The 167,199-nt window shown below is 67.9% G+C and carries 164 protein-coding genes, 4 tRNA genes and 1 pseudogene (1 of these 169 cut by a window edge); 72 read left to right on the top strand and 97 right to left on the bottom strand.

Annotated features, from left to right (window positions below; genetic code table 11):
• The 11 genes from KIP89_RS11095 to KIP89_RS11045 all read right to left on the bottom strand — a co-directional run.
• On the bottom strand, window positions 1-1,285 hold a 1,285-nt coding region (locus tag KIP89_RS11095), incomplete at its 3' end, for a tape measure protein (protein WP_213755395.1).
• 4 nt (window positions 1,286-1,289) lie between these two features.
• Window positions 1,290-1,727 (bottom strand): HK97-gp10 family putative phage morphogenesis protein, encoded by a 438-nt coding sequence (locus KIP89_RS11090; RefSeq protein ID WP_256441436.1) that lies wholly within the window; start codon window positions 1,725-1,727, stop codon window positions 1,290-1,292.
• Window positions 1,681-2,085 (bottom strand): hypothetical protein, encoded by a 405-nt coding sequence (locus KIP89_RS11085; protein WP_213755393.1) that lies wholly within the window; start codon window positions 2,083-2,085, stop codon window positions 1,681-1,683. Before KIP89_RS11085 ends, KIP89_RS11090 begins: the two co-directional genes overlap by 47 nt.
• A 12-nt stretch (window positions 2,086-2,097) precedes the next feature.
• Window positions 2,098-3,699: a terminase large subunit gene (locus tag KIP89_RS11080; RefSeq protein ID WP_213755392.1), complete on the bottom strand. Its 1,602-nt coding sequence runs from the start codon at window positions 3,697-3,699 to the stop codon at window positions 2,098-2,100.
• Between the two features lie 2 nt (window positions 3,700-3,701).
• On the bottom strand, window positions 3,702-4,121 hold the full coding sequence (locus KIP89_RS11075; protein WP_250152318.1) for a phage terminase small subunit P27 family: 420 nt from the start codon (window positions 4,119-4,121) through the stop codon (window positions 3,702-3,704).
• 5 nt (window positions 4,122-4,126) lie between these two features.
• Window positions 4,127-4,423 carry a head-tail connector protein gene (locus KIP89_RS11070; RefSeq protein ID WP_213755390.1) on the bottom strand — a complete coding sequence of 99 codons (297 nt, stop codon included), beginning with the start codon at window positions 4,421-4,423 and terminating at the stop codon, window positions 4,127-4,129.
• Between the two features lie 552 nt (window positions 4,424-4,975).
• Window positions 4,976-5,407 carry a hypothetical protein gene (locus KIP89_RS11065; RefSeq protein ID WP_213755389.1) on the bottom strand — a complete coding sequence of 144 codons (432 nt, stop codon included), beginning with the start codon at window positions 5,405-5,407 and terminating at the stop codon, window positions 4,976-4,978.
• 41 nt (window positions 5,408-5,448) lie between these two features.
• Window positions 5,449-6,999: a phage major capsid protein gene (locus tag KIP89_RS11060; protein WP_213755388.1), complete on the bottom strand. Its 1,551-nt coding sequence runs from the start codon at window positions 6,997-6,999 to the stop codon at window positions 5,449-5,451.
• On the bottom strand, window positions 6,999-8,186 hold the full coding sequence (locus KIP89_RS11055; protein ID WP_213755387.1) for a phage portal protein: 1,188 nt from the start codon (window positions 8,184-8,186) through the stop codon (window positions 6,999-7,001). Before KIP89_RS11055 ends, KIP89_RS11060 begins: the two co-directional genes overlap by 1 nt.
• Window positions 8,187-8,435: 249 nt before the next feature.
• Window positions 8,436-8,996 (bottom strand): hypothetical protein, encoded by a 561-nt coding sequence (locus tag KIP89_RS11050; RefSeq protein WP_213755386.1) that lies wholly within the window; start codon window positions 8,994-8,996, stop codon window positions 8,436-8,438.
• A gap of 67 nt (window positions 8,997-9,063) precedes the next feature.
• Window positions 9,064-9,999, bottom strand: a complete 936-nt coding sequence (locus tag KIP89_RS11045) for a hypothetical protein (RefSeq protein ID WP_213755385.1) — start codon at window positions 9,997-9,999, stop codon at window positions 9,064-9,066.
• Between the two features lie 38 nt (window positions 10,000-10,037).
• Between KIP89_RS11045 and KIP89_RS11040 the strand changes: the two genes are divergently transcribed.
• The 3 genes from KIP89_RS11040 (at window position 10,038) to KIP89_RS11030 (ending at window position 11,502) form a co-directional block, all read left to right on the top strand.
• Entirely contained in the window at window positions 10,038-10,286 is a 249-nt protein-coding gene (locus tag KIP89_RS11040) for a type II toxin-antitoxin system VapB family antitoxin (protein ID WP_213755384.1), read from the top strand.
• Window positions 10,283-10,669: a type II toxin-antitoxin system VapC family toxin gene (locus KIP89_RS11035; protein ID WP_213755383.1), complete on the top strand. Its 387-nt coding sequence runs from the start codon at window positions 10,283-10,285 to the stop codon at window positions 10,667-10,669. The genes KIP89_RS11040 and KIP89_RS11035 overlap by 4 nt, the downstream gene beginning before the upstream one ends.
• A gap of 140 nt (window positions 10,670-10,809) precedes the next feature.
• A complete protein-coding gene (locus KIP89_RS11030; RefSeq protein WP_213755382.1) occupies window positions 10,810-11,502 on the top strand; it encodes a DedA family protein in 693 nt (230 codons plus the stop codon).
• Between the two features lie 15 nt (window positions 11,503-11,517).
• Here the strand turns inward: KIP89_RS11030 and KIP89_RS11025 are convergent, their stop codons facing one another.
• The 3 genes from KIP89_RS11025 to KIP89_RS11015 form a co-directional block, all read right to left on the bottom strand.
• Window positions 11,518-12,504, bottom strand: coding sequence for a sodium-dependent bicarbonate transport family permease (locus KIP89_RS11025; RefSeq protein WP_213755381.1), 987 nt, complete (start codon window positions 12,502-12,504; stop codon window positions 11,518-11,520).
• A gap of 225 nt (window positions 12,505-12,729) precedes the next feature.
• Window positions 12,730-13,716: a TerC family protein gene (locus tag KIP89_RS11020; RefSeq protein WP_213755380.1), complete on the bottom strand. Its 987-nt coding sequence runs from the start codon at window positions 13,714-13,716 to the stop codon at window positions 12,730-12,732.
• 194 nt (window positions 13,717-13,910) lie between these two features.
• Complete coding sequence (locus KIP89_RS11015; RefSeq protein ID WP_213755379.1) at window positions 13,911-14,147, bottom strand: hypothetical protein; 237 nt, start codon at window positions 14,145-14,147, stop codon at window positions 13,911-13,913.
• 95 nt (window positions 14,148-14,242) lie between these two features.
• Here KIP89_RS11015 and KIP89_RS11010 point away from each other — a divergent pair, with 95 nt between their 5' ends.
• From KIP89_RS11010 to KIP89_RS20130, 3 genes are all read left to right on the top strand, one after another.
• Window positions 14,243-15,163 carry a hydrogen peroxide-inducible genes activator gene (locus KIP89_RS11010; protein WP_213755378.1) on the top strand — a complete coding sequence of 307 codons (921 nt, stop codon included), beginning with the start codon at window positions 14,243-14,245 and terminating at the stop codon, window positions 15,161-15,163.
• 290 nt (window positions 15,164-15,453) lie between these two features.
• Entirely contained in the window at window positions 15,454-16,416 is a 963-nt protein-coding gene (locus KIP89_RS11005) for a TRAP transporter substrate-binding protein (RefSeq protein WP_213755377.1), read from the top strand.
• Entirely contained in the window at window positions 16,413-19,196 is a 2,784-nt protein-coding gene (locus tag KIP89_RS20130; RefSeq protein WP_213755376.1) for a putative bifunctional diguanylate cyclase/phosphodiesterase, read from the top strand. Before KIP89_RS11005 ends, KIP89_RS20130 begins: the two co-directional genes overlap by 4 nt.
• Here the strand turns inward: KIP89_RS20130 and KIP89_RS10995 are convergent.
• Both KIP89_RS10995 and KIP89_RS10990 read right to left on the bottom strand, forming a co-directional pair.
• A complete protein-coding gene (locus KIP89_RS10995) occupies window positions 19,180-20,223 on the bottom strand; it encodes a hypothetical protein (protein WP_213755375.1) in 1,044 nt (347 codons plus the stop codon). The genes KIP89_RS20130 and KIP89_RS10995 overlap by 17 nt on opposite strands.
• 203 nt (window positions 20,224-20,426) lie before the next feature.
• Window positions 20,427-21,716, bottom strand: a complete 1,290-nt coding sequence (locus KIP89_RS10990) for an MFS transporter (protein WP_213755374.1) — start codon at window positions 21,714-21,716, stop codon at window positions 20,427-20,429.
• Window positions 21,717-21,917: 201 nt separating this feature from the next.
• Between KIP89_RS10990 and KIP89_RS10985 the strand changes: the two genes are divergently transcribed.
• The 4 genes from KIP89_RS10985 (at window position 21,918) to KIP89_RS10970 (ending at window position 24,192) form a co-directional block, all read left to right on the top strand.
• Window positions 21,918-22,616, top strand: a complete 699-nt coding sequence (locus KIP89_RS10985; RefSeq protein WP_213755373.1) for an SDR family oxidoreductase — start codon at window positions 21,918-21,920, stop codon at window positions 22,614-22,616.
• 19 nt (window positions 22,617-22,635) lie between these two features.
• Window positions 22,636-22,821 (top strand): DUF2256 domain-containing protein, encoded by a 186-nt coding sequence (locus tag KIP89_RS10980; RefSeq protein WP_213755372.1) that lies wholly within the window; start codon window positions 22,636-22,638, stop codon window positions 22,819-22,821.
• A gap of 176 nt (window positions 22,822-22,997) precedes the next feature.
• On the top strand, window positions 22,998-23,330 hold the full coding sequence (locus KIP89_RS19985; RefSeq protein WP_213755371.1) for an MFS transporter: 333 nt from the start codon (window positions 22,998-23,000) through the stop codon (window positions 23,328-23,330).
• A gap of 160 nt (window positions 23,331-23,490) precedes the next feature.
• Window positions 23,491-24,192, top strand: a complete 702-nt coding sequence (locus KIP89_RS10970; protein WP_213755370.1) for a DUF2161 domain-containing phosphodiesterase — start codon at window positions 23,491-23,493, stop codon at window positions 24,190-24,192.
• Between the two features lie 122 nt (window positions 24,193-24,314).
• On the opposite strand, the gene KIP89_RS10965 is transcribed toward KIP89_RS10970, so the two are convergent.
• Together KIP89_RS10965 and KIP89_RS10960 are read right to left on the bottom strand one after the other, a co-directional pair.
• A tRNA-Ser gene (locus tag KIP89_RS10965) sits at window positions 24,315-24,404 on the bottom strand.
• A 177-nt stretch (window positions 24,405-24,581) separates the two neighbouring features.
• Window positions 24,582-24,908 carry a CsbD family protein gene (locus KIP89_RS10960; protein ID WP_213755369.1) on the bottom strand — a complete coding sequence of 109 codons (327 nt, stop codon included), beginning with the start codon at window positions 24,906-24,908 and terminating at the stop codon, window positions 24,582-24,584.
• Between the two features lie 303 nt (window positions 24,909-25,211).
• Here KIP89_RS10960 and rplU point away from each other — a divergent pair.
• The 26 genes and pseudogenes from rplU to KIP89_RS10830 all read left to right on the top strand — a co-directional run.
• Window positions 25,212-25,508 (top strand): annotated as a pseudogene (gene rplU, locus KIP89_RS10955) (50S ribosomal protein L21); the annotation flags it as partial.
• A gap of 40 nt (window positions 25,509-25,548) precedes the next feature.
• Complete coding sequence (gene rpmA, locus KIP89_RS10950; RefSeq protein WP_213755367.1) at window positions 25,549-25,818, top strand: 50S ribosomal protein L27; 270 nt, start codon at window positions 25,549-25,551, stop codon at window positions 25,816-25,818.
• A 143-nt stretch (window positions 25,819-25,961) separates the two neighbouring features.
• A complete protein-coding gene (locus KIP89_RS10945; protein ID WP_213755366.1) occupies window positions 25,962-26,630 on the top strand; it encodes a GNAT family N-acetyltransferase in 669 nt (222 codons plus the stop codon).
• A 71-nt stretch (window positions 26,631-26,701) separates the two neighbouring features.
• Window positions 26,702-27,736 carry a GTPase ObgE gene (gene obgE / locus KIP89_RS10940; RefSeq protein WP_213755365.1) on the top strand — a complete coding sequence of 345 codons (1,035 nt, stop codon included), beginning with the start codon at window positions 26,702-26,704 and terminating at the stop codon, window positions 27,734-27,736.
• A 953-nt stretch (window positions 27,737-28,689) separates the two neighbouring features.
• On the top strand, window positions 28,690-29,886 hold the full coding sequence (proB, locus tag KIP89_RS10935; RefSeq protein ID WP_250152316.1) for a glutamate 5-kinase: 1,197 nt from the start codon (window positions 28,690-28,692) through the stop codon (window positions 29,884-29,886).
• Between the two features lie 134 nt (window positions 29,887-30,020).
• A complete protein-coding gene (locus tag KIP89_RS10930; RefSeq protein ID WP_213755364.1) occupies window positions 30,021-30,995 on the top strand; it encodes a DUF2971 domain-containing protein in 975 nt (324 codons plus the stop codon).
• 52 nt (window positions 30,996-31,047) lie between these two features.
• Window positions 31,048-32,097: a serine hydrolase domain-containing protein gene (locus tag KIP89_RS10925; protein WP_213755363.1), complete on the top strand. Its 1,050-nt coding sequence runs from the start codon at window positions 31,048-31,050 to the stop codon at window positions 32,095-32,097.
• A 298-nt stretch (window positions 32,098-32,395) separates the two neighbouring features.
• Window positions 32,396-33,571, top strand: a complete 1,176-nt coding sequence (locus KIP89_RS10920) for an extracellular solute-binding protein (protein ID WP_369807108.1) — start codon at window positions 32,396-32,398, stop codon at window positions 33,569-33,571.
• Window positions 33,572-33,780: 209 nt separating this feature from the next.
• Window positions 33,781-34,872, top strand: coding sequence for an ABC transporter ATP-binding protein (locus tag KIP89_RS10915; RefSeq protein WP_213755362.1), 1,092 nt, complete (start codon window positions 33,781-33,783; stop codon window positions 34,870-34,872).
• The gene (locus KIP89_RS10910) at window positions 34,869-35,885 is read left to right on the top strand and encodes an ABC transporter permease (protein ID WP_213755361.1); all 1,017 of its coding nucleotides are present in this window, start codon (window positions 34,869-34,871) and stop codon (window positions 35,883-35,885) included. The genes KIP89_RS10915 and KIP89_RS10910 overlap by 4 nt, the downstream gene beginning before the upstream one ends.
• The gene (locus KIP89_RS10905; RefSeq protein WP_213755360.1) at window positions 35,882-36,763 is read left to right on the top strand and encodes an ABC transporter permease; all 882 of its coding nucleotides are present in this window, start codon (window positions 35,882-35,884) and stop codon (window positions 36,761-36,763) included. Before KIP89_RS10910 ends, KIP89_RS10905 begins: the two co-directional genes overlap by 4 nt.
• A 403-nt stretch (window positions 36,764-37,166) precedes the next feature.
• A complete protein-coding gene (locus KIP89_RS10900; RefSeq protein ID WP_213755359.1) occupies window positions 37,167-37,784 on the top strand; it encodes a GbsR/MarR family transcriptional regulator in 618 nt (205 codons plus the stop codon).
• A gap of 40 nt (window positions 37,785-37,824) precedes the next feature.
• Complete coding sequence (gene cydD / locus KIP89_RS10895; RefSeq protein WP_250152404.1) at window positions 37,825-39,504, top strand: thiol reductant ABC exporter subunit CydD; 1,680 nt, start codon at window positions 37,825-37,827, stop codon at window positions 39,502-39,504.
• Complete coding sequence (cydC, locus tag KIP89_RS10890) at window positions 39,501-41,270, top strand: thiol reductant ABC exporter subunit CydC (RefSeq protein ID WP_250152315.1); 1,770 nt, start codon at window positions 39,501-39,503, stop codon at window positions 41,268-41,270. The genes cydD and cydC overlap by 4 nt, the downstream gene beginning before the upstream one ends.
• A gap of 105 nt (window positions 41,271-41,375) precedes the next feature.
• The gene (locus tag KIP89_RS10885) at window positions 41,376-42,953 is read left to right on the top strand and encodes a cytochrome ubiquinol oxidase subunit I (RefSeq protein ID WP_213755357.1); all 1,578 of its coding nucleotides are present in this window, start codon (window positions 41,376-41,378) and stop codon (window positions 42,951-42,953) included.
• Between the two features lie 4 nt (window positions 42,954-42,957).
• A complete protein-coding gene (gene cydB / locus KIP89_RS10880; RefSeq protein ID WP_213755356.1) occupies window positions 42,958-44,115 on the top strand; it encodes a cytochrome d ubiquinol oxidase subunit II in 1,158 nt (385 codons plus the stop codon).
• Between the two features lie 17 nt (window positions 44,116-44,132).
• Window positions 44,133-44,279 carry a cytochrome bd-I oxidase subunit CydX gene (gene cydX / locus KIP89_RS10875; RefSeq protein ID WP_213755355.1) on the top strand — a complete coding sequence of 49 codons (147 nt, stop codon included), beginning with the start codon at window positions 44,133-44,135 and terminating at the stop codon, window positions 44,277-44,279.
• A gap of 27 nt (window positions 44,280-44,306) precedes the next feature.
• On the top strand, window positions 44,307-45,323 hold the full coding sequence (gene tehA, locus KIP89_RS10870) for a dicarboxylate transporter/tellurite-resistance protein TehA (RefSeq protein WP_369807107.1): 1,017 nt from the start codon (window positions 44,307-44,309) through the stop codon (window positions 45,321-45,323).
• 61 nt (window positions 45,324-45,384) lie between these two features.
• The gene (locus KIP89_RS10865; RefSeq protein WP_369807106.1) at window positions 45,385-46,374 is read left to right on the top strand and encodes an alpha/beta hydrolase family protein; all 990 of its coding nucleotides are present in this window, start codon (window positions 45,385-45,387) and stop codon (window positions 46,372-46,374) included.
• A gap of 185 nt (window positions 46,375-46,559) precedes the next feature.
• Window positions 46,560-48,173 carry a methyl-accepting chemotaxis protein gene (locus KIP89_RS10860; RefSeq protein ID WP_213755354.1) on the top strand — a complete coding sequence of 538 codons (1,614 nt, stop codon included), beginning with the start codon at window positions 46,560-46,562 and terminating at the stop codon, window positions 48,171-48,173.
• A 14-nt stretch (window positions 48,174-48,187) separates the two neighbouring features.
• Complete coding sequence (locus KIP89_RS10855; protein ID WP_213755353.1) at window positions 48,188-48,649, top strand: chemotaxis protein CheW; 462 nt, start codon at window positions 48,188-48,190, stop codon at window positions 48,647-48,649.
• Window positions 48,646-50,073 (top strand): CheR family methyltransferase, encoded by a 1,428-nt coding sequence (locus KIP89_RS10850; RefSeq protein ID WP_250152314.1) that lies wholly within the window; start codon window positions 48,646-48,648, stop codon window positions 50,071-50,073. The genes KIP89_RS10855 and KIP89_RS10850 overlap by 4 nt, the downstream gene beginning before the upstream one ends.
• Entirely contained in the window at window positions 50,070-50,684 is a 615-nt protein-coding gene (locus KIP89_RS10845; protein ID WP_213755352.1) for a chemotaxis protein CheW, read from the top strand. Before KIP89_RS10850 ends, KIP89_RS10845 begins: the two co-directional genes overlap by 4 nt.
• Window positions 50,681-52,969 carry a hybrid sensor histidine kinase/response regulator gene (locus tag KIP89_RS10840; protein WP_213755351.1) on the top strand — a complete coding sequence of 763 codons (2,289 nt, stop codon included), beginning with the start codon at window positions 50,681-50,683 and terminating at the stop codon, window positions 52,967-52,969. Before KIP89_RS10845 ends, KIP89_RS10840 begins: the two co-directional genes overlap by 4 nt.
• 21 nt (window positions 52,970-52,990) lie before the next feature.
• On the top strand, window positions 52,991-54,019 hold the full coding sequence (locus KIP89_RS10835; protein WP_213755350.1) for a chemotaxis response regulator protein-glutamate methylesterase: 1,029 nt from the start codon (window positions 52,991-52,993) through the stop codon (window positions 54,017-54,019).
• Window positions 54,016-55,035 (top strand): response regulator, encoded by a 1,020-nt coding sequence (locus KIP89_RS10830; RefSeq protein ID WP_305825932.1) that lies wholly within the window; start codon window positions 54,016-54,018, stop codon window positions 55,033-55,035. The genes KIP89_RS10835 and KIP89_RS10830 overlap by 4 nt, the downstream gene beginning before the upstream one ends.
• 24 nt (window positions 55,036-55,059) lie before the next feature.
• Here the strand turns inward: KIP89_RS10830 and KIP89_RS10825 are convergent, their stop codons facing one another.
• The 10 genes from KIP89_RS10825 to KIP89_RS10780 form a co-directional block, all read right to left on the bottom strand.
• Window positions 55,060-56,424 (bottom strand): MATE family efflux transporter, encoded by a 1,365-nt coding sequence (locus KIP89_RS10825; RefSeq protein WP_369807105.1) that lies wholly within the window; start codon window positions 56,422-56,424, stop codon window positions 55,060-55,062.
• The gene (locus tag KIP89_RS10820; protein ID WP_213755349.1) at window positions 56,425-57,033 is read right to left on the bottom strand and encodes a peroxidase-related enzyme; all 609 of its coding nucleotides are present in this window, start codon (window positions 57,031-57,033) and stop codon (window positions 56,425-56,427) included. It lies immediately after the preceding gene.
• A gap of 2 nt (window positions 57,034-57,035) precedes the next feature.
• Window positions 57,036-57,572 carry a CMD domain-containing protein gene (locus KIP89_RS10815; RefSeq protein WP_250152313.1) on the bottom strand — a complete coding sequence of 179 codons (537 nt, stop codon included), beginning with the start codon at window positions 57,570-57,572 and terminating at the stop codon, window positions 57,036-57,038.
• 4 nt (window positions 57,573-57,576) lie between these two features.
• A complete protein-coding gene (locus KIP89_RS10810; protein WP_213755348.1) occupies window positions 57,577-58,167 on the bottom strand; it encodes a 2-hydroxychromene-2-carboxylate isomerase in 591 nt (196 codons plus the stop codon).
• A 5-nt stretch (window positions 58,168-58,172) separates the two neighbouring features.
• Window positions 58,173-59,651, bottom strand: a complete 1,479-nt coding sequence (locus KIP89_RS10805; protein ID WP_213755503.1) for an NAD(P)-binding domain-containing protein — start codon at window positions 59,649-59,651, stop codon at window positions 58,173-58,175.
• Between the two features lie 87 nt (window positions 59,652-59,738).
• On the bottom strand, window positions 59,739-60,809 hold the full coding sequence (locus KIP89_RS10800) for an ABC transporter ATP-binding protein (protein WP_213755347.1): 1,071 nt from the start codon (window positions 60,807-60,809) through the stop codon (window positions 59,739-59,741).
• Window positions 60,810-60,812: 3 nt separating this feature from the next.
• Window positions 60,813-61,616: an ABC transporter permease gene (locus KIP89_RS10795; RefSeq protein ID WP_213755346.1), complete on the bottom strand. Its 804-nt coding sequence runs from the start codon at window positions 61,614-61,616 to the stop codon at window positions 60,813-60,815.
• Between the two features lie 11 nt (window positions 61,617-61,627).
• Window positions 61,628-62,608, bottom strand: coding sequence for an ABC transporter permease (locus KIP89_RS10790; RefSeq protein WP_213755345.1), 981 nt, complete (start codon window positions 62,606-62,608; stop codon window positions 61,628-61,630).
• A 98-nt stretch (window positions 62,609-62,706) separates the two neighbouring features.
• On the bottom strand, window positions 62,707-63,807 hold the full coding sequence (locus KIP89_RS10785; RefSeq protein WP_213755344.1) for an extracellular solute-binding protein: 1,101 nt from the start codon (window positions 63,805-63,807) through the stop codon (window positions 62,707-62,709).
• 60 nt (window positions 63,808-63,867) lie between these two features.
• Entirely contained in the window at window positions 63,868-64,599 is a 732-nt protein-coding gene (locus tag KIP89_RS10780; RefSeq protein WP_213755502.1) for an aspartate/glutamate racemase family protein, read from the bottom strand.
• Between the two features lie 335 nt (window positions 64,600-64,934).
• Between KIP89_RS10780 and KIP89_RS10775 the strand changes: the two genes are divergently transcribed.
• Together KIP89_RS10775 and KIP89_RS10770 are read left to right on the top strand one after the other, a co-directional pair.
• A complete protein-coding gene (locus KIP89_RS10775; RefSeq protein ID WP_213755343.1) occupies window positions 64,935-65,396 on the top strand; it encodes an Lrp/AsnC family transcriptional regulator in 462 nt (153 codons plus the stop codon).
• 80 nt (window positions 65,397-65,476) lie between these two features.
• The gene (locus tag KIP89_RS10770) at window positions 65,477-66,556 is read left to right on the top strand and encodes an NAD/NADP-dependent octopine/nopaline dehydrogenase family protein (RefSeq protein ID WP_213755342.1); all 1,080 of its coding nucleotides are present in this window, start codon (window positions 65,477-65,479) and stop codon (window positions 66,554-66,556) included.
• A gap of 3 nt (window positions 66,557-66,559) precedes the next feature.
• Here KIP89_RS10770 and KIP89_RS10765 read toward each other — a convergent pair whose 3' ends face one another.
• From KIP89_RS10765 to KIP89_RS10720, 10 genes are all read right to left on the bottom strand, one after another.
• Window positions 66,560-68,164 (bottom strand): FGGY-family carbohydrate kinase, encoded by a 1,605-nt coding sequence (locus KIP89_RS10765; protein WP_213755341.1) that lies wholly within the window; start codon window positions 68,162-68,164, stop codon window positions 66,560-66,562.
• 2 nt (window positions 68,165-68,166) lie between these two features.
• Complete coding sequence (locus KIP89_RS10760) at window positions 68,167-68,895, bottom strand: SDR family oxidoreductase (protein WP_213755340.1); 729 nt, start codon at window positions 68,893-68,895, stop codon at window positions 68,167-68,169.
• A gap of 173 nt (window positions 68,896-69,068) precedes the next feature.
• Window positions 69,069-70,103, bottom strand: a complete 1,035-nt coding sequence (locus KIP89_RS10755; protein ID WP_213755339.1) for an NAD(P)-dependent alcohol dehydrogenase — start codon at window positions 70,101-70,103, stop codon at window positions 69,069-69,071.
• Between the two features lie 31 nt (window positions 70,104-70,134).
• On the bottom strand, window positions 70,135-71,217 hold the full coding sequence (locus tag KIP89_RS10750) for an ABC transporter ATP-binding protein (RefSeq protein WP_213755338.1): 1,083 nt from the start codon (window positions 71,215-71,217) through the stop codon (window positions 70,135-70,137).
• A gap of 49 nt (window positions 71,218-71,266) precedes the next feature.
• Window positions 71,267-72,247 carry a sugar-binding transcriptional regulator gene (locus KIP89_RS10745; protein WP_250152312.1) on the bottom strand — a complete coding sequence of 327 codons (981 nt, stop codon included), beginning with the start codon at window positions 72,245-72,247 and terminating at the stop codon, window positions 71,267-71,269.
• Window positions 72,248-72,254: 7 nt separating this feature from the next.
• Window positions 72,255-73,175, bottom strand: coding sequence for a sugar phosphate isomerase/epimerase family protein (locus KIP89_RS10740; RefSeq protein ID WP_369807104.1), 921 nt, complete (start codon window positions 73,173-73,175; stop codon window positions 72,255-72,257).
• Window positions 73,176-73,183: 8 nt separating this feature from the next.
• A complete protein-coding gene (locus tag KIP89_RS10735) occupies window positions 73,184-74,002 on the bottom strand; it encodes a carbohydrate ABC transporter permease (RefSeq protein ID WP_213755337.1) in 819 nt (272 codons plus the stop codon).
• Window positions 74,002-74,904, bottom strand: coding sequence for a carbohydrate ABC transporter permease (locus KIP89_RS10730; RefSeq protein WP_213755336.1), 903 nt, complete (start codon window positions 74,902-74,904; stop codon window positions 74,002-74,004). The genes KIP89_RS10735 and KIP89_RS10730 overlap by 1 nt, the downstream gene beginning before the upstream one ends.
• A gap of 98 nt (window positions 74,905-75,002) precedes the next feature.
• On the bottom strand, window positions 75,003-75,557 hold the full coding sequence (locus KIP89_RS10725; protein ID WP_213755335.1) for a phosphoheptose isomerase family protein: 555 nt from the start codon (window positions 75,555-75,557) through the stop codon (window positions 75,003-75,005).
• Between the two features lie 123 nt (window positions 75,558-75,680).
• The gene (locus tag KIP89_RS10720) at window positions 75,681-77,030 is read right to left on the bottom strand and encodes an ABC transporter substrate-binding protein (RefSeq protein ID WP_213755334.1); all 1,350 of its coding nucleotides are present in this window, start codon (window positions 77,028-77,030) and stop codon (window positions 75,681-75,683) included.
• 318 nt (window positions 77,031-77,348) lie between these two features.
• On the opposite strand from KIP89_RS10720, the gene KIP89_RS10715 reads away from it, so the two are divergent.
• A complete protein-coding gene (locus tag KIP89_RS10715; protein WP_213755333.1) occupies window positions 77,349-78,152 on the top strand; it encodes an inositol monophosphatase family protein in 804 nt (267 codons plus the stop codon).
• Window positions 78,153-78,194: 42 nt separating this feature from the next.
• Here the strand turns inward: KIP89_RS10715 and KIP89_RS10710 are convergent, their stop codons facing one another.
• From KIP89_RS10710 to KIP89_RS10690, 5 genes are all read right to left on the bottom strand, one after another.
• Window positions 78,195-79,724: an ABC transporter substrate-binding protein gene (locus KIP89_RS10710; RefSeq protein ID WP_213755332.1), complete on the bottom strand. Its 1,530-nt coding sequence runs from the start codon at window positions 79,722-79,724 to the stop codon at window positions 78,195-78,197.
• Between the two features lie 72 nt (window positions 79,725-79,796).
• Window positions 79,797-81,524, bottom strand: coding sequence for a dipeptide ABC transporter ATP-binding protein (locus KIP89_RS10705; protein WP_213755331.1), 1,728 nt, complete (start codon window positions 81,522-81,524; stop codon window positions 79,797-79,799).
• On the bottom strand, window positions 81,521-82,345 hold the full coding sequence (locus KIP89_RS10700) for an ABC transporter permease (RefSeq protein ID WP_213755330.1): 825 nt from the start codon (window positions 82,343-82,345) through the stop codon (window positions 81,521-81,523). Before KIP89_RS10700 ends, KIP89_RS10705 begins: the two co-directional genes overlap by 4 nt.
• Window positions 82,342-83,280 (bottom strand): ABC transporter permease, encoded by a 939-nt coding sequence (locus KIP89_RS10695; RefSeq protein WP_213755329.1) that lies wholly within the window; start codon window positions 83,278-83,280, stop codon window positions 82,342-82,344. The genes KIP89_RS10700 and KIP89_RS10695 overlap by 4 nt, the downstream gene beginning before the upstream one ends.
• Window positions 83,281-83,282: 2 nt before the next feature.
• Window positions 83,283-84,170: a proline iminopeptidase-family hydrolase gene (locus KIP89_RS10690; RefSeq protein WP_213755328.1), complete on the bottom strand. Its 888-nt coding sequence runs from the start codon at window positions 84,168-84,170 to the stop codon at window positions 83,283-83,285.
• 118 nt (window positions 84,171-84,288) lie between these two features.
• Between KIP89_RS10690 and KIP89_RS10685 the strand changes: the two genes are divergently transcribed.
• Together KIP89_RS10685 and KIP89_RS10680 are read left to right on the top strand one after the other, a co-directional pair.
• Window positions 84,289-85,050 carry a helix-turn-helix transcriptional regulator gene (locus KIP89_RS10685; protein ID WP_213755327.1) on the top strand — a complete coding sequence of 254 codons (762 nt, stop codon included), beginning with the start codon at window positions 84,289-84,291 and terminating at the stop codon, window positions 85,048-85,050.
• Window positions 85,051-85,151: 101 nt separating this feature from the next.
• Window positions 85,152-86,054, top strand: coding sequence for a proline iminopeptidase-family hydrolase (locus tag KIP89_RS10680; RefSeq protein ID WP_213755326.1), 903 nt, complete (start codon window positions 85,152-85,154; stop codon window positions 86,052-86,054).
• A gap of 35 nt (window positions 86,055-86,089) precedes the next feature.
• Here KIP89_RS10680 and KIP89_RS10675 read toward each other — a convergent pair whose 3' ends face one another.
• From KIP89_RS10675 to KIP89_RS10635, 9 genes are read right to left on the bottom strand one after another with little or no spacing between them, the layout of a single operon-like run.
• Window positions 86,090-86,971: a sugar kinase gene (locus tag KIP89_RS10675; protein ID WP_369807103.1), complete on the bottom strand. Its 882-nt coding sequence runs from the start codon at window positions 86,969-86,971 to the stop codon at window positions 86,090-86,092.
• A 4-nt stretch (window positions 86,972-86,975) separates the two neighbouring features.
• Window positions 86,976-88,445 (bottom strand): mannitol dehydrogenase family protein, encoded by a 1,470-nt coding sequence (locus KIP89_RS10670; protein WP_213755325.1) that lies wholly within the window; start codon window positions 88,443-88,445, stop codon window positions 86,976-86,978.
• On the bottom strand, window positions 88,442-89,659 hold the full coding sequence (uxuA, locus tag KIP89_RS10665; protein WP_213755324.1) for a mannonate dehydratase: 1,218 nt from the start codon (window positions 89,657-89,659) through the stop codon (window positions 88,442-88,444). Before uxuA ends, KIP89_RS10670 begins: the two co-directional genes overlap by 4 nt.
• A gap of 34 nt (window positions 89,660-89,693) precedes the next feature.
• Window positions 89,694-90,764, bottom strand: coding sequence for an L-idonate 5-dehydrogenase (locus tag KIP89_RS10660; RefSeq protein ID WP_213755323.1), 1,071 nt, complete (start codon window positions 90,762-90,764; stop codon window positions 89,694-89,696).
• A gap of 9 nt (window positions 90,765-90,773) precedes the next feature.
• Window positions 90,774-92,051, bottom strand: coding sequence for a TRAP transporter large permease (locus tag KIP89_RS10655; protein WP_213755322.1), 1,278 nt, complete (start codon window positions 92,049-92,051; stop codon window positions 90,774-90,776).
• On the bottom strand, window positions 92,051-92,278 hold the full coding sequence (locus KIP89_RS10650; RefSeq protein ID WP_213755321.1) for a hypothetical protein: 228 nt from the start codon (window positions 92,276-92,278) through the stop codon (window positions 92,051-92,053). The genes KIP89_RS10655 and KIP89_RS10650 overlap by 1 nt, the downstream gene beginning before the upstream one ends.
• On the bottom strand, window positions 92,278-92,778 hold the full coding sequence (locus KIP89_RS10645) for a TRAP transporter small permease (RefSeq protein WP_213755320.1): 501 nt from the start codon (window positions 92,776-92,778) through the stop codon (window positions 92,278-92,280). The genes KIP89_RS10650 and KIP89_RS10645 overlap by 1 nt, the downstream gene beginning before the upstream one ends.
• 58 nt (window positions 92,779-92,836) lie before the next feature.
• Complete coding sequence (locus KIP89_RS10640) at window positions 92,837-93,808, bottom strand: TRAP transporter substrate-binding protein (protein WP_213755319.1); 972 nt, start codon at window positions 93,806-93,808, stop codon at window positions 92,837-92,839.
• Between the two features lie 48 nt (window positions 93,809-93,856).
• Window positions 93,857-94,546: a GntR family transcriptional regulator gene (locus KIP89_RS10635; protein ID WP_213755318.1), complete on the bottom strand. Its 690-nt coding sequence runs from the start codon at window positions 94,544-94,546 to the stop codon at window positions 93,857-93,859.
• Window positions 94,547-94,757: 211 nt separating this feature from the next.
• Here KIP89_RS10635 and KIP89_RS10630 point away from each other — a divergent pair, with 211 nt between their 5' ends.
• Entirely contained in the window at window positions 94,758-94,937 is a 180-nt protein-coding gene (locus KIP89_RS10630; protein ID WP_213376188.1) for a hypothetical protein, read from the top strand.
• A 6-nt stretch (window positions 94,938-94,943) separates the two neighbouring features.
• Here the strand turns inward: KIP89_RS10630 and KIP89_RS10625 are convergent, their stop codons facing one another.
• From KIP89_RS10625 to KIP89_RS10615, 3 genes are all read right to left on the bottom strand, one after another.
• Window positions 94,944-96,809 (bottom strand): heavy metal translocating P-type ATPase, encoded by a 1,866-nt coding sequence (locus KIP89_RS10625; RefSeq protein ID WP_213755317.1) that lies wholly within the window; start codon window positions 96,807-96,809, stop codon window positions 94,944-94,946.
• Window positions 96,810-96,826: 17 nt separating this feature from the next.
• Complete coding sequence (locus tag KIP89_RS20125; RefSeq protein ID WP_213755316.1) at window positions 96,827-97,003, bottom strand: hypothetical protein; 177 nt, start codon at window positions 97,001-97,003, stop codon at window positions 96,827-96,829.
• Between the two features lie 135 nt (window positions 97,004-97,138).
• Entirely contained in the window at window positions 97,139-98,509 is a 1,371-nt protein-coding gene (locus KIP89_RS10615; RefSeq protein ID WP_213755315.1) for an aminotransferase-like domain-containing protein, read from the bottom strand.
• A gap of 168 nt (window positions 98,510-98,677) precedes the next feature.
• Here KIP89_RS10615 and KIP89_RS10610 point away from each other — a divergent pair, with 168 nt between their 5' ends.
• Window positions 98,678-99,529 carry a DMT family transporter gene (locus KIP89_RS10610; protein WP_213755498.1) on the top strand — a complete coding sequence of 284 codons (852 nt, stop codon included), beginning with the start codon at window positions 98,678-98,680 and terminating at the stop codon, window positions 99,527-99,529.
• Between the two features lie 26 nt (window positions 99,530-99,555).
• Here the strand turns inward: KIP89_RS10610 and KIP89_RS10605 are convergent, their stop codons facing one another.
• Together KIP89_RS10605 and crcB are read right to left on the bottom strand one after the other, a co-directional pair.
• Window positions 99,556-100,335: a universal stress protein gene (locus KIP89_RS10605; RefSeq protein WP_213755314.1), complete on the bottom strand. Its 780-nt coding sequence runs from the start codon at window positions 100,333-100,335 to the stop codon at window positions 99,556-99,558.
• 32 nt (window positions 100,336-100,367) lie between these two features.
• Window positions 100,368-100,775 (bottom strand): fluoride efflux transporter CrcB, encoded by a 408-nt coding sequence (gene crcB / locus KIP89_RS10600; RefSeq protein ID WP_213755313.1) that lies wholly within the window; start codon window positions 100,773-100,775, stop codon window positions 100,368-100,370.
• 551 nt (window positions 100,776-101,326) lie between these two features.
• On the opposite strand from crcB, the gene KIP89_RS10595 reads away from it, so the two are divergent.
• Entirely contained in the window at window positions 101,327-102,292 is a 966-nt protein-coding gene (locus KIP89_RS10595; RefSeq protein ID WP_213755312.1) for an MBL fold metallo-hydrolase, read from the top strand.
• A 490-nt stretch (window positions 102,293-102,782) separates the two neighbouring features.
• On the opposite strand, the gene KIP89_RS10590 is transcribed toward KIP89_RS10595, so the two are convergent.
• The 10 genes from KIP89_RS10590 to KIP89_RS10545 all read right to left on the bottom strand — a co-directional run bounded on the left by KIP89_RS10590 (window position 102,783) and on the right by KIP89_RS10545 (window position 110,965).
• Window positions 102,783-102,857 (bottom strand) — tRNA-Gly (locus KIP89_RS10590).
• A gap of 166 nt (window positions 102,858-103,023) precedes the next feature.
• Window positions 103,024-103,896 carry a Pnap_2097 family protein gene (locus KIP89_RS10585; RefSeq protein ID WP_213755311.1) on the bottom strand — a complete coding sequence of 291 codons (873 nt, stop codon included), beginning with the start codon at window positions 103,894-103,896 and terminating at the stop codon, window positions 103,024-103,026.
• Window positions 103,893-105,158, bottom strand: coding sequence for an MSMEG_0569 family flavin-dependent oxidoreductase (locus KIP89_RS10580; protein ID WP_213755310.1), 1,266 nt, complete (start codon window positions 105,156-105,158; stop codon window positions 103,893-103,895). Before KIP89_RS10580 ends, KIP89_RS10585 begins: the two co-directional genes overlap by 4 nt.
• A 25-nt stretch (window positions 105,159-105,183) precedes the next feature.
• The gene (locus KIP89_RS10575; protein ID WP_213755309.1) at window positions 105,184-105,471 is read right to left on the bottom strand and encodes an MSMEG_0570 family nitrogen starvation response protein; all 288 of its coding nucleotides are present in this window, start codon (window positions 105,469-105,471) and stop codon (window positions 105,184-105,186) included.
• Between the two features lie 8 nt (window positions 105,472-105,479).
• A complete protein-coding gene (locus tag KIP89_RS10570; RefSeq protein ID WP_213755308.1) occupies window positions 105,480-106,658 on the bottom strand; it encodes an MSMEG_0565 family glycosyltransferase in 1,179 nt (392 codons plus the stop codon).
• The gene (locus tag KIP89_RS10565; protein ID WP_213755307.1) at window positions 106,655-107,668 is read right to left on the bottom strand and encodes a sll0787 family AIR synthase-like protein; all 1,014 of its coding nucleotides are present in this window, start codon (window positions 107,666-107,668) and stop codon (window positions 106,655-106,657) included. The genes KIP89_RS10570 and KIP89_RS10565 overlap by 4 nt, the downstream gene beginning before the upstream one ends.
• Window positions 107,665-108,222 carry an MSMEG_0567/Sll0786 family nitrogen starvation N-acetyltransferase gene (locus KIP89_RS10560; protein WP_213755306.1) on the bottom strand — a complete coding sequence of 186 codons (558 nt, stop codon included), beginning with the start codon at window positions 108,220-108,222 and terminating at the stop codon, window positions 107,665-107,667. Before KIP89_RS10560 ends, KIP89_RS10565 begins: the two co-directional genes overlap by 4 nt.
• Entirely contained in the window at window positions 108,219-109,358 is a 1,140-nt protein-coding gene (locus KIP89_RS10555) for an MSMEG_0568 family radical SAM protein (protein WP_213755496.1), read from the bottom strand. Before KIP89_RS10555 ends, KIP89_RS10560 begins: the two co-directional genes overlap by 4 nt.
• Window positions 109,276-110,349: a Nit6803 family nitrilase gene (locus KIP89_RS10550; RefSeq protein ID WP_250152311.1), complete on the bottom strand. Its 1,074-nt coding sequence runs from the start codon at window positions 110,347-110,349 to the stop codon at window positions 109,276-109,278. Before KIP89_RS10550 ends, KIP89_RS10555 begins: the two co-directional genes overlap by 83 nt.
• A 133-nt stretch (window positions 110,350-110,482) precedes the next feature.
• Window positions 110,483-110,965 carry an MSMEG_0572/Sll0783 family nitrogen starvation response protein gene (locus KIP89_RS10545; RefSeq protein WP_213755305.1) on the bottom strand — a complete coding sequence of 161 codons (483 nt, stop codon included), beginning with the start codon at window positions 110,963-110,965 and terminating at the stop codon, window positions 110,483-110,485.
• A 354-nt stretch (window positions 110,966-111,319) separates the two neighbouring features.
• Here KIP89_RS10545 and KIP89_RS10540 point away from each other — a divergent pair, with 354 nt between their 5' ends.
• Complete coding sequence (locus tag KIP89_RS10540; RefSeq protein WP_213755304.1) at window positions 111,320-112,705, top strand: aminotransferase-like domain-containing protein; 1,386 nt, start codon at window positions 111,320-111,322, stop codon at window positions 112,703-112,705.
• A gap of 16 nt (window positions 112,706-112,721) precedes the next feature.
• Here the strand turns inward: KIP89_RS10540 and KIP89_RS10535 are convergent, their stop codons facing one another.
• Window positions 112,722-113,780 (bottom strand): threonine aldolase family protein, encoded by a 1,059-nt coding sequence (locus KIP89_RS10535; RefSeq protein WP_213755303.1) that lies wholly within the window; start codon window positions 113,778-113,780, stop codon window positions 112,722-112,724.
• A 122-nt stretch (window positions 113,781-113,902) separates the two neighbouring features.
• Here KIP89_RS10535 and KIP89_RS10530 point away from each other — a divergent pair, with 122 nt between their 5' ends.
• On the top strand, window positions 113,903-115,477 hold the full coding sequence (locus KIP89_RS10530; RefSeq protein WP_213755302.1) for a bifunctional aminoglycoside phosphotransferase/ATP-binding protein: 1,575 nt from the start codon (window positions 113,903-113,905) through the stop codon (window positions 115,475-115,477).
• A gap of 4 nt (window positions 115,478-115,481) precedes the next feature.
• Here the strand turns inward: KIP89_RS10530 and KIP89_RS10525 are convergent, their stop codons facing one another.
• Complete coding sequence (locus tag KIP89_RS10525; RefSeq protein ID WP_213755301.1) at window positions 115,482-117,737, bottom strand: heavy metal translocating P-type ATPase; 2,256 nt, start codon at window positions 117,735-117,737, stop codon at window positions 115,482-115,484.
• Window positions 117,738-117,805: 68 nt separating this feature from the next.
• Here KIP89_RS10525 and KIP89_RS10520 point away from each other — a divergent pair, with 68 nt between their 5' ends.
• The 3 genes from KIP89_RS10520 (at window position 117,806) to KIP89_RS20120 (ending at window position 120,439) form a co-directional block, all read left to right on the top strand.
• Window positions 117,806-118,261: a MerR family transcriptional regulator gene (locus KIP89_RS10520; RefSeq protein WP_250152310.1), complete on the top strand. Its 456-nt coding sequence runs from the start codon at window positions 117,806-117,808 to the stop codon at window positions 118,259-118,261.
• Window positions 118,262-118,322: 61 nt separating this feature from the next.
• Complete coding sequence (locus tag KIP89_RS10515; protein WP_250152309.1) at window positions 118,323-119,357, top strand: aldose epimerase family protein; 1,035 nt, start codon at window positions 118,323-118,325, stop codon at window positions 119,355-119,357.
• Between the two features lie 50 nt (window positions 119,358-119,407).
• On the top strand, window positions 119,408-120,439 hold the full coding sequence (locus KIP89_RS20120) for a tripartite tricarboxylate transporter substrate-binding protein (protein ID WP_213755300.1): 1,032 nt from the start codon (window positions 119,408-119,410) through the stop codon (window positions 120,437-120,439).
• A 2-nt stretch (window positions 120,440-120,441) separates the two neighbouring features.
• Here the strand turns inward: KIP89_RS20120 and KIP89_RS10505 are convergent, their stop codons facing one another.
• A complete protein-coding gene (locus KIP89_RS10505; RefSeq protein WP_213755299.1) occupies window positions 120,442-121,353 on the bottom strand; it encodes a LysR family transcriptional regulator in 912 nt (303 codons plus the stop codon).
• Window positions 121,354-121,479: 126 nt separating this feature from the next.
• Here KIP89_RS10505 and KIP89_RS10500 point away from each other — a divergent pair, with 126 nt between their 5' ends.
• Window positions 121,480-122,970 (top strand): CoA-acylating methylmalonate-semialdehyde dehydrogenase, encoded by a 1,491-nt coding sequence (locus KIP89_RS10500; RefSeq protein WP_213755298.1) that lies wholly within the window; start codon window positions 121,480-121,482, stop codon window positions 122,968-122,970.
• A 1,040-nt stretch (window positions 122,971-124,010) separates the two neighbouring features.
• Here the strand turns inward: KIP89_RS10500 and KIP89_RS10495 are convergent.
• Genes KIP89_RS10495 through KIP89_RS10485 form a run of 3 tightly spaced genes read right to left on the bottom strand, consistent with a single transcriptional unit; the run spans window position 124,011 to window position 126,898 of the window.
• Window positions 124,011-124,946, bottom strand: a complete 936-nt coding sequence (locus KIP89_RS10495) for a prephenate/arogenate dehydrogenase family protein (RefSeq protein WP_213755297.1) — start codon at window positions 124,944-124,946, stop codon at window positions 124,011-124,013.
• On the bottom strand, window positions 124,936-126,057 hold the full coding sequence (gene hisC / locus KIP89_RS10490; protein WP_213755296.1) for a histidinol-phosphate transaminase: 1,122 nt from the start codon (window positions 126,055-126,057) through the stop codon (window positions 124,936-124,938). Before hisC ends, KIP89_RS10495 begins: the two co-directional genes overlap by 11 nt.
• 43 nt (window positions 126,058-126,100) lie before the next feature.
• Window positions 126,101-126,898: a chorismate mutase gene (locus tag KIP89_RS10485; protein WP_250152308.1), complete on the bottom strand. Its 798-nt coding sequence runs from the start codon at window positions 126,896-126,898 to the stop codon at window positions 126,101-126,103.
• Between KIP89_RS10485 and KIP89_RS19785 the strand changes: the two genes are divergently transcribed.
• The 3 genes from KIP89_RS19785 to metW all read left to right on the top strand — a co-directional run bounded on the left by KIP89_RS19785 (window position 126,864) and on the right by metW (window position 129,057).
• Window positions 126,864-127,121, top strand: coding sequence for a hypothetical protein (locus KIP89_RS19785; protein WP_250152307.1), 258 nt, complete (start codon window positions 126,864-126,866; stop codon window positions 127,119-127,121). The two genes, KIP89_RS10485 and KIP89_RS19785, sit on opposite strands and share 35 nt — an antisense overlap.
• A gap of 83 nt (window positions 127,122-127,204) precedes the next feature.
• The gene (gene metX / locus KIP89_RS10480; protein ID WP_213755295.1) at window positions 127,205-128,374 is read left to right on the top strand and encodes a homoserine O-acetyltransferase MetX; all 1,170 of its coding nucleotides are present in this window, start codon (window positions 127,205-127,207) and stop codon (window positions 128,372-128,374) included.
• A 50-nt stretch (window positions 128,375-128,424) separates the two neighbouring features.
• A complete protein-coding gene (gene metW / locus KIP89_RS10475) occupies window positions 128,425-129,057 on the top strand; it encodes a methionine biosynthesis protein MetW (RefSeq protein WP_250152393.1) in 633 nt (210 codons plus the stop codon).
• A 12-nt stretch (window positions 129,058-129,069) separates the two neighbouring features.
• Here metW and KIP89_RS10470 read toward each other — a convergent pair whose 3' ends face one another.
• The 3 genes from KIP89_RS10470 to KIP89_RS10460 form a co-directional block, all read right to left on the bottom strand.
• Complete coding sequence (locus KIP89_RS10470) at window positions 129,070-129,393, bottom strand: type II toxin-antitoxin system RelE/ParE family toxin (RefSeq protein WP_213755293.1); 324 nt, start codon at window positions 129,391-129,393, stop codon at window positions 129,070-129,072.
• 14 nt (window positions 129,394-129,407) lie between these two features.
• On the bottom strand, window positions 129,408-129,680 hold the full coding sequence (locus KIP89_RS10465; protein WP_213755292.1) for a type II toxin-antitoxin system Phd/YefM family antitoxin: 273 nt from the start codon (window positions 129,678-129,680) through the stop codon (window positions 129,408-129,410).
• Between the two features lie 119 nt (window positions 129,681-129,799).
• The gene (locus KIP89_RS10460; RefSeq protein ID WP_213755291.1) at window positions 129,800-130,543 is read right to left on the bottom strand and encodes a class I SAM-dependent methyltransferase; all 744 of its coding nucleotides are present in this window, start codon (window positions 130,541-130,543) and stop codon (window positions 129,800-129,802) included.
• A gap of 242 nt (window positions 130,544-130,785) precedes the next feature.
• Here KIP89_RS10460 and KIP89_RS10455 point away from each other — a divergent pair, with 242 nt between their 5' ends.
• Both KIP89_RS10455 and infA read left to right on the top strand, forming a co-directional pair.
• Complete coding sequence (locus KIP89_RS10455) at window positions 130,786-132,267, top strand: DEAD/DEAH box helicase (RefSeq protein ID WP_213755290.1); 1,482 nt, start codon at window positions 130,786-130,788, stop codon at window positions 132,265-132,267.
• A gap of 75 nt (window positions 132,268-132,342) precedes the next feature.
• A complete protein-coding gene (gene infA / locus KIP89_RS10450; protein WP_183188718.1) occupies window positions 132,343-132,624 on the top strand; it encodes a translation initiation factor IF-1 in 282 nt (93 codons plus the stop codon).
• A gap of 142 nt (window positions 132,625-132,766) precedes the next feature.
• Here infA and KIP89_RS19980 read toward each other — a convergent pair whose 3' ends face one another.
• From KIP89_RS19980 to ccmA, 9 genes are all read right to left on the bottom strand, one after another.
• Window positions 132,767-133,513 (bottom strand): GntR family transcriptional regulator, encoded by a 747-nt coding sequence (locus KIP89_RS19980; protein WP_213755289.1) that lies wholly within the window; start codon window positions 133,511-133,513, stop codon window positions 132,767-132,769.
• Between the two features lie 114 nt (window positions 133,514-133,627).
• The gene (gene tenA / locus KIP89_RS10440; RefSeq protein WP_213755288.1) at window positions 133,628-134,308 is read right to left on the bottom strand and encodes a thiaminase II; all 681 of its coding nucleotides are present in this window, start codon (window positions 134,306-134,308) and stop codon (window positions 133,628-133,630) included.
• A gap of 103 nt (window positions 134,309-134,411) precedes the next feature.
• The gene (locus tag KIP89_RS10435) at window positions 134,412-134,828 is read right to left on the bottom strand and encodes a F0F1 ATP synthase subunit epsilon (RefSeq protein WP_213755287.1); all 417 of its coding nucleotides are present in this window, start codon (window positions 134,826-134,828) and stop codon (window positions 134,412-134,414) included.
• 77 nt (window positions 134,829-134,905) lie between these two features.
• Entirely contained in the window at window positions 134,906-136,339 is a 1,434-nt protein-coding gene (gene atpD, locus KIP89_RS10430) for a F0F1 ATP synthase subunit beta (RefSeq protein ID WP_213755286.1), read from the bottom strand.
• A 33-nt stretch (window positions 136,340-136,372) separates the two neighbouring features.
• Window positions 136,373-137,254 carry a F0F1 ATP synthase subunit gamma gene (locus KIP89_RS10425; protein WP_213755285.1) on the bottom strand — a complete coding sequence of 294 codons (882 nt, stop codon included), beginning with the start codon at window positions 137,252-137,254 and terminating at the stop codon, window positions 136,373-136,375.
• 26 nt (window positions 137,255-137,280) lie between these two features.
• Window positions 137,281-138,813, bottom strand: a complete 1,533-nt coding sequence (atpA, locus tag KIP89_RS10420; protein WP_213755284.1) for a F0F1 ATP synthase subunit alpha — start codon at window positions 138,811-138,813, stop codon at window positions 137,281-137,283.
• Window positions 138,813-139,367, bottom strand: a complete 555-nt coding sequence (locus KIP89_RS10415) for a F0F1 ATP synthase subunit delta (RefSeq protein ID WP_213755283.1) — start codon at window positions 139,365-139,367, stop codon at window positions 138,813-138,815. The genes atpA and KIP89_RS10415 overlap by 1 nt, the downstream gene beginning before the upstream one ends.
• Window positions 139,368-139,733: 366 nt before the next feature.
• A complete protein-coding gene (ccmB, locus tag KIP89_RS10410; RefSeq protein WP_213755282.1) occupies window positions 139,734-140,405 on the bottom strand; it encodes a heme exporter protein CcmB in 672 nt (223 codons plus the stop codon).
• Window positions 140,402-141,055 (bottom strand): heme ABC exporter ATP-binding protein CcmA, encoded by a 654-nt coding sequence (gene ccmA / locus KIP89_RS10405; protein ID WP_213755281.1) that lies wholly within the window; start codon window positions 141,053-141,055, stop codon window positions 140,402-140,404. Before ccmA ends, ccmB begins: the two co-directional genes overlap by 4 nt.
• Before the next feature lie 214 nt (window positions 141,056-141,269).
• On the opposite strand from ccmA, the gene acnA reads away from it, so the two are divergent.
• Entirely contained in the window at window positions 141,270-143,954 is a 2,685-nt protein-coding gene (acnA, locus tag KIP89_RS10400; RefSeq protein ID WP_213755280.1) for an aconitate hydratase AcnA, read from the top strand.
• 192 nt (window positions 143,955-144,146) lie between these two features.
• Window positions 144,147-145,079: a DUF1223 domain-containing protein gene (locus KIP89_RS10395; protein ID WP_250152306.1), complete on the top strand. Its 933-nt coding sequence runs from the start codon at window positions 144,147-144,149 to the stop codon at window positions 145,077-145,079.
• Window positions 145,080-145,151: 72 nt separating this feature from the next.
• On the opposite strand, the gene KIP89_RS10390 is transcribed toward KIP89_RS10395, so the two are convergent.
• A complete protein-coding gene (locus tag KIP89_RS10390) occupies window positions 145,152-145,940 on the bottom strand; it encodes a DUF3800 domain-containing protein (RefSeq protein ID WP_213755279.1) in 789 nt (262 codons plus the stop codon).
• 678 nt (window positions 145,941-146,618) lie between these two features.
• Between KIP89_RS10390 and KIP89_RS10385 the strand changes: the two genes are divergently transcribed.
• From KIP89_RS10385 to KIP89_RS10370, 4 genes are read left to right on the top strand one after another with little or no spacing between them, the layout of a single operon-like run.
• A complete protein-coding gene (locus KIP89_RS10385; RefSeq protein WP_213755278.1) occupies window positions 146,619-146,957 on the top strand; it encodes a DUF2794 domain-containing protein in 339 nt (112 codons plus the stop codon).
• Between the two features lie 45 nt (window positions 146,958-147,002).
• Window positions 147,003-147,893 carry an N-carbamoylputrescine amidase gene (gene aguB / locus KIP89_RS10380; RefSeq protein ID WP_213755277.1) on the top strand — a complete coding sequence of 297 codons (891 nt, stop codon included), beginning with the start codon at window positions 147,003-147,005 and terminating at the stop codon, window positions 147,891-147,893.
• A 3-nt stretch (window positions 147,894-147,896) separates the two neighbouring features.
• On the top strand, window positions 147,897-148,988 hold the full coding sequence (aguA, locus tag KIP89_RS10375) for an agmatine deiminase (RefSeq protein ID WP_213755276.1): 1,092 nt from the start codon (window positions 147,897-147,899) through the stop codon (window positions 148,986-148,988).
• 34 nt (window positions 148,989-149,022) lie between these two features.
• On the top strand, window positions 149,023-149,580 hold the full coding sequence (locus KIP89_RS10370; protein WP_213755275.1) for a DUF1993 domain-containing protein: 558 nt from the start codon (window positions 149,023-149,025) through the stop codon (window positions 149,578-149,580).
• 6 nt (window positions 149,581-149,586) lie between these two features.
• Here the strand turns inward: KIP89_RS10370 and KIP89_RS10365 are convergent, their stop codons facing one another.
• Window positions 149,587-150,624 (bottom strand): SDR family oxidoreductase, encoded by a 1,038-nt coding sequence (locus KIP89_RS10365; RefSeq protein ID WP_213755274.1) that lies wholly within the window; start codon window positions 150,622-150,624, stop codon window positions 149,587-149,589.
• Window positions 150,625-150,769: 145 nt separating this feature from the next.
• Entirely contained in the window at window positions 150,770-151,462 is a 693-nt protein-coding gene (locus tag KIP89_RS10360; protein WP_213755273.1) for a GntR family transcriptional regulator, read from the bottom strand.
• Between the two features lie 142 nt (window positions 151,463-151,604).
• On the opposite strand from KIP89_RS10360, the gene KIP89_RS10355 reads away from it, so the two are divergent.
• The 6 genes from KIP89_RS10355 (at window position 151,605) to KIP89_RS10330 (ending at window position 158,204) form a co-directional block, all read left to right on the top strand.
• Complete coding sequence (locus tag KIP89_RS10355; RefSeq protein ID WP_213755272.1) at window positions 151,605-152,219, top strand: amino acid synthesis family protein; 615 nt, start codon at window positions 151,605-151,607, stop codon at window positions 152,217-152,219.
• Window positions 152,212-154,032, top strand: a complete 1,821-nt coding sequence (locus KIP89_RS10350; protein WP_250152305.1) for an alpha/beta fold hydrolase — start codon at window positions 152,212-152,214, stop codon at window positions 154,030-154,032. The genes KIP89_RS10355 and KIP89_RS10350 overlap by 8 nt, the downstream gene beginning before the upstream one ends.
• Window positions 154,033-154,053: 21 nt before the next feature.
• Window positions 154,054-155,112 carry an LLM class flavin-dependent oxidoreductase gene (locus KIP89_RS10345; protein ID WP_213755271.1) on the top strand — a complete coding sequence of 353 codons (1,059 nt, stop codon included), beginning with the start codon at window positions 154,054-154,056 and terminating at the stop codon, window positions 155,110-155,112.
• 183 nt (window positions 155,113-155,295) lie between these two features.
• Entirely contained in the window at window positions 155,296-156,777 is a 1,482-nt protein-coding gene (locus tag KIP89_RS10340; protein ID WP_213755270.1) for an aldehyde dehydrogenase, read from the top strand.
• Between the two features lie 7 nt (window positions 156,778-156,784).
• Window positions 156,785-157,099, top strand: a complete 315-nt coding sequence (locus KIP89_RS10335) for an NIPSNAP family protein (RefSeq protein ID WP_213755269.1) — start codon at window positions 156,785-156,787, stop codon at window positions 157,097-157,099.
• A gap of 79 nt (window positions 157,100-157,178) precedes the next feature.
• A complete protein-coding gene (locus KIP89_RS10330) occupies window positions 157,179-158,204 on the top strand; it encodes an ABC transporter substrate-binding protein (RefSeq protein ID WP_213755268.1) in 1,026 nt (341 codons plus the stop codon).
• 60 nt (window positions 158,205-158,264) lie between these two features.
• Here KIP89_RS10330 and KIP89_RS10325 read toward each other — a convergent pair.
• From KIP89_RS10325 to KIP89_RS10315, 3 genes are all read right to left on the bottom strand, one after another.
• Window positions 158,265-158,351 (bottom strand) — tRNA-Leu (locus KIP89_RS10325).
• Window positions 158,352-158,471: 120 nt separating this feature from the next.
• Window positions 158,472-158,939, bottom strand: coding sequence for a hypothetical protein (locus KIP89_RS10320; RefSeq protein WP_213755267.1), 468 nt, complete (start codon window positions 158,937-158,939; stop codon window positions 158,472-158,474).
• Window positions 158,940-159,039: 100 nt separating this feature from the next.
• Entirely contained in the window at window positions 159,040-159,342 is a 303-nt protein-coding gene (locus tag KIP89_RS10315) for a hypothetical protein (RefSeq protein WP_213755266.1), read from the bottom strand.
• Between the two features lie 170 nt (window positions 159,343-159,512).
• Here KIP89_RS10315 and KIP89_RS10310 point away from each other — a divergent pair, with 170 nt between their 5' ends.
• Window positions 159,513-160,445: a sensor domain-containing diguanylate cyclase gene (locus tag KIP89_RS10310; RefSeq protein ID WP_213755265.1), complete on the top strand. Its 933-nt coding sequence runs from the start codon at window positions 159,513-159,515 to the stop codon at window positions 160,443-160,445.
• Between the two features lie 100 nt (window positions 160,446-160,545).
• Window positions 160,546-160,893 (top strand): hypothetical protein, encoded by a 348-nt coding sequence (locus KIP89_RS10305; protein ID WP_213755264.1) that lies wholly within the window; start codon window positions 160,546-160,548, stop codon window positions 160,891-160,893.
• A gap of 125 nt (window positions 160,894-161,018) precedes the next feature.
• Here KIP89_RS10305 and KIP89_RS10300 read toward each other — a convergent pair.
• Both KIP89_RS10300 and htpX read right to left on the bottom strand, forming a co-directional pair.
• Window positions 161,019-161,094: transfer RNA gene (locus KIP89_RS10300), tRNA-Thr, on the bottom strand.
• A gap of 109 nt (window positions 161,095-161,203) precedes the next feature.
• Window positions 161,204-162,160, bottom strand: a complete 957-nt coding sequence (gene htpX / locus KIP89_RS10295; RefSeq protein ID WP_213755263.1) for a zinc metalloprotease HtpX — start codon at window positions 162,158-162,160, stop codon at window positions 161,204-161,206.
• A gap of 174 nt (window positions 162,161-162,334) precedes the next feature.
• On the opposite strand from htpX, the gene KIP89_RS10290 reads away from it, so the two are divergent.
• On the top strand, window positions 162,335-162,577 hold the full coding sequence (locus KIP89_RS10290) for a DUF1674 domain-containing protein (RefSeq protein WP_213755262.1): 243 nt from the start codon (window positions 162,335-162,337) through the stop codon (window positions 162,575-162,577).
• Between the two features lie 30 nt (window positions 162,578-162,607).
• Here KIP89_RS10290 and arfB read toward each other — a convergent pair whose 3' ends face one another.
• The 3 genes from arfB to KIP89_RS10275 form a co-directional block, all read right to left on the bottom strand.
• Window positions 162,608-163,039 carry an alternative ribosome rescue aminoacyl-tRNA hydrolase ArfB gene (arfB, locus tag KIP89_RS10285; protein ID WP_213755261.1) on the bottom strand — a complete coding sequence of 144 codons (432 nt, stop codon included), beginning with the start codon at window positions 163,037-163,039 and terminating at the stop codon, window positions 162,608-162,610.
• Window positions 163,040-163,061: 22 nt separating this feature from the next.
• On the bottom strand, window positions 163,062-163,553 hold the full coding sequence (locus KIP89_RS10280) for a Crp/Fnr family transcriptional regulator (RefSeq protein WP_213755260.1): 492 nt from the start codon (window positions 163,551-163,553) through the stop codon (window positions 163,062-163,064).
• A 68-nt stretch (window positions 163,554-163,621) separates the two neighbouring features.
• Window positions 163,622-164,308 carry a response regulator transcription factor gene (locus KIP89_RS10275; RefSeq protein ID WP_213755259.1) on the bottom strand — a complete coding sequence of 229 codons (687 nt, stop codon included), beginning with the start codon at window positions 164,306-164,308 and terminating at the stop codon, window positions 163,622-163,624.
• Window positions 164,309-164,590: 282 nt separating this feature from the next.
• Between KIP89_RS10275 and KIP89_RS10270 the strand changes: the two genes are divergently transcribed.
• Window positions 164,591-165,055, top strand: a complete 465-nt coding sequence (locus KIP89_RS10270; protein ID WP_369807102.1) for a L,D-transpeptidase family protein — start codon at window positions 164,591-164,593, stop codon at window positions 165,053-165,055.
• 48 nt (window positions 165,056-165,103) lie between these two features.
• On the opposite strand, the gene KIP89_RS10265 is transcribed toward KIP89_RS10270, so the two are convergent.
• Entirely contained in the window at window positions 165,104-165,769 is a 666-nt protein-coding gene (locus KIP89_RS10265; protein ID WP_213755257.1) for a YggS family pyridoxal phosphate-dependent enzyme, read from the bottom strand.
• 196 nt (window positions 165,770-165,965) lie between these two features.
• On the opposite strand from KIP89_RS10265, the gene KIP89_RS20115 reads away from it, so the two are divergent.
• Window positions 165,966-167,199 carry the 5' portion of a sensor domain-containing diguanylate cyclase gene (locus KIP89_RS20115; RefSeq protein WP_213755256.1) on the top strand. Its footprint extends 557 nt past the window's final position, so only the first 1,234 of its 1,791 coding nucleotides appear in the window; it begins with the start codon at window positions 165,966-165,968; its stop codon lies beyond the right edge, outside the window.

Here is a 167,199-nt window from a genome sequence, read left to right as displayed (position 1 = left end):
AGTCGTCCAGCAGCGGATTGATGCCGGCCTGCGCCGCCGTCTCAGCGTTCAGAGCGGCGGTGCGCTGCTGGATCATCTGCGTCAGCCGCTCATAGTCGTTCTGCCGCTCACGCGATGTCTTGCCCGTGCCTTCGACGGGCGCATCGGCGATCGACACGGTGCTGATCGGCTGCGGCGCCATCACCGCCCCACCCCGCCGGCTGGATCCGGCGCGCGGAGTATCCGCCGCAGGCGGGTTGTAGCCATAGGCCTGCGCTCGCTTCCTCAGCCCCTCCGGCGAATAGTCGATGCCCATGAACTCGCCGAGCTTGCGCCACACCGACGCATTGCCGATCTCAGCCAGGGCGGAACGCAGCGAGCCCAGCTTCTGCACGGCCCTCGAAATGAAGTCGGGCATGCTCTCGATGCTCGACGCCACGGAACCGAGGTTCTCAGCCGCCTGAGCGCTGGCACCGGTCGCCTCGTCGAGCTTGCCGACGAGGTTGATGAGCGCGTTGTTCACGCGGGTGAGGCCTTGGCTCACTATACCCGTCGCCTTGGCCGACTGCCTTTCGAGGTTCGGCATGCCCGCGAGGAAGGCGCGGAAGAATGCCTCGCTCGACAGCTTCCCCTCGATCACCAGATTGCGCAGCTTGGAGACCGAGCCGCCGGCCTCTTCCAGCCCATCCGCGACCGCCTGCAGGATCGGCCGGGCACCCTCATTGATCGAGTTGAATTCCTCGGCCCGCACCACGGCGCCGCCCATGGCCTGGCTCAACTGCATCAGCGCGCCGGAAGCTGCCTCGGCGCTGGTGCCGCCCACGCGCAGCGCTACGGCGATTCCGTCCGTAAATCGGGTGAGATCCTCGGCCGAGGCGCCGAGCTCGCCCTGCGCCTGCGACAAGCGGGAATAGAGCGTCACCAGCGGTTCAATGGCGGTGCCGTTGCGTTGGGCGATGTCGAACAGGTCGCGGAAGGTGCTGGTGAGCGCCGCGCCTTCAAGTCCAGCGACCTTGAGCGTGTTGGTGAGATCGGTATAGGCGGCCGCCGCACCGGCGATCTTCTGGACCGAGATAGCCGCCGCAAGGCTGGATGCCGCGCCGCGTGAAAGGGCGATCATCGCGGAGGATGTACGCTCAGCCACCTGCCCCATGCTTTTCTCGATGCGCACGCTGGTGCGGGCGGCACCCTGAGACATGCGATTATAGGTGCGCGAGGTCACCGCGTCGGCCCGCGCCATCGCCTTTTCAAGGCTGGTGATGCGGCCCTCAATGGCGACTGTCAGGCGATTGCTATCGAGCGACATGGCGCTAGTCCTTTCCTGTGCGTTTCACAGCTTTGGAGATCGCGCGCTTTGCCCGCGATTTGATGCGGTTGCGGCTCAAGCGATAGGCGGGCCAGAAAAAGGGCTGTGCAGGCGTGTCGATAGTCCCGTACTCGACAGCCAGAGCATAGTCGTAACCGACACCAATGCCCCGCCGCACCTCGCGGGTGGTCGCCTCGCCACCAGCCTCAACCCTCACCTCAAGATCATGCTCGCCAGGCTCGCGGCGGATGGAATCGCGCAGCGTGCCATCGTCGACAGGCGCGAGGCGCTGCGCCGTGGCGACCACTTCATCGGCGCTCTTTTCGAGGGTCGGTTGAAGCTCCGCCTTGACGGCCTTTGGAATGGCCATCAGCCGCCGCCGAAGCCGGGCAAGATCAGGCGACCGCGCCAAGCTCGGCCCCCTCGTCGAAATGCGCCGCATCGGCCTCAATGCCGTAGAGCGCCGCCTCAAGCAGCCGCGCCGCCAGGACCGCATAGGGGGCGATAGGATGCGCATCGAGGAAGCGCTGCACTTCCGTGCGCCCAACCAAGGGACCACGGAAGGTGCGCGGCATGGCGAGGCCAGCCGGGCCGGTCAGCGCTTCGGCCGTGCTGTCCGTCAGCATTGCATATTCGAGAACAAGCTCGACGTCGCAGCGCGTCCAGTCGCCTTGCGCGAGGCGGCGCAGAAGCGCGTGAGCCGAGCCCCGCAGTTCGCGCTCGAAAGCCGCCAGAGTCTCGCGCCGCAAACGCAAATGCCGCTGCTGACCACCAAAAAGGGCGTTGATGTAGTCCTGCATGCTCAGTCTCCGTTACATGACCATAAGTTCGGGCGACCACTCGTCGCTTTCGTAGATACTGGCCGCCCCCTCCGCGGAGGCTCGGGCAACTGCCATGGCGCAGGCCACGGCGCCGTCGATACGGTCCCGGCTCTTGCCCTTGTGGAACATGCGATTGCCGGCGCTGTCCGTATGAACGGCGATATTGTCGAAGCACCAGCGCAGGACCGGGTGCCCTCCATGCGAGACCTGATGGCCGACAATCGCCCGCTCCAACTCTTTCACCGCCGGCGCCATCGTCACCCAGCCCTGCCGCATCTCGACGGCCGGCAGGCCATCCTCGAGCAGGCTGTTCAGCATGTTCCGCGCGAGGTGCGGGTCAAAGGCGATCTCCTGCACCGCGAACCGCTCACAGATGTCGCGGATCGTGTCTTCAACGGCGCGGAAGTCGACCACATTGCCGGGCGTCGGGATGATGAATCCCTGCTCCGCCCAGGCGGGATAGGGCACGCCGTCGCGATCCGCACGCAGCCTCAGATTGTCCTCAGGGCAGAAGAACCACGGATGCACCGCATAGCCGCCGGCCTCATCGCGCCAGGCCGCCACGACACACGTCAGGTCGTGATTGCTCGACAGGTCGACACCCAGCCAGCACGGGGCATCGGCCAGCGCGTCCAGATCGACCGGTGCCGCACCCTCGTCATAGATCTCCATATCCACGAAGGGATCGGCGGAATGATCGAGCCAGATATTCAGGTTGAGCTGGCGGAACGCCTCCCGGTCACCGATGCGCCGCCGCCCTTCGCGCGCCAGCTGCCGCAGGCCCTCGATGTCGGGATAGCCATGCACGAGGCCGGGGTTCACCCGGTGCCACACGGCCTCATCCGTCCAGTCGCAATCGCGATCCGCTTCGAACAGGATCGGCAGGATGGACGGGTCATCCACCTCGCCGCGGGCCACACGGCGCGCATCCTCGATGATGTCCCAGGCGATATTCTCCTGCCCTCGCCCTGCCGTCGTCGCGATGACGAGCAGCGAACCCTTCTGCTTCACGAGGCCGGAGCGCAGCACGTCCCACAGGCCGCGCTTCGGCCAGGCATGTAGTTCGTCTGCGAGCACAAAGGCCGGCGTCCGGCCATGCTGCGTCCCGGCGTCGGCTGAGATCGCTTCATAGAAGGATCCGTCCCGGGGAAAGATCAGCCGGTTGCGAGAGTCGACGACGCGGGTGTTTGCCGCCGCCTGCGGTACGGCGCCAACAATGCCCAGCGCCTCCGCATAGCCAAGGCGCGCCTGCTTGCGATCCGCCGCCGCCGAAATCACCTCGCCACCCGGTGCCCGTTCGGGGCCGATGGTGTGAAGCAGGGCAAGGGCCGCAGCGAGCGAGGTTTTACGGTTGCCGCGCGGTAGCAGCAGCACCACGGTCTTGACGATGCGGGTGCCATCTTCATGGCGCGGGCCATAAATGCGGCGCACGATGCGTTCCTGCCATGGGTCGAGCAGGAAGGGCCGCCCGGGCAAGGTGCTCTTGGGATGCTTGAGCATCCCAAGCCAACGTACCGCCCGCTCGCCGCGCCCCATGGGATCGGGGATCTCGCTACCGTCGAAGATCCACTCGGGATAGGTCGAGCGCGCCATGGTCAGAAGTCCATGTCGAACAGGTTGGTTTGCCCGCGGTCCCCGCTGCCGTCGCCACGTGACCCTGGCCGGGAACGACTGACAGGCGTCAGCCCCAGCTCTCCGGCGAGCAGTCGCGCCTGTGTCATCGCATCCGAGCGGATCGCGACGGCCGGATGCTTCTTCGGCCCGCCCTTGCTGACATAGGTCATCCCCTCGGTCATGATGATCCGGCTGGCCTCGGCCGCCTGACCGACTGCAACGCAGTAGTTCACTAGGCTGGCGATATCGGCGACGGTGAGGGTGCGGCGCTCATTGATCAGCACCGGCGCCACGCGGTCCCACTCCGCGCGCGCGTCCTCACCCAGCCAATCCGGCGGATCGAGATCGCCGCGCACCGGCGAGGATCCGGGAATGATGCTATGAGGCTTGGCGCCGCGCATGGGGATCAGAACTCCCATTTCCGGTACGGCCCAATGAGGTCATGAACACCGAACGGTATGACGCTCATCACGTCCTCGCCCGCCGCGTTTCGCACTTCATAGAAGTGCGCGACGAGCTGTTTCATCGCCTCGCTAATGTCGGAGGGCACCGCCTCGAAGTCGTCCAGCGGCCCGACCCACGCCTCGATATGCCGGCGCGCGGCGTCGAGCATATCGGTGATCGCGTCGTCATCATCGCTGTAGTCGACCCGCAGGTGCTGCTTCATGTCAGCCAGGGCAACGATGTCCGTCGTTTCCGTCATCGACGGCTCTCCTCAGCCTGCTTACTGCGGCTGTGATGCGTGGCGCAGAGCGCCTGCCAGTTGGAGCGCGACCAGAAGAGTTTGCGGTCTCCCCGGTGCGGAATGATGTGATCGACCACGGTTGATGCAGCGCGGCAGCCAGGATGCACGCAAGCGGGGTTGGCCTTCAGATAGGCCACTCGCTCCTTGTCCCACTTGCTGTCGTAACCGCGCTCACGCGCAGAGGGCCGCCGATCTTCAGCTCGCTTCTTTCGATCTTCAGCGCGCCGCCGTTCGCATGGGCATTGCGCAGCTGCGGCTACTCTGTAGCCACATCCACAGATGCGAGGTGCGCGAACGGGCATGTCGATCTCCTTGTGAAATTGGCGGGCGACGTTCGCCTTCGTCGCCCGCCGTGAGCCCTAGGCCGATGAAGGATTCATCGGCTGGTGCTCGCGACCTTCCCCGCCTTGTCTCCCCTCCAAAGCCCCAAGGGCGGGCGCCGGAGAGGCGGGGTTCCCGTTATTGGACAGGCCGCTACGTGCCCTCAACGAAGAGGCGCCCTAAGCGCGATCAGGCCACCGGGCGCGTGCGCGCGTGGCCCTTGATGACGGTCGCCGAGAGCGGCGTGGCGGTGCCGTGCGTGCCGGAGAAGTCGGCGAGCAGCTTGGTGTAGCGCTTGTTCCCGACGTACCCGACGCGGGTGACCGAGGGCGTGGCGTGCTCGGCCGTGAGGGCCTTGACGATGCCGCCCGCGCCGACGCTGTCGATGCCCTGCACGTCGTCGATGGTGACGGCGGAATAGGTCACGTCATCGTCGGAGTGCGTGAGCTTGAACTCGATCTTGTTCGTGCCGCTGAAGGTGATGCCACCGGCGCCGACATGGATGGCGAACATGGCCGAATCGAACCCCTTGAGGTCGATGGCGGCCGGGGTGTTGTCGGCGTCATAGGCGGCCGGGGCGATCACCGAAGCGACCGCGATATTGCTGATGATGTCCCGCATCGCAGGATCCTCACTGTCTCGGGTGACGGGGAACGGCGGCCTTACGAGGCCGCCATCTTGAGCTTGCGGAGCGCCTTGGCCTGCACCACGCCCGCGCCAGTGCGGCGGGTCGCGTGAATGCGCGTCATGCCGTTGGTCGCGAGCAGGTACGGGTTGACGAGGATGGACAGCGACAGCCGATCGACGATGCGATAGGCGGTCGCGAAGTCACCGAACATGATCGGGAAGGCGCCGGAGGCGACATCCGGCATGTCGACGGCTTCCGTCACCGGGCGGCCGAGGATCATCTCGGGCTGGCCGGCCTGATAGCTCGGCTGCCAGAGATAATTGCCCTGGCCGTCCTTCAGCTTGCGGATGACGGCAAGCGTCCCACCATTCATCAGCCATGAGCCGCGGGCACGATAGGCCGCCGGCAGCGCGTACATCAGGGTGACGAGTGCGTCCGCCGAGAGGTTGGTGGCATGGCCGTTGATGGTCTCGCCGATGCCGCTGGCCGTGAGCAGGCCCTCCGGCTCCAGCACCCCATTGCCGGACACGAAGGCGAGGCCTTCCTTCTGGCCGAAGTCCTCGGCGAGGGCGAGCCGGACTTCCGCCTCGGCGGTGCCGCCGCTGTCGGCCAGGAGCTGGTTGCTCACGTCCACATAGGTGTTCACCTCGCGGATCGGGATTTCGACCTGGCCGAAGCTCGGCTCGCTGCCCTCCTGCGCCTGCGTCTCGCCCTTCCACTTGGCGTTCGTGATGCCGGTGCGCTTGGGGTAGCTCACCGAAGACGCCGAGGTGGTGCGCACGGTGGCGAGGGTGCGGATCGGCGAGAACTCCACCAGATCGCGGATGAACTCGCTCGACATCTCCGCCGGCGCCAGGAAACCGCCCTGCGGATCGCTGGAGACGGTGAGGGCCTTCAGCTCTTCCGGGCCTGCCTCCTTGCCGTGGCGCAGATAGGCGGTGAACGCCTTGCGCTCGACGCTCGGCTCCGTCTTGGTTTCGGAGCCGTTCGGGCGGTTCACCTTGGCCTCGATCTTATCCAGGCGATCCGTGAGGCCCTTGGTGACGGGCTCCAGCGCCTTGGTGATGAGGGCGGCCACGTCCGGTTCGGCCGCCTTGTTTTCCGGCACGGCCGGAGTGGTCGGTTCAGTCATCGGTTCGGTCTCCGCACCCTTGATGGTCGTCACGCGAGCGCCGGGGTGCGCGGGCACGCTTACGAGGGAAATTTCAGCAAGGTCGACGTGACGAATGCTCCGTCCGCCGCCGGGCCGCGGCGTTGCGCCCTTGGCAGCAAAACCGATGGACAGGCCGCGCACGGCGCCGGCCATGATTTTGGCGCGCATCTCTCTGGCGCCGGGTACATCGTCGATGAGGAGACGGCCCTTCACGTGAAGGCCTGTCTCGTTCTCGGTGATGCTTTCCCACACGCCAATCACGGCGCGCTGGTTATGGGCATCGAGCATGGGCAGAGGCGCCCGCGCCGAAGCGAATGCACCTTTGGTAATGATATCGCCGATGCGATCCGGGGAGCCGAAAGGCCAGGCGATGCCCTCAATGGTGCCGGCCTCATCGGCGCTGAACTTGGTCTCAAGGAACAGGCTTTCCATCACGGCACCTCGACGACGGGCTGCTCAGCGCCGGGCTGGCTGCTGCCGGTGTTCGGATTGGCGTATTCCTCGCCCCCGGCGCGCGGCGCCAGATCGAGCCAGGATCGGCCCTCATTGGGGTTCAGCACACGCGACGAGATCAGGCTGAAAATGGCCGTCGCCCGCTCGGTGAGGCTGGCGCGGGTGAGGTCGTCACGGTCGAACAGGACGACGTACTCGCGCCGCTCTTCCGGCGAGAACAGAGCGCGGCGCAGGGCGCCCTCCAGGGCGCGCAGCCACGGCTCCAGCGAATAGGTCAGGAACTCCTTGCCCATCTGCTCGGAGTTGGCCCAGGTCGCGCGATCAAGCTCATAGATCATTGAGGGCGGCACGCGGAACGCGCGGGCGATCTCGACGATCTGGAACGTGCGCAGCTCGAGGAATTGGGCATCGGTCGACGCCAGCGTGAGCTGCTGATACTCGGCACCGCCCTCAACGATGGCCGTGCCGCCGGACTTGCCGGCGCCATGCGCCATCTGCCACGCCTCGCGAATGCGCTTCAGCGCATCCGGCGAGGTGCGATCCTTCAGCGACAGGACACCGGACGGACGGGCTCCATCCTTGAACAGCCGGCCGGCGTGCCCCTCCATGAACTTCGCCACGCCGATGGCATCGGCGGCGAGCGACAGGGGGCATCGGGCGAAGGGCGAACGAAGATGCACCACGTCGTCGGCGGACACCGACACGTTGTTGATCTTGAAGCTCGGCTCGAGCCGGCCATCGCCGCTGTAGTCGACCACGAAGTGCGGCGTGTCATAGCGCACGATCTCGATCACGCGCCCGCCGACCTTGTTCGCCAGCGCCAGCGCGCCCTTATCGGTGATCAGCGCCGCCGCCACCATGTCGCGGACCAGGCTGAATGTGTCGGACCAGTCGTTCGGGCGGTCATCGAGCAGCTTCGCCACCGGGTGATCGGGCGCATCGGACAAGGTGTCCCCGACGCGGCGCATCACCTTCAGATCAAGGCAGGCGGCAGCTTCGGAAATCAGCCGGATGGCGGACTGCACCGCCGGGACGGTGAGCGCCTGCGCCATCCCCACCGACAGGCCGGACGGCAGCGCGCCGAAGATCGCCTGAATCTCGGCATCGGGTGCCGAGAGGCTCTTCTTCGTCAGCCCTACCATCAGGTTGCGGATGCTCCACGACACCGAACGGCTCTCCTTCCTGTAATTAACCCAATGATTAAAAAGCCTATTTCGCCTCTATCTCGCACGATGTGGGGAGCGCCGGTCCCGACGAGCGGGCAAAAGTCGGCAACCACCCCCCCGGTCCCTAGTGAACCGGGTAGTCTTCCGCGTGCTTGATGATGAGAAGTGGCTTCATCGAGTATTTTATGCGCTCTGCGCGCGACACTCGACCAGCCCGCTACTTGCGCAAACTTGCGCGTTTTTGAGCAACTAACGCCTATGCTCGCCGATCCACGATCTCCAGGCGGGATCCACGATCTCAATCATGTTCGGACCAGGCGGCAGCGACTGCCGACGCTCACGGATGACACCACGGTGCCGAGCCAACCTGAGAGCATCTTCAACAGTCGTTCGGCCAAGCGCGGTGCGGTGCATCAGCTCCCGCCGCGACACCTCGGCTCGCAGGCTCTCCGGCATCATCTGCACCAGGGCCGACAGCACACGTGCCTGACTGACCGTGAACATGCCTTCGGCAAGAGGAGGCAACGCGGGCGAAGGCGCAATGAAGCCTCCCTTGTTCTGCTCGATCCACACTCGCCAAGCTGGATGGATTATCTCGACGATGTTCCCGCACGCGCCGGTCGGATGGCGGCTCTCGCGGGTTAACCCAAGCTGCCGCGCCAGCCGCATAGCATCCTCGACCACCGTTCGGCCAAGGCCGGTGCGTCGCATGAGATCGCGCCGCGACACCTTGGCCCGCAGAGACGGCATCACGAGCCGCAGCAGAGCCGCGATGACAAGACCTTGGCTGCATGTGAAGGCGGGCCTCATGCTCGGAGGCAACTCGGGAGCCGATGTTTCCGACAATGGGCGGCCGGCTCGCCGGGAAGGCACGCCCTCAACCGTGAGCATGACGCGTCCTCCACTCCATACCAGCACGGCCGGAAGGTGGAAAACCACCTACCCTACCCCCTTTATTGAAGGCCTCTTCTCCTTCTATGCTCTTCGTGGGGTTCAGAATTTTGGACCGCGCAACCGATTTGGACCCTGTCGGCTTGTGAGCCGTAGGGCCGCGCTTGAGCCACGCCAGCCACTCTGGCGATACGATCTCGATCATGTTCGGCAGGCTCTTCGCGCCACGACGAGGGCGATAAGTCACCTTGATGAAGCCCAGCCGACGCGCCTCGTGCAGCGCGTTCTGGACCGAGGTACGGCAGACACCCGCCAAGGCCGCGATCTTGTCGATAGGCAGGTCACACACACCGTGGTGTTTCACCTCTCCGCCGATGATCGCCAGTACCGCGCACTGCCCCTCTGTGAAGGCAGCGGCGAGTTGGGGAGGCATGGGCGATGAACGCGACAGGCACCGACGACGGCGTAGAGACGCCTCGCGATCCGGCGAGCGTTGGGGGCGCCGGGGAGCGAACCGCTTCAGGATGAAGAACCCTCGCGGCGCGGCCACCGTCGCCGGCTTCCGCCCGCGCCGCTTCTCAAGAAGGCCGGAGAGAGCCTCCGCCTCGGCATCCGAAAGGGCGCCCGCTCCATGGCGCACCCATAGTTCCTTGGCGAGGGCGTCCAGGCGATCCGGAGAGGACCCGTGAATTGCTTCGGCCAGCGATCTGGCAGCCGTCGAAAGACCGGCAGCGTTAGCCAGAAGATCGAAAACGCAAGCATTTTCAATCGGACGATCATCACCTTTAGCCGTCACAAGCGATTGGGCACGCTCACGAATGGTGCGCCCTTCCGGGAGGCCACCTGTCTGCATCTGCATATCGTCGCCCAGCAACGCGCGGCATCCCGGCGGACCTTGACGCCATGCCTTCCAGCGCCACATGGTAGAAATCCTCCCAAATTTCTAGAATGGGAATGATCATGAGCCTCAATGTGAAGGACCCGGAAGCCCATAGGCTGGCGCAGGCGATCTCCCGCGCCACCGGCGAGAGCATGACCCGCGTGGTCACCGAGGCGCTGCGGGCGCGGTACGAGCAGATCCAGCAGCACAAGAGCCGGGCGAGCGTCGACGAGTTGCTCGCCATCGCCGACCGGGCCGCGGCGCACCTCAAGCGCCCCTATGCCGACCATGCCGAGCTTCTCTATGACGAGAACGGCCTGCCGACATGATCCTCGACACATCGGCCCTGGTCGCCATTCTCTACCGCGAGCCGGAAGCGGCCGCCTTCGCCCAGCGCATCCATGATGCCGACATCTGCCGGATCAGCGTGGCGACCCATGTCGAGCTTTCCATGGTGATCGAGAACCAGCTCGGGCCCGAAGGCATGCGGCAGGCGGAGGCGTTCTTCCGCCGCGCCGGCATCGTTATCGAGCCGGTCACGGTCGAACAGGGTGAGCTGGCGCGGCAGGCCTTTCTCGATTTCGGCAAGGGCCGCCACAAGGCCGGGCTGAATTTCGGCGACTGCTTCGCCTATGCGCTGGCGAAGGCGACCGGCGAGCCGCTGCTGTTCAAGGGCAACGACTTCAGCCAGACCGACATCGTAGCAGCCTGACGGTGCCCCCCGCGACCAATGCGCCCTGCCTTACCTTTGGGCAGCGTTCGGTCTTGCCCTTGCCATGATCGCTTCCAAGATGAGGGCTGGCTGGCGCGCAGCGCCGGCGGTTCGATTTGCGAGAGGCGTTCTGCGAGGTCATGGAGAATATTGCCGCCGATCTGGCTCAGCTGATGCAGAGCCACAGCTATCTGGTGCCGCTCGTGGTCGGCATCATCGCCTTCGGTGAATCGCTGGTCCTGGTGGGGCTCGTCATCCCCGCCACCGCACTGATGCTCGCCATTGGCGGGCTGATCGGCTCCGGCCTCGTCGAGCCGGTGCCGGTGGTGGCCGGCGCCATTGCCGGCGCCATCGTCGGCGACATCGCCTCCTACTGGCTCGGCCGCTGGGTCGGCCCGCGCGTGGTGCATCGCTGGCCCTTGCAGGGCTACCGGTCGCAGGTGGCGCAGGCGCGGCTGTTCTTCCGCCGCTTCGGCTTTGCGTCGGTGTTCATCGGCCGGTTCTTCGGCCCGGTCCGCTGCACCATGCCGATGGTCGCCGGCATGATGCGCATGGAGCAGCGCCGCTTCCAGATCGCCAATGTCTCCTCTGCCTTCGTCTGGGCGCCGGTCATGCTGGCGCCGGGCTGGTTCGCGGCGGAAAGCGCCTCGGCCCTCGGTGGCGGCACGTCGCAGGGCTGGGCCATTTCCATGGTGCTGGTGACGCTGGTGATGCTGGTCGCCACCGCCGTGGTGCTCAAGGTCATCAAGGGCCGCATCGCCCCCCGCCCGCGCAAGCGGCGCGCCGCCACCGCCCCCACCGCCGGCCTCGCCGAGCCGGCCGGCCCGCTGTGACGATCGCCCTTCCTCTCAGCGGTAGAGCAGCCCGGCGGCGGCCGCGTAGAGCGGGATGCCGATCACCACATTGAACGGGAAGGTGATGGCGAGCGAGGCCGCCAGCGAATAGGCCGCGTTGGCCTGCGGCAGAGCGAGCCGCACCGCCGCCGGCGCGGCGATGTAGGACGCACTCGCGGCCAGCGTCGCCAGCACCACGGCCCCGCCTTCCGATAGTCCCGCCGCATGGCCCGCCAGCAGGCCGAGCGCGCCATTGACCAGCGGCGCGAGGAGCGCGAAGGCCAGCAGCCGTCCGCCCGCCTGCCACGCCGCATCCGCCTTTTCCGCCGCGACGATGCCGAGTTCCAGCAGGAACAGGCAGAGAAAGCCAAGGAACAGGTCGCCGAAGAACGGCCGCACCGGCGCAAGACCGACCTTGCCGATCAGGCCGCCAATGACCAGGCCGCCGACCAGCAGCAGGAAGCTCTTGGCCGAGACCACCTCGCGCAGCGCCTCACCGAGCGAGGTCGGGGCCGGGGCGTCTTCGGCCGTGGGGCCGGCGCGGTTCTGCGCCATCCGGGCGAGCAGCAGCGCGACCACGATGGCGGGGGCCTCCATCAGCGCGAGAATGGCGGTCATGAAGCCCTCATGCGGCACGCCGGCGCGCTCCAGATAGCTGATCACGGCGATGAAGGTGACGGCCGAAACCGAGCCGTAATGAGCGGCGAGCGAGGCGGCATCCGCCACGCTGAAACCGGCGATGCGCCGCAGCGCGAGGAAGCACCAGACCGGGATGAGCATGCCCAGCGCCAGCGCGGCGCCGGCCGGGGCGGCAATGTCGGCCCAGCGGGTTTCCGCCAATTCCGCCCCGCCCTTCAGGCCGATCGCCAGCAGCAGATAGATCGACACCGCCTCGAACACCGGGGCCGGCACGCGCAGATTGCTGCGCAGGGCGCAGGCGAGCGCGCCGAGGCCGAAGCACAGGACCGGGGGCGAGAGCAGGGCGGCGCTGGCGATGGACATGAGCGGTCTTTCGTGAGGGGTGGCGGACAGCAATCCGGCGACCTGTAGGCCGGCCGGTCGACATGACCGGGCCGGACGCGGCACCGCATGCAGGCGGCACCGGTCCGGCCCTGAGAGGACGCGTCCACCGTCTGGCGGACAGGCGCGCTCCGGTCGTGCAACGGCCGGCCCGAGGGCCGGCCGTCCGTGGTGGGGTGTGAGCCGGCGGCCGAGGCCGCCGGAAGGTCAGTGCGCGGCAGCTTCCGCCTGGCGGGTCTTCCACAGCGAGAACACGATGCCGCCGCCGATCATCGCCAGCGTCACGCCGAGCGAGATGGCCGGGTCGAGCTTGCCGTAGAAGTAGTTCCAGAAGATCTTGCCGCCGATGAACACCAGAACCAGCGCCAGAGCGTATTTCAGATACTCGAAGCGGTGCACCATGGCCGCCAGCGCGAAATAGAGAGCGCGCAGGCCGAGGATCGCCATGATGTTGGCGGTGAAGACGATGTAGGTGTCCGTGGTGATGGCGAAGATCGCCGGCACCGAGTCGACCGCGAAGACGAGGTCGGCGATGTTGATGACCACCAGCGCGAGGAACAGCGGCGTCACCCAGAGCACGAGCTTGCCGGTGATCGGGTGAGGCTGACGCACGAAGAAGCTCTGGCCGTGCAGCTGGGGCGTCACGCGCAGATGGCGCGAGAGCAGGCGCACCACCGGGTTCTTCGAGACGTCCGCCTCGCCCTCCCTGACCAGCAGCATCTTGATGCCGGTGCCGACAAGGAACGCGCCGAACAGCAGCAGCACCCAGTCATATTCCTGCACCAGCGCGGCGCCGACGCCGATCATGATGCCGCGCAGCACCAGCACCGCGATGATGCCCCAGACCAGGGCGCGGTACTGATAGATACGGGGAATGGCGAAGTAGCTGAAGATCAGCGAGATGACGAAGACGTTGTCGATCGAGAGCGCCTTCTCGATCGCGTAGCCGGTGAAGTACTGCATGCTGGATTCCGGCCCCATCGAGTACCAGATCCAGCCGCCGAACAGCACGGCGATCATGATGTAGAAGGCGGAAAGCTTCAGGCTCTCGGCGATGCCGAGTTCCTTGTTGCCCTTGTTCAGCACGCCGAGATCGAAGGCGAGCAGGATGAAGACAATGGCGAGGAAGCTCAGCCAGAGCCAGGCAGGCTTGTCGACAATGTCGGCGGTGAACAGCGTTGTCAGAATGTCCATGGGGTCCTCGGTTCAGCGGTCCACGGCGCACGCGCGGACAGTTCGCGGCGCCGGGGCGTGCGCCGCGAACTGTCCTGCCGCACGCCCGTTTTGGACGGTCGGTGGGGGAGAGGACCGACATGGCGGCGCATGGCCGTCAGAGGGACCCGGACCTCGGAACTGGGAAGGGGATCAGGCCGCGCGCCGGCCCGCGGTCAGCGGATCGGCTTGAGCTTGAGATCGGTGAAGCGGCGCGGCTTGCGCACCACCATCACCTCGGTGATCTGGCGTCCTTCGCGGCGGATATACTCGATCTGCGCGCCAAGCTGGCGCTTGATGCGCTTGAGCGCGACGAGGCGCTCGCCGTCCGGCTGGTCGCGCCGGCGCTCGGCCGCGAGTTCGGCATCGAGCATGTTTCTGCGGGTCGTCAGCGACTTGAGGAACTGGTCCACATCAACCTCCTTTCGATGGAGCGAAGATGCCGTGGACGGACCCATAGTTCCAATGCATAGTCTCAATACTCCTGATTGAGTGAAGCTATCGCGCCATGGCCTTCCGCCCGACCCACCGCCAGCTCGAATATGCCGTGGCGCTCGCCGAAACCGGCCATTTCGGCGCGGCGGCGCGGCGCTGCCATGTCTCGCAGCCGACCCTCTCGGTGCAGATCGCCCAATTGGAGGCGCAGCTCGGGGCGACTTTGTTCGACCGCACGCCGGGCCGGGTCCAGCCGACCCCGGTCGGCGCGCGGATCGTCGAGGCCGCGCGCATGGTGCTGCTGACGCTCGATGACATCGTGGCGGAGGCGGCCAGCGGCGCGCGCAATCTCGGCGGGCTGATCCGGCTCGGCGTGGCGCCGACCTTCGGGCCCTATTTCCTGCCCAATTTACTGCCGCTGCTGCACGCCAAATACCCGTCGCTGCAGATCTACATCAAGGAGGAGCGGCCGGCGGTGATCGAGCGCGAGGTCATATCGGGCGGGCTCGATTGCGGGCTCGGCCCGGCGCCGGCCTCCGGCCATGCCGTCACCTTCCGCCGGCTGTGCCGGGAGACCATCTTCCTCGGCGTGCCCAAGGACCACAAGCTCGCCCCGGTCGGCCATGTCGACCCGCAGGCGCTGCGCGGCGAGCGGCTGCTGACGCTCGGGCGCGGCCATCATCTGTTCGAGCGGGTGCGCGAACTCGCCGCCGCCTGCGGCGCCGACATGCGCGAGGACTATGAGGGCACCAGCCTCGACGCGCTGCGCCAGATGGTGGTGATGGGGATGGGCATGTCGCTGTTTCCCGAACTCTATGCGCGCTCGGAATTCCGCATGGAGGACGACATCGCCCTGCTCACCCTCGACGGATGGCCGGCGAGCCGGGAAATGGGCTATTTCTGGCGCGCTGGCAGCGGGCGGGCCAGCCAGTTCGAGCAATTGGCCCGCGAAAGCGAGGCCACCTGCGCCGCGCTCGGGCTTGCCTCCGCCTAGCCCAACGCCCGTTACGGCAGCCGCCGGCACCTCCCTGAATTACCTCCAATTTGCCTGCATTTTTAGGCATTTGCCGAAACCGCGTTCCTGCATATTGTGGTGCGGTAATTTCACGAGAAGGCGAGCCGGTGGGGGAGCGTGCGATTCGTGACATGGTGAGAGACTGTGGCGCGACATTGGCCAAAGGATTTGCGCTGGCCTGCGGCGCACTTGTCCTCGCGCTTGCCGTCGCCCCTGAAAGGGCCGGCGCCCAGACACCGGCCACCGACCCCGCCCCGGGAACCATCAATTTGCAGATTGTCGGCGGGCTCGCCGGCGTGACGCAGTACACGCGCTATGAAGAACCCTTCTGGGAGAAGGAAATCACCGAGCTTTCCAAGGGCCGGATCAAGGCCACGATCCGGCCGCTCGATGCGGGCGGGCTGCGGGCCGAGGAGACGCTGCAACTGATGCGGCTCGGCGTCGTGCCCTTCGGCACCGCCAGCCTCTCGCGCGTCTCAAGCGATGATCCCGAGCTGAACGCCTTCGACCTGCCGGTGCTCAACCCGGACATGGCGACGCTGCGGCGCACGGTGAACGCCACCCGCAAGCACCTCGCCGACTATCTGCGCCAGCGTTACGACATCGAGCTTCTCGCCGTCTATGCCTATCCGGCACAGGTGATCTTCTGCACCAAGCCGTTCACCGGGCTCGACGATCTGGTCGGGCGGAAGGTGCGCACCTCCTCGGTCGGGCAAGCCGAGCTGATGGGCGCGCTTGGCGCCGTGCCGGTGCTTCTGCCCTTCGCCGAAATCGTGCCCGCCCTGAAATCGGGCGTTGCCGAATGCGCCATCACCGGCACGCTGAGCGGCTATGAGATCGGGCTGCCGGGCATCGCCACCCATGTCCACTCCATGGCGATCAGTTGGGGCCTGTCCTTCTTCGGTGCGAACCGGGCGGCCTGGGATGCGGTGCCGCAGGATCTCCAGCAGGTGATCCGCCAGGGTCTCGCCGACCTTGAGCGCCGCGTCTGGGCGCAGGCGGATGCCGACACGCAGCGCGGCCTCGCCTGCAACAGCGGCACCGCGTCCTGCAACGGGCCTCCCGGCGAGATGGAACTCGTGCCCACCTCGCCCAAGGATGCCGCCCGGCGCGAGCGCCTGCTGGAACGGGTCGTGCTGCCACGCTGGATCACCCGGTGCGGGCCGAGCTGCGCCCGCGTGTGGAACACCTATCTGGCGCCGGTCCACGGCGTTCACGCGGAAACGGAGTGACACGCCATGACCGCCAGCCGCGCACAACGATGATCTGGCCCCGGCTGAAATCCGGCGTCGCTGTCGGGACGGTACTGATCCTGCTCACCGTGGCGGGCGGGACCGCCATGCTGCTCGATCGCGGCGAGCGGGCCGCCATGGCGGTCGCCTCCACCGGGCTCGAACGCTCCGCGCAGGCGGTCGAGAACGCGCTGAACCGCCAGCTCCTGCAAGTCCATGGCGCGCTCGCCAGCCTGCCCAGCCTGCTCGCCGCAGCCGGAGCCTCGCCGCAGGGCTCGCCCGTGACCCGCGAATTGCTGAGCGGGCTCAATTTCCAGACCCTGGCCTATCGCGACCTCATGCTGGTGGCGCGCGACGGCGCCATCATCGCCACCTCACGGCTGAATGGCACGCAGCGCGAACTGCCCTTCAAGATCGACCAGTTGCGGGGCACGCCGCTGGCGCTGCTGGGCCCGCTGCGCAACAAGATTTCCGGCGACTGGTCGCTCTACCTCGCCCGCACCGTGCCGGAATGGCACGGCATCACCCCGGTGGCGGAAGTGCCGCTGCTCACCCTGATGAAGCTGCTGGCGGAGACCGGCGTCGATCCGCAGGTGCGCATCTCGCTGCAGCGCCCGGACGGGCGGCTCATCGGCGTGCTGCCGCATGACGAGCTGCGCACCGGCGAGATCGTTGCCGACCCGCCCCAGCCTCACGACCCCGACGGCGTCGCCTTTCTGGTGCCCTCGGCGGCGGCGGAGGATGCCAGCCTCTACGTGATCCGCGCCTCGCTCTACAATGATGTGCGCGTCGTGCTGAGCGCGCCGCGCCGGGTGCTGCTCGCCAACTGGCTGCGCGACCGCGACCGCCTGCTGCTGTCGGTGGCGATCGGCATGACGCTGGTCGGCGCCTTTGGCGGAATGCTGCTCCTCGCCCTCGCCCAGCGCGAGCGCATGGAAGCGGAACGCACCAAGGCGGCGAATGTGCTGGTGAACGCCATCGAGGCGATGTCCGACGGCTTTGTCATGTGGGATCAGGAGGACCGGCTCGTCACCTGCAACCAGCGGTTCCGCGACATCTACGCGATGAGCGCCCCGTTCATGACCCCCGGCGCGCGCTTCGAGGACATCATCCGTCAGGCGGTCGAGGCCGGGCAGTATCTCGTGCCGGATCACGAGCGCAGCGCCCTCGTCACGCAGATGATCGACATGCACAGGGAAGCCTCCGGCTCGGCCGAGCGCCAGCTCGCCGATGGCCGCTGGATCCTCATTCGCGAGCGGCGCACCGCCGATGGCGGCCTTGTCGGCATCCGCGCCGACATCACCGCGCTGAAGACCGCCCATGCCGAACTCGCCGAGGCCAATGCCCGCGCCAACGCCGCCGCCGCCGAGGCACGCCGGCAGAACGCCGCGCTGATCGAGCGCGAGGGCCAGATCCGCTTCCTCGCCCATCATGACGACCTGACCCGCCTGCCCAACCGGGTGCTGTTCCGCAGCCGGATCGACGCGGCGCTGCAGGCGGCGGCCGAACGCGGGGAACGGCTCGCTTTGCTCTATCTCGATCTCGACCGCTTCAAGGACGTGAACGACACGCTCGGCCATCCGGTCGGCGACGCGCTGCTGCGGGCCGCCGCCGCCCGGCTCGGCAACAGCGTGGCCGATGCCGAGCGGGTGGCCCGGCTCGGCGGCGACGAATTCGCCGTGATCAGCCTTGCCCCCGAGCAACCCGAGGCCGGACAGGCGCTGAGCGAGCGCATCATCGCCGAACTGAGCACGCCCTACAGCATACTCGGCCATACCATCGCGGCCAGCGTGAGCGTCGGCATCGCCATCTCCGACGGCACGGAGCTTGACGCCGACGCCCTGCTCAAACAGGCCGATCTCGCGCTCTATCACGCCAAGGCGAAGGGACGCGGCACCTATTGCGTGTTCACGCAGGAGATGGACGCGCATCTGCGCGGACGGGTCGAACTGGAGACGGACCTGCGCCTCGCGCTCGACGGCGACCAGTTCCACCTCGTCTACCAGCCGATCTTCGATCTCGCCGACAACAGACTGCGCGGCTTCGAGGCGCTGCTGCGCTGGCAGCATCCCGAGCGCGGCCTGGTCAACCCGGCGACCTTCATCCCGCTGGCGGAGGAGACGCGGCTCATCGTCGAGATCGGCGCCTGGGTGCTGGAACGCGCCTGTGCCGACCTTGCCGACCTGCCCGGCGCGCCGCGCCTCGCCGTGAACCTCTCGCCGGTGCAGCTCGCCGTGGGCGATCTCGTCGGCATGGTCAGCGACGTGCTGGCCCGCACCGGCTTCGATCCCCACCGGCTGGAACTGGAAATCACCGAGACCGCGCTGTTCGACAACAATGCGCGCAATCTCGACGCGCTGCGCCGGCTGAAGGAACTCGGCGTCGGCATCGTGCTCGACGATTTCGGCACGGGCTATTCAAGCCTCAGCCATCTGCGGCTGTTCCCGCTCGACAAGATCAAGATCGACCGGTCCTTCGTGCGCGAAATGGTGGAGCGGCCGGACAGCGCCGCCATTGTCGACACCATCGCCGACCTCGCCGGCCGGCTCGGCATGACCACAACGGCGGAGGGCATCGAGACGGCCGAGCAGCAGGATGTGGCGCGCCGGGCCGGCTGCACCCATGGGCAGGGCTTCTTCCTCGGCCGCCCGCAGCTGCTCGATCAGGCCCGCACCCTCGCCGCCGCCGATGGCGGCGCCGCGCGCGGAAGCACGGCGCAGGACGGCCAAGCCGGCTCCACCCATATTGAGTCGCCGGGCCTGTTCACGATCGGGAGCTGAGGCGCGAAGGGCAAGGCTGGCCCAAGGCACAGCTGACGCCGCTTAGCCGCGCCGGCGGTTTCGTCGCGCGCGCCGCCACTGACGCAGCAAGCCGCGCAGGCTCGTATCGACGGGCGTGCCGGGCGATGCGCCCATGTCGCGGATCTGCCGCTCGGCCTGCGCGAGCCGTGCCACGAGTTCTTCCTCGCGCCGGCCGGCCACCCCGATCTGCGCGCTCATCTGGTGACGAAGGGCGTCGCTCCCCTGCCGCGCACGCGCGACCTCCTCGGACGCGGGCACGCAGGCTTGACGTTGCTGCATCTCGGCAAGCCGACGACGGGCAGCCGTCAGTTCCCGGCCCATGGCAAGGCGATCCGCCGCCACGGACGAAAGCGGGCCCTCGCCCCCCCGCCGCGCGCAATTCGTCGCCGGTGCGGACCAGCGAGCGATCCGACAGCACGGCATGGGCTGCCAGCGCCCGCTCGCGCTCCATCGGCAGCACCGCCGAGAGCTGGCTGAAAAGATAGTCGCCATCCTCGATGAAACGCGGAAAGTCGAGGAACACGAGCGGGATGTCCCGCCGAATGGCGTACTGGACGAGGTTGTGGAAGCCGACCGCGAGGATGCGCGCCTGGTCCTCGACACTGAGCGCATAGACCATGCCGCCCGGCACGGGCCCCCAGTGATCGAAGCTGGCCGGCATCTCCGCCATCCAGGGTGCGCTGCGGTGCATCGCCGCCCGCTCAAGGATCACACGGCTCGCCGCCGCTTCCTCAAGCGCGCGCACCGGAACGATAAAGGCATCGACCGTCACTTCCGGCGGTATAGCCGTCTCGGGATTGAGGGCGATCCAAGGAGACTTGACCACATAGGGATAGGAGCCGAGGCGCGCGGTCAGGAGATGGTCCTCGAGGCCCGCATTGGCCGCCGCGTCCAGCGTCGCCTCAGGATGGCGGCCAAGATGCGTGTCGAACCCGTTGTGGTGGAGATATTGCACGAGGAAGCTCGTGCCGGCCCGGCCGGTGCCGGTGATGACGAGATGGTGCAAGCCCTGCGACCCCGCTTGCGAACCCATGCGCGAGCCAATGTCGCAACCGGTCATAGGGAAACAGACTTCATAGGGGTGCTCCACACAATCAGGCGGAGAGTTCTGGCAGGCGGAAAGCTCTGCAACAATTCTATGCGGCGGCGCGAGTTGTGTGCCAGCTGAATTGCATTGCGCAGCGTTTCGGTTTCTGGCCGTTTGTTCGGTCAGGCGGGGGAGGCGGTCAGCCGTGCCGGCACGCGACGCTCGGTGAGACGGAGCGCGGCGACGAGGCCGATGAGGTTCACCGCCGGCAGCAGCCAGATCGCCGAGCGGAACGCTTCCGGGGTCGGCTCGACGCCGGCGGAGAACAGGTCCAGAAGCTCGCCGAACCCCCATTCACCCAGGCCGCCCAGCAGCATGATCATCATATTGGTGGCGGCAATCGCCGTGCCGGTGACGCGGGCCGGATTATGCTCCACGGCGGCGGCGAAGCACACGACCTGCGAGGTCGAGGCAAGGCCGAGCAGCAGGAGCAGCGCATACATCCCCGTCAGCGACGCGGAGGGCAGCAGCGCGATGACCGCGGTCACCGCAACCGTGGCGATACTCGCGCCGACCAGCAGCGGCCGGCGGGTGCCGAAACGGTCGGAGACGAAACCGGCGAGCGGACCGCCGATCATCCAGCCGACATACATCATCGAGACCGCGCCGGAGGCGCCGATCCGGTCGGCACCGGTCAACGCGGCGATATAGCTCTCGCCCCAGAGCGCGCCAAGAATCGACAGCGGCATGTAGAGGCTGGCGCCGACAATGCCGATGTACCAGCTCTGCGGGTTGGCATAGACCACGCGCAGCGCCGCCACGATGCCCGCCCGCTCCGCCGGTGGCTCGCCGACCTCGGGCACCGGCCCGGCGCTGCCGCCGGCCGGAATGATCAGGGCGATCAGCAGGCCGATGAGGATGCCCAGCGCGCCCGCGATGAGCAGCGCCGTCTGCCAGCCCAGCGCATCGACGAGCCGTGCCACGCCGGCATTGCCGATAATGGCCCCGGCCATGCCGAGCGAGGTGGTCAGTCCCGACAGGAGCGCCAGCATGGAGTGCGGAAACCAGGCGGCGGCCAGATACATGGTGCCGACGAAGGCGAAGGCCGAGCCCATGCCCTGGCAGAAACGGGCGACCACCAGAAAGGCCGAACTCGAGCCGGCCACCTCGATGAACACGCCGAAGGTGCAGATCGCGACCGAGACCAGCAGCACGCGCTTAGGCCCGAACCGGTCGATCATCGTGCCGGAGACGAGCTGCATCGGCGAATAGATGAAGTAATAGGCCCCCGCCGCCGCGCCCAGCGCCGCCGCCGTGAGGCCGAAATGCGCCTGGAGTTCCTCTTCCATCGCCGCCGGCGCGACCCGGACGAAGAACTCATAGAGATAGAACAGCGCCGCCGTGCCCCAGATGAGCCAGCCCCGCGCCGAGGCACTGGTGACGGCGCTGCCCGCGCGCTCCTCGATGATCATGCCGTCCCCCCGCCGCGCGAATCGCCGTTCGCTCTCCCGGTAGAATGATAACAGAGACATGACGCAGCGGACGTAAGGGTGGAAGCCCGGATTTCCCCGCCCAACCGCCTCGTCGGGCCTCATCCGACCGCGCCGCCACAGCGTATTGAGGCCATCAGCCCGGAGCCGACGCTCCCCACCTCCCGCCGCCACAGGTGCCCGATGACCCCGCAATTGGAAGGCTGCGCCGTCGTGTTCGGCGCCACGGGCGCCATTGGCGGGGCATTCGTGGCGGCGCTGGAAGCCTCGGGCCGCTACAGCGAGGTGATCGGCTTCGGCCGGAGCACAGCGGTGGCGATCGAGCTGACCGATGAGGCGAGCCTCGCGCGGGCGGTCGAGCACGCGGCGAGCCGAGGCGAGATCCGCCTCGCCATCGATGCCACAGGCATGCTGCACACGGCCGGCAACGGGCCGGAAAAGAGCTGGCGCGAGCTGGACGCGGCGCGGCTCACGCAGAGCTTCGCGATCAATGCGATCGGCCCGGCGCTGCTGATGAAGCATCTTTTGCCACGCTTGCCGCGCCAGGGGCGTTCCGTGTTCGCCACCCTCTCGGCACGGGTCGGCTCGATCGGCGATAATCATCTCGGCGGCTGGTACGGCTACCGCGCGGCCAAGGCGGCGCTGAACCAGTTCGTGCACACCGCGGCGATTGAACTTGCCCGCCGCGCGCCGGAGGCGATCTGCGTCGCGCTGCATCCGGGAACGGTTGCCACGCCGCTCTCCGCCCCGTTTTCGCGCCCGGACCATCCCGCCCAGACGCCGGCGGAAGCCGTCCGGCATCTCCTCGCCGTGCTCGACGAGCTGGAGCCGCGCGACAGCGGCGGATTCGTCGACTGGCGCGGCGAGCCGATCCCCTGGTGAGCGAGAGAGCCCCTCTGCCATGAGCCGGATGCGCCGCAAGGCGGAACTGCCGACCAAGCCCTGCGCCGCTTGCGGGCGCCCTTTCGCCTGGCGGCGCAAATGGGCCCGCGACTGGGAACAGGTGAAGTTCTGTTCGGAACGCTGCCGGCGGGAATGCGGCACGACAGCGGCCCCGGCCTTGCGCGCCGGTGTTACGCGGAGCTGATGGCTCATCCTCGACCTGGAGATCAGCGCGCTACACGGCCTGGCGACGCGCACCTTCTTCCACGCGCTGAATCTGTGGCCGGCCGGCCGCCATTACGTCGCCCAGACGAAATACAAGCCCTCGCCCTTCTTCGCCGAGGGATTTCTGGTCGGCAGCGCCCCGCGCGGCCTCGTCGGGTGCCTGCCGCCACCCCGAAGTGGAAAGGTCTTCGTCGCCGGGCTGCTCAGCCTCATGGCGGGGCCGCGATTCTCGGCACGCTCGCCGACCGTATCCGCCGCAAATGGATGGTGGCCGGCTCCACCTTCGGCTTCGGGCTGATGTCGTTTCTGTCCGCTCATGTCGCCACCTTCGATGAACTGGCGATCCTGCGTTTTCTCACCGGCATCGGGCTTGGCGGCGCGCTGACCAATGTGGTGGCGCTGACGGCCGAATACGCGCGTTTCCTGGTGTCCCGCAATTCGGACCAGTCCCGAATCCGGGCGCTGATGCGCGCATGGCGCCGGACATGAAGGGGCTCGACGACATCCGCTTCGTGCCGGGTGCGCCCGCCCCGGCGCGCCGCGCGGGTACCGCTAACGCGAGTAACCTGGACCCCGGTCACAGATCGTTGTTTGCCTCTCTGAAACGAATCTCCGTCCATCTTGCCCTCTGGGTTGGTCGGAGGAGCCTGTGGAGACGACGCTTTATGAACCCGTGAAACGCTTCCTTGAGGGGTTCGGTTATACCGTCAAGGGAGAGATCGGGGCCTGCGATCTTGTCGGCCTTCGGGACGACGACGCCAGCGTGGTGGTGATCGGCGAACTGAAGCTGACCTTCAATCTCGAACTCATCCTTCAGGGCGTGGATCGTCTGACGATCGGCGACGAGGTCTGGCTCGCCGCCCGGCTTTCCGCCCGCGGCAAGGGGCGCGAGAGCGACCCACGCTTTCGTAATCTCTGCCGGCGCCTCGGCCTGGGGCTGCTCGGCGTGTCGTCCTGCGGGCGGGTCGACATCCTCGTCTCGCCGGTAGCCGCCCTGCCACGCAAGGATACACGGCGACGCTCACGGATCGTCGCCGAGCACAAGCGGCGGCAGGGCGATCCCGTGGCCGGCGGCGGCACACGCAAGCCGATCATGACCGCCTACCGCCAGCAGGCGCTTGCCTGCGCCGCCGCCATGGCCTCCGGCCCGCAGCGGCCGCGCGATCTCAAGCCGGCCCACCCGGACGCCCAGAAGATCCTGCACCGCAACGTCTATGGCTGGTTCGAACGGGCCGGACGCGGCGTCTACGCGCTGACCGAGGCAGGACGCGGGGCGCTGGCGGCCTGGCTGGCCCAGTCGGCGGCCCATCCGGCCGGCCGTGCGAACCCGGACGATAAAGCCCCGTTGTGACGGCCTATCGCCCCACGGTTCTCACATACCGCACACGGGAGCGCGGCATGACGAGACCCGCACCGGGACAACCGGCCGGTGGGATTTTGATATTGGGCAAATTCAGGGAATGGGGCGCGCTCTGGCGGAGAGGGTGGGATTCGAACCCACGGTACGCTTGCACGCACAACGGTTTTCGAGACCGTCCCGATCGACCACTCCGGCACCTCTCCGCGCGCGGGGCGCGGAAGTCATCCGCGCCGTGGAGCGGGGGCTCAATAACCGAGGCCGGAGCGCCATGCAAGCGATGACATCTTGTTCCTCGGAATGGGCTGTGGGCGCCGCGTCGCGCAGCGCCCACTTATAGGTTTTAAAATACCACTCGACGAAAGGGCGAGCCGTCAGTCCGATCAGCGCCGGCGGCTGGAGCTGAACAGCCAGGCCAGAGCGGCGCCGGTGAGACCAGCGGCGACCACGACGGCGAGCGGATGGGCGCGGGTCTGCTGCGCCAGCGCGCGCACGCTGCGATCATAATAGTCGTGGCCGGCATCGAGGGCGTCGTCGGCGAGATGCCTCGCCCCGTCGCGCGCCTGCCCGACCAGATTCTGGCCGCGCCCGAGCGCCTCCTCGATGACGCCCTCGGCGCGCAGTCCGACATCGTTCGTCGCCTGACCGGCGACATTGCGGAGCCGGCCGCCGAACTGCCGCGCGGCGCCGGTGATACGATCGCTGTTCATGATGGCCTCTTTGGTCTCGTCACCGCGCCCCCGGCCGGGGGCGCCTTCACCGGGATAACGCGAGGCCGGCCGGAAGGTTCACCATCGCGGAGCCGATCACCACCATTGCCCCCTCAGCCTTATGGAGCCCAGGCGGGCCGGCATTTTGCGGGCCTTTTCCTTGACAGCCGGGGCCTGCGCCGTTATGAGGCACCGCGCACGAAAAGGGTTTCCCCGCTCGCGCGCATCCCGCTAACCGACCGAAAGAAGCCGATCCCGCGCCGTTCGCGGCGAGGAGTTCGGGCTCGAACGAAAGGACATAACATGTTCGCGGTCATCAAGACGGGTGGCAAGCAGTACCGCGTTGCCCCCGATGAAGTCGTCACCGTCGGCAAGATCGACGCCGAAGCCGGCACCTCGGTTACCCTGCCGGTGCTCATGCTCGGTGGCGAAAGCCCGAAGATCGGCGCTCCCCTCGTCGAGGGCGCGTCGGTCACCATCGAGGTGGTCAAGCACACCCGCGGCGCCAAGATCATTGCTTTCAAGAAGCGTCGCCGTCAGAATTCCCGCCGCAAGATCGGTCATCGCCAGGACTTCACCGTCGTGCGCGTGACCTCGATCGCCGGCTGACAGAGACCGCACAGGAAAATAGGAGAGCAACATGGCTCACAAAAAGGCTGGCGGTTCCTCCCGCAACGGTCGCGATTCCGAAGGCCGTCGCCTCGGCGTCAAGAAGTTCGGCAGCGAGAAGGTCGTGGCCGGCAACATCATCATTCGTCAGCGCGGGACGCAGTGGCATCCCGGCACGAATGTTGGCATGGGCAAAGACCATACCCTCTTTGCGCTTTCCGATGGCCGAGTCGAATTCCGAACCAAAGCCAATTCCCGCACTTACGTATCCGTCATTCCGGCCGCCGCGGCCGCCGAATAAAGCCGGTGAGGTTCTTGAAATCCCACTGGTCTCGCCCGACCGGTAGGATTTCCCGAACGTCCTGAGAGGACACCCGGGTGCCCGACAGGGGAGGCGAGGAAACCGCCTCCCCTTCGTCGTTCCAGGCCCCCAGGAGACCTCCCATGACCATCGTCGAAGCGACCCTCGGGTCACCGCTTGCGGAAAGCTGTACCTCCGTCCTCGAAACAGGCCGCCTCGTGCTGCGCGCGCCGCGAATCGAGGACATGGCCTGGATTGCGGAGCTCGCCGACAACCGAAAAGTCGCCGAGATGACCGCGAACATTCCCCATCCCTACGGCATGGCCGATGCCGCCGCCTTCATCGCCAATCTTCCGGGCGGCCCGAACGCGGCGACCTTTGCCATTTTCCTCAAGAACGAAGCGGCGTTGCGCGGGGCGGAGCAGTCCAATTTCGGCCCGCCCATCCCCGTCGGCATGTGCGGCTTCGTCAAGCGCGACGAGGATGCGCCGGAGATCGGCTACTGGCTCGGCGAGCCCTATTGGGATCGCGGGATCGGCACCGAGGCGGCGCGGGCGCTGATCGATCACGCCTTTGCCGACCGAGGCCTGGACGCGCTCGTCGGATCGGCGCGCGTCGTCAATCCGGCCTCGCGCCGGGTGCTGGAGAAGTGCGGCTTCCAGTGGACCGGCGTCGGGCTGACGCGGGTGCGCGCGCTCGGTGCCTCGGTGCCGGTCGACCGGTTTCGGCTGGAGAAGCGGCTGTGGAGTTCGCTGCGCGCCTGGGGGGCCAGCGCGCATCCGACCCGCCACGCCATCGATACCCGGCATTGAGCCGGAGATTCTGCTAGTCTAGGGGGCTTCCGCACGCGGGGGCCCCGTCTCACACCTTGAGCGTTCGACCGATGAAATTCCTCGACCAGGCAAAGATTTACATCCGTTCCGGCGATGGCGGGGCGGGCTGTCTCTCGTTCCGGCGCGAGAAATTCATCGAATTCGGCGGTCCCGATGGCGGCGATGGGGGCCGGGGCGGGGATGTGTGGGTGGAATGCGTCGACGGGCTCAATACCCTCATCGATTACCGTTTCCAGCAGCACTTCAAGGCCAAGAAGGGCGGCTACGGCATGGGCAAGAACCGCGCCGGCGGCAAGGGCGACGACGCGGTGCTGAAGGTCCCGGCCGGCACCGAAGTGCTTGATGAGGATGGGGAAACCGTGCTCGCCGACCTCACCGAGATCGGCCAGCGGATCCGCCTGCTGAAGGGCGGCAATGGCGGCTTCGGCAACGCCCATTTCCAGACCTCGACCAATCAGGCGCCGCGCCGCGTCAATCCCGGCCAGGAGGGCGAGGAACGCTGGGTCATCCTGCGGCTGAAACTCATTGCCGATGCGGGACTTGTCGGCCTTCCCAATGCCGGGAAATCGACCTTCCTGGCCGCCACCAGCGCCGCCCGGCCGAAGGTCGCGGACTACCCATTTACCACCCTGCACCCCGGTCTCGGCGTGGTGAAGGTGGATGGCCGCGAATTCGTGCTGGCGGACATTCCCGGCCTGATCGAGGGCGCGCATGAGGGGGTCGGACTGGGCGACCGTTTCCTCGCCCATATCGAACGCTGCCAGGTGCTGCTGCATCTTGTCGACGGCACCTGCGAGCATGCCGGCAAGGTCTACAAGACCGTTCGCGCCGAGCTTGACGCCTATGGCCAGGGCCTTGAGGATAAACCGGAAATCGTCGCGCTCTCGAAGATCGACTCGCTCGACCCGGAGACGCTGAAGACCCAGATGGCCCGGCTCCAGCGCGCCGCCAAGAAGAAGCCGCTGGCGCTCTCCGCGCAGTCCGGCATGGGCGTGCGCGAGGCGCTGCGGGCGCTCGCCTATGTGATCGACGAGGGCCGCGCGGTCGAAGCCGCGCGCGAGCCGGCCGAGCCCTGGCGCCCCTGATTGGCGCCTTTCGGTGTTTTTATACCTCCCGCCTGACGCGCCCCGGTCCCCCCCGGACGATCAGTGCAGTGAGGTGGACGATGTGTCCAGCCAACGGCCAGTGAGGCCGATGGGACGGGTGACCGGCCGAGTGGCCTCTTGCGGCGTGCGTCCCTCCCCTCCGCCGTCCTCGCCCCCCCCTCCGCCGTCATCCCTACCCCCTCCCCCGTCATCCCCGGGCTTGACCCGGGGATCCATGACCGGGAGCGCCCGGCAAGCGGGAAAGCGTGGATGCCCGGGTCAAGCCCGGGCATGACGGCGTGGGGGGGGAAACGCCCCCTCCCCGCTCCCATCTCCGTCGTCATCCCGGCCAAGCGAAGCGCCGAGCCGGGATCGCGTGCCGGTACGGGTGACGATCCCGGATCGGCCTGCGGCCGTCCGGGATGACGGCTGCAACGCCGCGCCCGCCTCCTCCCCACTGCCCGCCTCCCTCGTCATCCCTCCCTCTCCCCCGTCATCCCCGGGCTTGACCCGGGGATCCATGACCGGGCGCGGCGGCAAGCGGGAAGGCGTGGATGCCCGGGTCAGGCCCGGGCATGACGGCGTGGGGGGTGGCGGACCCTGACGGCGCGGTCCTGCGTCCTTCGAGGCGCGCCGCCGGCGCGCACCTCAGGATGACGGGCGCCCCTCGGGCCTGCCCCTTCCACCTTCCCTGTCTTCCCACCCTTGCCCGTCATCCCACCCTCCCCCGTCATCCCCGGGCTTGACCCGGGGATCCATGACCGGGCGTGGCGGCAAGCGGGAAAGCGTGGATGCCCGGGTCAAGCCCGGGCATGACGGCGTATTGGGTTGGCAGCCCCCCCCCCGCCCCCCCGCAAAAATCCGCGCGAGTTTTGGCGAAAGCGCGTATGAGACGGCCATCCCCCTTTCGGCGCGCTGCGTGACCGGCGCGCCTCTTGCCGTGAAGCCGCCCGATGACCCGCCGCACTTCCGCCGACGCCCCTTCCGCCTCCGCCGCCAGCTCCACGCCCGACACCACGCCCGCCCCGGTGCCGCAGATTTCCGCCTTCCGCCGCGTGGTGGTGAAGGTCGGCTCGGCGCTGCTGGTCGATTCCGCGCGCGGGGCGCTGCGCCATGCGTGGCTGGCGGCGCTGGCGGAGGATGTCGCGCAGCTCCACCGCGAGGGCAAGGAGGTGCTGGTGGTCTCATCGGGGGCCATCGCGCTCGGGCGCAATGTGCTCAAGCTCCCCAAGCGCCCGCTGAAGCTGGAGGAAAGCCAGGCCGCCGCCGCGGTCGGGCAGATCGCGCTGGCGCGGGCCTGGTCGGAGGCGCTGGCGCATGAGGGGGTGAATGCCGGGCAGATCCTCATCACCCTCGGCGATACCGAGGAGCGCCGGCGCTACCTCAATGCGCGCTCGACGCTGGCCAAGCTGCTCGATCTCAAGGTGGTGCCGGTCATCAACGAGAACGACACGGTGGCGACCTCGGAAATCCGCTATGGCGACAATGACCGGCTCGCCGCGCGCGTCGCCGGCATGGCGAGCGCGGATCTGCTCGTGCTGCTCTCCGATATTGACGGGCTCTACACCGCCCCGCCCAATGACGACCCGAATGCTGAGTTCCTGCCCGTGGTGCCGCGCATCACCGCCGAGATCGAGGCGATGGCCGGCGGCGCGGGCACGGAACTGTCACGCGGCGGCATGAAGACCAAGATCGAGGCCGGCAAGATCGCCACCACGGCGGGCGCGCATATGGTCATCGCCTCCGGCAAGGGGAAGAACCCGATCCGCGCCATCGCCGAGGGCGCGCGCTGCACCTGGTTCCTCGCCCCCACCAACCCGGTGGCTTCGCGCAAACGCTGGATCGCCGGCTCGCTGGAGCCGCGCGGCGTGCTGCATCTCGACGCCGGCGCGGTCGCCGCCCTGCGCCGGGGCTCCTCGCTGCTGCCGGCGGGGGTGAGCCGGGTGGAAGGCGAGTTCCAGCGCGGCGACGCCGTGGTGCTGCGCGGGCCGGATGGCGCCGAAGTCGGCCGCGGGCTGGTGGCCTATGACCACGACTACGCCGACCGCATCCGCGGCCGCTCGTCGGACGAGATCGCGGGGATCACCGGGTTTGAGGGGCGGGCCGCGATGGTGCACCGGGATGATCTGGTGTTGGGTGGCGGGGGGTGAAGGGGGATCTCGCTTCCAGATCACCACGATCCCATCCCCAAATATCAGCGCACCTCACAATTACGTTTAATTCCATTTTATTATATTCAATTGCCTGGGATCATTACACTTTGAAAAATATGAAGGATGGATAGATGAGGAAACTGATTATCAATTATGATGATGAGGATAGACTTTTTTATCCTATATTTTTTCCATACGCTTGGAAGAAAACAATTGCAGCCATCAATAGTGGACAGCGGTTTGTCCATTACACATCCGCAGAAACCGCCGCAAACATTTGCAGAAACAAAGAGATTTGGCTAAGAAAATCTAGCCTAATGAATGACTTCATGGAAATCGAACATGGCTTAAACTGCCTGAATTACGCCTTAAAAAACAATAAAGACAATTTTTTGCGCATTATCAACTCCTTCAAAGAAGGATTAAGTGACGAAATACTTGAATGGTACAATGGCTGGCTGTCCCATTTTCGTAACGACACTTACATATTTTGCCTTTCAGAGCACCGAAAATCTGAAGACAAAATGGGACGACTTTCAATGTGGCGAGCGTACGGGGGAAATTGCGGAGTTGCAATAGTAATAAATCCCAGAGTCATACTCACACCAAGTGACGCACTGAACGCATATACCAGCCCAGTTGCTTATTATAACGAACGCGATACAGCGCGCGAGCTTAGGAATATTCTGAACAATATCGAAATCAATCGCGCTGCAATTGAGGCGCACGGAGGTCACAACTGCGTTTCGCGTTTGATGAAAAACGCCTTCCGGATGGCAACTCTGTGCATGAAACACCCTGGATTCAAGGAAGAAGCAGAATGGCGCGTTATCTATAGTCCGAAATTCGCTCTTTCGAATGTTATCAAGCGCGGGATACGTTCAATTAGCGGCATGCCACAGCCGGTGTACCTTCTACCCTTGAGTAACATCCCTTCGGATGGATTGACTGGGCTGGAGATACCGGAACTCGTTGATCGAGTCATCGTTGGTCCAAATGAACACCCTGAAGTAGTTGCCGAAGCAATGGTGGATTTATTGAAAGATGCCAGTGTCGAGAGGGCTGGCTCCCGCGTCATACGATCTGAAATCCCTCTTCGACGATAGCCTCCCCCCATCGTGACCACCTCCCCCCCGCATCCGCCCTATCTTCCCCCGGATGCACCGTCGTTCGCTGATTGCCGCTCCGCTGCTGCTTCTCGCCTCCCGTGCGCTCGCGCAAGGCCAGAGCGGCGCGCCCGCTGCCCCGTCACCCGCCGCCACCTCCCCGCCCGCCGACCGGGTGGCGGGGCTCGCGCCGATCCTCGACCGCGCCGCCGCGCTGGAGCCTCTGCGCACCGTGCTGGTGGCGAAGGACGGCGAGCGTCTCGTCGCGCGCGGCTATCGGGGCGGGCGGGTGGACCGGCCGACCAATATCAAGAGCGCGTCCAAGAGCATCGTCTCCGCCCTTGTCGGCATCGCCATCCACAAGGGCGTGCTGGAGGGCGCCAACCAGAAGATCGCCCCGCTGCTGCGCGCCGATCTGCCTGACAATCCCGACCCGCGCCTCGGTGAGATCACGCTCAGTCACCTGCTCTCCATGCAGGCGGGGCTGGAGCGCACCTCCGGGCCCTATTATGGCGAGTGGATCGCCAGCCGGAACTGGGTGCGCGCGGCCCTTAACCGGCCCTTCGTCGATGCGCCGGGCGGGGCGATGCTCTATTCCACCGGCTCGACGCATCTGCTCTCCGCCATCCTCACCCGCGCCAGCGGGCGCTCGACGCTCGCCTTAGCGCGCGACTGGCTGGGCGATGTCGAGGGGTTTACCATCACCGATTGGGAGCGCGACCGCCAAGGCATCTATTTCGGCGGCAACCAGATGGCGATGCGCCCGACCTCGCTGCTCGCCTTCGCCGAGCTGTACCGGCGCGGCGGGCGCAACGCGAAGGGAGCGCAGATCATCCCGGAGGCGTGGATCGCGGAGAGCTGGCAGGTGCGCACGGCCTCGCGCTTCACCGGCGACGGTTATGGCTATGGCTGGTTCACGCGGGAAATGGCGGGCACGCCGGTGCATTATGGCTGGGGCTATGGCGGGCAGATGCTTTATGTGGCGCCGGCGCGCGGCGTCTCGATGGTCATGACCTCGACGGTCGACGCGCCCTCCGGCCGCACCGGGCACCGCGACGACCTGCACGCGCTGGCGGCGGAGATCCTCCAGACCCTCGCCTGAGTCGCGCTCGGTTAGGCGCGGATGACGGCCCGGCGAAAGCGCGGCGGTTTCGTCCCGGCGGGGATCGCGCCTGTTCCGCGTGCAGTGCGGCATGTGCGCTGCCGCATTCCGCGTCATTTCCCCGTGGCGCACGGTGAGCGCGGCGCCCGGCCCGGCGCAGTGCCCGGCTCCTGTCGGTTTCGTTCAATTCGCCCGTCGCGTTTCGTCAACGCCCCCCGCCGCTGGCACGCTTCGTGCTGTTCCCCTGCCGATCCACCCGCCCGCACGCCATGCGGGCACCCAGAGCGAGGGACGAGACGTGACCAAGAAGCCGGATGCCCCCAATTCCTCGATGGAAACGCTGCTCGCCGCGCGCAGCTTCAACCGCCGCGTCCTGTTCAAGGGGGCGCTTGCCGCCGGCACCATCGCCGCGACCGGGCCGTGGATCGTCAAGGACGCCTTCTCCTCCTCGGGCGAGCTGAGCCTGCTCAACTGGGACGACGAACTGCCCAACCCGGTGATCCCGAATTTCGAGAAGAAGACCGGCATCAAGGTCAAGACCACCCCGTTCTCGCAGAACGAGGAGCAGATCAACAAGCTGCAGGCCACCGGCGGCGAGGGCTTCGACCTGTGCGAGCCGACCCGCGACCGCGCCCCGCAGTTCAAGGAGCTCGACCTGCTCGCGCCCTTCGACACCTCGAAGCTCAACCTCAACAACCTGCTGCCCTCGATGCTGGAAGCCTCGACCAGCGTCTGGACCTGGGACGGCAAGCTCTACCATGTGCCGCATTGCTGGGGTTCGGAGGCCATTTCCTGGCGCACCGACCTCGCGCCCGGCCTGACCTATGACAAGCTGTCCTATGGCACGCTCTGGGCCCCCGAGTTCAAGGGCAAGATGCAGGGCCGTCCGCACTCGCTGCTGCTCGGCATCGGCCTGTGGTGGGACAAGACCGGCAAGCTGCCGTCCAACCGCATGCTCGATGCGTTCAAGGACGAGGAGACGATGAAGAAGATCTACGACCCGATCCTCGCCTTCGCGGTCGAGAACAAGGCGCAGGTCAAGCAGTTCTGGGATTCGGCCGACAATACCAAGTCCGGCTTCATGGAAAATGGCTGCGTCATCGGTCAGACCTGGGACGGGCCGGCGCTGTCGCTGAAGAAGCAGGGCAAGCCGGTCACCTACATGGCCCCGCAGGAAGGCGCCATCACCTGGGTCGACGGCTGGGCGATGACCAAGGCGGCCAAGAACATCCCGCAGATCTATGAGTGGCTGAACTACGTCCACTCGCCGGAAGTCTCGGCGCTGATCGCCGACGGCTCGGGCTACAACCCGGTGGTCAAGGGCGCCGACGCCTTCCTCTCCGAGGTCGCCAAGAAGAACTTCGCCGAGGCCTATCCGGGCAACGCGCTCGACAATTTGTGGAGCCGCCCGCCGGAGCCGTCGTGGTACGCCGAGCTGCGCACCCAGTACGCCGAGAAGTTCAAGGCGGCGTGAGCCGAAGGGGCGGCGCGGGGCGTCCCTCACAGCGTCATGGCCGGGCCTCGCCCGGCCATCCACGCCCGTGGGGCCGCCCGTCGCCGTCGCGGGAAGTCGCCGCGTGGAAGTCGCCGCGTGGAAGTCGTGGATGCCCGGCTCAAGGCCGGGCATGACGGCCTGACAGGGCGGGACGCCGCCCGAATGTTCCAAGAGTACAGGACACACTTATGGCCGCTGCCGTCGAGCTAGAGGGCGTGAACGTCACCTTCGGGGACTTCGTCGCCGTGCGGGACGCCAATCTCACCATTGAGCCGGGCGAGTTCTTCTCCTTCCTCGGCCCGTCCGGCTGCGGCAAGACCACGCTGTTGCGCACCATTTCCGGCTTCATCGAGCCGACGCGGGGCAGCGTGCGGATCGGCGGGCAGGACATGAAGGGCATCGGCCCGAACAGGCGCCCGACCGCGCTGATCTTCCAGAACCTCGCTCTGTTCCCGATGATGACGGTGGCGGAAAACATCGGCTACGGCCTGCGCGTGCGCGGCGTGCCGCGCCATGAGCGCGACGAGAAGGTGAAGAACCTGCTGATCCAGGTCGCGCTGTCCGAGCACGGCCACAAGAAGGTGTCGGAACTCTCCGGCGGGCAGAAGCAGCGCGTGGCGATCGCCCGCGCGCTGGCGGTCGAGCCCTCCGTGCTGCTGCTCGACGAACCGCTCTCGGCGCTCGACCTGAAGCTCAGACAGCACATGCGCACCGAGCTGCGGGCGATCCAGAAGAAGGTCGGCATCACCTTCATCTACATCACCCATGACCAGGGCGAGGCGCTGACCATGTCGGACCGCATCGCCGTCATGAATGCCGGCGTGATCGAGCAGGTGGGCGACGGGCGCGCCGTCTATGCCGAGCCCCGCACGCCCTTCGTCGCCTCCTTCGTCGGTGAGAACAACCAGATCCGCGGCCGCATCAGCGATGTTGCGAACGGGCAGGCGACGCTGGAGACGCCGCTCGGCACGCTGAAAGGTCGCAACCCGGTCGGGCTGAAGACGGGCGAGGAGGCGCTGATCTTCGTGCGCCCGGAATCGCTGAAGCTGCAACCGGGCACCCCGGCCAATGGCGCGACCGCCGGCTTCGAGGCCGAGGCGGTCGATGTCGCCTTCGAGGGCAGCGTGACCCATGTGACGCTGCGCGTGCGCACCGGGCAGAAGATCACCGCCACCCTCAGCGCCGCCTCGGGCCTGGCCCTGCCCGTGCCCGGCGAGACCCTGCAGATCGGCTTCGCGCCGCAGGACGGCCTGCTGCTGGCACGCCCGGAGCGCCCATGAGCGGACCCGGCGGCCTCACCCTCGTTCTCGGCCTGCCGCTCGCGGTGGCGCTGATCTTCTTCGCCCTTTCCGCCTATGAGCGGCGCACCGGCCTCATCAGCGGGCCCGGCTTCTTCCAGCGCAACGGCCTCGCCGTCGGGCTCTATCTGGTGATCGCGGTCGGCTTCTGGGCCTTCTTCGTCATCGTCCTGCCGCAGCTCGCCATGGTCGAGATGTCGTTCCGCCCGAAGCTGCCGCCCTCGCAGATGGGCGGGCCGAAGGACATCTACACGCTGGAGAATTACCGCTACTTCCTGTTCGGCTCGACCACCTCGACGGCGAGCTGGAACTGGCTGCACATCAAGGCCTTCTTCCTCACCATCGCGGTGAGCATCGCCATCACCCTGCTCAACTTCGCCATCTGCTACCCGATCGCCTTCCACATGGCGCAATCGGCCAGCGTCGGGCGGCTGCGCATCCTGCTGCTGCTGCTGATCCTGCCCTATTGGGTGAACGAGATCCTGCGCGCCTTCGCCTTCCGGGTGCTGCTGTCCTCCGGCGGCGTGATCAACCAGGCGCTGATGGGGGCGGGGCTGACCGCCGAGCCGATCGACTTCCTGGCCGCCGATGTCGGGCTCTATATGGGCCTCAGCTATGCCTATCTCTTGATGATGGTGTTTCCGCTCTACAACGCTATTGAAAGCCTCGACAAGAACCAGATCGAGGCGGCGCGCGACCTTGGCGCGCCCTGGTGGCACATCCACGCCTTCATCGTCATGCCGCACGCCAAGCCCGGCATCGCCTCGGGCTGCACGCTGGTGTTCATGCTGTGCGCCGGCGCGCTGGCCGCGCCGCTGGTGCTGGGCGGGCCGCGCACGCTGTGGTTCACGCCGATCGTCTATGACCGCTTCTACCAGGCCTTCAACTGGCCGCAGGGCGCGGCCTATGCCTTCATCCTGCTGATGACCTGCATCGCCTTCGTGCTGCTGGTGCTGAAAGCCTTCCGCCTCAGCCTCGGGGAGATCACGCGATGAACGGGGGAGCTTTCCAGCGCGTGATGTTCGCGGTCTATATCGCGATCTTCTTCCTCTATCTGCTCGGGCCGCTGGCGGTGATGGCCATCTCGGCCTTCAACACGCCGCAATACCCGCAGGTCTGGCCGATCGAGGGGCTGACGCTCGACTGGTTCGGCCTGCTTTTGGCCGACGCCGACATGATGTACGGCCTGCAGACCTCGGTCTGGATCGGCCTGCTGGTGGTCTGCATCTCGGTGCCGACCGGGCTGGCCGGGGCCATCGTGATGACGCAGATCCAGTCCCGGCTGCGCTCAACCTATTACCTGATCGTGGTCTCGCCGGTGCTGACGCCGGGCATCATCATCGGCATCTCGACCGTGGTGTTCTGGCGCCAGTTCACCACCGATACCGGCACGCGCTTCCTCTATGACGGCATCGCGCTCACCGTGCTCGGCCAGTCGAGCTTCATCTCCGCCTATTGCATGCTGATCATCCTCGCCCGGCTGCAACGCTTCGACCGGGTGCAGGAGGAAGCCGCGCTCGATCTCGGCGCCTCCTACCCGCAGGTGTTCCGGCACATCCTGTTGCCCTTCCTCAAGCCGGCACTGGCCTCGGCGGCGGTGCTGGCCTTCCTGTCCTCGTTCGAGAACTACAACACCACCACCTTCTCGATCCTCTCCGACAAGACGCTGACCACGGTGCTGGCGGGGCGCGTGCGGCAGGGCACCACGCCCTCGATCAGCGCGCTGGCGGTGCTGATCGTCGGCGTCACCATCCTCGCCGCCATCGCCTATGAGATATGGAAGCGACGGGCGGACGCCGCGGCGGCCCGCCGCCAGCGCGCCGCGCTCGCCGCCGAAGAGGCGGAACTGGCCGGCGAGCCCGTGCCGGCGTAGGATAGACGGGTTTTCCCGGGGGCGGGGGAAGCGGCGCGGCCGGTCGGCTCCGAGGGGGTAGACGATCGGCCGCCCGCACGCCGCTCCCTTGCGGGCTGTCCTATGGGCCGGCGCTCTCTCGGCGCCTCCCCTGTTGGCGCCCCCCCTGCGCTTCCTCCACCTCCGCACGGTCCATCCCCCGCGAGCCTCGCGCGCGGGGCTGCTGGCGCAGGCGGAGCGCCGACGCAGGCCGATATCCGCCGGCAGGCGCAGCGCCGTCGCACGCCTTGGACATCATGTCCCCCCTCACACCCGCGCGATCTGGAAAGCCACGGATGGCGTACCCGTGAAGAATGGAATAGGTATTGACCTGTTGTTTCAGAAATGACTGAAATCAGCGTAACGCCGCCATCGGGGTCCCGCCGTGAACCTGCCGCCGCTCATCCAGTCCTTCGTGCTGCATTTCGGCGAAATGGGCAGCCGCTGGGGGATCAACCGCACGGTCGGCCAGATCTACGCGCTGCTTTATGTCTCGCCCGAGCCGCTCTGCGCCGAGGAGATCGTCGAGGCGCTCGGCATTTCCCGCTCCAATGTCTCCATGAGCCTGCGCGAATTGCAGGCCTGGAACCTGGTCGTACTGAAGCACCTGCCCAATGACCGGCGCGACTTCTTCACCACCCCCGACGATGTCTGGCAGATCCTGCGCACGCTGGCCGAGGAGCGCAAGAAGCGCGAGGTCGACCCCACCCTCTCGGTGCTGCGGGAAATCCTGATGCAGCCGCCGGGCAGCCCGCGCGAGCGTTATGCGCAGGAGCGCATGGCGGAAATGCACGGCCTGATCGAGCAGCTCACCACCTGGTATGAGGATGTGAAGCGGCTGGAGACCGAGCGGCTGGCCAATCTGCTGAGCCTCGGCTCCAAGATCACCCGCCTGCTGGAGACCAAGGACCGCATCGTCACGCTCGGGCGCGGCCGCAAGGCCGGCAAGAAGCAAGCCGGCGAACAGGTTCGCCTCGTCGCGCCCGATGACGGAGCGCAATGACATGCCGGCCTCCCGCGCCTTGCCCGCCCCCGCGCTACGGATGCGCGCCTTGCGCGCGCGGCCGGCCGATGCGGTGCGCCGGGCCGAGCGGACGGGACTGATGCTGCAGCTCGCCGCCCCGCTGATCTGGATCCCGCAGGCCGGGCTGCTGGCCCATGCGGTCGGCGCGATCGCCGCCGGGGCCTCCGCCGACGCCGCGCTGATGCCGGCGCTCGGCATCGCGCTGCTCGGCTTCCTGCGCGCCGGGTGTGACGCCGCCGGGGCGCGGCTGAGCTTTCGCGCCGCGCGGGCCGAACTCTCGCGGCTGCGGGCCGAGGCGACGCGGGCGCTCGCCGCCCGCTCGCCGCTCGACCTCGACCGCCCGGCCTCGGGCCTCGCCGCCAGCGTGCTGGCCGAACAGGCCGAAGCGGTGGTGCCCTATCTCGCCCGGTTCCGTCCGGCCCGGATGAAGGCCAGCCTGCTGCCGCTGGTGCTGCTCGCCTTCGTGCTGCCGATCTCCTGGCTGGCCGGGATCATCCTGCTCGTCACCGCGCCGCTGATCCCGCTGTTCATGGCGCTGATCGGCCTGCAGGCCAAGGCGGCCAGCGAGGCGCAGCTTGTCGAGATGGGCAGCATGAACGGCTTCCTGCTCGACCGGCTGCGCGGCCTTGCCACCATTCGCGGGCTCGGCGCGGTCGATGCCACCGCCAGGCGGCTGCGGGCCGATGCGGAGAGCCTGCGCACCCGCACCATGGCGGTGCTGCGCATCGCCTTCCTGTCCTCGGCGGTGCTGGAGCTGTTCGCCGCCGTCGGCGTCGCGCTGGTCGCCGCCTATATCGGCCTGTTCCTGCTGGGCATGCTGGATGTCGGCGCCACCGGCCAGCCCTTTGGCCTCGCCGGCGGGCTGTTCATGCTGCTGCTGGCGCCGACCTTCTATGAGCCGCTGCGCGAGCTGGCGGCCGCCTGGCACGACCGCGCCGCCGGTCAGGCCGCGATCGAGGCGCTGGAGCGGCTCGCCGCGCCCGGCGAGACCCTGCCCGGCCAGACCTTGCTCGGCGCCGATGACGCGCCCCATACCGACACCGCCTTCGCCGCCCCGGCCGTGCGGGTCGAGGGGCTCGGCTTCCGCCATGGCGCCGGCGCCGCGGTGTTCGACGGCTTCGACCTCACCGTCGCGCCGGGCGAGCATGTGGCGCTGTTCGCCCCGAGCGGGGCGGGAAAATCCACGCTGATCGCGCTGATCGCCGGGCTCGCCGCGCCGCAGGCCGGCCGGGTGCTGATCGACGGCGAGGCGCTGACCCCGGCGAGCGCGGCGCGGCTGCGTGCCCGCATGGCCTATATCGGCCAGAAGCCGCACATCTTCGCCGGTACGCTGGCCCGCAATGTAGCCCTCGGCCGCCCGCGGGTGGACCATGCGGCGGTGCGCGCGGCGCTGCAGGCGGCACGGCTCGACGCGGTGGCGGCGCGGCGCGGCCCCGCCCCGGTGGGCGAGGCCGGACGCGGGCTCTCCGGCGGCGAGGCGCTGCGCCTCGCCCTGGCCCGCCTTGCCGCGACGCCCGAGGCCGGGCTGATCCTCGCCGACGAGCCGACCGCCCATCTCGACGCCACCACCGCACAGGAGGTGACGGAGGGACTGCTGGTGCTGGCGCAGGGCCGCACGCTGATCATTGCCACCCACGACCCCGCGCTCGCCGCGCGGATGGACCGCGTCGTCACGCTCGCGGCGGAGGACCGGCCATGATGCAGATGGGCGAGAGACGGGTGGGCGAACGCCACCGCGTGAGCACCCGCCGCCTCCGGCGGTTCGGCGCGCTGGCTTCCATCGTGCGGCTGTTCTTCGCCGAACGCGGCTGGGCGCTGACCGCCGGCATCGCGCTGGCGATCGTCACCCTGCTCGCCGGCCTTGGCCTGCTCGGCACCGCCGGCTGGTTCATCACCGCCACCGCCATCGCCGGGCTGAGCACCGCCACCGCGCTGGCCTTCGACATCTTCGCCCCCTCGGCGGTCATCCGGCTGATGGCGCTGCTGCGCACCGCCGGGCGCTATGGCGAGCGGCTGGTGACCCATGACGCCGCGCTCGGGGTGCTGGCCGGGCTGCGCGAGACGCTGTTTCGCGGCTGGGCGGCGCCGGAAGCTGCGGGGCGCCTCGCCGACCGGCCCTCGCGCCTGCTGTTCCGCCTCACCCTCGACATCGACGCGCTGGATTCGCTCTATCTGCGCGTGCTGGTGCCGGTCGCCGCCGCTGCCGCGGTGGCGGGCGGGCTGATCCTCGCCATCGCGCTGATCGACACCCGCACCGCCCTCATCTTCGCCGCGCTGCTGCTCGGCGCCGGCATCGGCGTGCCGCTGATCGCGCTGCGCACCGCCCGCCGGCCGGCGCGGCGCCGGGCCCATGCGCTGGAAGTGCTGCGCGCCCGCGCGGTCGATCTTCTCGCCGGGCAGACCGAACTCGCCATGGCCGGGCGGCTGTCGGCCCATCGCGAGAGCCTGTCCGCCGCCGATGCGCGGCTGGTCGACGCCGACAATGCGCTGAACCGGGTCGACACCTATGCCGGGGCCGGCTTTACCGCCGCCTCGGGGGTGCTGCTGGCGGTGATGCTGGTGCTGGTGGCCAGTCTCGCCGGGGACGGGCGGATCACCGCCCCGATCGGCGCGCTGGTGCTGATGGTGGCGTTGGCCGCCTTCGAGCCCTTCGCCGCGCTGCGCCGGGGCATGATCGAGATGGAGCGCGCGCTGATCGCCGCCGCCCGGCTCGCCCCGCGCCTCACCCCCGCGCCCACGCCGCGCCGCGCCCCGGCGCCCGGTCCGGGCGTGGCGGTGGAACTGGTCGGCGTCTCGCTCGGGCATGGTGGGGCAGGTCATGGTGGGGCCAGTCATGGGGGCGCGCCGGTGCTGCGCGGCCTCGACCTCACCCTTCACGCCGGCGAACGCCTCGCCGTGATCGGCGCCAGCGGCGCCGGCAAGTCGACCCTGCTCGCCGCGCTGGCGGGCGAGATCGCCCCGCTGGCCGGGCATCTGGCGACACGGCCGGCGACGCTGCTGACCCAGCGCACCGAACTGTTTCAGGACAGCCTGGCCGGCAATCTGCGGCTTGCCCGGCCCGAGGCGAGCGAGGGCGAGCTGCGCGCCGCCCTTGCCAAGGCCGGGCTCGACGCGCTGGTCGCCGCGCTGCCGGCGGGAATGGATAGCCGGCTCGGCGAAGGCGGCCTTGGCCTTTCCGGCGGGCAGGGTCGACGCCTCGCGCTGGCCCGGCTGATCCTGCGCAACGCCCCGGTCTGGCTGCTCGACGAGCCGACCGACGGGCTCGACGGCGCCACCGCGCGCGCCGTCATGGCCCAGCTAGGTAGCTGTGCGGACGACAGGACGCTGGTTCTGGCTACACATTTGCGGCGCGAGGCGGAGATCGCCGACACCCTCGTCCTCTTGGCTGACGGACGCCTGCACACCCTTGCACGCCGGGGCGAACCCGCCTTCGACGCGCTGCTCGACGGGCTGCGGCCCGACTGACCTTCGGCGGAAGCGACCTGCTGTTGATGACCTGCCGTTGATGACCTGGCGCCGGGGGCCTGCGGCGCGCAAGACCAGGAGGCCGGGACGAACCGGCACTGAACCATGGAACTGAATATCGTCGACCTGTCGCGACTACAGTTCGCGATGACCGCCCTCTATCATTTCCTCTTCATTCCCCTCACGCTTGGCCTCTCCGTCGTGCTCGGCATCATGGAGACGGTCTATGTGATGACCGGCCGCCCGATCTGGCGGCAGATGACCAAGTTCTGGGGCACGCTGTTCGGCATCAATTTCGTGCTCGGCGTGTCCACGGGTATCGTGATGGAATTCCAGTTCGGCATGAACTGGAGCTATTACAGCCATTATGTCGGCGACATCTTCGGCGCCCCGCTGGCGATCGAGGGGCTGATGGCCTTCTTCCTGGAGGCGACCTTTGTCGGGCTGTTCTTCTTCGGCTGGGACAAGCTCTCCAAGCTCGGCCATCTCACCGCCACCTGGTGCGTGGCGCTCGGCTCGAACTTCTCCGCGCTGTGGATCCTGATCGCCAATGGCTGGATGCAGAATCCGGTCGGCTCGGCCTTCAACCCGCAGACCATGCGCATGGAGGTGACCGACTTCTTCGCCGTGCTCATGAATCCGGTGGCGCAGGCCAAATTCGTCCACACTGTCTCAGCCGGCTATGTGACCGGCGCGATCTTCGTGCTCGGCGTCTCCGCCTGGTATCTGCTGCGGGGCCGGCATGTGGAACTCGCCAAGCGGTCCATGGCGGTCGCCGCCTCCTTCGGCCTCGCCGCCTCGCTCTCCGTGGTCGTGCTGGGCGACGAGAGCGGCTATCTCGCCACCGAGCATCAGAAGATGAAGCTCGCCGCCATCGAGGCGATGTGGGAGACCGAGCCGGCGCCGGCCGCCTTCACCCTGATCGGCCTGCCGAGCCAGGTGGACCGCGAGACCCATTACGCGATCCACATTCCCTGGGCCCTCGGCCTCATCGCCACGCGCTCGCTCGACACGGTGGTGCCGGGCATCGACGAACTGGTCGGGCAGGCGCAGGCGCGCATCAAGAGCGGCATCACCGCCTTCGACGCGCTGCAGAAGATCCGCGCCACCACGCCGGGCGCGGCCATCGACCCGGCGGTGCAGCGCAGCTTCGAGGATAACGGCGCCAATCTCGGCTACGCCCTGCTGCTCAAGCGTTATGTCGACGATCCCCGCACCGCGACGCCCGAACAGGTCGCCGCCGCCGGCTGGGACACGGTGCCGAACGTGCCGACCCTGTTCTGGTCGTTCCGCATCATGGTCGGGCTGGGCTTCTTCTTCATCCTGCTGACCAGCGTGTTCTTCGTGCTCTCGGCCCGCCGCCGGCTCGACCATTACCGGCCGCTGCTGTGGATCGCGGTGCTGGCCATCCCGCTGCCCTGGGTCGCCGGCGAACTCGGCTGGGTGGTGGCGGAAATCGGCCGCCAGCCCTGGATCATCGAGGGCGTGCTGCCCACCGCCGCCGCGGTCTCCGATCTCGGCGCCGCCACCGTGCTGACGACGATCCTCGGCTTCGCCGCGCTCTACACGGTGCTCATCATCATCGAGATGGCGCTGATGGTGCGCGCCATCCGCAAGGGACCGGAGCCGGACGACGAACCGGAAGCCGCGCTCGTTCCCGCCACCCTCGCCGCCGCGGAGTAGGATCATGGTCCTTCACACCCTCATCGACTACGACACGCTCCGCGTCATCTGGTGGCTGCTGCTCGGCGTGCTGCTGATCGGCTTCGCCGTGATGGACGGCTTCGACCTCGGCACCGCCACGCTGCTGCCCTTCGTCGCCCGCACCGACCTTGAGCGCCGCACCGTGATCAACACGGTCGGCGCCACCTGGGAAGGCAATCAGGTGTGGCTGATCCTCGGCGGCGGCGCCATCTTCGCCGCCTGGCCGCCGCTCTACGCGGTGTCGTTCTCCGGCTTCTACCTCGCCATGTTCGCCATCCTGTTCGCGCTGATCCTGCGGCCGGTCGGCTTCAAATACCGCTCCAAGCGCGACAGCGCGGCCTGGCGCACGGGCTGGGACTGGGCGCTGTTCATCGGCGGCTTCGTGCCGGCGCTGGTGATGGGCGTGGCGGTCGGCAATGCGCTTCAGGGCGTGCCGTTCCGGCTCGATGGCGACCTGCGCATCTTCTATGACGGCACCACGCTGTTCGAGCTGCTGAACCCGTTCGGTCTGCTCTGCGGCCTGCTCTCCGTTGCCATGCTGGTGATGCACGGCGCCGGCTGGCTGATGCTGAAGACCGAGGGCGTGATCGCCGCGCGGGCGCGGGCCATCGGCTCGGTGGCGGCGCTCGTCACCCTCGCCTTGTTCGCGGTCGGCGGCGTCTGGCTGTGGCTGGGCATCGAGGGCTATGCGATCACCAGCGCCGTGGCCAAGGGCGGGCCGTCCAACCCGCTCGCCAAGACCGTGGCGCTGGCGCCGGGGGCGTGGCTGGCCAATTACGCCGCCCATCCCTGGATGATGGCCGGCCCGGCGCTCGGCCTGCTCGGCGCGCTGGGCAGCCTCGCTCTGCTGCGCATGAACCGGGGCGGCTTCGCCTGGCTGCTGAGCTCGCTGTCGATCCTCGGCATCATCTCGACCGTCGGCCTGTCGATGTTCCCCTTCATCCTGCCGTCCTCGATCGATGCGCGCTCCAGCCTCACCGTCTGGGACGCCTCGTCGAGCCATCTGACGCTGTTCATCATGCTGGTCTGCACGCTGATCTTCGTGCCGCTCATCCTCGCCTATACGAGCTGGGTCTACAAAGTGCTCTGGGGCAAGGTCGACGTGCAGGCGATCGCGAAAGACGGCAGCCACGCCTATTGAGAGAAGGAAGACACGTCATGTGGTACTTTGCCTGGCTTCTCGGCCTGCCTTTGGCCGCCGCCTTCGCCGTGCTCAACGCCATGTGGTACGAGCTGATGGACGACATGGCCCATGCGAGGGCCAAGCCGCAGCCCGTGCCGGTGCCCGCGCGGTCGCGGCACTGACAGGCACCACCTCCTGAGGGGACCGCCGTGCCGAAGACGAGACTGCCGATCGTACCCGTCTCCTTCTTCGGCATGGTGCTGGGCCTCGTCGGCCTCGGCGGAAGCTGGCGCGCGGCCCATGCGGTATGGGGCACGCCGGCCCTGATCGCCGAGGCGATCATGCTGGCGGGAAGCCTCGTCTGGGCCGTGGTGCTCACGCTCTACGGGCTGAAATGGCTGCTCGCCCGCGCGGTGGCGCAGGAGGAGATGAACCATCCCGTCCAGTCCGGCTTTGTCGGGCTGGCCGGTGTCGCCACGCTGCTGGTCAGCATCGCCGCCGCGCCCTATTCGCGGGATGTGGCGATCCTGCTCCTGCTCGCCGGCGCCGCCTTCACCATCGGCTTCGGCGTCTGGCGCTCCGGCGCGCTGCTGCATGGCGAGCGCGACCCGGCGCTGGCCACGCCGGTGCTGTATCTGCCGACGGTCGCCGGCTGCTATGTCACCGGCACCGCCTGCGGCGTGCTCGGCTACACCGATTGGGGCCAGCTCGCCTTCGGCGCCGGGCTGTTTTCCTGGCTGGCCATGGAATCCGTGCTGCTCTACCGCTTCCAGCACGGGGCCGCGCTCGCCCCGGCGCTGCGCCCGACGCTCGGCATCCAGCTCGCCCCGCCGGTGGTCGGCGCGGTGACCTATCTCGCCGTCACCCACGGCCCGCCCGACGTGTTCGCCCGCGCCATGATCGGCTATGGGCTGTTGCAGCTCCTGCTGCTGGCGCGCCTGCTGCCCTGGATCCTCAAACAGTCGCTCTCGCCGGCCTATTGGGCCTTCACCTTCGGCCTGACCGCGCTGGCCACGGCGACGCTGCAACTGATCGGGCGCGGCGAGACCGGCGCGCTGGCGCTGCTGGCGCCGTTCCTGCTCGCCATCGCGACGCTGGTGGTGGCCATCACCTCCGCCCATTCCCTCTGGCTGCTGCTGACCGGGCGGCTCATCCCGGTGCCGGTGCCGGTGCCGGTGCCCGCCCCCGCCGCCAGCCCTGCCGCCGCCCCTTCCCGCGCCTCCTGAGGCGGCGGCGGGTCGACAGAGCCCCGCGCGGGCGACATTCTCGGGTGGAAAGGTGCCGCCCGTGTCCCCACCGCCCGTATCCATTCCCGCCCCTCTCCCCGTCACGACGCCGCCCGCCGGGGCGGGGGTGCCGGTGCGCTTTGCCGCCGCCGACGGGTTGCCGCTCGGCGGCTATCTGTGGCGCCATCAGGGACCGGCGCCGCAGGGCGCGGTGGTGGTGATCGCCTGCGCCACCTCGGTACGGGCCCGCTATTACGCCCGCTTCGCCGGCTGGCTGCACGACCACGGCTTCAACGTGCTGAGCTTCGACTATCGCGGCATCGGCGAGAGCCGCCCCGCCCGGCTGCGCGGCTTTGCCGCCGACTGGACCGACTGGGGCGAGAAGGATGTCGAGGGCGCGCTCCGCTTCGCGCAGGCCTGCTGTCCCGGCGATGCGGTGGATGTCGTCGCCCATTCCTTCGGCGGCGTCGCGCTCGGCCTGGCCCCCTCCAACGCGGTGATCCGGCGGGCGGTCACGGTCGGCGCGCAATACGCCCATTGGCGCGATTACGCCCCGGCGGCGCGCGCGGCGATGCGGCTCAAATGGCATGTGACCATGCCGGCGCTGACCGCGCTGTTCGGCCATTTCCCCGGCCGGCGGCTCGGCTGGATGGAGGACACGCCGAAAGGCGTGGCGCTCGACTGGGCCGGTATGGGGCCGCATTACCCCTCCAGCGTGCGCCGGCACGCCCCCGGCACGGCGGACACGCTCGCCGCCCGTTTCGCGCAGGTGAGCGCGCCGATCCTCGCCATCGGGCTCGACGACGACCCGTTCGGCACGGTGCCGGCGCTGGAGCGCACGCTGGCGCATTTCACCGGCGCCGCGCGCACCCATCTGCGGATCGCGCCGGGCGATGCCGGGGTCGACGCGATCGGCCATTTCGCCTTCTTTCACGAGCGTTTCCGCGCCGCGCTGTGGCGGCTGCCGCTGGAATGGCTGACCACCGGCGCGCGGGGGCCGCAGGCGCCCGGACGTATGGCGAGCCACCATCATCCCGGCCCGGCGGCCTAGCGCATCTTCGAGCGACGTGGATTGCGGTTCGCGTGAAGAAAATGCGTCAGAACAAGCTCTAGATCCGCAGCAACAGAGTGGAAACATCTGCCGTGCTAGGCTGGGGCGCGGCATTGTCCGCCGAACCACACGGCCCCTATCGCCTGCGCTCCTCCATGCCACCCCGCCCCCACGGAAGCCGATCCATGACAAGCCTGACGATCCGCCAACGCATCCTGGGAAGCTTCCTCGCGGTTCTGCTGGTGCTGACCGCCGTGAGCGCCGCCAGCTATCGCTGGTTCCGCCAGGCCGAGCAGGAGGCGCTGACGATCGAGACCAGCACCGTGCCGGCCCTCGTCGCCAGCCTGAAGATGCGGGAGGCGTGGGCGCGGGCGCAGGGAATGCTGACCTCCTTCGCGGTCGAGAGCGACACGACCCTGCGCGCGGCGACCCTTGAGCGGCTCAAGGCCAACCGGACCGCGATCACGCAGGGCATGGTCGCCTATGAGGCCACGCTCGATTCCCCGGAAGACCGGCGCAATTTCGAGGCCCTGCGCGCGGCGGCGGGCGCGTTCTGGCCGGCCGAGGAGGCCGCCCTGTCGCTGCCGCCCGAGGCGCTGCGCGCGGCGATCCACACCGATCTGATGCCCCGACTGGCCACCATCGACCAGGTGCTCGACGAGGCCGTGGCGCTCAATCAGGCGGCCGAGGAGGCCTCGACCGAGCATATTGTGGGGCTCGTGCGCAATGCCGAGTCCGGGCTCTATATCGGCTTCGCCATCGCCGCCGCGCTGTCCGTGCTGAGCGGCTTTCTGCTGTTCCGGGCGGTGACGGTGCCGCTGGAGCGGCTGGTCGGCATGGTCACGGTGATGCGCGGCGGCGATTTCAGCGAGCGGCTGGCGCTGGCCCGGCGCGATGAATTCGCGACGCTGGCCGACGGCGTCAACACCATGGCGGACGAACTGACGACGCTGATCGGCCAGGTGCAGAAATCCTCGATCCAGGTGAACACCTCGCTGACCGAGATCGCCGCCACCTCCAAGGAGCAGCAGGCGACCGCCAGCGAGATCGCCGCCACCACCACCGAGATCGGCGCCACCGCCAAGGAAATCTCCGCCACCTCCAACGAGCTGGTGCGCACCATGACCGAGGTGTCGCATGTGGCGGAGGAGACGGCGACGCTGGCCGGCGGCGGGCAGGCCGGGCTCGCCCGCATGGAAGCGACGATGCGCCATGTGATGGAAGCGGCCGGCGCGATCAACGGCAAGCTCGCCGTGCTCAGCGAGAAGGCCGGCAACATCAACCAGATGGTCACCACCATCACCAAGGTGGCGGACCAGACCAACCTGCTCTCGCTCAACGCGGCCATCGAGGCGGAGAAGGCCGGGCAATATGGGCGCGGCTTCGCCGTGGTGGCGACCGAGATCCGCCGCCTCGCCGACCAGACGGCTGCCTCGACCTATGACATCGAGCAGATGGTGCGCGACATCCAGTCGGCGGTCGCGGCCGGGGTGATGGGCATGGACAAGTTCTCCGAGGAAGTGCGCCGCGGCATGACCGAGGTGCAGGAGGTCGGCGGCCAGCTCTCGCAGATCATCCATCAGGTGCAGAGCCTGGTGCCGCGCTTCGAGGTGGCCAATGAAGGCATGCAGGCGCAGGCCACCGGCGCCGAGCAGATCAGCGACGCACTGTCCCAGCTCAGCGAGGCGGCGCAGCAGACCGTGGAATCGCTGCACCAGTCGAACATCGCGATCGACGATCTGAACCAGGTCTCCGGCGGCTTGCGCAGCGCGATCTCCCGGTTCAGGCTCCGGGCCTGAGCGCGGGGGCGATCATGCTGTTCCTGATGTTTCGCATCGGCAAGGACCGCTACGTGCTCGACGCGGCGCAGATCGAACAGGTGCTGCCGCTGGTCGAGGCCAAGGAACTGCCGGGCGCCCCGGCCGGAATCGTCGGCGTGATCAGCTATCACGGCGAGCCGGTGCCACTGATCGACCTCGGCCTGCTCGCCACCGGCCGCCCGGTCGCCGAGGTGATGAGTTCGCGCATCATCCTCGTGCGCTATCCCGGCGCGGAGGGGGAGCACCGGCTGGCGCTGTGCGCCGAGCAGGTGATCGAGACCCTCAAGCGCGAGCCCGGTGATTTCGTCGCCACCGGCGTCGAGGCGGGACTGCCGGACTATCTCGGCCCGGTCGCCGCCGACGCGGACGGCTTCATCCAGTGGATACGGGCCCCGGCCCTGCTGAGCGACGAGCTGCGCGCCCTCCTGTTCCGCCTGCCGGGAGCGGCCGCATGAGTTCTGCCCCCATGAGTTTTGCCGAGATGAGTCTCGCCGAGATCGGCAAGCTGCTGCACGAGAAAATCGGGCTCGACTGCGAGACGCTCGGCCCCAATGCGCTCGCCTATGCGGTGCGCCAGCGCATGGCCGCGCGCGCCATCGCCGACGAAGCCGCGTACCGGCACTGCCTTGGCGAGGGCGGCGAGCTTCAGGAACTGGTCAACGCCATCGTCGTGCCGGAGACCTGGTTCTTCCGCGACCCGCGCGCCTTCGACGCGATGATCCGCCACGCCCTCGCCCGCCAGAGCCTGACGCGCCAGACCCTCTCGCGGTCCACGCCCGCGCTGAAGCCGGCCCGGCTGCGGCTTCTGAGCCTGCCCTGCTCGACCGGCGAGGAACCCTATTCGATGGCCATGGCGCTGTTTGATGCGGGCTTCCAAGCGGATGAGTTCAGCATCGACGCGATCGACGTTTCCACCCGCAACATCGCCGAGGCGGAACGGGCGATCTATGGGCGCAACTCGTTTCGCGGCGGCGACCTCGGCTTTCGCGATCGGCATTTCGAGGCGGTCGAGGGCGGCTATCGCCCGCACGCGGCGATCCGGGCGCAGGTGCGGCTGCGCGCGGCCAATATGTTCGATTCGGCGGCGCTGGCCGGGGAGCCGCCCTTCGACATCATCTTCTGCCGCAACCTGCTGATCTATTTCGACCGCGAGAGGCAGAAGCAGGCGCTGGAGCGGCTCGACGGGCTGCTGGCGAAGGAGGGGCTGCTGCTGGTCGGGCCGGCGGAATCCGGCCTGCCGCTGCTGCATGGCTATGCCTCGCTGCGCACCCCGATGGCCTTCGCCTTCACCCGCGCGCCGGAGACCGCCGCCACCCGGCCCGCCTCGACGGGTCTTCAATTGGCAGGGTTGGCCACTCCCGCGTCGGGCGTCTCGGCGACGCGGCGCCCCAGCCTGCTGCGCCCGCCCCATGAGGCGCGCAGCCGTTCCCGCACGCCCGCGGCGACCCCCTCCGCCGCCGTGCCGCCGCCGCGCGGGACGCGGCCCGGCGGCGCCCCGGAGCCGACCGCCGGCAATCTCGACGCGGAAACTATGGCCCCCGAAACTCTGGCCGCCGAAAGCCGCGCCGCTGAAAGTCTGGCCGCGATCCAGCGCGCCGCCGATGCGGGCCGGCTCGACGAGGCGAAGCAGGCGGCGGGCCGGCATGTCGAGACCTTCGGCCCCTCGGCGCCGGTGTTCTATCTGCTCGGCCTCGCCCATGATGCCGGCGATAGCCCCGAGGCGGCCGGCTACTATCGCAAGGCGCTCTATCTCGCCCCGAACCACCGGGAGGCGCTGGCCCATCTCGCTCTGCTGCTGCGCCGCCGGGGCGACGCGGCCGGGGCGCGGATCCTGAGCGAACGGCTCACCCGGCTCGAACAGCGCGGTGACGGGCGATGACATCGCGCACGCCCGACAACAGTCCCGAGAGCGCCCGGACGGCTGATTCGGCGCGCGCCGGGCGGCTGCTCGACCGGCCGCTGCCGCCGGGCTACCGCGCCGAATGGGCCCGCCATTTCGCCGGCGCCCGCGTGCAGGCCGGCGAGGCCGATGCGCCGGCCGACACGGTGCTGATCTTCCGCCTCGGCGGGGAATGGCTCGCTTTGCCGGCCGATCTCGTGACCGAGATCACCGAGCCCCGGCGCAGCCACAGCCTGCCGCACCGGCGCGACCGGCTGGTGCGCGGCATCGTCAATGTGCGCGGCGAGCTGCTGGTGAAGATCGCGCTCGCCGAATTGCTGGGCATCGAGGGGCAGGAGCCGGCCGCGAGCCAGGGCACCGCCTTTGCCCGTCTCGTCGTCATCGGCCGGGCGGACCGGCGCGTGGCGTTCCATGCCGACGAGGTACACGGGCTGCACCGCCATGGACCGGAGGCGCTGCGCGCCCTGCCGGTGACCGTCGACAAGAACGCCGCCCGCTTCGCCTCGGCCGTGCTCGACTGGGATGGCCGCGCGGTCGGCCGGCTGGACGGGGCCGGGCTGCTCGACGCGGTCGATCGGAGTCTGGCATGAGCACGCCCGATCTCAGCCAGTTTTCCATGCTCGACCTGTTCCGGGCCGAGCTGGAGACGCAGTCGCAGGCGCTCACCGGCGGGCTGCTGGCGCTGGAACGCGACCCGACCTCCGCCACCCATCTGGAAGCGGCGATGCGCGCGGCGCATTCGCTGAAAGGCTCGGCCCGCATCATCGAGCTGATGCCGGCGGTGCGCGTCGCCCATGCGATGGAGGAAATCCTCGTCGCCGCGCAGCATGGCACGCTGCGTCTCACGCGCGGCCATATCGACGCGCTGCTGGGCGGGGTGGACCTGCTGGCGCTGATCGCCGACCCGGCGACGGAGGCCGACGGCGCGGCCGTCACGGCGCAGATCGACGGTTTTCTCGCCGCCCTCGCCGCCGCCGAGGCAGGCGGGACGGCGGGCGAGACGGCGGAGTTGGCCGAGGCGGGCGCGCCGCCCTCGGCCCCGGTTTCCACCGTCGCCTCCGCCGTGTCCGCGTCCCAGGCCAGCGAGGCGTTCGGCCGCGATCTGCCGGCCGGCGAGACGGGCGGCGGCGAGCGGATGATCCGCATCACCGCGCAGAGCATGACCCGGCTGCTCGGCCTTGCCGGCGAATCGCTGATCGAGGCCCGCCGGCTGCGCCCCTTCGCCGACAGCCTGACGCGGCTGCGCCGCCAGCACGGCGCCCTCGCCAAGGCGCTCGACGCGGTGCGCGCCAGCCTGCCGCCGGGCACCGAAGACGGCCCGACCGCGCAGGCGCTGGCCTTGGCGCGCGGCACGCTGGAACAGGGCCGCCATCAGCTTGAGGAACGTCTGGCCGAACTCGACGCGCTCGACCGCCGCAGTACCGACCTCGCCAACCGGCTCTATGGCGAGACGCTGGCGAGCCGGATGCGCCCCTTCGAGGACGGGGTGCGCGCCTATGCCCGCCGCGTGCGCGATCTCGCCCATGCGCTCGGCAAGAGCGCGCGGCTGGACATCGTCGGCGGCTCGACCGGCATCGACCGCGACATTCTCGACCAGCTCGACGCGCCGCTCGGCCATTTGCTGCGCAACGCCATCGACCACGGGCTGGAGACGCCCGAGCGCCGCCGCGCCGCCGGCAAGCCGGAAGAAGGCGTGATCCGGCTGGAGGCCCGCCACCATGCCGGGCTGCTGCAGATCATCGTCGCCGATGATGGCGGCGGCATCGACCTGCCCGAATTGCGCCGCGCCGTCGTCGCCCGCCGGCTGATCGACGAAGCGGGCGCCGCCGCGCTGAGCGAGGCGGAACTGCTGGAATTCCTGTTCCTGCCGGGCTTCTCGATGAAGGAGACGGTGAGCGACGTTTCGGGACGCGGCGTCGGCCTCGACGCGGTGCAGAGCATGGTGCGCCAGGTGCGCGGCACGGTGCGCGTCGCCGCCCGGCCCGGTGAGGGCACCAGTTTCCTGCTGGAACTGCCGCTGACCCTGTCGGTGATCCGCACCCTGCTGGTGGAGATCGGCGGCGAGCCCTATGCGCTGCCGCTCGCCGGCATCGCCCGGACCCTCAAGCTGCCGCGCGCCCAGGTGGAGACGCTGGAGGGGCGCCCGCATGTCGGGTTCGGCGATCAGCGCCTCGGTCTCGTGACCGCCCATGAACTTCTCGGCCAGGGCGAGGCGCGGGCGCAGGGCGACGAGCTGTGCCTGGTGGTGATCGGCGCCGGCACCGGCAGCTATGGGCTGGTGGTCGACGATTTCCTCGGCGAGCGCGAGCTGGTGGTGCGCCCGCTCGACCCGCGGCTCGGCAAGATCAAGGACATCAGCGCCGCCGCGCTGATGGAGGACGGCGCCCCGGTGCTGATCGTCGACATGGACGACCTGCTGCGCTCGGCCGACAAGCTGGCCTCGGCCGGCGCCCTGCGCGGGCCTCAGGGGCCGCGCGCCAGCGCCCCGGCGAACCGGCGCAAGCGCGTTCTGGTGGTCGATGACTCGCTGACCGTGCGGGAGCTGGAGCGCAAGCTGCTGGAACATCACGGCTACGAGGTCGGGGTGGCGGTGGACGGCATGGATGGCTGGAATGCCGTGCGCTCGGAGGCCTATGACCTTATGGTGACCGATGTCGACATGCCCCGCATGGACGGCATCGAGCTGGTGACGCTGATGCGCCGCGACGCGCGCCTGCGCGCCCTGCCGGTGATGATCGTCTCCTACAAGGACCGCGAGGAGGATCGCAGGCGTGGCCTCGATGCCGGAGCGGATTACTATCTGACCAAGGGCAGCTTCCACGACGAGACGCTGATTCAGGCGGTCACCGACCTGATCGGCCCGGCCGCTGGCTAGGACGGGAACGAGGAAGAGGCAATGAGGATCGGTATCGTCAACGATCTGCCGATGGCGGCCGAGCTGCTGCGACGCATCATCGTCGCCGCGCCGGAGCATCAGGTCGCGTGGATCGCCGGCGACGGGCGCGAGGCGGTGGCGTCCTGCGCCCGCGACCTGCCCGACCTCGTGCTGATGGACATCACCATGCCGCAGATGGACGGGGTGGAGGCGACCCGGCGCATCATGGCCGCGACGCCCTGCCCGATCCTGCTGGTCACCGCCAGCATCGACGCCAATGTCTCCGGCGTCTACGAGGCGATGGGCCATGGCGCGCTCGACGCGGTCGACATTCCAACCGTCGGCACCGATGTCTCGGCCGCGCCCGCGGCGACACTGCTGGCCAAGATCGCCATCATCGGCAAGCTGGTCGGCGACGGGCGAACCGGCCGGGCGAGCCCGCCCCCCGCCCCGGCGGCGGGCAACGCGCGCCGGCTCGTCGCCATCGGCGCCTCCGCCGGCGGCCCGGCGGCAGTCGCCGCCATCCTCACCCGCCTGCCGGCGGATTTCCCGGCGGCCCTCGTGCTGGTGCAGCATGTCGATCCGAAATTCGTGCCGGGCCTCGCCAACTGGCTGGGCCAGCAGGCGCGGCTGCCGGTGCGCGCGGCGGCGGAGGGCGACCGGCCCGAGGCGGGCACGATGCTGATCGCCGCGTCGGGCGATCATCTGGTGCTCGGCGCTTCCGGCGAACTCGCCTATACCGCCGCGCCGCGCGACTACCCCTACCGCCCCTCGGTGGACGTGTTCTTCCACAGCGCGGCCCGCTTCTGGCGCGGCGAACTGGTGGGCGTGCTGCTCACCGGCATGGGCCGCGACGGCGCGCAGGGGCTGCTGGCGCTGCGCCAGGCGGGCCATCTCACCATCGCCCAGGACCAGAAAAGTTCCGCCGTCTACGGCATGCCGAAAGCCGCCGCCGCCCTGTCGGCTGCCGTCGACATCCTGCCCCTCGACCACATAGCCGGCCGCCTCGCCGACGTTTTCGGCTGTTCATCCCACGAGGCTCAATCATGATGCGCAAGACCGATCTCGACCCCCACGCGGCCCATCAGGCACTGGCGGGGGAGAAATATCTCTCGATGGTCCTGCTGGTCGACGACCAGGTTCTGATCTGCGAGGCGGTCCGGCGGGCGCTGGCGGGCGAGACGGATCTCGATTTCCACTATTGCACCGATCCGCTGGACGCCATCCGCATCGCCGAGGAGCTGAAGCCGACGGTGATCCTGCAGGATCTGGTGATGCCCGGCATGGACGGGCTCGACCTCGTGCGCCAGTACCGCGACCGGCCTTCCACCCATTCGGTGCCGGTGATCGTGCTCTCCGCCAAGGACGAGCCGGCGGTCAAGAGCGCCGCCTTCAAGGCCGGCGCCAACGACTATCTCGTCAAGCTGCCGGACCGGATCGAGCTGATCGCCCGCATCCGCTATCACACCCGCGCCTATCTCGACCATGTGCAGCGCGACGCGGCCTATGCGGCGCTGCGCGAGAGCCAGCGCCAGCTCATGCAGGCCAATCTGGAGCTGGAGCGGCTGACCCGCATCGACGGCCTCACCGGCCTCGGCAATCGCCGCTATTTCGACGAGTACATGCTCGCCGAATGGCGGCGCGCCCTGCGCAACAGCACGCCGCTGGCGCTGCTGATGATCGATGTCGACAATTTCAAGCTGTACAATGACAGCCACGGCCATCTCGCCGGCGACGAGGTGCTGCGCAAGGTGGCGGACGCGATCCAGGACGGGGTCAACCGCTCCGGCGATCTGGCGGCGCGGTTCGGCGGCGAGGAATTCGTCGTGGTGCTGCTCGACACCGAGCTTTCCGGCGCGCGCACCGTCGCCGACCAGATCATGCGGCGCGTGCGGGCGATGGACATCCCCCGCGAGGGCGGTCACGTCACCATCAGCATGGGCGTCGCCTCGATGGTGCCGAAGGAAGGCGTCGTGCCGGACGACCTCATCAAGGCCGCCGACCTCGCGCTGTTCCGCGCCAAGTCGGGCGGGCGCGACCGGGTCGAGGTGGAAACGGCGGCGTAAGGAGGAAGGGTCGCCCCGGATGGTTCAGGCGGCGGACGGGCCCATGGTGCGGGCGGCGAGGCGCGGCAGCATCCAGCGGAACGCCACGCTGCGCGCGCATTGGAACAGGCCGAGCGCGATCCACAGCCCGTGATTGCCGAACATCGGCTGGAGCACGGCGCAGGCGGCGACATAGAGCACCAGCGAGGCCAGCATCAGGTTGCGCATCTCGCGCGACCAGGTAGCGCCGATATAGACGCCGTCCATCTGGAAGGCGACGACGCCGATGAGCGGCAGCGCCACCGCATAGGGCAGATAGAGATGGGCGAGGCGCGCCACCTCCTCATTGGGCGCCGCGAGCGAAATCACCGGCCCGGCCAGCGCGAGAAATCCCAGCGAGACGATGGCGGCGAAGACAAAGCCCCACAGCGTGGTGAGCGTGATCACCCGGTCAAAGGCCGGCCGGTAGCGCGCCCCCACCGCCCGCCCGGCGAGCTGCTCGGCGGCGGTCGCCACCCCGTCGAGGAAGGCGACGCCGAAGAAATAGAAGCGCAGTAGGATGGTGTTGGCGGCAAGGATCTCGATGCCGAGCGTACCGCTCTGCCGGGTGAAGAAGGAGAGCCCCAGCAGCAGCGCGAAGGAGCGGATCATCATGTCCGAATTGACCGAGAACAGCCGCTTCAGCTCGGGCAGGCTGGGCAGGGTCCAGAGCCGCCGGTCGGTGTGCCAGACGATCAGCGCGAGGCCCGCCAGCGTGGTCACGGCTTCTGCCGCCAGACTCGCCAGAGCAAGGCCCGCCAGCCCCCAGCCGAGCCCCAGCACCCACCACAGGCTGAGGCCCAGATTCAGCCCGTTCAGCAGGGTCTGAAGCGCCATGGCGCTGATCGAGCGGCCAAGGCCGATGACCCAGCCGAAAATGACGAAATTGACCAGCGCGAAGGGCGCCGACCAGATGCGCCAGCCGAAATAGACGCTGGCCGCCTGTGCCACCTCGCCCTCCGCCCCGAGCACGGCGAGGCTGAGCCGGCCGAGCGGGGCGTGCACGGCGAGGATCAGCAGCCCGCCGGCCAGCGCGATCAAGAGCCCGCTCAGCAGCATGCGCTGCTCGGCCACACGGTCGCCGGCGCCGAGCGACTGGGCGGTGAAGCCGGCGGTGGCGGCGCGCAGGAAATTGAACGAGACGAAGATGACGTCGAAGATGACGGCGGCCAGCGCCACGCCGCCGATCAGCGCCTCCTCGCCGAGCTGGCCGACCACCATGGTCGCCACCAGCCCGACCAGCGGGGTCGACAGATACGCCGCCATCATCGGCACGGCGATGCGCAGCACGTCGCCATGGCCGACCGTGAAGGGGCGGATGGCGGCGGCGTCCGGCAGCGCGGGCGCAGCCAATGGGGCGTGCGGGTCCACTCAGGCCTTTCGCTGCGGTTCGCCGAGCGTGTGCATCAGCCGGTTGGCCCAGCCGAAGATGGCCACGGAGTGGATGAGATCGAGGATTTCCAGATCCGACAGCCCGCTATTGCGCAGGTGATAGAGGTGATAGCCGCCGACCTCGGAAGGGTCCGAGGTGAGATCCACAGCGAAATCGAACAGCGCCTGCTCGAAGGCGGGAAGATCGGCCTTGGTCTCGCGGGCGTAGATTTCCTCCACCACTTCCGGCTTCTTCTCAAGCTGGATGTAGCGGGCGGCATGGACCGCCGCGCAATAGACGCAGCGATTGACCACGGACGCGCCGAGCGCGCCCAGCTCGCGCCCGCCGCGCGACAGACCGCCTTCGCTGTACATGATGTCGTTGAACAAAGGCGTGCGCTCGCGCAGCGCCTCCGGCTCATGGGCCAGCACCAGCACATAGGGCGAGATGCCCTTGTTGGACGGCGTCATGCTCAGCGCCGCGCGCTGCGACGGGGTGGCGCTCTCATAGTCGACCATGCCGACATAGGGCTTCCAGTCGAGCGCCTCGGTGGTGAAGTCGTGCACCGTCTCGCGCGGGGTGTCGGTCGTATCGGTGGGGGCGCTCATGGTCAGTGATCCCGCAGCATCTTCAGGCCGGCGACGAGCAGCACCTGATAGTTCACGAAGGCGATGAGACCGGCCAGCGCGACGATGTCGCGATCATCCAGCCCGGCGGCTTTCAGCGCCTCGATATTGGCCCGGCTCGCCGCCTTCGGGGTGCGCGTGACCAGATCGACATGGCGCAGCAGCACAGCGAGCGGGCTTGCCGCGTCCTCCGGCAGGAAGGCGGGGTCGGCGATCCGCGTCTCCTCCGCGTCACCGCCCTCCGCCGCCAGCGCGGCGGTGTAGTGGGCGGCAAGCTCCGGCGTCTTCCAGGCCGCCGCCATGCGGGCGGCCAGCGCGGCGCGGCGCGCATAGGAGAAGTTGCGCGGCTCGGCCGGGCGCAGCGCGGCGAAATAGCTGGTCTGCGTCAGCTGCTTGAGCTTGGCCCGCTCGTGGCGCAGCGCCAGCACGGGCGAGGACGCATCGAGGCCGAGCACCGTGTCGATGACATCGGGGAGGTCGGCCTCGGGAAGGTCGGCATGGAGGGTCATGGTCTCGCTCATCGTCTCAATCCTCCGACAGGGCGTCGTCGAGGAAGCTCAGGCGGTCCTGGCCCCAATAGAGCACGTCCTTGTAGACCCAGGTCGGGGTGCCGAACACGCCGCGCTGCGTCGCTTCCTGATGGCTGTCGAGCCAGGCCTGCATGATCGCCGGCTCATCCTCCATCGCCTGCAGCTTCGCGCCGTCGAGGCCCAGCGCATTGGCCACCTCGATGCGCACTTGCGGATCGGTCACGTCCTTCTCCTCGCTCCACAGCGCGCGCAGCAAAGCGTGGCTCAACTCCAGCGCCGGCAGGCCGAGCCGGTCGGCGGCAATCACCATGCGGGCGGAGAACTCGTTATTGGTCGGGTAATGAGCCGGCTTCAGAACCAGTGGCATGTTCAGCCGCTTGCGCCAGCGGTCGAGTTCGACCGCGTGGTAGTCCTGCCGCGGCTGCGGGCGCGAGCGCAGCGGCACGCCGCCATTTTCCGGCACGATGCGGGTCGGGCGCACCACCACGTCGAGATCGTGCTTGTCGATCAGCGCCTTGAACTGCGGCCAGCCGAGATACGCCCAGGGCGAGGACAGAGCGTGGAAGTAATAGACGGTCTTGCGCATGGTCCTCACGCGGTCTTCTGCTGGGCGACGGGCGCCACAGGGGGAGCGTCCGCATCGGTCCATTCCGAACCGTCCAGCTCGGGCTTGGCATAGGCGAGCAGCGCCTGCCAGTGGGCGTCGATGTCGCGGATGAACAGGCCGCCGGCAATACCCTGCGCCAGCCAGTGCGCGCCCTCGCTGATGGCCGGTATGTCGCCGGACACCTTGCCCAGGCTCATCGTCGCCCCGTAATTGAAGCAGTGGATATTGGCGAGCCAGGGCGCGGTGCCCGGCTCCTTCTCGGTGAAGGAGAAGTCGTCCGCCAGCCACGGGAAGCGGCCGAGATCGCGATTGGCCTCCTCCGGCGGCGGGGTGAAGCGGTCCTCCCAGCAGGCGATGGCGTCGCGGTAGTCCGCGAGTTCCTCGCGTGCCGCCGGATCGATGGAGAAGCCGGTGCCGAGGATGAGGAAATCGGCGCGGAACTCGCGACCCTTCACCGTGGTGATGACGATCTCGCCATTCTCCTCGCGCACCGAGCCGATGCCGCAGTCGAAATGGAAGAAGGCGTTGGGATGGCGGCTGACGCGCAGGGTGGAGTTGTGCGGTGCCGGGGTCTGCTGCTTGGTCGAATAGTCCATCATCCGCCAGCGCCATTCCGGGGCGATGCGCGGAAAGCCGGCGGTGACGCCATAGGAGCCGATGCCCATCAGCTTGTTGATGGTCGGCATGGTCGGACGACGGGCGAGCAGGCGCACCTCGGCCGCGCCGGCCTCCAGCGCCTCCGCGGCATTGTCCACCGCCGAGGCGCCGACGCCGATCACCACCACGCGCTTGCCGGCCAGCGTGCGGAAATCCACCGGATCGGCCGAATGCGCCCACAGGCGGTGCCGCTCGATCGGCGTGACAAAAGCGGGGATGGTCGGCTCGCCGAGCCCGTCGCGGCCGGTCGCCATCACCACCTTGCGGGTGAGGATGCCCTCGCGGGCACCGCCGTCCAATTCCAGCTCCAGCAGCCCGTCGGCGCGCGGCAGGATGCGCGAGACCGGCATGTCGTTCTCGACCGGGATGGCCAGCACGTCGCGGTACCAGTTGAGATAGTCCATCCACATCGGCCGGGGGATGCGGAACAGCTCCTCCCAGGCCTGCTCGCCGAACCGGGCGGTGAACCACATGCGGAAGGTGAGCGAGGCCATGCCGAGCGCCGGGCCGAGCAGGATCTTCGGCGAGCGCAGCGTCTCCATCCGGGCATAGGTGACCCAGGGGCCTTCCTTGCCCTTGGACGCCTTGTCGATGATGCGGATATTGCGCACCCCGGCGCGGGTGAGCGCGAACCAGGCCACCAGCCCGCACATGCCGCCGCCGATGATGACCACGTCGCTCACCGGGCGCCCGTCCGGCGACTCTACCGGGACCGACCAGTTGGCCGGCGGATAGTTGAGGCATTCGAGATCATGCCGCACACGGCGGTTGAGCTCATCGAGCGCCCCGATCCCCTGACTGTTCATCGCCATTCCCTTTTTCAAAGCCGGTCGGCTGCCCCGCGCGGTCGGCGCGCGGGGTCTGTGCTGTTGGTGGTGCCCAGGGCCCGCGCGTCAGTCCGCCAGGACCACCGCGTTTTCCCAGCGCCAGCCGACGAGGACATCGTCGCCGTCGAGGCGCGCCAGCGCCTGCGGATCAAGCTGGGCGGTCACGTTCTGGCGGCCGGGCAGTTCGATCTCCAGCGTGGTGTGGCTGCCCTTGAAGATGCGCTGGCCGATGCGGCCGGGCACCGCGAAGGCGTCGCCTGGCGTCTGGCCGAGGCAGTAGATCGATTCCGGCCGGACGATGAAGGCGACGCGGGCGCCGGTCGCCGGGCTGTTGCCGTTGCGCCGGGCGCGGACGGTGTGGCCGTTCCACGACAGCACCGCCATCTCGCCCTCAAGGCCCATCACCTCGGCCTCGAACAGGTTACTCTGGCCGATGAAATTGGCCACGAAGCGGCTGCGCGGCGAGGCGTAGAGCGTGTGCGGGTCGCCCATCTGCTCGATCCGCCCGCCATTCATCACCACCACCACATCGGACATGGTGAGCGCCTCTTCCTGATCGTGGGTCACGAACAGGAAGGTCTTGCCGGTGCGCTGCTGGATGGATTTCAGTTCGATCTGCATCTGCTCGCGCAGCTTGGCGTCGAGCGCGCTGAGCGGCTCGTCGAGCAGCAGCACGTCCGGGTCGGGGGCAAGCGCGCGCATCAGCGCGACGCGCTGGCGCTGGCCGCCGGAAAGCTGCGAGGGCAGGCGGTCGGCGAAATCGCCGAGCTGCACCAGCGCCAGCAATTCCATGGTGCGCCGGTGGATCGCGTCCGAGCGCAGCCCCTTCAGCTCCAGCCCGAAGGCGACGTTGCGCCCGACGGTGAGGTGCGGGAACAGCGCGTAATCCTGGAACACGATGTTCACATTGCGCTTGTTGGGCGGCAGGCGGGTGATGTCGCGCCCGTCGAGCAGGATCTCGCCGGAGGTCGGCAGCTCGAAGCCGCCGAGCATGCGCAGCGTCGTCGACTTGCCGCAGCCGGAGGGGCCGAGCAGGGTGACGAACTGGCCGGGCGCGATCGACAGGTCGAGATCGGCGACCGCCGGCATGGCGCCATAGAGCTTGTTGACGTTGCGAAACTGGACGACAGGCTGCATCGGTCAGGCCTTGGAACGACGGGTGAAATGTTCGGCGTAGAGGCCGACGGCGGCGGTGACGATCAGCACGATCGTCGCCATGGCGTTGATTTCCGGCGACATGCCGCCCTGCACCTTGGCGAAGATCAGCATCGGCAGGGTCGGCTGGTAGCCGCCGAGGAAGAAGGTGCGGACGAAGTCGTCAATGCTGCTGAGCACGCAGAAGATGGCGCTGCCGGCGAGCGCCGGGGCGAGATAGGGCACCGTCACCCGCAGGAAGGCGACGAAATTGTCGGCGCCGAGATCGCGTGCCGCATCGGTCAGGCTGTGCGGCATGGAGCGCAGCCGGGTCAGCACCATCACCACCACGAAGGGCACGGCATGGACGGTGTGGCCGAGGATGATCGCCCCGGTGCCGGTCGGGATGTCCAGCACCCGGATGAAGATGCGCATCGAGATGGCGTTGATCAGGCCCGGCACCACCGCCGGCAGGCAGGCCAGTGCGAAGATCATCGCCCGGCCCCAGATGCCTTCCGCCGCCACCAGCAGCGCGATCCACACGCCGATGATCAGCGCGATCACCGTGGTCGCCACCGCGATGAAGATGGAGTAGCCGACGGCGCCGAGAAACTGCTGGTCCTGCAGCACCTTGGCGTACCAGTCGAGCGTCCAGCTCTGGATCGGGAAGGCGATGAAGCTCGCCTCCTTGAAGCTCATCGCCATCATCAGGCTGAGCGGCAGCAGCAGATAGATCACGAAGATCCAGTAGGAGGCCGACAGCGCCGTCTTCGGCAGGTCGGTGAAATAGCGGCTGGCGAAGCTGTTCATGACCCGCGTCCTCACGACAGCCGCACCGACCGCCCGCCGACCAGCTTCATGAAGAGGCCGACGGTGGAGAGCGAGACGATGAGCATCAGGATGGAGAAGGCCGAACCCGCCGGCCATTTGTCGTTCGAGGCGTGGAACAGGGCGGCGATGATTTCCGGGAAGATCACCGTGTTCGGCCCGCCCAGCAGCAGCGGCGCGGTGAACACGCCAATGGTGATGAGGTAGACGAGGCTGCAACCGGAGACGATGCCGTCCTTGGACAGCGGCAGGATCACCCGGCGAAAGCGTTCGAACGGCCCGGCGCCGAGATCGGCGGCGGCATCGACAAGCTGCGAGGGGATCTTCTCGATCGCCGAATAGAGCGGCAGCAGCATGTAGAGCGCGATCAGGTAGACCACGCCGAAGCTCAGCGAGAAATAGGTGTAGAGCATGGGGATCGGGCGATCGATCAGCCCGACCTCGCGCAGCAGGTAGTTCAGCGCGCCGCGATTGGCGAGCAGCATGATGACCGAGAAGGTGCGGATGATCTCGCCCGCCCAGAACGGCACCAGCAGCAGCAGCAGCGCGCGCTTGCGGTTCTGCGGGCGGATCACCTTGGCCACGTAATAGGCGACCGGGTAGACCACAATGAGCGTCACCACCGTCACCAGCGCCGCGAAGATCAGGCTGCGGATGAACGGCATGAAATAGAGCGGCTCGCGGAAGAACAGCCGGTAATTGTCCAGCGTCAGCACGGCCCCGCTGTCAGGTGCCGGGTAGGTCTGCATCAGGCTGATGCGGCCCATCTGGTAGATCGGCCCGATGTTGAAGGTGACGATCCAGGCGAGCGGCACGATCACCAGCAGCACGAGGCGGGCGCGCGGGCTCGCCGCCAGCACGCCGATGGTGCCGGCATAGAGCGGCGAGCGCGTCACCTGGCCGATCCAGCCGCGGTAGCGCGGGGCGGCCTCCCGGCCGGCCGTTCCCGGCCGCGACGTGCGGGACTCTGTCATGCTGCTCTCGACCATGGTGTCGTCATCGGCTCCCAGTGTGCCGGATCGCCCGCGCAAGGGCGACCCGGCCTGTCGAATGAGTGTCGCGAGGGGGACGATCAGGCCGCCTTGATCTCGGCGGTGGCCTTGTCGATCATGTCGTTCTTCATCTGCCGGTTGACCGAGCTGAAGAACTGGATCCGCTCGACCTGCTCCTGCGGCAGCGCCAGAGCCGCGCGCTCGCGGTCGGTGAGCAGCTTGTCGACGCCGCCAAAGGCCGAGTTGAAGCCCGACTGGCGGGTCATCGCGGCGCCGATCTCGGGCGAGGCCAGCATGGCGTTGAGGAAGATATAGGCGGCGTCCGCGTTCGGCGCGTTCTTCACGATGTTGAAGGAGTAGAGGAAGCCATAGGTCCCCTCCTTCGGGATGGAGAGCGCGATCGGGTGGCCGTCCATGATCAGCTTGGCGGCCGGGCCCGACCAAGTCTGCGCGAGGTAGATGTCCTCGTTGAGGAACATCTGCTGCACCTCGGAGCCGGCGTCGTAATATTTGCGGACCTTGTCCTTGTTGGCGATCAGGAAGTCGCGCGCCTTGTCGGTCGCCGCCTGGGCGATCTCCGGCTTGCCCTCATAGGTGACGTAGTCGCCGTCATTGCCCTGATACTTCATCACGATCGAGAGGAAATCGGAGATGATGTAGGAGGTCAGCCCCTTGAACTCGTCCTCGAACATGTAGCCCCAGGTCTCGGTGGGCTTGGTGTACTCGGTGTTGCGGGCGAGGCCCTCGAAGCCGGCGAGCAGCGGCACGCCATAGACCTTGCCGTCGATGGTCAGCTGCGGCGCGCCCTTATAGGCGGCGGCGAGATTGCCGAAATTGCCGATGCGGGCCACGTCGAGCGGCACCAGCAGGTCGGACTTCAGGAACTGCGACAGGCGGTGGCCGGTGACGGTGACGATGTCGGTGGTCGGCGCGCCGCCCTCGGCGGAGAGCAGATTGTACTGCTTGCCCTGGTCGTCGGTCAGGCGGACGCGCACCTCGATCCCGGTATCCTTCTGGAACTGCTCGATGAAGGACTGCGGCACGAACTTGTCATAGGTCGTGATGTTGACGACCTTGCTCTGGGCGCGGGCGGGACGGATCACGTAAGGCGCGGCGACAAGGCCGGCGCCGGCTCCGAGCAGCATGAGGGTCGAGCGGCGGGTAAGGTCAGTGCGGTTCATGGCATCCTCTGGCGGTTGTCGTGGGACCCTTCGCGGCCCGAAGCTCGGGGCGGCCGGGCGTCAATGCACAAGCAGGGCCACGTCGGCGGTGGCCGCACCCTCACCCAGCGACAGCCGGACGGCGGCATCGGCGTGGATCAGGGTAGAATCGAATGTCGGGAACGCGAAATCCTCCGCGCTCACCAGAAGGCCGATCTCGGTGCAGCCGAGGATGACGCTGTCCGCTCCCGCCGCGCGCCCCTTCTCGACGATGTCGAGGTAACGCTGCTTGGAATCGGGGCGGATGATGCCGCAACACAGCTCGGAGAAGATCACCTCATGCACCTGAAGGCGCTCCTGCGCCTCCGGCACCAGCACGTCGAGCCCGAAGCTCTCTTCCATGCGGCGGCGGTAGAACTCCTTTTCCATCGTGTACTGCGTCGCCAGCAGCAGGGGACGGCGGCAGCCGGCCGCGCGCACTGCCTCGCCGGTGACGTCGGCGATATGAATCAGCGGGATGCCGACCGAGGCCTGCACCTGGTCGGCCAGCAGGTGCATGGTATTGGTGCAGATCAGCACCATTTCCGCCCCCGCCTGCTCCAGCTCCCGCGCCACCTGGCCGAGCGCCCGCGCCGCCGCGTCCCAGTCGCCGGCCTTCTGCAGCGCGACGATCTCGCTGAAATTGACCGAGCGCAGCACGATATCGGCCGAGCTCAGCCCGCCCAGCGCCTCGCGCACCTGCTCGTTCAACCGCCGGTAATAGACGGCCGTGCTTTCCCAGCTCATGCCGCCGATCAGGCCAATTCGCTTCATCATCAAACCCACAATGCCACTGTACGTCAGAGGGTATGATAAGGGTGCGGCAGGAGATTGCATTGCGTTGTTTTACGTTTCAAAGTCGCTAATTAGGATTTTATCCTACAAATTAGCTGTGCATTAGGATGTTGTCACGCATTTATCGAATTGACCACGATACGATCACCAATCGCCCATTTCTTGGTCAAAACCCGCCCATCTCGCAGGATGAGTTCGGCCGCAACGGTGTCGCGCTGCAATCTTCGTTGCCGCATTGCAGTATAGGTTGACGATTGCGCTGAACATCGTTCTGCTGAACTACAGCGCGAGAGCCGGCGGCGGAGAGACAACACGTGTTTGACCAGATCGACCGCAAGATTATCGACATCCTGCAACAGGACGCCGGCAAGTCAGTGGTCGAGATCGCCGAGGCGGTGGGGCTCTCGCACACGCCGTGCTGGCGCCGCATCAAGCGGATGGAGGAGATGGGCCTCATCCGCAACCGCGTGGTGCTGATCGACCAGCGCAAGGCCAATGTGCCGATGACCGTGTTCATCTCGGTCAAGGTGCCGCGCCATACCACCGCCTGGCTCGACGCCTTCCGTAAGGAGATCCGCGACATCCCCGAGATCATGGAAGCCTACCGCCTGACCGGCGAGACCGACTATCTGCTGCGCGTCGTCGTGCCGAACATCGACGTCTACGACCAGGTCTACAAGAACCTGATCAGCCGGGTGGAGTTCTCCGACCTCTCCTCCTCCATCGCCATGGAGGAGATGAAGTTCACCACCGCCCTGCCGACCAAATATATCTGACCGCCCGCCACCTGACCGCCGGTCCGCCGGCGCGGCGCGCTCCCCGCGCGTCCCGAACGAACCCGACGAAGGAAATCCCCATGCGTGTCTCGATCCTCGGCGCCGGCTCCATCGCCTTTGGCGTCGCCGGCTTCCTCGCCGCCGCCGGCCATGAGCCGGTCCTATGGTCGCCGTCGGGGCGCGCGACGCAGGCGCTCGCGGCCGGGGCGCCGCTGAAGGCGTTCGGCGCGCTGGAGTTCGAGGGCAAGGTCGCGACCGCCGCCAGCGCCGCCGGGGCCGTCGCCACCAGCGACGTGCTGTTCCTCGCGCTGCCCGGCTATGGCCACCGCGTCGCGCTCGATGCGGTGATCCCGCATATCCGCCCCGGTCAGCCCATCATCATCTCCTCGCACTCTTCCTTCGGCGCGCTCTATCTGGCGCGGGCGCTGGCCGCGCGCGGGGTGAGCGCGCCGATCATCGTCTGGGGCACGACGCTGCTCACGGCGCGGGTGCAGGGACCTGATACCGTAAAGGTCAACACTGTCCGCCAGAAGATCGACGTCGCCACCCTGCCGAAAGAGGCGATCGAGGAGGGGCACGCGCTCTGCACCACGCTGTTCGGCGACCGTTTCGTGCGCCGCGACGGGCTGCTGGCCATCGCGCTCAGCAATCTCAACCCGCAGAACCATCTCGGCATCGCCCTGCTCAACCTCACCCGCATGGAAAAGGGCGAGGTCTGGGGCCAGGGCGAGCATGTCACCCCCGCTGTCGGGCGGGTGATCGAGGCGCTGGACGCCGAACGCCTCGCCATCGCCGCGAGCTTCGGCCTGTCGGTGCGCACGGTGCGCGAGCATTTCTCGCTCTCCTTCCACGTGCCGATGGGCAGCGTGTCGGAGATGAACCAGCAGATGCACGCGGAAGGGCGCGGCGGCTTCGGGCCGACCAGCTTCGACAGCCGCTATATTTTCGAGGACGTGCCGTTCGGCCTCGTGCCGACCGTGCTGCTCGGCCAGCTCACCGGACGGCCGGCGACCTTGCACGCGGCCGGCGTGGCGCTCCTCTCGGCCGCCGCCGGGCGCGATCTCGCGGCCGACAATAACCTGCTGCCGGCGCTCGGGCTCGACACCCTGTCGGTGGACGCCCTCGCCGCCCTCTGCGCGACCGGCTACCCGGTCGTGTGAGGTTCAGCCCCTCGCCGCCCGATAGGCGGCCTGGAACGCCTCGAACGCCGTGAACCGATGGTCGTGCCAGCCGCGCAGCGCCGGGCTCGGCTCATAGACCACCTCGATTTCCGACATGGCGGACATGGCGGCGGCGAAGCTCTCATAGCGCCCCGCCGCCACCGCGCCGAGCACGGCCGAGCCGAGCAGCACCGGCTCGGGCGAGGTGGTGGCGGCGATGCGGGTGCCGCTGGCATCGGCCAGCACCTGCCGCACCAGCGGGCTCTGCCCGGCGCCGCCGCTGATGATGATGAGATCGGTGCGCGCGCCTTTGGCCTGCTGCGCGTCGAGGATCTGGCGCAAGCCATAGCCGATGCCGGCAAGGCCCGCCATGTAGAGCCCGACAAGGCTCTCCACGCTCTCATCCATGCCGAGCCCGGCAATGATGCCGCGCGCCAGATGGTCGGCGAAGGGGGCGCGGTTGCCGAGGAATTCCGGCACCACATGCAGCGTGCCGGCGAGCCTGGCGATCGACGCCGCCCCGCCCGCCGCTTCCGCCTGCGCGGCCAGCCACATGCTGAGATTCTTGCCCTCGCCGCGCGCGATGGTCTCGGCCTGCGCCGCCGCCGGGTGCATCCGCACCAGACGGTCGATCGCCGCGCCGGCGGCGGACTGGCCGCCCTCGTTCAGCCAGAGGTCGGGCACCATGGCGGAGTAATACGGCCCCCACACGCCCGGCACGAAGGCGGGGGCGGCGGTGGTCAGCAGCGTGCAGGCGGAGGTGCCGAACACATAGGCCATGCGGTTCAGCGCATCGCCGGAGCCGCCGCGCGCGCCCACCGTGCCGATGCCGCCGGCATGGGCGTCGATGAGGCCCGCGGCGACCGCCGTGCCCGGCGCGAGGCCGAGTTCTTCGGCCGCCCGCGCGGTCAGCCCGGTGCCGAGCGGTGTGCCGGCGGGAACGATCTGCGTGCCGATGCGGGCAAAGCCCTCATCCGCCAGCGCCCCGAGGCCGACTTTACGGAAATAATCGGCGTCCCAGCGCCCCTCATGGGCCAGATAGGTCCATTTGCAGGTGACGGTGCAGACCGAGCGGGCGAGGCTGTCGGTCGCCTTGAAGGTGAGGAAATCGGCAAGATCGAGGAACTGCCAGGCGGCGCTGAAGGTCGCGGGCAGCTCCTGCGCGAGCCAGAGCAGCTTCGGCGTCTCCATCTCCGGCGAGATGATGCCGCCGACATAATCCAGCACCACGCTGCCGAGCTGGTTGATGCGATCGGCCTGCCCGGTGGCGCGGTGGTCCATCCACACGATGATGTCGCGCGCGTTGTCGCCATGGCGCCCGACCGGGAGCGACGCCCCGCCCTCGCCCAGCACCACCAGCGAGCAGGTGGCGTCGAAGCCGATGCCCTTGACGTCATCGGGCGCGATGCCGGCTTTCGCCACCGCCTCGCGCACGCTGGCGCACACGCCCGCCCAGATGTCGGCGCTGGACTGCTCGACGATGTCGCCGGGCTCTTTCCACATGCGGATGTCGCGCTTGGCCGAGGCGATGAGCGTGCCCGCCGCATCGAAAATGCCGGCGCGGACGCTGCCCGTGCCGACATCGATCCCCGCGAAACATCCTTGCATGGTCACAGATCCGTTCCGTTCGGCAGAATCACCAGGTCGCGAATGGTCACGTTACGCGGACGGGTCAGCATGAAGATGACCGAATCGGCCACTTCCCGGGGCTCCATCAGCGCGCCGGCAGCGAGCGCCTCGTCGAGCTTGGCCTGCGGCCAGTCCTTGATCAGGGCGGTCACCACCGGGCCGGGCAGCACCGCCCCCACCCGCACGCCATGCTTGGCGACCTGCCGGCGCACGGTGTGAACGAAGGCCTGCACGGCGAATTTCGAGGCGGTATAGACCGGCTCCCACACGACGGGAACCACCCCGGCGATGGACGAGGTGAAGATGATGTCGCCGGTGCCGCGCTCCACCATGTGCGGCAGCACGGCATGGACGGTGCGGAAGGCGGCGTTGACGTTGAGGTTCAGCACCCGGTCCCACACATCGGGATCGCCCTCCAGCACGTCGCCGCCAATATAGGCGCCGGCATTGGCGTGGAAGATGTCGAGCGGCCCGCAGGCCTCAATGATCTGCGGCAGCATGGTAGCGACGCTCGCCGGGTCGAGCAGGTCGACCACCACCGGCACCGCCTTGGGGCCGAGCGCGACGCAGATCGATTCCAGCGTGTCGGCGGCACGATCCACGAGGGCGACGGTGGCGCCTTCCTCGATCATGGCGCGGGCGCATTCCAGCCCGATGCCCGAGGCCGCGCCGGTGACGGCGGCAATTTTGCCCTGAAGCCGTGAGGCCATGTGACACTCCGATGGGTTGGTTCTGTGTTGGTCTTCCCTCTCCCCCACGGGGAGAGGTGGCCGGCGCAGCCGGTCGGTGAGGGGGAAGCACGGCTGCGGAGCGAGGCGGCGGAAGCCCCCTCACCCCAACCCTCTCCCCGTCGGGGAGAGGGAGCGCGCCGCGCCGCGCCCCGTCACGGCATGCGGATCTGCAGCTTCACATCGGTCGGCAGGCCCTTGGCGGCGCGGTCGAAGGCCTCGATGCTGGCGGCGAAGTCGAAGGTCTCGGAGATCAGCGGCTTGAGATCGACCTTGCCGGAGGCGATGAGGTTCACCGCGCGGTCGAAATTATTGGCGTAGCGGAACACCGTCTCGAGCCGCGCTTCCTTGATGATGGCCGCCGCCACATCGAACTTCACCGTCTCCACGGGCATGCCGATCAGCACCAGCGTGCCGCCCGGCCGCACCACGTCGAACAGCCCGTCATAGGCGCGGGGCGAGCCGCTGGCCTCGAACACCACGTCGGCGCCCCACCCCTCGGTCTCCTCCGCGATCACGTCCTTCAGCGCCCGCTCGGTGATGTTGACCGGATGCACGCCGGCATATTGGCCGGCAATGGCGAGCTTGGGCGCGGAGAGGTCGGAGATGTAGACGCGCGAACAGCCGCCGGCGAGCGCGGCGAGCGCGGTCATGATGCCGATCGGGCCGCAGCCGATCACCGCCGCGACGTCACCGGGGGTGATGCGCGCGCGCGTCGCCGCCTGCAGGCCGACCGCGAAGGGCTCGACCATGGCGCCTTCCGCGAAGGACACGTTGTCCGGCAGCTTGTAGGTGAAGGCGGCGGGGTGGACCACCTCGGGGGTGAGCACGCCATGGATCGGCGGCGTCGCCCAGAAGCGCACGTCAGGGTCGACATTGTAGATGCCGAGTTTGGTGGCGCGCGAGTTCATGTTCGGCACGCCCGGCTCCATGCAGACCCGGTCGCCGACCTTGAGGTTCTTCACATTGGCGCCGACCGCCGTGATGGTGCCGGCGGCTTCATGGCCGAGCACCATCGGCTCGCGCACCACGAAGGAGCCGATGGCGCCATGCGTGTAATAATGCACGTCGCTGCCGCAGACGCCGACCGTGTGGATGGCGATCTTCACGTCGTCGGGGCCGACCTCGAGCGGGAGGTCGATCTCCCGCAGCGCGAGTTCGCCCTTCTTTTCCAGAACCAGTGCTTTCACGGGAGATGTCCTGTCAGTTGACGGGCCGGGCTCAGAGCGCGAGACCGGCGGCGTCGAAGAGATAGATGTGGCGCGGGTCGATGCCGAGCTTGAGCGCGTCGCCCGGCTGGAGAGCGGGGCGGCCGGCGGTGAGCACGATGATCGGCTCACCCTCGCCACGGGCGTAAAGCTGCGTCGAGCCGCCGAGGCTCTCGGCGAAATCCAGCGTCAGCGCCAGCACCGGCTGGGCGGGCTCGACGGTGAGGTGTTCGGGGCGCAGGCCGACGGTGAGGGTGTCGCCGACCTTGGCCTTGCCGGCGGCAGGCGTCTCCACCACCAGCTTGCCGCCGACAAAGGCGGCGCCGTCCAGCACCAGCGAGGACGGGCCGGTGGCGCTCACTTTGGCGGTGATGAAGTTCATCTTCGGCGAGCCGATGAAGCCGGCGACAAAGGTATTGGCCGGCGTGTCGTACAGCTCGGTCGGCGAGCCGATCTGCTCGACGAGGCCGGCGCGCAGCACGACGATGCGGTCGGCCAGCGTCATCGCCTCGATCTGGTCGTGGGTGACATAGACCATGGTGGCGCCGAGGCTGCGGTGCAGCTTGGCGATCTCGACGCGCATCTGCGAGCGCAGCTCGGCATCGAGGTTGGACAGCGGCTCGTCGAACAGGAACAGCTTGGGGTGGCGCACGATGGAGCGGCCGATGGCGACGCGCTGGCGCTGGCCACCGGAGAGGGCGCGCGGCTTGCGGTCGAGCAGCGGCTCCAGCTGCAGGATGCGGGCGGCCTCGGCCACCTGCGCCTTGATCTCGGCTTCCGGCTTCTTGGCCATGCGCAGGCCGAACGCCATGTTCTCGAACACGCTCATATGCGGGTAGAGCGCGTAGGACTGGAACACCATGGAGACCTCGCGCTTGGCGGGCTCCTCATAGGTTACGTCACGGCCGTCAATGTAGAGCTCGCCCTCGCTGACATCCTCAAGCCCGGCGATCATGCGCAGCAGCGTGGACTTGCCGCAGCCCGAGGGGCCGACAAACACCACGAACTCGCCCTTCGCCGCCGAAAAGCTGACGCCCTTGATGACGGAGACGTCACCATAGTTCTTCTTGATGTTGTCCAGTCGCAGGAAAGTCATCGGCTCAAACTCCAGATCGGGGCGGGCGCGTCCGGCGCGCCGCCCTTCGTCAGCTCTCCAGCAGCGCCGCGGCGCAACGCTTGTCGGTCACCAGTCGTTTCACATAGCCGGCCCGCAGGATCGCGCGGACGATCGGCACCTTGTAGAGGCCGCCCGAGGCGAGGATCGTGTAGCGGACCGAGGCCAGTTCGTGCGGCGCCAGCGACAGCACGCGCTCATTGAGCGGGTGGTCGACCGGGCGGCCATCGGCATCGAGGAACACGCCGAGCAGATCGCCCACCGCGCCGGCCGCGCGCAGGCTCTCGATGTTTTCCGAGACGGTCTGGGTTTGCACCAGCAGCGAGCGGGTCGTCATGTCGCCGCAGGACAGCATCGCCACATCCACCGCGCGGGCGCGGCGCATGGTTTCGCTGATGCCGTGATGCGAGAGCAGCATGGTGCGGCTCTCGGGCGTCGGGAAATAAAGCGGGGCGGCGAGATAGTAGCACTCGGCGGAAATGGTCCGGGCATAGCCGGTCGCCACCTCGAAGGTGCTCGATCCCGAGCCGCGCGTCAGCCCGCCCATCACCGAGGTGACATAGCATTGCGAGAGCGGGCGGGCGGTGAACCGCTTCAGCCCCGCCGCCAGCGTCTTGCCCCAGCCGACGCCGAGGCCCATGCCGTTTTCCAGCAGCCGGTCGAGCTCGGCGCCCGCCGCCTCGCCGATCACGCGCTGCTGCTCGCCCTCATCCTCCAGCACCGGGACGACGCTCGCCGCCTCCAGCCCGTAACGGGCCATCAGCGCCTGCTCGGCCTCGATGCAGTCGGCCATCGGCAGGCGGATGTCGATCTGCACCGAGCCGTCGGAACGGACCTGACCGAGGATCTTGTTGGTGCGCAGGCGGGTGAGGCCGAGCTGGTCGGCGATCTCCTGCTGGGTCAGGCCGCCGACGAAATACAGCCAGGCGACGCGGGCGCGGATCTGCGCCGCCTCGATCTCCTGGGCCTCCACCGGCCGGCCCCGCTCGCGCCCGACGACGTTCATGTCCATTCCCCCTCTAGGCGAAGGCCTGTCGCAGCCGGGCGGAGGTGATCTCCAGCGCCGACAGGATCGACAGGTCATCCTGCTCAAAGGGATAGAATACTTCGAGGAACACCGGGGCCGGCGCGATGCCGGTGCGCCGCAGCAGGGCGGCGGCGTCCACAGGATCGACCCGGCCGGGCACGGTGAAGTCCCAGTGGCGGTCGAACTGATAGTCGGTCTGCTGGATATGCACCGCGCTGATGAAGGGCTTCAGCTCCATGAACCACGGCACCATGGCGCCATGGTCCGCCCCGTAGAGCGGTTCATGCGTGCCATGGCCCCAATCCACGCAATAGCGCCACGGCACCGCGCTGCCGGCGACATCGGCCATCATCGCCTTCGCCTGCGCGATGGTCCACGGCCATTCCCGGCGCATCGGGGTCGGCTCGACATAAAGCTCGCTCAGCCCCTCGGCCGCCGCCCGCTCGGCAAGGCGGTGCATGCGGGCGATCAGGTCGGCATAGTCGGCCGGGTCGAGCGCGTCCGGCTCCACCCCGTCAAAGCGCGAGGCGATGGCGCCGAGCGGGCCGCCGACGCGGGTGATGCCGGCCATGGCGGCAAAACGGTAGGCCCGGCCGAACCATTCTTCCGCATAGTCGCGCACCGCCGGGTCGGGGTGCAGCATCTGGTTATAGGTGTAATGGGCGAGGCCGATAAAGGCGCTGTGGATGGTCACCCCGGCCTGCGCCGTGCAGGTGCGCAGCGCGGCGGCGTGCCGGTCGAGGATCGCGTCCGGCCACATCGGGTCGACCAGATCGAAGGAGAGCTGCACGAGATCCAGCCCGAGCCGCTCGGTCACCACCCGCGTCCACAGTTCCGGCGTCACCCATCGCTTCACGCAGAAGGACAAATTGATGCCGAAGGGGATGGGCGTGTGCGCGATGGCCCCACTCACTTGGTCGCTCACTTGGTCGCCCCCATGGTGAGGCCGCGCACCATGTGGCGGGAGACGATGAGGGCGAAGATGGTGACGGGGAGCACGATCACCGTGCCGGTGGCCATGATCTTGCCCCAGGGCAGCTCATAGCCGGACATGAAGGAGGTGGCGACCACGGGCGCGGTCTGCGCGGCGCGGCGGGTCAGCACGAGCGCGTAGAGCAGCTCGTTCCACGAGAAGATGAAGGAGAAGATGGCGGACACCGCGATGCCCGGCGCGCCGAGCGGCAGGTAGATCTTGCGGAAGATGGTGAACTGGTCGGCGCCGTCGAGCCGCGCCGCCTGCTCAAGGTCCGGCGGGATCGACTTGAACTGGTCGGTGACGATCCACACCACGATCGGGATGTTGAAGGTGAGGTACACCAGGATCAGCACCAGATGGGTGTCGAGCAGGTTCATCGACATGGCGAGCAGATAGATCGGCAGCGCCAGCACGATCGGGCTCGTCATGCGGTTGGAGATGAACCAGAACCACAGGTCCGACTTGCCGCGGAAATCATAGCGCGCCAGCGCGAAGGCGGCCGGCGTGCCCAGCACCACCGAGAGCAGGGTGGCGAAGGCGGCGACGATCAGCGAATTGATGATCGCCCCGGACACCTTGGTGTCGGAGAAAATCTCCGCGTAATTGTCGAGTGTGGGCGTGAAGAACCACACCGGCGGCGAGGCGAGGATGTCGGCCTGGCTCTTGAAGCTCGCCGCCACCATCCAGAGAAACGGGAACAGCGAGAACACGACGATCGCGGTCAGGCCGATTGCGTGCAGGATCTTGCCGGTCGAGATACGCATCAATGGGCCTCCCGGTACAGCACGCGGATGTACAGCCGGCTGATGATGATGGTGAGGATCAGCAGCAGGATCGCCTGCGCCGAGGCGGTGCCGAGATCGAAGATGCGGAAGCCGACGCGCTGGATGTAGATCGAGATCAGGTCGGTGGCCGAGCCCGGCCCGCCCCGCGTCATCACGAACACCATGTCGAACAGCTTCAGCACGTCGGCCGAGCGCAGGATCATCACGGCGGTGAGGCCGGGCAGCAGATAGGGAAGCTGCACATGGCGCAGCAGAGCGAGCTTGGACGAGGTCTCCAGCCGCGCCGCCTCCTCGATCTCGCCGGGCACCATGGACAGGCCGGCGAGGAAGATCAGCGCGCAGAACGGCGTCCACTGCCACACATCCATGATGACGATGGCGGCGAAGGCGCCGTTCGGCGTGGACAGCCAGTCCACCGGGCCGAAGCCGGCAAAGGACAGGAACTGGTTGGCGACGCCGAAATCGCGGTTGAAGATCAGCCGGCCGATCAGGCCGACCACCGCATAGGTGGTGGCGAGCGGCACCACCAGCGTGACACGGGCGAGCGACTTCAATAGGCCCATGCCCGGCTTGTGCAGCAGCAGCGCGACGATCAGGCCGAGCACGACCTGGATCGGCAGGGCGGTGAGATAGAACTGCGCGGTCAGCCCGAGCGAGGCCCAGAAGGTGCTGTCGGTCAGCACCGCCACATAATTCTCGAGCCCGACGAAGGGAAAGCCCTCGCGCGGCCGGGCGATGTTGTAGCGCCGGAACGAGGTGACCAGCGCGAACAGGGTCGGGTAGATGCCGATGGCGAACAGGGTGACGACGGCCGGGGCGAGGAACCACAGCGGCGTCCAGCGGCCGTAACCGCGATTGGGCTTGGTCTGGGTTGCGCTCATCTGTTCAATTCCCGCATGTCTTCAATTCCCGTAAGCGCCGGCGGCGCGGGCCGCTGGCGTGTCGCGGTGACCGTTGCGGAGGATGAGGCCCACCGGCCTCACTCCAGATTCGTGTGGTTGGCCCGCATCTGGGCCGGGGTCACGCCCAGCCGGTCGCGCAGGTGCAGGATCAGCATCTCGAACAGCACATAGAGCGCGCCCTCATAGAGCGAGCCCATCGGCAGCACCGAGCTGGCGCCGGCGCCCTGGTCGCGCGCCATGGTCTGGGCGGGCACGACAAGGACCGTGTCGGCGCGGGTGGCGGCGGCCCCGGAAGGCTCGGCCGTGACCAGCAGCGTGCGCGCCCCGGCATCAATGGCGACGCCCATCAGCGCGCTCACGGTGGAGAAATCGCCCGGCCCGGCGGAGACGACCAGCAGGTCGCCCGCGCCCACCGGCGGCGTCGTCATGTCGCCGACCATCGCCGCCTTGAGGCCGAGATGATAGAGCCGCATGGCGAGGCCCTTGATCTGCAGCCCCTCCCGCCCGACCCCGTACAGGGCGATGCGGTTGGCGCCGGCCAGCGCGGCAACAGCGGCGTCGATATCGGTGCCGCTCACCTGGTCGAGGCAGGCGCGGATCTCGTCCAGCGCCCGTGCGTGAAGCGTGGTCATGTCGTCGATTCCCCGGATGGCCTCAGGAAAAAAGGAGCGGGCGCCGGATCGCGGGTTCCAGCGCCCGCCCGCAGGAGCTGGCGATGCCCGGGGAGAACCAGAGGCATCGCCGGCTTCAACCCATCACTGGAGAAGCTTCTTCTTCCCGTCGTAATAGCCGTCCTTCTGCAGGATGGCTTCCATGCGGGTGCCGATCTCCTTGGAGCCGGCCTCGACCGAGACCTCGCCCAGCTCGATCTTGGAACCCCATTCGGCGACCACTTCCGAGATCGCCGGCCAGGCCGGGAAGCGCGGACGGTACTCGGGAACGCCGGCCTGCCAGGAGGCGACCATCGGCGCGACGAACTTGTACTGCGCCTTGATCGCCGGGTCCTCATAGACCGCCATGCGGCCCGACACGCCGCCGGCCTCGACATAGGCCTTGGCGATGGCTTCCGAGGTCGCCCACTGGATGAACAGCCAGGTCGCCTTCTGCTGCTCGGGGGTGGCCTGCGCGGCCACGGCGAGCGAGAAGCCGCCCAGCGCCGGCAGGCGGCCGGCGGGACCGGCGGGCTCCGGCGCCACGGCGAGGCAGTCGCCGAGCTTGGAGGTCGCGGGGTCGGTCAGGGTCGAGTAGAAGGCCGACCATTCGGTGATCATCGCCACCTGGCCCTGCGCCAGCGCGTTCACGGCTTCCGCGTGATCGAAGCTGACGACGCCCGGCGGCATGTACTTGAGCAGGTCCTGACGGAAGTTCAGGCCGGCCTGGCTCTCCTTGCTGAGCAGGTTCGACTTGAATTCCTTGTTCAGCAGCGAACCGCCGAACGGCCACAGGAAGCGCATGAAGCTGTCGGCCGACTGGGTCTCGCCGCGGCGCGACTGCAGGGCGTAGGCATACTGGTTCTTCGAGGCGTCGGTGAGCTTGGGCGCGTAGACGTCCTTCAGCTCGGCCCAGGTCGCCGGGGGCTTGTCGAAGCCGGCTTCCTTCAGCTTGCAGGAATTGTAGAACAGCAGGCCGGAATAATTGTCGAAGGGCAGGCCGTACACCGTGCCGCCCCAGGAACCGAAGGCGTCCAGCAGCAGCGGGAAGAAGCCCTTGAGGTTGAGGTTCGGGTCGGTGATCGCCTTGTCCTTGGCGAGGTCGTCGACCGGCACCAGCCAGCCATTCTCGGCGAATTCGCCGATCCAGACGAGATCGACCAGCGCCATGGTGAGATCGCCGCGCGAGGTGAAGTTCAGCACTTCCTTTTCGCGGGCGTTCTCATAGGGAACGATCTCGTAATTGACCTTGATGCCGGTCTTCTTCTCGAATTCCGGCAGCAGCTTGATGATGGCGCGGTAGCCCGGACGATCAAGGAAGATGCCGTTGACTTCGGTTCCCTTGAGCGGCTTGGCGGCGTCTTCGAGCCAGTCCGCCATGGCGGCGACCGGCATGGCGGCGGTCGCGGCGGCGAGCGCCACGACGCTGGCGCAGATTCTCAATGCACGCTTCATGTCTTTCCTCCTGAGATGGCGCAGCACCACTGGGCGGCCGGGCCGACATTCGGACAGCTTGAGAGCCGTCTCGTCTTGTTGGCGCGGAAGCCTCGCCAAGCCGCTCTACAGGCGCCAAACCACAGGCCGCGCCCCATGCGAGGCATGAGGAAGCCGGCTCGGCAAAACTCCTTAACGGAGCCCGATCAAGGACTTGGAAAGACGCTTCCGTCGCGTCGTGGTGAAAGCGATACATTTGTAATCTGGAATATGCAATAGCATTGCGTCAACATAGGATGTGATCCGCGCTAAGGATCAACGGGGCGAGGAGGGACGCGCATGGTGGCAGCCGGCAAACAGGACGAGACCGATCCGCTGGCGCAGCGTTTCGCCGTGGCGCAGGCGCTGGCGCGCCGCGCCGGCAACACGGCCCGCCGGTTCTTCCTGCGCCCGGAATCGCTGACGCCGGAGCTGAAATCCTCCTCGCAGGATCTGGTCAGCGAGGCCGACCGCACGGTCGAGGCCTGGCTGCGCAGCGCCATCGCCCGGCATTTTCCCGATGACGGCATCGTCGGCGAGGAAGAGGCGGCCACCGCCGGCACCTCCGGCTATGTCTGGGTGGTCGATCCGATCGACGGCACCATGCCCTTTCTGGTCGGGCAGCCGAACTGGTGCGTCTCGATCGGCCTCGCGCAGGCGGGCCGCCCGGTGGCCGGCGCGATCTACGCGCCGATGCTGCGCGAGCTCTACGCCGCGATGGAGGGGGGCGGCGCCTTCCTCAACGGGCGGCGGCTGGAGATGAATGCCGACTGGACGCTCACCTCCACCACGATCGGCTTCGGCGCCACGCAGAAGGCGACGCCGCAGGAAGTCGGGCGCTTCGTCGAGGGGCTGTACCGCGAGGGCGGGGTGCTGTTCCGCATCGGCTCGGGCGCGTTGATGCTGGCCTATGTCGCGGCCAACCGCATCGCCGGCTATTACGACCCGATGCTCTATTGCTGGGATTGCTGGGCCGGCGCGGTGCTGATCCGCGAAGCCGGCGGCGAGGTGACCTTCGCCGGCGATCTCGCCCGGCCGGGCCCGATCTGGGCCGGCAATGCCAGCGTGCACGCCGACCTGAAACGGCTGAGCGGCGCCGTGTGACCGGCGCCGCCCTGTTTCAAACCATGAGAGAGACGGAAAGCCTCAGTTCTTCACGGTCTCTTCGAGGAAGAAGCGGCCGAGCGGGTTCTGGTGGAAGTTGGAAATGTTCTTCCGGGTCACGTTGATATAGGGGCTGTAATAGAGGTCGATCCAGTTGACGTCGGCCTTGGCCATCTTCTGCAGCGTCACATACATCGCCTCGCGCTTGGCCGGATCGGTCTCCAGACGCGCGGCTTCGACCAGCGCCTTGACCTCCTCGTTCTTGTAGCGGGACATGTAGTTCATGTTGCTGTCGTGGCCTAGGACGAAGGTGGTCTTCTGGTCCGGGTCGAGAATGTCGTTGGTCCAGTACATGACCGAGATGTCGTAATCGCCGGTCACCAGCATGTCCCAGCTCTGGCTGGGATCGACCTTCTGGAGATTGACCGTCACGCCCGCCTTGGACAGCTGCTGCTGCACGAGAACGGCGATCTGCTCGTCGGTCTCCTTGCCGGCATTGACGATGTAGTTGAGCGTGAGGCCGGAGGCGCCGGCATCGGCCAGCAGCTTCTTGGCCTTCTCCGGGTCATAGGGGCGCTGGAGATTGTCGGCATAGTGGTAGAGCGAGCCCTTGGGCACATAGGAATAGGCCACCTCGCCCAGACCGAAGGTCGCGGCCTCGACGATCGCCTTCTTGTCGATCGCCATGTCCAGCGCCTCGCGCACTTCCTTCTTCGCCAGCGGGCCATGCTCATGGTTGATCAGCATGTGGTCCTCGCGGGTCGAGGGATCGCTGATCACGGTGAGGTCGGCGTTCTTCTTCAGCTCGGCGACGCGCGAGAACGGCACGGTGATGGCGGCATCCACCTCGCCGGCCTGGATTTTCAGCATGCGGGTATTGTCGTCGGGAATGACCAGCCATTCCACGCCGTCGAGGCTGACCTTGGCGGCGTCCCAATAGTTCGGGTTCTTCTTCAGGATGATGCGGTCGCCGCGGCGCCATTCGACCAGGCTGAACGCGCCCGAGCCGACCGGCTTCTCGGCGAACGTATCGGCAGCAGCGCCCTCGACCAGCTTCTTCGGCAGCACCGAGGCGTTGGGCAGCGCCATCATCGACAGGAACGGCACCGACTTGCTCTTGAGCTTCACCACCAGCGTCTTGGCGTCAGCGGCGGTCGCGGTGTCGATGATCTTGAAGCTGTCCGACCAGAGCGAGCCCTTGTCGTCGCGGATGCGGATCAGCGAATAGGCGGCGTCCTCGGCGGTGACCGGGGCGCCGTCGGAGAACTTCGCGTCGCGCAGCTTGAAGGTGTAGGTCAGCCCGTCATCAGAGACGCTCCAGCTCTCGGCAAGGCCGGGAACCAGCTTGGTGCCGGTGGCGTCGACCCGCACCAGCACGTCGAACACGTTCGAGAACACCCAATTGTCGACATTCTGCGCCGACTTGATGGGATCGAAGGTGGTCGAATCCTCGTTGCGGGCGATGGAGAGCACGCCGGCCGCATGGGCGACGCTGGTCGCGGCGAAGCTGGCCGACAGCGACAGAAGGGCGGCAAAAGCCGCGAGGCGGGAGGTCCTGAATGCGCTTTTCACGTCGTTCTTCCTCTGGAGGTTTGTTGGTGAGAACGGGAGGTCAGGTGGCAAATACGTCAGGTGACAAGGACGTCAGCTGGAAAGCACGCTCGCCGGCGGCATGAGCAGGCGCCGGTCCGGGTCGATGTCGGGAATGGCGGCGATGAGGGCGGCGGTGTAGGCCTCGCGCGGCCGGGCGAAAACCTCGGCGCAGGGCCCCTCCTCGACGATCCGCCCGTGATGCATGACGACGACGCGCTGGCACAGATGCCGGACGATGGCGAGGTCATGGGCGATGAAGACCAGCGTCAGGTCCATCGTCGCCACCAGCCGGCGGAACAGGTCGACGATCTGCGCCTGGATGGTGACATCGAGCGCCGCCACGCATTCATCCGCCACGATCAGCCGGGGATCGACCGCCAGCGCGCGCGCAATGCCGGCGCGCTGGCACTGGCCGCCGGACAGCTGGCGCGGCCGGCGCACGGCGAGCGCCGGATCAAGTTCGACGAGGCGCAGCAGTTCCTCGACGCGGGCGGGAATGGCGGATGGAGCCACCTTGCCGTGCACGCGCAGCACCTCGGCCAGCGTCTCGCCGATGGTGAAGCGCGGGTTGAGCGAGTTGAACGGGTCCTGGAACACCATCGCCGCCTCGCGCCGCATCCGGGCGAGGGTCGCGGCCGGCGTCAGGCGCAGGCTGTCGCCGTCGAAGGTGACATGGCCATCGGAGATCGGCGAGAGCCCGAGCATGGCCCGCGCCAGTGTCGACTTGCCCGAGCCGCTCTCCCCGACAATGCCGACCGTCTCGCCGGGCATGATCTGCAGCGACACCCCGGCCAGCGCGCTGAAAAAGCGCCGGCGGGTGAACACCCCTCCGCCGACCGGGTAGCGCACCTGCAGGTCGTCGATCTCGACCAGCGGGCGGGGGGCGAGCGGCGGGGTCGGCGCGGGCGCGAACGGCTGAGCCTGATCGGCCTGACTGGCCTGATCGTCCACCTCACTGGCCTCGTAATCCACCGGCATGGAGGGGTGGCTGGCGATCAGCGCGCGGGTATAGGGATGCTGCGGAGAGGTAAGAATTTGCCGCTTGGCACCCGTCTCGACGACGCCCCCCTGCCGCATCACGGCGATCCGGTCGCAGGTCTGGGCGACGACGCCGAGATCATGGGTGATGAGGATGATGGACAGGCCGCGCCGCTCGCGCAACTCCATGAGAAGACGCAGGATTTGCGCCTGGATGGTGACGTCGAGGGCGGTCGTCGGTTCATCGGCGATGAGAATGTCGGGATCGCAGGCCAGCGCCACCGCGATCATCGCCCGCTGCCGCATTCCGCCTGAGAATTCATGGGGATAGTTGGAATACTGGCGGGCCGGATCGGTGAATCCGACCTGCTCCATGATGGCGACGGCCTCCGCCCTCGCCGCCACCCGGTCGAGCTTGCGGTGAAATATTACCCCTTCCGAGATCTGGTCACCGACCCGCATCACCGGATCGAGATGGCTCGACGGATTCTGGAAGATCATGCCGATCGCGCCGCCGCGCACCGCCTCCATCTCGGCGGTGCTGGCGGTGGTGAGTTCGCGCCCGGCAAGCCGCACCGAGCCGCCGGCAATGGCGAGGGCGCGGGAGGGCAGCAGACGCACCAGCGCGCGGCAGAGCAGGCTCTTGCCCGAGCCGCTTTCACCAACAAGACCAAGGATTTCGCCCTTGGCAAGGTCGAGCGAGACGCCGTCGATCAGCGTGCGCTCACCCGCCTCGCCGCGCACCGTGACGGTAAGATCGCGGACGCTGAGCAGCGGATCGGGGGCCGGGGTGGCACTCATTCATGCACCCCCATCATCTCGCCCAGCGCGTCGCCGATCAGCGAGAAGCCGAAGGCCAGGACCACGATGGACAAGCCGGGAAACAGCGTGATCCACCAGGCCTGCGACAGGAACGCCTGCCCTTCCGCTACCATGATACCCCACTCGGCGGTCGGCGGCTGGACCCCAAGGCCCAGATAGGAGATCGCCGCGCCCGAGAGCAGCACCAGAACCGCGTCCGACATGCAGAACACCACCGACCCCGCCACCGCGTTGGGAAGCAGGTGCCGGAACAGCACGCGGGGCTTCGAGAAGCCCAGACTGACCGCCGCCACCGCATAGTCGGCGGTCTTCAGAACGAGGATCTGTGCCCGGATCAGGCGGGCATAGGAGACCCAGCCGACTAGCGCCATCGCTATGTAAAAGCTCGACAATCCCGGCCCGAGAATGGCGATGATGGAGAGCATCAGCACGAGGAAGGGAAAGGCCAGGATGATGTCGATCAGCCGCATCAGCACGGCGTCGACGAGGCCGCCGAAGAAGCCCGCCAGCGCGCCGATGAAGGTGCCGATGACGAAGGGAAAGAACACCCCGATCGCCGCCATCTGCAAATCGACGCGGGCACCGAAGATGATGCGCGAGAGGATGTCGCGGCCGAAATTGTCGGTACCGAAGGGATGGGCGAAGGACGGCGGCTGAAGCCGCGCCGTGGCTTCCTGATAGATCGGGTCATACGGCGCGATGACAGGCGCGGCCAGCGCGGCCAGCGCGAACAGGCCGAGAATGCCCAGCCCCACCAGCAGGGTCGGGCTTAGCCGGCGCGTGGCCGCTGCCCCGCTCACAGCTTCACCCGCGGGTCGGCGGCCACGGTGGCGATGTCGGCGAGGAAGTTCACCATCACCGTGGCGCAGGCGAACACCATGGCGACGCCTTGTACCACCATGTAATCCCTGGAGAAAATCGCCCGCACCAGAAGCTGGCCCATGCCCGGCAGGGCGAAGATGCTCTCGATCACCACCGTGCCGCCGATCAGCCAGCCAATATTCACGGCCAGAAGGTTGATCGAGGGGGCGATCGAATTGGGCAGCACATGGCGCCAGAACACCACCGATTCCGGCACGCCGCGCGCGCGGGCGGCGGTCGCGACGTCCGATTTCAGCCAGTCCACCATGGCCGCGCGCAGCGAGCGCAGCAGCACGGTGGAGAGCGACAGGGCGATGGTCAGCGCCGGCAGGAAGAGATGGGCGAGCTTCTGGAACAGCGTGTCGCCGTATCCAGACACCGGAAAGATCGGCACGGTGACGGCGAGCAGGATGATCAGCATCAGCCCGAGCCAGAAGGGCGGGAAGCCGATGCCGAAGGTCGAGACGATGCGGATCACATGATCGATCGGCCGGCCCTGATGGCGCGCGGCAAGCGCGGCGAGCGGCACGGCGATCAGGATGGAGAGCACCACGCTCGCCACCACCAGCGCCAGCGTCGGCTCGATACGGGTCGCGATGAGGCGGAGCACGTCGATCTTGTAGACGATCGAGGTGCCCATCTCGCCATGCAAGAGGTTGCGCAGGAAATAGAAATACTGAAGCCAGAGCGGCTCATCGAGCCCGTATTGCGCGCGGATATTGGCGATGGCGGTCGGCGTCGCCCGCGCCCCCAGCAGCACCCGCGCGGGATCGCCGGGGATCAGCCGCACCAGGATGAAGGTGATCAGGCTGACGCCGAACACCACCGGCAGGAACTGCAGCGGCCGCGTCAGGATGAAGGAATAGCGGTGCATGTTTACCGCGGCACGCTGGCGAGGAAATCGAGGAGGGGCGGGTAATAGCCGGCCGGGTTCTCGTAGAACGGCATGTGGCTGGCATTGAGCACGAGGTTGAGCCGCGCCTGAGGCAGGGCGTGCTTCATCTTCATGGCGCAGGCCGGCGTCAGCTCGTCGCGCTCGCCGACCACGATCAGCGTCGGTACGGTGATACGGTGAAGATCCGGGATCCGGTTCCAGTCCTTGAGGTTGCCGGTGTAGAGGAACTCGTTCGGGCCCTGCATGGCCATGTACGGCCCCATGTTCCAATCCGCCAGCGAACGCTGCACCGGGGCCGGCCATTCCGGAAGGCGGCAGATATGGCGGTAATTCAGTAGGGTTATCGCCGCCTGATATTCCGGGTGGTCGAAGCTGCCGGCCGCCTCGTGCTTCTGCATCATCGCGACCGTCTCCGGCCCGAGCGCAGCGCGCAGCTTCTCCAGTTCGCTCACCAGATGCGGCATGTCCGCCACCGTGTCGGCAAGGATCAGGCTCTTGAGGGCGTCGGGATAGGTCAGCGCGTAATCAATCGCCAGCCAGCCGCCCCAGCTATGGCCGAGCAGATGCACCTTGCCGAGGCCGAGCGCGGTGCGCACCGTCTCGACCTCCTCGACATAGCGCGCAATGGTCCACAGCCCCTCGTCGGTCGGCCGGTCCGAGGCGCCGGTGCCCAGCTGGTCGAAGGTGACGACCCTAAAGCCCTGATCGATAAGGCAGGAATGGGCCTCGCGCAGATAATCGCAGGGCAGGCCCGGACCGCCATTGAGTAACAGGATAGTGTCGGCGCCGGAGCCGAAGCTATAGGTGACCACGCGGTGTTCGCCGACAGCCACCTCACGCCGCTCCTGCGGCTCAATCTCCCGCCACATGTCCGGCGCATCCCTGCTCAACAAAAAGGCATGCTCAATTCCTAGAGAAATCGTGAGTCCAAAACAGCTATCAGAAGTGATAGGTTCGCACGCTGGAATGGCAAAAGGACGGGCCATCATGCCTGCGGATATCGGCGCGATCGAGCAGCGTATCGGAGCGGCCTCCACCTTCGGTGCGCAGGTGGACCTGCTGTTCGAGGCGATGGGCGATTTCGGCTTCGACGCGCTGATCTATGATTACACGCCCGCGCGCTACGATCTTACCGGCACGCAGATGCTGCCCACCGTGCTGGAGCTGCGCAATGTGGACGCGGCGATGCGCGACTACTGGGTCGAGCGGGGCTATATCCGGCTGGACCCGGTGCAGAAGGTGGCCCTCGGCACCACCCGCCCCTTCGTGTGGAACTACGACAAGCGCGCCTCGACGCTGATCCGCGCCTTCATGAACGAGGACAGCGCCCCCGTCGCCGCCTTCCTCGCCGAGCGCGGCCTCAGCGCCGGTGTTACCGTACCCGTGCACATGCCCGGCGGCGACTACGCCACCATCACCGGCATACGCTGCGGCGACGGGCGCTTCGCCGAGCGCGACGCCCCCGCCTGCCTCGGCGATTTCAGCCTGCTCGCCCACATCTTCCAGAACGCCGCCTCCACCGCCCTGCGCGACGACCGCCGGCTGGAGGGCCTGCCGCGCCTCACCGCGCGCGAGCGCGAATGCCTGCGCCACGCCGCGGAAGGCCTTTCCGCCAAAGAGATTTCCCGCGCCCTCGGCCGCTCCGTGCCGACCGTGGTGATGCATCTCAACGCCGCCATGCGGAAGCTCGAAGCCAAGAACCGCACGCAGGCGGCGGTGCGCGCGGCGAGGCTGCGCCTGCTGGACTGAGCCGCGCATCGTCCACCGCCTATCACTTCTGATAGCTGCCGCTTCCCGGCGCGACTTTCTATTTTCCTGCGCTATCGAACGACAGCCGCAGGAGAATCGGCATGAACGCCGTGGTGAGCGTGGAAGGGCGGATGCCTTTCCGTGGGTACGAAACCTGGTACCGCGTGACCGGCGATCTCGGCGGTGCAGAATTACCACTCGTGGTGGCTCATGGCGGGCCGGGCTGCACCCATGACTATGTCGATTCCCTCAAGGGCATCGCTGCGCTCGATGGCCGCGCCGTCATTCATTACGACCAGCTTGGCAATGGCAAATCGACCCATCTGCCGGACAAGGGACCGGATTTCTGGACCGTCGACCTGTTCCTCGCCGAACTCGACGCCCTGCTGGCCCATCTCGGCATTGCCGGCCGCTATGCCTTTCTCGGCCAGTCCTGGGGCGGAATGCTGGGCGCCGAACACGCGGTGCGCCAGCCGGCGGGGCTGAAGGCGCTCATCATCGCCAATTCGCCGGCCAACATGCATACCTGGGTCGCGGAGGCGAACCGTCTGCGCCGCGAATTGCCCGAGGAGGTGCAGGCGACGCTGCTGAAGCACGAGGCGGCCGGCACGCTGACCGACCCGGACTACATCGCCGCCTCGCGGGTATTTTATGACCGTCATGTCTGCCGCATCACGCCGTGGCCGGAGGATGTCGCGCGCACCTTCGCGGCGATGGACGAGGACAACACGGTCTATCGCAACATGAACGGCCCGACCGAATTCCATGTCATCGGGACGATGAAGGACTGGACCATCGAGGACCGGCTGCACCGCATCGTGGCGCCGACGCTGCTGATTTCCGGCGCGCATGACGAGGCGACGCCGGAAGTGGTGCGACCCTACCGCGAAAACATCGCCCATTGCCGCTGGGTGCTGTTCCCAGAGTCCAGCCACATGCCGCATGTGGAGGAAAAGGACGCCTGCCTGAAGGCGGTGTCCGATTTCCTGGTGCCGCTCGACTGAGCGGACGAAGGCCCCGACAAGAGCCTCGTCGCAGATCAGACCAGCGCGCCCTTGTGCGAAATGACATGCGTGGCCAAGGCGTGGGCGCGCATCACGGCGTCTTCCGGGGACAACCCCTCATGGCGCGCGGCAAGCCAGCCGGCGTTGAAGGCGTCCCCGGCGCCTGTGGTGTCCACAGGCGTGATCGGTGCCATCGCATGGTGGGTGCACCTGCCTCCGGCGCGAACCGCCACGTCCCGTCCGCCATTCTTGACGACGATCTCGCGGTCGCCATCGGTATCATAACGCCGCGCGCAGGCTTCCAGGCTCGCATCGCCGAAATGCTGCGCCTCGTCCTCGAAGCTCGGCAGGACAATGTCGGCCCCACCCGCCGCCTGCATGATCGTCCGACGCATCGTGTCGGCGTCTTCCCAGAGGCGAGGGCGGATATTGGGGTCGAACGCCACCGTGGCACCACGCCGGCGCGCCGCCGCCAGCGCCGCCATCAGCCGCTCCCGCGCCCCGACCGACAGAATGGCGAGGGTGATGCCGCTCAGATAGATCATGTCGGCCCAGCCAAGCGCGGCGCCGAGCGCCGCCTCGTCATCGGCCAGCAGCTTCGCCGCCGAGCGGTCGCGCCAATAGGTGAAGCTGCGCTCGCCATTTCGCAGCGAAATGGCGTAGAGCCCCGGCCCGCGCGAGGGCTCGTGGCGGATGAAGCGGGTCTCGATCCCCGCGCCGGCGATGAAGCTCTCGATCCGCGCCGAGAACGGATCGGTACCCAGACCGGTGAAATAGGCGACCTCCGCCCGCTCGCCGCACAGCCGCTTGAAGTGCCAGGCGGTGTTCAGCGTGTCGCCGGCCACGTTCATCGCCCAGAGCGGCGCCTGCTGCTCGGACAATTCCAGCATCGCCTCGCCGATGGAAAGAAAGCGCACAGCCTTACTCCCAGTCCCGCATGGCTTCGCGGGCAATGACCGCCGCCATGCCCTCGCTATCGATGGCCTCGACAAGCTGCGCAAGGCTGGCGCCGAACTCCCCGTTCAATAATACCGGCGGAAGAACGTCCGGGCAGAGGGCGGACAGAGCCGGAAGCAAGGCTGCGATATCCTTTGCACCCGCCACGGCGTTCCGCAGCGCATCCGCGCGCGGATCGTCGACGCGGATCGGCGCGCCGCAGGCATCGCGGCGGGCGAGATAGGCAACCCAGCTCGCCAGCGCGAAGGCGAAGGGGCGAACCGGCGTTCCCGCTTCCAGCGCCTCACATGCGGGGGCGGCGATGCGCTGAGGCAGCTTCTGCGTCCCGTCCATGGCGATCTGCGCGGTGGCATGGGCGATGGACGGGTTGACGAAGCGTTCCGCCAGTGCCGCGGCATAGACGTCGAGGTCGAGCGCCAGCCCGCGCACCGTGGCGGCGGCGGCCTTGAGATGGCGGCGCACCAGAGCCGCATGGGCGGGGTCCGCCATCACGTCGCGCACATAGGCCTTGCCGGAGAGTTGGCCGCTATAGGCGAGCATGGAATGCGCGCCATTGAGCATACGCAGCTTCATCTGCTCATAGGGCGCGACATCCGCCACGAACAGCGCGCCGGCCAGTTCCCATTCCGGGCGCCCGGCGGCGAACGTGTCCTCGATCACCCACTGATGGAACGGCTCGGTCTCGACCGCCGCAAGGTCTTCATGCCCGGTCAGTGCCTGCGCCGCGCCGAGCGTCTCGCGCGTGGAGGCGGGAGTGATGCGGTCCACCATGGTGGAAGGAAAGGTGGCGTTCGCCGCGATCCACCCAGCCAGCGCGTCCTGCTGCGTGGCAGCGGCGAATTCCAGCACCGCCCGGCGCAGCTTCTGCCCATTATGGGAGAGATTGTCGCAGCTCAGCACGGTGAACGCCGGCAGGCCCGCCGCCCGCCGTGCGGCGAGTGCCGCCACGATCAGCCCGATGACGCCGCCGGGTACCGCCGGGCTCTCCAGATCGGCCGCGACCGCCGGATGGGTGCGGTCGAGCGCGCCCTCGCTGGTAATACCGTAGCCCTTCTCGGTCACGGTGATGCTGACGATCCGGCACGCCGGACGCGTCATCGCCGCCAGCGCGCAACTCGCCATGCGCGTGCCGGCGATCACATGCTTCAGGGTGCCGATGACCTGTGCATGCGTCTCCTGCCCGCGCGTGATGAGCGTGTAGCGTCCATCCTGCGGATTCAGCGCCTCGGCGACGGAGGTGCCGCGCAGCGAGACGCCGATTATCCGCCAGTCACCGCCACGCCGCGCCAGCACCTCATCGGTATAGGCGAGCAGATGGGCGCGGGCGAAATTGCCGAGCCCGAGATGAACGATCCCGGCCCGATGCTCCTCCGGCCGATAGCGCGGCCATGCGGCCGTGCCGACGGATAGGGCGCTGGCGGAGAGCCGGTTCATCGCGCCGCCCGCGCCAGCGGATGGGCCAGAGCCGTCATGATGCCGCGCAGTTCGGCCAGCCCCTTCAGGCGACCGATCGAGGGATAGCCGGGCTGGCCGCCGCGATTGAGGTCGTCGAGGATGTTCTGCCCGTGATCCGGCCGGAACGGGATGTTCCAGTCCGCCCGACCGGCAGCCTTGCGGCGGTTCTCCTCCGCCAGAATGGCGGCGATCATCGCCACCATGTCGGTATTGCCCTCCAGATGCGCCGCCTCGTGGAACGAGCCGCCAAGCTGGCGCTCCTCAAGGGCAACGTTGCGAAGGTGGAGGAAATGCACCCGGCTGCCGAGCCGGTCCATCATGCCCGGCAAGTCATTGTCGGCGCGCGCGCCCAGCGAGCCGGTGCATAGCGTGATGCCGTTGGCGGGGATGTCCACCGCCTCCATCACCGCGCGATAGTCAGCCTCCGTCGACATGATGCGCGGCAGGCCGAGCAGCGGGAACGGTGGGTCGTCGGGATGGCAGCACAGCCTCACGCCGATCTCTTCGGCGAGCGGGCTTACCTGGGCGAGAAAATCGACCAGATGCTGGCGCAGACGGGCGGGCGGAATGTTGTCGTAGCGGGCGAGGTGCGACTTCACATCGTCCATCGACATCGCCTCGGCCGAGCCGGGCAGGCCGAACACCACATTGCCGCCGAGTTCGCTGCGGCGCGCCTGCGTCATGCTGGCGAAACGCTCGCGCGCCTGCTCGACGATCTCCGGCGCATAGCCCTCCTGCGCGCCGGCCCGCTCAAGGATGAACAGGTCGAAGGCGGCGAAGTCGATGGCATCGAAGCGCATGCAGGTGGCGCCGCTCGGCAGGCGATAGGCGAGGTCGGTCCGCGTCCAGTCGAGGATCGGCATGAAATTGTAGCAGATGACCTCAATCCCCGCCGCGCGCAGATGGCGCATCGAGGTCTTCCAGTTGGCGATATGCTCGCGCCACGCCCCGCTCTGCCGCTTGATGTCCTCGGAGACCGGCAGGCTCTCGACCACCTCCCAGGCGAGGCCGGAGGGCGAGCCGTCCCGCATGGTGCCGATCTCGCTCTGGCGGCGGGCGATCTCCTCCGGCGTCCAGACCGTGCCGGTCGGCATATGGTGGAGCGCGGAAACCACGCCTTCCACATCCGCCTGCCGCATGTCGTCGATCGAGCAGAGGTCCTTGGGGCCGAACCAGCGCCAGGTTTGTCTCATGAAGTCGTCTCTCGTTTTTTTGTTTCTCGCGCCGTCAGCTGGCGGCGAAGGCGAGTTGCACCTTGACCGATGCGGAGCGGTCAGACGCGGCATGAAAGGCGGCAAGGGCCTCGGTGATGGGATAGGTGCCGGTGATCATCGGACGCGGGTCGATGGCGCCCGAGCCGATCAGCGCGGCCGCCTCGGCAAACTCGACATCGAAACGCTGCGAGCCGACGAACAGGATCTCCTTGCCCACCATCACGTTGAGCGGCAAGGGCGTCGGCCCGGCGACGCCGACCTGCACCAGCGTGCCGAGCGGGCGCAGCACGCTCACCGCGTCGCGGATCGCGGCGGCGGCGGCCGAGCACTCGAACACCAGGTCCACCCGGCCCTTGCCGGCCTGCCAGGGAGCCAGCCCTTCCGGATCGCGCGCCGTGTTGATCGCGTGGTCGGCGCCCATCTTCCGGGCGACGGCGAGCGTGGCATCCTGAATGTCCGTCACGATGATCTCGGCCGCGCCGCGCTGGCGCGCGACCGCGACGCACAAGGCACCGATCGGCCCCGCCCCGGTCACCAGCACGGTCTTGCCCTCAAGGCTCCCCGAGACCGCCTCACCGCGATTGGCGGCGTGAAGGCAAACGGCGAGCGGCTCGCTGCACGCGGCCGCGCCGGGCGAGACGCCCTCCGGCATCGGGAAGCACTGGGCGGCACCGATGACGAGGTGATCGCGGAACATGCCCTGTTCGTGGGGCAGGTACATGGCCGATCCCTTGAACCGCATGTTCATGCAGTGGCGCGGCAGGCCGTTGCGGCAGAATTCGCAGTCGCCGCACGGGTGGGACGGGTTCACCGCCACCAGCTGGCCGATGTCGACCCCCTCGACCCCCGCCCCCAGCGCCTCGATCCGGCCGGCCACCTCATGGCCGAGGATGATCGGCTCGCGCACGCGGATCGTGCCGATGCCGCCCTCGTGCCAGTAATGCAGGTCGGAACCGCAAATGCCCCCGGCCAGTATGGCGACGCGGACCTCGCCGGCGCGTAAATCGCCGACCGGCTGCGTTTCGATCCGCAGATCATCCTGCGCGTGGAGGCGGACCACGCGGGTGAGAAGTGCATCGCTCATGGACAGACCTCAGGGCATCAGAAGATTGGGCAGCCAGGTCGCCAGCGGGGCGAAATAGCTGACCATCAGCAGGACGATGATGTTGGTGATGATGTACGGAACGATCGCCTTGATCACCGGGGACAGCGGCAGCCGGGCGATGTTGGACGCCACGAAGAGGCACACGCCGACGGGCGGCGTCGTGAGGCCGATCATCAGGTTCAGCACCGCGAAGCAGGCGAAGTGCAGCGGCTCGATGCCGACCGCTGTGGCAAGCGTCAGAAGCGGCACGAACAGGATGATCAGCGCGGCGATCGTCTCCATGAACATGCCGACGAACAGCAGCAGGATATTGATCAGCAGGATGACCAGGAACTTGTTGTCAGTGATCGACAGCACGGTTTCCGCCAGCATCTGCGGGATGCGTTCGGCCACCAGAATCCAGCCGAACACATTGGCGGTGCCGACCAGCACAAGAATACCGGCCGAACTGATGGCGCTGTCGATGATGATCTTCGGGATGCGGCTGACGGGCAGCTCGCGATAGACGAAGAGGCCCACCACGACCGCATAGAGGCAGGCGACGATGGCCGTCTCGGTCGGCGTGGTGATGCCGAGCAGCAGGCCGCCGACGATCAGAGCCGTCATGGCGATGGCCCAGATCGCACCGGCAAACGAGGTGAACAGCTCGCGCAGGCCCTTAAACGGCTCGCGCGGGAAGGCATGCTTCTTCGCCAGAAAATAGGTCGTGACCATCATGGCAAAACCCATGAGGACACCCGGCACGGCGCCGGCGAGGAACAGTTTGCCGACAGAAATGCCGGAGAGTGAGCCGACGATGATCATCGGCACGCTCGGCGGGATCATCGGGCCGACCGTCGAGGAGGCGGCGGTGACGGCGGCGGAGAAGGCGGCGGGATAGCCGGCTTTCTTCATGCCGGGGATCATCATGCCACCAACCGAGGCGACGTCTGCCACCGCGGTACCGGAGATTCCGCCAAACAGCATCGAGGCGGCGATGTTGGCCTGCGCAAGGCCGCCGCGCATCCAGCCGACCAGCGCGTTGGCGAAACGGATGATGCGTTCAGTGATACCGCCGGAATTCATCAGATTGCCGGCCAGGATGAAGCCGGGGATGCAGAGCAGCACAAAGCTGTCCATGCCGGCATACATCTTCTGCGGAATGACCACGAGCGGGATATCCGCGAAGACGAGGTAGGCCATGGAAGACAGGCCGAGCGTGACGGCGACCGGCAGGCCGATGGCAAGGCCGGCGACGAAAGTGCAGAGAAGCAGGGTCAGGCCCATCACTCGTCTCCGAAAGTCATGATGGGGCGGCCGGTCAACATCTCGAACATCCGTATGAGCGCCCAAAGCGCCAGAGTGACGAGCAGCACCAGCATGGCGGCAATGACCACGAGCGGGATATCCGCGAAGAGGAGATAGATTGCGGAGGGCCGGCCGAAGGTGAACGCCACGAGCAGGGCGACGCCAAGACCGGCGACGAAGGTACAAAGCAGGAGTGTGCGGCCCATCACTCGTCCCCCGACAGCGGAATGGGGCGACCGTCATGGCGCCGGGTCAGCATCTCGTAGACGCGCATCAGCGCCCACAGCGCGAGGGTGACGAACAGCACCAGCATGGCGGCGTGGATGAAATCCATGCGCCAGCCGAGCGAGGGAGCGGTCTGGCGCACACCGATGGAGGTGTAGTCCCAGGCCGCAGGGATCAAAATCAAGGCGAAACCCGCCGTGAGCAACGCGCAGAGGAACCGCAATATCCAGGGCTGGCGACCAGGCATGCTCTCGCAGAGCAGGTCGACATTCACCATGTCGCCGCTGCGAAGTGCCAGCCCAGCGCCAAGGGCGCCGATATAGATCAGGCAGAACCGGGTCAGTTCCTCGGTCCACACAGGGGCCGTGTCGAGAAACGTGCGGGCGAACACCTGCAGCAGCACCGAGCCCGACAGCACGAGGAATGCCGCCAGTATCAGGAGGCGGCACAGCCCCTCCAGCCCTTTGAACAAGCGTGTCATGAATGCCTCCGCGCGCGGACCGGCCGGCTCACTCGTGGAGCCGGCCGGCACGGGCGTGTCAGTTGCTGCTGAAGATCTGCTCGGCAAGCGGGCGGATGGAGGCGGGCACCGCATTGAGCACGGCATCGCGCGCCTTGGCGGCGAAGGCGGCCTTGTCCACCTCGACGAATTTCACGCCGCGACCTTCCAGGTCCTTCACCAGCGCCGCCTCGTCGGCGAGGAACAGCTCCCGTTCATAGGCCTGGGTGCGCTTGGCCGCTTCTGTCACGGCCGCCTTGTCCGCGTCCGACAGCTTGTTCCAGGTCCGCTCGGAAATGACGAGGTAGATCCACGAGCGCACATGCTCGGTCTTGTTGATGACCTTCTGCACCTCGTAGAAGCCACCCGACTTGAACAGGGCCAGCGGGTTCTCCTGGCCGTTGATGGTGCCGTTCTGCAGCGAGGTGAACACCTCGGAGAAGGCCATCGGAGTCGGGTTGGCGCCCATGGCCTGCCAGGCCGCCACAAAGATCGGCACATTCGGGACGCGCAGCTTGAAGCCCTTCAGCTCATCCGGCGTCTTGATTTCCTTGTTGGCGGAAAGATTGCGTGGGCCGCGCGCGAAATAGGTGAGCGGACGCACGCCGGCCTTCTCGATGATCTCGGCCTCGATCTGCTTGCCGATATCGCCGGACGCGACCTTGTCCATGTGCTCCAGAGAGCGATAGCCATAGGGCAGCGCCAGCAGCGACGCCTTGGGCGCCCAGTTCTGCAGGCTCTCACCGGTGATGGTCATGTCGGCAGTGCCAAGCTGCATGCCGTTGATGAGGTCCATCTCCTTGCCGAGCGACTCGTTGGGATAGACCTGCACCTTCACGCGGCCGTCGGAGAGCTTCTGCACCTCCTCGCCGAACTTGAGCGCGGCCTTGTGCCAGATGTTTTCTTCATTGGCGAGGTGACCGAGCTTCAGGGTCACATCGGCCATGGCGGCGCCGCCGAGCAGGGCAAGGGTTGCGCAGGTGGCGGCCAGTCGGGTCAACGTCTTGATCATTCTTGTCTCCTCCTTGTTGTTTTTCAGTTTCCGGCAGGTGCCGGATGGCTAACGAAAATATTCGGGGTGCTCCTGCTCGATCACCGGCAGATCGTGCAGGATTCCCTTCAAGTGAGCGCGGATGGACTGCTCGGCGCGGGCGCCATCGCCGGCGGCGATAGCCTCCACCAGCGTGGTATGCTGGTCGACGAGACGCGCCACGGAGAAATGCACGCTGGACAGGAAGCGCACCCGGTCCATCTGCGCCTTCATCTCGACGATCACGCGCCAGGCGTTTTCCTTGCCGGCACCCGCTGCAAGCGTGTGATGGAAGGCCTCATCCGCCTCCATGAAGTCGCGCGCCGATCCCCCGATAATGCCGCGCTGGCGGGCAAGCTGATCGTTGAGGTCGGCGATGAGCGCCGGCGCCGGATCCGTTGCCAGCAACTTCACGATGTCCGCCTCGACCGCCTCGCGCACGAAGCGGGCATCCATCACGGCCGACAGGGAAATCTTGGCGACGAAGGTGCCGCGCTGAGGGCGGATTTCGAGCAGCCCCTCATTGGCGAGCTTGATGAAGGCCTCGCGCACCGGCTGCCGGCTCACCCCGTAATGCTGGGCGATCTCGGCTTCGGAAATCCGGGCGCCGGGGCTGAGGTCATTATCGATGATGGCCCCGCGCAGGGTCGCGTAGAGCTGATCCACCACGCTCACGCGCACGGTCTGCAGCGATGCGGCATCCAACCCGGCGAGTTGCATCTTGTTGTTTTCTCCCTGCCCTCAACCATCTGGCATACTACCATACAAGTCAAGAGAGCCGCGTGAGGCCGCGCGAGCGTGCAATGACGGGTTACGCGCCGGGGCACCGAGCGACCGGATGGTGGCGACACGCCTCCACACATCGCGTCTTCACCGTTAGTGATACAGATGGCGCGAATGCCGGATATGTCAGGCCGAAGAGGAGCAGATCATGGCTGAGCGATTTGAACGGCACCGCCAACCCTGGACCTATGAGGAACTCGAAAAGCTCAAACTTCTCGCCAAGAAGGGCATGGCGTTGAAGGCCATATCGAAAGCTATGACGCGCAGTGAGGAATCCATAAAGGACCGCGCCAAGCTCGATGGCATCGGGATTGCCAGGCTCCGTTAGGTCTTCTCAATCAAGGATTTGACCGGGGACGATGCGCAACGCCCGCAGCGCATTCAGGATGACCGCGACGTCGATCGCCTCCTGCAGCAACGCGCCTTGCACCGGAGTCAGATAGCCGAAGGCGGCGGCCACCATGCCCAGAATGGACAGCCCGATCCCGGCGACCACGCTTTCCAGGGCGATGCGGCGCGCGCGTTGGGCGATCTCGATCCCCGGCAGAAGTCGGTCCACATGGTCGACCAGCAGAACCACATCGGCAGCTTCAGCCGAGGCCGCCGCCCCGCGCGCGCCCATGGCGACCCCGACATCGGCAGCGGCGAGGGCGGGCGCATCGTTGACGCCGTCGCCGACCATCATCACCGGGCCATTCTTGCGCTCGGTAAGGACCACCAGCACCTTCTGGTCCGGCGTCAGATCGGCCCGGATCGCGTCAAGCCGAAGACCGGCCGTCACCCTCTCCGCCACCGCCCGGCGGTCACCCGTCGCGAGCAGGATACGGCCGATCCCCAGCCGGCGCAGCCCCGCGAGGAGGTCGGCGGTGCCCGCGCGCAGCGCATCCGCCATCACGAGATGGCCCATGAGTTTGCCGTCGACCGCTAGCGCCACGACAACGGAACCGGCATCGCGGATATTACGTTGAGGTTCGGCCGCCGCGATCTGGGAGGCGACGAAAGCGGCGCCGCCGACAACGACCGGTCGGCCGTCGATCATCCCGGCAACGCCCTCGCCCGGAGTCTCGACCACGTGCTCCGGGAGCGGCAGGACGGCGCCCCGCGCATGCGCCGCCGCGACGATAGCCTGCGCGATCGGATGTTTCGAGGCCTGATCCAGCGCCGCCGCGAAGTACACGATCTCATCCTCGGACAGGTCTCCAAGAATGTTGATCGACACCAGTTGCGGGCGCCCATCGGTCAAGGTGCCGGTCTTGTCGAGGATCAGCGTGCGGATTCGCGCCAGGGCTTCCAGCGGCTTGGCACCTTTGATCAACACCCCGAAATGCGCAGCCCGCGACAAGCCGGCCACCAGCGCCACGGGAACCGCCAGGATCAGCGGACAGGGTGTGGCGACCACCAGAACCGCCACGGCGCGGATCGGGTCGCCGGTGAACCACCACGCCGCCGTGGCGAGCGCCACTGTGACGACGAGAAACAGCAGCGAGTAGCGGTCGGCGAGGCGGGCCATCGGGGCCTTGGACTGCTGGGCCGCCTCGACCAGCCGGACGATTCCGGCATAGGTGCTGTTGGCCGCGCGGCGGCTGACGCGCAGATCGAAGACGTCGCCCGCATTGGTCGAGCCGCTCATCACCTCGTGGCCCCGGTCCAGCCGCAGGGGCATGGACTCGCCTGTCAGGGCCGACTGGTCCAGCATGGCGCGGTCGCTCTCAATGGTGCCGTCCACCGGCGCGATGTCACCCTGCCGGATCAGCAGCAAGTCACCCGGCTCGATCTCATCGAGCGGCACCTCGTCGAGCGTGCCACCCCGCTTGCGTGTCGCCGTACGCGGTACGCGGGACAGGAGATCGCTCATCTCGCGTCGGGCGCGGCCCTCGGCAAAGCTCTCCAGGAAGCTGCCACCGGAATACATCAGCGCGACCACGGCCGCCGCGAGGGTTTCGCCGAACAGCAGCGCGGCCGACATGGACAGGGCGGCGACGATGTCGAGCCCGACCTCGCCCTTTGTGAGGCTGCTGATGATCTCGATGACCAGACCCGCCAGCACGGGGACGACGCCTGCCGTCCATGCCAGCGTGGCAAGATGGGGTTGCCCGCCCAGCCAGAGGCCGAGGCCCGCCACCAGACCCAAGAGGGCAATGGCCAGCAACACGACATTGAGGCGCGAAATGTCGAGGCGACCGTGAAGAAGCGTGTTCATCGGGTGTGCATCCGTGGTCAAGCCGCATGTTCGGGGGCCGAGCGGGTCTCGAACAGCCGCCCAACCCGCGTTTCGCGCAGATTGTCGCCATCCCGGTCGATGAAGAGGGCATCAAGATTATGCCGGCGGACCAAGTCTACGCCTTCCCGGCTTCCTCGCACCATCAGGGCTGTTGCCCATGCGTCGGCCATCATGCAGGTCGGCGCATGGGCGATGCCGTGGCGCCGAGCCGGCAACGAAGGCGAAAATGACGCCGGCGACCATTCCGGTGCCCGCCAGCGGCAGGCCCCACGTCGCCCCGCACCTTGGCGAGGGCGACGTGGCGTTCATCACGGCAGGCTGGGGATGGCTGGCTGTTCCAGGGCTCGTTGCAGCCGTTTCAGAACATCGCTGTCCATCTGGGCCACATTGAAACGCATGAATTCGGTGGCGGTCTGGGTCACGCTGAACACGTTTCCCGGGGCAAGCACCACACCTTCCCGCAATGCGCGTGTCGCCACGTCCGATGCATCGGTTGCACGAGGCAACTGGCACCAGAGGTAGAAGCCACCGCGCGGCAGCGTCCAGGGCCGCACGTCGAGCTTGGCGAGTTCGGCAATCATCTCCCGCCGCCGCCGGGCAAGCCGGACGCGCAGGCCGTTAAGGTGCTTGGTGTAACTGCCGTCGCCGAGGGTTCGGAGGACCAGTTCAGCCGCCACCGGGCTGGGGCCACCGAATCCTATCGCCAGTTGAAGGTCGATGAGACTGTCGATCAGGTCCTCTCGCGCGGCGATGTAGCCACACCGTATCGACGCTGACAGGGTTTTCGAGAAACTGCCGATCCGTATCACCCGGTTCAGGCCGTCCAGAGCGGCCAGGCGCGCGGAAGGCTCCGGTTCGAAATCGGCGAAGATCTCGTCTTCAACGATGGTGACGTCGTTGGCCGCTGCCGCCGTGAGCAGCCGATGGGCGGTCTGGGGCGACAGGCTGGCACCGGTGGGATTGTGCAGCGCCGAATTGGTCAGATAGAGGCGCGGACGGTGTGCCGCGAGGGCCTCCTCGAACAGGGCAATATCGGGCCCGGCGGGCGTATAGGGAACGCCGACAATCCGAACCGAATGGACCTGCAGCAGAGCCCTGAAGTTGAAATAGCAGGGATCGTCGACCAGCACCGTGTCGCCCGGCCGCAGCAGGTGACGACAGATCAGATCGATGGCGTGCGTGCCGGACATGGTGAGGAGGACCTGCTCGGCCCCGATCTCGATGCCTTCGGACAGGCACTGGCGCGCCAGCAGGCGGCGCAGCGCGAGCGACCCGCGGGTCGAGCCATATTCCACCAGAACCGCATCGTCGGTCTTCGCCACGGCGCGCATCGCGCGGCGGATGGCGGCAAGAGGCATCCAGTCGGGAGGCAACCAGCCGCAGCCGGGGCGAAGCATCTCCCGGCCGGCATCGAGCGACTGACGCGACACCCAGAAGGGATCGACCGCGCGGTCGATCGGCGGGGCGACATCGGCCGTTCGTGGCGCCACGGCATTGGCCAGGACATAGAACCCCGAACCGAGGCGAGAGCGGATCAGCCCTTCGGCGGCCAGGCGGTCATAAGCCTCGACCACGGTAGAGGGCGAGACCGCCATATCGCGGGCGAATTTGCGGATCGACGGCAATTTGTCGCCGGGTGTCAGCGCGTGGTGTGCGACGAGGCGGCGGATCGCCTGCATCACCGCCTCGGTGCGGCCCAACCCGCGCGTTGCCCGGCCTTCACGCTCAACCAACTGTACTGCTCCGTACGGCCATACTGTTCCGTCGCACCATACGAAAGCGTTCCTGTCACGACCAGCGCGCCGCCGGTAGCAGAGATCTCGGATCCACGAAGGCGGGAGCACAGGGTGGCGCGAGGGTGGTGGAGCGGCCTGCTCGGCGTGATCATCTTCAGCGGCTCGCTGCCGGCGACGCGGGTTGCCGTCGCGGGCTTCACCCCGTTGTTCCTGACCTCGGCCCGTGCGGTCATCGCCGCGGTGCTGGCCTCGGCCCTTTTGCTCGGGCTCCGGCAGAAGCGCCCGGCCGCCGTCGATGTCATGCCCCTGGTCATCGTGGCCGCTGGTGTGGTGATCGGCTTCCCACTGCTGACGGCGCTGGCACTTGAACGCATCACCGCCGCGCGCTCCGTCGTCTTCATCGGCTTGCTGCCATTGGCGACGGCGCTGTTTGGCGTGCTGCGCGGCGGTGAGCGACCGAAGCCGGCCTTCTGGCTGTTCTCCGTGATCGGCGCGACCAGCGTCGGCGGATTTGCCATCGGCAACGGGGCCCCGACATCGCTGTCCGGCGACCTTCTCATGGTCGCCGCGATCATTCTGTGCGGACTTGGCTATGCCGAGGGTGCCCGCCTGTCGCGCCACCTTGGCGGCTGGCAGGTGATCTCGTGGGCGCTGCTGCTTGCGTTGCCGCCGATGCTGATCCTCGCGCTCGCCACGTCACCCGAAACTCTGGCGCCGATCAGCGTCACCGCATGGGCCGGGCTCGGCTATGTCTCGGTGTTCAGCATGCTGATTGGCTTCGTCTTCTGGTATCGCGGGCTTGCCCTCGGCGGGATCGCGGCGGTCGGCCAGCTCCAGTTGCTCCAGCCCTTCTTCGGCCTGGCGCTTTCCGGTTATCTGGTGGGCGAGCCGGTCTCATGGACCATGATCGGCGTGACCAGCCTCGTTGTGCTGTGTGTCGCAGGGGCGAAACGCTTCGCCTGATCGCAACAGCGAACGCCCTTCATGGCTCAATGCGCGAGCAACAGCGGCAGGTCCGCCACCTGCAGCAATTCGCGCGTCACCCCGCCGAACAGCCACTCCATGAATTCCATGTGCCCATAGGCACCGGCGACCAGCAGATCGGCCTTGAGGCGATCGGCCTCATGGACGAGCCGGGCAGCCGTCTTCTCGCTCGAGGGCAGGACGGTCACGAACTCCGGGGCGATCGACGCGAGAGGCCACATTGATCCAGAATCCGGACTGACATTGCCGGTCCCCTGAATGCTGATCGCTGAAATCCGCTCGGCGTCCTGCAGCCAGGGCTTCGCCGCCATGATCGCGCGACGCATCGTATCATCGTCGATCAGGCCGACCGCGATATGGTTGAATTTCGTGCGCGTCCCCGCTTGCCAGCTTGGCGGCACCAGCAGAACCGGCTTGCCCGTCGAAAAGATGGCGGCATGAAGGGCATCGGCGCCATCCATATTGGCATCGTGAGCCATGACGATGAGCGCGACATCTGCCGTTGCTTCCTTCACCACCCCGGCCGTCTCGGCCCCGGTAATGGAGCGCCAGTTCACCGTTGCAGCCTTTGAGCCGGGTTGCTCCTTCCACGTATCGAAGGCCGCACGCGTCGACTGGGCGCGCTGCTGCGCGGTCCCCTCTGTCGCCTCGCGCAGATACTGGATGTCGACCTCCTCGTCAGCGGCGACCATGTGAGCGGGATCGACCATGACCTCGAGCGCTTCGATCGTCGATCCGGGCCGTGCGGCCGCAGCAAGCCGCGCGGCATCGAGTGCGGCGGCCACGCTCGCGCTACTCGTAAGAACGCACAGGATTCTCATGCGCCGACACTCCTTGTGATCCCCGCTAAGGCGTTGGGAACCATATAGCCCAGAGCGACGGCCACCAGACATAACGCGACCGATAGCGCGACATTGAGCAGGGCCCGGCCGGCTTCCCCGGCATTGAGCAGGACGAGGGTCTGCAGACTGAACGACGAAAACGTCGTGAAGCCCCCGCAAAGACCAACCAGCACAAACTGGCGAACCTCCAGCGGAATGGCGGACCGGGTGTTGCTCTCGAAATAAGCGGCGAACAGCCCGATCGCGAAGGAGCCGACCACGTTGATGAGGATCGTCCCCCAGGGCAGGGTTTCGCCAAGCAACAAGCTCAGCCAACGGTTCAATCCGAAGCGTAACACGCTCCCAGCGGCGCCCCCGAGCGCAACAAATCCATAAGAGAGCATAATGAAACCCTTTCTCCAGCTCCGCGTCAGAGCAATGAAGCGGCCTGAGCGAAGACTTGCACGGCCGGCCGGGTGTCGACATTCTACATTGATACCCTCACGCCAAACCAACGTATGGCCGAGCCGGCAGGGATCGTGCCGCGTTCTTTACATCGCTTCCAGCGACTTGGGTGGCGCGGATGATCCGGCTGATCCAACCGGGAGCGCCAGCGGCGGGCATCCACACGCCGCGCAAACGGTCATCTGGGGCTCGTTGCAATGTTGCACGTGGCGCAAATGATCAGCCGCCTTTGTTTCGATCATGGATCTGTCGGATGCGCGACTGTCACGGCATTCACTGCCGCGACTTGAGAACATCGGAGTGCATCCGTTGACGTCATGGCATCAAGGCGGGAGCCGACGGTCTGGCGTTACTTGCCAATAATGAGAGGCAAACTACCGGATTCATCGGGTAGTCCGTGCTGCTGGAACACCATAGCCTGTCGATCAGGCGAGCACGCCGTCTCCAACGGCCCGCGATGCGCACTGCCATGTTCTGAAGGACAATTGCCATGACGGACCGGTCCCGCCGTGCGTTCGCGTTTGGTTTGCCCCTCCTCGCTCTCGGCGGCGGTGCCCTTGCGCAGGTGACCCCGGCTCGCGCCCAGGCAACCCCTCCTGACGCATCCGTCCTGCCATCGGCCCAGATCAAAGTCGGCCGCTTCACGGTGACGGCGCTGGCCGATGGCTACGCGGACATGCCCTATGGATATTTCCCCGGCCGCACCCCCGATCAGGTCGAGCAAGAGGCGAAGACCCAGTTCGTCGCTCGTCCCAGCGGCGTCCGTTTCTTGTTCAACCAGTATCTCATCGAGGATGGACAGCGACGCATTCTGATCGATACGGGGCCGGCCGGAACCCTCGGCAAGACGGGCCTACTGCCGCAGGCCCTTGCCCGGCTTGGCCTACAGCGCGACCAGATCGATGCTGTCATCGTCACCCACATGCATCAGGACCACATGGGTGGGCTGGTCGCGGGAGGCAGGAACAATTTTCCCAACGCCGAACTCTTTATCGACCGCCGGGATGTGGCTTTCTGGACCGATCCGGCCAAGCGAAACGGGGCCGCGGACTACTTGCAGACCAGCTTCCGGATGGCGGACGAGGTGGTGCGACTCTATCCGCGCCTGCAGGCGATCGACGGCGAGCGCGAGATCGTCGGTGGCGTCTCGATCGTTGACCTGACCGGTCACACGCCGGGCCATATAGGCGTGCGGATCGAAGATGGCGGGCAGAGCCTCATCATGGTTTCCGACATGATCTTCCCGGTGGTCCACCCTCAGGCGACCGATGTGTTCTTCCTTTTCGAGCAGGACCGGGCGGCAGCGGAAGACATGCGCAAGCGGTTCTTCCCGCGCGCGGCAGAGGAAGGCGCCTTGATCGCGGCCACGCATATGGCCTTCCCCGGACTGGGCCGCATCGTATCGGACCGGGGGAATCTGCGCTGGCAGCCGGCGGATTGGGCATTCCAGAACTGAGCTGTCTTGCACCGACAGCGATCGGTCGATCGAGGAAGAGGTGGCTATCGTCGCCTTCCGCCGGCAACCGCTGCTGCCGCTGGATGGCTGCGACCGTGATCACGCGGTGCCGTACCGGATCCACACTGTTCTAATGGATAACGGCATCCCAGTTCGCCTTCCCGCTGCGCTATGAAGCGCCCTCCGGGGGGCTCACGCCCTACGCATTCATCTGCAAATACTGGACTTAGGGCCGGAGAGATTCATTCTCGATCCACTCCATCAAATGCCGGACTGAACACCCAGGCGCCTCATCGCAAGTGATGTTCATTGGCCCAGCCACCGCGTCCGCCCCGCGCGGACTCTCAGCCCGACCTTGAGCCGTCCATCGGCTACGCCGGTGTTAGCCAAGCCTGTGCCTGACGAGCTTACCGGACGGCAAAACTGCGACCAACAAGCAGAAAACGCCCCGAAGGGCGTTCGCTAGGCATCAGACATTTCTGGGAAAATTTGGAGCGGGCGATGGGATTCGAACCCACGACCCCAACCTTGGCAAGGTTGTGCTCTACCACTGAGCTACGCCCGCGCGCTCCGTGTCCAGCAGGCTGCGGTGTTGGCCGCGCCCCCGAACGGGCCGTCTCTATGCCCCAGACTTGCCGGGAATGCAACGGGCTTTCGCAGCTTTTCTCACAGCCCGATGACAGGGCGTGGAAAACTCCTTTCCTCCCCTGCGCCGCCGACCCGATGCGCCCTCACACGCTCCGCTCCGTGAAGGCATCGGCAAGGCAGACGCCGTCGCTCACCCGTTCCAGCCGGCAATGATGGGTGAGCACGCCCTCCCCGCGCCGGGCGGCGCGCCAGCGCACGGCAAGCCGCTCGCCAGGGTCGACATTGCCGTGGAAGAACACCTCGCGGGCGCGCGTCGTCGCGCGCGAGGCGCTGCGGCCGTCGAAATGCCATTCGGCACGGTCGATGAAGGCGATGAAGCTGGAGAAATACAGAAACCCCGCGCCGTTGAAATCCTGCGCCGGGCACGGGTCGATCTCGAAGCGCGCCTCCCCGCCGGGCCCATCCAGATCGAAACCGAAATGGCGGGAAAGCCGGCCCGCGCGCAATTGCGCGGCGCGTTGGGGAAGGCCGAGCGAAACGCCGGCTGGCGGGGCCGGAAAACCGTCCAGCGCGACACGGGCCACGCTGTGATTTCCCCCGCCGGCCCCGCGCCGCACGAAGGCGGAGACGAGCTCCACCTCGCCCATAGCCCGCCCGTCGCGCAGCACGACATGGCGGCTCGCGCATTGCGTGCGGGAGATGCGGCGCAGGTGTGAGCGGATGACCACGGCGTCATTCTCGCCAAGCGCCGCGAAGCTGGCATGGGCGACCGAGAGCGCGCAGAAGGCGGCATAGACGGGTGCGCCGTCCGTGTCGCGGAAATCGGGCCTGTCGCGGCCGGCCATCTGCGCCAGAAGCATCCAGTGCCGATGGCCCAGCTCCTTCAGCAGCCATGTCTCCGAGAGGCCGGCAAGCGAGAGCTGCGGCATGCCGAGCCGAAACGCGATCTCGCTCTCCACGGCGCCGGCGGCGAGCGAGGGCGGGTCAAAGGCCGGCGGCGCGAGACGAAGATTCATGCCGCGCTGTCCTGACCGGCGCGGGTGAGCCGCGCGGCGATGTGATCGACGATGAAGGCGGCATCCCGGCCGACACTGCCGAACCGGCCCGAACCCCATGTGTGCAGCCAGGGCAGGCCGAGGAAATAGATCCCCTCCCGCGCCGTGATCCCGCGCCGGTGCTGCGGATGGCCGGCGCCGTTGAACACCGGTGCGTCGAGCCAGCGGAAATCCGGGCGATAGCCGATGCACCAGACGATCGAGGTGATGGCCGATGAGGCCAGATCGAGGCTCTCGCGCTCGCTCGCCGGCTCCCAGACGGGCGTGTAGACGGAAGGGGGCGGGGCCTCGATGCCGGCCTCGGCGATGTGCTTGTCGATGGCCGCGTTGATGCCGTTATAGGTTCGGTCGGCCTCGTCGAGCGAGCTGCGCAGATCGGGCGCGAAGAGGAGGCGCCCCTCCTCATAGTCGCGCAGCAGGCCGTAGAGCTGCATGCCCTCCAGCGCGAATTTACGCAGGTCGATGTCGCGTCCACCATCCCGGCCGGTGACGTAATGGTTGGTGTTGTCGCGCACGCCCTCGCGCAGCGGGTGCTGCTCCACGGGCATGTCGTAATAGCCCATGTCGGCCAGCCAGGTGACGACGTCGCGGCCTCGGTAGAAGCGGGCGCAGCGCGGCGCATTGCCGACCGCCAGATGCACCTTGCGGCCGGCAAGATGGAGGTCCTCCGCGATCTGCGCGCCGGACTGGCCGGAGCCGACAACGAGCACCTCGCCCGCCGGCAATTGGTCGGCATTGCGGTATTCGGCCGAATGGATCTGGGCGATGGAGGCGGGCAGGCGCTCGGCCAGACGCGGAATGATCGGCTCGTGATAGCCGCCCGAGGCGACCACCACCTGGTCGGCACTCACGTCGCCGGCGCTGGTGGCGACTAGAAAGCCGCCGTCAGTGCGCGGACCGACACGGCGCACCGTGACCCCCTCGCGGATCGGGGGATCGACCTTGGCGCGGAAGCCGGCGAGATAGGCGAGGATCTCGTCCTTCTTCATGAAACCGTCGGGATCATCCCCGGAATAGGGGTGACCGGGCAGGTCGCATTGCCAATTGGGCGTGACGAGACAGAAATTGTCCCAACGCTGGCTTTCCCAGGCGTGCATGGCCCGGTTCTTCTCCAGCACGAGATGGGCGATGCCCTGCTGGCGCAGGTGATAGGAGGCGGACAGCCCCGCCTGACCGCCGCCGATGATGACGACGGGGTAATGCTCGATGTGGTTTTCGTTCATGTCGGCTCTCCGCTGGCGAGCGCGCTCACGCGTCGAAGGATTCGACGGCGACGCGGGCCTCGGGATGGGTGGAATAGGCGCGAGCCCCGCTCTCGATGCGGGCCAACTGGCCCAGCGCGCGCGAACACGGCATGCCGTAGCGGGCCTGAACACGCTCGCTGGCGATCATCAGCGCCGCCCGCGAGCGGGCGAGGAAGTCGTCGAGCGTGTAGCTCTCGCCGGGGACGAAATAGTCCTTGATGACCAGAGAGGGCGAGTAGCAGATCTCGCGCGTGCCGTCGGGCCAGCGAATGGAAAAGTGCATCTCAGGCATGGTCGGCCTCACGCATGGGTGGTCTCCGTCAGCGCCGCCGCGGCAAGCGCCCGATAAGCGGGAAGATGGGCGCGCGCGGTCGCCATCCAGTCGTGCCGCGCGGCAACGGCGGAGCCCTGCGCGGCAAGCCGGCCGGCAAGCCCGGGCGTGAGGGCGGCGGCGAGCGCATTGGCGATGGAGGAGGGGTTGAGTGGATCGCACCAGACCGCCTCCGCCTCACCGATATGTTCGGTGAACGGCGCGATGCGCGAGACCACCGTGGGTATGCCGCAGGCCATGGCTTCCAGCGCCACCAGGCCGAAGCCCTCATTGAGGGAAGCAAAGGCCAGCACATCGGCGAGGCGGTAGAGCGCCGGCATGTCGGCCTGCGCCAGCGCGCCGGTGCGGATCACCGCGTCGGCGGGCAGGCCGGAGGCGGCGAGCGTGGCGTCGAACTGTTCCTGATAGGCCTGATGATCCAGCACGCTCGCCCCGCCGGCGATGACGAACTGCGCGTGCGGGTGGAGTGCCCGAAGCTGAAGGAAAGCCTCCAGCATGGCCTGCGTGTTCTTGCGCGGCTCCACCCCGCCGACGCTGAGCACGACGGGACCCGCACCGAGACCAAGACGGCGGGCCAGATCCACTTCGCGCCCATCTAGCACGGGGGTGAAACGGCGCGTATCCACGCCATTGCCGACCATCTCGGCGGCAAGGCCGAACATCTGCGCGAGCTGGGTTTTCCAGAGCTGGCTGACGACGAAATGCCGGTCGGCGGCAATGATGGCGCGGCGCTGAAGCTCCAGCAACGCGGGATCGCGGAAGGCGTCGACGTGATGCACCGTGCGGGCGAAACCGGAGATGAGGCCGCGCTCTCTGAGCGTCGCCAGCGCGTTGCCGGAAATGCCGTCCTGCGCGTGGAACACGTCGAAGCGGCGACGGGCGGGCATCTCGAAATGACGGATATAATCGGCGGCGCGGATGCGCACCATCTCGGTCACATCCGCCCCCACCGGGGAAGCCGGCACGCTGACCGTTCCGCACAGCGTCGGGCGGAAGAAGCCGGCGCTCTTGGCATCCGGCGCGTGGACCACCGCCTCATGGCCGAGCCGGGTCAGCGCATCGCCGAGTTCCAAAGCGTGGACGACACCGCCGCGCGGATTGGTGGAATGGGCGAGGATGGCAATCCGCAACGGGCGGGAGGCACTCATGCCGCATCCTCCGCGCGGGGCGGCACCGGGCCGCAGCCGATGAGGGGACGCGCCGCGAAGTCCCAGATGGTCTCGCGCGCCGGGCCATTCACCACCGTCACGCGGCGATCCGCTGTGACCCGTCCGATGGGGGCGGCGGCGATGCCGCGTTCATGAAAACGCGAAAGAATAGCCGGCACATTATCTGGCGTGGCGGTGAGCAGGTAGCCGTAGCTGGGGAAGCTCATGAGCCAACGCGCGGGATCGACGCCCGCGGGCGCGGGGACGCGGGCAAGGTCGATCTCGACACCGACGCGCGAGCATTCCGCCAGCATGGCACTGGTGCCGACGATCCCGCCCTGGCTGATGTCCTTGGCGGCGCAGGAGAGACCGGCCTCCGCGATCAGCGGCAGGAGGTCGAGGTCGCCGCGCAGCCGTGCCGCCGGGGCGTCGGTCGCCGCTTCCCAATTGGCGAAAGGTTCGCGGTAGCGTCCGCGCAAATCGATGGCGGCGATCAGCGTCTCGCCCGGCTGCGCGTCGAAGGAGGTGAGCAGGCGCTTGGCCCGCCCGAGAATGGCGACGGAAAGCTGGCCGCGATCGGTCTTGAGATTGGTGTGGCCACCGACGACCGGCACGCCGAAGCGCTCGGACGCCGCGCGCAGCCCCGCCAGAACCGGCGCCGCCTCCTCCTCGCCCTTCGCCCACACCGCATCGACCACCGCAAGCGGGCGCCCGCCCATGGCGGCGATGTCGGAAAGGTTGACCATCACCCCGCACCAGCCGGCGAACCAGGGGTCCCCCGCGACGAACTCGTTCATGAAGCCTTCAATGGCGAGGAGCAGATAGCCGTCGCCATCGGGAATTGCCGCGCAATCATCGCCCACCGGCACCGCGCTCGCCCCGCCAATGCCAAGCCGCGCCGCGGCGACCGCGATATCCGCCTTCGCCGCCATGCCGGCGGACGCGCGCAGCTTCGCGACGATGCCGGCAAAGGCATCCGCGCCGAGCGGCAGGCCCGCGCGCGCGCTCATGCCGCCCTCCGCACGCTGCCCGCCCGCGCCAGCGCATGGAAGCCGGTCTCGGCATCGAGGATCGGCGGGTAATGAGCGAGGTCCGCCTGCATGAGCAGATGCGGGCGGCCATGCAGTTCCTTCTCCTCGACGATGTTCCAGTGCAGGCGGCGGAACAACAGACCGTTCTGGCTCTGCACATGGGCGAGGAAGCGGGTGCAGCCGCGCGCATGGGCGGACGAAACGGCAAGGCGGATCAGCGCCGCGCCGAGCGGCCCGACCTTGCGGTAATCCTGCGCCACCGCGAGGCGCGAGCCCCACCACACGCCGGGCTCGGCTTCATGGATGCGCACCGTGCCGACCACATCGTCGGCCACCAGCCCGAGCATGGAGACGGCGACGATGGGAATGGCGACGGCGTCGATCGCGTCGCGGTCGTCGCCGCCGAACAGGCCCTGCTCGGCGCAGAACACTTCATGGCGCAGACGCGCGGCGCCGCGCTTCTCCCAGGTGGCGGTGGCGAATTTCACCTGAAAGTCGGCGGCACGGAAAGCGTCGAAGGGCCCGTACATCATGCGCAGCCCCCCATCGCACCACGGCGCTCATAGGTGGAGAGCGCCGAGCACGCGCCGCATTTGGCGCAGCCGGCCTTGGCGTCGATGGATTTCAGCCCGGTCGCCAGCAGCATGCCCGAGAGCGGGCCGAGGATGGAATTCATGAAGGCCGGTGTGGGCGTCGGGTGGCTTTCCAGCGGCGTGCCGGAAATCGGCACGAAGGGCACCACGAAGGGATAGACGCCGATTTTCGTCAGGCGGTCACAGATGGCGAGGATCTCCTCTCTGCTGTCACCGAGCCCGGCGAGGATATAGGTCGAGACCTGCCCGCGCCCGAACACCGGCACGGCCGCCTCGAACGCCTCAAAATAGCGGGCAACCGACACCTGCGCCTTTCCGGGCATGATGCGCTGGCGCACCTCTTCGGTGACCGCTTCCAGATGCATGCCGAGCGCATCCGCCCCGGCGGCGAACATCCGTCCGAACCAGGCATCGTCATCGGGCGGCTCGCACTGCACCTGGATCGGCAGGTCCACCGCCGCCTTCACCGCCGCCGCGCTCTCGGTGAGGATCGCCGCGCCGCGATCCTTGCCCGGTGGGGTGCCGGTGGTCATCACCATGTGCTTCACGCCGTCCAGCTCCACGGCGGCCTTGGCGACTTCCGCCAGTTGCGCCGGGGTTTTGCGCTCAATGGTGCGGCCCGCCGCCAGCGACTGGCCGATGGCGCAAAACTGGCAGGTCTTGGTGCGGCTCTGATAGCGGATGCAGCTCTGGAGCACCGTTGTCGCCAGCACATCGCGCCCGTGCAGCACGGCGATCTTCGAATAGGGAATGCCGTCGGCGGTGGAGAGACCGTAGAATTTCGGCTGCAGCGGGAACGACACCTCGCCCAGCACCAGCCCGTCGCGGCTGATGCGCGAGCGGCCATAGGCGTCGGGCTTCTCGACGAGATAGGGGCTTTCGAAAGCCGGGGCGGTGTGGACGGGGACCATGACGGTCATGCCGTCAATGGTCATCGCCTTATGGTCGGAGGGCCCCGCCCCGCCCCGGCGACTATCCGCGCCGGCGCGGGGATCAACCAGCCGCACCCCGTAGGACTGCAACTCGTTGATCAGATGCTCCGTCCGCATCGGCTGGAGATCGGTCGCCGGATCCATCGGTTTCATCGGACACACTCCCGGAGTTCGCGAGGAAGGGAGCGGCCTGCCGATGCATGGGCATGGCGGGCCGGTCGTCGAGATTGAGGCTGAGCAGTTCCGGCCGGGCGTAATGGCCGACCGAATCCATCATCCGCTTGCGCTTGGTGATGAGGCTCATGTCGAGATCGGCGAGGAGGATGCCCTCGCCGGAGGTCAGCGGGGGCACGACATGGCTGCCCTCGGGCGAGATGATCGCGCTCATGCAGCCGCCGGTGAGCGCCTTGCGCAGCCGCTCGTCCGGCGAAATCCGGGCGATCTGCGCCTCGGTCAGCCAGCCGGTGGAATTGACCACGAAGCAGCCCGATTCCAGCGCGTGGTGGCGGATCGTCACCTCGATCTGATCGGCAAAGATCGGGCCGACCAGCGAGCCGGGGAACTGCGCGACGTGGATTTCCTCGTGCTGCGCCATCAGCGCGTAGCGGGCGAGCGGGTTGTAATGCTCCCAGCAGGCCAGCGCACCGACCCGGCCCACCGCCGTGTCGACCACCTTGAGGCCCGCCCCGTCGCCCTGCCCCCAGATCATTCGCTCATGGAAGGTCGGGGTGATCTTGCGACGCTTCAGCTTGAGACTGCCATCCGCGTCGAAGACAAGCTGCGTGTTGTAGAGCGAGCCGTGGTCGCGCTCGTTCACCCCGAGCACGACCACGACGCCGAGGCGGCGGGCGGAGGCCGCCACCGCCTCGGTCACAGGGCCGGGCACGACCACCGCGTGCTCATAGAGCCGCAGATGTTCCGCACCGGTCAGCACCGGAGGCAGCACGAAGGAGAAATAGGGATACCAGGGCAGGAAGGTCTCGGGGAACACGACGAGCCGCGCCCCCTTGCCCGCCGCTTCCTCCAGCGCGGCGAGCACGCGGGTGAGCGTGCCCTCCAGGCTGTCGAGGTCCGGCGCGATCTGCACCGCGGCCGCGCGGACAATGCGCTTTTCCGAGATCGTCATGTCTGCCATTGCGGCCTCCTTGGCCTTGGCCGTCATCCCGGACGGAGGCACCGCCGCCGATCCGGGATCGCACTGTCATCAGCACCCGATCCCGACCCTGCACCCTGCGGATTCCGGCCGGGATGACGGGTTCAGACCCGGCTCAGAGCGTCCAGGTGTCGAGGATGAAGGCGTTGTCGCGGCGGTGGAGCAGCACGATATCGAGCACGTCGAGCGGGCTGATCGGGATGACGCCGGGGATCAGCGCGCCCTCGCCATGGCCGTAGAGCGCCTGCAGCGCGAAGCGGCAGGCATAGACCTTGCCGCCATCATTGATGATCTTCTCGATGCGGCCATTGAAGTTGAGATGGCCGGGGAACGCCTCGTCGCCGAGCTTGGGAAAGCCGCGCTGCACGCCGAGCGTGACGCCGGGCCCATAGAGCAGCACGGACGTCTCGAAGCCCTTCTGGATCAGGCGCGAGGCCTGAAGCAGGTTGACGAGGCCGATCGAGCCTTCGAAGGCCACGGTGTGGAAGGTGACAAGCGCCTTCTCGCCGGGAGCGGCTTTGACGTCCTCGAACTTCTTGTCCTCGTAATCGACCAGAACATCGCCCTTCTGGTGGGCCGGAACGGTAATCGTGGCCATGTCGCTCTCCTCAGATGAAGCAGGGGACCGGCGCTTGCCGGCTCACGGCAGAGGAACTGCAATCAATGTGCCAATTGACGGATTGCTGAAAGAATCAGCATATCAGTCAATATACATACAAAAATACATTCAATACGACTTGCCAGTGCCGATCGGCGCTGTTGAAAAAATCGGCGGACGCCTAAGCCAAAGGCTAGCTTTTGCACGATTCCCGCTCATTCGGCACGGCGCGTTACGCACAACTACCTATGCAGCAAGTTGTGGACCAGAGGTGACAGATCACCGATGCAACATTATACAGTCAATCCATAGACGCATGGATTCGGCGCCTGCCCGCGCCGCACGGATTGACCGATGGCCGACTGGACTCCCGACCTTTCCCGCTCCGACAAGCCGCGCTATCTCGCCATCGCCGACCTGATCGCCGAGGACATACGCGCCGGCCGCCTCGCCATCGGCGACCGGCTGCCGCCGCAGCGCAAGCTGGCGGCCCGGCTCGACATCGACTTCACCACGGTGGCGCGCGGCTATGTCGAGGCGCAGAAGCGCGGGCTCGTCGAATCGCGCGTGGGCCAGGGCACCTTTGTCACCGGCCTGCCGCGCCCCAAGGCCCGCCCCGCCTCGCCGTCCCGGCCGTCAAGCGTCGATCTTTCCATGAACCTGCCACCCGAGCCGGACGATCCGGCGCTGATCGCCCGGATGCAGGAGGGGCTCGCCGAAGTCGGTCGCGATCTGGTGGCGCTGCTGCGCTATCAGGGCTTTGGCGGCACCCGCGCCGACAAGGACGCCGCCTCCGCCTGGCTCGGCCGACGGGCGCTCGTCCCCTCGCAGGAGCGCATCTTCGTCACCCCCGGGGCGCATCCCGCACTGCTCGGCATTCTCGGCCTTCTGGCCAAGCCCGGCGATACCGTGCTGTGCGAGGCCGTGACCTATCCCGGCGTGCGGGCCATCGCGGCCCAGCTCGGCCTGCGCCTTGTCGGCCTCGCCATGGACAGGGATGGCATCGACCCCGACGCCTTCGCCGATGCCTGCCGGGAACTCGCCCCCAAGGCGCTCTACCTCAACCCGACGCTGCAGAATCCCACGACGCTGACCATTCCCGAGGGACGACGCACCGCCATCGCCCAGGTGGCGCGGCGCTTCGGCGTGCCCATCGTCGAGGACGACGCCTATGGCTTCATCCCCGCCCATGGCCCGCCACCGCTGGCCGCCATTGCGCCGGACCTGACCTGGCATATTGCCGGACTGGCCAAATGCATCGGTGCCGGGCTGCGCACCGCCTATGTGGTGGTGCCGGATACGCGCGCCGGCTACCCCTTCGCCGCCGCCCTTCGGACCGCCAATGTGATGAGCTCCCCGCTCACCGCGGCGCTGGCGACGCGCTGGATCGAGGATGGCACAGCCGACACGCTGCTGCGCTTTATCCGCGCGGAGACGCAGGCCCGCCAGACACTGGCCGGCGACATCCTGCCCGCCGGCTCGTTCCGCGCCGATCCGCTCAGCTTCAATCTCTGGATCGAATTGCCCGCGCCCTGGACCCGCTCCGCCTTTGTCGGCCACATGCGCGCGACCGGCATCGGCGTGGTGGCGAGCGACGCCTTCACGGTCGGCGGCACGGTGAGCGAGGCTGTGCGCGTGTGCCTCGGCGGACCGGCCAGCCGCGCGCAGATCCGTTCCGCGCTCGATTTCATCGCCCACGCGCTGGAGGAATCGCCCGAGGTGGTTTCGGCCGTGATGTAAGGCGGCAGGGGGCCCCTCACATCGCCGCGCGCACCCCCGCCACGAAGGCGTCCACATCCTCGCCCGTCGTGGCGAAAGCGGTGACGAGGCGGATCACACCCGCGCCCCAGCGGTCCGCGTAGAAGCGGAAACCCTGCGCCAGCAGGGTGTCGATCGCGGTCTGCGGGAGCCGCACGAACAGCATGTTGGCCTCCGCCGGCTGCACCACCTCAACGCCCGCAACAGCGCGCAGCCCCGCCTCCAGTCGCGCCGCCATGGCGTTGGCGTGGCGGGCATTGGCGAGCCAGAGATCGCCCTCCAGATAGGCGTCCATCTGCGCGGCGAGGAAGCGCATCTTGGAGGACAGATGCCCCGCCCGCTTGCGGCGGAAAGCCAGTTCCTGCGCCTTGTCGAGATCGAACAGCACCACCGCCTCGACCCCCATCGCCCCGTTCTTGGTAGCGCCGAAGGAGAGCACGTCGACCCCGGCCTTCCAGGTGATGTCCGCCGGGCGCGCACCGCTCGCCGCCACCGCATTGGCGAAGCGCGCGCCGTCCATATGCAGCTTCAACCCCGCCGCGCGGCAGACCGCGCCAATCGCGTTCAGGTGATCGGGCGAATAGAGCGCGCCGAATTCGCTGATCTGCGTGACGGAGACGCACGCCGGCTGCACGCCATGCACATCGCCCTTGTTCATCTGCGCCGCGACCGCCAGGGCCTCGGGATCGAGCCGCCCGCCCGCATCGCCCGCCACATGGACCAGCCTTGCGCCGGCGGCGAAGAATTCCACCGCGCCGCACTCGTCCTTTTCAATATGGCTGTCGGCATGGCACAGCACCGCGCCCCAGGGCGGGGTGAAGGCGGCAAGAGACAGCGCGTTCGCCGCCGTGCCGGTGGAGACGAGGAACACCGCCACCTCGCGCTCGAACAGCGCGGCAAGGCGCCGCTCGACGCGGGCTGAAATCTCATCCGCGCCGTAGGAATACATCGCGCCGTGATTGGCAGCGGACAGCGCGGCGAGGATTTGCGGGGAAACGCCGACGCCATTGTCGCTGGCGAGATAAGGGCGGACGGAGGCGGAGGACGAATCGGACACGGGGAAAGACCTGAATGTGGATGCGCTGGCGCCTGCTTAATCCCATAGCTGCGCCACGCCCATTCACATTTGGCCGCAACCTTACCGATGGCGGCAGGCCAGCGGCGGTCTAGACTGGCGCCATGAGCGCGCCCGCCCCTTCGACACACATCGTCGCCGATCAGGAGCCGGTGTTCCGGCTGCTGGCCGATCCCGCGACGCATGGACTAGGCGAGCCGGTGGCGCGCATCGACACGCATGGCGCCGCCGTCTTCCTCGCCGGCGGCGACGTGTACAAGGTCAAGCGCGCCGTGCGTTTCCCCTTCATGGACCTCTCGACGCTGGACAAGCGCCATGCCGCCTGTATGCGCGAGCTGGAGGTCAACCGGGACAATGCGCCGGGCCTATATCTCGGCCTGGTGCCGATCCGTCGGGAGGGTGACGGGCTGCGGCTTGGCGGCGCCGACGGGGGCGCCAAGGGAGACATCATCATCGAATGGGCGGTGCATATGCGCCGCTTCGACGAGCGGGCAACCTTCGACCGGCTGTCGCCCGAGGCGCTGACCCCGGCCTTGATGGACGCGCTTGCACGGGCTGTGTTCGCCGCCCATGAGCGCGCGGCGCGCCACCCCGAGGCCGATTCGCCGGGCGCGCTGGCGCAGGTGGTGCGCAACATCATGGCGGGTCTCGAGGAGGCGCCCGACCTCTTCGCGCCACCGCGTGTTGCCGCCCTCAAGGCGGCGCTGGCCCTCGCTCTCGACCGCCTCGCGCCCCTGCTGGCCCGGCGCGCCCGCGCGGGCGAGGTGCGGCGCTGCCATGGCGACCTGCATCTGCGCAATATCGCGCTGATCAATGGCGCACCGGTGCTGTTCGACGCCCTGGAATTCGACGAGGGGCTGGCCACCATCGACCGACTCTATGACCTCGCCTTCCTCGTGATGGATCTCGGCCAGCGCGGCTTGGTGGCGCCGGCCAACCAGCTTCTCAACCGCTATCTCGCCGCCTGCAGTGACGCCCCGCCCTATGACGGGCTGGCGGCCCTCCCGCTTTTTCTCGCGCTACGGGCCGGCATCCGCGCACAGGTAACGGCCGCCGCCTTGGCGCACCGCACGGGCACGGAGCGGCAAACCGCCTGCGCCGACGCACAGGCCTATCTCGCCTATGCCGAGGGGGCGCTCGCCGCACACTCGCCCCGGCTCATCGCCATCGGCGGACTGTCCGGCACCGGCAAGAGCACGCTCGCTGCAAACCTTGCCCCCTTTGTCGGTCCGCTGCCCGGCGCGGTGCATCTGCGCAGCGATGTCGAGCGCAAGCGCCTGGCGGGCGTTGGCGAACTGGAGCGCCTGCCGGGCGCCGCCTATACGCGAGAGGCGACGGAGGCGGTCTATGCCGCGCTGCGCGAGCGGGCGGCGGCGGTGCTGGCGGCCGGCCATGGCGTGGTGGTCGATGCCGTCCACCAGCGCGAGGACGAGCGCGCGGCGGTCGAGCAGGTCGCCCGCGCCGCGGGGGTCCCCTTCACGGGCCTGTGGCTCGACGCGCCTCTTGAGGCACTAACAACCCGTGTCGAGGCACGGCAGGGTGATGCCTCGGACGCCACCGCCGCCGTGGTGGCGCAGCAGGCGGCGCGCGATTGCGGCCCGATCGGCTGGGCCCGCCTTTCTACCGCCGTCGGACCCGATGAGGTCGTCGCACGGGCCCGACAGATCATTGAAATTTAGCCGGCTATTTTCTTCCCCATCCCAGCAACCGCAGGGCATTGGCGGTGACCAGCACCGTTGCGCCGGTATCGGCGAGGATGGCCGGCCAGAGCCCGGTAATGCCGATAATCGTGGTGACGAGGAACACCGCCTTCAGCCCCAGCGCGATGGTGATGTTCTCGTGGATGTTGCGCATGGTCTGGCGCGACAGGGCGATCATCGCCGCCACATCGGCAACGCGCCCGTGAAGCACGGCGGCTTCGGCGGTCTCCAAAGCGACATCGGTGCCCCCGCCCATGGCGATACCGACATCGGCCGCCGCGAGGGCCGGCGCGTCATTGATCCCGTCGCCCACCTTGGCAACGGTGAAGCCCTCGCGCTTCAGCTCGCCGATGATGCGCTGCTTGTCGGCCGGCATCAGCCCTGCGCGCACCTCGATGCCGAGCGCCGCGCCCACCGCCCTCGCCGTGCGCTCATTGTCGCCGGTGAGCATGACCGTGCGGATGCCCACCGCCTTGAGCGCGGCAAGGCCCGCCGCCGCATCCTCGCGCGGCTCGTCGCGCAGGGCGATGAGGCCCTCCACCGCCTCGCCCGCCACCAATACCGCAACGGTCTTGCCGGCTTCGTTGAGCGCGGCAATCGCCGCCTGCTGGTCAGGGGCGAGCGGAACCCGCGCTCCCGCCGCCTTGGGCGAGCCGAGGAACAGCGGCACGCCCTCGACAACACCGCTCACCCCTTCGCCGCTATTGGCGCCGGCACCAACTACCGCCGGAATGGCGAGGCCCCGCGCGGCCGCCTCCCCCAGAATGGCATTCGCCAGCGGATGGGTGGAGCCCGACTCCAGCGCCGCCGCGCGGGCGATCAGGCCGGCCTCGTCACCGATGAAGGCGATCACGTCCGTCACCTTAGGCTTGCCTTCGGTCAGCGTGCCGGTCTTGTCCAGCGCCACCGCATTGACCAGCCGCAGCCGCTCCAGCACCGCTCCGCCCTTGATCAGCAGGCCACGCCGCGCACCGGCCGCGAGCCCGGCGGCGATGGCCGCGGGGGTGGAGATGACCAGCGCGCAGGGGCAGCCAATCAGCAGGATGGCGAGGCCCTTATAGATCCACTCGTCCCACGACGCCCCGGCGAGCAGGGGGGGCACGGTGGCGACCAGTGCGGCCAGCACGACGATGAAGGGCGTGTACCAGCGGGCGAAGCCGTCGATGAAACGCTCGGTCGGGGCCTTGCTCTCCTGCGCTTCCTCGACCAGCCGCACCACGCGGGCGATGGTGTTGTCGGAGGGTGAGGTGGTGGCGCGGATGGTGAGCGCCGCCTCCCCATTCACCGTGCCGGCAAACACCGTGTCCGCCGCCGCCTTGGCGACGGGCACGCTCTCTCCGGTTACCGGCGCCTCGTTCACCGAGCCCGCCCCCTCGATCACCGTGCCATCGGCGGGAATACGCTCGCCCGGACGCACGAGAATGAGCGAGCCGATGGCCAGACTCTCCGCCGGCACCTCGCGCGTCGCGCCATTCTCGATGAGCCGCGCCGTCTTCGGCACCAGCGCGGTGAGCGCGCGAATGCTGGCGCGGGCCCGGCCGGCGGCCACGCCTTCCAGCAGTTCGCCGACCAGAAACAGGAAGACGACCGCCGCCGCCTCCTCGGTCGCGCCGATCAGGATCGCGCCCACGGCAGCGATGGTCATCAGCATTTCGATGGAAAAGGGCGTGCCGGCGAGCGCCGCCATGAGGGCGCGGCGGGCGATCGGCACCAGCCCGATGGCCAGCGCGGCGATGAAGAAGATGGACTGATAGGCCGGCAGCAGGTGACCAATCCCATAGGCCAGCACCAGAGCCAGCCCGCACAGCAGCGTCAGCCGCGCCTTGCCGCTCTGCCACCACGGCCGGTCGGCCGGCAGATGCGAGTGGCCAGCCGCCGCGCTCTCGGTCGGTGTGGCGGCCACCTGCGTTACCGCCGACGCGCCGTGAGCATGATCGTGGTGATGATCGTGGTCGTGGTGATGGTCGTGGTCGTGGGACTGGCAGGGACCGTGCCCGTCATCGCCCGCCGGCTGGCCCGCCGCGGCGCCAAGCGGCACGATGCCATAGCCGAGGCCCGTCACGCGCTTCTCCAGCACGGCGAGGTTCGCGCCCGCATGGGCCACCGTCAGCGTGCCGGCCGCGACCGAGACGGCCACCTCGTCCACCTTCGGCAAGCGGCGCAGGGCGGTCTCGATCTTGGTCGCGCAGGAGGCGCAGTCCATGCCGTCGATACGGTAGCGGGTCTTCAGGGCGGCCATGACATCACCTCTTGCCGGACGATGGCTGCAAGCCTAATTCCTCTAGCGACTAGAGGAGCAAGCGGGAAATGACGATCGGTGCGTTCACCATCGGCGAGGCGGCACGGGTCAGTGGCGTGAAGGTGCCGACCATCCGCTATTACGAGTCCATCGGCCTGCTGCCCAGCCCGCCCCGCACCGAGGGCGGGCGCCGCGCCTATGGTGACGCGGATCTGAGCCGCCTCGCCTTCATCCGCCATGCCCGCGAACTCGGCTTCGAGATCGAGGCGATCCGTGCGCTGCTGCAGTTGCAGGACGAGCCGGCCCAATCCTGCGCCGCCGCCGACGCCATCGCCCGCCACCGGCTGGAGGAAGTGGAGCGGCGCATTGCCAGCCTCACCGCCTTGAAGGTGGAGCTGGAGCGCATGGTCGAAGGCTGTTCGCATGGACGGGTCGACCGCTGCCGGGTGATCGAGACGCTGGCCGACCACTCCCGCTGCGGGCACGATCATGGCGGAAACGAAAGTGCAGTGCCTCGAAACTGAGAGGCCGGGCATAATTGCCGGCGCGATTCGCCCGACAGCCGGGCCGGTACGGAAGACCAGGATGAACGCTCAGGTGATGACGGTCGGCCACGGGCCGGAGGGCGAGCCTATCGAGGAAATCACGCTCGTTGCGGCGGACGGCACGCGGGCGCGGGTGCTGAGCTGGGGCGCGACGCTGCGCGACCTCGAAATCCCGCTGGCCGATGGCCGGCTGCGCCGCGTCGTCCTCGGCTATGAGGACCCGCAAAGCTATATTGCCAATCCCTCCTATCTCGGCGCCACCTGCGGCCGCGTCGCCAACCGGATCCGCGACGGGCGTTTCAGCCACGACGGGCGGGATTACGATGTCGGCCGCAACGAGGCGGGACGCACCCATCTGCATGGCGGTGCGCGCGGCTTCTCCCACCGAAACTGGACGGTTACCGGCACCACCGCTGATTCCGTGACCCTGACGCGGCACTCACCCGATGGCGAGGAGGGCTATCCCGGCACGGTTGAGGCGCGCTGCACCTACCGGCTGGAGGCGCCGGCGACGCTCATTGTCGAGATGTCGGCGACCAGCGACGCGCCCACCCCGATCAATCTGGCGCACCACTCCTATTTTACCCTCGACCCGGCGGGCACGGTGCGCGAGCTGGAGCTTGAGGTGGCCGCCCGGCGCTACACGCCGGTGGATGAGAACCTCATTCCGACGGGCGAACTGGCGGCGGTCGCCGGCACGCCCTTCGACTTCACCCGTCCCGCGCGGCTCGATGCGCGCGGGACGCTCTACGACATCAACTACGTGCTGGATGGCACGGCCGGCGGCGAGCCGCGTTTTGCCGCCCGCGCGAGTTGCCGGCGCACGGGGCTGGCGCTCGACATCCTCACCGATGCGCCGGGCCTCCAGCTCTATGACGGGCAGCATCTCAAGCCAACGCGCGGCGGGCTCGGCGCGAATCGGCATGGACCCCATGCGGGAATCTGCTTCGAGGCGCAAAATTTTCCCGATGCGGTGAACCAGCCGGGCTTCCCTTCACCCTGGATTCATCAGGGCGACACCTATCGGCAGGTGACACGATACCGATTTTACGGGCATGCCGTGCTCGGCGGGTAACACTTGCGTGCGCATCGACAAACCGTTGAGACCCGGCGCTTCCTGCGCGCGTGACGAAACGTTATGCAAGTCTAGCGAGTGACGATGCAGCCTTGCACCCGAATCCGGGCATTGGAAGCTCCATGAATCGACGTGGCTTTCTCGCGGGTCTAACAGGCAGCTTGGCAAGCCTCACCGGCGCCGCGGCCGAGACGCCCGCCTTGGAGCGGCTCACCCTCTTTATTCCCTCCACTTTCGGCGACAATCCGGCCGGCGCGGTGCGCGCGCTTGAACAGGCGCTGATGGCCGAGAAACTCGTGGCAGAGGTGTCACGGATCCACGCGGCCGGTGACCCCATGGCGGGATTGCAGGAGTTCGTCTCGCCGAGCCCTCTGGATGGCGACATGCTGATGGTCGGCGGCCCCGGCCTGATCGGGGCCGGGATCCTCGGCGGGGGGCCGATCGAACTGGCCATGCGGGCGCCGATCGCCCGGCTGATCACCGAAAATCTGCTCATCGCAGTACACGGCGATTCCGATGTCGCGTCCGTAAAGGAATTGACCATCGCCTTGCGGCTGGAGCCGACCACGATTGACTTCGTCGGCGGACCACTGGGCAGCACCGATCATTTGCTCGTGGCCAAGCTGGCGCGCTTTGCCGGGATCGACCCCCGGCGGGTGCGCTATAGCGAACGGCCGGCGGAAGAGAGCGTGGGCTTCGCGGTCTATAGCGGCCGGGCGGGCTGCGCGATCGGCAGCCTCAGCGAGATGCAGGCGGATATCAGCCTCGGCCGCCTGCGCCCGCTGGCCATCAGCTCGACGCAGCGCGTGCCGGGTGTGAACATACCGACCTTCCTGGAAATGGGCGTCGATCTGCAGATGGACCGTTGGCGCGGGCTCTTTGCCAGCCCCGACGCGGGCCCGGAGCAGCAGGCCCGGCTGGCGGCGCTGGCGGCCCGGCTGGCGACGACAACCACTTGGAAATCAATGATTTTCCAGCACAACTGGACCAGCGCCTATCAGCCGATGCCCGCTTTCGGCAGCTTCGTGCAGGCGGAAATCGCCCGCATCCGCCGGCAGTTCGCCGAATTCGGGCTGACCTGACCTCAGCCCGCCTCCGCCGGCACCGGCGGCGCCAGGACGAAGCTGCCGCGCGCCTCCCGCACCGCCCCGGCGATGAAGTCCTCGACCTCGCGAATGCGCCTCAGTTCGTGAATGTCGGCATGGGTGACCAGCCAGTAGGAACGGCGAAAACTCAATTCCGGCAATAACCTGACGAGTTCGGGATGGGCGCGCGCGGCATAGTCGTGGAGGATGCCGACCCCCGCCCCGGCGCGCACCGCCTCCATCTGCCCGACCACGCTGGCGCATTCCAGCCGGCGCGCCTCGATCTCGCGAAACGCCTCGAAATAATCGAGCGCCGGCGAGTAGACGAGATCCGGCACATAGGTCACCAGCAGCCGGCCGGTCAGTGCAGTGAGGTGGACGATCGGGCCGGTGCGATCAAGATAGTCGCGCGTCGCGTACACGCCGAGGCTGTAATCGGTGAGCTTGCGCGCGACGAGACGTCCCTCGCTCGGGCGCTGCAGGGTGACGGCGATATCCACCTCGCGCTTGGGCAGGGAGAAGCTGCGCGGCAGCGGGGCGAGCTGCAGGCTGAGGCCGGGATGCTCGTCGGCCAGCCGCCCGAGGCGGGGGGCGAGGAAATAGGTGCCGAACCCGTCCGGCGCGCCGATGCGCACCGTGCCGGCCAGCGCGAGGTCGACATTGCCCAGCGCCGCCTGCGCCTGCAGCATCTCGGTCTCGATCCGCTCGGCATGGGCGAGCAGCCGCTCCCCGGCGGGGGTGAGCGCGCTGCCGGTGGTGCGCCGCTCGATCAATTTCGAGCCGAGCCCCGCCTCCAGCGCGCCGAGCCGGCGCCCGACGGTGGCATGGTCGAGCCCGAGCTGGCGCGCCGCCGCCAGCATCTGCCCGGCCCGCGCGACGGCGAGAAAGATGCGCAGGTGATCCCAGTCCATGGCCCGTCGCTCGTTTGGTGCGTTTTCGCACAACGGATGATGAAACATGGTCGTTGAAGTGCGCTCATTCCACAAGCACAACCATCGCAGCACTCCGCGGACAACCATCAGCACAGGGAGATCGCCATGGCGGTCATCGGCCACTACATCGCCGGCAAGCTCGTGAGCACGGCCGGGCGCACCGGCCCGGTCTTCGATCCGTCGACTGGCGCGCAGTCGGGCGAGGTGCTGCTCGCCTCCACCGCCACGGTGGGCGAGGCCGTCGCTGCCGCCGCCAAGGCCTTCCCCGGCTGGGCCGACACGCCGCCGCTGGCCCGCGCCCGCATCATGTTCAAGTTCAAGGCGCTGCTGGAGCGCGACATCGACGCGCTCGCCACCGCCATCACCAAGGAACATGGCAAGACCTTCGAGGATGCCAAGGGCGAGGTGACGCGCGGCATCGAGGTGGTGGAGTTCGCCTGCGGCATTCCCCATCTGCTGCGCGGCGATTTCACCGAGCAGGTGGCGCGCGGCGTCGACGTGTTCTCGGCCCGCCACCCGCTCGGCGTGGTCGCCGGCATCACCCCGTTCAACTTCCCGGCCATGGTGCCGATGTGGATGTTCCCGGTGGCGCTGGCCTGCGGCAACAGCTTCGTGCTCAAGCCCTCCGAGAAGGACCCGACCACCGCGCTGCTGCTCGCCGAGCTGCTGTCGGAAGCCGGCCTGCCGGCGGGCGTGTTCAATGTGGTGCAGGGCGACAAGGAAGCGGTCGACGCGCTGCTGGTCCACCCCGACATCGCGGCCGTGAGCTTCGTCGGCTCCACCGCCATTGGCGAATATGTCTACAAGACCGCCTGCGCGCACGGCAAGCGGGCGCAGGCGCTGTGCGGCGCCAAGAACCACCTCGTGGTGATGCCCGACGCCGATCTCGACAAGACGGTCGATGCGCTGATGGGCGCCGGCTACGGTTCGGCCGGCGAACGCTGCATGGCGGTCTCGGTCGCCGTGGCGGTGGGCGGCGTGGGCGACGCGCTGCTGGAAAAGCTGGTGCCGAAGGTGCGCGCGCTCAAGGTCGGCCCCGGCCTCGACCCGGACAGCGAGATGGGCCCGCTGGTCACCAAGGAGCACCTCGCCAAGGTGCGCGGCTATATCGATGACGGCGTCGCCGCCGGCGCCAAGCTCGTGGTCGATGGCCGCGATCTCAAGCTGCAGGGTTATGAGAACGGCTATTTCCTCGGCGGCACGCTGTTCGACGACGTGACGCCGGAGATGAAGATCTACAAGGAAGAGATCTTCGGCCCGGTGCTCTCGGTGGTCCGCGTCGACCGCTATGACGAGGCGCTGAAGCTGGTCAACGACCATGAATATGGCAATGGCGCCGCCATCTTCACCCGCGACGGCGACGCCGCGCGCGCCTTCGACCGCGACGCCAAGGCCGGCATGATCGGCATCAACGTGCCGATCCCGGTGCCGGTGGCGTTCCACTCCTTCGGCGGCTGGAAGCGGTCGATCTTCGGCGATCGCAACGTCTACGGCATGGAAGGCGTGGGCTTCTACACCAAGATGAAGACCACCACCGCCCGCTGGCCCACCGGCATCCGCGAAGGCGCCCAGTTCGTCATTCCGACAACGGGCTGAGGGGGGCTCTCCCACCCACGCGACGTCATCCCCGGACTTGATCCGGGGATCCACGACTTCGACCGCGCGCGTGGCGGCAAGGCGTGGATGGCCGGGTCAAGCCCGGCCATGACGGTGTTCTAGCGAGTTCGCTCCCCCGCACGACGTCATCCCGGACGGCCGCAGGCCGATCCGGGATCGTCTTGTCATCAGAGAACGGACCGCGATCCCGGCTCTCCGCTTCGCGGAGCCTGCCCTTGGGCTTGCCGAAGGCAAGACCCGAGGGGCCGGGATGACGATCTTTATTGAGCCGTCCCGGCCATGACGATGTTTCATCGGGAACGCGCGCGCCAATCGGGCTGCCGGCCTCCTACACCTCTCCCCGACGGGGAGAGGTCGCCGCGCAGCGGCGGGTGAGGGGCGGCGACGCTGGGGGCTGATCTCGACCTTAAAGCCCCCTCACCCCAACCCTCTCCCCCACGGGGAGAGGGAGCTTGGTCCCCCACAAGACGTCATCCCCGGACTTGATCCGGGGATCCACGACTTCCCGCCCGCCGATCAAGGCGTGGATGGCCGGGTCAAGCCCGGCCATGACGGTGTTCTGACGAAGACGGCGTTCTCTGACGGCACCGCTCGCAGCTAAGAGGGCTCCGCGCCCGCCTACACCTCTCCCCGTCGGGGAGAGGTCGCCGCGCAGCGGCGGGTGAGGGGCTGCGACGCTGGGAGGCTGATCTCGACCTTGAAGCCCCCTCACCCGACCCTCTCCCCCACGGGGAGAGGGAGCTTGGCCCCCACACGACGTCATCCCCGGACTTGATCCGGGGATCCACGACTTCCCGTGCTCCGATCAAGGCGTGGATGGCCGGGCCAAGCCCGGCCATGACGGTGTTCTGGGTTTCAACCTGCCCGACAACCATCCTTCGAGGCGCGCTTCGCGCGCACCTCAGGATGACGATGCTCTTTTTCGCGCGGCTGGCACCACGCCCGTCATGCTGAGGTGCCGGCGAGACGCCGGCCTCGAAGCACGCAGGCGCGCGTCCCCTCTCGGAGAGGGAGACCCCCTACTCCGGCTCGCGGCCGAAGTTCGGGGCCGCGGTTTCCTGGCCGATCTCGATGATCGAGCGGCGGATGGCGCGGGTGCGGGTGAACAGGTTGAACAGCGTCTCGCCCTGCTCCCACCTGATCGCCCGCTGAAGCGCGATCAGGTCCTCGGTGAAGCGGCCGAGCACCTCGATCACCGCCTCGCGGTTGTTGAGAAACACGTCGCGCCACATGGTCGGGTCGGAGGCAGCGATGCGGGTGAAGTCGCGGAAGCCGCCGGCCGAGTATTTGATCACCTCGGACTGGGTGACGCTTTCCAGATCCGCCGCCGTGCCGACGATGTTGTAGGCGATGAGATGGGGCACATGCGAGGTGATGGCGAGCACCAGATCATGGTGCTCGGCACTCATGATCTCGACATTGGCACCCATCTCCGCCCAGAGCTGCGACAGCCGCGCCACCGCCGGCTCATCCGCTCCCTCGGGCGGGGTGAGGATCGACCAGCGGTTCTTGAACAGCGTGGCAAAGCCGGCATCGGGGCCGGAATATTCGGTGCCCGCCACCGGATGGCCGGGGATGATGTGCACGCCCTCGGGCAGATGCGCGCGCAGCGCGGCGAGCACCGCGCCCTTGACCGAGCCGACATCGGAGACGATGGCGCCCGGCTTCAGATGCGGGGCGATGGCCTGCGCCACCGCACCCATGGCGCCGACCGGCACGCAGAGAATGACGATGTCGGCGTCCGCCACCGCCTCGGCGGGGGAGGCGGCGACCTCGTCGGCAATGCCGAGCTCGGCGACGCGGGCGCGCACCTCGGGGGCCGCGTCATAGGCGACACTGGTGCCGGCGAGCTGGCGCACATCGACCGCGCGCAGGATCGACGAACCGATCAGCCCGAGGCCGATGACCGTAAGCCGGCCGACCAGCGGGCGCGGCAGCGGCGGATCAAGCACCATGGCCGGCGCTCCCCATAAATTCCGTCAGCGTGGCGACCAGCAGCTCATTGGCCTCCTGCGTGCCGATGGTCAGGCGCAGCGCGCCCGGCAGGCCGTAGGAATCCATGCGCCGCAGGATCAGCCCGCGCTCCATCAGGAAGGCGTCGGCGTCGCGCGCGGTCTTGCCGGGCGCCTCGGGGAAATGCACCAGCACGAAATTGGTGACGCTCGGCGTGACGGTGAGGCCGAGGCCGGTCAGCGCCGCCGTCATCCAGGGCAGCCACTGGTCATTATGGGCGATGGCGCGCTCGACATGGGACGCGTCCTCGATCGCCGCCACCGCCGCGGCGAGGCCCGGCGCGGAGACGTTGAAGGCGCCGCGAATGCGGTTGATGGCGTCGATGATCTCGGCCGGGCCGTACATCCAGCCGACCCGCAGGGCGGCGAGGCCGTGGATCTTCGAGAAGGTGCGCAGCATCACCACATTCGGCGAGGTGGCGACCAGCTCGATGCCGGCCTCGTAATCGTTGCGCCGGACATATTCGGCATAGGCGGCGTCGAGCGCCAGCAGCACATGCGGCGGCAGGCCCTTCTGCAGGCGCTTGATCTCGTCGAACGGCAGATAGGTGCCGGTCGGGTTGTTCGGGTTGGCGAGGAAGACCACGCGGGTCTTCTCGGTCACCGCCGCCAGCAGCGCGTCGACATCGGTGGTGAGGTCGGTCTCCGGGGCGATCACCGGCGTGGCGCCGGCCGCCAGCGCGGCGATGCGGTAGACGAGAAAACCGTATTGCGAATAGAGCACCTCGTCGCCCGGCCCGGCAAAGGCCAGCGCGGTGAGCATCAAGAGCTCGTCCGAGCCGGTGCCGCAGACGATGCGCGCGGGATCGAGGCCATAGGCGGCGGCGATGGCGGCGCGCAGCTTGGTCGACGAGCCGTCGGGATAAAACTCCAGCGCGGCCGCGTCGCGGAAGGCTTCGATCGCCTTCGGGCTGGCGCCGAGCGGGTTCTCATTGGCCGAGAGCTTATGCACCTTCACGCCCGCCCCGGCCTGCGCCTTGCCGGGCACATAGGCCTCGATCGCCTGCACGCCGGGGCGCGGGACGGGACGGCTGGGGGCGGTGGCGGACGACATGGCAAGCTCCGGGACGGCGGCGGCGGGAGAAGGGGGCGGCAGGTCAGCCTTGCGCGGCATCCTGCGGGCAATGGGTATAGCGGCTGGCATGGGAGCCGACGAGGGCGACGGCGCGCACCGAGGCGCCGGCGGCGCGCAGCGCGGCCAGCACCGTGTCGAGCCCGACCGCCCCGCCCACCGGGATCGAGGCCAGCAGCGCCGCCCCGTCGAGCCCGCGATCGGGCACCGCGATCACTTCGGCGAGCGGAGCCAGCGCGCGGGCGGCATGGGCGGTCCAGCCGGCGACATGCAGGCTCCAGGTCTCCACCTCGGTCACCGCGCCATCCGTCACCGGATGGGCGATGCAGAACACCGGCAGGCCGGCGGGGTGGTCGGCACGCTCCACGAAAGGTAGCCGCGCGATGATCTTCGGCGCGTGCTCGCCTTCCAGCGCCGTCCACCAGGCCCCGGCGCCGGGCGCGGCAAAGGCCGGCACGAGGCCGAGATCGCCCTTGGAGCCGGCGACCGCCGCCACCACGCCGGAGGCGCCCATATGGGCGATGAAGGGCACGGTGAAGCCGAAATGGAAGCGGGCGCTGTCGCGCATCGCCGCGTCGCCGCTGGCGAGGTCGGCATGCACGGCATAGGGCGCCTGGACATAGGTGAAGGTGGAGATGATGACGCGCCAGATGCCCTCGACCGTATCGAGCGGAAGAATGCCGCGATGCCGGTCGACGATCATCCGCATCATCGAGGCCTCCCGCGCCGGGCGGAAGGCCGAGCCGCCCTCGGCCGCGCGCGACCGCTTCACCGCCACCAGCCGGTCGATGATCTCGCTGCGCTCGATCAACAGCGCGTGCATGTGCGCGTCGATCCGGTCGATCTCCGTGCGCAGCGTCGACAGGTCCGGGACCGGCGCGGATACCGGCGCGGACGCGGCCGAAGACCCCGCCGATGCGGGGTTCGATGCAGGGTTTTTGGGCATCTCGTTCATCGGCGGCAGTCCTAACCCTCGCGCGGGCGCGCTGCAAAACAAATTCTGGCGGCGGATTTTGTGGCGCGGCGCCATCGCGCGACGATATTGACAAGAAGACGATGTGGCATCATCGCATCGTCCGGTATAACGAACTCTTCGTCCGGTAGGACGGTTGGTGCAGGCGAGGTTGGCATGCTGGAGAGGACGATTGTCGAAGCTGCGCGCGGCGAAGCGGACCAGCCGCATTCCCCGGTGGTGCGCTTCGGCGCCGACAAGCCGCTGAAGCTCGATGCCGGCGGCGTGCTCAGCCCGTTCCAGATCGCCTACCAGACCTATGGCACGCTGAACGCGGCGCGCTCCAACGCCATTCTGATCTGCCACGCCCTCTCCGGCGACCAGCACGCGGCCAATGTCCACCCGGTCACCGGCAAGCCGGGCTGGTGGGAGACGCTGATCGGGCCGGGCAAGCCGATCGACACCGACCGCTATTTCGTCATCGCCTCCAATGTGCTGGGCGGCTGCCTCGGCACCACCGGGCCGTCCTCCACCAACCCGGAGACCGGCCAGCCCTATGGCCTCGACCTGCCGGTGGTGACGATCCGCGACATGGTGCGGGCGCAGGCGATGCTGATCGACCATCTCGGCATCGACCGGCTGCTCGCCGTGGTCGGCGGCTCGATGGGCGGGATGCAGGTGCTGCAATGGGCGGCGAGCTATCCCGAGCGGGTGTTCGCGGTCATGCCGATCGCCACCGCCGCGCGCCACTCGGCGCAGAACATCGCCTTCCACGAGGTCGGCCGGCAGGCGGTGATGGCGGACCCCGACTGGCGCGGCGGGCGCTACCTGGCCGAGGGCACCAGCCCGCGCCGGGGCCTGTCGGTCGCGCGCATGGCCGCGCACATCACCTATATGTCGGATTCCTCGCTGCACCGGAAATTCGGCCGGCGGCTGCAGGACCGCGACGGGCACACCTTCTCCTTCGACGCGGATTTTCAGGTGGAATCCTATCTGCGCCATCAGGGCGAGGCCTTCGTCGACCGCTTCGACGCCAATTCCTATCTCTATGTCACCCGCGCGATGGATTATTTCGACCTCGCCGGGGACTATGGCGGCGTGCTGGCCAACGCCTTCAAGGGGGCGAAGACGCGCTTCTGCCTGGTCTCCTTCACCTCGGACTGGCTGTTCACCACCGCGGATTCGCGCGCCATCGTGCACGCGCTCAACGCGGCCGGCGCGCAGGTTTCCTTCACCGAGATCGAGACCGACAAGGGCCATGACTCCTTCCTGCTCGACGAGCCGGAATTCTTCGCCATCACGCGCGGCTTCATCGACGCCGCCGCCCGCGCCGTGGGGGTGAACTGATGTCGCCGCGCGATCTCGTTCTTGAGGAACTGAAGGCCAACGATCTCACCATGCGCGAGGCGGCACGCGGCGAGCAGGGCAAGCGCATCGACCTGCTGCTGATCTCGCAGATGGTGAAGCCCGGCTCGCGCGTGCTCGATGTCGGCTCGGGCGACGGCGAACTGCTCGAATTGCTCGCCACCACACGCGGCTGCGACGCGCGCGGCATCGAACTCTCGCGCGAAGGGGTGAATGCGGGGGTGGCGCGCGGCCTGCCGATCATCCAGGGCGACGCCGATGTCGATCTCGCCGATTACCCGGACAATGCCTTCGACTATGTGATCCTGTCGCAGACCATCCAGGCGACGCGCCGGCCCAAATGGGTGCTGGAGCAGATGCTGCGCATCGGCGCGCGGGCCATCGTCTCCTTCCCCAATTTCGGCTTCTGGCGGATGCGGCTCGACCTGCTGATCAATGGCCGGATGCCGAGCACCGAGAACCTGCCCTATCGCTGGCACGACACGCCCAACATCCATTTCTGCACCATTCGCGACTTCGTCGATCTGGTGGAGGAGGTCGGGGCGCAGATCGAGAAGGCCACGGCGCTCGACGCCTCCGGTCATCCGGTGCGGGTCAACCTGCCCTGGGCGGTGTGGAACCTGCTCGGCGAGCAGGCCGTGTTCCTGCTCTCGCGCAAGGGATGAGCGGGCGCTCCCTCAGGGGGTGAGGCGCCGTTGCAGGAAGGCCTGCATGTCGCGCCGGCCATCGGTGATGGCAACGACAAAAACCGTCCGGCCGTGGACCGCATAGATCATGCGGTAGGACTGGTGGTGCAGTTCACGGAACTCGGTGGCACCGAAAATCATCAGCTCCTTCGGCGCGTTGCCGCGTAAGGGCATCTCGGCGAGGGTGGCGAGCTTCTGCTGAAGCACCCTCAGCACCTCTTCCGCACGGGCGGCGGATTCACTCTCCGTGATGAATTTGCGGATCGCGTTGAGATCGCGCGCCGCCGGGCGGGTCAGCTCCACCTCATAGCGCATGGCGCCGCCCCGGTTCAGTCCAGCGAGCCGTCGCGCACGCGCCGCATCGCTTCTTCAAGGGGTATCGTGTTGCCCTCGCGGATGTCCTTCTGACCCATCTGGACGATCCTCAGCATCGCGATCGCTTCCTGCATCTCCTCATAGGAATCGATGTCCTGCAGCACCGCCTTGGCCTCGCCATTGACGGTGATGATCATCGGCTGCTGGTGCTCGGCGAGCTTGGCGATGACCTCGGCGGCATTGGCCTTGAGATAGCTGATCGGCTTGATGCGCTCGGAGAGTTTCACGACGGCCTCGCGGAAGGGGATGAAGATCGGACCGAATATAGTCCTTTTCCGGTCTCCCTTCCAGCGCAGGCCTCACCGGCATCTTGCCTCGCCGGCCCTCCGCCTCGCCCGCGCCCCGCTCATCCGCCCAGCGGGCGCGGCGACATGACCGGCTCCAGCACGGGCTGGAAGACCTGGAGGCGGCTCGCCTTGCGCCGCAGCGGCACCGGCTTGTAGACCTGCTTGGTCGCCTCGACGATATGCACGCCGGCGAAGGGCAGCGAGAGCGAGGCGCCGGCCCGCTCCCAGGCCACGGCGCCGCGCAGGAACCAGTTGCGCTGGACCGGCGGGATATAGAGCGCCTCGCCCCAGGCGACCGGGGTGAACAGGGCGGCGCGCAGCAGATCGGTGATCTGGGTGCGCGAGAAGGGCCGGCCATGGCCGAACGGGTTATTGTCGACCCGCGCCCAGACACCGCGCCGGTTCGGCACGATGCACAGCAGCCGCCCGCCCGGCGCCAGCACCCGCCAGACCTCGCGCAGCACCTCGCCGGCATCGGGGGTCATCTCCAGCAGATGCACGGCGATCACCCGGTCGACCATGCCGTCGCGCAAGGGCAGCTCGGTCTCGTCGACCAGCGCGGCCAGCGTCGGCGCGGCGGACGGCCAGCGGGTGACGCCCTGCGCGCCGGGCATGAAGGCGAGGGTGCGCTCGCATTCCTCGCGGAACACGCCGAGATAGGGAGTGGCATAGCCGATGCCCAGCACGGCGAGGCCGCGCACATTGTCAAAGCGCGAGCGCACGGCGCGCCCGATCAGCCGGCGCGTCACCACGCCGAGCGGCTGGGCATAGAAGCTGCGAAGGTCGACGACATCTGGAAACATCGGTTCAGCTTATATCCCAGCGCATGACGCCTTGAAATCACCACGCATTTAGGCCACATAGGCGATGCGTACGGATCATGTCCGTATCGGGGCCGCGTTGCTCGACGTCCGCCGGGGTTTTTCCGCGGCAGTCTTCAGCCCCCATCATCTCAGATCACCGACGTCCCAGGCTGCGCGGGGTGTCCCCCAGACCCCTCGTGATTCGCGCTCCGCACGCATTCGGCGTACGGGCGGGATCGCCCATGAAAGATCCTTACTTGACCAGCTTTTCCGAGCTCGGCCTTGCCGAGCCTATTCTGAAAGCCCTCGCGGAAGCGAACCACACCACCCCGACCCCGATCCAGGAGCAGGCCGTTCCGCTCGTGCTCGCCGGGCATGACCTGATCGGCATCGCCCAGACGGGCACCGGCAAGACGGCCGCCTTCGCGCTGCCGATCCTCAACCACCTCGTCACCGAGCGCCGCCGCCCCGAGCGCCGCGCCACCCGTGCACTGGTGCTGAGCCCGACCCGCGAACTCTCCGGCCAGATCCTCGAGAGCTTCCGCCTCTATGGCAAGCATGTGCGGCCCTCGACCGCGCTCGCCATCGGCGGCGTGCCGCTCGGCCGTCAGGCCCGTTCCATCGCCGGCGGCGTCGACGTGCTGGTGGCGACCCCCGGCCGTCTGGTCGACCTGATGGAGAACGGCGCGGTCCGGCTCGACCAGGTCGAAGTGTTCGTGCTCGACGAAGCCGACCAGATGCTCGACATGGGCTTCATCCACGCCATTCGCGCGATCGTCGCCAAACTGCCGGCCAAGCGCCGCAACCTGTTCTTCTCCGCGACCATGCCGCGCGAGATCGAGAAGCTGGCCGACGCGCTGCTCACCAATCCGGTGCGCGTGGCGGTGACGCCGGTCGCCAAGACCGCCGACAAGATCGAGCAGAAGGTGTTCCTCACCGACCGTTCCGGCAAGCCGGACCTGCTGGTCGAGGTGCTCGGCCATGCCGGTCTCGACCGCGCGCTGGTGTTCTCGCGCACCAAGCACGGCGCCGACCGCATCGTGAAGGGCCTCGCGGTGGCCGGCATCGCCTCCGAGGCGATCCATGGCAACAAGTCGCAGCCGCAGCGTGAGCGGGCGCTCGCTGCCTTCCGCGAAGGCAAGGTCAAGGTGCTCGTGGCGACCGACATCGCCGCGCGCGGCATCGACGTACCGGGCGTCAGCCATGTCGTCAATTACGACCTGCCCAACGTGCCGGAGAGCTATGTCCACCGCATCGGCCGCACCGCGCGCGCCGGCGCCGAGGGCATCGCCATCTCCTTCTGCGATGGCGAGGAGCGGGCCTTCCTGCGCGACATCGAGCGGCTGATCCGCCTGACCATCCCCTCCGAGGACCGCCGTGGCGAATCGCGTGGCCGCAGCGAGCCGCGCGAGAGCGCCCCGCGCGATCATCGCGCCCCGCGCAGCCCGCAGGCGCCGCGCGCGCCCCGCGAGGGCGACCGCTCGAGCCGCCCGTTCCAGCGCGGCCCGCGCCCGGAATATCGCGGCGGCGAGGAGCGCGGCGAGCCGCGTGCCGTCCGTCCCGATGCGCAGCGCCACGACAGCCATCGCGTCGAGGGGCACCGGCAGGAAGGGCTGAGGGAGCGTCCGCGCCTCGACGCCGCCCGCCCGGAAGCTCCCCGTCATGAGGGTGCGCGCTTCGACGAGAGTCGCGGCCCGCGCAAATCCTTCCGCCCCGCGCGTTAAGCGAGACAAAGTGCTGCCGTCGGGTTATGTGCCTGACGGCACGCTTTGCGAAAGCCTGTACGAGGAGAGCCAGGAATGGCGAAAGAGGAACTGCTCGAGTTTGACGGCACCGTCACCGAGGTGCTGCCGGACGGAAATTTCCGTGTCAAACTCGATAATGACCACGAGATTCTCGCCTATGCGGCGGGCAAGATGAAGAAGAACCGCATCCGCACCATCGTCGGTGATCGCGTGGTGGTGGAGATGTCGCCCTACGATCTCGAACGCGGGCGCATCAATTTCCGCCACAAGACCGGCGGACCGACCCCGCCGATCGGTTCCGGCCAGCGCCGCCCGCCGCCGGGCCGCCGCCGCTGAGGCCGCGCCGGCTCATCACCGGCGCCGCTCACCGCCTGCGGCCGGCTTGCGCGTCGCGTTTGACGGGCGCCCGCGCCGCACGGCACTGCCCTCGGCACACTCCGCCACCTGACCTGATCCCGACCCGCCTTCAGCGGTCGCTCTATCGTTGGCGGGCGCCGGCGGGTGCTACGCTGTCGGGTGCGAGGCCGAGCGCCTGGGCAAGCCCGGCCGGCCGCGCCACCGGTTCGCGCAGATCGAGCTCGTCCGCGACATGGGCGATGTGCTCGCGCATCCGCCGCGCCGCCAGTTCCGCATCGCCCTGTTCGATCGCCGCGAGGATGGCGGCATGCTCGGAGGGCGGGCAGGCCGCGTGCTCGCCCCGCTCATAGAGCAGGATCGACAGCGAGCTGAGCGCCTGCAGCTCGGTGAGCAGGCGCACGAAGACCGGGTTGCCCGCCTCTTCCGCCAGCGCCACATGAAATTCCCCGGTCAGCCGCACCAGCGTGCCGCGATCGCCGTTGGCGCGCGCCGCGTTCTCGGTCGCCACATGATGGCGCAGCCGGGCCAGCCCCGATGCCGTACAGCCGCAGGCCAGCGAGCGCGCCACTTCCGGCTCGACCACGGCGCGCGCGGCCAGCACATGGCGCGCATCGGCCCGCGTGGGGGCCGCGACGAAGGCGCCGCGATTGGGCCGCTGCTCGACAATACCGTCCTGCGCGAGGCGGGCCAACGCCTGCCGCACCACGGTGCGGCTCACCCCGAACAGGCCGGCGAGGCGCTCCTCGGTGAGTTTCTCGCCCGGCGGCAGGCGACGCTCGAAGATCGCCTGAAGGATCCGGGCCCGGATCGGCGCTTCGGAAGAACCCCGGCTGCTGCGCACCGGGAGGTCGGAGGTCACGTCGCTCATCGGGCTCCCGCGGCTGTGACGCCGACTTAAGCACGTCGCGCCGCCCCGCGCCACGAGGATAGGGCCGGACCGCGGCGGGAGGCACGGTAACGGGTGGCGGGAAGCGGCTGCGGGTCAGACCGGCCAGTCGGCCTCGCGCCAGGCCGAATCCCAGAACATCCATTCCAGTTGGCAGGCGCGTTGATACACCTCGTGCATGCGCTGGAGCACGTCGGGCGAGGCCTTGGCGGCGGCGCGGTCGGTGGTGGCGATCACCGCGCGCACCGCCTCATGGAACTCCTCGCCGGCATAGGTGTCGATCCAGGCGTCATAGGGGTTCGGGCGCACGGCGCGGCCGAGAATGTCGCGGCCAATCTCGGCATAGATCCAGAAGCAGGGCAGCAGCGCCGCCAGCACCACCGGATAGGGCTCGGCATGGGCGCTGCCGATCAGGAAGCTGGTGTAATGGTGGCACACTGGGGACATCTGCGTGCGGGCGAACTCGTCCGCGCTGATGCCGAAGCTGGCGAAGAAATCGGCATGCAGCGAACGCTCGACCACGACCGCGACCTTGGCGGCTTCCGCGAACTGGACGAGGCCGTCGGGATCATCCGCCTTGGCGGCGGCGATGGCGAGGCCGCGACCGAACGCGATCAGATAATGCGCGTCCTGAATCATGTAGTGCCGGAAACGCTCCAGCGAGAGCGTGCCATCCGCCAGCGCGTTGTTGAACGGCATGGTGCGGATCGCCTCATAGACCGGCTCATTGCGGCCCCAGGCATGGGCGCTGAAGGTCGAACCGCTGAAATCGCTCATGACGATGCTCCCGGAAGGGTGGGCTCCTGACGGGGCCCCAAAATGAAAAGGGCCGCTGCGAGGCGGCCCGGATCATAGTCTCTCTGCGGCGCCTGCCTCAGGCTCAGTGCGCGTGGCGCGCATCGGCCTCGATGGCGGTGGCGGCCGATTTCAGCGCCTCGAGGAAGGTCAGGCGACGCTGGCGGGTCGCCTCGTCACGGGCGTCCTCCACGTCTTCCTGCGCGTCCTTGATCATCTGCGCGAGGCGGTCGGCCTTGATCTCCTCAAGCGGGATCGCGGTCTCGGCCAGCACGCTCAGCCCCTGCGGGTTGGCTTCGGCGAAGCCGCCGCGCACGAACAGCTTCTTGGCCGCGCCCTCGCCCTTGATGGTCAGGATGCCGGGCTTGAGCGTCGAGACGAAGGGCGCATGGCCGGCGAGAATGCCGAACTCGCCCTCGGTGCCCGGCACGATGACTTCGCTCACCGCGCCGGAAAAGACGAGGCGCTCGGGGGAGACGAGTTCGAACGGGAAGGTGGCCATGTATCCTCCAGCGGATGCGTCAGCGTCGGTCGGCGCTGCCCGGCGCCCTCAGGATCGAGGGCGCCGGGCGAGGAGCCTCACGCGGCTTCGGCAGCCATCTTCTTGCCCTTCTCAATCGCCTCTTCAATGGTGCCGACCATGTAGAAGGCCTGCTCCGGGAGGTGATCATACTTGCCTTCCACCAGGCCCTTGAAGCCCTTGATGGTGTCGGCGAGGTCGACGAGCTTGCCGGGCGAGCCGGTGAAGACTTCGGCGACGTGGAAGGGCTGCGACAGGAAACGCTCGATCTTGCGGGCGCGGGCGACGGTGAGCTTGTCCTCTTCCGAGAGCTCGTCCATGCCCAGGATCGCGATGATGTCCTGCAGGGCCTTGTAACGCTGCAGGGTCTGCTGCACCGCGCGGGCCACATTGTAGTGCTCCTCGCCGATGACCAGCGGCGAGAGAATGCGCGAGGTCGAGTCGAGCGGGTCGACCGCCGGGTAGATGCCCTTTTCGGCGATCGAGCGCGACAGCACGGTGGTCGCGTCAAGATGGGCGAAGGAGGCGGCGGGCGCCGGGTCGGTCAGATCGTCGGCCGGCACGTAAATGGCCTGAACCGAGGTGATCGAGCCCTTGGTGGTGGTGGTGATGCGCTCCTGCAGCGCGCCCATGTCGGTGGCGAGCGTCGGCTGATAGCCCACCGCCGAGGGGATGCGGCCGAGCAGCGCCGACACTTCCGAACCCGCCTGGGTGAAGCGGAAGATGTTGTCGACGAAGAACAGCACGTCCTGGCCCTGGTCGCGGAAATGTTCGGCGACGGTGAGGCCGGTCAGGGCGACGCGGGCGCGGGCGCCCGGAGGCTCGTTCATCTGGCCATAGACCAGGGCGCATTTGGAACCGGCCGACGAGCCGTCATGCTCGTGCGGGTCCACATTCACCTTGGACTCGATCATCTCGTGATAGAGATCGTTGCCCTCGCGGGTGCGCTCGCCGACGCCGGCGAACACGGAGTAGCCGCCGTGGGCCTTGGCGACGTTGTTGATCAGCTCCATGATCAGCACGGTCTTGCCGACGCCGGCGCCGCCGAACAGGCCGATCTTGCCGCCCTTGGAATAGGGCGCCAGCAGGTCGACGACCTTGATGCCGGTGACCAGGATCTCGGATTCGGTCGACTGCTCGGCATAGGACGGCGCGGGCTGGTGGATGGCGCGCATGGATTCGCCGACCACCGGGCCGAGCTCGTCCACCGGCTCGCCGATCACGTTCATGATGCGACCCAGCGTGGCGGCGCCCACCGGCACCATGATCGGCGCGCCGGTGTCGTTGACCACCGTTCCGCGGACCAGACCCTCGGTGGAGTCCATCGCGATGGTGCGCACGGTGTTCTCGCCCAGATGCTGGGCGACCTCGAGCACGAGGCGCGCGCCGTTATTGGTGGTTTCCAGCGCGTTCAGGATCTCGGGAAGATGATCCTCGAACTGCACGTCCACGACGGCGCCGATGACCTGCGTGATGCGTCCGACCTTAGCCATTTCGTCGTCCTTCCGGTGCTCTGGTCCCTTGCCTCACAGCGCCTCGGCACCGGAGATGATCTCGATCAGTTCCTTCGTGATCATCGCCTGGCGGGTGCGGTTGTAGGTCAAAGTCTGCTTCTTGATCATGTCGCCCGCATTGCGGGTGGCGTTGTCCATCGCGCTCATGCGGGCGCCCTGTTCGGACGCGCCGTTTTCGAGCAGCGCCTTGAAGATCTGCACCGCGAGATTGCGCGGCAGCAGGTCGGCAAGGATTTCCGCCCCATCGGGCTCGTAATCATAGGTCGCCGCGGCTCCGGCGGCGGCCGGGGCGACCTCCGGGAAGGTCGCGGGGATCAGCTGCTGGCCGGTCGGCACCTGGGCGATGACCGACTGGAAGCGGCTGAAGAACTGGGTCGCGATGTCGAACTCGCCGGCCGCGAACATGCTGGTGATCTTGTCGGCGATCACCTGCGCGTCGGCGAAGCTCACGCCCTTGTTGGCGCGCAGCTCGACCACCTCGACGATCTGCTTGCCGAACTGGCGGCGCAGCGCCTCGTGGCCCTTGCGGCCGACGCAGAAGATCTTGACCGTCTTGCCCTGGTTCATCAGGGAAAGCGCGCGCTCGCGGGCGAGGCGCGTGATCGAGGAGTTGAACGCGCCGCACAGGCCGCGCTCGGCGGTCAGCACGACGAGAAGATGGGTCTCGTCCTTGCCGGTGCCGGTGAGCAGCAGCGGCACGTCGGGGCCGCTGGAGATCGAGCCGGCGATGTTGCCCAGCACGCTTTCCATGCGGACGGCATAGGGACGCGCCGCCTCGGCGGCCAGCTGGGCGCGCCGCAACTTCGCGGCGGCGACCATCTGCATCGCTTTGGTGATCTTCTGCGTCGCCTTCACCGAAGCGATGCGATTACGCAGCTCCTTGAGGCTGGCCATGTGCCCTGTCGCTCCGCTCTACCGGCTCAGGCGAAAGACTTCGCGAAGGTGTCGAGCACCTTCACGAGCTTCTCGGTGGTCTCCTTGGAAAGTTCCTTGGAGGTGCGGATCGCGTCGAGGATGTCGGTGTGCTTGGTGCGCAGCAGCAGCAGCAGACCTTCCTCGAAGGCGCGGACCTTGGCGACCGGCAGGGCGTCGAGATAGCCATTGGTGCCGGCATAGATCACGACCACCTGCTCCTCGACCTTGAGCGGCGAGAACTGCGGCTGCTTGAGCAGCTCGGTCAGGCGCGCGCCGCGGTTGAGCAGCTTCTGGGTCGAGGCGTCGAGGTCGGAGCCGAACTGGGCGAAGGCGGCCAGCTCGCGATACTGGGCAAGCTCGCCCTTGATCTTGCCGGCCACCTGCTTCATCGCCTTGATCTGGGCCGACGAGCCGACGCGCGACACCGAGAGGCCGACGTTCACCGCCGGGCGGATGCCCTGGAAAAACAGGTCGGATTCGAGGAAGATCTGGCCGTCGGTGATCGAGATCACGTTGGTCGGGATGTAGGCCGACACGTCGTTGGCCTGGGTCTCGATGACCGGAAGGGCGGTCAGCGAGCCGGCGCCGTTCTCGTCATTGAGCTTGGCGGCGCGCTCGAGCAGGCGCGAGTGGAGATAGAACACGTCGCCCGGATAGGCCTCGCGGCCCGGCGGGCGGCGCAGCAGCAGCGACATCTGGCGGTAGGCCACGGCCTGCTTGGACAGGTCGTCATGGATGATGAGCGCGTGCATCGCGTTGTCGCGGAAATACTCGCCCATGGCGGTGCCGGCGAACGGCGCCAGGAACTGCATCGGCGCGGCGTCCGAGGCGGTCGCGGCGACGACGATGGAATATTCCAGCGCGCCCTGCTCCTCGAGCACCTTCACGAACTGCGCGACGGTGGAACGCTTCTGGCCGACGGCGACGTAGACGCAGTAGAGCTTCTGGCTCTCCGGCGCGCCTTCGACGTTCAGCGGCTTCTGGTTCAGGATGGTGTCGAGCGCGATGGCGGTCTTGCCGGTCTGGCGGTCGCCGATGATCAGCTCGCGCTGGCCACGGCCGACCGGGATCAGCGCGTCGATCGCCTTGAGGCCGGTCTGCATCGGCTCGTGCACGGACTTGCGCGGGATGATGCCCGGCGCCTTCACGTCGACGCGGCGGCGCTCGGTCGCCTCGATCGGGCCCTTGCCGTCGATCGGGTTGCCGAGCGCGTCGACGACGCGGCCGAGCAGGCCACGGCCGACCGGCACGTCGACGATGGCGCCAGTGCGCTTGACGGTCTGGCCTTCCTTGATCTCGCGATCGGAGCCGAAGATGACGACGCCGACATTGTCGATTTCGAGGTTCAGCGCCATGCCGCGCGTGCCGTTCTCGAACTCGACCATCTCGCCCGCCTGGACGTTGTCGAGCCCGTAGACGCGGGCGATGCCGTCACCGACGGAGAGAACCTGACCGACCTCGGAGACTTCGGCTTCCTGGCCGAAATTCTTGATCTGCTCCTTGAGGATCGCGGAAATTTCAGCGGCGCGGATATCCATCAGCGAACCTCTTTCATCGCAGTGCGGATCGAATTGAGCTTGGTCTTGAGCGAGGCGTCGACGAGCTTCGAGCCGAGCTTGACCTTGAGACCACCGAGCAGGGAGGGGTCGACCTCGACGACAAGCTTCACATGCTTGCCGGTCATCTGGTCGAGCGCCTGCTTCAGGGTCGCGGCGTGGGAATCGGACAGGGGCTGGGCAACCGTGACCTCGGCCACGACTTCGCCCTTCTCGGCGGCGGCCAGCTGGTCGAAGCCGCGCATGATCGTCTCGACGGTGAACAGGCGGCGGTTGGCGGCCACGGTCTTGAAGAAATTGCCGGCAAGACCGCCAATACCTGCCTTGTCCAGGATCGCGGCGACCGCCTTTTCCTGCTCCTCGGCGGAGAAGACAGGGCTGCGCACGAGGCGCTTGAGGTCGTCGCTCTCGGCGATCATGGCGCCGAACCTGTCGAGGTCGGCCTTCACCGCATCGATGACACCGCCATCACGGGCAAGCTCAAAGAGCGCCTTCGCGTAGCGTCCTGCCACTCCGGATACGTAGGTCTCGGCCACAGTGCCTCTCTCGGGGCTTTCCGGAACGGTGCACCCGCCGCGACGGCGGGATTCCGGCCTCCGGACTGAAGGGTTCAACTCAAGGCCGGATATGGAATTTCCCGCACCCGCCCATGAAGTCGGCGGTTCCCTAACACGCCTCTTTGCGTGCTGCAACACGAGGACGTGAGTGTTTGAGGGGGGCAAATGACGTAGCGGCCTGCGAATGCGGCCAAAGCGATCAGATCGCGCGCTTTCAAGGCTTTGTGACGAGTGCGGCGCATTGCTGCACCGGGCCGGCAACGGCGCCCGGCCGCGCCGCCGCCGGCCTGCGCGCCGATGTCGCGCTCATCTGGCATGCAAAATACCGAAAAAGAGCCGCGCGGCTCACTCGCGCGTCACCCGCAGCACCGCCGCCGCCGCGATCGGGCCGAGCACGATGGCGGCCAGCGACAGCCCGGCGAGGATGCGGAACGGCGTGCCGAAGGGCACCGTGCCGCCGAGCACGGTGCCGGTGGTCGCCACCGCGAAGATCAGCACGGGAATGGTGAGCGGCATCACCAGCACCGCGACCAGCAGCCCGCCGCGCCGGAAGGCGCTGGCGAAGGCGGCGCCGATCAGCCCGAGAAAGGTGATCGCCGGCGTGCCGACCAGCAGGGTGAGCGTCAGCGCCCCGATCGAGGCGGGCGAGAGGTTCAGCAGCAGCGCCAGCACCGGGGCGGCGAGCACCAGCGGCAGGCCGGTGGCGATCCAGTGCGCCAGCCCCTTGGCGATGGCGATCAGTTCGAGCGGCAGATCCAGCATCGCCATCACGTCGAGCGAGCCGTCCTCCGCATCGGCGGAAAACAGCCGGTCGAGACCGATCAGCGAGGCCAGCAGCGCGCCGATCCACAGGATGGCCGGACCGATTCGCGCCAGCAGGGCCAGATCCGGGCCGATGGCGAAGGGCGTCACCACGACCACCGCGAGGAAGAACACGACGCCGAGACCGGCCCCGCCGCCGGCCCGCAGGGCCAGCGCGAGGTCGCGCCGCAGCAGGGCGAGAAAGGCGCGGGTCATTGTTCCGGCTCCGATTCGAGATCGGCGAGCGGGGCGGCGGGCCGCGCCGGCCGGTAGGCGCCGAGATCGAGCCGCGCAGCGGGAAGGTCGAGCGGGGCGTGGGTGGCGGCGACGATCAGGCCGCCCTGCGCGACATGGGCCCGCGCCAGCTCGGCAAAGCGCGCCTGCGCCGCCACATCGAGCGCGGTGGTCGGCTCGTCGAGCAGCCAGAGCGGGCGCTGCGCCACCAGAAGGCGGGCCAGCGCCAGGCGCCGCTTCTGCCCGGCCGAGAGCACCGCCACCGGCAGGCCCTCCAGCCCGCCGAGCCCGACTTCGTCCATCGCCGCACCCACCGACAGGCCGGGATGGCCGAGCATGTCGCGCCAGAAACGCAGGTTCTCCGCCGCCGTCAGCGCCGCCTTGTGGGCGTCGAGATGGCCGAGATAGTGCACCTCCTCGGCGAAAGTCTCGGGCTCGGCCGCCCCTTCCAGACGGACGGTACCGGAGTCGGGACGGGCAAGGCCCGCCAAAAGTCTAAGCAGCGAGGATTTGCCGGTCCCGTTCGGCCCGGTGACCACCAGCGCGGTCCCGGTTTCAACCGTGAAATCAAGCTGCTGGAACAGTTGCCGGGCGCCGCGGCGGCAGCCGAGCCGTTCAACGACGAGGCGCATGGCGGCCTCGGCGCGCGGGAAGCGAGCTGATGCAACGCACAATTTTTCGATGCATCGCGTCCGCCCTCTAGGATCAGTGTTTGAAATGGCTCTATATAGAAAGCTGAACGATGCGCCATCGCCCTTGGCTTGGGCCGCGAGCTATAGCCCGCCCGGCCTCTTCCTTCCAAGGCCTCTCGCATCCGTGCCACATACTAGCGGGGATCAGTCTGCCGTGACGTCGCTCGACAGCTTCAAAAGCCGGAAAATCCTCACCGTCGGAACCAAGTCCTACGTCTATTACAGCTTGCCGGATGCCGAGAAAAACGGCCTGGACGGTGTTTCCGCGCTGCCCTTCTCGATGAAGGTGCTGCTCGAGAACCTGCTGCGGTTCGAGGACGGACGAACGGTGACGAAGAAGGACATCGTCTCCATCAAGGACTGGCTGATCAACCGCGGCAAGGAGGAGCGCGAGATTGCCTATCGCCCCTCCCGTGTGCTGATGCAGGACTTCACCGGCGTGCCGGCCGTGGTCGACCTCGCCGCCATGCGCGACGCGATGGTCAATCTCGGCGGCGACCCCAAGCGCATCAACCCGCTGGTGCCGGTCGATCTGGTCATCGACCATTCGGTGATCGTCAACTTCTTCGGCAACGCCGCCGCCTTCGGCAAGAATGTCGAGGAGGAATACAAGCAGAACCAGGAACGCTACCGCTTCCTGAAATGGGGCCAGTCGGCCTTCGACAATTTCCGCGTGGTGCCGCCGGGCACCGGCATCTGCCACCAGGTCAATCTGGAATATCTCGCCCAGACGGTGTGGACCAAGGATGAGGACGGGCAAACCGTCGCCTATCCCGACACCTGCGTCGGCACCGATTCGCACACCACCATGGTCAACGGCCTCGGCGTGCTCGGCTGGGGCGTCGGCGGCATCGAGGCGGAAGCCGCCATGCTCGGCCAGCCCGTGTCGATGCTCATTCCCGAGGTGATCGGCTTCAAGCTCACCGGCCGCATGAACGAGGGCATCACCGCCACCGACCTCGTGCTGACCGTGACGCAGATGCTGCGCAAGAAGGGCGTGGTCGGCAAGTTCGTCGAATTCTTCGGCCCCGGCCTCGACCATCTCTCGCTCGCCGACCGCGCCACCATCGGCAACATGGCGCCGGAATATGGCGCGACCTGCGGCTTCTTCCCGGTGGATGGCGAGACCATCGCCTATCTCGACGAGACCGGCCGCACCGATGAGCGCATCGCGCTAGTCGAGGCCTATTCCAAGGCGCAGGGCATGTGGCGCCATGAGGGCATCGCCGATCCGGTGTTCACCGACATCCTCGAGCTGGATATCGGCACCGTGCTGCCCTCCCTCGCCGGCCCCAAGCGGCCGCAGGACCGGGTGCTGCTCTCCGGCACCAAGGAAGGCTTCATCGCCGCGCTGGAAGGCGAGTTCAAGAAGCCGGGCGAGGCGGGCAAGCGCGTGCCGGTCGCCGATGCCGACTTCACGCTCGGCCATGGCGACGTGACGATCGCCGCCATCACCTCCTGCACCAACACGTCAAACCCCTCGGTGCTGATCGCCGCCGGCCTGCTGGCCCGCAACGCGGCGGCCAAGGGCCTCACCTCCAAGCCGTGGGTGAAGACCTCGCTGGCGCCGGGCTCGCAGGTGGTCGAAGGCTATCTCAACGCCGCCGGCCTGCAGAAGGACCTCGACGCGCTGGGCTTCAACCTGGTCGGCTTCGGCTGCACCACCTGCATCGGCAATTCCGGCCCGCTGCCGGAGAACATCTCCGAGGCGATCAACAAGAACGACCTCGTGGCCGGCGCCGTCATCTCCGGCAACCGCAACTTCGAAGGCCGCGTGAACCCGGACGTGAAGGCGAACTACCTCGCCTCCCCGCCGCTCGTGGTCGCCTATGCCATTGCCGGCTCGCTGCAGGTGGACCTCACCACCGAGCCGCTCGGCACCGGCACTGACGGCCAGCCGGTCTATCTGCGGGACATCTGGCCCTCGAACCAGGAAATCGCGACCTTCATCCGCGAGAACGTCACCAAGAAGATGTTCCAGGAGAAGTATGCCGACGTCTTCAAGGGCGACGAGAACTGGCAGAAGATCGCCATTCCGCTCGGCGAGACCTATGCCTGGGACGACCGTTCCACCTATGTGCAGAACCCGCCCTATTTCGAGGGCATGAAGATGGAGCCGGAGCCGGTCACCGACATCCTCTCGGCGCGGGTGATGGGCCTGTTCCTCGACTCGATCACCACCGACCACATCTCGCCCGCCGGCTCGATCAAGGAAACCAGCCCGGCCGGCGCCTATCTGCGCGATCATCAGGTCCGCCCGGCCGACTTCAACCAGTACGGCACGCGGCGCGGCAATCATGAAGTGATGATGCGCGGCACCTTCGCCAATATCCGCATCAAGAACCAGATGCTGGACGGCAAGGAAGGCGGCTTCACCAAGCATTGGCCGGACGGCACGGTGATGCCGATCTACGACGCGGCCATGCTCTACAAGCAGGAAGGCGTGCCCACCGTCGTCTTCGCCGGCAAGGAATACGGCACCGGCTCCTCGCGCGACTGGGCGGCCAAGGGCACCAAGCTGCTCGGCATCCGCGCCGTCGTGGCCCAGAGCTTCGAGCGCATCCACCGCTCGAACCTGGTCGGCATGGGCATCGTGCCGCTGGTGTTCCAGAATGACGAGAGCTGGCAGTCGCTCGGCATCAAGGGCGACGAGATCGTCACGCTGAAGGGCATCGAGGGCGACCTCAAGCCGCGCCAGACGCTGATCGCCGAGATCGTCTTCGCCGACGGCACGGTCAAGAACGTCCCGCTCACCTGCCGCATCGATACGCTGGACGAGCTGGATTATTTCCGCAATGGCGGGATCCTGCCCTACGTGCTGCGCAACCTCGCGGCCTGAGGGTTCTGACATCGAAGGGCCGGCCCGGAGCGATCCGGCGCCGGCCTTTCCATATCCGGCTGCCATCCGCCTTCGCCGCTTCACCTTTCCGTGCGGCGGCGACAAACGAATGTGACTGGTGCCGGCCGGCCCGTCGTCCTATTGCCTAGCCGTTCCCGCTTGGTCTGCGGCCCCTGTCGGATGGGGCCCCTGATGGACGATCCGCACGACATGACCGATCTCGCCGACCTCCCCCGCCTGCGTCCCACCACGCCCTCCGGCGCTGCGCGGCGCCGGCTGGAGCGGTGGGCGGACGGGCGGCACGGGACGGATCGGCGTGCGGCGGGTCTCGCGGTCGCCGCCTTCATCGCCGGCACTCTGGCCGCCGCGCTTGTCGCCCCCGCCGCGCGGGCGCAGGAAACCGCCGCCCCGGCCGCGACCCCTGCCAGGACGGATGGCGAGCACATCCCCGCGCCGCAGCCGATCACGGCGCCCAAGGCGGTGATCGAGCTGTTCACCAGCCAGGGCTGCTCGTCCTGTCCGCCGGCCGACAAGCTGATGGGCGAGATGATCGAGACCCGGCGCGACGTGATCGTGCTCTCGCTCTCGGTCGATTACTGGGACTATCTCGGCTGGAAGGACACGCTGGCCAAGCACGGCCATTCGCTGCGCCAGAAGGCCTATGCCAAGGCGCGCGGCGACGGCAAGATGTTCACCCCGCAGGCGGTGGTGAATGGCGCGGCCATGGCCATCGGCTCGGACGGCGCCGCCGTGGAACGCGCCATTGCCAAGGCACCGCGCCCGAGCGTGCCGGTCGCGGTCGAGACGCGGGAGGGCAAGCTCCATGTCACGGTCGGCAAGGCCCCGGCCGGCATCGTCGCCGGCGAGATCTGGCTGTGCCCGGTGGCGAGCCGGATGGATGTCGAGATCGGCCGCGGCGAGAATGAAGGCACCCACATCACCTACCACAATGTGGTGCGCGGCTGGGTGAAGCTCGGCGATTGGGACGGTGCCGAATCGACCTATGAAACCACGCTGAAAGTGCCGCCGGACTTCAAGGCCGATCAGGTCGCCGTGCTCGTGCAGTCCGGCAGCTTCAGCGAGCCCGGCGCCATTGTCGGCGCTGCGCTGACCCCGCTGAAGTAGCTCCGACACTCATAATGAAGCACGGCCAATTTGCATGAGTCGGCAAGGTTCTAGCAATTTGACCTGATTTTATCACTTTCTAGGCCACCAACATTCACATCCTCCGGGTGGAGCAAAGTTCGCGGCAATTCGATGATCTCCTAGTATGGCATCGGCAAAATCAGTTCCAAATTTTTCGGTGGCGAAGTAACGCCTAAATCCATACGCGCACGCGTCGGCAACTTGAATGAGCGGGTCTTCAGATTTTTCGACAAAATGAACCGAATTTCGGATGCGGGTAATACGTAACTCTCCACTTTGGAGGTTGTATCCGGCTGCCTTATCTTTATCCGTCTGTCGTAACATATCAGGCGGGATATGAATTGGATTGTCACGATATATATGTGGAATAGATTTTAGAAATTTTCGCATCTCCGGAATATCTTCTGCAACAACGGTAGCCACTTCATTTGGGCCTGCGTGTCTACGAATGTTCCTGTCTACAACAGCCAAACAAATACTGAACGCCTGCAAATGATCAAATTGAGAATTATTTAAAACTTTTGAAAGTGGATTTTTGCTATAATCGGCAGCACCTCTAAAATTTATCGAAACTGCAACTGCCATACCTACTCGCCGTGGTATGCTCATCATACTTTTTAAAATATGAAGTCTATCGGTAATAGACCAACCATTCTGATATTTTTTGTCACCAAAAACTTGCATCGCATGAAAAGTAAAGCCGTCTTTATGTTGATCCGGAACCCCTCCTAATATTTCATTAACTAATCTTTCAGCTACCATCACATGAGCATCTGCATCTGCAATCAAACCAACAACAACAGTAACTGGCTCTTTTGCTGACGTTCCTGCCTCATCCATAAAAATATATCGCATAACCTACCATCTCGGAATTTATCCGAATGGCCATATAAAATTATGGTGCCTCGGAGGATCAAATGATTTTCGATAATATCTTTCTTCATTTCATCGTCAACGACGGCGGCGGCATAAGAAAAAGGGCCGGCATTTCTGCCAGCCCTGAGAGCAATTCGGGGATTGAACCTAGAACGAGCGCCAGGCCGGCCCGCATCACGCCGCGGGGGGCTGGGGGGCTGGGAAACCGATGCGCTGTGCGAACCGGCCCGACGCTGTGAAGATAAGATGGCGTCGGCCCTTGGCGGCGCCACGGCTGAATTCGGGCGGCGCTGTGTTTTCGGTTAACGAGGCCGTGATCGTTCTTTGCCGCATGTTGCTGGCGGGTGACGGCCGCGACCAGCCGTCGCCACCTCTCGCCCCACGCTTCCCGCCCACACACCGTCATGGCCGGGCTTGACCCGGCCATCCACGTCTTGCCACGCGCGCACCCGGCCGAAGTCGTGGATCCCCGGGTCAAGCCCGGGGATGACGGCGTGAGGGTCGGGATGACGCGAGAAGGTCCGAACGCTCCCCGCGTCAAATTCCCGTCCCCCGGCTTGAACCGCGCCACCGGCGGGGCGATCATGACAAACGGATGAATGAACCGCGGTCCACGCACCGCGCGCAACCCGGAGGACGCCCGTGGCGGAGACCGATCCCATAGCCTCCCCGGCCGGCCGCGTCGATCTCGTCACCTTCGATCGCCGCGAGCTCGACCGCATCCTCGACCTCTATGGCCGCATGGTCGCCATCGGCGAATGGCGCGACTACGCCATCGACTTCACCCGCGATCGCGCGGTGTTCTCCATTTTCCGCCGCGCCGCCGAGGTGCCGATCTACCGCATCGAGAAGGACCCGCGCCTTGCCCGCAAGCAGGGCGCCTACACGGTGGTGTCGCAGACCGGGCTCATCCTCAAGCGCGGGCAGGAGCTTGCGCGCGTGCTGCAGGTGTTGGAAAAGCCGCTGCGCGTGGTCAACTGATCCGCCCCCGCCCGCGCTTTGCCGCCATCGGCCCCGGAGACGAGAATGCGCCGCCTGACTGTCGCCGCCACGCAGATGCGCTGCGGCTGGGATATCGAGGCCAATATCGCCCGCGCCGAGGCGCTGGTGCGCGAGGCCGCCGCTGGCGGGGCACGGCTCATCCTGCTGCAGGAGCTGTTCGAGACGCCCTATTTCTGCCAGGACCAGCTCCATGAATTCCACGCTCTCGCCCAGCCGCTGGAAGGCAACCGGCTGATCGGCCATTTCGCCGCGCTGGCCCGAGAGCTGGGCGTCGTGCTGCCGGTGAGCTTCTTCGAGCGCGCCGGGCAGTCCGCCTTCAACTCCATCGCCATCCTCGACGCCGATGGCGCGACGCGCGGCGTCTACCGCAAGAGCCACATACCGGACGGGCCGGGCTACACCGAGAAGTTCTATTTCTCGCCCGGCGATACCGGCTTCAAGGTGTGGGACACGGCGGTCGGGCGCATCGGCGTCGGCATCTGCTGGGACCAGTGGTTCCCCGAATGCGCCCGCGCCATGGCGCTGATGGGCGCGGAAGTGCTGCTCTACCCCACCGCCATCGGTTCCGAGCCGCAGGACCCGAGCCTCGATTCCGCCGCCCACTGGCAGCGGGTGATGCAGGGCCATGCCGGGGCGAACCTGATGCCGCTGATCGCCTCCAACCGCGTCGGCACCGAGCCGGGGCGCGACGGGACGCAGATCACCTTCTACGGCTCCTCCTTCATCGCCGACCCGACCGGCGCCAAGCTGGCGGAAGCCGGCCGCGCCGACGAGGGCGTCATCACCGCCACTTTCGATCTCGACGCCATCGCCCAGCAGCGCCGCAGCTGGGGCGTGTTCCGCGACCGCCGGCCGGAACTCTACGGGCCGCTGCTGTCGATGGACGGGCGCCATATCTCGCACGGGGCGGCCTGAACGATGACCACCATCCTCACCAGCCTGCCCGCCGCCGACGGCTTCCGCATGCCCGCCGAATGGGAGCCGCATGCCGGCACCTGGATGATCTGGCCCGAGCGGCCGGACAATTGGCGCGACGGCGCCAGCCCGGCGCAGGAGGCGTTCGTCGCGGTCGCCACCGCCATCGCCCGGTTCGAGCCGGTGACCATGATCGCCTCCGCCGCGCAATGGGAGCGCGCGCGGGCGTCGCTGCCGGACACGGTGCGCGTCATCGAGACGTCCTCCGACGATTCCTGGTGCCGGGATTGCGGCGCCACCTTCGTCACCGATGCGGCCGGCCGGGTGCGCGCGGTGAACTGGCAGTTCAATGCCTGGGGCGGGCTCTACGCGCCCTGCGACCAGGACGAGCTGATCGCCGCCAAGATGGCCGAGATCGAGCGCACGCCGCGCTATGACGCGCCCCTCGTGCTGGAGGGCGGCTCGATCCATGTCGATGGCGAAGGCACGGTACTGACCACCGAGGAATGCCTGCTCAACCCCAACCGCAACCCCGCTCTCACCCGCGAGGAGATCGAGCGGCATTTGTGCGACTATCTCGGCGTGTCCCGCGTGATCTGGCTCGGCGCCGGCCTCACCGAGGACGAGACCTCCGGCCATATCGACAATCTCGCCTGCTTCGTGCGGCCGGGCGTGGTCGCGCTCACCTGGTGCGACGACCCGGCCGATCCGCAGCACGCCATCTCGGTCGATGCCCTTGAGCGCCTGAGCCGGGCGACCGACGCGCGCGGGCGCGCCATCGAGGTGGTCAAGCTGCCGCTGCCCGGCCCGCTCTACCGCGCGCCGCAGGAAGCGATCACCGAGGCGCCGGTGGACAATGCCTATCAGCGCCATGCGCAGGAGCGGCTCGGCGCCTCCTACGCCAATTTCTACCTCGGCAACGGCTTCGTGCTGATGCCGCTGCTCGATCCGGCGACCGACGAGAAGGCCCGCATCATCCTCGGCGGGCTGTTCCCGGACCGGGAGGTGATCGGCCTGCCGACCCGCGAGATCGTGCTCGGCGGCGGCAACATCCACTGCATCACCCAGCAGCAGCCGGCGGGCACGCCGGGCTGAGGCGCCTTCCGGCGTGCGGACACACGGAGAGACCATGTCGCTGAGCAGCCTTCTCCTGCCGACCTATCGCCAGATGCTGACCACGCTGCTGGCCCTGCTGGACAAGGCCGAGCAGCAAATGCCCGAGCGGGCGGAGGCGCTGCTTGCCGCGCGTCTGGCGCCGGACATGTTCCCGCTGGCCTCGCAGATCCGCTTTTCCGCCTTTCAGGCCCAGGAAGCGACCTACCGGCTACGCGGCGAAGCCATTCCCGCCGGGCTGGCCGCCGTCGCCGCCGAGGGCCGGGCGGCCGGCGACACGCCGGGTTCGCTGGCCGAGGCGCGCGCCCGCCTGCGCGAGGCGCTGTCCCGGCTCGAGGCTCTGTCGGCTGGCGCGCTTGATGACGGCGCGTCGCTGCCGATCGCGCTGGAGCTTCCCGGCGGCATCGCCTTCGACCTGACGGGCGAGCAATATGCCCGCGACTGGGCGCTGCCGCAGTTCTATTTCCACGTCGTCACGGCCTATGCGATCCTGCGCCATGAGGGCGTCGCGATCGGCAAGGCGGATTACGTGCCGCACATGTTCGCCTATCTGAGGCCGACACCGGCCGCCTGATTCGCCTCAGCGGCCGACCAGGCCGAGGGCGGACAGGCTCTCGGCGCTGGCGAGAACCGCTTCCTCCATGGAACGCGGCGTCCAGCCGAGCAGGGATTGCGCCTTGGCGTAGGAGCCCTCGCGCCGGCGGCCGAGCTGCGGCACCGCCGCGCGGGCCATAGGGAGCGCGAGCGCGGCCAGGCGCACCAGCATGTCCGGCAGCTCGATACGCGGCACGCGGCGCGCCACTGGGCCCAGTTCGCGCCGCAGCAGCCGGGCGATGGTGTGCAGCGAGACGCTGCCGCCGGCCGTGGCCAGAAAACGCTGCCCGGCCGCCACCGGCTCGGTCATCGCCCGCAGATGGAGTTCGGCCACGTCGCGCGCGTCGACCACGCCGAAATGGATGCGCGGCACGGCGGGAAGCCGGCCGTCGAGCAGCGCCTTGATCAGGCTGACCGAGGTCGACAGGTCCGGCCCGAGCGCGGGGCCGAATACCGCCACCGGATTGACCACGGCCAGCTCCATCGGCCCGCCCTTCTCGGCCATGAACGCCCACGCCGCGCGCTCAGCCAGCGTCTTGGAGGCCATATAGGGCTGCACGTCGGGCGCGTCGGGCACGGTCCAGTCGGTCTCGTCATAGAGCGTCCCGTCGGGACCGCGCCCCTCATGGCCATAGCCGATGGCGGCGAAGGAGGAGGTGACGACGACCCGCTTCACGCCGGCCTTCCGCGCCGCCCTCAACACGCGCAGCGTGCCCTCGCGGGCGGGACGGATCAGCTCGTCCGGGTCGTCGGGCACGCCGGCGGGAAAGGGCGAGGCGACGTGCAGGACATAGTCGGCGCCCTCCACGGCGCGGTCCCAGCCGGCATCCTCAAGCAGATCGGCGGTGACGAAGGAGAGCGCGTCGCCCGGCGTGCCCCCGCCGGCCTGCAGCATCGCCAGCACCCCGGCCGCGCGGCGCGGATCGCGCAGCGAGGCCCGCACCTCATGCCCGGCGCCGAGCAGCCGCAGCATGACATGGGCGGCAATGAAGCCGGAGCCGCCCGTCACCAGAACCGTCGCCATCGCGTGCTGCCTCGTTCGCCTTGCGAGATAAATAGCCGGCAAAATGTCTTGACGTCCGATCACACGGCCCCGTCACTTGGCCTCGCCGCGGGCGCCAGCGCCAGTCACAAGCGCGCCAGCGGGTGCAAAGCGAGGCGCTGGCGGGTCACAGCGTGCCGAGAATGCTATGGGAGAGCTGCGCCACGCTCGCCACATGGGCGCGGCTGGCCTCATAGGCCGCGGCCCCGTCGCGCCGGGCGAGCGCGCCGTGCAGCGCCCGCATCTCGGCGATGGCCGCCTCATGGCGTCCTTCGGCGGCGATGGTCATGGAGCGCAGATGGTTGATGCGCGCATTGAGCGAGCGCACCACGTCCCACGCCACCTGCTTGCCGGCGGCGACGAACAGCTTCTCGTAGAATTCGGTCGTGCGGCGCAGCACCTCGCGCGGGCTGCCGGTGCGGAAGGCGGCGTCGATGTCGTCGATCGCCGCGCCGAGGGCGGCAATGTCGGCCGCGCTGGCGGTCAGCGCGCAGGCACGCGCCGCCTCGCTCTCCAGCAGGCCGCGTATCTCGTAGATCTGCGCCGCCTGTTTCGGGTCGGGCCGCGTCACCGCCGGGCCCTGATGGGGAATGGTCTCGACCAGCCCCTCGGCCTCCAGATGGCGCAGCACCTCGCGCACCACGCTGCGGCTCACCCCCAGCCGCTCGCACAGCGTGCGTTCGACCAGACGCTCGCCCGGCTTGAAACGGAAATCGAGAATGGCGTCGCGCATTTTCTCGAGCGTGAGGCTGCGCAGCGTGACGCTGCGCTCGACCTTCATCTCCTCGCCCGCCCCGCTCACTGCCGTCATCGCGACCATGCCCGTCTCCATTCGCCCCTTGTCGCCCGCGCGGTGGGGGATGACAATTGACTCAATTGTCTTACGGTATACCATCATATCAAAGACGATGAATACAGCCCATCCGGGCATGCCCCCAGGACGGCTCACCAGAGGACAGCCTATGCCGCTGCAGCTCCGCAAGCTCGTCACCTATTCGGAAACCACGCTGATCGAGGGCGGGCGCGCGGCTCCCCGGCCGCTGCATCTCTATGCGGCGGCGGCGGTGCTGACCAATCCCTGGGCCGGGCGCGGCTTTGTCGAGGATCTGAAGCCCGAGATCCACGCCATCGCCCCCCAACTCGGCGCGCTGCTCACCGAGGCCGTGCTCAAGCTCACCGGCGGCGGCGATGCGGTGGAGGGTTACGGCAAGGCGGCGCTGGTCGGCACCTCCGGCGAGGTCGAGCACGCCTCGGCGCTGATCCACACGCTGCGTTTCGGCAATCATTACCGCAAGGCGGTCGGCGCTAAGAGCTATCTCGCCTTCACCAATATGCGCGGCGGGCCCAACGCGCCCATCGTTATCCCGCTGATGGACAAGCTGGATGAGGGGCGCCGCTCGCATTATCTCACCATCCAGTTTTCCATCAACGACGCCCCGGCGCCGGACGAGATCGTGGTCGCGCTCGGCGCCTCCATTGGCGGGCGCCCGCATCACCGCATCGGCGACCGCTATCAGGATCTGCAGGAACTCGGCTCCACCCAGGGGCTCGAAACCTCCGACGCCGCCCATGTCTGAATCCCGCCCGCCCGAATCCCGCCTGTCTGAAACGCTGCCGGAGAGCCGCGCCCTCGCCTATGCCGCCCGCGACGGCGCGCCCGCAAGCCTGAGCTACCGGCGCGCCGGCCGGCCCGGTGCCCCGGTGGTGCTGCTGATCCACGGCGTCGGCATGGCCGGCGAGGCCTGGGCGCCGCAGATCGAGGCGCTGGCCGAGCGTTACGACCTGATCGCCCTCGACATGCCCGGCCATGGCGGCTCCTCACTGCCGCCGGAGGATGCGCGGCTGTCGGATTATGCCGACCCGATCATCGCCCTGATGGACGCGCTGGCGATCCCGGCGGCGGTGCTGATCGGCCATTCCATGGGCGCGCTGGTGGCGCTGGAGACCGCGCTGTCGCACCCCGCCCGCGTACGCGGCGTCGCCGCGCTCAACGCCGTGTTCTGCCGCAGCGGCGCGCAGCGCGATGCCGTGCTCGCCCGCGCGGAAAGTCTCGCGCAGGAGGGTCCCACGGCCTCACACGAAGCTGCCATCGGCCGCTGGTTCGGCACGCCGGTGCCGGAGCCGCTGGAGGCCAGCGCGGCGCGCGTGGCCGCCCTGCTCGCGGCCGGCGATCCGGTTGGCTATGCCCGCACCTATGCTCTGTTCGCCCGCTCCGACGCCGCCCATCGTGACCGGCTGCCGGCGCTGACCGTGCCCGCCTTGTTCATGACCGGCGATGGCGACCCCAATTCGACACCGGCCATGTCGCAGGCCATGGCCGCCCTTGCTCCGCGCGGGCAGGCCGAGGTGCTGGCCGGCGCCCGCCACATGATGAACCTCACCGCCCCCGCAGCGGTGAATGCGCGGCTGCTCGCCTTTCTCGACGAGGTGACTCCCGCCTTCGACACCAAGGCTTTCCGGCAGGCGCTCGGCAGCTTTCTCACCGGGGTGACGGTGGTGACGACCCGCGACGGGGCCGGCGAGATGCGCGGCTTCACCGCCAATTCCTTCTCCTCCGTCTCGCTCGACCCGCCGCTGATCCTGATCTGCCTCGCCCGCACCGCGTCGAGCTTCCCGGTGTTCAGCGCGGCACAGGGCTTCGCCGTCTCGGTGCTGGCCGCCGACCAGAAGGACGTGTCGGCGCTGTTCGCCTCGAAATCCCCCGACAAGTTCGCCGGCGCGCCGTGGCATCTCGGCCCGGCCGGCAACCCGGTGATCGCCGACGCCAGCGCCTGGTTCGACTGCACCCGCCACGAGGTGGTCGAGGCCGGCGATCATGTCATTCTGATCGGCCATGTCCGGGGCTTCGGGGCGACGCCCGCCGCGCCGCTCGGTTATTGCCGCGGCGCCTATGTCGATTTCGCGCTCGGGCAACAGGCGCTGGCGACGCGCGACGAGCCCGCCCGCGTCGGGGCGATCCTGGAATCGGATGGCGCCGTGCTGCTGGTCGAGGACGGCAAGGGCGGCCTCGATCTGCCCACCGGCGCGTGCCTGGAGCCCGCCGGCAATCCGCGCAGCCTGCGCGGCGCGCTGGCCCGGCTCGGCATTGAGGGGGAACTCAGCTTCCTGTTCGCGGTGTTCGAGACCCCGGCCGCCGTGAAAGACGCCCCGCCGACCGTCTCGATCTATTATCGCGGCGGCTTTGCGGGCACGCCGCGCGCGGCTGCCGGCGCCCGCCTCGTGCCGCTGGAGGCCATCGACTTCGCGCGCCTGCCGGACGAGGCGACCCGCGCCATGCTGGCCCGCTATGTGCGCGAGCGCCGCGAGGACACCTTCGGCATCTATGTCGGCGATGCCGAGCGCGGGCGGGTGCACGCGCTCGCCGGCGCCGTCCCACCCACCACCGCCTGAACCAGCACCGGGATCCTCGCCATGAAGTTCTCCCTCTTCGTCCATATGGAGCGCCTCGATCCCGCCATCCCGCACCGCCAGCTGTTCGACGAGCTGGAGGAGCTGGCGCTGATTGCCGAGGCCGCCGGCTTCGAGACGGTGTGGATCGGCGAGCACCACGCGATGGAATTCACCATCGCGCCGAACCCCTTCATCCAGCTCGCCCATCTGGCGGCGAAGACCTCGACCATCCGCCTCGGCACCGGCAATGTCATCGCGCCCTTCTGGCACCCAATCCGGCTGGCCGGCGAGGCGGCGATGATGGATGTGGCCTGCCAGGGCCGGCTCGATCTCGGCGTCGCGCGCGGTGCCTATAGTTTCGAATATGAGCGGATGCTGCCGGGCCTCGACGCCATGGGCGCGGGTCTGCGCATGCGCGAGCTGGTGCCGGCGGTGAGGAAGCTCTGGGAGGGCGATTACGCCCATGAGGGGCAGTTCTTCAGCTTCCCCACCTCCACCGCCTCGCCCAAGCCGGTGCAGGCGGGCGGGCCGCCGATCTGGGTCGCGGCGCGCGATCCCAACAGCCACGCCTTCGCGGTGGCCAATGGCTGCCATGTGCAGGTGACCCCACTCGCCTCCGGCGATGGCGAGGTGGCCAGCCTGATGGAGCGTTTCAACACGGCGGTGGCCGACCACCCGCAGGTGCCGCGCCCGAAGATCATGCTGCTGCAACATTGCTTCGTCGCCGACAGCGAGGCGGAGGCGGCGCGGCTCGCCGACGATCTCTCCGCCTGGTACGGCCTGTTCGGCGCCTGGTTCGCCAATAAGCGCCCGATCCATCAGGCGATCATGGCCCCGCTCACCCCCGAGGAGCGCGCCGCCGTCCCCCAATACGCCCCGGATGTGATGCGCCGGAACCTCGTCATCGGCCCGCCCGACGAGGTGATCGGCCGGCTGAAAGGTTACGAGGCGCTGGGTTTCGACCAGTTCTCCATCTGGATCGACGCCGGCATCAGCCATGACCGCAAGAAGACGTCGCTGGAACGGTTCATCCGCGAGGTGATGCCCGCCTTCGCGCAAGCCGCCTCCGTGGCGGCGTGAGGGGTCGATGACGACGATCCCGGCATCAGCCTTCTGCGTCCTTCGAGGCCCGAGCTTTGCTCGGGCACCTCAGGATGACGAAGCCATCAACTCAGCCGCGACCATCGTCATGCTGAGGTGCCGGTCGGAGACCGGCCTCGAAGCACGCAGGGCTGCTTTCCCTGAGGGATTGAGGGATTTTCGATGACCACCCTGCGCGACGATTTCCTTCTCTATATTGACGGCGCCTTCGTGCCGGGCGGGGCGAGCTTCGAGAGCCTCGATCCGGCCACCGGCCAGCCCTGGGCGGTGATGCCGGCCGCCACGAGCGCCGACGTGAACCGCGCCGTCGAGGCCGCCCACCGGGCGTTCGACGCGCCGGCATGGGCGAACCTCACCGCCACCCAGCGCGGCAAGCTGCTCATCAAGCTCGGCGACCTCGTGGCCGCCCATGCCGGGGAACTCGCCGAGCTCGAGACCCGCGACACCGGCAAGATCATCCGCGAGACCCGCGCCCAAATCGGCTATGTCGCGGAGTATTATCGCTATTTCGGCGGCCTCGCCGACAAGGTGGAAGGCGCCCATCTGCCGGTCGACAAGCCGGACATGGAAGCCTGGCTGCGCCGCGAGCCGATCGGCGTCGTCGCCGCCGTTGTGCCGTGGAACTCGCAGCTTTTCCTCTCGGCGGTGAAGCTCGGCCCGGCGCTGGCGGCGGGCTGCACCGTCGTGCTGAAAGCCTCCGAGGAAGGCCCGGCGCCGCTGCTCGCCTTCGCCCGGCTGGTGCATGAGGCGGGCTTCCCGGCGGGCGTGGTCAACATCCTCACCGGCTTCGGCGAGGAATGCGGCAAGACGCTCACCGCCCATAAGCTCGTCTCCCGCGTGGCCTTCACCGGCGGGCCGGCCACCGCCCGCCATGTGGTGCGCAACACGGCGGAGAACCTCGCTTTTACGACGCTGGAACTCGGCGGCAAATCGCCCGTGCTGGTGTTCGCCGATGCCGATCTGGAGAGCGCGGCGAACGCCGTGGTGGCCGGCATCTTCGCCGCCTCCGGCCAGAGCTGCGTCGCCGGCTCGCGCCTCTTCGTCGAGGAGAGCGTGCGCGAAAAACTCACCGCCATCCTCACCGACAAGGCGCGCCGCATCCGCATCGGAGACCCGCAGGACCCGGCAACCGAGATGGGCCCGCTCGCCACCGCCCGTCAGCTCGCCCATATCGAGGAGGTGCTGGCCGCGAGCCTTGCGGCCGGCGCCACCCTCGTCACCGGCGGCGCGCGGGCGGAGGGGTTCACGGCCGGCAATTACTACCAGCCGACCATTCTCGCCTGTGCCGGCAATGAGGTGCCCTGTGCGGCGCAGGAACTGTTCGGCCCGGTGCTCAGCGTGATCGGCTTCACCGATGAGGCGGACGCCGTCACCAAAGCCAATGACAGCCCGTTCGGCCTCGCCGCTGGCGTCTTCACCCGCGACCTGACCCGCGCCCACCGGCTGATCCGCAAGCTGCGCGCCGGCATTGTCTGGGTGAACACCTACCGCGCGGTCTCGCCCATCGTGCCGTTTGGCGGCTATGGCCAGTCGGGCCTCGGGCGCGAGGGCGGGGCGGAATCGATCCGCGACTACACCCGCACCAAATCGGTCTGGCTGCGCACCTCCGACGCGCCGATCGACGATCCCTTCGTCATGCGTTGAGGCTCCCATGCTCTATGAGATGCGCACCTACCGGCTGAAGACCGGCGCAGTGCCGGCCTATGTGAAGCTGGTGGCGGACGAGGGCATCGCCCTGCAGAAAAGCCATCTGGGCAACCTCGTCGGCTATTTCACCAGCGAGATCGGCCCGCTCAACGAGATCGTCCATATCTGGGCCTATGCCAGCCTCGACGACCGCGCCGCACGCCGCGCCCGGCTGAACGCCGACCCGGCCTGGCAGGTCTTCCTGCCGAAGATCCAGGCGCTGATCGAGACGATGGAGAACAAGATCCTGTTGCCGACTGCGTTCTCACCGTTAGGTTGAGGGTATTCGGGCACGCTGGGGATGACCCATCCCGTTGCGGCGCGTGCGAATGCCACGGTCAACCCAGAGGGGGAACACCATGTCGCGCATCTCCAGCATTGGCTGGCTCGCCGGCGTTGCCCTCACCGCCTTTGCCGGCATCGCCGCCGCGCAGTCCGGCTCCATCGTCTTCACCAGTTGGGGCGGCACGACGCAGGCCGCGCAAAGGGACCATTGGGCCGTTCCCTTCACCGCCCGGACCGGCATCGCCGTCCGGGAGGACGGCCCGACCGACTACGCCACGCTGAAAGCCATGGTCGAGAGCGGCAATGTCGTCTGGGACGTGGTGGATGTGGAGGCCGACTTCGCCGCCGCCGCCGCGAGGGAGGGGCTGCTCGAACCGATCGACTTCTCCATCGTCGACCGGAAGGAAATCGACCCGCGCTTCGTCACCGACCACGCGGTCGGCAGCTTCTATTATTCCTTCGTGCTCGGCTTCGATCCGGCACATCTGGGCGGCCGGTCGCCGAGGAGCTGGGCCGACCTGTTCGACACAAGGACCTATCCCGGCAAGCGCGCCTTCTACAAATGGTCGGCGCCGGGCGCGCTGGAGATCGCCCTGCTGGCCGATGGCGTGCCGGCCGACAAGCTCTACCCGCTGGATCTCGACCGCGCCTTCCGCAAGCTCGACACCATCAAGCAGCACATCGTATGGTGGAGCACGGGAGCCCAGTCGCAGGATTTGCTGGCCTCAGGCGAGGCACCGATCGGCCAGTTCTGGAACGGCCGTCTGCTGGCGCTGGAGCAGCGCGGCGAGGAGATCGCCGTCTCCTGGAGGCAGAATCTCGTGGCGGCCGACATGCTGGTGGTGCCCAAGGGTTCCAAGAACAAGACCGCCGCGATGAAGTTCATCGCCGAGGCGACCAGCACGGAGGCTCAGGCCGGCTTCGCCATGCAGACCGGCTATGCCCCGGTCAATGTGCGGTCGGCGGCGCTGCTGCCGAAAGACGTCGCCGCCAACCTGCCCGGCCGGCACACCGCCTCGCAGATCACTCTCGACATGGACTATTGGGCCATCCATCGCGAGGCGATCGGGACACGCTGGTACGCCTGGCAGGCCGAATGACCGGAAGGGCAGAAAAGGCCGGTGGCCACCGCCCGACCATAAGGTGCTGATGGCGGGGAATGGTGCGGGTGGTCGGACTCGAACCGACACTCTGTCACCAGAAACGGATTTTGAGTCCGCCGCGTCTACCGGTTCCGCCACACCCGCAAGGCCGGCTGATGCGCCGGGGCCGAAGCGGCGCGGACTATAGTCGCCCGCGCGTCAGGAGCAAGCGCCTTGCGCGCGGTCACAAGACGCGGCGCGGGCTGATGCTCGGAGGGCCGGCGCTCAGGGCGCCGGCTTGCAGGTGCCGAAGGAGGTCAGCACCTTGTCCTGGGACACGGTGGTAAGCGTCACGCCCGACTGCGAGCGGGAGAGCTGCATCACCCAGCCGATCGGCCCATCCGTGCCCTGCAAGGTGATGTTGTCGCCGGCGCTCGACACCGCGACGATCTCGCTGATATGCGGCAGGCCTTCATCCGAGACGCTGGCAATGATGCGCTGGGGATAATGCACCAGCATCCGCGCCGGCAGGTCGATCGTGCCGAGTTCCTTCACCGGGCCGCAGCCGGCCGCGGCCTCGCAGACGAACACCTTGGTGAAGGTGCAGTCGGCCGGCGGCGGAAGGTCGGGAACAACCGGGGTGGCGGGCGCCTCGGGGGTCGCGGCCGCGCCCGGTGCCGGGGCGGTCTGCGCGAGGCCCGCGCCGGTGCCGGCCATCAGCCACAGCGCGGCAAGGGCGACCCGATTCGTCATGGTCCGTTTCTTCATGCCCGGATTCGTCATTCAGGGAGCCCGTCGCTTCAGCAGTGACATATCGGAAGGCGTATCAAGGCGGTCGAGGCCGAGCGCCCGCTCAGTAGACCGGGGTGCGGCAGGGCGGATAGGGCGGCGCGCCGCAATAGCCCGGGCCATAGACCGGCCGCGGCGGGGGCGGCGGCGGATAATAGGCCGGCGGCGGCGGGGGATAATAATAGGCCGGCGGCGGTGGCGGGCGCGTCGCGGCGGTGACGGCCGAGCCGATGATAGCGCCGCCGATCAGACCGCCGATCAGCGCGCCGGTGTTATTGGCGCGCGCCGGCGGCGCGGCGACGAGAAGGGCCGGCGCCAGCGCCAGCAGCGCCAGAACGACCTTCAAAAGCGAGCCGAATCGAACCATTTCCGACCTCTTACCCGAGAACAGGCGGACTATTGCCCAGCGTCCGGCCCGGCACAAGCGGCACCTGCACACCTGCACACCTGCACACCGGCCCGCCGGCCGCCATGGTCGCACCAGCGTCGACTGCGTATAATCGCCCGACGCGGAAAGCCTGCGACAGGGGGCGACAAATGAAGGAGATACTCGATCGGGCGGGTCAGGACATGGTCTGTGCCAATGGCGATCTGCACCTGATCCTCGATGCGATACCCACGCCGCTCTCCTGGGCAACGCTCCCGGATGGCCGGATCCGCTTTATCAATCGGGCCTTCAAGAAGACCTTCGGCTATGAGGATGGCACCTTCGCCACCGTCGAGGACTGGATCGACCATGGCTACGCACATGAGGACGACCGCTGCCGGGCGCGCCTGCGCTGGCGCGAGCTGTGGAACTCCGTCGGGCGCGGCACCACCGAGATCGAGCCGATCGAACTGCCCGTGCTCTGCGCCGATGGCACGGTCCTCACCGTGCAGCATCGCGGCATCGTGCTGCATGAGGCGGGCGTCGCCATCGCCACTTTCGAGGATATTTCGGCGCTCAAACTCGCCAAGGACGCGCTACGACGGATCGCCTTCGAGGATTCGCTGACCGGGCTGCCGAACCGGCGCGCCCTGCAGACCCGCTGGTCGGAAGCCATCGCCCGCAAGCCCGCCGCCCTCGCCCTGCTGATCATCGACCTCGACCACTTCAAGCCGGTCAATGACGCCTATGGCCATGAGACCGGCGATATGGCCCTGTCGCTCGTCGGGCGCCGGCTGGAGGCCTGTGCCGCGCCGGAATTTCTCTGCCGGCTCGGCGGTGACGAGTTCGCCATATTGATCGAATCCGATTCGGCACACGCGCAGGCCGAGCGCATCTGCGCGGCCATCGCCGCCGCCTTTGCCGGGCCCTTCATGATTGGCGGTACCGAGGCGGCGATCGGCGCCTCGGTCGGCGTCAGCCTCTACCCGGAGCACGGCACCGGGCTTGGCGAGCTTCTGCGTCACGCCGACGAGGCGCTGTACCGGCTGAAGCGGGCTGGCCGCTCCGGTCATGAATGGTACGCCGCCCCGGCGCGGGCGTAAGTCTTCCGCATCCACGCGCGGAACCGGGAAGGCCCCTTACACGTTGTTGACTCGGTCGGCAGAGCTGTCCCTCGGGGATGGCATGCGTGGGAGCAGTGACGTGAACAGACGTGGTTTTCTGATGAGTCTGGCGGGGATCGTGGGGGCCGGCACGACGGTCGGCTTCGCCCTCGCCCCCGCAGGCGCGACAACGCTGAGCCAGTTGAAGAATCTTGAGGCGGCGCCGGTCGGTCCGGCCGATGACCTGGTGGAGGCGCTGGCTGAGGCGCCCGATGGCACGCCGGTCGATCAGGCGCAGTGGGGTCCTCCGGGACCGCCGCCCGGCCGTCGTCCCCCGGGCCCGCCGCCGGGCTATTACCGGCGCCCCCGGCGTCGGCGTCGGGTCTGCGGCTGGCGCCGTGACCGCTGGGGTCGTCGCTTCCGCGACTGCTGGTATGTCCGGCGCTGATCGGGCGGATCGCCCACAAAACTGACAACATCGGGCGCGGATCGCAGGATCCGCGCCTTTTTCATGCGCGACGCGGCGCGCGGGAAGCGCGGGCGCGGATTATGTCAGCGATGGGCAGGGGGAGGTGGTGCCGCTTGTCAGACTCGAACTGACGACCTCCGCATTACGAATGCGATGCTCTACCAACTGAGCTAAAGCGGCGCGCGGCTTCTGATAGCCGCGAAGGGCCGCTTTTTCAAGCGCCGTGGCGCGATGGCGTCAGCTTCGAACAAGCAAGCCGGCCGCGGGGGCGGCTCGGCGCCCCCGTCCCTTACCCCCAGGGACCGCGCGAGGAGCGCCGCGCCCCGCCCCACGGCCCGCCCGGCCTTGTGCCACCGACCGGCCCGGCGGCGGCCTGCGGGGCGGCAAAACCCGCGCCGCCGCCCATCTGCTGCGCCAGCGCCTGAAGCGCGGCGATACGGTTCTCGGTCGCCGGATGGGTGGAGAACAGGCTGTCCATCCGCTCGCCCGAGAGCGGGTTGATGATGAACATATGCGCGGTCGCTGGATTGTGCTCGGCCGGCATGTTGGGCACGCGGTGGGCGGCGTTGGAAATCTTGGCCAGCGCCGAGGCGAGCCAGAGCGGCTGGCCGCAGATCTCCGCGCCGATCCGGTCGGCCTCATATTCGCGCGAGCGCGACACCGCCATCTGCACCACCATGGCGGCCAGCGGGGCGAGAATCATCATGGCGATCGTGCCGATGACGCCGAAGCCGCTATTATTGTTGCGGTTGCCGCCGAAGAACATGGCGAAGTTGGCAAGCATGGAGATGGCGCCGGCCAGCGTCGCGGTGATGGTCATGGTCAGCGTGTCGTAATGCTTGATGTGCGCCAGCTCATGGGCCATCACGCCGGCCGCCTCCTCGCGCGTCAGCGTGTTCAGCAGGCCGGTGGTCGCGGCCACGGCGGCATGGCTGGGGCTGCGGCCGGTGGCGAAGGCGTTGGGCTGGGGATTGTCCATGATGTAGACGCGCGGCATGGGAAGCTGCGCGCGCGCCGCCAGTTCCTCGACCATGCCGTAGAATTCCGGCGCGCTGGCGCGGTCGACCTCCCGCGCGCCATACATGGACAGCACCATGCGGTCGGAATTCCAGTAGCTGAAGATGTTCATGCCGGCGGCGACGACCAGCGCGATCATCATGCCGCCGCGCCCGCCGATCATGAAGCCGACGGCCATGAACAGCGCGGTCATGCCGGCCAGCAGGATCGCGGTGCGGAAATAGTTCATCTCGTCCTCTCATGCGCCACGCCGTGCCTGAACAGGCTTTTCGCGCGGCCTCGTGACCTTAAGGATGGGTAGCGAAAAAGGCGCGCGCAAGATCATGTGAGGGGGATGGTGACGCTGCGTCCGCGCGCCCCGTCGCGCTTGACGGCGGGCGGTGGGCAATGGTTCCAATGGGTCATGGCACAGGACACCTCCCCCGCCCCCGACGGCCTCCCCACGTCACAGATCGCCTCGCAGCCCCCCGAAGCTGCCGAGCGCCGCCCCCTCTCGCCCGCCGCCGCGCGGGCGCTGGCCGAGGCGCAGGCGCGCCGTGAGGCACTCCCAAAGCTCGACCTGCCGCGCGAGATCGACGGCCGCGCCGGCCCCGAGCCGGTGCGCTATGGCGATTGGGAGAACAAGGGCATCGCCTCGGATTTCTGAAGCTGAACTGCCCGCAGCCTGACCGGCCGGTCAGTCCTCGCCGCCGGTGCCCGGCTTGTCGCGCCGCCCGGCCTTGATGCCGGACCGCTTGGCCTTGCCCTCCAGCCGGCGCAGCTTCGAGCCGAGCGTCGGCCGGGTCGGCCGGCGGGTGATCGGCACGATCGCTGCCTCGCGGATCATCTCCACCAGCCGGGCCACCGCGTCCTCGCGGTTGCGCTCCTGCGTGCGGAAGCGTTGCGCCACCAGCACGATCACCCCGTCATTGGTGAGCCGCCGGCCGGCGATGCGGGCGAGTCGGTCCTTCACCGCCTCCGGCAGGGAACCCGAGTTGCGCATGTCGAAGCGCAGCTGGACGGCGGTGGAGACCTTGTTGACGTTCTGCCCGCCCGGCCCGGAGGCCCGCACGAAGGTTTCCTCGATCTCGGATTCATCGAGCGCGATACGGGGTGTGACGGGAATCATGATGCGGCGGGGGCCATGGCGGTCAGCGGGGCCGTCGCGGGGCCGGCTCGATCGCGTCGAGCCGGTGGCGCACCGCGTCAAGCTCGGCGAGCGTCGCCTGCACCCGTTCGCTCAGCGCCTGGGTGAGCCGCACGGCGACATCGGGATAGCCCTCGATGGTGCGCATGAAGATGACGCGCGGAATGCGCAGCACGGCGGAGGGCTCGACGGCGGTGGCGGTGGCCGGTCGCTTGGTCTCGGTCAGCAGGGCCATTTCCCCGAGCAGCGCGCCGCGCCCGACCTGGATGGTCTGGCCGGGCCGCCGCGCCAGATGGGCGTCCTCGCGCGCCACCGAGATCGTGCCGCTCGCCACCACGAAGGCCGCTTCGGCGAACTGGCCCTCGCGGAACAGCACTTCGCCACGGCTCAGCGGCCGGTTGTCGGCGCTGATCGCGATCGCCCGCAATGCGTCGCGGCCGAGCATGTGCAGCATCGGCACCGCCTCGAGCAACGCAATGTCGTCCTCAATGGACATAGGGCGATGTGGCTCCGGCCAGAACGTGGATCACGGTCCGGCGCGGCGAATCGCTCCGCCGCCCCGGTTCACGGCAGCAATTTGTACCCGCCCGCCTCGGTGGCGAGGAGGTGGGGGTGGGACGGGTCCTTCTCGATTTTCTGGCGCAGGCGGTAGATGTGGGTTTCCAGCGTGTGGGTGGTGACGCCGGAATTGTAGCCCCACACTTCCTGCAGCAGAATCTCGCGCGCCACCGGCTTTTTCCCGGCGCGGTAGAGATAGCGCAGGATCGCCGTCTCCTTCTCGGTCAGGCGGATCTTCGAATTGCGCTCGGTGACGAGCATCTTCGCGCCCGGACGGAAGGTGTAGGGCCCGATGGTGAAGACCGCGTCCTCGCTCGCCTCGTGCGAGCGCATCTGGGCGCGGATGCGGGCCAGCAGCACGGCGAAGCGGAACGGCTTGGTGACGTAGTCGTTTGCCCCGGCCTCCAGCCCCATGATGGTGTCGCTGTCGGTGTCGTGGCCGGTGAGCATGATGACCGGCGCCTTGAAGCCGTTCTGGCGCATCTTGCGCACCGCTTCGCGCCCGTCCATGTCCGGCAGGCCGACATCCATCAGCACCAGATCGATGCGGCTGGCCTCGGCGGTGTTGATCGCGCCCTGGGCGGTCTCCTCGGCGACGATCTCGAATTCGTCATAGAGCGAGAGCTGTTCTACCAGCGCGTCCCGCAGATCCTTGTCGTCCTCGACCACCAGGACTCGTTGCGCATTCGCCATGTCCGCTTCCCGAACCTCTTGTTCGCGCCGCCCCGCCTGGCCAAATTAGGCCCGACAGGCGGCGTCGGATGGATTGCCGTCGAGTCCCCGAGTAGGCAGGCTGGACGCATTCGGCAAGAGTCGGCGGCCCCGTGCCCCAACGGGCGGTGGGTACGTGACGTGATCGTGAACGGAAATCGCGTGAATAAGAAGGCCCCGGCCCGCGAAAAGACCCTGAAATCCACGTTGAAAAGCAGGGTTATACGTGTTGTGAGCCGTCCGGGCCGGCCTGACAAGGGTTGGGTGACGTTAGGCAACATCCAAATACCGGTGGCGCTGGGGCGCGCCGGCATTCGCCATCTGAAGCGCGAAGGCGATGGCGCGACGCCGGCCGGCACCTGGCATGCGCGCGGCGTGCGCTACCGCGCCGATCATGGCGGGCGTCCGCTCACCCGCCTGCCGGTGCGGCGCACCCGGCGCGAGGATGGCTGGTGCGACGCCCCCGGCCATGGCTGCTACAACCGCCCGGTCCGCCTGCCCTTTTCCGCCTCGCATGAGGAGATGTGGCGCGCGGACGGCCTCTACGACCTCGTCGTCGTGCTCGACCACAATGAGCGCCCGCGCCGGGGACGCGGCGGCTCGGCGGTGTTCCTGCACCTCGCGCGTCCCGGCTTCGAGCCCACCGCCGGCTGCATCGCCTTTCGCCGCGCCGACATGAAGCGCCTTCTGGCGCGCCTGACGCCACGCACCAGGATCAAGGTCGGCTAGAGCATTTCGAGCGAAGTGGATTCCGGTTCGCGTGAAAAAACTCCAGGCTCAGCGCCCGCCGAAAATGGCGCTGCCGACGCGCACATGGGTGGCGCCGAGCGTGATCGCCGTCTCGAAATCGCCGCTCATGCCCATGGACAGCAGGTCGAGCCCGTTGCGGCGGGCGATCTTGGCGAGCAGCGCGAAATGCGGCGCCGCCGGCTCATCGGCCGGCGGGATGCACATCAGCCCGGCGATGGCCAGATTGTGCTCCTCCCGGCAGGCGGCGATGAAGGCATCCGCCTCCTGCGGCGCGACGCCCGCCTTCTGCGGTTCCTCGCCGGTATTGACCTGCACCAGCAGGCGCGGGGCCGGTCCTTCCCGTTTGACGATCTCCTTGGCCAGCGCCTGCGCCAGCGAGGGCCGGTCGAGCGTGTGGATCACGTCGAACAGGTCGAGCGCCTCGCGCACCTTGTTGGTCTGCAGCGGGCCGATCAGATGCAGTTCCAGATCGGGCGTCGCCGCGCGCAGCGCCGGCCATTTGCCCTTGGCCTCCTGCACCCGGTTCTCGCCGAACAGGCGCTGCCCGGCCTTGAGCGCGGGCGCCATGTGCTCGGCCCCGAAGGTCTTGGAGACGGCGATGAGCTGCACCTCGCCCGCCGCCCGGCCGGCATCCGCGCAGGCCCGGGCGATGCGCGCGCGCACCTCTTCAAGCCTTTCGGCCACATCGCTCATTGCTTCCCCGGCGTGCATCGGACCCTCCAGCGGCTCGCCTGTCCGCAATGGGCAGAGGCCGCGCCCCTGTCAATAGAGCCGGATCGCGCCACCTTATCGCGCCATGGCCTCCCCCGGCGGGTTTCTCAGGGGATTCCTTGCCGCCACCGTACCAAAGTCCTAGATTTGCTCCACTTCTCGCGGGATTCAACGAAACGTGACCCATTCGTCGGACGGCGCCGCACCGGAGGCGCCGCTGGACCCGTCATCCACTCGTGACAACCCGCCCGCCCCGCCTCGCCGGCGATCGCGGTCGGTCAATCTGCGCCTGCGTCTGGCCGCCATTGCCGGCTTCGCCATGCTGCTGGTGATCGCCGAGCGCACGGTCAGCATCGTGCAGCTCCATGCCGACAATCTCGCCCTCGCCGAAGGGCGCGTACTCGACATGCTCGATCGCGGCACGGCGAAATATGACCAGGCCCTGGCAGCCGCGCGCGCCGTGCTCGCCACGCTGGCCGCCGACCCCTGGCTCCTGCCGGCCGACCTGCGCGAACGCACCGCCCCCGAGCCGACCTATGATCCGAGCGTGACGCCGGCCGACCCGGAAAGCTGCCGGCAGATCAGCGATGTGCTCCAGGTCGCCACCATGATCGAAACGATCTCCGTCGTCGGGTCGAACGGCATCGTCCGCTGCAGCACGGCGACCGTCGGCGTCGGCCTCGACCTGAGCGGGCGCGACTATTACAAGCTCGCCATGCGCGGCCTGTTCTCGGTCGAAGCGGTGCAGCGGAACTATGTTCTCGGCCGGCCCACCGTGCTGGCCGCCCAACCCTTCCTGCGGCCCGACGGCACGGTCGCCGGCCTGCTTCTCGGCCGGGTGGGAATGGGCGAGATGTTCCCGCAGAGCACGCTCACCGATCTCGGCGTCGGCTCGCAGGTGATCGTGGTCAGCCCGTCCGGCACGGCGATGCTGGCCTATCCCGACGGAGCCGTCACAGTCGGCCAGGACCTCCTCTCCGTCGCGCCGGTGGCGCGCGCCCTCGCCGCCACGCGCGGCACGCTGCTGGCCGAAGGATCGGACGGCATCCGCCGCGTCTATGCCTATGCGCGCCTGCGCGACACCAACATGCATCTCATCGTCGGCGTCGACGAGACCACCATCATGGGCCCGGTCCAACAGGCGACCTGGCGGGCGGGGCTCACCATGCTGGCGATCGGCGGCCTGCTGCTGCTGAGCCTGTGGCTGGCCGGGGAGCACCTCATCGTCCGTCCGGTGCAGACGCTGGCGCAGCGGCTGATCCGCTTCGGCCGCGGCGAGCGCGAGGAAGGCCGGCCGGACATCCGCATCGTCGAGCTGCAGCCCTTGATCGACGGTTTCGAGGCGATGAGCAGCGAGCTGACACGGCGCGAGAACGCGCTGCGCAATGCCAATCGGCGACTCAATTCGCTGG

This window comes from Ancylobacter radicis, from assembly GCF_018449475.1.
Taxonomy (GTDB): domain Bacteria; phylum Pseudomonadota; class Alphaproteobacteria; order Rhizobiales; family Xanthobacteraceae; genus Ancylobacter; species Ancylobacter radicis.
Note: the sequence above shows the minus strand (reverse complement) of the source record. Positions and strands in the feature narration are given on the sequence as shown.

Coding starts and splice junctions, on each gene's coding strand:
- KIP89_RS10960 (WP_213755369.1), bottom strand. CDS start 24,908: ATGAACAGCGATCGTATCACCGGCGCCGCGCGGCAGTTCGGCGGCCGG.
- KIP89_RS10525 (WP_213755301.1), bottom strand. CDS start 117,737: ATGGCCGCCCTGAAGACCCGCTACCGTATCGACGGCATGGACTGCGCC.
- atpA (WP_213755284.1), bottom strand. CDS start 138,813: ATGGATATCCGCGCCGCTGAAATTTCCGCGATCCTCAAGGAGCAGATC.
- KIP89_RS10850 (WP_250152314.1), top strand. CDS start 48,646: ATGAGTTCTGCCCCCATGAGTTTTGCCGAGATGAGTCTCGCCGAGATC.
- KIP89_RS10985 (WP_213755373.1), top strand. CDS start 21,918: ATGACCCCGCAATTGGAAGGCTGCGCCGTCGTGTTCGGCGCCACGGGC.
- KIP89_RS10735 (WP_213755337.1), bottom strand. CDS start 74,002: ATGCGTATCTCGACCGGCAAGATCCTGCACGCAATCGGCCTGACCGCG.
- KIP89_RS10810 (WP_213755348.1), bottom strand. CDS start 58,167: ATGCGCAAGACCGTCTATTACTTCCACGCTCTGTCCTCGCCCTGGGCG.
- KIP89_RS10555 (WP_213755496.1), bottom strand. CDS start 109,358: ATGGATCCGGCGACCGATCTCCAGCCGATGCGGACGGAGCATCTGATC.
- KIP89_RS10275 (WP_213755259.1), bottom strand. CDS start 164,308: ATGGCGAATGCGCAACGAGTCCTGGTGGTCGAGGACGACAAGGATCTG.
- KIP89_RS10820 (WP_213755349.1), bottom strand. CDS start 57,033: ATGAGCGCCCCCACCGATACGACCGACACCCCGCGCGAGACGGTGCAC.
- KIP89_RS10615 (WP_213755315.1), bottom strand. CDS start 98,509: ATGCAGGCGATCCGCCGCCTCGTCGCACACCACGCGCTGACACCCGGC.
- KIP89_RS10530 (WP_213755302.1), top strand. CDS start 113,903: ATGAGCGCGCCCGCCCCTTCGACACACATCGTCGCCGATCAGGAGCCG.
- KIP89_RS10885 (WP_213755357.1), top strand. CDS start 41,376: ATGGAACTGAATATCGTCGACCTGTCGCGACTACAGTTCGCGATGACC.
- KIP89_RS10350 (WP_250152305.1), top strand. CDS start 152,212: ATGTCTGAATCCCGCCCGCCCGAATCCCGCCTGTCTGAAACGCTGCCG.
- KIP89_RS10395 (WP_250152306.1), top strand. CDS start 144,147: ATGGACGATCCGCACGACATGACCGATCTCGCCGACCTCCCCCGCCTG.
- tenA (WP_213755288.1), bottom strand. CDS start 134,308: ATGAGCGATTTCAGCGGTTCGACCTTCAGCGCCCATGCCTGGGGCCGC.
- KIP89_RS10915 (WP_213755362.1), top strand. CDS start 33,781: ATGGCCGCTGCCGTCGAGCTAGAGGGCGTGAACGTCACCTTCGGGGAC.
- KIP89_RS10655 (WP_213755322.1), bottom strand. CDS start 92,051: ATGGGCCTGACCCTGCTTCTCTGCACTTTCGTCGCCGGCCTTGCCATC.
- KIP89_RS10540 (WP_213755304.1), top strand. CDS start 111,320: ATGGCCGACTGGACTCCCGACCTTTCCCGCTCCGACAAGCCGCGCTAT.
- KIP89_RS10760 (WP_213755340.1), bottom strand. CDS start 68,895: ATGGCCTCACGGCTTCAGGGCAAAATTGCCGCCGTCACCGGCGCGGCC.
- KIP89_RS11045 (WP_213755385.1), bottom strand. CDS start 9,999: ATGTGGCGCTGGAAGGCATGGCGTCAAGGTCCGCCGGGATGCCGCGCG.
- KIP89_RS10780 (WP_213755502.1), bottom strand. CDS start 64,599: ATGAAGCGAATTGGCCTGATCGGCGGCATGAGCTGGGAAAGCACGGCC.
- KIP89_RS10390 (WP_213755279.1), bottom strand. CDS start 145,940: ATGGATGAGGCAGGAACGTCAGCAAAAGAGCCAGTTACTGTTGTTGTT.
- KIP89_RS10830 (WP_305825932.1), top strand. CDS start 54,016: ATGATGCGCAAGACCGATCTCGACCCCCACGCGGCCCATCAGGCACTG.
- KIP89_RS10800 (WP_213755347.1), bottom strand. CDS start 60,809: ATGCAGCCTGTCGTCCAGTTTCGCAACGTCAACAAGCTCTATGGCGCC.
- crcB (WP_213755313.1), bottom strand. CDS start 100,775: ATGCTCTCTTATGGATTTGTTGCGCTCGGGGGCGCCGCTGGGAGCGTG.
- KIP89_RS10585 (WP_213755311.1), bottom strand. CDS start 103,896: ATGAATCTTCGTCTCGCGCCGCCGGCCTTTGACCCGCCCTCGCTCGCC.
- KIP89_RS10505 (WP_213755299.1), bottom strand. CDS start 121,353: ATGGACTGGGATCACCTGCGCATCTTTCTCGCCGTCGCGCGGGCCGGG.
- KIP89_RS10650 (WP_213755321.1), bottom strand. CDS start 92,278: ATGGGCCGCACACTCCTGCTTTGTACCTTCGTCGCCGGTCTTGGCGTC.
- KIP89_RS11090 (WP_256441436.1), bottom strand. CDS start 1,727: ATGCGGCGCATTTCGACGAGGGGGCCGAGCTTGGCGCGGTCGCCTGAT.
- KIP89_RS11035 (WP_213755383.1), top strand. CDS start 10,283: ATGATCCTCGACACATCGGCCCTGGTCGCCATTCTCTACCGCGAGCCG.
- KIP89_RS11060 (WP_213755388.1), bottom strand. CDS start 6,999: ATGGAAAGCCTGTTCCTTGAGACCAAGTTCAGCGCCGATGAGGCCGGC.
- KIP89_RS10745 (WP_250152312.1), bottom strand. CDS start 72,247: ATGGACATGAACGTCGTCGGGCGCGAGCGGGGCCGGCCGGTGGAGGCC.
- obgE (WP_213755365.1), top strand. CDS start 26,702: ATGAAATTCCTCGACCAGGCAAAGATTTACATCCGTTCCGGCGATGGC.
- ccmB (WP_213755282.1), bottom strand. CDS start 140,405: ATGACCCGCGCCTTTCTCGCCCTGCTGCGGCGCGACCTCGCGCTGGCC.
- KIP89_RS10280 (WP_213755260.1), bottom strand. CDS start 163,553: ATGTCCATTGAGGACGACATTGCGTTGCTCGAGGCGGTGCCGATGCTG.
- KIP89_RS10345 (WP_213755271.1), top strand. CDS start 154,054: ATGAAGTTCTCCCTCTTCGTCCATATGGAGCGCCTCGATCCCGCCATC.
- KIP89_RS10560 (WP_213755306.1), bottom strand. CDS start 108,222: ATGATGTACGGGCCCTTCGACGCTTTCCGTGCCGCCGACTTTCAGGTG.
- KIP89_RS10695 (WP_213755329.1), bottom strand. CDS start 83,280: ATGCACCGCTATTCCTTCATCCTGACGCGGCCGCTGCAGTTCCTGCCG.
- KIP89_RS10635 (WP_213755318.1), bottom strand. CDS start 94,546: ATGCAACTCGCCGGGTTGGATGCCGCATCGCTGCAGACCGTGCGCGTG.
- KIP89_RS10720 (WP_213755334.1), bottom strand. CDS start 77,030: ATGAAGCGTGCATTGAGAATCTGCGCCAGCGTCGTGGCGCTCGCCGCC.
- KIP89_RS10495 (WP_213755297.1), bottom strand. CDS start 124,946: ATGGTGCTTGATCCGCCGCTGCCGCGCCCGCTGGTCGGCCGGCTTACG.
- KIP89_RS10855 (WP_213755353.1), top strand. CDS start 48,188: ATGCTGTTCCTGATGTTTCGCATCGGCAAGGACCGCTACGTGCTCGAC.
- proB (WP_250152316.1), top strand. CDS start 28,690: ATGACCCGCCGCACTTCCGCCGACGCCCCTTCCGCCTCCGCCGCCAGC.
- KIP89_RS10730 (WP_213755336.1), bottom strand. CDS start 74,904: ATGAGCGCAACCCAGACCAAGCCCAATCGCGGTTACGGCCGCTGGACG.
- KIP89_RS10550 (WP_250152311.1), bottom strand. CDS start 110,349: ATGGCAGACATGACGATCTCGGAAAAGCGCATTGTCCGCGCGGCCGCG.
- KIP89_RS10715 (WP_213755333.1), top strand. CDS start 77,349: ATGGTGGCAGCCGGCAAACAGGACGAGACCGATCCGCTGGCGCAGCGT.
- aguA (WP_213755276.1), top strand. CDS start 147,897: ATGACCACCATCCTCACCAGCCTGCCCGCCGCCGACGGCTTCCGCATG.
- KIP89_RS10500 (WP_213755298.1), top strand. CDS start 121,480: ATGGCGGTCATCGGCCACTACATCGCCGGCAAGCTCGTGAGCACGGCC.
- KIP89_RS10925 (WP_213755363.1), top strand. CDS start 31,048: ATGCACCGTCGTTCGCTGATTGCCGCTCCGCTGCTGCTTCTCGCCTCC.
- KIP89_RS10640 (WP_213755319.1), bottom strand. CDS start 93,808: ATGATCAAGACGTTGACCCGACTGGCCGCCACCTGCGCAACCCTTGCC.
- KIP89_RS10795 (WP_213755346.1), bottom strand. CDS start 61,616: ATGAACAGCTTCGCCAGCCGCTATTTCACCGACCTGCCGAAGACGGCG.
- rpmA (WP_213755367.1), top strand. CDS start 25,549: ATGGCTCACAAAAAGGCTGGCGGTTCCTCCCGCAACGGTCGCGATTCC.
- KIP89_RS19980 (WP_213755289.1), bottom strand. CDS start 133,513: ATGAGCGACGTGACCTCCGACCTCCCGGTGCGCAGCAGCCGGGGTTCT.
- KIP89_RS10455 (WP_213755290.1), top strand. CDS start 130,786: ATGAAAGATCCTTACTTGACCAGCTTTTCCGAGCTCGGCCTTGCCGAG.
- KIP89_RS11010 (WP_213755378.1), top strand. CDS start 14,243: ATGGCCTTCCGCCCGACCCACCGCCAGCTCGAATATGCCGTGGCGCTC.
- KIP89_RS19785 (WP_250152307.1), top strand. CDS start 126,864: ATGATCTCGCTGCGCTCGATCAACAGCGCGTGCATGTGCGCGTCGATC.
- KIP89_RS10485 (WP_250152308.1), bottom strand. CDS start 126,898: ATGCACGCGCTGTTGATCGAGCGCAGCGAGATCATCGACCGGCTGGTG.
- KIP89_RS10425 (WP_213755285.1), bottom strand. CDS start 137,254: ATGGCCAGCCTCAAGGAGCTGCGTAATCGCATCGCTTCGGTGAAGGCG.
- metX (WP_213755295.1), top strand. CDS start 127,205: ATGCTGGAGAGGACGATTGTCGAAGCTGCGCGCGGCGAAGCGGACCAG.
- arfB (WP_213755261.1), bottom strand. CDS start 163,039: ATGATTCCCGTCACACCCCGTATCGCGCTCGATGAATCCGAGATCGAG.
- KIP89_RS10360 (WP_213755273.1), bottom strand. CDS start 151,462: ATGGTCGCGATGACGGCAGTGAGCGGGGCGGGCGAGGAGATGAAGGTC.
- KIP89_RS10945 (WP_213755366.1), top strand. CDS start 25,962: ATGACCATCGTCGAAGCGACCCTCGGGTCACCGCTTGCGGAAAGCTGT.
- KIP89_RS10580 (WP_213755310.1), bottom strand. CDS start 105,158: ATGAACGAAAACCACATCGAGCATTACCCCGTCGTCATCATCGGCGGC.
- uxuA (WP_213755324.1), bottom strand. CDS start 89,659: ATGAGACAAACCTGGCGCTGGTTCGGCCCCAAGGACCTCTGCTCGATC.
- KIP89_RS10310 (WP_213755265.1), top strand. CDS start 159,513: ATGAAGGAGATACTCGATCGGGCGGGTCAGGACATGGTCTGTGCCAAT.
- KIP89_RS11030 (WP_213755382.1), top strand. CDS start 10,810: ATGGAGAATATTGCCGCCGATCTGGCTCAGCTGATGCAGAGCCACAGC.
- KIP89_RS11085 (WP_213755393.1), bottom strand. CDS start 2,085: ATGCAGGACTACATCAACGCCCTTTTTGGTGGTCAGCAGCGGCATTTG.
- KIP89_RS11075 (WP_250152318.1), bottom strand. CDS start 4,121: ATGCGCGGCGCCAAGCCTCATAGCATCATTCCCGGATCCTCGCCGGTG.
- KIP89_RS10835 (WP_213755350.1), top strand. CDS start 52,991: ATGAGGATCGGTATCGTCAACGATCTGCCGATGGCGGCCGAGCTGCTG.
- KIP89_RS10365 (WP_213755274.1), bottom strand. CDS start 150,624: ATGGCGACGGTTCTGGTGACGGGCGGCTCCGGCTTCATTGCCGCCCAT.
- infA (WP_183188718.1), top strand. CDS start 132,343: ATGGCGAAAGAGGAACTGCTCGAGTTTGACGGCACCGTCACCGAGGTG.
- KIP89_RS10645 (WP_213755320.1), bottom strand. CDS start 92,778: ATGACACGCTTGTTCAAAGGGCTGGAGGGGCTGTGCCGCCTCCTGATA.
- cydX (WP_213755355.1), top strand. CDS start 44,133: ATGTGGTACTTTGCCTGGCTTCTCGGCCTGCCTTTGGCCGCCGCCTTC.
- KIP89_RS11020 (WP_213755380.1), bottom strand. CDS start 13,716: ATGGACATTCTGACAACGCTGTTCACCGCCGACATTGTCGACAAGCCT.
- KIP89_RS10725 (WP_213755335.1), bottom strand. CDS start 75,557: ATGACCACGCTTCACGCACGGGCGCTGGACGAGATCCGCGCCTGCCTC.
- KIP89_RS10630 (WP_213376188.1), top strand. CDS start 94,758: ATGGCTGAGCGATTTGAACGGCACCGCCAACCCTGGACCTATGAGGAA.
- KIP89_RS10690 (WP_213755328.1), bottom strand. CDS start 84,170: ATGTGGCGGGAGATTGAGCCGCAGGAGCGGCGTGAGGTGGCTGTCGGC.
- KIP89_RS10905 (WP_213755360.1), top strand. CDS start 35,882: ATGAACGGGGGAGCTTTCCAGCGCGTGATGTTCGCGGTCTATATCGCG.
- KIP89_RS10670 (WP_213755325.1), bottom strand. CDS start 88,445: ATGAACCGGCTCTCCGCCAGCGCCCTATCCGTCGGCACGGCCGCATGG.
- KIP89_RS10370 (WP_213755275.1), top strand. CDS start 149,023: ATGTCGCTGAGCAGCCTTCTCCTGCCGACCTATCGCCAGATGCTGACC.
- KIP89_RS10435 (WP_213755287.1), bottom strand. CDS start 134,828: ATGGCCACCTTCCCGTTCGAACTCGTCTCCCCCGAGCGCCTCGTCTTT.
- atpD (WP_213755286.1), bottom strand. CDS start 136,339: ATGGCTAAGGTCGGACGCATCACGCAGGTCATCGGCGCCGTCGTGGAC.
- KIP89_RS20125 (WP_213755316.1), bottom strand. CDS start 97,003: ATGATGGCCGACGCATGGGCAACAGCCCTGATGGTGCGAGGAAGCCGG.
- metW (WP_250152393.1), top strand. CDS start 128,425: ATGCGCGAGGCGGCACGCGGCGAGCAGGGCAAGCGCATCGACCTGCTG.
- KIP89_RS10750 (WP_213755338.1), bottom strand. CDS start 71,217: ATGACTTTCCTGCGACTGGACAACATCAAGAAGAACTATGGTGACGTC.
- KIP89_RS11050 (WP_213755386.1), bottom strand. CDS start 8,996: ATGAGGCCCGCCTTCACATGCAGCCAAGGTCTTGTCATCGCGGCTCTG.
- KIP89_RS10265 (WP_213755257.1), bottom strand. CDS start 165,769: ATGAGCGATGTGGCCGAAAGGCTTGAAGAGGTGCGCGCGCGCATCGCC.
- KIP89_RS10840 (WP_213755351.1), top strand. CDS start 50,681: ATGAGCACGCCCGATCTCAGCCAGTTTTCCATGCTCGACCTGTTCCGG.
- KIP89_RS10790 (WP_213755345.1), bottom strand. CDS start 62,608: ATGACAGAGTCCCGCACGTCGCGGCCGGGAACGGCCGGCCGGGAGGCC.
- KIP89_RS10705 (WP_213755331.1), bottom strand. CDS start 81,524: ATGAGTGCCACCCCGGCCCCCGATCCGCTGCTCAGCGTCCGCGATCTT.
- aguB (WP_213755277.1), top strand. CDS start 147,003: ATGCGCCGCCTGACTGTCGCCGCCACGCAGATGCGCTGCGGCTGGGAT.
- KIP89_RS10460 (WP_213755291.1), bottom strand. CDS start 130,543: ATGTTTCCAGATGTCGTCGACCTTCGCAGCTTCTATGCCCAGCCGCTC.
- KIP89_RS10575 (WP_213755309.1), bottom strand. CDS start 105,471: ATGCCTGAGATGCACTTTTCCATTCGCTGGCCCGACGGCACGCGCGAG.
- KIP89_RS10680 (WP_213755326.1), top strand. CDS start 85,152: ATGAACGCCGTGGTGAGCGTGGAAGGGCGGATGCCTTTCCGTGGGTAC.
- KIP89_RS11040 (WP_213755384.1), top strand. CDS start 10,038: ATGAGCCTCAATGTGAAGGACCCGGAAGCCCATAGGCTGGCGCAGGCG.
- KIP89_RS11025 (WP_213755381.1), bottom strand. CDS start 12,504: ATGTCCATCGCCAGCGCCGCCCTGCTCTCGCCCCCGGTCCTGTGCTTC.
- KIP89_RS10930 (WP_213755364.1), top strand. CDS start 30,021: ATGAGGAAACTGATTATCAATTATGATGATGAGGATAGACTTTTTTAT.
- KIP89_RS10570 (WP_213755308.1), bottom strand. CDS start 106,658: ATGAGTGCCTCCCGCCCGTTGCGGATTGCCATCCTCGCCCATTCCACC.
- KIP89_RS10910 (WP_213755361.1), top strand. CDS start 34,869: ATGAGCGGACCCGGCGGCCTCACCCTCGTTCTCGGCCTGCCGCTCGCG.
- ccmA (WP_213755281.1), bottom strand. CDS start 141,055: ATGCGCCTCGTCGTTGAACGGCTCGGCTGCCGCCGCGGCGCCCGGCAA.
- KIP89_RS11065 (WP_213755389.1), bottom strand. CDS start 5,407: ATGCGGGACATCATCAGCAATATCGCGGTCGCTTCGGTGATCGCCCCG.
- KIP89_RS10355 (WP_213755272.1), top strand. CDS start 151,605: ATGCCGCTGCAGCTCCGCAAGCTCGTCACCTATTCGGAAACCACGCTG.
- KIP89_RS10785 (WP_213755344.1), bottom strand. CDS start 63,807: ATGAACCGCACTGACCTTACCCGCCGCTCGACCCTCATGCTGCTCGGA.
- KIP89_RS10980 (WP_213755372.1), top strand. CDS start 22,636: ATGAGCCGGATGCGCCGCAAGGCGGAACTGCCGACCAAGCCCTGCGCC.
- KIP89_RS10765 (WP_213755341.1), bottom strand. CDS start 68,164: ATGCAAGGATGTTTCGCGGGGATCGATGTCGGCACGGGCAGCGTCCGC.
- KIP89_RS10315 (WP_213755266.1), bottom strand. CDS start 159,342: ATGGTTCGATTCGGCTCGCTTTTGAAGGTCGTTCTGGCGCTGCTGGCG.
- KIP89_RS10330 (WP_213755268.1), top strand. CDS start 157,179: ATGTCGCGCATCTCCAGCATTGGCTGGCTCGCCGGCGTTGCCCTCACC.
- cydC (WP_250152315.1), top strand. CDS start 39,501: ATGATGCAGATGGGCGAGAGACGGGTGGGCGAACGCCACCGCGTGAGC.
- KIP89_RS10815 (WP_250152313.1), bottom strand. CDS start 57,572: ATGAGCGAGACCATGACCCTCCATGCCGACCTTCCCGAGGCCGACCTC.
- KIP89_RS10520 (WP_250152310.1), top strand. CDS start 117,806: ATGACGATCGGTGCGTTCACCATCGGCGAGGCGGCACGGGTCAGTGGC.
- KIP89_RS10990 (WP_213755374.1), bottom strand. CDS start 21,716: ATGATCATCGAGGAGCGCGCGGGCAGCGCCGTCACCAGTGCCTCGGCG.
- KIP89_RS10805 (WP_213755503.1), bottom strand. CDS start 59,651: ATGAACAGTCAGGGGATCGGGGCGCTCGATGAGCTCAACCGCCGTGTG.
- KIP89_RS10770 (WP_213755342.1), top strand. CDS start 65,477: ATGCGTGTCTCGATCCTCGGCGCCGGCTCCATCGCCTTTGGCGTCGCC.
- KIP89_RS10340 (WP_213755270.1), top strand. CDS start 155,296: ATGACCACCCTGCGCGACGATTTCCTTCTCTATATTGACGGCGCCTTC.
- KIP89_RS11080 (WP_213755392.1), bottom strand. CDS start 3,699: ATGGCGCGCTCGACCTATCCCGAGTGGATCTTCGACGGTAGCGAGATC.
- KIP89_RS10470 (WP_213755293.1), bottom strand. CDS start 129,393: ATGCGCTATGAGGTGGAGCTGACCCGCCCGGCGGCGCGCGATCTCAAC.
- KIP89_RS10860 (WP_213755354.1), top strand. CDS start 46,560: ATGACAAGCCTGACGATCCGCCAACGCATCCTGGGAAGCTTCCTCGCG.
- KIP89_RS11070 (WP_213755390.1), bottom strand. CDS start 4,423: ATGACGGAAACGACGGACATCGTTGCCCTGGCTGACATGAAGCAGCAC.
- cydB (WP_213755356.1), top strand. CDS start 42,958: ATGGTCCTTCACACCCTCATCGACTACGACACGCTCCGCGTCATCTGG.
- KIP89_RS10290 (WP_213755262.1), top strand. CDS start 162,335: ATGGCACAGGACACCTCCCCCGCCCCCGACGGCCTCCCCACGTCACAG.
- KIP89_RS10845 (WP_213755352.1), top strand. CDS start 50,070: ATGACATCGCGCACGCCCGACAACAGTCCCGAGAGCGCCCGGACGGCT.
- KIP89_RS10335 (WP_213755269.1), top strand. CDS start 156,785: ATGCTCTATGAGATGCGCACCTACCGGCTGAAGACCGGCGCAGTGCCG.
- cydD (WP_250152404.1), top strand. CDS start 37,825: ATGCGCGCCTTGCGCGCGCGGCCGGCCGATGCGGTGCGCCGGGCCGAG.
- hisC (WP_213755296.1), bottom strand. CDS start 126,057: ATGTCGTCCGCCACCGCCCCCAGCCGTCCCGTCCCGCGCCCCGGCGTG.
- KIP89_RS10595 (WP_213755312.1), top strand. CDS start 101,327: ATGACGGACCGGTCCCGCCGTGCGTTCGCGTTTGGTTTGCCCCTCCTC.
- KIP89_RS10660 (WP_213755323.1), bottom strand. CDS start 90,764: ATGAGCGATGCACTTCTCACCCGCGTGGTCCGCCTCCACGCGCAGGAT.
- KIP89_RS10625 (WP_213755317.1), bottom strand. CDS start 96,809: ATGAACACGCTTCTTCACGGTCGCCTCGACATTTCGCGCCTCAATGTC.
- KIP89_RS10685 (WP_213755327.1), top strand. CDS start 84,289: ATGCCTGCGGATATCGGCGCGATCGAGCAGCGTATCGGAGCGGCCTCC.
- KIP89_RS10515 (WP_250152309.1), top strand. CDS start 118,323: ATGAACGCTCAGGTGATGACGGTCGGCCACGGGCCGGAGGGCGAGCCT.
- KIP89_RS10545 (WP_213755305.1), bottom strand. CDS start 110,965: ATGGCCACGATTACCGTTCCGGCCCACCAGAAGGGCGATGTTCTGGTC.
- KIP89_RS10320 (WP_213755267.1), bottom strand. CDS start 158,939: ATGACGAATCGGGTCGCCCTTGCCGCGCTGTGGCTGATGGCCGGCACC.
- htpX (WP_213755263.1), bottom strand. CDS start 162,160: ATGAACTATTTCCGCACCGCGATCCTGCTGGCCGGCATGACCGCGCTG.
- KIP89_RS10565 (WP_213755307.1), bottom strand. CDS start 107,668: ATGAGCGCGCGCGCGGGCCTGCCGCTCGGCGCGGATGCCTTTGCCGGC.